The sequence below is a fragment of the Glaciimonas sp. CA11.2 genome (assembly GCF_034314045.1).
In the GTDB taxonomy this organism is placed as follows: Bacteria; Pseudomonadota; Gammaproteobacteria; order Burkholderiales; family Burkholderiaceae_D; genus Glaciimonas.
The window spans coordinates 2,883,570-3,114,255 of record NZ_JAVIWL010000001.1; the positions used below are offsets into that span (position 1 = coordinate 2,883,570).

At 49.5% G+C, this 230,686-nt stretch carries 179 protein-coding genes and 3 tRNA genes (1 of these 182 running past the window's edge); 107 read left to right on the forward strand and 75 right to left on the reverse strand.

Annotated features, from left to right (window positions below; all coding sequences use genetic code 11):
- Positions 1-130 precede the first annotated feature (130 nt).
- From RGU75_RS12510 to RGU75_RS12540, 7 genes are all read left to right on the forward strand, one after another.
- Complete coding sequence (locus RGU75_RS12510) at positions 131-493, forward strand: DUF3579 domain-containing protein (protein WP_322236373.1); 363 nt, start codon at positions 131-133, stop codon at positions 491-493.
- Positions 494-1,219: 726 nt separating this feature from the next.
- Positions 1,220-2,611 carry a class II fumarate hydratase gene (gene fumC / locus RGU75_RS12515; protein WP_322236376.1) on the forward strand — a complete coding sequence of 464 codons (1,392 nt, stop codon included), beginning with the start codon at positions 1,220-1,222 and terminating at the stop codon, positions 2,609-2,611.
- Positions 2,612-2,977: 366 nt separating this feature from the next.
- Complete coding sequence (locus tag RGU75_RS12520; protein WP_322236378.1) at positions 2,978-4,768, forward strand: autotransporter assembly complex family protein; 1,791 nt, start codon at positions 2,978-2,980, stop codon at positions 4,766-4,768.
- A gap of 197 nt (positions 4,769-4,965) precedes the next feature.
- A complete protein-coding gene (locus tag RGU75_RS12525; protein WP_322236380.1) occupies positions 4,966-9,105 on the forward strand; it encodes a translocation/assembly module TamB domain-containing protein in 4,140 nt (1,379 codons plus the stop codon).
- 85 nt (positions 9,106-9,190) lie between these two features.
- Complete coding sequence (locus RGU75_RS12530; RefSeq protein ID WP_322236382.1) at positions 9,191-9,715, forward strand: M48 family metallopeptidase; 525 nt, start codon at positions 9,191-9,193, stop codon at positions 9,713-9,715.
- 154 nt (positions 9,716-9,869) lie between these two features.
- Positions 9,870-10,430, forward strand: a complete 561-nt coding sequence (locus tag RGU75_RS12535; protein WP_322236384.1) for a VTT domain-containing protein — start codon at positions 9,870-9,872, stop codon at positions 10,428-10,430.
- Between the two features lie 190 nt (positions 10,431-10,620).
- Positions 10,621-11,223, forward strand: coding sequence for a DUF938 domain-containing protein (locus RGU75_RS12540; RefSeq protein ID WP_322236386.1), 603 nt, complete (start codon positions 10,621-10,623; stop codon positions 11,221-11,223).
- Between the two features lie 38 nt (positions 11,224-11,261).
- On the opposite strand, the gene RGU75_RS12545 is transcribed toward RGU75_RS12540, so the two are convergent.
- The gene (locus RGU75_RS12545) at positions 11,262-12,659 is read right to left on the reverse strand and encodes an MFS transporter (RefSeq protein WP_322236387.1); all 1,398 of its coding nucleotides are present in this window, start codon (positions 12,657-12,659) and stop codon (positions 11,262-11,264) included.
- Between the two features lie 328 nt (positions 12,660-12,987).
- Here RGU75_RS12545 and pabB point away from each other — a divergent pair, with 328 nt between their 5' ends.
- On the forward strand, positions 12,988-14,949 hold the full coding sequence (gene pabB, locus RGU75_RS12550; RefSeq protein WP_322236389.1) for an aminodeoxychorismate synthase component I: 1,962 nt from the start codon (positions 12,988-12,990) through the stop codon (positions 14,947-14,949).
- A 125-nt stretch (positions 14,950-15,074) separates the two neighbouring features.
- Here pabB and RGU75_RS12555 read toward each other — a convergent pair whose 3' ends face one another.
- The gene (locus RGU75_RS12555) at positions 15,075-16,439 is read right to left on the reverse strand and encodes an MgtC/SapB family protein (protein ID WP_322236390.1); all 1,365 of its coding nucleotides are present in this window, start codon (positions 16,437-16,439) and stop codon (positions 15,075-15,077) included.
- 437 nt (positions 16,440-16,876) lie between these two features.
- Positions 16,877-17,818, reverse strand: a complete 942-nt coding sequence (locus tag RGU75_RS12560) for a LysR family transcriptional regulator (RefSeq protein ID WP_322236392.1) — start codon at positions 17,816-17,818, stop codon at positions 16,877-16,879.
- Between the two features lie 424 nt (positions 17,819-18,242).
- On the opposite strand from RGU75_RS12560, the gene RGU75_RS12565 reads away from it, so the two are divergent.
- From RGU75_RS12565 to RGU75_RS12575, 3 genes are all read left to right on the forward strand, one after another.
- The gene (locus RGU75_RS12565) at positions 18,243-19,028 is read left to right on the forward strand and encodes an SDR family oxidoreductase (protein WP_322236393.1); all 786 of its coding nucleotides are present in this window, start codon (positions 18,243-18,245) and stop codon (positions 19,026-19,028) included.
- A gap of 41 nt (positions 19,029-19,069) precedes the next feature.
- Entirely contained in the window at positions 19,070-19,981 is a 912-nt protein-coding gene (locus RGU75_RS12570; protein ID WP_322236394.1) for an SMP-30/gluconolactonase/LRE family protein, read from the forward strand.
- 683 nt (positions 19,982-20,664) lie between these two features.
- On the forward strand, positions 20,665-21,750 hold the full coding sequence (locus RGU75_RS12575; RefSeq protein WP_322236395.1) for a hypothetical protein: 1,086 nt from the start codon (positions 20,665-20,667) through the stop codon (positions 21,748-21,750).
- 185 nt (positions 21,751-21,935) lie between these two features.
- On the opposite strand, the gene RGU75_RS12580 is transcribed toward RGU75_RS12575, so the two are convergent.
- The gene (locus RGU75_RS12580; protein ID WP_322236397.1) at positions 21,936-24,101 is read right to left on the reverse strand and encodes an FUSC family membrane protein; all 2,166 of its coding nucleotides are present in this window, start codon (positions 24,099-24,101) and stop codon (positions 21,936-21,938) included.
- A 493-nt stretch (positions 24,102-24,594) separates the two neighbouring features.
- Between RGU75_RS12580 and kdpF the strand changes: the two genes are divergently transcribed.
- The 8 genes from kdpF to rpiA all read left to right on the forward strand — a co-directional run bounded on the left by kdpF (position 24,595) and on the right by rpiA (position 34,869).
- Complete coding sequence (gene kdpF / locus RGU75_RS12585) at positions 24,595-24,684, forward strand: K(+)-transporting ATPase subunit F (protein ID WP_322236400.1); 90 nt, start codon at positions 24,595-24,597, stop codon at positions 24,682-24,684.
- Complete coding sequence (gene kdpA, locus RGU75_RS12590) at positions 24,684-26,504, forward strand: potassium-transporting ATPase subunit KdpA (protein ID WP_322236402.1); 1,821 nt, start codon at positions 24,684-24,686, stop codon at positions 26,502-26,504. The genes kdpF and kdpA overlap by 1 nt, the downstream gene beginning before the upstream one ends.
- A gap of 26 nt (positions 26,505-26,530) precedes the next feature.
- Positions 26,531-28,621 (forward strand): potassium-transporting ATPase subunit KdpB, encoded by a 2,091-nt coding sequence (gene kdpB, locus RGU75_RS12595; RefSeq protein ID WP_322236403.1) that lies wholly within the window; start codon positions 26,531-26,533, stop codon positions 28,619-28,621.
- 10 nt (positions 28,622-28,631) lie between these two features.
- Positions 28,632-29,237 (forward strand): potassium-transporting ATPase subunit KdpC, encoded by a 606-nt coding sequence (kdpC, locus tag RGU75_RS12600; protein WP_322236405.1) that lies wholly within the window; start codon positions 28,632-28,634, stop codon positions 29,235-29,237.
- A 344-nt stretch (positions 29,238-29,581) separates the two neighbouring features.
- Positions 29,582-30,316, forward strand: a complete 735-nt coding sequence (locus tag RGU75_RS12605; RefSeq protein ID WP_322236407.1) for a TorF family putative porin — start codon at positions 29,582-29,584, stop codon at positions 30,314-30,316.
- Between the two features lie 152 nt (positions 30,317-30,468).
- Positions 30,469-33,285: a DUF4118 domain-containing protein gene (locus tag RGU75_RS12610; protein WP_322236409.1), complete on the forward strand. Its 2,817-nt coding sequence runs from the start codon at positions 30,469-30,471 to the stop codon at positions 33,283-33,285.
- A 10-nt stretch (positions 33,286-33,295) separates the two neighbouring features.
- Complete coding sequence (kdpE, locus tag RGU75_RS12615) at positions 33,296-33,994, forward strand: two-component system response regulator KdpE (RefSeq protein ID WP_322236411.1); 699 nt, start codon at positions 33,296-33,298, stop codon at positions 33,992-33,994.
- A 203-nt stretch (positions 33,995-34,197) separates the two neighbouring features.
- The gene (gene rpiA / locus RGU75_RS12620) at positions 34,198-34,869 is read left to right on the forward strand and encodes a ribose-5-phosphate isomerase RpiA (RefSeq protein WP_322240492.1); all 672 of its coding nucleotides are present in this window, start codon (positions 34,198-34,200) and stop codon (positions 34,867-34,869) included.
- A 155-nt stretch (positions 34,870-35,024) separates the two neighbouring features.
- Here rpiA and RGU75_RS12625 read toward each other — a convergent pair whose 3' ends face one another.
- The 3 genes from RGU75_RS12625 to argA all read right to left on the reverse strand — a co-directional run bounded on the left by RGU75_RS12625 (position 35,025) and on the right by argA (position 39,830).
- Entirely contained in the window at positions 35,025-37,742 is a 2,718-nt protein-coding gene (locus RGU75_RS12625) for a M16 family metallopeptidase (protein WP_416186865.1), read from the reverse strand.
- A gap of 406 nt (positions 37,743-38,148) precedes the next feature.
- Positions 38,149-38,421, reverse strand: a complete 273-nt coding sequence (locus tag RGU75_RS12630; RefSeq protein WP_322236415.1) for an oxidative damage protection protein — start codon at positions 38,419-38,421, stop codon at positions 38,149-38,151.
- 98 nt (positions 38,422-38,519) lie between these two features.
- Complete coding sequence (gene argA / locus RGU75_RS12635; protein WP_322236416.1) at positions 38,520-39,830, reverse strand: amino-acid N-acetyltransferase; 1,311 nt, start codon at positions 39,828-39,830, stop codon at positions 38,520-38,522.
- A 386-nt stretch (positions 39,831-40,216) separates the two neighbouring features.
- Between argA and RGU75_RS12640 the strand changes: the two genes are divergently transcribed.
- The 4 genes from RGU75_RS12640 (at position 40,217) to dcd (ending at position 46,451) form a co-directional block, all read left to right on the forward strand.
- Positions 40,217-41,260 (forward strand): XdhC family protein, encoded by a 1,044-nt coding sequence (locus tag RGU75_RS12640; protein WP_322236418.1) that lies wholly within the window; start codon positions 40,217-40,219, stop codon positions 41,258-41,260.
- A 128-nt stretch (positions 41,261-41,388) separates the two neighbouring features.
- The gene (gene hrpA / locus RGU75_RS12645) at positions 41,389-45,534 is read left to right on the forward strand and encodes an ATP-dependent RNA helicase HrpA (protein WP_322236420.1); all 4,146 of its coding nucleotides are present in this window, start codon (positions 41,389-41,391) and stop codon (positions 45,532-45,534) included.
- Positions 45,513-45,662, forward strand: coding sequence for a hypothetical protein (locus RGU75_RS12650; protein ID WP_322236422.1), 150 nt, complete (start codon positions 45,513-45,515; stop codon positions 45,660-45,662). Before hrpA ends, RGU75_RS12650 begins: the two co-directional genes overlap by 22 nt.
- A 222-nt stretch (positions 45,663-45,884) precedes the next feature.
- Complete coding sequence (dcd, locus tag RGU75_RS12655; protein WP_322236424.1) at positions 45,885-46,451, forward strand: dCTP deaminase; 567 nt, start codon at positions 45,885-45,887, stop codon at positions 46,449-46,451.
- Positions 46,452-46,605: 154 nt separating this feature from the next.
- Here dcd and RGU75_RS12660 read toward each other — a convergent pair whose 3' ends face one another.
- Both RGU75_RS12660 and RGU75_RS12665 read right to left on the reverse strand, forming a co-directional pair.
- A complete protein-coding gene (locus RGU75_RS12660; RefSeq protein ID WP_322236426.1) occupies positions 46,606-48,885 on the reverse strand; it encodes an arginine/lysine/ornithine decarboxylase in 2,280 nt (759 codons plus the stop codon).
- Positions 48,886-49,223: 338 nt separating this feature from the next.
- Entirely contained in the window at positions 49,224-49,748 is a 525-nt protein-coding gene (locus tag RGU75_RS12665; protein WP_322236429.1) for a dihydrofolate reductase, read from the reverse strand.
- A gap of 541 nt (positions 49,749-50,289) precedes the next feature.
- Here RGU75_RS12665 and RGU75_RS12670 point away from each other — a divergent pair.
- The 4 genes from RGU75_RS12670 (at position 50,290) to RGU75_RS12685 (ending at position 57,945) form a co-directional block, all read left to right on the forward strand.
- Positions 50,290-51,849 (forward strand): glucan biosynthesis protein G, encoded by a 1,560-nt coding sequence (locus RGU75_RS12670; RefSeq protein WP_416186814.1) that lies wholly within the window; start codon positions 50,290-50,292, stop codon positions 51,847-51,849.
- Positions 51,822-54,527, forward strand: coding sequence for a glucans biosynthesis glucosyltransferase MdoH (gene mdoH / locus RGU75_RS12675; protein ID WP_322236430.1), 2,706 nt, complete (start codon positions 51,822-51,824; stop codon positions 54,525-54,527). Before RGU75_RS12670 ends, mdoH begins: the two co-directional genes overlap by 28 nt.
- A 521-nt stretch (positions 54,528-55,048) precedes the next feature.
- Entirely contained in the window at positions 55,049-56,467 is a 1,419-nt protein-coding gene (locus RGU75_RS12680) for an efflux RND transporter periplasmic adaptor subunit (RefSeq protein WP_322236432.1), read from the forward strand.
- Between the two features lie 11 nt (positions 56,468-56,478).
- Complete coding sequence (locus RGU75_RS12685) at positions 56,479-57,945, forward strand: efflux transporter outer membrane subunit (RefSeq protein ID WP_322236434.1); 1,467 nt, start codon at positions 56,479-56,481, stop codon at positions 57,943-57,945.
- Between the two features lie 239 nt (positions 57,946-58,184).
- On the opposite strand, the gene RGU75_RS12690 is transcribed toward RGU75_RS12685, so the two are convergent.
- A complete protein-coding gene (locus RGU75_RS12690) occupies positions 58,185-59,159 on the reverse strand; it encodes a thymidylate synthase (protein ID WP_322236436.1) in 975 nt (324 codons plus the stop codon).
- 588 nt (positions 59,160-59,747) lie between these two features.
- Here RGU75_RS12690 and RGU75_RS12695 point away from each other — a divergent pair.
- Both RGU75_RS12695 and purU read left to right on the forward strand, forming a co-directional pair.
- Positions 59,748-60,296, forward strand: a complete 549-nt coding sequence (locus tag RGU75_RS12695) for a polymer-forming cytoskeletal protein (RefSeq protein ID WP_322236439.1) — start codon at positions 59,748-59,750, stop codon at positions 60,294-60,296.
- Between the two features lie 266 nt (positions 60,297-60,562).
- Positions 60,563-61,432 carry a formyltetrahydrofolate deformylase gene (gene purU, locus RGU75_RS12700; protein ID WP_322240496.1) on the forward strand — a complete coding sequence of 290 codons (870 nt, stop codon included), beginning with the start codon at positions 60,563-60,565 and terminating at the stop codon, positions 61,430-61,432.
- Positions 61,433-61,607: 175 nt separating this feature from the next.
- On the opposite strand, the gene RGU75_RS12705 is transcribed toward purU, so the two are convergent.
- The 5 genes from RGU75_RS12705 to RGU75_RS12725 all read right to left on the reverse strand — a co-directional run bounded on the left by RGU75_RS12705 (position 61,608) and on the right by RGU75_RS12725 (position 66,239).
- The gene (locus RGU75_RS12705) at positions 61,608-62,063 is read right to left on the reverse strand and encodes a copper-binding protein (RefSeq protein ID WP_322236441.1); all 456 of its coding nucleotides are present in this window, start codon (positions 62,061-62,063) and stop codon (positions 61,608-61,610) included.
- Between the two features lie 206 nt (positions 62,064-62,269).
- A complete protein-coding gene (locus tag RGU75_RS12710; RefSeq protein ID WP_322236443.1) occupies positions 62,270-62,725 on the reverse strand; it encodes a DUF411 domain-containing protein in 456 nt (151 codons plus the stop codon).
- 44 nt (positions 62,726-62,769) lie between these two features.
- The gene (locus RGU75_RS12715; protein WP_322236446.1) at positions 62,770-63,261 is read right to left on the reverse strand and encodes a cupredoxin family protein; all 492 of its coding nucleotides are present in this window, start codon (positions 63,259-63,261) and stop codon (positions 62,770-62,772) included.
- Between the two features lie 46 nt (positions 63,262-63,307).
- The gene (gene cueR / locus RGU75_RS12720) at positions 63,308-63,715 is read right to left on the reverse strand and encodes a Cu(I)-responsive transcriptional regulator (protein WP_322240498.1); all 408 of its coding nucleotides are present in this window, start codon (positions 63,713-63,715) and stop codon (positions 63,308-63,310) included.
- Between the two features lie 4 nt (positions 63,716-63,719).
- Positions 63,720-66,239, reverse strand: a complete 2,520-nt coding sequence (locus tag RGU75_RS12725) for a heavy metal translocating P-type ATPase (RefSeq protein ID WP_322236448.1) — start codon at positions 66,237-66,239, stop codon at positions 63,720-63,722.
- Positions 66,240-66,394: 155 nt separating this feature from the next.
- On the opposite strand from RGU75_RS12725, the gene RGU75_RS12730 reads away from it, so the two are divergent.
- A complete protein-coding gene (locus RGU75_RS12730; RefSeq protein ID WP_322236450.1) occupies positions 66,395-66,598 on the forward strand; it encodes a heavy-metal-associated domain-containing protein in 204 nt (67 codons plus the stop codon).
- An 82-nt stretch (positions 66,599-66,680) separates the two neighbouring features.
- Here RGU75_RS12730 and RGU75_RS12735 read toward each other — a convergent pair whose 3' ends face one another.
- From RGU75_RS12735 to yjgA, 3 genes are all read right to left on the reverse strand, one after another.
- A complete protein-coding gene (locus RGU75_RS12735; RefSeq protein ID WP_322236452.1) occupies positions 66,681-67,349 on the reverse strand; it encodes an alpha/beta hydrolase in 669 nt (222 codons plus the stop codon).
- Between the two features lie 66 nt (positions 67,350-67,415).
- Complete coding sequence (gene mog, locus RGU75_RS12740) at positions 67,416-68,153, reverse strand: molybdopterin adenylyltransferase (protein ID WP_322236454.1); 738 nt, start codon at positions 68,151-68,153, stop codon at positions 67,416-67,418.
- Complete coding sequence (yjgA, locus tag RGU75_RS12745) at positions 68,095-68,694, reverse strand: ribosome biogenesis factor YjgA (protein WP_322236456.1); 600 nt, start codon at positions 68,692-68,694, stop codon at positions 68,095-68,097. The genes mog and yjgA overlap by 59 nt, the downstream gene beginning before the upstream one ends.
- Before the next feature lie 614 nt (positions 68,695-69,308).
- On the opposite strand from yjgA, the gene RGU75_RS12750 reads away from it, so the two are divergent.
- The 6 genes from RGU75_RS12750 to RGU75_RS12775 all read left to right on the forward strand — a co-directional run bounded on the left by RGU75_RS12750 (position 69,309) and on the right by RGU75_RS12775 (position 75,424).
- Positions 69,309-70,499 (forward strand): CoA transferase, encoded by a 1,191-nt coding sequence (locus RGU75_RS12750; RefSeq protein ID WP_322236459.1) that lies wholly within the window; start codon positions 69,309-69,311, stop codon positions 70,497-70,499.
- A gap of 201 nt (positions 70,500-70,700) precedes the next feature.
- Positions 70,701-71,900, forward strand: a complete 1,200-nt coding sequence (locus RGU75_RS12755) for an acyl-CoA dehydrogenase family protein (RefSeq protein ID WP_322236461.1) — start codon at positions 70,701-70,703, stop codon at positions 71,898-71,900.
- Complete coding sequence (locus RGU75_RS12760; RefSeq protein WP_322236463.1) at positions 71,897-73,033, forward strand: acyl-CoA dehydrogenase family protein; 1,137 nt, start codon at positions 71,897-71,899, stop codon at positions 73,031-73,033. Before RGU75_RS12755 ends, RGU75_RS12760 begins: the two co-directional genes overlap by 4 nt.
- A 32-nt stretch (positions 73,034-73,065) precedes the next feature.
- The gene (locus RGU75_RS12765; protein WP_322236465.1) at positions 73,066-73,458 is read left to right on the forward strand and encodes a Zn-ribbon domain-containing OB-fold protein; all 393 of its coding nucleotides are present in this window, start codon (positions 73,066-73,068) and stop codon (positions 73,456-73,458) included.
- On the forward strand, positions 73,455-74,609 hold the full coding sequence (locus RGU75_RS12770) for a thiolase (protein ID WP_322236467.1): 1,155 nt from the start codon (positions 73,455-73,457) through the stop codon (positions 74,607-74,609). The genes RGU75_RS12765 and RGU75_RS12770 overlap by 4 nt, the downstream gene beginning before the upstream one ends.
- The gene (locus RGU75_RS12775; protein ID WP_322236469.1) at positions 74,501-75,424 is read left to right on the forward strand and encodes an enoyl-CoA hydratase/isomerase family protein; all 924 of its coding nucleotides are present in this window, start codon (positions 74,501-74,503) and stop codon (positions 75,422-75,424) included. Before RGU75_RS12770 ends, RGU75_RS12775 begins: the two co-directional genes overlap by 109 nt.
- A 90-nt stretch (positions 75,425-75,514) precedes the next feature.
- On the opposite strand, the gene RGU75_RS12780 is transcribed toward RGU75_RS12775, so the two are convergent.
- The 4 genes from RGU75_RS12780 to RGU75_RS12795 form a co-directional block, all read right to left on the reverse strand.
- A complete protein-coding gene (locus RGU75_RS12780; protein WP_322236471.1) occupies positions 75,515-76,459 on the reverse strand; it encodes a LysR family transcriptional regulator in 945 nt (314 codons plus the stop codon).
- Between the two features lie 360 nt (positions 76,460-76,819).
- Positions 76,820-78,649, reverse strand: a complete 1,830-nt coding sequence (locus tag RGU75_RS12785; RefSeq protein WP_322236474.1) for an acyl-CoA dehydrogenase family protein — start codon at positions 78,647-78,649, stop codon at positions 76,820-76,822.
- A 95-nt stretch (positions 78,650-78,744) separates the two neighbouring features.
- Complete coding sequence (locus RGU75_RS12790; protein ID WP_322236476.1) at positions 78,745-79,947, reverse strand: CoA transferase; 1,203 nt, start codon at positions 79,945-79,947, stop codon at positions 78,745-78,747.
- 59 nt (positions 79,948-80,006) lie between these two features.
- Positions 80,007-80,975 carry a tripartite tricarboxylate transporter substrate binding protein gene (locus RGU75_RS12795; protein ID WP_322236478.1) on the reverse strand — a complete coding sequence of 323 codons (969 nt, stop codon included), beginning with the start codon at positions 80,973-80,975 and terminating at the stop codon, positions 80,007-80,009.
- Positions 80,976-81,348: 373 nt separating this feature from the next.
- On the opposite strand from RGU75_RS12795, the gene pmbA reads away from it, so the two are divergent.
- Positions 81,349-82,713, forward strand: coding sequence for a metalloprotease PmbA (gene pmbA, locus RGU75_RS12800; protein ID WP_322236480.1), 1,365 nt, complete (start codon positions 81,349-81,351; stop codon positions 82,711-82,713).
- A 226-nt stretch (positions 82,714-82,939) separates the two neighbouring features.
- Here the strand turns inward: pmbA and cadR are convergent, their stop codons facing one another.
- Positions 82,940-83,395 carry a Cd(II)/Pb(II)-responsive transcriptional regulator gene (gene cadR, locus RGU75_RS12805; protein WP_322236482.1) on the reverse strand — a complete coding sequence of 152 codons (456 nt, stop codon included), beginning with the start codon at positions 83,393-83,395 and terminating at the stop codon, positions 82,940-82,942.
- Between the two features lie 149 nt (positions 83,396-83,544).
- On the opposite strand from cadR, the gene RGU75_RS12810 reads away from it, so the two are divergent.
- Positions 83,545-85,896 (forward strand): heavy metal translocating P-type ATPase, encoded by a 2,352-nt coding sequence (locus tag RGU75_RS12810; protein WP_322236483.1) that lies wholly within the window; start codon positions 83,545-83,547, stop codon positions 85,894-85,896.
- A 108-nt stretch (positions 85,897-86,004) separates the two neighbouring features.
- Here RGU75_RS12810 and RGU75_RS12815 read toward each other — a convergent pair whose 3' ends face one another.
- From RGU75_RS12815 to RGU75_RS12830, 4 genes are all read right to left on the reverse strand, one after another.
- Positions 86,005-86,238, reverse strand: a complete 234-nt coding sequence (locus RGU75_RS12815; RefSeq protein WP_322236485.1) for an RNA-binding S4 domain-containing protein — start codon at positions 86,236-86,238, stop codon at positions 86,005-86,007.
- Between the two features lie 118 nt (positions 86,239-86,356).
- Positions 86,357-86,749: an MAPEG family protein gene (locus RGU75_RS12820; RefSeq protein WP_322236487.1), complete on the reverse strand. Its 393-nt coding sequence runs from the start codon at positions 86,747-86,749 to the stop codon at positions 86,357-86,359.
- Between the two features lie 85 nt (positions 86,750-86,834).
- The gene (locus RGU75_RS12825; RefSeq protein ID WP_322236488.1) at positions 86,835-87,707 is read right to left on the reverse strand and encodes a neutral zinc metallopeptidase; all 873 of its coding nucleotides are present in this window, start codon (positions 87,705-87,707) and stop codon (positions 86,835-86,837) included.
- Between the two features lie 113 nt (positions 87,708-87,820).
- Positions 87,821-88,531 carry a hypothetical protein gene (locus tag RGU75_RS12830; protein WP_322236491.1) on the reverse strand — a complete coding sequence of 237 codons (711 nt, stop codon included), beginning with the start codon at positions 88,529-88,531 and terminating at the stop codon, positions 87,821-87,823.
- Positions 88,532-89,579: 1,048 nt separating this feature from the next.
- On the opposite strand from RGU75_RS12830, the gene RGU75_RS12835 reads away from it, so the two are divergent.
- Both RGU75_RS12835 and speG read left to right on the forward strand, forming a co-directional pair.
- Positions 89,580-92,099 carry an acyl-CoA dehydrogenase gene (locus RGU75_RS12835; protein WP_322236493.1) on the forward strand — a complete coding sequence of 840 codons (2,520 nt, stop codon included), beginning with the start codon at positions 89,580-89,582 and terminating at the stop codon, positions 92,097-92,099.
- A gap of 191 nt (positions 92,100-92,290) precedes the next feature.
- Positions 92,291-92,827 carry a spermidine N1-acetyltransferase gene (gene speG / locus RGU75_RS12840; RefSeq protein ID WP_322236495.1) on the forward strand — a complete coding sequence of 179 codons (537 nt, stop codon included), beginning with the start codon at positions 92,291-92,293 and terminating at the stop codon, positions 92,825-92,827.
- A 173-nt stretch (positions 92,828-93,000) separates the two neighbouring features.
- Here speG and sbcB read toward each other — a convergent pair whose 3' ends face one another.
- Complete coding sequence (gene sbcB / locus RGU75_RS12845; RefSeq protein WP_322236496.1) at positions 93,001-94,434, reverse strand: exodeoxyribonuclease I; 1,434 nt, start codon at positions 94,432-94,434, stop codon at positions 93,001-93,003.
- A gap of 270 nt (positions 94,435-94,704) precedes the next feature.
- On the opposite strand from sbcB, the gene RGU75_RS12850 reads away from it, so the two are divergent.
- The gene (locus RGU75_RS12850) at positions 94,705-94,929 is read left to right on the forward strand and encodes a DUF3563 family protein (RefSeq protein WP_322236498.1); all 225 of its coding nucleotides are present in this window, start codon (positions 94,705-94,707) and stop codon (positions 94,927-94,929) included.
- 246 nt (positions 94,930-95,175) lie between these two features.
- On the opposite strand, the gene RGU75_RS12855 is transcribed toward RGU75_RS12850, so the two are convergent.
- Positions 95,176-95,478 (reverse strand): antibiotic biosynthesis monooxygenase, encoded by a 303-nt coding sequence (locus RGU75_RS12855; protein ID WP_322236500.1) that lies wholly within the window; start codon positions 95,476-95,478, stop codon positions 95,176-95,178.
- A 317-nt stretch (positions 95,479-95,795) separates the two neighbouring features.
- Here RGU75_RS12855 and RGU75_RS12860 point away from each other — a divergent pair, with 317 nt between their 5' ends.
- Entirely contained in the window at positions 95,796-96,593 is a 798-nt protein-coding gene (locus RGU75_RS12860) for a transporter substrate-binding domain-containing protein (protein ID WP_322236501.1), read from the forward strand.
- Positions 96,594-96,789: 196 nt separating this feature from the next.
- Here the strand turns inward: RGU75_RS12860 and RGU75_RS12865 are convergent, their stop codons facing one another.
- Positions 96,790-97,494: a glutathione binding-like protein gene (locus RGU75_RS12865; protein WP_322236504.1), complete on the reverse strand. Its 705-nt coding sequence runs from the start codon at positions 97,492-97,494 to the stop codon at positions 96,790-96,792.
- Between the two features lie 220 nt (positions 97,495-97,714).
- Between RGU75_RS12865 and RGU75_RS12870 the strand changes: the two genes are divergently transcribed.
- The 3 genes from RGU75_RS12870 (at position 97,715) to RGU75_RS12880 (ending at position 100,085) form a co-directional block, all read left to right on the forward strand.
- Complete coding sequence (locus RGU75_RS12870) at positions 97,715-98,731, forward strand: IS30 family transposase (protein WP_322234666.1); 1,017 nt, start codon at positions 97,715-97,717, stop codon at positions 98,729-98,731.
- A 39-nt stretch (positions 98,732-98,770) separates the two neighbouring features.
- Positions 98,771-99,412, forward strand: coding sequence for an FMN-binding negative transcriptional regulator (locus RGU75_RS12875; RefSeq protein ID WP_322236506.1), 642 nt, complete (start codon positions 98,771-98,773; stop codon positions 99,410-99,412).
- A gap of 154 nt (positions 99,413-99,566) precedes the next feature.
- The gene (locus RGU75_RS12880; RefSeq protein WP_322236508.1) at positions 99,567-100,085 is read left to right on the forward strand and encodes a DUF1269 domain-containing protein; all 519 of its coding nucleotides are present in this window, start codon (positions 99,567-99,569) and stop codon (positions 100,083-100,085) included.
- A 270-nt stretch (positions 100,086-100,355) separates the two neighbouring features.
- Here RGU75_RS12880 and RGU75_RS12885 read toward each other — a convergent pair whose 3' ends face one another.
- Positions 100,356-101,066 carry a phosphatase PAP2 family protein gene (locus RGU75_RS12885; RefSeq protein ID WP_322236509.1) on the reverse strand — a complete coding sequence of 237 codons (711 nt, stop codon included), beginning with the start codon at positions 101,064-101,066 and terminating at the stop codon, positions 100,356-100,358.
- Between the two features lie 1,282 nt (positions 101,067-102,348).
- On the opposite strand from RGU75_RS12885, the gene epsL reads away from it, so the two are divergent.
- The 16 genes from epsL to RGU75_RS12965 all read left to right on the forward strand — a co-directional run bounded on the left by epsL (position 102,349) and on the right by RGU75_RS12965 (position 121,220).
- On the forward strand, positions 102,349-103,635 hold the full coding sequence (gene epsL, locus RGU75_RS12890) for an XrtB/PEP-CTERM-associated polysaccharide biosynthesis outer membrane protein EpsL (protein ID WP_322236511.1): 1,287 nt from the start codon (positions 102,349-102,351) through the stop codon (positions 103,633-103,635).
- Between the two features lie 12 nt (positions 103,636-103,647).
- Complete coding sequence (locus RGU75_RS12895) at positions 103,648-105,030, forward strand: undecaprenyl-phosphate glucose phosphotransferase (protein WP_322236513.1); 1,383 nt, start codon at positions 103,648-103,650, stop codon at positions 105,028-105,030.
- A 135-nt stretch (positions 105,031-105,165) separates the two neighbouring features.
- Positions 105,166-105,711 carry a hypothetical protein gene (locus RGU75_RS12900; RefSeq protein ID WP_322236515.1) on the forward strand — a complete coding sequence of 182 codons (546 nt, stop codon included), beginning with the start codon at positions 105,166-105,168 and terminating at the stop codon, positions 105,709-105,711.
- A 41-nt stretch (positions 105,712-105,752) separates the two neighbouring features.
- Positions 105,753-106,661 (forward strand): EpsD family peptidyl-prolyl cis-trans isomerase, encoded by a 909-nt coding sequence (locus tag RGU75_RS12905; protein WP_322236517.1) that lies wholly within the window; start codon positions 105,753-105,755, stop codon positions 106,659-106,661.
- 72 nt (positions 106,662-106,733) lie between these two features.
- A complete protein-coding gene (gene epsE / locus RGU75_RS12910) occupies positions 106,734-107,522 on the forward strand; it encodes a polysaccharide export protein EpsE (protein ID WP_322236519.1) in 789 nt (262 codons plus the stop codon).
- 124 nt (positions 107,523-107,646) lie between these two features.
- On the forward strand, positions 107,647-109,062 hold the full coding sequence (epsF, locus tag RGU75_RS12915; protein ID WP_322236521.1) for a chain length determinant protein EpsF: 1,416 nt from the start codon (positions 107,647-107,649) through the stop codon (positions 109,060-109,062).
- A 5-nt stretch (positions 109,063-109,067) separates the two neighbouring features.
- Complete coding sequence (gene epsG / locus RGU75_RS12920) at positions 109,068-109,943, forward strand: chain length determinant protein tyrosine kinase EpsG (RefSeq protein WP_322236523.1); 876 nt, start codon at positions 109,068-109,070, stop codon at positions 109,941-109,943.
- 165 nt (positions 109,944-110,108) lie between these two features.
- Positions 110,109-111,443 (forward strand): polysaccharide polymerase, encoded by a 1,335-nt coding sequence (locus RGU75_RS12925; RefSeq protein ID WP_322236525.1) that lies wholly within the window; start codon positions 110,109-110,111, stop codon positions 111,441-111,443.
- Positions 111,433-112,590 (forward strand): glycosyltransferase family 4 protein, encoded by a 1,158-nt coding sequence (locus tag RGU75_RS12930; RefSeq protein WP_322236527.1) that lies wholly within the window; start codon positions 111,433-111,435, stop codon positions 112,588-112,590. Before RGU75_RS12925 ends, RGU75_RS12930 begins: the two co-directional genes overlap by 11 nt.
- A 50-nt stretch (positions 112,591-112,640) precedes the next feature.
- Entirely contained in the window at positions 112,641-113,732 is a 1,092-nt protein-coding gene (locus RGU75_RS12935) for a glycoside hydrolase family 5 protein (protein WP_322236529.1), read from the forward strand.
- 113 nt (positions 113,733-113,845) lie between these two features.
- The gene (locus RGU75_RS12940; RefSeq protein WP_322236531.1) at positions 113,846-115,327 is read left to right on the forward strand and encodes a lipopolysaccharide biosynthesis protein; all 1,482 of its coding nucleotides are present in this window, start codon (positions 113,846-113,848) and stop codon (positions 115,325-115,327) included.
- A 106-nt stretch (positions 115,328-115,433) separates the two neighbouring features.
- Positions 115,434-116,171, forward strand: a complete 738-nt coding sequence (locus tag RGU75_RS12945; RefSeq protein WP_322236533.1) for a WecB/TagA/CpsF family glycosyltransferase — start codon at positions 115,434-115,436, stop codon at positions 116,169-116,171.
- 76 nt (positions 116,172-116,247) lie between these two features.
- Positions 116,248-117,462, forward strand: coding sequence for an NDP-sugar synthase (locus tag RGU75_RS12950; RefSeq protein WP_322236535.1), 1,215 nt, complete (start codon positions 116,248-116,250; stop codon positions 117,460-117,462).
- The gene (locus tag RGU75_RS12955; RefSeq protein WP_322236537.1) at positions 117,459-118,877 is read left to right on the forward strand and encodes a mannose-1-phosphate guanylyltransferase/mannose-6-phosphate isomerase; all 1,419 of its coding nucleotides are present in this window, start codon (positions 117,459-117,461) and stop codon (positions 118,875-118,877) included. Before RGU75_RS12950 ends, RGU75_RS12955 begins: the two co-directional genes overlap by 4 nt.
- A 124-nt stretch (positions 118,878-119,001) precedes the next feature.
- The gene (locus tag RGU75_RS12960; protein WP_322236539.1) at positions 119,002-119,970 is read left to right on the forward strand and encodes a DUF535 family protein; all 969 of its coding nucleotides are present in this window, start codon (positions 119,002-119,004) and stop codon (positions 119,968-119,970) included.
- A gap of 128 nt (positions 119,971-120,098) precedes the next feature.
- Positions 120,099-121,220 carry a hypothetical protein gene (locus tag RGU75_RS12965; RefSeq protein WP_416186815.1) on the forward strand — a complete coding sequence of 374 codons (1,122 nt, stop codon included), beginning with the start codon at positions 120,099-120,101 and terminating at the stop codon, positions 121,218-121,220.
- A 121-nt stretch (positions 121,221-121,341) separates the two neighbouring features.
- On the opposite strand, the gene RGU75_RS12970 is transcribed toward RGU75_RS12965, so the two are convergent.
- On the reverse strand, positions 121,342-121,563 hold the full coding sequence (locus RGU75_RS12970) for a catalase (RefSeq protein ID WP_322240500.1): 222 nt from the start codon (positions 121,561-121,563) through the stop codon (positions 121,342-121,344).
- Positions 121,564-122,097: 534 nt separating this feature from the next.
- On the opposite strand from RGU75_RS12970, the gene RGU75_RS12975 reads away from it, so the two are divergent.
- The gene (locus RGU75_RS12975) at positions 122,098-123,396 is read left to right on the forward strand and encodes a solute carrier family 23 protein (protein ID WP_322236543.1); all 1,299 of its coding nucleotides are present in this window, start codon (positions 122,098-122,100) and stop codon (positions 123,394-123,396) included.
- A 288-nt stretch (positions 123,397-123,684) separates the two neighbouring features.
- Here the strand turns inward: RGU75_RS12975 and RGU75_RS12980 are convergent, their stop codons facing one another.
- The 13 genes from RGU75_RS12980 to RGU75_RS13040 all read right to left on the reverse strand — a co-directional run bounded on the left by RGU75_RS12980 (position 123,685) and on the right by RGU75_RS13040 (position 136,485).
- Positions 123,685-124,206, reverse strand: a complete 522-nt coding sequence (locus RGU75_RS12980; protein ID WP_322236545.1) for a type IV pilin protein — start codon at positions 124,204-124,206, stop codon at positions 123,685-123,687.
- Positions 124,207-124,249: 43 nt separating this feature from the next.
- Positions 124,250-127,756, reverse strand: coding sequence for a pilus assembly protein (locus tag RGU75_RS12985; RefSeq protein ID WP_322236547.1), 3,507 nt, complete (start codon positions 127,754-127,756; stop codon positions 124,250-124,252).
- Positions 127,753-128,391, reverse strand: a complete 639-nt coding sequence (locus RGU75_RS12990; protein WP_322236549.1) for a pilus assembly PilX family protein — start codon at positions 128,389-128,391, stop codon at positions 127,753-127,755. The genes RGU75_RS12985 and RGU75_RS12990 overlap by 4 nt, the downstream gene beginning before the upstream one ends.
- Positions 128,392-129,291, reverse strand: coding sequence for a PilW family protein (locus RGU75_RS12995; RefSeq protein WP_322236551.1), 900 nt, complete (start codon positions 129,289-129,291; stop codon positions 128,392-128,394).
- On the reverse strand, positions 129,288-129,869 hold the full coding sequence (gene pilV, locus RGU75_RS13000) for a type IV pilus modification protein PilV (protein WP_322236553.1): 582 nt from the start codon (positions 129,867-129,869) through the stop codon (positions 129,288-129,290). Before pilV ends, RGU75_RS12995 begins: the two co-directional genes overlap by 4 nt.
- A 16-nt stretch (positions 129,870-129,885) precedes the next feature.
- Positions 129,886-130,413 carry a GspH/FimT family pseudopilin gene (locus tag RGU75_RS13005; protein ID WP_322236555.1) on the reverse strand — a complete coding sequence of 176 codons (528 nt, stop codon included), beginning with the start codon at positions 130,411-130,413 and terminating at the stop codon, positions 129,886-129,888.
- A 263-nt stretch (positions 130,414-130,676) separates the two neighbouring features.
- Positions 130,677-130,832, reverse strand: a complete 156-nt coding sequence (locus RGU75_RS13010) for a hypothetical protein (RefSeq protein WP_322236557.1) — start codon at positions 130,830-130,832, stop codon at positions 130,677-130,679.
- Positions 130,833-130,896: 64 nt separating this feature from the next.
- A complete protein-coding gene (locus RGU75_RS13015) occupies positions 130,897-132,297 on the reverse strand; it encodes an MATE family efflux transporter (protein WP_322236559.1) in 1,401 nt (466 codons plus the stop codon).
- A 250-nt stretch (positions 132,298-132,547) separates the two neighbouring features.
- Positions 132,548-133,279, reverse strand: coding sequence for an arsenical resistance protein ArsH (arsH, locus tag RGU75_RS13020; protein WP_416186866.1), 732 nt, complete (start codon positions 133,277-133,279; stop codon positions 132,548-132,550).
- Between the two features lie 13 nt (positions 133,280-133,292).
- Positions 133,293-133,718 carry an arsenate reductase (glutaredoxin) gene (gene arsC / locus RGU75_RS13025; RefSeq protein ID WP_322236561.1) on the reverse strand — a complete coding sequence of 142 codons (426 nt, stop codon included), beginning with the start codon at positions 133,716-133,718 and terminating at the stop codon, positions 133,293-133,295.
- Between the two features lie 79 nt (positions 133,719-133,797).
- Positions 133,798-134,865: an ACR3 family arsenite efflux transporter gene (arsB, locus tag RGU75_RS13030; RefSeq protein WP_322236563.1), complete on the reverse strand. Its 1,068-nt coding sequence runs from the start codon at positions 134,863-134,865 to the stop codon at positions 133,798-133,800.
- Between the two features lie 119 nt (positions 134,866-134,984).
- Positions 134,985-135,317: a metalloregulator ArsR/SmtB family transcription factor gene (locus RGU75_RS13035; protein WP_322236565.1), complete on the reverse strand. Its 333-nt coding sequence runs from the start codon at positions 135,315-135,317 to the stop codon at positions 134,985-134,987.
- A gap of 259 nt (positions 135,318-135,576) precedes the next feature.
- Positions 135,577-136,485 carry a LysR family transcriptional regulator gene (locus RGU75_RS13040; RefSeq protein WP_322236567.1) on the reverse strand — a complete coding sequence of 303 codons (909 nt, stop codon included), beginning with the start codon at positions 136,483-136,485 and terminating at the stop codon, positions 135,577-135,579.
- 123 nt (positions 136,486-136,608) lie between these two features.
- On the opposite strand from RGU75_RS13040, the gene RGU75_RS13045 reads away from it, so the two are divergent.
- The 3 genes from RGU75_RS13045 (at position 136,609) to RGU75_RS13055 (ending at position 139,057) form a co-directional block, all read left to right on the forward strand.
- The gene (locus RGU75_RS13045; protein ID WP_322236568.1) at positions 136,609-137,850 is read left to right on the forward strand and encodes an MFS transporter; all 1,242 of its coding nucleotides are present in this window, start codon (positions 136,609-136,611) and stop codon (positions 137,848-137,850) included.
- 125 nt (positions 137,851-137,975) lie between these two features.
- Positions 137,976-138,428, forward strand: a complete 453-nt coding sequence (locus tag RGU75_RS13050) for a GNAT family N-acetyltransferase (protein ID WP_322236570.1) — start codon at positions 137,976-137,978, stop codon at positions 138,426-138,428.
- On the forward strand, positions 138,428-139,057 hold the full coding sequence (locus RGU75_RS13055; protein ID WP_322240504.1) for an NAD(P)H-dependent oxidoreductase: 630 nt from the start codon (positions 138,428-138,430) through the stop codon (positions 139,055-139,057). The genes RGU75_RS13050 and RGU75_RS13055 overlap by 1 nt, the downstream gene beginning before the upstream one ends.
- Before the next feature lie 107 nt (positions 139,058-139,164).
- Here the strand turns inward: RGU75_RS13055 and RGU75_RS13060 are convergent, their stop codons facing one another.
- Positions 139,165-140,604, reverse strand: coding sequence for a PLP-dependent aminotransferase family protein (locus tag RGU75_RS13060; protein ID WP_322236572.1), 1,440 nt, complete (start codon positions 140,602-140,604; stop codon positions 139,165-139,167).
- Between the two features lie 241 nt (positions 140,605-140,845).
- Here RGU75_RS13060 and RGU75_RS13065 point away from each other — a divergent pair, with 241 nt between their 5' ends.
- Together RGU75_RS13065 and RGU75_RS13070 are read left to right on the forward strand one after the other, a co-directional pair.
- Entirely contained in the window at positions 140,846-141,283 is a 438-nt protein-coding gene (locus RGU75_RS13065; RefSeq protein ID WP_322236574.1) for a carboxymuconolactone decarboxylase family protein, read from the forward strand.
- Between the two features lie 221 nt (positions 141,284-141,504).
- Complete coding sequence (locus tag RGU75_RS13070; protein WP_322236576.1) at positions 141,505-142,287, forward strand: SDR family oxidoreductase; 783 nt, start codon at positions 141,505-141,507, stop codon at positions 142,285-142,287.
- 117 nt (positions 142,288-142,404) lie between these two features.
- Here the strand turns inward: RGU75_RS13070 and RGU75_RS13075 are convergent, their stop codons facing one another.
- Both RGU75_RS13075 and RGU75_RS13080 read right to left on the reverse strand, forming a co-directional pair.
- Positions 142,405-151,392 (reverse strand): GH36-type glycosyl hydrolase domain-containing protein, encoded by an 8,988-nt coding sequence (locus tag RGU75_RS13075; protein ID WP_322236578.1) that lies wholly within the window; start codon positions 151,390-151,392, stop codon positions 142,405-142,407.
- Between the two features lie 693 nt (positions 151,393-152,085).
- Positions 152,086-153,597, reverse strand: coding sequence for a leucyl aminopeptidase (locus RGU75_RS13080; protein WP_322236580.1), 1,512 nt, complete (start codon positions 153,595-153,597; stop codon positions 152,086-152,088).
- A 37-nt stretch (positions 153,598-153,634) separates the two neighbouring features.
- On the opposite strand from RGU75_RS13080, the gene lptF reads away from it, so the two are divergent.
- From lptF to RGU75_RS13095, 3 genes are all read left to right on the forward strand, one after another.
- Positions 153,635-154,768, forward strand: coding sequence for an LPS export ABC transporter permease LptF (gene lptF / locus RGU75_RS13085; RefSeq protein ID WP_322240506.1), 1,134 nt, complete (start codon positions 153,635-153,637; stop codon positions 154,766-154,768).
- Positions 154,765-155,904, forward strand: coding sequence for an LPS export ABC transporter permease LptG (gene lptG / locus RGU75_RS13090; protein WP_322236582.1), 1,140 nt, complete (start codon positions 154,765-154,767; stop codon positions 155,902-155,904). The genes lptF and lptG overlap by 4 nt, the downstream gene beginning before the upstream one ends.
- A 141-nt stretch (positions 155,905-156,045) precedes the next feature.
- Positions 156,046-156,414: a CbiX/SirB N-terminal domain-containing protein gene (locus tag RGU75_RS13095; protein ID WP_322236584.1), complete on the forward strand. Its 369-nt coding sequence runs from the start codon at positions 156,046-156,048 to the stop codon at positions 156,412-156,414.
- Positions 156,415-156,546: 132 nt separating this feature from the next.
- Here RGU75_RS13095 and cobA read toward each other — a convergent pair whose 3' ends face one another.
- The 7 genes from cobA to RGU75_RS13130 all read right to left on the reverse strand — a co-directional run bounded on the left by cobA (position 156,547) and on the right by RGU75_RS13130 (position 163,518).
- Positions 156,547-157,353 (reverse strand): uroporphyrinogen-III C-methyltransferase, encoded by an 807-nt coding sequence (gene cobA, locus RGU75_RS13100; RefSeq protein ID WP_322236586.1) that lies wholly within the window; start codon positions 157,351-157,353, stop codon positions 156,547-156,549.
- Positions 157,354-157,379: 26 nt separating this feature from the next.
- Positions 157,380-158,711 carry a sulfate adenylyltransferase subunit 1 gene (locus RGU75_RS13105; protein WP_322236588.1) on the reverse strand — a complete coding sequence of 444 codons (1,332 nt, stop codon included), beginning with the start codon at positions 158,709-158,711 and terminating at the stop codon, positions 157,380-157,382.
- On the reverse strand, positions 158,711-159,646 hold the full coding sequence (cysD, locus tag RGU75_RS13110) for a sulfate adenylyltransferase subunit CysD (RefSeq protein WP_322236590.1): 936 nt from the start codon (positions 159,644-159,646) through the stop codon (positions 158,711-158,713). Before cysD ends, RGU75_RS13105 begins: the two co-directional genes overlap by 1 nt.
- A gap of 73 nt (positions 159,647-159,719) precedes the next feature.
- Entirely contained in the window at positions 159,720-160,451 is a 732-nt protein-coding gene (locus RGU75_RS13115) for a phosphoadenylyl-sulfate reductase (RefSeq protein ID WP_322236592.1), read from the reverse strand.
- Between the two features lie 5 nt (positions 160,452-160,456).
- Positions 160,457-160,993, reverse strand: coding sequence for a DUF934 domain-containing protein (locus tag RGU75_RS13120; RefSeq protein ID WP_322236594.1), 537 nt, complete (start codon positions 160,991-160,993; stop codon positions 160,457-160,459).
- Positions 160,986-162,680, reverse strand: a complete 1,695-nt coding sequence (locus RGU75_RS13125) for a nitrite/sulfite reductase (protein WP_322236596.1) — start codon at positions 162,678-162,680, stop codon at positions 160,986-160,988. Before RGU75_RS13125 ends, RGU75_RS13120 begins: the two co-directional genes overlap by 8 nt.
- 64 nt (positions 162,681-162,744) lie before the next feature.
- On the reverse strand, positions 162,745-163,518 hold the full coding sequence (locus RGU75_RS13130; protein WP_322236597.1) for a sulfite exporter TauE/SafE family protein: 774 nt from the start codon (positions 163,516-163,518) through the stop codon (positions 162,745-162,747).
- Positions 163,519-163,796: 278 nt separating this feature from the next.
- Here RGU75_RS13130 and RGU75_RS13135 point away from each other — a divergent pair, with 278 nt between their 5' ends.
- The gene (locus tag RGU75_RS13135; RefSeq protein ID WP_322236599.1) at positions 163,797-164,738 is read left to right on the forward strand and encodes a CysB family HTH-type transcriptional regulator; all 942 of its coding nucleotides are present in this window, start codon (positions 163,797-163,799) and stop codon (positions 164,736-164,738) included.
- Positions 164,739-164,993: 255 nt separating this feature from the next.
- Here the strand turns inward: RGU75_RS13135 and RGU75_RS13140 are convergent, their stop codons facing one another.
- Entirely contained in the window at positions 164,994-165,452 is a 459-nt protein-coding gene (locus RGU75_RS13140) for a hypothetical protein (protein ID WP_322236601.1), read from the reverse strand.
- Between the two features lie 439 nt (positions 165,453-165,891).
- On the reverse strand, positions 165,892-167,487 hold the full coding sequence (locus RGU75_RS13145; RefSeq protein ID WP_322236603.1) for an MFS transporter: 1,596 nt from the start codon (positions 167,485-167,487) through the stop codon (positions 165,892-165,894).
- Positions 167,488-167,514: 27 nt separating this feature from the next.
- Here RGU75_RS13145 and RGU75_RS13150 point away from each other — a divergent pair, with 27 nt between their 5' ends.
- From RGU75_RS13150 to RGU75_RS13160, 3 genes are read left to right on the forward strand one after another with little or no spacing between them, the layout of a single operon-like run.
- Positions 167,515-167,748, forward strand: coding sequence for a hypothetical protein (locus tag RGU75_RS13150; RefSeq protein WP_322236605.1), 234 nt, complete (start codon positions 167,515-167,517; stop codon positions 167,746-167,748).
- A gap of 29 nt (positions 167,749-167,777) precedes the next feature.
- Positions 167,778-169,121: a chloride channel protein gene (locus tag RGU75_RS13155; protein ID WP_322236607.1), complete on the forward strand. Its 1,344-nt coding sequence runs from the start codon at positions 167,778-167,780 to the stop codon at positions 169,119-169,121.
- Positions 169,114-169,770 carry a class I SAM-dependent methyltransferase gene (locus tag RGU75_RS13160; protein WP_322236609.1) on the forward strand — a complete coding sequence of 219 codons (657 nt, stop codon included), beginning with the start codon at positions 169,114-169,116 and terminating at the stop codon, positions 169,768-169,770. Before RGU75_RS13155 ends, RGU75_RS13160 begins: the two co-directional genes overlap by 8 nt.
- 30 nt (positions 169,771-169,800) lie before the next feature.
- On the opposite strand, the gene RGU75_RS13165 is transcribed toward RGU75_RS13160, so the two are convergent.
- Positions 169,801-172,047 carry a mechanosensitive ion channel family protein gene (locus RGU75_RS13165; RefSeq protein ID WP_322236611.1) on the reverse strand — a complete coding sequence of 749 codons (2,247 nt, stop codon included), beginning with the start codon at positions 172,045-172,047 and terminating at the stop codon, positions 169,801-169,803.
- Between the two features lie 371 nt (positions 172,048-172,418).
- On the opposite strand from RGU75_RS13165, the gene RGU75_RS13170 reads away from it, so the two are divergent.
- A complete protein-coding gene (locus RGU75_RS13170; RefSeq protein WP_322236613.1) occupies positions 172,419-173,597 on the forward strand; it encodes an ABC transporter substrate-binding protein in 1,179 nt (392 codons plus the stop codon).
- Between the two features lie 179 nt (positions 173,598-173,776).
- Here RGU75_RS13170 and panC read toward each other — a convergent pair whose 3' ends face one another.
- From panC to metG, 4 genes are all read right to left on the reverse strand, one after another.
- Positions 173,777-174,616 carry a pantoate--beta-alanine ligase gene (gene panC / locus RGU75_RS13175; protein WP_322236614.1) on the reverse strand — a complete coding sequence of 280 codons (840 nt, stop codon included), beginning with the start codon at positions 174,614-174,616 and terminating at the stop codon, positions 173,777-173,779.
- 145 nt (positions 174,617-174,761) lie between these two features.
- Positions 174,762-175,613 (reverse strand): ScpA family protein, encoded by an 852-nt coding sequence (locus RGU75_RS13180; protein ID WP_322236616.1) that lies wholly within the window; start codon positions 175,611-175,613, stop codon positions 174,762-174,764.
- Between the two features lie 60 nt (positions 175,614-175,673).
- The gene (locus tag RGU75_RS13185) at positions 175,674-175,883 is read right to left on the reverse strand and encodes a DUF3460 family protein (protein ID WP_322236618.1); all 210 of its coding nucleotides are present in this window, start codon (positions 175,881-175,883) and stop codon (positions 175,674-175,676) included.
- Between the two features lie 209 nt (positions 175,884-176,092).
- Positions 176,093-178,204: a methionine--tRNA ligase gene (gene metG, locus RGU75_RS13190; RefSeq protein ID WP_322236619.1), complete on the reverse strand. Its 2,112-nt coding sequence runs from the start codon at positions 178,202-178,204 to the stop codon at positions 176,093-176,095.
- A 209-nt stretch (positions 178,205-178,413) separates the two neighbouring features.
- On the opposite strand from metG, the gene apbC reads away from it, so the two are divergent.
- The 6 genes from apbC to RGU75_RS13220 all read left to right on the forward strand — a co-directional run bounded on the left by apbC (position 178,414) and on the right by RGU75_RS13220 (position 182,142).
- Positions 178,414-179,496, forward strand: a complete 1,083-nt coding sequence (gene apbC / locus RGU75_RS13195; RefSeq protein WP_322236621.1) for an iron-sulfur cluster carrier protein ApbC — start codon at positions 178,414-178,416, stop codon at positions 179,494-179,496.
- A 174-nt stretch (positions 179,497-179,670) separates the two neighbouring features.
- Entirely contained in the window at positions 179,671-180,039 is a 369-nt protein-coding gene (locus RGU75_RS13200; protein WP_322240508.1) for a DUF4399 domain-containing protein, read from the forward strand.
- Positions 180,040-180,178: 139 nt separating this feature from the next.
- Positions 180,179-181,636, forward strand: coding sequence for a glutamate--tRNA ligase (gene gltX, locus RGU75_RS13205; RefSeq protein WP_322236622.1), 1,458 nt, complete (start codon positions 180,179-180,181; stop codon positions 181,634-181,636).
- A 63-nt stretch (positions 181,637-181,699) separates the two neighbouring features.
- Positions 181,700-181,775 (forward strand) — tRNA-Ala (locus RGU75_RS13210).
- Positions 181,776-181,844: 69 nt separating this feature from the next.
- Positions 181,845-181,920: transfer RNA gene (locus RGU75_RS13215), tRNA-Glu, on the forward strand.
- A gap of 146 nt (positions 181,921-182,066) precedes the next feature.
- Positions 182,067-182,142, forward strand: a tRNA-Glu gene (locus RGU75_RS13220).
- 221 nt (positions 182,143-182,363) lie between these two features.
- Here the strand turns inward: RGU75_RS13220 and RGU75_RS13225 are convergent.
- The 3 genes from RGU75_RS13225 to RGU75_RS13235 all read right to left on the reverse strand — a co-directional run bounded on the left by RGU75_RS13225 (position 182,364) and on the right by RGU75_RS13235 (position 183,691).
- Positions 182,364-182,687 (reverse strand): hypothetical protein, encoded by a 324-nt coding sequence (locus RGU75_RS13225; RefSeq protein ID WP_322236624.1) that lies wholly within the window; start codon positions 182,685-182,687, stop codon positions 182,364-182,366.
- 194 nt (positions 182,688-182,881) lie between these two features.
- A complete protein-coding gene (locus tag RGU75_RS13230) occupies positions 182,882-183,034 on the reverse strand; it encodes a DUF3309 family protein (RefSeq protein ID WP_322236626.1) in 153 nt (50 codons plus the stop codon).
- A gap of 138 nt (positions 183,035-183,172) precedes the next feature.
- The gene (locus RGU75_RS13235) at positions 183,173-183,691 is read right to left on the reverse strand and encodes a glycine zipper 2TM domain-containing protein (RefSeq protein ID WP_322236628.1); all 519 of its coding nucleotides are present in this window, start codon (positions 183,689-183,691) and stop codon (positions 183,173-183,175) included.
- Positions 183,692-184,333: 642 nt separating this feature from the next.
- Here RGU75_RS13235 and RGU75_RS13240 point away from each other — a divergent pair.
- On the forward strand, positions 184,334-184,513 hold the full coding sequence (locus RGU75_RS13240; RefSeq protein WP_322236630.1) for a hypothetical protein: 180 nt from the start codon (positions 184,334-184,336) through the stop codon (positions 184,511-184,513).
- Positions 184,514-184,804: 291 nt separating this feature from the next.
- Here the strand turns inward: RGU75_RS13240 and RGU75_RS13245 are convergent, their stop codons facing one another.
- The gene (locus tag RGU75_RS13245; RefSeq protein ID WP_322236632.1) at positions 184,805-185,728 is read right to left on the reverse strand and encodes a LysR family transcriptional regulator; all 924 of its coding nucleotides are present in this window, start codon (positions 185,726-185,728) and stop codon (positions 184,805-184,807) included.
- 389 nt (positions 185,729-186,117) lie between these two features.
- Between RGU75_RS13245 and gcl the strand changes: the two genes are divergently transcribed.
- The 6 genes from gcl to RGU75_RS13275 all read left to right on the forward strand — a co-directional run bounded on the left by gcl (position 186,118) and on the right by RGU75_RS13275 (position 193,543).
- Positions 186,118-187,893 (forward strand): glyoxylate carboligase, encoded by a 1,776-nt coding sequence (gene gcl / locus RGU75_RS13250; RefSeq protein ID WP_322236634.1) that lies wholly within the window; start codon positions 186,118-186,120, stop codon positions 187,891-187,893.
- 57 nt (positions 187,894-187,950) lie between these two features.
- Positions 187,951-188,730: a hydroxypyruvate isomerase gene (hyi, locus tag RGU75_RS13255; protein ID WP_322236636.1), complete on the forward strand. Its 780-nt coding sequence runs from the start codon at positions 187,951-187,953 to the stop codon at positions 188,728-188,730.
- Between the two features lie 81 nt (positions 188,731-188,811).
- Entirely contained in the window at positions 188,812-189,699 is an 888-nt protein-coding gene (gene glxR / locus RGU75_RS13260) for a 2-hydroxy-3-oxopropionate reductase (protein WP_322236638.1), read from the forward strand.
- Positions 189,700-189,986: 287 nt separating this feature from the next.
- Entirely contained in the window at positions 189,987-191,276 is a 1,290-nt protein-coding gene (locus RGU75_RS13265; RefSeq protein WP_322236639.1) for a glycerate kinase, read from the forward strand.
- Positions 191,277-191,470: 194 nt separating this feature from the next.
- Positions 191,471-192,892: a pyruvate kinase gene (gene pyk, locus RGU75_RS13270; protein ID WP_322236641.1), complete on the forward strand. Its 1,422-nt coding sequence runs from the start codon at positions 191,471-191,473 to the stop codon at positions 192,890-192,892.
- 45 nt (positions 192,893-192,937) lie between these two features.
- Positions 192,938-193,543 carry an amino acid synthesis family protein gene (locus RGU75_RS13275; RefSeq protein ID WP_322236643.1) on the forward strand — a complete coding sequence of 202 codons (606 nt, stop codon included), beginning with the start codon at positions 192,938-192,940 and terminating at the stop codon, positions 193,541-193,543.
- Positions 193,544-193,762: 219 nt separating this feature from the next.
- On the opposite strand, the gene RGU75_RS13280 is transcribed toward RGU75_RS13275, so the two are convergent.
- From RGU75_RS13280 to RGU75_RS13295, 4 genes are all read right to left on the reverse strand, one after another.
- Positions 193,763-194,887, reverse strand: a complete 1,125-nt coding sequence (locus tag RGU75_RS13280; RefSeq protein ID WP_322236645.1) for an Imm72 family immunity protein — start codon at positions 194,885-194,887, stop codon at positions 193,763-193,765.
- A gap of 310 nt (positions 194,888-195,197) precedes the next feature.
- Positions 195,198-196,322 carry an Imm72 family immunity protein gene (locus tag RGU75_RS13285; RefSeq protein ID WP_322236646.1) on the reverse strand — a complete coding sequence of 375 codons (1,125 nt, stop codon included), beginning with the start codon at positions 196,320-196,322 and terminating at the stop codon, positions 195,198-195,200.
- Between the two features lie 16 nt (positions 196,323-196,338).
- The gene (locus RGU75_RS13290; RefSeq protein WP_322236648.1) at positions 196,339-197,835 is read right to left on the reverse strand and encodes a hypothetical protein; all 1,497 of its coding nucleotides are present in this window, start codon (positions 197,833-197,835) and stop codon (positions 196,339-196,341) included.
- Positions 197,832-200,621, reverse strand: coding sequence for a type VI secretion system Vgr family protein (locus tag RGU75_RS13295; protein WP_322236650.1), 2,790 nt, complete (start codon positions 200,619-200,621; stop codon positions 197,832-197,834). Before RGU75_RS13295 ends, RGU75_RS13290 begins: the two co-directional genes overlap by 4 nt.
- 403 nt (positions 200,622-201,024) lie before the next feature.
- Between RGU75_RS13295 and RGU75_RS13300 the strand changes: the two genes are divergently transcribed.
- The 8 genes from RGU75_RS13300 to RGU75_RS13335 all read left to right on the forward strand — a co-directional run bounded on the left by RGU75_RS13300 (position 201,025) and on the right by RGU75_RS13335 (position 206,718).
- Positions 201,025-201,420 carry a VOC family protein gene (locus tag RGU75_RS13300; RefSeq protein WP_322236652.1) on the forward strand — a complete coding sequence of 132 codons (396 nt, stop codon included), beginning with the start codon at positions 201,025-201,027 and terminating at the stop codon, positions 201,418-201,420.
- 74 nt (positions 201,421-201,494) lie between these two features.
- On the forward strand, positions 201,495-202,031 hold the full coding sequence (locus RGU75_RS13305; RefSeq protein WP_322236654.1) for a gluconate 2-dehydrogenase subunit 3 family protein: 537 nt from the start codon (positions 201,495-201,497) through the stop codon (positions 202,029-202,031).
- Positions 202,032-202,105: 74 nt separating this feature from the next.
- The gene (locus RGU75_RS13310; protein WP_322236656.1) at positions 202,106-203,674 is read left to right on the forward strand and encodes a GMC family oxidoreductase; all 1,569 of its coding nucleotides are present in this window, start codon (positions 202,106-202,108) and stop codon (positions 203,672-203,674) included.
- Positions 203,674-204,060 (forward strand): c-type cytochrome, encoded by a 387-nt coding sequence (locus tag RGU75_RS13315; protein WP_322236658.1) that lies wholly within the window; start codon positions 203,674-203,676, stop codon positions 204,058-204,060. The genes RGU75_RS13310 and RGU75_RS13315 overlap by 1 nt, the downstream gene beginning before the upstream one ends.
- Positions 204,061-204,134: 74 nt before the next feature.
- Entirely contained in the window at positions 204,135-204,524 is a 390-nt protein-coding gene (locus RGU75_RS13320) for a ribbon-helix-helix domain-containing protein (protein WP_322236660.1), read from the forward strand.
- Between the two features lie 256 nt (positions 204,525-204,780).
- Entirely contained in the window at positions 204,781-206,046 is a 1,266-nt protein-coding gene (locus RGU75_RS13325) for a PQQ-dependent sugar dehydrogenase (protein ID WP_416186867.1), read from the forward strand.
- On the forward strand, positions 206,033-206,374 hold the full coding sequence (locus tag RGU75_RS13330) for a cytochrome c (RefSeq protein ID WP_322236662.1): 342 nt from the start codon (positions 206,033-206,035) through the stop codon (positions 206,372-206,374). Before RGU75_RS13325 ends, RGU75_RS13330 begins: the two co-directional genes overlap by 14 nt.
- Positions 206,375-206,454: 80 nt before the next feature.
- Positions 206,455-206,718: a hypothetical protein gene (locus tag RGU75_RS13335; protein WP_322236664.1), complete on the forward strand. Its 264-nt coding sequence runs from the start codon at positions 206,455-206,457 to the stop codon at positions 206,716-206,718.
- 143 nt (positions 206,719-206,861) lie between these two features.
- On the opposite strand, the gene RGU75_RS13340 is transcribed toward RGU75_RS13335, so the two are convergent.
- The 4 genes from RGU75_RS13340 to RGU75_RS13355 all read right to left on the reverse strand — a co-directional run bounded on the left by RGU75_RS13340 (position 206,862) and on the right by RGU75_RS13355 (position 212,800).
- The gene (locus RGU75_RS13340) at positions 206,862-208,223 is read right to left on the reverse strand and encodes an 8-oxoguanine deaminase (RefSeq protein WP_322240512.1); all 1,362 of its coding nucleotides are present in this window, start codon (positions 208,221-208,223) and stop codon (positions 206,862-206,864) included.
- A gap of 95 nt (positions 208,224-208,318) precedes the next feature.
- The gene (locus RGU75_RS13345; RefSeq protein ID WP_322236666.1) at positions 208,319-210,079 is read right to left on the reverse strand and encodes an allantoate amidohydrolase; all 1,761 of its coding nucleotides are present in this window, start codon (positions 210,077-210,079) and stop codon (positions 208,319-208,321) included.
- Between the two features lie 165 nt (positions 210,080-210,244).
- Positions 210,245-211,660 carry a nucleobase:cation symporter-2 family protein gene (locus tag RGU75_RS13350; protein ID WP_322236668.1) on the reverse strand — a complete coding sequence of 472 codons (1,416 nt, stop codon included), beginning with the start codon at positions 211,658-211,660 and terminating at the stop codon, positions 210,245-210,247.
- Positions 211,661-211,861: 201 nt separating this feature from the next.
- Complete coding sequence (locus tag RGU75_RS13355) at positions 211,862-212,800, reverse strand: LysR substrate-binding domain-containing protein (RefSeq protein ID WP_322236670.1); 939 nt, start codon at positions 212,798-212,800, stop codon at positions 211,862-211,864.
- A gap of 654 nt (positions 212,801-213,454) precedes the next feature.
- Here RGU75_RS13355 and RGU75_RS13360 point away from each other — a divergent pair.
- Together RGU75_RS13360 and RGU75_RS13365 are read left to right on the forward strand one after the other, a co-directional pair.
- The gene (locus RGU75_RS13360; RefSeq protein ID WP_322236672.1) at positions 213,455-214,702 is read left to right on the forward strand and encodes a urate hydroxylase PuuD; all 1,248 of its coding nucleotides are present in this window, start codon (positions 213,455-213,457) and stop codon (positions 214,700-214,702) included.
- 231 nt (positions 214,703-214,933) lie between these two features.
- Positions 214,934-216,568 (forward strand): aromatic amino acid ammonia-lyase, encoded by a 1,635-nt coding sequence (locus RGU75_RS13365; protein WP_322236674.1) that lies wholly within the window; start codon positions 214,934-214,936, stop codon positions 216,566-216,568.
- A 165-nt stretch (positions 216,569-216,733) separates the two neighbouring features.
- Here RGU75_RS13365 and puuE read toward each other — a convergent pair whose 3' ends face one another.
- Complete coding sequence (gene puuE, locus RGU75_RS13370) at positions 216,734-217,681, reverse strand: allantoinase PuuE (protein ID WP_322236676.1); 948 nt, start codon at positions 217,679-217,681, stop codon at positions 216,734-216,736.
- A gap of 250 nt (positions 217,682-217,931) precedes the next feature.
- Here puuE and uraH point away from each other — a divergent pair, with 250 nt between their 5' ends.
- The 9 genes from uraH to typA all read left to right on the forward strand — a co-directional run.
- Positions 217,932-218,285: a hydroxyisourate hydrolase gene (gene uraH / locus RGU75_RS13375; RefSeq protein ID WP_322236678.1), complete on the forward strand. Its 354-nt coding sequence runs from the start codon at positions 217,932-217,934 to the stop codon at positions 218,283-218,285.
- A 440-nt stretch (positions 218,286-218,725) separates the two neighbouring features.
- Positions 218,726-219,730 carry an SMC-Scp complex subunit ScpB gene (gene scpB, locus RGU75_RS13380; RefSeq protein ID WP_322236680.1) on the forward strand — a complete coding sequence of 335 codons (1,005 nt, stop codon included), beginning with the start codon at positions 218,726-218,728 and terminating at the stop codon, positions 219,728-219,730.
- Complete coding sequence (rluB, locus tag RGU75_RS13385) at positions 219,717-222,128, forward strand: 23S rRNA pseudouridine(2605) synthase RluB (protein WP_322236682.1); 2,412 nt, start codon at positions 219,717-219,719, stop codon at positions 222,126-222,128. The genes scpB and rluB overlap by 14 nt, the downstream gene beginning before the upstream one ends.
- A gap of 344 nt (positions 222,129-222,472) precedes the next feature.
- On the forward strand, positions 222,473-222,961 hold the full coding sequence (gene rimP, locus RGU75_RS13390) for a ribosome maturation factor RimP (protein WP_322236684.1): 489 nt from the start codon (positions 222,473-222,475) through the stop codon (positions 222,959-222,961).
- Complete coding sequence (gene nusA, locus RGU75_RS13395; RefSeq protein WP_322236686.1) at positions 222,958-224,517, forward strand: transcription termination factor NusA; 1,560 nt, start codon at positions 222,958-222,960, stop codon at positions 224,515-224,517. The genes rimP and nusA overlap by 4 nt, the downstream gene beginning before the upstream one ends.
- A gap of 50 nt (positions 224,518-224,567) precedes the next feature.
- Complete coding sequence (gene infB / locus RGU75_RS13400) at positions 224,568-227,441, forward strand: translation initiation factor IF-2 (RefSeq protein ID WP_322236688.1); 2,874 nt, start codon at positions 224,568-224,570, stop codon at positions 227,439-227,441.
- Between the two features lie 172 nt (positions 227,442-227,613).
- Positions 227,614-228,003: a 30S ribosome-binding factor RbfA gene (rbfA, locus tag RGU75_RS13405; protein WP_205319526.1), complete on the forward strand. Its 390-nt coding sequence runs from the start codon at positions 227,614-227,616 to the stop codon at positions 228,001-228,003.
- Positions 228,004-228,219: 216 nt separating this feature from the next.
- Positions 228,220-229,188, forward strand: coding sequence for a tRNA pseudouridine(55) synthase TruB (gene truB / locus RGU75_RS13410; protein ID WP_322236690.1), 969 nt, complete (start codon positions 228,220-228,222; stop codon positions 229,186-229,188).
- 251 nt (positions 229,189-229,439) lie between these two features.
- Positions 229,440-230,686: the 5' portion of a translational GTPase TypA gene (typA, locus tag RGU75_RS13415; protein ID WP_322236692.1), read on the forward strand. Its footprint extends 589 nt past the window's final position; only the first 1,247 of its 1,836 coding nucleotides appear in the window; its start codon is at positions 229,440-229,442; the stop codon falls past the right edge of the window.

Below are 230,686 nucleotides of genomic sequence, written 5' to 3' on the forward strand. Positions count from 1 at the left end.
TGGTTTATCGACGTGCATACGCTGCACGTCTGGTCTAATCATCCTCAATTACATAAAACCCTTGCTCTCATCTCATGAGGATGCTGAGAATACGTTTATTGTAAGTATCAAAAAGAAATGAGCTGTCCGCATGGCCGATATTATTAAACCCCCTAATGCGCCCGCCCGTGAATTTTTTATTCAGGGAATAACCTCCGATGGAAGACAGTTTCGCCCGAGCGACTGGGCGGAACGCTTGTGTGGCGCGATGTCCTGTTTTCGACCTGAAGGCGTTGGTGGCCGTAATTCACATTTACAATATTCTCCTTATGTTTTGCCAACGTTGCTTAACGGTATCCGTTCGGTCGTAGTGAATGAAGATTTAAGAGAAATCGAGCCACTCGCATATCATTTCGTTGTGAACTTTGCCAAAGACAATGATTTGCAGATTGTGCATGCGTGTTTGCTGCCCGATGCAGATCAATCTGGCAGCGAGTCACCAAAATCCTCCTGATATTGAAATCGGCTGAAAGCAGGGCGGCTATTCTGTCGCTACCTGCCTGATTGCGCCTGTAATGTGACTTCTGACGGAAACTTTATTCCTCCAATATTTGCCACGCCACCAATTCCCCTTTAAATCTAGCAAAAAAGCGCTTCGACACATCTTCCAAGGCACGCGTTAAGGTATCTTTCAAGTGGCGCAGCGTAGTTAGGAGTTACTAGTAAATGGTGAGTAGTGAGTAGTAAGTAGTGAGTCCAACATTTTGCCCATATAGCCGGTACTGATTGAAATGTTGTAATGGTTGTAGCGCTTTTTTGATGCTACTCGATACGAATGTTGTTACATCCCATCCCATCCTTGAGCTGCTTTAACTTGGGTTTTTCTCTCGCAATAACCTCCAGACCATTTTTTAAAATCTCACATCAAATTACCATTTGTTCACTTTGATTCCGCTATTTTTATAGCTTGGACGAATCTCCTGATGAGCCGAAGTTTTCATCTATTTATCAGCAAAAAGTTTCCGATCGCTATTGGGAACGCCTGCACCAATTTGGGGTCGAAGAGGCCGCCAACTATCGGTGGATGCTAGACTGTAGACAAATCTGCTATAAAATTAGTCAAAGCATCTGGCTCTCTGCGTTTTGCATTGATGTATGGCGGTCTGAAAGACCTCGATTTGGGTGGCGCTTGATGGCGCAGCCAACACTCTGAAGTTGTATTTTTCTTTTGGAGCTAAAGATGGAAAGTACCAGAATTGAACGGGATACGTTTGGCAATATTGAAGTACTGAATGCGCGACTTTGGGGAGCGCAGACGCAACGCTCATTAGCGCATTTTCATATTTCCACTGAGCGTATGCCAGTCGAATTGATTACTGCGCTGGCATATGTCAAACACGCCTGCGCCCAAGTAAATTTGGATCTCGGCAAGTTGCCGGCACAAAAAGCCAATGCGATTATGCAAGCGGCGACCGAGGTCAGTAGCGGCAAGCATCCAGACGAATTTCCATTGGCAGTCTGGCAGACCGGTTCTGGTACGCAGAGCAATATGAACATGAATGAAGTGCTAGCCAATCGTGCTTCCGAGTTGCTTGGTGGAGAACGTGGCGAAACACGTTTGATCCATCCTAATGATGCGGTTAATCTAAGTCAGTCATCCAACGATATTTTTCCGACAGCGATGCATGTCGCCGCAGTGTTGGGCATGAGCGAATTGTTGCTGCCCGCGTTAAGTGCTTTACGCGACACATTGCAGAAAAAATCTGTCGCATTTGTCGACATCGTCAAGATCGGGCGTACCCATTTGCAGGACGCAACACCGCTCACGCTCGGTCAGGAATTTTCTGGCTATGTGGCGCAACTCGATTTCGCCGAACGTAATATTGCCGCTTCATTAGACGGTTTGTGCGCGCTTGCTGCGGGCGGCACGGCAGTCGGTACCGGCATGAATGCACATCCTGAATTTGGTGCGCGTGTCGCTGCCGAGTTAAGCAAAGCGCTGAATGCACCATTTCGTACGGCAGAAAATAAGTTCGCTGCGCTCGCCGCACATGATGCGTTGGTCGCGGCACATGGCGCATTAAAGACGTTGGCCGCAGCCCTGATGAAGATCGCCAACGATGTTCGCTGGATGGCGTCGGGTCCGCGTTCTGGCTTGGGAGAAATAAGTATTCCAGAAAATGAACCTGGTAGTTCAATTATGCCCGGCAAGGTCAATCCGACTCAATGTGAAGCATTGACGATGATTTGCTGTCAGGTCTTTGGCAATGACGTCGCCATTAACTTCGGTGGTGCATCGGGTAATTTTGAATTAAATGTTTTCAAGCCATTGATCGCGCATAATTTTTTGCAAAGCGTCCGTCTGCTTACGGACGGTATGCATAGTTTTGACCATCATTGCGCATCTGGCATTGCCGCCAACGAGGATCGTATCGCAGAACTGATGGCACGCTCGCTGATGTTGGTTACTGCGTTGGCACCGCATATCGGTTACGACAAAGCGGCTCAAATTGCCAAGCATGCGCATCACGATGGCAGTACTTTGAAGCAAGCGGCGCTGGATCTGGGTTACGTTACCGAAGATCAGTTTGTGGCTTGGGTGCAACCGTCCAGGATGACTTATCCAGAGTAATCTACAGCAGTTCAGCCTGTCATTGGTTGACGTGCCGGTTGAATAATTGATGCCGAAAAAATGTTAAATCAGGTTAAGTTTCCCTAAATATGCAGGTTTGCGAGGTTCTTGCGGCCTGCTTTATTTATAATGCACAATTAATGTCGATGGCTGCTTCGAAGATTGTCATCAATCTGTTTGCCTCAATTGCTATCGCCGCACTTCGCTACCCTGTTATGTTACTGAGATATTAATACGTACGTATTCTGTTAGCGTAGCCTGACTTTTTTGTTAAATCCCGAACGCTATGCTTCAATTTCTTTTCTCTTATCAATATTGTTGGGGCGCTGTTATGTCGAGCCGCTTTTGCTACGAGGACTATTGCGCATGAGGAAGTGCCACCGCAAGTCCGTTAAATGGTTCACAAACCGACTCTGCGGGGTTGTTTTCGGCGTTCTTTCCTTTAGTGCTTCCGACGCCTTTGCCGTCTATAAGGTTGAGATTGAGGCTCCTAAAGAAATTAGTGCCCTATTGAAGCAGCATCTGGACCTGGTGCGCTATAAGGATCGCGACGACTTGAGTGACGATCAGCTAAAATTTATGCTCGATACGGTCAACGACCAAGTCACCCAACTCACGTCTACTGAGGGTTATTTTTTGCCCACCACCGAAGTGACGGTCGACGATGGAAAAGTCAAAGTCATCCATCTCAAAGTTGATGCACATAAACGGACGATCGTTTCCAGCGCAACTATCGATGTGACAGGGAAGGTAGCGACCGAGGTGCCAGAGCGGATTCCGCGTATTCAACGCAACTGGCGCTTGCCCGTTGGCCAGCCATTTCGTCAGAGTGATTGGGATGCGGCTAAGGAGCATAGTTTACAGCTGTTGCAATATAAGGGATTTCCGTCTGCGAAGATTGCCCATTCGGAGGCAAGGATTGAGGCCGACAACAGTGAGGCGCAGTTATCGGTTGAGTATGAAAGTGGGCCGTCATTTACGCTAGGTGCGTTGCAAATTACCGGAACTAAACGCTATCCGAATACGATCATCCAAAATGTTAATCCATTAAGTGTTGGCGAGAATTACGATCTGGACCGTTTGCTGTATCTGCAGCGGCAAATACAAAACACCGGCTATTTTGGTAACGTCATCGTGGGAATTGACGACGATGCGACCAACCCGGCGTTGACGCCGGTAAAGGTGCAGGTTACTGAGTTTCCAGCACAGCGTCTTAGAGCTGGAGTCGGTTATGCGACAGATACGGGTGCTCAGGTCCAGGGTGGCTACTCGAATTACAATGTGTTTGGCGATGCCTGGATCTTTGACAGTACGGCCAAAATTGAACAGCGACGTCAGTATGGATCGCTCAGCTTAAACATGCCGCCGGACCAACGTAGTTTTGTGAATGGCATTAATACTTCATATGATCGCACTACTCTTCAAGGAGTGGACCTGCGCAGCCAGAGGATTGGGTTAAAGCGCGCACGTTCTCTGGAAAACTATGACACAGCATTGACGCTTGATTACTATCGCGATTCGCTGCAACAGACCGATGGCGCCGTTTTACCGCCGGACACTGTCGTTTTGCCAGGTAAACATCAAGCAGTAGTGCCAGGATTTAGCTGGACCCGGCGTGATGTCGACGATCAGATTTTTCCGACTGAAGGCCATATTTTTTCCGTACAAACGGGGATCGCTTTGAAGGGATTACTCACCGACCAAAGTTTTTTTCGCGCTTATCTTCGCTATAAAAAATATATTCCGATCGCTAAACGCGACATCATGATTTTCCGCGTCGAAGGCGGCGCGGTATTTACAAAAGGGGCCAGCGCGGAAGTCCCTGCATCGTTACTGTTCCGGGCTGGCGGGAATGAGTCTGTGCGCGGTTATAGCTATCAGGGTATCGGCAATACCCAAAACGGCACGGTCTATCCCACAAAATATCTAGTGACTGCCAGCGCCGAATATCAGCATTGGTTTAATCACAGTTGGGGCGCGGCAATATTCTACGATATCGGCGCTGCGACCAATAGCTTCGTCGATAGGGAAATTAAGGTTGGTACGGGATTTGGTACGCGCTGGCGCAGTCCCGTGGGTCCGGTCAACGTTGATCTGGCCTATGGCGTCCAGGACAGGCGTATTCGCCCTCACATTTCGCTCGGTATTGCATTCTGATGACTTTTTATGATTGTAAAAATTTTTTTCGGTGCGGTGATTTTTTATAGACATAGGACAGATTTCTTATCTGTCATGCCCGTAAAATTTTGTTATTAAACCGATAGAAAAACAGCTGGATTGCAGTGGCCGTATAACGGTACTCAATCATTCGGGCAGGTGCCGGATCCATCCATTTACTACGACAAGATATTTGCATGACCAAAGCAATAGCATCAAACACCGATCAATCAGCCACGCCAAACCCAGCGCCGCCAGCGTCGGGAAAAAACGGCGGTGGCCGTTCAGGTTTCGTCCGCAGAATAGCCGCGCTAATGTTGACGCTACTACTCATTCTGGTGTTGATGATCTGCGCCCTGTTCATTGGACTCCGCACGGAATCCGGGACTAAAGCAATATGGAATACGGCGACTTGGCTATCGCAAAAACATCTAAGTGGCGAATTAGCTGGCGGTACGGTGGCGGAAGGCGTGCGGGTGAAGAACGTGGTTTATCGTGATGCAACGCAAGAATTTACTATCGATAAAATTGATGGAAGTTGGCGCCTGACATTTTCTCCACTGAAATTCAGCATCAACTATTTGCACATCGGCACTGTGGCAGCACGGATGCAACCAAAGCCGTCCGAGCCAATGGTATTGCCAACGCGATTAACGTTGCCGCTGGCATTATCGCTCGATAGTATTACGCTGGATAAGCTTGCCCTGACGGAAGGATTAAGTACAACGGAATATCGTAATCTATCGTTGCACGGACAATCTGACGGGACGCAACATACGCTGGTATTTGAACGTTTGGACACAGCATTCGGTAGCGCAAATGGAACGGTGCATTTACAGGGTACGAAACCGTTTTCGATTAGCGGTGGTGCAGAACTAAAAGGTGCTTACGAACAGGAAAAATATCAGATCGTTGCCAAAGTGTCGGGCACATTATCTGATTTGAATCTTGCTTTACAAGGCAACGGCGACAAACTACGCGCCACTGCCGAGATTGCTGCGACACCGTTTGCACCGATCCCGTTTGAGCGCGTGCGTATCAGCGCTACGCACATCAACCCAAAATTATTCAGCGCCGGTGCACCGTTGGCGGACTTGAATATTCAGGCCGATCTGACGCCGATTTCTCCTCCGGAAGCGGTTGACGGTGTGCCAGCAAAGACGAACATATCAGGCAGCAAAGTTGATTTAGCGTTGCTGGCGGTGAGCGGCCCTTTGCATATCTCGAACGCGATTCCCGGTGCTCTCGATAAAGATCGCTTGCCGTTGATCTCCGTAGACGCGCAATTACGTCTGGACGCGAAAACCCAGCAACTATCAGGCTTGAAAATTAAATTACTGGATAAAGGTTTGATCAGCGGTGCGGGTGAATATCACGCCGATGGTAAGGAGAAAAATACCGGTAATTTTACCTTTGATGTTGCCGATCTCGATCTACATGCATTGCATGGAAAATTACAGACGTCGCAATTGCAAGGTCCAATTAGTGTCACTCTGACGCCGGATACACAAGTAATCGGATTAACCTTGGCCGACAAAAATTTTTCGGCAAAAATGGATGCGGTGATTGATCCCAAAAAAATAGATTTGCGCCTCGCAGAATTGGTAGCCGGGCCTGCACATCTTAATCTGAGCGGAACCGTGGATCGTACCAACGGTATGGCTTATACGATGAAGGGGAAACTACGTGATTTCGATCCTGCTTTATGGATAAAGAGTAGTTCTCCAGCGGCCAAAAAGTCGGACAAGAAATTTGAAAAGCAACCGCACATAAAGAGCAGCTACGTAAAGACAGCAAAACCTGTTTCTGCAAGCATCAACATGGATATTAATGCTGCCGGGAAGTTAGCGCCGACGTTGCAACTAAAGTTGGCATTCAATATTCTCGATAGCGTTTATGACCACCTGCCAATGACGGGGAAAGGCGTTATCAATCTGCTTGATAAGCGCTTATTGCCAAGTGAGGCGCAAATCTCCGTGGCAGGTAATAACGCCCAATTAAAGGGCAATTTTGGTGTGCCGGGAAATCATTTTAACTTCAAGGTAGATGCGCCGGAATTACAGCGATTGGGATTTGGTTTGTCAGGTGCGCTCAATACGGAAGGGCAGGTCAGCGGAAGCATTCAAAAGCCCGTCGTCAAGGCGACCTATCGCGCGGAAAAGTTAGTATTCGGGGCGCAGCAAATCGACAGTTTGTCCGGGCAGGCCGATATTCAAGCCGACTTGAGTGCCAAGGTATCCGCCGCCACCAACCGCCTCCAAGTCAGCATCGAAGCGCATGGTTACCGTGGCCCAGATATTGCGTTGAGCAAAATGAACGCAAGCCTATCCGGTACTTTTGGCGATCACAGTTTAAAGCTTGATACTGTTGGTACCGTGCGCGATAAGCCATTGGCACTGACTTTGGCCGCGCAAGGAAAAGTGATTCAAAATGCCACCGGCTATGGTTGGCAGGGCACGCTAGGCGAATTGAAAAATCAAGGTATTCCTCGTGTGTCACTAGACACGCCTTTGTCCATTAGCGTGGCAGGAGATAAGATTATTTTAGGCGCGACTCGGCTGACGATTGCCGATGCGGTCATTGATTTAAAAAATCTAAGTATCGATCATGGGCGCATACAGTCGGCTGGTGCCGTGAATGCGCTGAATGTGAAAACGGTAGTCGATCTTGTACATGAATTTACCGGCACTGCGCCACCGTTAAAAACAGACCTGGTCCTCGACAGTCGCTGGGATTTTGGATTGTCAGACAGCGCCACCGGGTTTGTTGAGATTAACCGACGTAGCGGTGATATCCGGGTGACATCAGGGCGCGGAGACATTCCGCTGGGATTGACAGAACTGCGCCTGCGTGCGGATCTTCAGGGAACACAGGTTAATGTGAATACGGCTCTCTCTGCCGCCAAAATCGGTTCAGTGAATGTGCAAGTGAAATTAGGTTTGAACCGTATCGGGAACGGGTTAATGATCACTGACAACGCGTCCTTATCGGGTGCAGTAAAAGCCAGCGTTCCGCAACTAAAAACGGTCGGCAGTCTGATCGGGCCGCAAGTCGGTTTAGACGGTAATCTGAAGATGGAGCTAAAGCTTGATGGGGTTTTAGGACAACCGACCCTGTCCGGTACGGTTGCAGGCGATAATCTGGCGGTCACCCTCTATGATCAGGGAATAAAATTACGTGATGGTATCGCACGGTTTAATGTGGAAAAAAATGTCATCGCATTACAGCAGTTGGAGTTTCATGGTGGCGATGGAACACTACGCGCCAATGGTCAACTTCAGCTTGGAAAATCGAATCCTGATGTGACGGCTACGATCGTCGCGGATCGGTTGCAACTATTTGCCAGTCCAGATCGTCAGTTGATGTTATCAGGGCAAGCCAAGGTAGCCAATGTCAACGAGCAGTTGCACGTGGATGGCAAGTTCACCATCGATAAGGCATTGTTCGATTTGCCTAAGACTAGTGCTCCGGCGCTCGGAGACGACGTCGTGATCGTTCGCAATGATGGGAAAACCCGTTCTGCGCCGTTGACCGACAAACAGAAAATAGCAAAAACGGCGGAAAAGCCAGCTGGAAGCTTGACCCCGATTATGAATATCGATGTCAATTTCGGCAATGATTTTCGTTTTCGTGGAAGCGGTGCCGATCTCAAATTAGGCGGCACGATGTCGGTGCATAGTGAACCGTTTGCGCCATTGCGTGCCAGTGGCACGATCCGTGTCACCGACGGAACTTATGAAGTATTTGGTCGAAAATTGGCAATTGAACGCGGGTTAATTAATTTTACCGGACCGCTGAATAATCCTAACATTAACATCTTGGCGATGCGGCGTAATCAAGATGTCGAAGCCGGCGCAGAAATTAGTGGTTATGCATCCTCGCCGCGGGTCAAGCTGGTATCTGAGCCAAATGTCTCCGACGAAGAAAAACTGTCGTGGTTAATGTTCGGTCATGGCAGCGACAGTAGTGCGCTCGGCCAGCGTCAGGCCGCCGGTCAGGCCTTGGCGTTTTTGGGTAATTATGGCGGCAAAAAAATAGCCCAAGGCGTCGGGCTCGATGAATTCTCGATTGGTTCCAGTGAGTCAGGTTTAGTCGATGAACAGGTTGTCAATATAGGCAAAGCAATTACCGAAAAAATTAATCTCGGTTACGAGCAGGGCCTGACCAGCGCAGCTAGCGTGTTAAAACTCACCTGGCAATTTTCGCGTCGATGGTCGATGGTTTTGCGTGGTGGCACCATCAACGGTCTGGACGTTTTGTTCACTAAGCGCTTTGATTCGTTTTGGGCAGAAAAGAAGGGGAAACCCCCCGCCGAGAAACCGGACGTAGATTTCTAGTAAGTAGTAGGGATGTGCAGTATTGCCGTCTTGGACAACAATTCTTCTTTTATACATGTAGTTATTTTTTAGATATCGCCGCTTTATGACTCCGCTTAAATACCTTCAGGCCTATCCGTCCGCATTGCAGGATCAGATACGCCAACTCATTGAACAAAAGCGTTTGGGGGAATATCTACTTAAGCGGTATCCGGGCAAACACGCGGTCCAAAATGATAAGGCTTTGTATGCTTATACTTTGTCATTAAAACAGGCACATTTAAAAAATGCACCGAATATTGATAAGGTGCTCTTCGACAGTCGGCTCGATTTGACGCACAAAGCGCTAGGACTGCACACCGCCATCTCGCGGGTGCAAGGAGGAAAACTGAAGGCTAAGAAAGAAATCCGCGTAGCGGCACTGTTCAAAGAGGCAGCGCCAGAATTTTTGCAAATGATCGTCGTACACGAACTGGCGCATCTGAAAGAGCAAGATCATAACAAGGCATTTTACAAACTATGTGAGTATATGCTGCCCGAATATCACCAGTTGGAGTTTGACCTGCGGGTTTTCCTAACCTTTCGTGAACTACGTAAAGCGGGGCTTGATATGGACAGTCAAGCGGTTTGATATGGTTACTTTTGCGGTACAGCAGACCCAAGAATCAGCATAGTGTAGTGGTAAATTGAATCCATGGCTAAACGATAAAAGATGGTTAACAACGGTATGCTACTGACGTTGAGTTTGATCAGCAACATTTGACCTCCAGACGGAAAGGCGCACCATGCACCGCTACAAACGATTGTGTATAGTCATTCTGTTTTTGTTGGCGCTGCTCGCGCTATTTCAATTTTCTGGATTGAGAGAGCATTTCAACCTGGCTTTTGTCCGTCAACAGTTGGTCGATAACAAACTGACCGGGTTGCTGGTTTTTGTCGTGTTGTTCTGCGTCGGGAATCTGGTTCAAATACCAGGCTGGATATTTCTGGCAGCGGCGGTGCTCGCCCTTGGCAAAACCTGGGGTGGCGTGGCGACTTACATTGCGGCCACCATTTCGTGCTTGTTTACTTTCCTGACGATTCGCTTCGTCGGTGGCGATGCAATACGAGCAGTGAAAAATCGGTATGCGCTAAAGATACTGCATGGTCTTGATGCCCATCCGATTAAAAGTATTGCGTTGCTTCGCGTATTATTTCAGACCGTTCCAGCCCTCAATTATGCACTTGCACTTTCTGGCGTCAAATTTCACAAATATGTGATTGGAACGATGCTCGGTTTGCCATTGCCGATTATGTTGTATTGCTTATTTTTTGATTATATTGGCAAGGTGTTGCATGTGATTTGAAGCGTGCAGATGGTGCTGAAAATGATGCAATCTAGTAAGGCAATCATTCTCGATATCATGATTCTGTATTGCTGTTGAAACATGAAACTTCAATGAGCAGATAGCGCGGTAAGCCCTCACCATGCCGTCGAAGTTCGCTATTTTTGCTATTTCCGATAGTATAGGCGTTCAATTGAACCGGAAAGCCACAATGACCAAACAGTTTTCAATCGCTTGCGAGCGTAACCGTCTTCCTATTGCAGCAGTTTTGGCAAGTAAATTGGTGGCATCGCAGCGCGTGTTAGAGATCGGCAGTGGCACGGGACAGCACGCGGTTTATTTTGCAGAGCAGCTTCCCCATCTGATATGGCAAACCAGCGATCTAACGGCAAATCACGCTAGTATTCTGGCGTGGCAAGAAGAGGCGCAGTTACCAAATGTATTGTCGCCGTTAACGCTAGACATGTCCGACGTTGATTGGTCGCAGTCACTGACTGGCCAGTACGATGCGGTGTTCACGGCCAATACTTGCCACATCATGTCGTGGCCCCAAGTACAGAATATGTTTTCAGGTGTCGGTCGTTTACTGAAGACGGGCGGCCGCTTTTGGACGTACGGACCTTTTAATGTCGACGGCCAATTTACTAGCGATAGTAATGCTGCGTTTGATGTCAGCTTGAAAAATTATGCTGCGCATATGGGACTTCGGGATATGGCAGATTTGGTTCTGTTGGCCGCAGAAAATAAGCTCCTTCTGGCGGCGGATCAGCTTATGCCTGCCAATAACCGGCTATTGGAATGGGAGCGGGTGTAACGCGATTAATCATTTTCTGCCCGGTCGCTTCTGAGGAATCATGAGATGGTGCGACGTCCAGACATTTCATCGCCGGCATCCGATTTTAATTTTATCGCGAAGGGCAGTGCGGTGGCTGCAATGATCGCGATAGTGAGGAACGTTGGCCAAAAGTCGGCGCTGACAATGGTGGTGTGGCCCTGAATCTGATTAGACAGTTGAAGTGAGTACCCGCCCACAGTCACACCCATGCCGATGGCCAATTGTTGCGCCACGCTGGTCAAGCTGGTTGCCTGGCTCATTTGTTGTGGCTTTATGTCGGCGTAAGCGATCGCGTTGATGCTGGTGAACTGCATGGAACGGATGCAACCACCCAACAGCAGTAAAGCGCCCACAATGATATGTGGCGTGTCCGCAGTCAGAGCGCCAAATGCCGCCATCGATGCCGCCCCCAATAGCGTGTTATAGATCAGCACCGTTCGAAAGCCAAAGCGTTTCAGCACGAAAGTGGTGATCGTCTTGACAAACATGGCACCGATTGACGATGCGCAGGTTAGCAAGCCGGATTGAAACGGCGACAGGCCGAATCCCAGCTGAAATAATAACGGCAGCAAGAACGGCAAAGCACCGATGCCGATGCGAAATAATGAACCGCCATAGATATTCATGCGTAGTGTCGGAATTGACAACAGACGCAGATTCAGCAGCGGATGTTCGCAGTGAAACGCATGCCACACATACGCCACCAGCGAAGTTGCACCGATTGCCATACAAATGAACGAGACGTCACTATTCACCAAATGCCGTCCGGCGCTGGCAAGGCCAAACATCAAGCAAGAGCAACCAACCGCCGAAAGAATAAAGCCGATCCAGTCTAACGGCACGGTTTGTTCTTCTCGCAGATTTTGAATATAGCGATTGGCGAGATAGATGCCGACGATACTGATCGGAATATTAATAAAAAATATCCAGCGCCAATGAAAGTAGGTAGTAATAAATCCACCAAGCGGAGGGCCGATGACAGGGCCAAGTAGCGCCGGAATGGTCAGATAACTTAGCGCCTTGACCAGGTCGGCTTTCGAGACCGTGCGCAATATTACAAGCCGCCCGACCGGAACCATCATGGCACCGCCAATACCCTGAAAGAAGCGCGCGGCGACAAATTCTGCCAAGGTATGCGACATTCCACACAGGATGGAGCCGAGCATGAATACGCCGATAGCTGTCCGAAACACAGTGCGCGCGCCGAAACGATCGGCCATCCAGCCGCTGATCGGGATGAATACCGCCAGACTGACAAGATAAGACGTCATGGCCAGTTTCAGCGCAATCGGACTTTCGCCCATGTCGAGCGCCATGGCGGGTAAGGAGGTGGCAATGACCGTCGCATCCATGTTTTCCATGAACAGCGCGCAGGCAACAATGAGGGGAGTGAGAAAAACACGAGAAATTGCCATGAGCGATGATGGATAGTGCCGTTCTATGGCACCGTCAAAGCTGCCGTTGGACTGAAGTGTTAAGTACGTCAGGAGCTGTCGGACTTATGGGATAAAAGCAAAAATAGCCCGTTATTGGACAAGAAACTGGCGAAATATGGATCATCCAGTTTATTTTAAAGCCGATTACCCCTAAGTCCGAAAGGCACTTAGTATAGCGCTTTGGCGTATCCTTCGCCGATCAGGTAGCATATGTGCTTCGTTGCAATGTTCTTTTGACGGCGTGCAGGATGCTTTTCGCTTTCTGTAAAATTCAAAAAATGATCTTTATTCCCGACTCGCATTAACTATGACTTCAGGTTTCACATTTTCGCCACCGCACATTGAGGCGCGCAGCGTTGATAGCATCACACTGGCCGATTCTGATTGTTTTGCTTTATTCGATGATCGATGTGCTGACGACGCGGCGAAGGTTTCTCGTTTGTACACTGATTATCGGTGCACATTGCAATGCCACGACGCAGACTCGTTGCCGCGATTGCTTGCTCAAATGCAGAAGGCATTGCAAGATGGCCTGCAAGTGGTGACGCTATTCCACTACGAACTGGGTGCGGCAATGCACCGTGTGCCGTTAGTTATTTCTAAATCGTCCCAAACAATTGAGCCGCTCGCTGAAGTATTGCTATTCGGAACCTGCCAAAAATTAACCGCGCTAGAAGTTGACGATTGGTTGAGGCAGCGCGCGCTGGTAATGAGTAATCCCCAGTTGAACGGTCTGCTACCAGATCAAAAAACGGCATGGTCGGATGCAAACAGCCTATCTGGCATAGCTAACGTTCTCCCTAATGTTGACCCGAACGAATTTGATCAGGCAATTGCGCGTATCCACGCTTACATCGAAGCCGGTGACACGTATCAGGTGAATTACACATTTCGCCTGCATTTTGACGTCTACGGAAGTCCGTTGTCGCTGTATCGCCAATTGCGCGAACGGCAACCGGTCCCTTATGGTGCGCTGATCGCATTACCGGATGGTCGTGCGGTGCTATCGCTTTCGCCTGAGTTATTTGTGCGTCATGACCAAGGCGTGCTGACCGCACGACCGATGAAAGGCACAGCCGCCGCCAGTGATGACAGCGATCAGAATCAGCGGACAGCCCTGGCATTGGCCGCAGATCCAAAAAATCGCGCAGAAAATCTGATGATTGTGGATTTATTGCGCAATGATTTGGGCCGGGTGGCGCATTGTGGATCTGTATACGTACCAAAATTATTTGAAGTCAGCCGATTTAATACGGTATTGCAAATGACTTCTACTGTCACTGCGCAGTTACGTGGTGATCTCGGCCTGACCGACTTAATGACTGCGTTGTATCCGTGCGGTTCGATTACTGGCGCACCAAAACTACGGTCCATGCAGATTATTGCCGAACTGGAAAAGGCACCGCGGCGTTTATATACCGGTGCAATTGGGTGGTTTGATGCGCCGTTGGGAGAGGATCAAATAGGAGATTTTTGCTTGTCGGTACCGATTCGCACGTTGTTGCTGGAAGCCGAAAACGATGAAGGCATTCGTCATGGCGAGATGGGTATCGGTGCGGGTATCGTGTACGACAGCGTAGCCCAAGATGAGTACGCCGAATGTGTGCTGAAAGCACGGTTTTTAACGGGACTTCGTGCTGATTTTTCCCTTTTTGAAACGATCTATGCAACTAGCAAAGACGGTTGCCGAGCGCTGGATTTACACCTAAATCGTTTGCGGTCGTCTGCCGTGTATTTTGGTTTTGAATTTAACGAAGCGCAGTTGCGTAGCCGCTTGGATAAAGTCGTAGCAAGTTTGACCGCTAATGGTGCACATCGCCTGCGATTAAGTTTATCGGCGGATGGCACCTCGTCTGTTACCAGCGCACCCATGAATTCGCTGTCTCAACCGGTTAAGGTGATTATTTCTGATGCACCGACGGAAAAAAACGATCTGTTTTTACGTCACAAAACGACCCAACGAACTCTCTATGACCATGCGTGGAAATCCGCTGAACAGCAAGGTGCATTTGATATGTTGTTTTTTAATCAGGCCGGTGAATTGACGGAAGGGGGACGCAGCAACGTATTTATTAAGCTAGCCGGACGTTGGTACACGCCGCCGTTAGTGAGCGGTTTGTTACCCGGTGTGATGCGCAGCTTGATTCTGAATGATTCGACCTGGAATGCAACGGAACGCGCCTTGACGCGTGAGGATCTTCAATCTGCCGAACAGGTGATGGTATGCAATGCACTGCGCGGTGCGATGGCCGCCGAAATTATCTGGTAATTTCTGTCGTCATAAGTGTGGATGGATACTGGTGTATGGATACTTGTGTATGGATACTTGTTGATAGATACCTGTTGCTAGATACATGTTGATGAATACCTGCTGATGCATGAGATCAGATTGTCTTAATAAAACTGCGCCAGGATTGGAAACTGTTTCACCACCAACGGTATTACGTGCGCGGAAGCTAACGCGCCAACAATACCGACGATAGATATCGACACCATCGCCAACGATAGCCGCACTGTCAAACCACGATTGCGCGCCCGTAATACCAAAGGAAGATTAATCAGGACGCTCGCCAACGATGCGATCACCGCGCCGGTCGATACGACATGCGCAGATATTGCGTTGTTGGTCAGTAAGCTAGCCGCGGCCGCGACAGCGCTGGCACTAGATACAATCCCACCGATCAGGCTGACGGCATAAAAGCCGAACTCGCCGAAGTAATTTTGGGTCAGGACGCCAGCGATGTGCAATATCAAAAACAGCAGTCCATACTTTAGCGCCGCAGGCACCGAGAATGGCAGCGGCAAATCGACCGGTTCAGCTTGATGATCATCGGTTGTGCGATTTGCATTGCGGTCCATGAAGAACCAGGCCGCATTGACTAATAGCATCAGGAAGAACGGCACCGCCGCCGTCAATGCCGCCGCCGGTGCCAGAATAAATAAGAGGCAAGCGTTACGTATCGTCATTGCAGAAGTTGCCAGCAAAATACCGCGATAGGCGGCACTGACTGTTTCCGGATGATTGTCTTTTGCGCGTGATGCCATCTCGTTGACGGTGACGCTGCTATTCACTAATCCACCCAAAAATCCCGCTAGAGCGATTCCCCGTGTTCCGTAGATTTTCCAGAGTACGTAGTTGACGAAGCCAATGCCCGCAATCAAAATGACTGTAATCCACGCTGCACGCGGTTCGATCAAATTCCATGGCCCAATCGGCCCCATCGGCAATGCCGGATAAATTACGATAGCCAAAATCGCCAACATCAACGCCGAGCGCATTTCGGCCTCAGTCAGGCCGACGCTGAATCCTGCAAGGCGATCTTTCCATGCCAATAACGCCGTGACGATCACCATCACGGAGGCCGGTGTTGCGGTGTGGCCCTTGCCACACAAGATACCAATCACGCAGGTAACCAACATGGCAGCCGAGGTCGTCAACTCGGTGCTGACGTGCGTTCGCAATCGTTGCAGGTTTAAAAAGATGGTCAAACCACCCGTCAGAAATAAAATAAGATAGGCGTAGTTATCGCCGAGAATACCGCCCATTCCACCCAACAGAGCAATCAGGCCGAATGTCCGTAAGCCCGCTTCTTTGCCGCGCCGCTCCCGCTCTAACCCTATCAAGAGTCCCAGCGCTAGTGCCAATCCGAGTCGTGTCAGGCTGATCAAATACGGCCATTTCACTTCGGGCAGCGACATGCCGATCTGGATCAGTGGTTGTGCGGCGATATTGATGGTATGAGGATCGATAACTGTCATGTAGGGCAAGCTTATTGTTGTTAGAGGAAACTATAAACGGAACGCGCGCACTTTGCTGAACTGAGATCAAAGTCTGACGATAAGACAAAAGAAATAGAATAAAGAAATAGAATAAAAAAATCGTTCTTTACTAAAGCAACCTCCCATCGGATTGTTGCAGATCGATGGAGGACACTTAATGAGAGGTGACTAAGGAAGCGCGCCCATTACATCTTAACTAAGCATGCGAGCATGCGTCCGCTTCTGGCATGTCAGTCGGGTTAACCGAGTAAGTCAAACTGAGACCGAAGCACAATCGACCCAACTGTCGATCAACTTATAGATTCTGCTAAAATTTCAGCGAGAATCCAACTACGAACAACGATGTATTATGCGCCAATTTATTATATAAATCATTTATTCGCCAATCGAGCGCTATTTGCTCAATCAGACTACGCTCAATAAATCGTTTTCGCAGCCTCTCGAATAGCTTGCTGCAAAATCTTGGCGCCCGGTGAAAGTAGTTGATTGCGCCGTGTGATGATGCCGAAGCCATCCATTTTGCAAGGTAACTCAATCGGCAAAATTGCCAGGACGTTTAGTTGAGCGTAGAAGCGCGATACCTCGACCGGCATAACATGCAAAAAGTCGGTTTGCTGAAGCAGGCTAATGATGGCCAGCGCCGCAGTGGTGTCGATCACATTTGAAGGCGGTGGCAAACCATTTTTGTGAAACATCATATCGCTACGATGACGCAAAATACTGCCGCGTGGCGAGAGTATCCAGCCCGCGTCAGCAATATCTTTTAGCTGCAAATTTGACACGTTCCGTAACGGGTGATCAATGCGAGCGACCGCACATACCGGTTCATCTGCCAGTTCTTCATATTCGAGATTGCCGTTATCTTCCTGATCAAGGATACGCGCCACCATAAAATCTAGCGAACCACGTTGCATGCGTTCCAGCAGGATATTACTGCTTTCGATTTCAATACCAATCCGTAACATCGGCGAGTGCTGCTTCACACGCGCAATCGCAGCGGGTACCAGATTCATCCCCGGCGTAAGAATCGCACCGACATCCACCTGTCCGGACAAGCCTGATTTGAGCGCCGTGATGTCATCGTGCGCCTGGGATAAACTCGTCAACGCCATTCGTGAATGGCGGATCATCGCATCTCCGTAAATCGTCGGTTTCATGCCGCGTGGCAAGCGCTCAAAAAGTTGTACATCCAGCATGTCTTCCAGATCCTTTAATTGCTTGGATGCGGCTGGTTGCGTCATGTTCAGTGCTTCAGCGGCCCGATGAATATTGCGTTCTTCGTCGAGTGCAATCAAAAGTAAAAGCTGGCGCGTTTTAAGCCGTGCGCGGAGAAACCAGTTGCTGTCGCTGTGTGACATATGTTGTCCCAATTAACTAATTATTATCAATAGGACTTACGCAAAATCTCAGTTACCGGAATGCGTTCTCCTAGCGACTTGTACGGCCCGACTTATGCAGCCCGGAATCCACAGACTGTCTTCCGTTGCAGTGTGGGCAGGCGGTTGCTCGGATCGTATTACGTAAACCTTGTTGAATAAGGTCTTTTTAAATGATACCAAATTCAGTATTGATTGGGCGTAATAATTCATTAGAAAGATATCGCATACTTCTTTACAATCATCGAGTAATAATCGGACACTAATGTCTAGTGAGCGCTATTTTCTCAAAGCAGTACTAGATGCGTCGGTCAATGCCTGGCGTTGAGGCAATAGTTTTACTGTCCTCCGTCAAATTTGAGCGTCAGCCAACGCGATTAATAATCTCTCAACAGGACACAAGAACATGACCAGCTTGAACAAAACTTACGCCAGCTATCCTAGTTTGATGGACCGCACGGTCTTGATCAGCGGAGGAACAACCGGCATTGGCGCCGATATCGTCGCGCAATTTGTGGAACAGGGCGCAAAGGTAAGCTTCCTTGGACGTAATCGCGATGCTGCAGAAAAATTGATCGCAGCAGTCGCGGCCGAAGGTTCTGGCCGTCACGTGCCACTTTTTTTGCAATGTGATGTCTGCGATATTCCGGCACTGCAAACTGCGATTAGCGCAGCGCGCGATCACTTCGGACCGATTTCGGTATTGGTAAATAATGCCGCCAATGATCAGCGTCATAGCATTGAAGAAACCACCGTCGCCAGTTGGGATAACGGCATGGCAGTTAACTTACGCCATCAGTTTTTTGCGGCGCAAGCAGTGATCACTGACATGCAAAAATTGGGAGGCGGTTCCATTATTAATTTAGGCTCAATTAGCTGGAAAAACAAAACCGGCGGCATGCCAGCGTACACCACATCAAAAGCAGCGATTCAAGGCTTAACCCGTTCTTTAGCGCGTGATTTAGGGCCACATAATATTCGCGTCAATACCTTGGTCCCTGGCTGGGTAATGACCGAGAAGCAAGTCACAATGTGGCTCGATGAAGCCGGTGATCGTGAAATTGATCAGATGCAGTGCCTGAAGGCCCGTCTTGATTCAGCCGATATTTCGCGCATGGCATTGTTTCTGGCAGCCGATGACAGCAAGATGTGTACTGCGCAGGATTTTATCGTCGATGGCGGCTGGGTTTAATGCAAGCGCCATTAGCACAAGCAATACAAACGGAAACCAAGATGACGACAGTTAAATTGCTGGTAGATGGCAAGCATTTGCTAGGCGAGGGTGTCTTATGGTGCGAACGCTCCGGACGCTTGTTGTGGACCGATATTCTGGCATCGCGGCTGTGGTGCCACACGCTTGCTAATGGCGAAACTCAAAGTTGGGCGATGCCTGAGATGCTGGCAACCTTTGCGCTGACGTTGGACGATGACAGATTGTTGCTGGGTCTTGCATCACAATTGGCGTGGTTTCACTTTTCCAGCGGCAAAGTCACGCCGATTGTCGCGGTCGAATCCGACCTGCTCACAACCCGTATTAACGACGGCCGTTGTGATCGTCAGGGGCGGTTCGTATTCGGCACAAAATCCGACGCCTCAGATCGTGCGCCGAATTGCAGCTTCTATCGCCTCAATACAGATTTGACACTTGAACGCTTACCGCTTTCTCCCGTCGTGATCAGCAACAGTATCTGCTTCAGTCCAGATAGCGCAACGATGTATTACTGCGACACGATCAGCAACACGATTCGCTGCTGCGACTACGAATCGTTAGACAAAACCGTACCGGTACAAGCCTTCAACAATGACCGCCTATTCGCGGACCTGCATGATCAACCCGGCTCACCGGACGGTTCCACCATCGATAGCCAGGGCTGTCTATGGAACGCCCAATGGGGCGGTTACCGTGTTGTGCGTTTCACCCCCGACGGTCAAATCGACCGTATCATCGCCATACCAGTATCCCAACCTAGCTGCGTCGCCTTCGGCGGACCCGGATTGTCCACGCTGTTTGTCACAACAGCCCGCGAAGACTTATCCGAACAAACGTTACAATCAGAGCCACAAGCTGGCGGTGTTTTTAATATATCGCTCGAAGATGTGCGGGGTTTGCCGGAAGGGCGGTTTAAGGGGGGGGGCGGTGCTTAGCGGGTTAGAGTTGGACCTTTATAAGCCAACATAATTACGTGACTTAGCAAATTATGCGCAGTGACAAATGAATAAATCAATCTTTCAACGCCTGAAAAACTGGACGAAATCATCGTCGTAATTTGCGGTTGAAAGATTTTTTAAAACATAATAAAAAATGTTGAACCTGACGTTTTAATTTGCCGATGTTCACCTTTAAACGACAATTCATGTAGTGCGCAGCTCGTCTATCTTGGATAGTTTATCTATGTAAGCTGCCACATGCCAAAATGTATCATCGTCGCACGACAATCGTAGTGGATTTACCCATCCATAATTAAGTAATTTACTTATTAACTAGGTTCCGCCTATGTTATTGCCCAAAATTACGCCTATTATTTCGCACGTTACTTCACAAACTACATTCGGCAGGCGCGCTATATGGTGCAATTTTTTCAGTCAGGCGATGCGCATTGTCGAAGGCAGGCGAGGGAACAGCTATGATTTTTTTCGGCATCACTCATCCCCAGAATACGGGGGAGTGCTTTCTATTCTCTTTCACTGCTGGCAAGTGCAAGCACAGTATGTGCTAGCGATAAAAGCGGTGACGCTTTCTGATCGCTATTAAGTGAGAAGCGGCGTTAAAACAGAATTTTATTCGAACCAGCACTACAACTGACAAACACTAAAATCCCATGCTCTCTATGAAAAAATCCTATTGCTTTCTATTCCTGACAACAGCCGTAATTTTTACGACTCAACCGGTCTTGGGCAGTGAGGTATTCGTTTTAAAATCTTCTGAACCACACTATTTAACAACCGCAGTTGTTCCGTCCTGTGTCACAGAAGCGCGTGCAATTAGCGCGAATGGCAAGTTCGTCGTTGGAAGCAGTGACGTTAAGAGCGATGGCAATTGTAATCCCCATGCCTTCGTATGGTCAGAAAAAACAGGCATGATAGACATCAATAAAGATGCGGCACCTTGGTCATGGGCTACTGCCGTCAATATGGATGGAACTGTTATTGCCGGAATGCTGCAACGCCCAGGACGAGAAGATCCACGTCCATTTAAGTGGACGGCAGAAACAGGTATCGTTGATTTGACACAAATCAACGCTCAATTAGAAACTTTTTGTCCTGCTGTGCTGAGTGCTGATGGAGCAACAATGGGCGGAAGGATTCTTAATCCGAAGAACAGTGCAGAAACACGCGCCGTCTTGGTTTCAAACGATGTCATCACGTTTCTTGGATCGAAACAAAAAAATGAAGCTTCTCGTGTAAAAGCTATGACACCCAATGGTGAAGTTGTGGTTGGAGAAATTAATAACCATGTATTTAGGTGGAAAAAAGGAGATGGATTAAAAGATATATCTATAGTTAAAGGTCGACGCCTATCAAGCTATGCAAATGGCGTAAGCGATGATGGTTCGGTCGTCGTCGGTTCAGTGTTCATAGATGGCGCAGAGCGCGCATATCGGTGGACAGAAAAAGAGGGCATAAAAAATTTAGGCACGCTAATTAAGACCAAAGGTACATATGATGTGTATTCAAAAGCCTTCGCTGTCAGCGGGGACGGCAAGATTGTGTATGGAATTTCATCCGCCAACAGTGAAGAAGAAAATCACTTATTTCGATGGACTGCCGACACAGGAATGGTGGATTTAGGAAAAACAACCGGGAATATTTCAGAGCGCAATATTGCTGGAGTATCGTCCGATGGCAGCATATTGGCTGGGTCTGCACCTCACGGAGGATGGGAAAAAACTGCATTTATACAAAAATTAAACTAAATCTCAACATAAAACACTACAAATCAATTTAATTCGAGAATTCCAGCCGACTTAAATATTTACTTTTATTTGCAACTGCGCTAGTACTTTGAGCCTCTGAAATTTAGCTCTCCATAGATGATAAAAACAAACTCACCGATGGCATACTACATTTCAGGGAACTCCGAATAACAGTCAAATCACACTCAACCCAATATCCGTCCAATATCCGCACTTCTCAAAGAAATCTTATCCGCATCCTGATACAGCAACTCAACCCGACGCTGCAACGGCCACCAACCCTTCCACAAAGCAGTCTCAGCCGTTATGTCAACCGGCTCAACCGACAACTCATTCGTGTCTGTCAACGGATCACTTTTAGGGTTAAGAACCTGCTCAGCAAGCGTCAAAGAAAGGCAAACATGCGTAGTTGCCTGTTGCAACAGCGCATTCACCGCTGGCCGTGGCAAGCTCTCCTGATTTCGCCTGAGCAGCAAACGCATTGCCGCCACATGCGCCATGACCAGATAATTTTGTACGATAAATTGATTCAGTTCTTCCACCGCCCGATGTTTGCTGGCGGGCTCGTCCAGCATGCGGACAAGTGTGGAAACCAAATCCGCGATGCTGTCGAGAAAGCGTTTGCGAGATAGCCGATAAATAAAGTCATCCGGGGTTTTTGCTTGCAGCATATTATTCGCCGCTTCCAGATACCCCATATTGCTGGTGAGTACGCGACGCACAAGCTGCGGCAAGGTCCGATATTCCCAGCTTGGCAGCACAAAGCTGAACGCAGTGGCAATTGCGGCGCCTATAATCGTATCCAGCAGGCGCTCGCCAATGACATGGCCGCTACTTGGAATCACTAAATTAATTTGTAGCAGAATCTGCATACTGGCGGCAATCGCCGTGTAGCGGTATTTAACGTAAATGAATGCGGGTGCAGCTACCGTCGCGAGGAATAAAAAGCCCAGGAGGGCGACTGGTTCGTGTACGAAACGCAGGATCAAGGCGGTCGCTACGCAGCCAATCAGGGTGCCGAGCAGACGGTCGCTTCGCCGTTGTTTAGTCTGACTGAAACTGGGTTTTAAAATGATGGCAATCGTCAGCACGATCCAGTATCCATGCGAGGTATAGGGCAGATGCTCTGCGACCAGCAGGCCGACTGTAATCGCCATTGCTCCGCGTAAAGCAAAACGAAACGCTGGTGATTGCCAACGCAAATTGGCTAGCAATACGCCCAGTTGATATTTTTGCTGCGTCAGAAACGGCGTCATGTCCGCGCCCAGCATATCCGGTAATTCGCCGTGCGCGCTTTGCGTAGCGCGATGTAATTCGTCGATCATGTCGACTGTGTCGCGTATTTTGTTATAGGTGACGCGGATCAAATCCATTGCCGCTTCCGGTATTTTTCCGGCCAGGCTATCTTGTTGAAGCTGTTGCAATTCGACTTCAATGGCACGAAATTCAGCTTTATAACTGATCGTCCGGAAAGAGGCACGCTTGCGCGTGATGGCATAAGCGATAGTCTCAATATCCTTGGCCGCCTTGTTGATCAGGTCGCGAAAATAGGTCAGGATGTCGGCATCGGCAAAATTCTGGCGCAACTCCATATAGTCGGTGTGGGTCGACAATATATATTCATACAAATCGAACATGCCGAAATGTACCTGTACGAGAATCGCATTTTGTTGGCTTTTTGGACCACGTAAAATCAGATCGCGCGACGCTTGCTGTTTGTCTGCCAGTACAATTTGTTGGCGTACCAATCGATTAAACTGATTGTTTAGTTCGACATGCATGTCGTAAAAGTCGGCTTTGATATCAAGGTAGCGCGCCAACTCAAATAATGCTTCGGCCAGAATTTGTTGTTTAATACGACGGCGCAAAAACCACGACACCACCATCGAATATCCCAAATAAGCCATGCCGCCGCCAAAAAATACGCCGGTATGCAGAAATGCGCCTGCGATGGAGACGGTATTGCTCATGGATAGCGTCATCGCGAACAGTGCAGCGAATTGCAAGGGCATTGCCTTCTTGCCGTAGACCACCATCATGCAAGCCAAAAATGTGACGAGTACCAGCATGATGCTTAACAGCCATTGAAACGGTGCGCAGAGACTAATAATCAACGTCACGATCGAACACAGCAACACGCTTGAAAGCATCTCGTTAAACTTGTGCCGCAAGGTGCTGGGCAAGTCCATCAAGCTGGTTGATAGCGCACCGATGCAGACCGTCATGGCGGTCGGCAGATCGGTGAACGGCAATACCAGCAAGGTAAAGCCGACGATGCCGGTGCCTATCCGAAGGCCGGTATAAAAATAGTGACTGAAAATAAACGTCCGTAAATCCAGGGCGTAATGCATAAGTAGTCTCTATAGCAATGACGGCAACGCGGGAAGTGTACCGCGTTTGCCCGTCGTTATTGTTAGCATCAAGGCAAAAAAATGCTGCGCTAACGATCCTAACAGGTTCAATTACGCAAAATAAATACTGCGAACGTCTATCGCTACATTCCCCTCCGTCGAGCGCCCGTTATGCAAACGATTAGCTTTAACTGGCGTAGCGGCGGTTTTTATCACGTTGCTCCGCCTGCTTGGGTTAACAGCTTTGGCATGTGCCCGATCAATTTGATCGCGATATAGCATTTATACCCGCATTTTTACACTTTGTTTACACCCATCATCATAGTCTTTACACCGTTTTTAGAAGCTTCCCGATAGCCTGTAGTTGTTGAAACAATGTAATGAGGGCAATGATGGATTTTCTAATGGATGGACTATTTGTCGCAGGGATCGTGGTGTTTTTCGGCCTGACCTGGGCATTGGCAGTTGGTTGTAAAAAGCTGGAGGATCGGAAATGAATCCCTTTTATGTGCTCGGCGCGGTCGTAACGGTGGCGCTGCTGGTGTATTTGATATTGGCGTTGTTGAACGCGGAGGATTTCTGATGACTTCCCAATCAATATTGCTGCTGGCAGCGTTCTTAATCGTCTTGCTGGTGCTGAGCTATCCGCTTGCTAAATTGATCGTCCGGATTGCGGGTGATGAACCAATGCCGGGCATGGGTTGGTTGGCGCGCTTTGAGCATGGCTTATATCGACTTGCTGGTATTACGTCGAAAGACGAAATGGGTTGGAAGAGCTATGCGTTAGCGTTGCTTATTTTCAATACACTCGGCGCGCTTGTGACGTATGCGTTACAGCGCGTTCAGGTTTGGCTTCCGCTCAATCCGCAGCACTTTCCTAACGTTTCACCAGATTCTGCCTTTAATACGGCTGTGAGTTTTATTAGCAATACCAATTGGCAAGCCTATAGCGGTGAAAGCACCATGAGTTATCTCACTCAGATGCTCGTTCTGGCTGTGCAGAATTTCTTTTCAGCCGCTACCGGAATTGCCGTGGCATTTGCATTGATTCGCGGATTTGCGCGCCACTCGTCGCATTCGGTGGGTAATTTTTGGCGCGATATTACCCGTTCAACGATGTATTTATTATTGCCGTTATCGCTGATATTTGCCGTGTTGTTGATGGGTCAAGGCGTAATTCAGAATTTTGATGCCTATAAAGATGTTTCGCTGGTGCAAGCGCTAACTTACCAACAACCAAAAGTGGGCGCTGATGGCCAGCCGATAAAAGACGCGAGCGGCAATCCGGTTCTGGAAACGCTGAACACGTCGACTCAAACCCTAGCGATGGGTCCCGTCGCATCGCAAGAGGCGATCAAGATGATCGGCACCAATGGCGGCGGCTTTTTCAATGCCAATTCAGCGCATCCTTATGAAAATCCGACCCCCATGTCGAACTTCATGCAGATGTTGACTATTTTCCTGATTCCTGCGGCGCTGTGCTTTGTATTTGGCCGCATGGTCGGAGATATTCGTCAGGGTTGGGCAGTGCTGGCGGCGATGACCATCATCTTTGTGATTATGACGGTGGTCGTGTTGATCGCTGAGCAGCAATCACATCCGGGTTTAAGCGCGCTTGGTATTGATCAGGCCAATAGCTTGTTGCAGTCTGGCGGCAATATGGAAGGGAAAGAAACACGTTTTGGCATTAGCGCTTCGGCTTTGTTTGCCGCTATCACTACCGCTGCTTCGTGCGGTGCGGTGAATGCAATGCACGACTCCTTTACCGCACTCGGTGGCATGGTGCCATTGGCTTTGATGCAAATGGGTGAAGTGGTATTTGGTGGTGTTGGTTCGGGTCTGTACGGCATGTTGGTGTTTGCCATTATGGCGGTGTTTATTGCCGGATTAATGATCGGTCGCACGCCTGAATATCTTGGTAAAAAAATTCAGTCATTCGAAATGAAGATGACCGCGATTGCGATTCTTGCGGTGCCTTTATTGGTTCTTGGTGGCACGGCCATTGCGGTGATGGTGACAGCTGGTACGGCCGGCATTCTCAACCCCGGCGCGCATGGCTTTACCGAGATCCTGTACGCCTTCAGTTCTGCTGCTAACAATAACGGTAGCGCCTTTGGTGGCTTGTCAGCCAACACACCGTTCTACAACATCACGCTGGCAATTGCCATGTGGTTTGGACGCTTTGTGATCATTATTGCGATTCTGGCGATCGCTGGCTCGCTCGCAGCAAAGAAACGGTTGGAAGTGAATGCGGGAACGATGCCGACACATGGTCCTTTGTTCGTCGTGCTGTTGATCGGGATTGTTGTGTTAGTGGGTGTGCTGAATTATGTGCCGTCATTGGCCTTAGGTCCGATCGTTGAGCATCTGCAAATGTCCGTCGCGCCAGCGCTAGCACATTAGTCGCCACATAAATAATAAGGAACATCATGTCCTCCAACAGTTCTCGCAGTAAATTGACGTTGTTTGATTCCAAGCTACTTGGTCCTGCAATCGTCGCATCGTTTAAAAAATTGACGCCACGCACACAGCTGCGCAATCCAGTAATGTTTGTGGTGTATGTCGGTAGTATTCTCACCACGCTGCTATTTTTTCAAGCATGGTTTGGAAAAGGCGAAGCCAGTCCGGCATTCATTCTGGCTATTTCGGTCTGGCTCTGGTTCACGGTTTTGTTCGCCAACTTTGCGGAGGCATTAGCGGAAGGGCGCAGTAAAGCGCAGGCCGAATCGTTACGGGCGCTTAAGCAAACCGTGACCGCAAAAAAACTCCTTGGTGTTGAAGGAAAAAGCGGCGCTGAAAGTAAGTGGTCACCCATTTCTGCCAGTGAACTCCGCAAAGGCGATGTCGTTCTGATTGAGGCTGGCGATGTGGTGCCAGTCGATGGTGAAGTGATCGAAGGCGTCGCATCGGTCGATGAAAGCGCAATCACAGGCGAATCAGCACCGGTGATTCGTGAATCCGGTGGCGACTTTTCAGCCGTTACCGGGGGAACGCGGGTATTGTCCGATTGGCTGGTCGTCCGTGTTTCGGTTAATCCTGGTGAAGCGTTTCTGGATCGTATGATCGCCATGGTTGAAGGCGCAAAGCGGCAAAAGACGCCAAACGAAATTGCGTTGACGATTTTGCTGGTAGCGTTGACCATCGTGTTCCTGTTGGTCACCGTCACATTGTTGCCATTCTCATTGTTCAGCGTATCTGCCGCCAAATTCGGTACGCCAATCACCATTACGGTGTTGATTGCTTTGCTGGTTTGCCTGATTCCGACCACCATTGGCGGTTTGCTGTCTGCGATCGGGGTTGCTGGTATGAGCCGCATGATGCAAGCTAATGTGATCGCCACGTCAGGCCGTGCGGTCGAAGCTGCTGGTGACGTAGACGTGCTGTTGCTCGACAAAACCGGCACCATCACGCTCGGTAATCGTCAAGCCGCTACTTTTATTCCGGCACCCGGCATTAGCGAACAGCAATTGGCCGATGTTGCCCAGTTGGCCTCGCTGGCGGATGAAACGCCAGAAGGTCGCAGCATCGTCGTGTTGGCTAAACAGCGGTTTAATATTCGTGAACGCGCTATGAGTTCGCTCCATGCCGTGTTTGTTCCGTTCACGGCCCAAACGCGTATGAGTGGGGTCGACATTGGCGATCGTCTGATTCGCAAAGGCTCTTCAGAAGCGTTAAAGAGTTACGTCGCTTCTTTAGGACAGCCGTTCCCTGCCGAAGTCGCACGATCTGTCGATGACGTTGCGCGGCGCGGTAGTACACCGTTGGTTGTGGTTGATAACGGCGTGGTAATGGGCGTGGTTGAACTGAAGGATATCGTCAAAGGCGGTATCAAAGAGCGTTTTGCGGAATTGCGGCAGATGGGGATTAAAACGGTCATGATTACCGGTGACAATCGCTTGACGGCAGCTGCGATTGCTGCTGAAGCCGGGGTCGACGATTTTCTGGCCGAAGCAACCCCGGAGGATAAACTCAAACTGATTCGATCCTATCAGTCCGAAGGTCGTATGGTGGCGATGACCGGCGACGGTACCAACGATGCGCCAGCGTTGGCGCAAGCGGATGTCGCAGTGGCGATGAATAGTGGCACGCAGGCCGCTAAAGAAGCAGGCAACATGGTTGATCTGGATTCCAATCCCACCAAGTTATTGGAGATCGTAGAGATCGGCAAACAAATGCTGATGACACGCGGGGCGTTGTCAACGTTCTCGATTGCGAACGATATCGCTAAGTATTTTGCGATTATTCCAGCCGCTTTCGTCACCACTTATCCGCAACTTGCGGCGCTAAACATCATGCATCTGGCGAGCCCATCCTCAGCCATCATGTCGGCTGTCATTTTTAACGCATTGATCATCGTTGCGTTGATTCCACTGGCGCTCAAGGGGGTTAAATATCGCGCTGTTGGCGCGGCCGCTTTGTTACGCCGCAATCTGTTGATCTATGGATTAGGCGGAATCATTGCGCCATTTATCGGTATCAAGTTGATCGATATGCTGCTGTCCGCTCTTAATTTAGTTTAGGAAATTTCAAATGAAAACCTCCCCTCTCGTTATTGCTAGCGCCCCTGGCCCGATGTTGCGCCCGGCGCTTGTTTTGTTCACGGCTTTGAGTCTCATTTGCGGCATTATTTACCCTGTTGTCGTCACCGGTATTGGCAAGGTCGCTTTTGCCGATAAGGCGGCAGGTAGTCTGATTATTCAGAATGGTAAAACAGTCGGATCACGACTGATTGGACAGGAGTTTTCTGCTCCCGAGTATTTCTGGGGACGCTTGTCCGCTACCAGCCCTATGCCCTACAACGCGACCTCATCTGGGGGTTCTAATTTTGGTCCCAGTAATCCAGCGCTGATTGAGGCGGTCAAAGGCCGCGTCGCTGCACTCAAGGCTGTGGATCCTACTAATACGCTCTCTATCCCGGTCGATCTGGTCACGGCATCTGGCAGCGGGCTTGATCCAGAAATGAGTACTGCCGCCGCGTATTATCAAGCCGCTCGCGTTGCGCGCGAGAGAAAACTGAGCATCGAAGTAGTACGCGGCATCATCGACGCCAAGCAACTGACCCGCAGTGTGGGATTTCTCGGCGAGCCACGCATTAATGTGCTGGATCTCAATCTCGCGCTGGATCAAAAGCATTAATGAGAAAAAATCGCCATTGCGTACTAATTGCGCGCAGTGGCTAATGTGGATGACACTTCAGCAGGCAAGATCAACATTCCTATTTTTAGGGCAGCATCGCTTGCGCTGACGTTACTTTGATTGGCAAGTCAGGCAACTTAATCCCAATAGGATTTTTCACCAATCTTGCTTGACGTAATCTGAATGTCGCGACGCTGTTTATGCAATGGTCTTGTATGAACGATTGCGGCGCCTAAGGTTTCTTTGTCATCGCGATCAGTAATCAGTAATTAGTACGCAATATTCACCGCCACCAGCGCCAATGCGCTATTTCACTTTTACCTTTAATGCGAATGAAATAATTCATGAAAAAAATTACTCTTGCAGTGGCAATCATCATTACCTGTAGTGCTTCGTTTTCGTACGCAGAAGATGCACCTGTGCCGGATAATGTTGTTAGCTATAACGCCAGTGTGGTGTCTGACTATCGGTTTCGTGGCATTTCACAAACCAGGCTTAAGCCAGCAGTACAAGGTGGTGCCGATTATGCGAACAATCCAACCGGCTTATATGTCGGGACATGGTTGTCGACGCTGAAATGGATCAAAGATGCGGGTGGAAGCGGCAATGTTGAGTGGGACGTTTATGCGGGTAAAAAAGGAAATTTTTCCCAGAACTGGACCTATGATTTGGGTGTATTAACCTACGTTTATCCATCCAATGACTTGCACCCGAACGCGAACACCACCGAAGTCTATGGTCAGGTGGGTTATGGTCCTATGTATCTCAAATATTCCCAAGCGGTTACTAATCTTTTCGGTTTTGCTAACAGCAAGAACAGTGATTACGTGGATGTAGGTGCCAACATTGATGTGACTAACGGCTATGTGGTCAATCTTCACGTTGGTCATCAAACCGTCAAAAATAATTCCGCTTCAAGCTATAACGACTGGAGGATTGGCCTTACAAAAGACTTCGGTATATTGGCGGGTAGTGTGGCGCTGGTCGGGACCGATTCCAAAAGCTATGCCGGACCGGGTCCAGATTATAAGGATCTGGGAAAGACCGCGTTATTGTTGTCTGTGACCAAAACCTTTTGATGTTATGCAATTGATGACAAAATGCCTCTACAATCAGGGGATTGATTTCATTTAATTGCGTGGGCGGCCCCTCAATGCGTCATTGGAGGTGTGTGCTATTGGTTCATTGGTTGATTTGTTGCTGATTTTTTGTTGATTTACTCTCACTACTTATGTCATCCAATTATCCGAATAATAATGATCAACGGCCTGATCCAGACGCATTGCTGGCCCGTATGCAATCCGAACAAATCCACGCAGCACGAGGCAAGCTACGTATCTACTTTGGTGCTTCGGCTGGCGTAGGAAAAACCTATGCAATGCTTTCCGCCGCCCACAAACTCCGCGCTGACGGGCGCGAAGTGTTGGCCGGAGTCATCGAAACCCACGGACGAATCGACACGGCAACTCAGTTAACCGGTTTAGAAGTACTTCCACTAAAACAGCTCACCTATCGCGATAAGCAATTACCGGAATTCGATCTGGATGCTGCGCTAGAGCGCAAGCCATCGCTGATATTAGTCGACGAACTGGCGCATTCCAACGCACCCGGCTCCCGACATCCCAAGCGCTGGCAGGATGTGGAAGAGTTATTGAGTGCGGGTATCGATGTCTTCACCACACTCAATGTCCAGCATCTTGAAAGTCTGAATGACGTAGTTGGCGGTATCACAGGCATTCGGGTGGCGGAGACGTTGCCGGACACCGTATTTGATGCCGCTGATGAAGTGGTACAAGTGGACGTCCCGGCCGATGAGTTGCTGGCCCGATTACGCAGTGGGAAAGTCTATAAATTGCCGCAAGCCGAGCGTGCATCACGCAATTTCTTTCGCAAGGGAAATTTAATTGCCTTGCGGGAGTTGGCATTGCGTCGCACTGCCGATCGTCTTCAAGGTGACGTACAGGCATATCGGGTGGAGAAGTCGATAGGCGCGGTGTGGCAGACTGATGCAGCTTTGCTAGCCTGCGTCGGTCCAACTATTAACGCCGAACACGTGATTCGCAGCACGGCACGACTTGCGACACAATTGAACACCGAGTGGCGAGCAGTGTATGTTGAGACACCACGCCTGCAGCGAATGTCGTCAGCGCGCCGAGAGGCGATTCTGGAGACGCTCAAGCTGGCACAAAGTCTGGGCGCGACCACCGCCGTTTTAGCAGGAAACGATGTCACTCAGGTGATTGCAGATTTTGCGCGGAATCACAATATTTCAAAAATCATCGTTGGACGGAGTCAGTATTACGGTCAATGGCGTTGGCGTTCACTTTGGCCTTTGCAGAGTAATTTTGCGATGCGAATTGCCGCTCAGGCCAAGGACATTGATCTTATTGAGATCGGTCAGCCATCGATCCGGGCGGTCACTAAACAATCATCTTCTGCTACTTCGGCAATCTCTCCATCGCTCCTGAAGCCGAAGCGGATGCTTGAAAAATCGCGCTCTTTGGGATACTACTGGGCGGTTGCGGTCACGATATTGGTTACCCTCCTGGCGACTCCGATTTTGCCGTATTTTGATTTGGCAAATATCGTCATGCTTTATTTACTGGCAGAGGTATTGATCGCGGTGCGTTTTGGGCGTGGTCCAGCTATAACGGTGGCGCTGTTGAGTATTGGCGCATTCGATTTCTTTTTTGTGCCGCCACGGTTTTCGTTTGCTGTCAGCGACTTTCAATATTTGATGACGTTTGCGGTCATGCTGGCAGTCGGTCTGATTATTACGCACCTGACTACCGGTCTACGATATCAAGCACGGGTTGCGTCTTATCGTGAAGCGCGTTCCCGGGCTTTGTTTGAATTTTCCCGCGAACTATCTGGCGCGTTGCAAACTGAGCAGATATTCGAAACCAGCCGAAAATTTTTACAACGTACATTTAACGCTCAGACACTTTTGCTAGTGCCCGATTTGCACGGACGATTACAAGTCACCGTGGCGGAAGATGGAACAAATACGGATCAAAGTCTTCACGACTCAGTTCATAAGTCCCTGGATATCGGAATCGCCCAATGGGCCTTCGATAATGCCAGGAATGCAGGTATCGGCACGGATACCTTGCCAGCCAGTAATTGTCTCTATTTGCCTCTAGTTGCACCAATGCGTACCCGTGGCGTATTGGCAATTCTTCCGCACAGCCGCCGTTGGTTACTCATCCCGGAGCAGCAGCAACAACTCTACACTTTTGGGGCGTTGGCTGCGATTGCTTTAGAGCGCGTGCATTATATTGAAGTAGCCCAGGACGCATTGATCAAGATGGAGTCGGAACGTTTGCGCAATTCATTATTGTCGGCGTTGTCGCACGATCTGCGAACGCCGTTGACCGCATTGATCGGTTTGTCGGAGTCCTTAGTTCTTTCCAGGCCGCCTTTGCAAAGTGCGCAGCAAGGTTTGGCGACCGCGTTGCATGACGAGACCTTGCGCATGAGCGCACTGGTGACCAATTTGCTGGATATGGCCCGCATACAAAGTGGTGAAGTGAAACTCAACTTGCAATGGCAGCCTTTCGAAGAAGTTGTTGGTAGTGCGTTGCGCGCCAGTAGTTCACCGTTGGCCGCGCATCGGGTGGAGATCCGCGTCGCTCACAGCCTGCCGTTGGTTCGTTTCGATGCGGTACTGATTGAACGCGTATTGTGTAATTTATTAGAAAATTCTGCCAAATACTCGCCGCTTGAATCTGTTATTGTGTTGTCCGCAAAGGTGGCAGGGCGCTTCATGTCGGTCACCGTTTCGGATGACGGTCCAGGGCTTCCGACCGGTATGGAAGAGGCCATCTTCGACAAGTTCACGCGTGGTGAGCGCGAGTCGGCGAAGCCCGGCGTTGGATTAGGACTCGCAATTTGCCGTGCGATCGTCGAGGCGCATGGCGGCACTATTGGTGCAAAATCCAGTGCAGAACGCGGTGCCGAATTTACCTTTACTCTGCCGCTCGGCGTGCCACCTAGCATGCCGGATGTTGAAGAAGGTGATTTCAATCCGGTCGAACCATCTATATAAAAGGGCCATCATGAGCCAGCCACAACCCGTAGCGATTCTGGTCGAAGACGAACCACAAATCCGACGCTTCGTGCGTGCGGCGCTGGAGGACGAGGGTTGGCAAATCCATGAGGCCGACACTTTGCACCGAGGATTGATCGACACCGGCACGCGTAAGCCGAATTTGATTATTCTCGATTTGGGTTTGCCAGACGGTGATGGTATTGAATTCATTCTGGATGTCAGAAAATGGTCTAAAGTGCCGATCATCGTGTTATCCGCTCGCGTCAGTGAAAACGACAAGATTAAGGCGTTGGATGCTGGAGCGGATGACTACTTGAGCAAACCTTTTGGAGTCGGCGAGTTGCTGGCCCGGGTGCGGGCCACGTTACGTCGTCAGCATCAGCCTTTAGGGGATGCCGACGGATTGATCCGGTTTGGTGATGTAACGCTGGATCAACAGGCGCGACTGGTTACTAAAGCACAACAACAAGTGCATCTCACGCCAACTGAATATCGTTTATTGACGGTACTAGTGGCGAACGCTGGTCGGGTGGTGACCAATCCGCAGTTATTACGCGAAGTATGGGGACCGTCGCATTCCGAGAGCGGCCACTATTTGCGGATTTACATGGGCCATTTGCGCCAAAAGCTGGAAGACGATCCGGCCCAGCCAAAATATTTGCTGACGGAGACGGCAGTCGGCTACCGGATCATGTTATCCGTGTAAGTGTGGTTTGGTCGCTCTGCAAACCGGATTTTCAGCTAGGCAATTCTCTTGTGTTACTGATGTCTATAAGTCTCTCAATTTTTTTTGCATTTAGTAATTGTCATCGCCAACTGGCAACGTTAAATGGCGGTTTGACCGATGGAAGGCCTGATTGGTTAGAATAGCGTTTTTAATTCTTTTCTAAGAAGATTGCCATGGCCGCTATGACGCAAGACGAAATGAAGCAAGCTGTTGCTCGCGAAGCAATTAAATATGTCGTGGAACGCGACATTGTTGGTGTCGGTACTGGCTCCACTGCGAATTTTTTCATTGATGAACTGGCCAAGATCAAGCATTTGATCAAAGGTGCGGTCGCATCCTCTGAAGCGACAGCTGCCCGCCTGCGTAGTCATGATATTGAAGTATTTGATCTCAATCAGGTGTTGTCAATGCCGGTGTATATCGACGGTGCGGACGAAGTTAACGCGCAGGGCGCGATGATCAAGGGCGGTGGCGCGGCGCTGACGCGTGAGAAAATCGTAGCATCGGTTGCAGAAAAATTTATTTGTATCGCTGACGGCTCTAAACTCGTCAACGTATTGGGTAAATTTCCGCTGCCGGTGGAAGTGATTCCGATGGCGCAGGCGGTGGTAGCACGCAAGCTGGCAAAACTCGGCGGAGAACCGCGCTTGCGCTTCAAGGATGGTATTCCTCTCATCACCGACAACGGCTGCGTCATCATCGATATGCACGGCCTGAAGATCGTGGACCCGATTGCAATGGAAGCCCAGATCAACCAGATCACTGGCGTCGTATCGGTTGGCCTGTTTGCTAAACAAGGCGCAAACGTGTGTTTGCTGGGAACCCCGGAGGGCGTTAAAACGTTGACGTTTTAATGTGTCGATAAGTTGGGTCAGCCGCTGAATGCATTTACATTAGTTTAATTTCAGCCGCAATGAAAAAAGCCTGCAACTTCACAAGTTGCAGGCTTTTTTATCGATAAGAAGGTCAAATCTCTAGCGTCTCTACGTTAGGTCCTTGGCATACTTATTTAAGGCCTCGCCACATTCGGATTATTAATCTTGGTTTCATCGCGTGCAATCACGACACTTAATTGGGCAGGATCAATCCGACTATGGAACGCCTTATTGATCTGGTCGAGTGTCAATGCGCTGATTTTGTCTTCAAGTTGCTTACTCCATGCGTACGTTCGGTCTAGATCCAATAAGCGCACCCAGCCGGCACCGACTGCACCATCTTGCGCCCGGGCCTGAACGTTTTCTTGCAATATGCCGGATTTTGCGCGGGTCAGTTCGTCGGCAGTGAAGCCATCTTTACGAACGCGCGCCAACTCTTCCTTCACCCCTAGATCGACTTTGGAGAGATTTTGTGGAGCGGCGATCGCCTGAATGCTGAAGCTTGCAGCGCGGCTGATGGCGCTGATGCCGAGTGAAGAGCCGACGCTATAGGACAAACCATCTTTTTGGCGTATCCGGTCAGCTAGACGAGACTTCAGGCTGCCGCCTCCAAACAAGTAATTCGCCACCAACAGAGCAGGATAGTCAGGATCACTGTCGCGCATATCCAGATTCATGCGGGCAATATAGACGCCGTTTTCTTTATCTGGCGTATTGATGACCTCTGCAATCGGCGCGACATCAAAGTTTTTCCGTATCACGCGCTGGTATGGCGAGGCACTTTTCCAGTTGCCGAATTCGGCCTGAACCGTCTTAGAGATGGGTATTGGGTCGAAATCCCCGACGATGGCGATTTCACTGTGTGACGCGCCATAAAATGCCTTGTGAAAAGCAATCACCTGTTCCAGAGTGACCGCTTTGATGTTTGCGATCTTCTCGTCAACGGTGGGTGCAGACAACCAGTCACCTTTTGGATATAAATTGAAATGTTGCGCCATTGCTTCTGCTGCGCGGCTATCGGGATTGTTGCGCGAAGCCTCAAGGCCAACGAGCACTTCCTTGCGCAAACGCTCAAATTCAAGGGGATCAAAACGCGGGTGCTGAAATACATCGGCAACCAGCGCCAGCGCGCCGGGAAGATCACTACGCGTTGTCTCAAATTGATAGAGGCTGCCGCTCACCTTAAGCTTGGAAAAAGCATCTGCTAATTGCTGGCGGTTAAGTGTTGTGCTGCCGCGGCGCAGCATTGCACCGGTCATATCCGAGACAGCATTCTTATCGAATAGCGTTTTTTCATCACCCCAATTTAATTTTATGTGGACTGAAACGGTCTCGCCACGGGTTTTCTTCGGTAGCATCGCCAATTTCATATCGCCGAAAGTTTGATGCTGCGTACGTGCATCAATATTCGCCTGCGAAGGATCGAAAATTTCTCCGCTTGCCAGCCCTTGCTGCGGCTTGTAATCTTTTAGTATCTCGGCCAGCGCAGGTGCAGCCGGTACCTCGGCGCGCTGCGGTGGATCGTTTGGTTGAAAGATGCCGACAGTACGATTGTCGCGTTTAAAATATTTGGCCGCAACTTCTGCAACCTGTGCTGATGTGACTTGCTTAAGTTGGTCGCGCCCTAAAAAAAGCAAGCGCCAGTCACCCAGCGCAATGGCGCTCGACATGGCAACCCCAATTTGCTGTGGATCGTTCATCAAGTTTTCATAACCGTTGGCTGTGTTTCGTTTTATACGGTCCATTTCTTCAGCGGTTGGGGGCGTAGTTGAAAAACTTTCGATGGCGTCTACCAAGGCTGCGCGAACCGGTTCAATTGGCTCATTTTTTTTCACGACCGCAGCGATGACCAATAATCCCGGTGCATAACCGGTCATTTCATAATTGAATACCGATGTCGCCTTGCCTGTTTCGACCAAGGCTTTGTAAAGCCGCCCGTTTGGGGTGTCGGCCAGAATGCTCGCTGCGAAAGATATCGCGTTGCTGTCCGGGTGCAATTCGCTCGGTACTTTGTACGCCACGGCGACGATTTGTATGTCACCTTCACGCCGGATGACAAAGCTGCGCTCACCATCCTGCGTTGGTTCCACGGTCCAGAACTCAGGTAATTTACGGCTTGGTTTCGGCAGTTTTCCAAAGGCCTCGTTTACCCAGGTCAGCGCCTTTTCAGTGTCGAATTTGCCCGAAATGAGTAGTACCGCATTATCTGGCTGGTAATAGGTGCGATAGAACGCTTGCAGATTTTCGATCTTGACGCTCTCCACATCACTGCGGTTGCCGATAGTGGGTTTGCCATAACTATGCCAGTCAAAAGCGACGCCTTGCATGCGTTTAAACAAGACGCTGACTGGAGAGTTTTCCCCTTTCTCAAATTCATTACGAACAACGGTCATTTCACTATCGAGATCTTTTCGAGCGACAAAAGAATGCAGCATCCGATCCGCTTCAAGGTCGATGGCCCATTTCAGATTGTCATCGCTCGCTTGCGAAAATTCGTAGTAATTGGTGCGGTCAAGCGAAGTAGTGCCGTTGAAAGACATACCGCGTTGGCCGAAATCTTTTGGAATGGTCGGATGCGTTGGCGTGCCTTTGAACATCATGTGTTCCAGCAAATGCGCCATCCCGGTTTCACCATAATTTTCCTGACGCGAACCGACCAGATACGTCATATTGACGGTCACCGTTGGCTTGGTGGCATCTGGTAGCAACAACAATTTGAAGCCATTACTGAAACGGTATTCGGTGATACCTTCGGCTGAGGGGCCTTTGGTGATGTTGGCGAATTGGGTGATCTTTGCATCACTGGTCGGCAATGTCTGTGCTTCTGCAAAATAGGGCGTTACAAGCAACATCACGGTGAGTGTTAGCGCGCCAGACGATGCACGCGTCAGCAATCCAGGAATACGTCTGAAGATGTTCGCGGTTGCAGTATCAGCGAATAATGTCGAATGATGAATTTGAGGGAATAAATGCATGACGTTTTCGATCAGTTAGAGGCGTGATGGACGGGAGACGGGACGACACGATTGGTGCATGTTGTTCGGTGAGCTGATGCGTGCTGGCGGTAGCGCTGAGACAAAAAATTAAGCAACGTCAATGCCCAGCTATTACAACGAAATTCAACATCAATAAGCCGCTATCAATACATGGATTGATGACTGTATTCACATCGGGTGATGTTAATGCTACCACTTTCCGGGATCAAAAAACTGATCGGCCAAATGGTAGCGGGGAAGGGAGCGTCGTTACGAAACGAGTTTATTCTGTCGGTGGAACGTAACCGACGGCGGCATCTGCGCCGTTGCCGAAGAAATGATTTTCCATTTGTGTCGCAAGATATTTACGTGCACGAATGTCAGCCAGGTTCAGGCGATTTTCATTCACCAGCATCGTTTGATGCTTCAGCCATCCAGCCCATGCTTCTTTTGAAACGCTTTCAAAAATACGCTTGCCCAGTTCACCCGGATACGGTGGGAAATCCAATCCTTCAGCTTCTTTATCGAGTTTGATGCAATGAATAGTACGTGCCATGATTTTCCTTGTTTGTTACCTGTGAGTATCAGCGCCCACTCCGGCCTGAATGCCTGAGTGTGGCGATAAATGAGAGTCAGCGGTTAAAGTTGCTTACATTAAAGTTGTTTAATCAGTACCAATGATTTACGTTGCCAGTTATACATATGTTGACGATTTTTCGGTAAGTCGTCGACTGTCGCGCTGACAAAGCCGCGCCGCAAAAACCAATGTGAAGTTCGTGTAGTCAATACGAATAGTTTGGTCAGGCCAGCGGCGCGCGCTCGGCTTTCCATATGTTTCAGAATTTTCTCACCGTCGCCCTGCGCTTGCACTTCCGGATTAACCGTCAGACAAGCCATCTCTCCCATTTTTTCATCTGGGAAAGGGTACAACGCTGCGCAGCCAAACAGCACGCCATCATGGTCGATGACAGAGAAATAATGGATTTCGCGCTCAATCAGTTCGCGGCCGCGCTTGACCAGCGTGCCATCGGCTTCCAGTGGTTCGATCAATTTCAGGATACCGCCGACGTCCTCAATCGTTGCTTCACGCAAGCTTTCCAGATTCTCGTAAGTAATCATGGTGCCAATACCATCATGCGTAAATAATTCAAGCAACGCCGAACCATCAGTCGCAAACGGTACGATGTGCGCACGTGGCACGCCAGCGTTGCAGGATTTGATGGCGTGCTGCAAGTAGAAGGCTGAATCGGACGGCAGACAACCGCTTTCGAGCACTGCCTGCGCCTGATGAGACGATAGTTCTCGGATTTCAGTTCCTGCGGCGTCTTTCAGTAACGGCGTTTCGCTGATGAAGATCAATTTCTCGGCGCGCAGTGAAATGGCAGCGGCGACCGCAACATCTTCCATGGTCAGATTAAATGCTTCACCAGTCGGCGAAAAACCCAATGGCGAGAGCAGAACCAGATTACCCGCGCTCAAAATAGGGTGGATGGTTTCGTAGGCGATCTTACGCACCACGCCAGTCAATTGAAGGTCTGCACCATCAATCACGCCTAGTGGTCGCGCTGTCACAAAGTTGCCTGAAATAATCCTGATGGCGGCGTGCGCCATGGGGGTATTTGGCAAGCCCTGACTAAATGCCGCTTCGATATCGAGCCGTAATTCGCCCGCGGCTTCTTTTGCGCATTCCAATGCCGCGATGTCGGTGATCCGCAAGCCGTTAGAAAAGCGCGTTTCAACATTGCGTAGTGTCAATTGTTCTTCAACCTGCGGTCGTGAGCCATGCACAATCACAATTTTGATACCTAACGCGTGCAGTAACGACAGATCTTGTGCAAGCACGGGTAAGGCCCCAGCCATGACTAACTCGCCCGGAAAGGCGATCACAAAGGTCTTGCCGCGAAAGGCATGAATGTAGGGCGCGACAGAGCGCAGCCACTGGACGAATTCGGAGGTGTTTTCCATGGTGTGCATTATATACATACAGTGGCACTGAGCACACTTTGTCCCAGCAGGATTGATGTGAAAGTACGCCATCGGCGTTGGGCTTTCCTTGCCACCTCGGCGGCCCCGTACTATCGTACTGTCTTCGTCGGCCCGCCTTGCTGGGACAAGATTACGTCAATACTATAATTTTGCATTGGCATAAACCCGTCCTGTGACCTTGATTGCAATAGAAGTAACTCTTATGTTTCTGGTAATTTTAGCAATTAATGGTGTAATTCGACTGTTCATAAGAATTTGCGATGATAGTTTCTGTGACCGTTAAAATCCTGTCGGCAAGTGAAGATGTGATCTCTTCTATATCATAGAGTTGTCCAGGAATAAGTTGTATAAATTGAAAGTAAAAAATGAACGCGGTCGATTATCAGGTATTAAATAGCGCGGTGAGTTGGTTGCGACAGGGCAAGCGCGTCACATTGGTGACGGTAGTGCGCAATTGGGGATCGGCACCGCGTCCACTTGGATCGCTGTTCGCCATCACTTCCGAAGGTGATTTTACCGGATCGGTATCGGGTGGCTGTGTCGAGGATGATTTAATGGCGCGTTTTGCCGCATCCTTTCCAGAAAAAATTGAAGTCGTGCGCTACGGCATTACTGCCGAACAGGTGCGCCGGTTCGGTTTGCCATGTGGTGGCACACTCGAACTAGTGGTCGAACCGCTTGTTAATGCAGCCGCACTGGAACCGTTGCTGGAGGCGGTTGCATCCCGACGGTTGGTGCAAAGGCGGCTTAATCTTATTAGTGGCGTGGCGGTCATCGAGCCAGCAACTGCCGACTTTACGGTGCGTTTTGGCGATAATGAATTGGTTCATGTGTTCGGTCCGCATTGGCGTTTACTGATTATTGGCGCCGGTCAGGTATCAGAATATCTGGCGCAAATGGCGCCAGCGCTAGATTTTTCGGTCTATTTAAATGATCCGCGTGAAGAGCAACGGCGCAACTGGCAAACCAATGAGCAGGCTAATGGAAACACACACATAATCTCAGCGGCTTCTGCCGTTGAATGGCTTGAAGGCATGCCGGATGACGCGGTGCATGCATTTGCACCAGATAAACGGACCGTGATCGTAGCGCTCAGTCATGATCCAAAGGTAGATGATATGGCATTGATGGAAGCGTTGAAAACCGATGCGTTTTACGTCGGAGCAATCGGTTCTATGGCCAGCACCATTGCGCGCAAGGCGCGTTTGCTGACGCTGGATGTGACACAGGAAGAAGTGGATCGCTTACACGCCCCAATCGGTCTGCCGATTTTTAGTCGTTCTCCAGCGGAAATCGCGGTCTCGGTACTAGCGGAGCTGGTCGCCTTGCGCAATTGCGATGTTGTGGCGAGGTCTGTGTCAAGTTGTGCGATTGGTGCGCCGCTCGAAGAAAAGGTTGTTTCTTCGTAACGAAGGCACGATTACCTGCGCCGTGGATTCTCTCGTTTGTGACCGCTTTTCGCGAAGCGGTTGCTGCGTAGGCGTGCTGCGCTCTGTATAATTCTTATCCCATGCCAGTATCAGAATCCAATAAACCAATGCGGCCCGCAGATTCACGCCGGCCGCCACGCTCTGAAGCCCCTCCGCGTCAGGAAAATTCATCACGTCCGGCGCAATCACCTGCACCAAGTTCGATATCCGGACCTGTTCCCGTCACTATCAGCGCTGATTCAAATCGACCCCGACGTTCTGAAGGTCGTTTGCCGCGGGAAGCAAGACCGCGAACCGCACCGGAACGCAATCCACTGCCGCCGATCATATTTCCAGAGGAATTGCCTGTATCGGGCAGACGCGCTGAAATTGCTGAAGCTTTGCTGGCTAACCAGGTCATTATTGTCTGCGGTGAAACCGGATCAGGGAAAACCACGCAGTTACCGAAGATATGTCTTGAATTAGGTCGTGGTCTCAATGGTTTGATTGGGCATACGCAGCCGCGCCGGATTGCTGCGTCGTCGACAGCTAAGCGGATTGCGCAGGAACTGGGATCGCCGTTGGGCGAGCACGTTGGTTTTAAAGTGCGTTTTAACGATACGTTGACCAAAGGTGCGTGGGTCAAGCTGATGACTGACGGGATATTGCTGGCCGAAACGCAGACCGATCCGATGTTGCGGCAATATGACACTATCATCATTGATGAGGCGCACGAGCGCAGTCTTAACATCGATTTTCTGCTCGGATACCTGAAGCAATTACTACCCAAACGGCCTGATCTGAAGTTGATCATTACTTCAGCGACGATTGATGCTGATCGTTTTGCGCGTCATTTTGGTCACGGTGATAAATTGGCACCCGTGATAGAAGTATCTGGACGCTTGTACGAAGTGGAGGTGCGTTACCGGCCGGTCGATAACGCGGATCGTAGCGGCGTTAATCCGTCGACTACAGCGGCAAGGCCGGGTGGTGCGTCAAGTACGCCCAATGCAGCACACAACGCAGCTCCGAACGCAGCACAGCGCGACCGTGATCAACGCGATTTGATGGATGCGGTGGTTGATGCCGTTGATGAACTGGCGCGGGTTGGTTCTGGTGATGTGTTGGTATTTTTACCCGGCGAGCGGGAGATTCGCGACGCTGCCGAAGCATTACGCAAACATCATCCGCCGCATGTAGAGATTTTGCCGTTGTTTGCGCGTTTATCGGCGCAGGAACAAGAGCGGGTATTTAAGGTATCGAATGCCCGCCGCATTGTCCTCGCGACCAACGTAGCTGAAACCTCGCTCACTGTTCCCGGTATTCGTTACGTGGTCGATGCCGGTTTGGCACGTGTTAAACGTTATAGTTATCGCAATAAGGTTGAGCAATTACAGATTGAACCGATTGCCCAATCGGCGGCGAATCAGCGCGCAGGGCGTTGTGGTCGGGTGGCTGCGGGTGTGTGTATTCGTCTATACGAAGAACGCGACTATCTTCAACGTCCAAAATTTACCGAACCGGAAATCATGCGATCGTCGCTGGCTTCGGTGATTTTGCGGATGAAATCGTTGCATTTGACCGATGTTGAAACGTTTCCCTTCATTGAGCCGCCGCCGGGACGTGCCATTGCCGACGGTTATCAATTGTTGCAGGAACTTGGCGCGGTTGATGACAATAATCAGTTGACCAAAACTGGGCGCGAATTGGCAAAATTACCGCTCGATCCACGCGTTGGCGGCATGATATTGGCATCGCTGGATAACGTTTGTCTATCCGAAATGCTGATCATTGCATCGGCAGTATCGGTCCAGGATCCGCGTGATCGACCGATGGATGCGCAAGCTGCCGCTGATCAGGCACATAAGAAATTCGCCGATGAAAAATCCGAATTCCAAAGCTATTTAAAAATCTGGAAATGGTTTGAAGAAGCCATCGAGCACAAGAAAACCAATCGCCAGTTGCAGGATAATTGTCGTGCTAACTTCCTGTCGCAATTACGATTGCGGGAATGGCGCGATGTTCACTCGCAACTGTTGACCATCGTGAGGGAACAAGGCTGGCGACTAAACGAAGCGCCAGCAACTTACGATAATTTGCACACGGCGTTGTTGACCGGGTTGTTGGGTAACGTTGGCTTTAAGGCTGACGACGATCCGCATTATCTGGGCGCACGCGGCATCAAGTTTCATATCTGGCCGGGATCTTCATTAACGAAAAAAGCCGGAAAGTGGGTGATGGCGTCGGAACTGGTCGATACTACGCGCTTGTATGCGCGTTGCGTTTCTCAGATTCAGCCGGAATGGCTGGAAAAAGTCGGCGCGCATTTACTGAAAAAATCCTACGGCGAACCGCGCTGGGAAAAGCGTATGGCGCAGGTTTCTGCCTCAGAGCGCGCAACACTTTATGGGTTGGTGGTGTATAGCCAGCGGCGGATTAATTTCGGCCTGATCAATCCTAAAGAGGCGCGGGAGATTTTTATTCGTGATGCGCTGGTCGGCGGCGAATATGACACGCGTGCACCCTTTTTTGCCCACAACCAAAAACTGATCCGTGAGATCGAAAATCTGGAACATAAGTCGCGACGTCTGGATGTGCTGGTCGACGAAGAGCTGATTGCGGCGTTTTACGACAAGCTGATTCCGGTCGATATTTGCAATGGTATTACCTTTGAGAAATGGCTTAAGGATACGACGCATAAAAATCCGACCTTGCTCTATTTGAATCGCGACGATTTGATGCGTCATGAAGCGGCGGGTATCACGACGGATTTGTTTCCCAAGGTGATGCGGGTTGCCGGTATTGAGATGGGATTGTCGTATCACTTTGAGCCCGGCACACCGCGGGATGGCGTTACGCTGACCGTCCCGCTCTATGCATTAAATCAGGTGTACGTTGATCGGTGCGATTGGCTGGTAACCGGGATGCTGAAAGAGAAAGTGCATCTGCTGTTGAAATCGTTGCCGCAAAAAATACGTCGTAACTGCGTGCCGCTGCCTGACTATGCTGCCGGATTTTGTGAGCGGATTCAGGCGCGTAGTGCCTTCGGCCACGGCAATTTGCTGGACGCATTGATTGCTGACGTACGCGCTGAAACGACCGTCGCGGTGCGAATCTCCGACTTTAAGGTGGAGACTTTGCCAGCGCACCATACGATGAATTTCAAAGTCATCGACGAGCATGGCAGGCAACTTGATATGGGCCGTAATCTTGCTGCGCTTCAAGCTGAATTGGGCGGACAGGCGCGTGAGAGTTTTCAGAAGCTGGCTGAAAAGACCGGGGTTGTTTCAAGCGAAATAGCTGCCACACATGCCGGGCTTGTCACCCCTCCAGCGTCATCAAGCCACGCTGCGGCTTCGCAAGGTGCGACTAAAGTGGTGTCGGCAAACACGGGTGCACAGACTGGCACCAGCGTCGCTGCTTATAGCAATTTGACCAGTTGGAGTTTTGGAGAGTTGCCAGAACTACTGGAAATCCAGCAAGGCAAACAGACGTTGATTGGTTTTCCGGCGCTTGTCGATAAGATCACTTATTGTGACCTGGAAGTCTTTGATGATCCGAATGAAGCGGTGCGCATCCATCGACTGGGTTTGCGTCGTTTATTTGCGCTTCAGCTGAAGGAACAACTTAAATTTCTTGAAAAAAATATTCCCGGTTTACAGCAAATGGGAATGCAGTTTATGGCTCTTGGATCGCAGGAAGAATTGCGTGACCAGATTATCTGGGCCGGACTGGAGCGCGCCTGTCTGCAAGCGCCGCTGCCGATGAATGCTGCACAATTCACGCAACGTAAGGATGAGGGCAAATCTCGTCTTGGTTTGCTATGCAACGAAATTGCACGATTAACCGCATTGATATTGGTTGAATATCACGGATTGCCGAAAAAGTTACAAGGCGCTAAAGCGCAAACGGCGGCAGTTGCAGATATTCAGGCGCAAATAATGGGTTTGGTGAACAAGCGTTTTATTGCTGAAAACGATTATGCGAATTTAACGCATTTTCCGCGCTATCTGAAGGCAATTAGTGTGCGTTTGGAGAAGTTGCGCGCTGAGCCTAGTCGCGATGCGCGTTCGCTAACTGAATGGTCGCAGGTCGCAACACCTTGGCAACGGGCGCAAAAAGAGCGGCAAGGGAAGGGCGTCGATCCAAAAATGCAGGAATTTCGCTGGATGCTGGAGGAGCTGCGCGTCTCGCTATTTGCGCAGGAACTAAAAACACCGATGCCGGTTTCAGTCAAACGGCTGCAAAAAGTATGGGAGACAATGCAGCGGTAAGCGCATTGCTAACTAAGCTGCAAGGCGCTGATGGACGGGATCAACGTCATTGTAATGACAGGGAAGTTGCCTGCGTGACGGTGGTACGTTGGGTGCCTCAACACTTTGTGGTCGAAGAGCGCCGTTGATTCGCGTAAAATTGCGCAAACATATTTTATCTATTTCGCTATTTTCATTACTGAAATTGTCGATTAATCAGTTTAATCTTGGTACGTTAGGCTAACGTCTGGCATCTCCGTACATTGTGGTAATTTTGTGGCGGCATTGCTGCCCTACGACTGAAAAAGATTAATAATTGCTCCACCATTTCTGGTTTGAAGTTGCACTACCTTTACAAAGAAGAGAACACTATGGCTATCAAATCCGATAAATGGATCCGTCGCATGGCGCAGGAAACCGGCATGATCGAGCCGTTCTCGCCCACGCAGGTGCGTGAAGAAAATGGTAATAAAATCGTCTCATACGGCACTTCGTCCTACGGCTACGATATTCGTTGCGCCAATGAATTCAAGATTTTTACCAATATCAATTCGACCATTGTAGACCCGAAGAATTTCGATGAAAAATCATTTGTCGATTTCGTCGGTGACGTTTGTATCATTCCACCAAATTCGTTTGCGTTGGCGCGTACCATCGAATATTTTCGTATTCCAAGGAGCGTCCTGACGATCTGTTTAGGCAAGTCGACTTACGCCCGTTGCGGCATCATTGTCAATGTGACGCCATTCGAGCCAGAGTGGGAAGGTTACGTGACACTGGAATTTTCCAATACGACGCCATTGCCAGCAAAAATTTATGCAGGCGAAGGTTGTGCACAGGTCTTGTTCTTTGAGAGCGATGAAGTGTGCGAAACGTCTTACAAGGATCGCGGCGGCAAATATCAGGGCCAGCAAGGCGTCACATTACCTAAAGCTTAACCTGCATAGGTTGTTTGCGTTGATTACCGCGCTGCTGACTAAGTTGATGACTAAGTTGATGACTGTGCGATAGGTTGGCGCAGTCAGAATGGAATAAGCCATTGATGGCCATATCACATTTGATATGGCCATTTTTTTGGCTATTTTTTATTTGCTATTGGTTTGTAGCTTCGATGCGAACGCAGTCGACAAAGTAATCCCGCTTGCCATTCACTTCACGCTTCACCAGGCCATGCACGTCTGTTTCAAATCCCGGAAATTTTTCATTGAAATTCCGTGCAAATTTTAAGTAGTCAACAATAGTCTTATTGAAACGTTCGCCAGGAATCAGCAACGGAATGCCGGGCGGATAGGGCGTCAATAGGATCGATGTCACGCGGCCTTCGAGCTGGTCAATTGGTACGCGATCTATTTCACGATGCGCCATCTTGGCAAAAGCGTCGGATGGTTTCATGGCCGGTTGCATGGCTGAAAGATACATTTCAGTGGTTAGACGCGCGATATCATAGGCTTTGTAGGTCTCATGAATTTGCTGGCACAAATCGCGCAGACCAAGGCGTTCGTAGCGAGAATTTTTGCCGTTATTAGCGCGAGCGAATTCCGGCAGAATGCGCCAGATGGGCTGGTTCTTATCGTAATCGTCTTTAAATTGCTGCAATGCTGTCAGCAACGTGTTCCAGCGGCCTTTGGTAATGCCGATAGTGAACATGATAAAGAATGAATACAAACCACATTTTTCAACGATAACCCCATGCTCGGCCAAATACTTGGTCACAATCGAAGCCGGTATTCCGCTATCACCAAATTGACCGTCAAGTGACAACCCTGGCGTAACGATGGTTGCCTTAATCGGATCGAGCATATTGAAGTTGGGTGCCAGATTGCCGAAGCCATGCCAATCGTCTTCAGCCTTGATTACCCAGTCTTCTCGTGAGCCGATACCATCCTCTGAGAACGAGTTTGGTCCCCACACCTGAAACCACCAATCCGCGCCCCATTCGAGATCGATTTTTTTCATGGCGCGGCGGAAATCGAGCGCCTCAAGAATACTTTCTTCGACCAGCGCAGTACCGCCCGGCGCTTCCATCATCGCCGCTGCGACGTCGCAGGACGCAATGATGGAATATTGTGGCGAGGTGGACGTGTGCATCAGATACGCCTCATTAAAAGCGTCCTGATCGAGTTGCACGGTTTCCGATTCACGCACCAGCACTTGCGATGCCTGCGATAGACCCGCTAGCAATTTGTGGGTTGATTGCGTTGAAAAAATCATTGATTTCTTTGCACGCGGGCGATCTTTGCCGATCGCGTGCATGTCTTTGTAGAAATCATGGAAAGTGGCGTGCGGTAACCATGCTTCATCAAAATGCAAAGTATCGATCTCGCCATCGAGCATGTTTTGCAGCGTCTCAACGTTATAAATAACACCATCGTAAGTCGATTGCGTAATCGTGAGGATACGTGGCTTTTTATTCAATGCTTCCCGGGCAAACGGATTGGCTTCGATCTTTTTCCGAATGCTTTCCATCGTAAATTCTTCTAGCGGAATCGGACCGATAATACCCAGGTGATTACGGGTCGGCATCAGGAAGACCGGGATTGCGCCGGTCATAATGATCGAGTGCAAAATCGACTTGTGACAATTGCGATCCACGACGACGATATCGCCGGGCGCAACGGTTGAATGCCACACCATCTTGTTTGAGGTGGACGTTCCGTTGGTAACGAAGTAACAATGATCGGCGTTGTAAATGCGTGCTGCGTTGCGCTCGGATTCAGCGATTGGGCCCGTATGATCAAGCAACTGACCGAGTTCTTCGACGGCGTTACAAACGTCGGCACGCAACATGTTTTCACCAAAAAATTGATGAAACATCTGGCCAATCGGTGATTTTAAAAAGGCGACGCCGCCAGAATGGCCGGGACAGTGCCAAGAGTAAGAGCCATCTTGGGCGTAGTGTACCAACGCACGAAAGAAGGGCGGCGAGAGGCCGTCCAGATAGGATTTGGCTTCGCGAATAATATGCCGGGCGACAAACTCAGGCGTGTCTTCAAACATATGAATAAAGCCGTGCAGTTCACGCAGAATGTCATTTGGTATATGACGTGAAGTGCGGGTTTCGCCGTATAAATAGATCGGGATGTCGGCATTCTTGTAGCGGATTTCTTCGACAAAGGCGCGTAACGATTTCAGCGCGTGATCGGTCTCTTCGAATGAACCTGCCCCGAACTCCTCATCGTCGATCGAGAGAATAAAGGCGGACGCTCGCGATTGTTGCTGGGCGAATTGCGACAGGTCGCCATAACTGGTGACACCCAAAACTTCCATGCCTTCTTTTTCCATCGCGTCGGCGAGGGCCCGGATACCGAGACCGGAGGTATTTTCTGAGCGGAAATCTTCATCGATGATGACGATAGGGAAGCGGAATTTCATGCGGTCTCCAAGAGACGGGTGTGGATAACAGGAACAGCGAACGCGGTTCCCGGTTGGGCCGCTGGTTCGCTGATCAATGACTTGCGTCGCTCGCTGCTCTTAAGGTAGAGGGCAACTTTGCGGCACTAAAAAGGTGAAAGTCGAATTTTCGCAGATATGTGCAAAATTGGGGTGAAATGTACCAAAACACTAGCAAAAAAATCAGCCCGCAACGTTGTCCCAAAAATAGGGTGCATAAGATGACTTAACACAATGACTTAATACAATGACTTAATATAATGATTTAATAATATGGCATTAAAAGTATGATCAAAAAATTCGACCCATTACAGCTGTTCTTAAGCGTTAAACGATTGTCGTCTTTGATATTCTACAAAGGCGTAGTCGAAATTGTTGGCTGCGGAGTGATGTGAGAGACGTGACGTTTCTTGCCATTGTTGCGGATCTAATGCCGGAAAGAAGGCGTCGCAGTCAAAGCGTTTGCTGATTTCAGTCACGATTAAACGGTCACAAAGGCGTTGCGCAGCAGCGTAGATTTCGGCACCGCCGATGACGAAGGCTTCCCCAGCAGCATCGGCATCATTAACACTTGAATTCGCTAGCGCGGCGGCGGCTTCGAGAGAGTTCACGGTTTCCACGCCTTCGTGTTGCCATTCTGGATTACGGGTAATGACGATATTGCGCCTATTTGGCAGAGGCCGCCCAATGGATTCAAATGTTTTACGACCCATAATAATCGTGTGACCCGACGTGGTGCGTTTGAAGTGCGCCAAATCCTCCGGTAAATGCCATGGAAGGGTATTGCGAATGCCGATGCCATTTTTGGCATCAGTGGCGACAATGATAGTGAGAATAAAAGGCATGGCGGGCGCAGGTTTGGTCAATGGAGGGACTTTTTAAAATGTGCGGTAAATTTTGTTGCTTTATCGAACTGATCAGGTGGTGACGGAGGTTTGATACGTTGGCGTCATTGGTGTCAATGATTACATTTGATCGCTTCAAGCATATAAATTTAGCTCTCAACACTTCGCTATAGTGGGACAGTATGATGACATACGCGTGAATTGCTGCGATTTTACTATAAACATCCAGAGGAACTTTGGTGGCTTACGCTGATCATAACTCGGTATGTAAATTTGCTTATTAACAAGAAAGAAGCTGGGTTAATGCGTATTGTCCCTTAGCATTGATCGCTTTTATGTAATGTTAATTCGTGTCAATTAGCAGGTATTTTTGTTTGATTTAATGTAAATTTGGCAAATAATTCTGTATTAAAGCATCCAAAGATGCTTCTTTGCGAAAATAAATAAACAATCCAACGCTGTAAGCTAATATCTATTGATAGTGGCAATCAGCTAACGAGCGGTGATTTCGCAAATCAAAGCAGTGCCAAATGGGAATCCAATGTTTTTAAAATATTTTTCTTCGGTGAAGTCATTTATTTCGACACCAACGCGCGTCATGTTGGCGCCAGCACTAATCATTATGGGATGCCTACTTCCTATTCAGTATGCTTCAGCGTTTAATTTTAACGACGTTGCGCAACGGGCTAAAGCGTTATCAGCTAAGGCTTATGTTAAGCCTGTCCCGGATATACCAAAAGAGGTTGATGATTTAACCCTGGAGCAGTATCGAGACATTCGGTTCAAGTCTGAAAAATCACCGTGGGCTAGTGCTAAGTTGCCATTTGATTTAGCTTTTTTTCATGAGGGCCACCTGTTTAACCAGCCGGTCAAAATGAATGAGATCCTCGGTAAAAACGTACGTGAGATTCGCTTTGATCCCAACAATTTTACCTATGGCGCAAATAAAATAGATCCAAGTAAATTGCGCGGGCTTGGGTTTGCTGGCTTCCGTGTTCATTACCCGCTTAATAACACCAGTTATAAAGATGAAGTGTTGTCGTTCTTGGGCGCAAGCTATTTCCGTGCTATCGGCAAGGATCAGCGCTATGGATTATCGGCGCGCGGATTGGCGGTTGACACTGCGTTGAACTCGGGCGAAGAATTTCCGCAGTTTGTAGAATTTTGGATTGAACGGCCAAAAGCCGGTGATAAACAACTGACGATCTACGCATTGCTTAATTCGCGTCGGGTGACTGGCGCATATAGCTTTATTCTGAAGCCCGGAGTTGATACGGCGATTGAGGTCAAAGCGCAACTTTATTTGCGCGAAAACGTGAGCAAATTAGGCATTGCACCGCTTACAAGTATGTTTTTATATGGCAAAAATCAACGGTCACCTGTTGAAGATTATCGGCCAGAAGTGCATGATTCAGATGGGTTATTGGTAGCGTCTGGCACTGGCGAGTGGATTTGGCGACCATTGGTTAATCCTAAACGTTTGCTGGTCACGTCTTACACCTTGAGTAATCCGATTGGTTTTGGGTTGATGCAGCGCGAGCGTAACTTTGCCGCGTATCAAGATCTTAGCTCGCGCTACGAAAAAGGGCCGAGTGCCTGGGTTCAGCCCAAAGGAAAGTGGGGCTCTGGGAGAGTCGAGTTAGTGCAGATCCCGACACCGGATGAAACAAATGACAATATTGTTGCTTATTGGGTACCTGATACCCCGCCAAAAGTGGGCCAACCTTTCAACATTGAGTACACACTTTTATGGCAAAAAGACGCTGAGAAGAGTTCACCTTTATCATGGGTAACGCAAACGCGACGCGGCAATGGGTTTCAGGCTAAGCCTGATGACAGTATCGGTTTGTTAGTAGATTTTGAGGGTCCGGCCTTTAAGAAGCTGCCTGAAAACACAAAATTGGATGCGGTTGTCAGTGTTGATGATAACGGCAAACTATTGAGCAGCGAAGCGGTCAAAAATGAAGCTACCGGCGGGTGGCGCATCAATATCAAGTTGCGCCGGAACGAAGAAAATAAACCGGTCGAGATACGTGCTTTCTTGCGTAACGCCAATACAACCTTATCTGAAACGTGGAGTTACATATTACCGCCCAACTAGCGCTCAAGCCAGTATCGCAGGTGATTGACGAACATTCGCCTAGCGATTCCTATCTCCAGCGCCTTCCTCTGTCGCCGCGGCAGCGTAAGCTGTTGTCCGAGCGAATGCATTTTAGTCCGTCAGCGACATCGACCGAAGAAATGGCCGCGTTGCACCTGGCGCTGGCCGAGATTGACGATGCCAGCAGTGTTTCTAATGCAACTAATCCGGCATATGCATCAATCGCCAATCGTTTGCAGTTGGCGTATGGAGTTCCGCAGGACGTTGATAGCCTGTCTGACAGCGTATCGGGTACGGTTTTAAACAATCCATCTGACAATGTATCAAACTATAACGGCTCGTCCGGGGAAGACAATCGTGATTCTACGGGCTTGACACCGGAGATCGTTACTGATGCAAGTGGCAGAACACGGATAACAATTGCGCTGCCATTGAAGCGGACGCCGATCGTTGCTCGTCCTTGGGGGACGTTGAATCCTATCGTGCGCTGGATCGAAAACGCTAATCGCGCCTTTGATCGCCGCCCGAGCTTGAAATCCAGAAGGCGTGCGACGGCGCAGGAAACCGCGCAACAAACTAGTGTTGAACACCCCGTCCTGAAAGAGAAAACGCACGATCCACGTGGGATCTGGCGACACAATGGAAATCTGCGCCGCCTCGTGTTAGTCATGTTGATGTTGGCACAGACGGTGGTTGCCACCTATTTCATGAGTACGGTGCTGCCGTACCATGGCACTAAACCATTGGAGATGCTGACTCTCGTCCTGTTTGCGATTCTGTTTTGCTGGGTTTCGGCGGGATTCTGGACTGCGATGGCAGGTTTTCTGGTTTTGATGCGCGGGACCGATCGCTACGTTATTTCGCGGGAAGATGCGGCGCCTGGGCCGATTGCTGGCAATGTGAGAACGGCGATTGTCATGCCGATCTGTAATGAGGACGTCAATCGCGTATTTGCTGGGTTGCGTGCGACGTATGAGTCGGTATTGCAAAGTGGTGAGTTGGATCGTTTCGATTTCTTTGTACTAAGCGATAGCGGTGATCCCGATATCTGCACTGCAGAACTGGATGCATGGGTAACTTTATGTCGCACGCTCGGGGGATTTGGTCGTATTTTTTATCGACACCGTCGCCGTCGGGTTAAGCGCAAGAGTGGCAATATCGACGATTTCTGCCGCCGTTGGGGTGCGAATTATGATTACATGATTGTGCTGGACGCCGATAGTGTCATGAGCGGCACCTGTCTGACGACACTCGTGCGTTTGATGGAAGCAAATTCAAGCGCTGGTATTATTCAGACCGCGCCGCGTGCCGCTGGCCGCGATACTTTGTATGCGCGGATTCAACAGTTTTCTACACGCGTATATGGGCCGTTGTTCACCGCAGGTTTGCATTACTGGCAATTGGGCGAGTCGCACTATTGGGGCCACAACGCGATTATCCGGTTGACGCCTTTCATGAAGTATTGCGCTCTCGCACCGCTGCCTGGCGAAGGATCGTTGGCCGGTGAAATTCTGTCACATGACTTTGTCGAAGCGGCATTGATGCGACGCGCTGGTTGGGGCGTCTGGATTGCTTATGATCTGGCTGGTAGTTTTGAGGAAATGCCGCCAAATCTATTGGATGAACTTAAGCGCGATCGCCGTTGGTGTCAGGGAAATCTGATGAATTTCCGATTATTTCTGGCGCGCGGCATGCATGGTGTTCATCGTGCAGTATTTGTTACCGGTGTGATGGCGTACATTTCGGCACCACTTTGGTTCGGATTTTTAGTATTGTCGACGGCGTTGCTTGCCATGCATACGTTGATTGCACCTGAATATTTTGTGACCCCGGGTCAACTATTTCCCGTGTGGCCGGAATGGCATCCTGAGAAGGCGTTAACTTTATTTAGCGCAACAGCGACGCTGTTATTTCTTCCTAAAATCTTGAGCGTCATTTTGATTTGGGCTAAAGGCGCACGTGAGTTTGGCGGTGTTGTCCGGCTAACGATGGGCATGATCATTGAATTGTTGTTTTCTATGATGCTGGCCCCGGTCAGGATGTTATTCCACACGCGCTTTGTGGTCGGTGCTTTTCTTGGATGGGCGATTAGCTGGAAGTCACCGCCTCGCGAAGATACGGAAACCACTTGGGGCGAGGCAGTTCGGCGACACGGCTGGCACACGGCGCTGGGGATAGCGTGGGGCGCAGGTGTATTCTTTTTGGAACCATCATTTTTGTGGTGGTTATTGCCGATTGTCGGCTCTCTGGTGCTTTCGATTCCATTATCAGTATTTTCAAGCCGAGTTTCATTGGGGCGCAGTTTCCGCCACGCTGGGTTATTTGTGATTCCGGAAGAGGTCGATTTACCACCCGAACTTGCCGCGACTACGGCATATAACGAGGCAAGCAGACGCTTGGCTGGTTTTACTGAAGCAGTGGTTGATCCAATTATTAACGCATTGGTCTGTGCTTCGGTCACGGCGCGGCCAAATATTCCTGCCGCTAGTGTCGCAGCGCATGCCGCGTTAATCAAAGCAGCATTGATCCATGGACCCGATAGTTTATCCTCTGGCCAAAAAAGTGCTGTACTGGATAATCCATTGATGTTGTCGCAATTGCATTTGGACGTATGGAGTGCACCAGAGGCCAATCGCTTGTGGATGGGATTGACCGAAAGAAACGTTGCCTCTTCCTAGTGAGCGTCTTTGCGTTTCTATTGCAATCAGATTACTCAACCTGATTATTTGTGTTTGAGCATGGCATCTTAAAAGAATATGCATCCTTTTAAGATGCCCTGATAGGCATTCAAAATGCAGAGGTACAGTGCCGGTTCGGGTGACGGAGTCTTTAAATTAACGTCTGATTAAGCGTTTTATGAAGCGCCTGATTAAGCGCTCAGGACAATAAAATTCAGTCACTAAAGTGACTTCGGTATTAATAGCGAATGGGCCTGACTCCCCTAAATGTTAGTGCGTTTCGTAACAACTGTTACCATTCTGTTTTGGCGCACGACGGAGTATTTTGGTTATTCCGTCTAAAATACGGGTTGTATTTCAAATACGCGGATTGTGTTTTTTCGTCATGTTTGTCAAAAAATTAATCTACGTCACACCCTTAGTTATGTATTTATTATTCGCCCGACGCAGACCTTTGGTCAACGCTTGGGCTATTTGTGATTCTAGCCAGCTATTTTTTTGTTTATTTTGACGTGCTACCAATGACTGTTGATCAGACCAAAGCTTTACCTATTGCCTCTCGTTTTTCTTCTCGGCTATTTCGTCGCAGCAGTCTTGCTGTCGGATTGTCGCTCGTAGTCGTGCTTAGCGCAGGGGTTGTAATTGCGCAAGTGTTGCAACAGCCGAAGCCGGTATCGGCCATCAATCCTGAGATGGGACCGCCAGCGCCAATCAAGTTCGATACGGTGACTATTCAGCGCGGGGATATTCAACAGACGGTTGAGGCGGGCGGAAAGCTCCAACTTTACAAATACGCTGATGCCAACGCGCAGGTAACCGGACAAATCAAGGATGTGCTGGTTGCCGTCGGCGATACGGTGCAGATCGGCAAGATGGTTGTTGAAATTACACCAACTTTACAGCCCGCCAAAGTCGAAACCAATCGTGCTCAAATGGCGCGGTTACAGGCTGAACTGGCAGACCAGCGCGCGCAGATGGATTTTGCTGAATTGCAGTTTAAACGCCAAACGCAACTCAAAGCGCAAAACGCCACGCGTGAAGAATCTTTTGAGTCCAGCCGCATGAGTATGTCCTCTGCGAGCGCCCGCGTGGATGCTATTAATGCACAGATTCGCCAGGTTGAGGCCACACTTAAATTCGACGAGGAGAGTCGTCAGCACACGCAGGTATTGGCGCCTATTTCGGGAACGGTAGTTGCTCTGAATGCCCGCGCAGGACAATCGGTTGGTGCACCGCTGCCGGTTGTTCCACTGATGCGTATTGCCGATTTGTCAAAAATGACTGTTCAGGCGCGTGTTGCCGAAATTGATGTTACGCGTTTGCGGCGCGGCATGACGGCGAATTTTACGACGCCGGGTTATCCGGGAAAACAATGGTCAGGCAAGTTACGTCAGGTAATTCCTGTACCCGCAGATGGATCGGGCGAGCAAGGTAAGCAGACTTTTTATAACGTGTTATTTGAAGTCGATAACCCTGATCAGGAATTAATGAGCGGTATGAGTACGGAGGTTGAGTTCATCGTGGCACAAGCTAAGGATGCTGTCTTACTGCCAATAAAGCTATTGGCTAAACCTGATAGCGATGGCATTTATAGCGCTAATGTCTTGGATAGCAATCAACAACTCAGTGTGCGGAAGCTAAAAATTGGCATACGAAATCAGCAACAAGTACAAGTTTTATCCGGTTTAGCAGCCGGCGAACAGTTGCTAGTTGGACCTGTTCCTGCTGTACTGCTTAAGCCTAAACCGGTGAGTCCGCCAGTTACGCCCGCCGCGGCTGCAACTCCCGCAACTACAAGCGATGCGACCAATTCGTCGAATGCAAACAAGTCGGTGACTCCCGCGGCAGCATCATTTTCGACACTGATTCCACAGCCTAAAAATGTTATTTCGCCAAGTAATCCGTCAAATGGTGCAAGCGTTACATCGGTAACGCGTTAATGGAGCCGGACATGCGCCTTTCTCGATTGTTTCACTTGACATTTTTATCCCCTCCGTCCCTGTCCACATTAATGTTAGGTTTGCTGTGCGCCGTTTTAGCTGGCTGTGCGCACAATATCCCTATATCGGAGCCGCCTCCGGCAGTAGAGATGCCGGCAGGTTGGACATTAAGTGGAAAGGCGAGCAACCAGGAGTGGCCCGATAATGACTGGTGGAAGCGTTTTGGCAGCGCTGAGCTAACGCAATTAGTCGATGAGGGCCAGCATAGTAATCTCGAGATTGCAGCGGCCCTTGCGCGCGTGCGACAGGCGGAAGCACAAGCACGCATTGCGGGTGCACCGTTATTACCCACTGCTGAATTTTCTGCCGGTGGTAATCGCGATCTGCCCCTAGGAAATAACGGAAGCGCGAATACTTCGGCAAGCGGACTGTTGCAGGTCAGTTACGAAATTGATTTTTGGGGAAAGAATAAGGCCAGTCTGGCGTCTGCGGAAGCCTCGTTAAAAGCGAATCGTTATGATCGTCAAACTGTCGCTTTGACCGTCACAAGTGGCATCGTTTCCACGTATTTGCAGGTACTGTCATTGCATGACCGAATCAATATCGCGCGTGAGAATGTGGCGAACGCTCAAAGAGTGCTCGTGCTTGTCGAGGCGCAAAGTAGCGCCGGAGCCGCATCACCACTGGATCTCGCCCGTCAGCGCTCGGCAGTCGCCGGACAAAAGGCTTCGCTTCCAGATTTAATGCAGCAAGAACGTGAGGCGCAGTCTGCGCTGGCGATTTTGTTAGGTCGGTCATCCCAAACCTTCAAAGTGGCAGATCACGGACTTGACACCATAGGGCTGCCCGATGTGACACCTGGACTGCCTTCGGAGTTGCTCTCAAGGCGACCGGATATTCGGCGCGCCGAGGCACAACTTGCGGCGGCCAATGCGAACGTCGCGGTGGCACGTGCTGCTTTGTTTCCGAGTATTCGCCTGACCGGATCGACGGGCGCACAGAGTAGTGCGTTGTTATCATTATTTAATGGCCCCAACTTGCTCGCCAACGTGGGAACATCCTTGGTAGCACCGATTTTTGATGCTGGCCTATTGAAAAATCAACGGGATTTGGCAATCGCACAAAAGCAGGAGTTGGTGCAGGTTTATCGGTCAACAGTTATTGCGGCGCTGTCGGAAGTAGATACCGTGCTGGGTCAGATCAGAAGTCTGGACGAGCAACGTTCATTGAAAACGACCGAAATGGAACAAGCCCGTTTTGCGTTTAATTTGTCGGAGATTCGCTATCGGGTTGGTGCTGAAGATTTGATGACCGTGCTGGATACGCAACGGGCTTTATCAGACGTGCAGAACGAATTAGGCGCATTGAAATTGAAGCGATTACAAGCCACCGTCTCGCTGTATAAGGCGCTTGGTGGCGGCTGGCAGGACGATGCAAGTCACAAGAAAACGCCGACTACCGCCGGTGCTGGCGCTTAAAATAATTGGAACGTGGTTAATATTTTGTCGGTGGAAAATAAACATAAGCCGACGATTTTGATGGCTAGTGATAGCAAATTTTGATCAACGCCGCAGCGAGATTTTTTTTGTCTTTTCCCAGGCTTTAAAAATTAAGCATAGGTAATTCCTGCTGCCTGATTGTTTGCGGATGAGCGATGCGACAAAATCAGTCTGCCACCGCAAGCCGTCACACTCGCACGGCATGGTCGGCAGCGATTTTAGACGGCCATCGGGGCAGTCAGTGGTGCATGATGTTGATAGCTATCAAGCGAAAAGTCACCAGGTTCGATTTTTTCTAGCCATTCCGGTTCGTATTTTCCTGTTTTTGCAAAATCAGGAATGCGATCCGATATCACCAGATTCGGGGCTGGATGGGGCGCACGTTGGAGTTGCTCATTCAGCATGCTCAAATGGTTCTCATAAATATGCGCATCGCCTATGAAGTAGGTGAACCACTTCGGCGTATAGCCAGTGAGCCGTGCGACTAGATGCAATAATGCAGCACCTTCAGCGAGATTAAATGGCGTACCTAAACCGATGTCATTACTTCGTATGTAGAGGCAAAGCGATATTTCTTTAGTCGCGGCATTGGGCAAAAATTGGTATAAAAGATGACACGCCGGAAGTGCAATGGCATCCAGATCGGCACAATTCCAACCGTGAAATAAAATACGCCGACTACCTGGATTTTCCATAATTGTGTCCAGACAATCGCGAAGCTGGTCAATCGCTTTGTATAAAAGAACTTTTTCTTTCCCGTCCTCTTGTAAAGAGGAAATCAGCCGAAATCCTCTTTGCTGGGCATCTGCGATCTGGCTAACCTCGGTTTTTTCCAATAGTTTATAGGCGGGCCAGGCGCGCCATTGGACACCGTATACAGGGCCTAGGTCGTCTTCCCCTAGTCGATACGGATTTGCACGCCACGCAGCATTTTCGTTTGCGTTTTGATCCCATACCTTGCATCCCAATGCGCGAAATTCGGCGGCATTACGAGATGCTCTTAAAAATCCGACTAGTTCACCAACGACGGACTTAAAAGCCAACCTTTTGGTAGTGACAGCCGGAAATCCCTCTTTTTGAAGGTCGAAGCGCATCATCGCACCCGGCATGCTGATGGTTCTTATTCCTGTACGATTTTCTTGCCAGCTTCCATTGTCCAGAACCATTCGTACAAGGTCGAGGTATTGCTTCATTGAATTTTTTCTCCGGCTTGCTGCGCGGCGAGAAGTGCCATGCAGCCTATATTGTTGAGGCCTCTAAGTATAGCGACTCATGCAGTATTCGGCGCGTTTTCCATGCGTTGTTTTGATTTACGGGCGATTCTGTCGATACGAAACTTTAATCTTTCAGAGCAAAAATTTGCTGCTGCTTTAACATAACAGCTTGCATGTGCACGTAGAACGCTTAACATGTTGTGATGGGTTTTAATCCGAGCAGTTTGTGAGAATAAAAATTGAAAGCAACTGCACAAAATTTTGAGACTGTTACAAATGATTAAATCTAAACGTGAACTTTTTAGGATTTATCTGTATCTCAAGCAAGTGTCTTTTGTCCCAATACATTTTTGCGGTACGCTTTAAAGTTGACTCTTGGTAATGTGTCAATCTAATGCAATCCAAATAACGTAATACGCATTACGGCGAAACTTACGACGAAAAACACTCGCTCGGCTTCGGCTTGTTCAGCGCCGGGTAACGGGGCAGCCAAGTTTAATTATTTTTATCCGTATGTCACTGCATGTTCCAGGCACACAGTGCGTACTATCATCATCAGGAGATTTCATGCTTCGTTCAGAAACGCTTTTTGGTAAGCGCGAAACACCGACACCAACTTCCCCTCTCAGCGCAACTAACAATTTGTCGCCGAATAGCCCGTCTAATTTTCCAAAAGCGGGTAACCAAGTTGGCTCACCAGGCAATTCCATGCTGTCCTCACAACATTCGAACGCTTCCAGCACGAGTGAAGGCGGCAGTAAATTGATTGTGGGCCCAAATATAAAGCTCAAAGGCGTAGAGATTACCGATTGCGATACGCTGGTCGTTGAAGGCCGCGTTGAAGCCACTATGAATTCCCGTGTCATTCACATTGCTGAAAAGGGTGCTTTCATTGGCTCTGCTGAAATCGATTTGGCTGAAATTCATGGTGAATTTAATGGCGACCTGACTGTACGCGAAAAATTGGTGATTTATGCCACAGGTAAAGTTTCAGGAAAAATTCGGTACGGCAAAGTTGTGATTGAAGAAGGTGGTCAACTGATCGGTGAAGTTCAGGTTGGCACAGCCTCTGCCAAGGTCGCACCACCTGTTGCGATTGCTTCTAGCAGCGTTTGACGTATAGATTTAGCGGTGTGACCATGTTATGGCATGAATGAGCACATGTTTCTGGTGTGTTTTGAGATTTTTATTTGTTTTTAGGCAATATATTTAAGAGCCGAAGCATTTAAATTTTCACCGTACTTTTCACCTTACAAGCCAGGGCATTCTTTATAGTTTGCCCGGGTTTTGTTTGTCTGCTGAAGGCATGCGACAATGGCAGCCTTCGCCCAAAGCTAAAGTCTTACTGGTACGGGCTGGTTTGCAACCCAACAAAAATAATGATGAGCTATCCAGAATATATTCTTACTTTGTCTTGCCTCGATCAGCGCGGTATTGTCCATCGTGTATCGGGGTTTCTGGCCGAATATGGCTGCAATATTCTCGACTCAGCCCAATACGGGGATGCGCAATCGAACTTATTTTTCATGCGTGTGCATTTTTCCTCGGAAAATCCGACCTTGGCTGATGAGGCGTTGCGTGCTTCATTTGCCGCACTTGCGGCGTCCATGCAAATGACGTGGCAACTCAACGACGCAGCTAAAAAGCCACGCATGTTGTTAATGGTGTCCAAAATCGGTCATTGTTTGAACGATTTGTTGTTTCGCTACAAGAGTGGTTTGCTAGAAGTCGAAATTCCCGCGATTGTCTCCAATCACACCGATTTTTACCAATTAGCGGCAAGTTACAACATTCCTTTTCACCATTTGCCGCTGGCGAATGGTGCATCTGCGGCGGCTAAATTGGCGCAAGAAGCACGTATTTTAGAATTGGTCGAAACGAACAACGTTGATTTGGTAGTGTTGGCCCGTTACATGCAGATATTGTCACCCGCGTTGTGCACGGCCTTGAAAGGACGAGCAATCAATATTCACCACTCTTTTCTGCCTAGTTTCAAAGGTGCAAAACCTTATTATCAGGCGCATGACCGGGGTGTTAAGTTGATCGGTGCCACGGCGCACTTTGTGACCGGTGATCTGGATGAAGGCCCGATTATTGAGCAGGATGTGGCGCGGGTTGATCATGCGATGGCACCTGATACATTGACTGCGATTGGTCGCGATGTTGAGTCTGTCGTCCTGGCGCGGGCCGTCAAGTGGTTTGTCGAGCATAGAATATTGCTCAATGGTCACAAGACTGTTGTATTTAAATAAGCAGTGTGCGATTGCAACATCGCCGGTCGGCTAGGCCTGTCTATCGCGGTTCGTATGGTTGATAGACATTTATCGACAATTGGACTTTAGGCATGCACGCGCTTGTACGACACAATTAATCGTACTTTTATGGAGTATAGAAAACGGGAGCCGATGGGCTCCCGTTTTTATTGATTTATGAGTTCATTTCCAGACTCACGATAGTCAACGCGCCATTACGTTTGCCAATCGAAAATTTAACCGCATCTCCGGCCTTGAACTGATGCAGCATTTCACTATCGCTCACGTTGAACGTCATCGTCATCGCTGGCATCCCAAAATTAGGAATTTGATCATGCTTCATGGTGATAGCGCTAATAAGCGGATCAACTTTGATGATTTCACCATTGACTAGCGGTAGCGCAACATTGTCGTTTGGCTCACTTAATTCTGTCTTGCTATCGGCTCTATCCACATTGGTGTTGGCCATGCTCGTCAATGGGACACCGATTAATAAGGTGATCGCGATCACCACAAAATTGCTTAATAAGTACAAATGTGTCATCGATGAAACCCTTTTCTGAAAGAGAGGTGTGGCCGGTGCCAGTGCAAACGTTGGCCAGATGCGCAGCGATATACGCATCGAATGCATTCATATCGGCTGATATCGTCACGATAATACGCAGTTGGCTATTCTCAGGAAGGCGCGGCGTGACATATTGTATGGTGCGTTATTCGAAGAAATTTACATAACGGTTTTACAGCTCGTTACGAAATAACGCATAATAATTGTAGTCTGGTATTGCTGAAATTCTCGTATTAATCAGCCGTAACAATCAGCCGTAACAATTAGCCATATCAATCACCCGCGTAATGATGGAAGACCGATTGCGTACCATCATTTTTTACGAGTATCACGTCATAAGCCATTTTGTTCGGGCCATCCATGCCCGGCGAGCCGGAAGGCATGCCTGGTACGGCAAGTCCGATTGCCTTTGGGTGTTCTTTCAATAATCGTTGAATATCTTTGGCCGGAACATGGCCTTCGATTGCGTAGCCGCTGACCACGGCGCTGTGACATGATGCCAAGGTGGCGGGGATTTGAAATTTTTTACGATACGCTGAAGTATCGGCAACATTTGTGGCATTGACCGCGAATCCGCTATCCTCTAAATGTTTAATCCAACCGGTGCAGCATCCGCAATTTGCATCCTTAAAGACGGCGATGACGGGTTTTGCCGCAAAGACGGTACTGTTGATGCCGAATACTAAAAATATGGTGACGAGTGATGCTACGGTGCGGCGACGAAACATGGTTGTCCTAAGAGCGAAGATATTAGTTTTCAACATTTTCATATTTATTCACTGACCACGACGTTTACTTTCCCCTTCATTCCGGCCTCAAAATGGCCCGGTTCCAGGCAGGCAAAGTCGACCTTCGTTGTCTTGCCAAACGTCCATATGAGATCGGCAGTTTTGCCTGGCTCTACGGTTATTTGGTTTGATTCGTGATGCTTCATCTCCGGCATTTGACGCATCATTTCAGCATGTTTGGAGAGTTCAGCCGTGCTGCCGATGACCATTTCATGCTGCAATTTACCGTTGTTAGCGACCACGAATTTGACGGTCTCGCCCTGTTTGACGGTGACATTGGCGGGTGTAAAGCGCATGTCGTCGGCCATGGCGATATGGATTGTCCTGTTGGCTTTCGTGATCGTTCCTGGTGCGCCTGATGCAGGATTTTCACTTGAAGCGTGGCCAGTGTCTGCGTTAGCGATACTGGTGGTGGCTATCGCGCTAATGATAAGTGCAAAAAAAATAGAAGGTAAAAAAGAGAGAGTTGTTTTCATAGTGTTCCTGACCAATCAAAAAATGGGGACGACAAAGCAGCCAGCGTTAGTTCGGGGGAGGTGAGTATTGTTGCGCTAACTCATCGAGAATCGGACACTCGGGACGGGCGTCGCCCTGACAATTATTCGCTAAACGTTCTAACGTTATTTTCATGATTTGTAATTCATTGATTTTTTCATCCAGATCTCGAATGTGTTGCTGCGCCAATTGCTTGACTTTGCTACTAGGACGCGATTGGTCAAGCCACAGACCGATGAGTGCGGTGATCTGTTTCATTGAAAATCCCAGTACCCGACTTTGTCGAATAAATCGGAGCAAATGCACATCGCGTTCACCGTAGGTACGATAACCGGCCTCGGTGCGCATTGGAGGTTGGATCAGGCCAATTTCTTCGTAGTGGCGAATCATCTTTGCAGAGACGCCCGAAGCCAGCGCTGCGCCGCCAATATTCATGCGATCAATGTCCATTTGTTGTCCTGTCTTCAGAATAAGTTGACACGTTTTGTTCCGGTTTCCAGCGTCGTAACAGCAACGCGTTGCTTACCACGCTGACACTGCTGAACGCCATCGCTGCACCGGCTAGCACTGGATTTAAAAATCCCAGTGCCGCCAACGGAATTCCAACAACATTATAGAAAAACGCCCAGAAGAGGTTTTGTCGGATTTTATGATAAGTGCGACGTGAAATCGCAATGGCGTCTGCTACGAGTGCCGGATCGCCTCGCATCAGCGTAATCCCGGCAGCCTGCATTGCGACATCCGTACCGGTAGACATGGCAATCCCTACATCGGCTGCGGCTAACGCTGGCGCATCGTTGATGCCGTCCCCAACCATTGCCACCACAGCGCCATTTTTTTTAAGGTCGGCTATCGCTTTGGCTTTATCAGCGGGCAGAAGTTCCGCAACTATTTCAGAAATGCCGAGCTGTTTACCGACTGCGTTTGCACTCCCCCAATTATCGCCGCTTAACATGGCGACCCGGATAGAGAGTCGCTGTAAATGTTCGATTGCCAGTTTTGCTGATGGTTTGACGCTATCACCGAATGCGAGTAGTCCGCGCATCATTGGTATGTCATTGGTATTGGCAGGCTTGCTTGCCAGCCATGAAATTGTGCGTCCCTCCGCTTCGAGTGCAGCCGCATTTTCCGAGAGAGTGCCACATTCAATGCCCAGTTTTTGCATCCAGCGTGCGCTGCCGAGAGAGTAGATTCGGTCCTCAATCCTGGCTTCGATTCCATGACCGGGGACAGTACGAATTTCGCTTGCGAATGGAAATGAGAGAGTGATTGCGTTGGCCGCATTGATGACAGCCCGCGCCAATGGATGCTCACTATCACGCTGTACTGCAGCGGCTAAAGTAAGTAATTCGGTATTTATTAAGCCAGTATCCCTCAAGCCCTCATCAGTTGGCAATTCATTGCTAACTGCGGTTCTGACATCCGCAAGGCAAGCGATGAGAGTCGGATGGCCGATGGTCAGCGTACCCGTTTTATCAAAAGCAACGACGTTGATGCGATGGGCAATTTCGAGTGCCTCCGCATCCTTGATGAGAATTCCATAGCGCGCAGCTACGCCCGTTCCAACCATGATGGCTGTGGGTGTGGCGAGCCCTAACGCGCAAGGACAGGCGATGACCAACACCGCCACAGCATTCAAGATCGCCTCTTCCCAGTTTCCATTGAGCAGGCCCCAACCAAGCAGGGTGAAACAGGCGATGAGCAACACCACCGGCACGAATACCGCACTGACCTGATCAACCAAACGTTGAATCGGCGCTTTTGCCACCTGCGCTTGTTCGACTAACCGGATGATCCGGGACAACGATGTTTCTGCGCCGGTCGCCGTGGTGTGGACAAGCAGCACGCCCTCACCATTGATGGCACCAGCGATAACGTGATCGTCTTTCTGCTTTGAGACTGGCAGACTTTCGCCAGTCAGCAGCGATTCGTCCACGTGGCTACTTCCTTCCAGGACCTTACCATCGACTGCGATGCGTTCGCCGGCACGCACGACGACGACATCCTGAACACGTAAGGCGCTAACCGCGACTTGGTGATCCATGCCATCACGCCTCACCGTGGCGTGGTCAGGACGCAATGCCTGCAACGAGCGAATGGCGTCGGCGGTTTGATGTTTGGCGCGTGTTTCAAGCCATTTGCCGAGCAATACCAAGGTCATTACAGCCGCGGATGCCTCGAAATATAGGTGTCCCATTCCGTCTGCATTGGATGTCAGAAGTTGGTAGAGCGACAGGCCGTAAGCGGCAGTGGTACCAAGCACCACCAGCAAGTCCATATTTCCTGTTTTGGCCTTCAATGCGCGCCAGGCAGCGCGATAGAAGCGCGCACCCAGCCAAAACTGTACAGGCGTTGCCAATGCCAACTGCCACCAACCCGACAATTGCCAATGTTGACCAACTACCATCAACAGCATAGGAATGATCAAAGGTGTGGTCAGTAAAGCTGATAAGGCAACCGGCCACCAACTTGGCCATCGGTTGCTTGAAACTACGCTCGAGCCGCTCGTCTCTGATTGCGATGCAGGCAAAGTTGCTGTGTAGCCAGCCGCTTCAATGGCCTTTATCAACAGTTCGGCTGGTATTTCCCCAACGGTATCAACGGTGGCAAGTTCGGTGGCAAGGTTGACAGATACCGACTGGACGCCATGCACTTTGAGCAGCGCTTTCTCCACTCTGCCGACGCATGTGGCGCAACTCATGCCAGTAATCGCCAGAGTAAATTCCTGGTGCTTAACGTCGTATCCGGCTTTCTCGACAGCGGTAACTAACGCGCTAACGGTGGTCGCCATATCAGACGTGACGGTAGCAAGTTCTGTGGCGAGATTGACGCTGACATGCTTAACGCCGTCGACCTTGTTTAATGCTTTTTCAACATGTCCAACACATGAGGCGCAACTCATCCCGCCAATAGGTAATGTAAATTCGATCAACGTGCTGGTGTTGGTAATGGTGCTCATGATAAGTCCTGCTTAAACAGTGGTCATACCTAGATAATGCACCTTCCTATCATAGTAAGGTCAAGCTTAATTTTATCAAAGTTTGGTTTTGATCCTGCGCTTGACCTTCCCACTATGGGATGGTGCATAGTAAGGTCTGTTACAACTAAGAGGGGATGATGATGATTGTATTTAATGTTCAGGATATGACATGCGGCCATTGCGTGGACCGGATCACCAAGGCGATTAATGCGGTAGATAGCCGCGCTAAAGTCGAGGCGCAAGTAGCGGAAAAGAAAATAGCGATTGAAAGTGATGCGGATGCAGGGCAGTTGGCGCAAGCAATTGAGGGTGCCGGTTACACGCCGGTGCAGATTTGATCTGTCGTTTTTATCAACGTGTGGCCAAGGCAGGAATCCTTGGCCACTGTATTGTAGAAGTTAGAAATCTTTACAAAAAATGTTACGACAATACTTTGCGCAGCCAGCTACCAATATCTGTGACTTCTTCCGCACAGACTGAATGTTGCATGCGATAGTCGTGCCACTCTATTTGATAGCCAAGTTGGGTCAAACTGTCACGCGACTGTTCTGCCCGGCTGAGAATAACCACGGGATCAGCAGTTCCGTGCGCCATAAAAATAGGTGTATCTTGATTGGCGCTGGACCGTTCTTTCTCGATTGTGTCGCGCAGCGGTAAGTAGCCTGACAAGCACATCAAGCCGGCCAATTTTTCCGGATACCGCAAACCGGTTTGTAATGCCATGGCGCAACCTTGTGAAAATCCGGCGACGACGATTTTGTTCGCTGGAATACCACGTGCAATTTCTTGCGCAATCAGCGCGTCTATCTGTAACTGCGATTTGCGTAATCCGGCTTCGTCTTCTCGCTTCACTAAATCAGCCGTAAAAATGTCATACCACGCTGGCATCACATGACCGTTGTTAATGGTCACCGGGATGGTTGGTGCATCGGGGAAAATGAAGCGAATACCCGGGCAGTCGCGCAGATCAAGCTCTTTAACGATCGGCACAAAGTCAGAACCGTCAGCTCCAAGGCCATGCATCCATATAACGCTAGCCGTAGGAGTGGCAGAGGTCGTAATTTCTTGGGTCGGGAGGAAGTTGGTCATAGTGCCGAGAAAGTGTTGTACTGATTATTGGATGTTAATGAATGTTAATCCATTGGCGTTGTTGATTCATGCACCAATCGGACGGAGCGCCGATTTTGGTCGGAATACCTTACAAATGGCTGCGTTAGTCTCGATATAAGGACCACCGATTAAGTCGATACAGTATGGAATCGCCGAGAAGATGCCAGAAACTTTTTGTTCTCCGTTGGCATCTTTCAAGCCTTCCAGTGTTTCTTTGATCGATTTAGGCTGACCGGGTAAATTAAGGATTAGGGCGGCATGATCGTCAATTTCACGAATCACGGCCACCTGACGCGACAAAATTGCAGTCGGTACAAACTGCAGGCTGATTTGACGCATCTGTTCGCCAAAGCCCGGCATTTCCTTGGTTCCTACCGCCAGCGTTGCTTCCGGTGTGACGTCGCGTCGCGACGGGCCAGTCCCGCCAGTGGTCAAGACCAGGTCACAACGTTGGTGATCTATTAGCTCAATGAGGGTTTGTTCGATGACTTTCTGCTCGTCTGCGATCAGACGGGTTTCGGTTTCCCACGGACTTGTTAGCGCTGCGCTAAACCAATCTTCTAGCGCAGGAATTCCCTGATCCTGATACACGCCTGCGCTGGCGCGATCTGAAATTGAAATCAGTCCGATTTTCAGACGACGGCGTTCAGGAGCAATATCAAAAATAACTGATGCTGTTTCTGAAGCGGTGACGGTCGTCGTGGACGTATCAGTGATTGTTTTATTAATAGTCGTCGCGCTCATCGTCATCGTCGCCAGTTTCTGCATCGCCATCATCGGCATTTGGCTTCTGCAACTGTTTTAGCAGTTGGAATATCTCGCGATAAGCCTTCGGCGGTTTGTTTTCAGCTTGTTCTTTGCGTGCATTGCGAATCAGTGTGCGCGTATGCTGCACGTCAAGATCAGGATGCTGAGCGAGTAACGTGGTCAACGCGCCGTCGTCTTTTAGCAAACGGTCACGATGGCGTTCCAGCGCATGCATTGCCGCCGTGTCAGATTTCGACAAACCTCTCCAGCTATCCAGTGTTTTCTGGATATCGGCAATCTCGTGTTCTTCCAGCGTGCGCATCTTCTTGCCGACATATTGGGTTTGACGGCGGCGGCCTTCGTGGTCCTTGATTTGCTGGCAAATAAGGATGGCTTCACGCACATCTTCCGGCATCGGCACGCGCTTGACGCGGTCGCGCGATTCAGCGATTAACTCTTCACCCAACTTTTGCAGCGCAGTCATTTCACGCTTAAGTTGGGACTTTGATGGACGGTCGTATTCTTGTTCGAACTCGGTGGACTGGAAGCCACAAGAGCCGCGATTTGGATTTGGCATGATTGTAGGGGTGAAACTATTCTCTTTAAACGATTGCTATGATAACCGTTTTAGTCCGAGGCTTGTCGCTCATTCGCCGTTTTTGACGCTATGGTCGTACCATAAATATCTGCTAAGCCATTGAATTCTAGGGAATTTAGCTAAAATTGTATCGATTAGTCAAGTCTACAAATCCGATAATCATATGTCTTGGCCATAATGGACAGCAACTTTTTAGCATGATTACCGCGATCTTTTGATCCCTTTCTTACGTGCGCTGATCTGTCATGTATGATTTTTGTAAATCTACATTGATGTTGTAAATTAATAACAAGAAAGTGACTCAGGGGGAGGGCAATCTGGTGGGTAATTGCCGGTAATCATTAACAACAGAGTTTCGGATGTTAGAAATGAGGGTTTTGCACTATCTGACTTAGCAACAATTGGCCGACGTGGCACCGCTCCACTTCGAAGCAAGAGAACATTTGCGTAACCCGGCGAGGACAATCATTGTGCGCAAGACGCGTCAGAAAATATCAATTATTTCTAATAACAGAAGTCGAATAATTAATTTTACTCCTTGAAGGGTGGACGCTAATATTTGCGCATCTCCTAAAAGGCATGGAATTTAATCGATGACCACTGACCCGCTTAACGGCATTCAAATTCTTGACCTTACCACCGTAATAATGGGCCCTTACGCAACGCATATTCTGGCAGATATGGGAGCTGATGTTATAAAAATAGAGGCTCCTGAGGGCGATGCTTTCCGACGTTATGGACCAAGCCGGAGCGAAGGAATGGGTGGTTCGATACTGCAACTTCATCGAAACAAGCATAGTGTGGTTCTGGATTTGAAAAGCGTGGTTGGGCGTTTGGCTCTGGACCGGTTAATCGAACGTAGCGACGTAATAGTGCACAATTTGAGACCCGGCCCTGCGGTACGCCTTCGACTTGATTGGAAGTCAGTTGAAAAGGTCAACCCGAAGATCGTGCTGTGCGCCGCACGCGGATTTGGCGCTGAAGGGCCCTATGCCGATAAGGCGGCATACGACGATATCATTCAGGCGGGATCGGGCATAGCGGCATTGTACGGGCAGGTGCACGGCGTGCCAAAGTATGTTCCCACCGCGATTTGCGACAAGATTGCAGGCCAAACGATTGCCTATGCTGTGTTGGCGGCGCTCCTACATATAGAACGTGGTGGTGATGGCCAGGAGATAGAAGTCCCGATGTTCGAGACGTCTATTGATTTCATGATGGCTGAACATCTGGGGCCATCCGCATTCGAACCGCCTTTGGGGCCAGTCGGATTCAATCGGCAACTCTCCGTGCATCGCAAGCCTTATAAAACCGCTGACGGATGGATTTGCATACTTCCTTATTCTGACCGTAACTGGGCCGATTTTTTTCGCCTGATGGAAATGCCCGCGCTTTTCGAAGACCCAAGATTCGCAGATATCGATTCGCGCGGGAAGAATGTTGATGCTCTATATGCCCTGATCGATGTGGAAGCGCCCAAGCGCAGCACGGATGATTGGGTTTCCATGTGTGACAGTGCAGGGATTCCGTGCATGCCTGTTATTTCACTTCAGAAAATTGACGAAGACCTGCATGTGCGTGCTGTTGGCCTGATCGAATCTTCAATTCATCCCACAGAAGGTGCATATCGCTCCATTCGACCTCCGGTAACTTTCGGCGCGTCGCCCTATAAATTACGTAAGCATGCACCTCGTCTGGGCGAAGACAGCGAGCGAATTCTGAGTACCCTTGGATTGTCGCCGCATGATTTGCGACAGCTTTTGCCGCATGCCGACCATGAATGAATTGATGAAGTTTGAAATTGACCGGGCAATAAATGAGGTACGCCTTACCGGCGCTTTTCTGTTCATGCCGCAGGTGTGTCAACACATGATCGGGCGCAGCGAGAGGGGCGATGCTGAATCTAGCTGCATCATCAATATCTCGTCACTTACCGACAAGAGTAGAATTATTTTCGGGTCATTGGTACAGGAAAGGGCTATGCAATGAGTAGTGGAATACAGGCTTTGGACATCACTCCCTGTACCTTGGGTGAGAGATGCGAGACCTTACGCAAGGAAGTACGATCCTTCTTGCGGGAAGAGTTGGGCGAACGCACAGCGCTCCAGCGCGCTGAAAGCTGGATGGGAGTCGACGAGGACTTCAGCCGCAAGCTGGGTGAGCGAGGTTGGATCGGCATGGTTTGGCCGCGCAGCGTCGGCGGGGGTGAATTTTCCGCGCTGGAACGTTACGTAGTGTTGGAGGAGATGCTTGCTGCAGGTGCGCCGGTACAGGCGCATTGGGTGGCTGATCGCCAGAGCGGTCCGCTGTTGCTGCGCTTTGCGCCTGATACCTTGGCACGCAGAGTGCTGTCTGAAATTGCCCGAGGGGATACTTATTTTTGCATCGGCATGAGCGAACCCGATTCTGGTTCAGACCTGGCTTCGATTCGTACTAAAGCAGTGCGAGGTGACGGTGGATGGATCATTCGAGGAAGCAAGATTTGGACGACAGGTGCGCAACGAGCGCGATACATGATCGCTTTCGTGCGTACCGATGTGTCGGCCACCGCTGTGTCGGCCACCGCTGTGTCGACCGCCGCTGTGCCGGACGGTCGAGACCGTCATGCCGGCTTCTCGCAATTTCTTATTGATATGTCCTCGCCAGGCATCACGGTGCAACCTATACGCAACATGCTCGGCGAGCATGAGTTCAATGAAGTCTTTCTGGAAGATGTCTGGGTGCCAGAGGAAAACCTGATCGGCCAACAGGGGGATGGATGGAAGCAGGTGACGGCAGAACTGGCCATTGAACGTAGTGGTCCTGAGCGGTATATGAGCAGCACCGAGTTGATGCTGGAAATGCTGCAGGCTGCCGATGTAGAAGATGATCGTCATGCTGTTGCGTTGGGCAGGCTAGTGGCCGACTATGGCGCTTTGCGCCAGATGTCCATTGGTATTGCGGGCATGCTGGCACGTGGAGACAATCCGGCTGTTGCTGCCTCGGTGGTCAAGGATCAGGGTGCCAGGCTGGAAAAGCTGATTCCTGAGCTGGCCCAGGATTTATTTGGCGACAAGCTGGCACTCAATTCTTCATTGCGTGAGGTGCTGTCGTACACCTTGCGCTCGTCACCGTCCTTTACTTTACGTGGCGGCACACCAGAAATTTTGCGCGGGATCATTGCCCGGGGAATGGGTTTGCGATGAACACAATATCAAGCATGTCGGGGGCGGGCATCAGTCTGGAGCCGTCCGAGTTCGAGCGCATGATTGGCGAAACCGTGCAGCGCCTATTCTCAGACCATATCGATGCCGCGCTGCTACGCAGCACTGAGAATGGTCAATGGCCAGCCGAACTGTGGCAACTACTTGAAGACACTGGCTTGCCCCTGTCACTGTGTTCGGCACAGGCGGGTGGCAGCGAGGCGCAGTGGTCGGACGTCTATGCGGTGTTGGCTGCCATCGGCCGCTGGAGCATGCCGCTGCCGCTGGCCGAAACCATGATCGCCACCTCTTTGCTCAGCCGCGCTGGCAAGTCGGTGCCACAGGGCCCAATCACGATCGCCGAAACTGGGCGGGTGGTGCTTGCAGCGGAGGCAGAACTGAAGGTGTCCGGTGTCTTGCATGGCGTTGCTTGGGCGAGGTCTTGTGCCTATGCGCTGGTTCCGATAGGGGATGCCAGTGGCGCGCATCAATTGGCGCTGATCAACTTGGGTGGTGCGGGCGTACTTGTCGTCCAGGGCACTAACATGGCCGGTGAGCCACGTGATGTGTTGCAACTGGACGCTGTAACGGTTGAGACCCTGTTTGATAATCCACTGCCAGCTCTTGAGCAACCTCTGTTTGTCCTTGGTGCCATGGCGCGCAGCGCGATGCTGGTGGGAGCGCTTGAACGTGCGTTGGAACTAACGGTGCAGTATACCAATGACCGTGTGCAGTTCGGCAAGCCGCTGAGCAAGAACCAGGTGATCCAGCATGGCTTGGCGGTAACGGCCAGCGAGATGGTTGCGGCCAAGGTGGCGACCCGAGTGGCCTTTGCCTCTCTGAACACGGCGCAGCAAGCACGCACCACTACTTTCGATGTTGCCGTAGCCAAGGTGCGTGTCGGCCAGGCAGCCAGTCGATTGGCTGATGTCGCACACCAGTTTCATGGCGCGATTGGCTTCACGCAAGAGCATTCCCTGCATCACACTACTTTGCGCCTGTGGTCGTGGCGACAAGAATTTGGCAGTGACGCAACATGGGCACGGGCATTGGGGCGTGCTGCAATTACTCAGGGCGCAGCCGCATTCTGGCCTTCCTTGACTGAGCGCAGCATGGCGCCCGCGCTTCAGGGCTGACTGCATAGATACTGAGATACCAAGAGGATTCGATGATTCAACCAGAAAAAGATTATTTGCGGTTTTTGCAGGAAGGCCACTTCATGATCCTGCACAGCAGGTCAACCGGTGGCTATGTGTTTTATCCGCGCGTCATTGAACCCAGGACAGGGGCCACCGATCTGGAGTGGGTGCCTGCCATCGGGACTGGAACTGTGTATTCTGTGACAGTCATCCGCAAACGCACGCTCGAAGAGAGTTATAACGTTGTGCTCATTGACCTCGATGAAGGACCGCGCATGATGAGCCGCGTCGACGGAATGCCATTCGAGCAAATCAAGATCGGGATGCGGGTGAAGGCCCGCATCGTGCAGGAGAACGACCAAGCTGTGGTTGTCTTCGTTTCAACTGAAAACAAGGCGCAGCCAGCTGGAGCATCCACATGAAAGACGCATTTCCCCGCGGTCAAACGGCCGTCGTTGGTGCAGCTACCTACGGAATCGGTGAGGCGCCTGGTTTCTCCTCCATGGACCTGGCCGTGCTGGCCGCTTCCAAGGCGTTGCAGCAGGCAAATCTGAAACCCAGTGACATCGATGGTGTTTTTGTGGCTACGCCGGACGACATGTTATCCGGCCTGACCCTGTCCGATTACCTCGGTATCCATCCCAAAGTGACAGACAACAATCGCACGGGTGGCTCCGCTTTTCTGACCCATATGATGTGGGCGGCGCTGGCCCTCACGACCGGACAGTGCAACGTGGCGCTGGTAGCCTACGGCAGCAACCAGCGCAGTGCTTCCGGCAAGCTGATGACGCCGTTTCAATCGTCGGTATACGAAAAACCTTACAAACCGCTACTCCCATCGTCGTCTTACGCGCTGGCCACAGCCAGGCACATGCACCAGTACGGCACGACCCGCGAGCAACTTGGCGCGGTGGCCCTGGCCGCCCGTGGATGGGCGCAGCTTAATCCCGAAGCCTTTGTTCGCACACCACTGGATATGTCCATGTACATGAGCTCGCGCATGGTATCCGAACCGTTGAGCGTGCTGGATTGTTGCCTCATCACTGACGGCGCAGCTGCCATCATCATGACCCGCTCGGATCGCGCCAGCGACTTGTCTGCCACACCGGCCTACTTGCTGGGCGCAGCGGCGGAGACCACCCATCGCGATATCGCGAGCATGCCTGATCTGACCGTGACAGGCGCCAAACTGTCGGGCGAACGCGCCTTTGCGCAAGCTGGCTACACACCCTCGGACATCAATGTGGTCGAGCTTTATGACGCCTTTACCATTAACACCATCCTGTTCCTCGAAGACCTGGGATTCTGCAAGAAAGGTGAGGGTGGCGCATTTGTTCAAGGTGGACGCATTGGGCCGGGTGGCAAACTTCCGGTTAATACCAACGGCGGGGGCCTTTCCTGTGTACATCCTGGCATGTACGGCCTGTTCACTGTGGTAGAGGCGTTTCAGCAATTAAGCGGCCAATGTGGCGCGCGCCAGGTGCCCAACGCCAAGCTGGCGCTTGCGCACGGCAATGGCGGCGTGCTGTCCAGTCAGGCCACCGTCATTCTTGGTACTGCGGAGACCGTATGAGTCAGAATTTAAGCACTACTGCGGGTGTTGACTCGTCTTTCAAGGACTTTGCGTTGCATCCTGAACTGGCACTCTCGATTGATGCGGGTGTGGCCACGTTGGAGATGTGCCGTCCACCGTATAACTTCTTTGACGAATCCCTGATAGTGGGGCTGGTCGATGCGCTGCGCTATCTGGACACATCGGATGAATGTCGGGTGGTAGTGCTGGCTTCGCGTGGCAAGACTTTCTGCGCGGGCGCCGATTTTTCCAATGACAGCATTAGCTCTCAAGGAATTGGCAAACGTTTGTACAGCCGTGCGCTGGAGATGTTTCGAACCAAAAAACCCATTGTGTGCGCCGTACAGGGCGCGGCGGTGGGAGGCGGTCTGGGCCTTGCTTTGGTGGGCGACTTCCGGGTGGTAAGTCCAGGTACGCGCATGGTGGCCAACTTTTTGCGACTAGGGATCCACCCCGGCTTTGGCTTGACGGCCACCTTACCACGTCTGGTCGGCCCTCAAAATGCCGCAATGTTATTTTATACAGGCCGCCGCATCGGGGGAGTCGAGGCGCTGGATATGGGCTTGGCCGATGTGCTGGTCGAAGATGGGCGGGTGCTCGAGGGTGCACAGGCACTGGCGCGGGAGATCGCCATCAGTGCTCCCATTGCACTGGTGTCGACCCGAGAAACGTTGCATCAGGGCCTTGCAGCGTTGGTCGAGGCTGCGATGGGCCGCGAGGCCGAGGAGCAGGACAAGCATTGGCTCACGCAGGATTTCAAGGAGGGCGTGGCTGCGATGGCGGCGCGTCGAGACCCCGTGTTCAAGGGGTATTAACAGCGCCAGCCCACCACTTTTAAATAAAGAAGCCGACTTTTCCAGCCTCGCTCTAGTCAACTGTGATTATCTTTGTGCGTTCTGACGCGATCACCGCGTTTGCACTGCGGCAAGAGCACTACTATGGGGACGCACTTTTAGTTGCATCGGTAGTTCATTTTGATCCAGAAGATCGATGAATTGCTGGGCTGCCTTCGACTGCTTACGATCCACGGGCCAGACCAGATATATGGGACGATTAAGGTCGGAAGAGGTGATAGGAATCGCCACAACATGCTTACCGTCGAAGTAGGGAATCGTTAGTTCGGGAACCACGCTCACGCCGAGATTGCTAGCTACCAGACCAGCAACTGTCGAGACCTGGTCGACCTCAAGACCGGTATCAATCAAATTGACGGTTCGTAGCGCACTTTCCAGGTATTGCGCAATGCTGCCGGTTCGGACGAGTCTGATGTAGGGATAGCCACTCAAGTCGGAAAGCGCTAAGTATTTTTTTTGCGCAAGGGCATGTGTCTTGTGACATACAACGAAAAATTTTTCTTTGAACAGCAAACGCGATTCCAGACCAGGCCGTCCGGGGCCGTCTGCCGTTACGGCAAAATCGGCTTGTCGCGTACGCACCAGTTCCAATGCGCGCTGAGTTGCTACATCAAAAAGATTGAGCTCGATTCCGGGAAATTCGTGTGAGTATTTAGCCATCATTTGAGGTAGCCAATGGGCTGCCAGCGATGGCAGAGCAGCAATGCTGACTCGCCCTCTTCGACCCGAAGCATGTTCTTTTAAATCATGGTCAATCTCATCGAGTTCGTGCATTACCCGCTGAGCGGTGGCGATAAACCGCAAGCCTTCTGCCGTGAAACCTACGTTCCTGCGGTTGCGGTCGACGAGTTGCAAACCGACGTCTCCCTCAAGCTTTTGCACCATCTGACTGAGCGCCGATTGGGTGACGTGGCACCGCTCCGCGGCTAAGGAAAAATTGCGTAACTCGGCGAGCGCAATCATTGCGCGCAAGACGCGAGAGGAGATATCAATCATTTTCTAATGACTCAAGTAAGTTAGTATCGCGTTCCTGCCTTGGCAGAGACTAACGAGGAAACCGTAAGTCTACACTTGCGTTCTACTGACAGAAGTCGAATTATTAATATTACTCCATACGTTGGGTTTGTCTTACTTCAGTTTTGCTATGGTATGAGTCTGAAAAACTGCAATAAAACACGCATTTTTGCAGACTCAACTTCTAGGAGATTTGAGTGTTTCCGATCAGGTAATCACTTGGCTCTATTGGGCGATGCCCGAAGGCTTCGCCAGGCAGGTGACGGGCCGCAACTAGACCAGAACTTCCTTGGTGTTGGCGACTTGTTTGTTCGTCGTCGACTCTTTCTCAAGGCGTTCGTCTTATACCAGAGCGACGATATCGGGGAGCGATACCGTGCATTCGTTCTGCAAAAGGATCGCGTATGCTGCACGTTCCCATTCGCCATCTGGAGGTGACAAGGGATCGATCGGCTCCAACCGGTGTTCGAGGACAAAGCGACTAACCAGCAACTTGCGCGGATCACCATTTTCTTGCGCACTCTCCCATGCCAGGATCGCCGCACTTGCCGCGTTGTATAGACCGCTAGAGGCCTGGCGGGCCAAATGTTCATTGGCCGGTGAAGATGCCACTCTGACGGCAAAGTCGAAGCTCTTGTTTAGCGCGCTGAGAAGACGCGATCTGAAGCTGTCTGGCAATTCCTTCACCTGCTGGACCCGCTCCAGGAGCAGCGCCTTCAGCGCTTTATGGGCACCCACCTGTCCTATCGCTCGTCTCACGACATCAATGGCATTGATGTTACTTGTACCTTCCCACACCAGGCTGATGTGCGCGTCGCGGACCAGCTTTGAGTTGACCCACTCTTCGACAATACCGTTTCCTGCACGCGATTCAAGCGAGGCGCGTGCAGCAATAATCGTGTCCCGGCATGCTCGGATTTTTAAAAGGGGTGTCAAAATCCGCACAATATCCTGGGCTTCTTTAGAGCCGGAGCGTGCGAGGTCGAACTGCGCTGCCGTGAACATGGATAAGGAGAGAGCCTGTTCCGCTGGCACCAGGATCTTTACGATCTGGCGCCGCATAAGAGGCAGATCGATCAAAGTCTTGCCAAAGGCGCTGCGGTTGCGGGCAACATGAATCGCTTCATTGAAGCAGCGACGCATCTGTCCGGCAGCCCGCACGCCATGTGACAAACGCGACATGTTGACCTCGTCCATCATCTGCTTGATTCCCTGATCGAGTTTACCGACCACGTAGGCCTCAGCACCTTCAAACATCACTTCGCAGGTCGCCAATGATCTGGTTCCCATCTTTTCCTTCATTCGGATAATGCGGTACTTATTGCGCGCACCGTTGGTCAGAAACCGGGGCACAGCAAACATGGCGACCCCTTTTATGCCTGCTGGTGCGCCTTCTGGCCGCGCCAGTACAAGGGCCAGTTCCGCGTCAGTGTGAGAGGCAAACCACTTCTCGCCGTAAAGACGCCAAACGCCATTCTCAAAACGTGCAACCGTTTCTAGTGCGCCAACATCCGACCCACCCGCTTTCTCGGTCATCCATTGCGTCGCTTTCCACAACTCAGAGAGCTTGGGCGCAAGCAGCTTGGGAAGCAAGTGCTGCTTGAGTTCTTCGCTCGCGAACGTCTTCAACACATGAATGGTCGCATCGGACATATTTAACGGACACATCATCCCTATCTCGGATTGCGCAAAAAGATAGCGGGCCGCGTACTTGACGACGGACGGCACTGTGCCTTCCCAACCAAAGAAATTGGATTGATGCGACATGGAATGAAGCTGAAAATCTTCAAAGCCTATCTTCTCCATTTGGCGATAGGCGGGATGATAGGTAATGCTGTCGCGATCACGGCCGTATCGATCCCGCTGCTCCAACACCGGCGGATTACGGTCCACAATTCTTGCCAGTCGGTCCAGATCGCCGCCAACCGCCTCGCCCAAGCGCGTAAACCAGGGCGCGAAGTGCTGAGATGCTTTCGGACCCGCATGGACGCGTACGGAGGCCTGGAGACTTTGATCGATTTCGTAGAAGTTCAGACCTTGACAATCGGGAGCAATATGACCGAAGTCATTTGGGTCGAATCCGGGTTCACTTTCACTGGGCGTAAACGGATCGATGCGATTGCTGGTTACATTACTGCCAGTTACATCATTGCTGGGTACATCGTTTGCCATGTCATGTCCTCCAATATGTTTGTACTATCGCGATGTGTCGTCGACGCAGTCGCATCCATCGTCAACAGATCTACGCGCAACGGATGGAATCTGGTCTAACTGCGTTCAACATCCGAAAATGTCTCTGTTTTTTCCTTCGGCGTGATACCAAATTCTTTGAACACCTCATCCGTGTGCTCTCCCAATTGCGGTGGAAGACGATAAACGGAACAAGGCGTCAGACTGAACGTGATCGGAGGCGCAATCATCCTGATCTTGCCTTCTGTTGGATGTTCCATGGTCTTGATCAGGTCTACCGATTTGAGGTGAGGATCATTAATCAGGCCCTCAATGCTATGCATGGGCGCCCATGGAATATCGTACTTTTCCAGCGCGGTCTGCCATTCATCGGTCGTCTTGGTTTTGACAACAGCTGCCAGATAACGATACACCTCGTCATAGCTGCGCGTGCGGGTCGCGTGATCGTTAAATATGGGTGAGCTTGCGTACTCTTCAGGCCTACCGAGTATCTGGAAAAACTTCCTCCAGTGTTCATCCGTATAAACGAGCAGTGATATGAACCCATCCTTGGTTTCATATGGTCTGCGGTCGGGCGCTAAAAGCCTGTTGTAGCCAGCCGGTCCGGTGGTAGGCTCAAAACAATGTCCGCCTATATGATCGGTCAATACAAATTGCGTCATGATCTCGAACATGGGCACTTCTATACTTTGTCCTAAGCCAGTGCGTTCTTTGTAAACCAGTGCCGCCAATATCGCGTGGGCCGCTGAAAGTCCGGCCACCTTGTCAGCCATCGTTATTGGGACATATTGTGGTTTGCTATCCTGCGTGCGGCTAATTAAGGATGGTATCGCCGATATTCCCTGGATCAGATCGTCATATGCCGGACGGTCCTTGTATGGACCTTGCTGTCCATAACCGACTAACGAAGCGTAAATAATAGCGGGATTGCGGGCCTTGACATCTTCGTACCCCATTCCCAAGCGTTTTAACGCGGATGGACGAATATTGCTGACAAAAACATCCGCGTCTTCACACAGCGCTAAAAGCGCAGAACGTCCCTCTTCGGTCTTCGCGTCAAGAACCACACTTCTTTTGTTACGATTGGTTTGGAGAAATAGCGCGCCCATCTTGGGGTTTCGCATCGCGCCAGCCAGGCGGAACAGATCACCATCTTCGCTCTCAATTTTGATGACGTCCGCACCGTAATCGGCGAGGATTTGGGTTGCGAATGGCCCCATTAATACCGAAGTCATATCAATAATACGTATTCCCGCGAGCGGTCCGCCTACGTTAGTCATGAAGATTGCCTTTCTGCCGAGAAATGAGGCGCGTGGTTACCGCAAGACTGTGACGATGCCTATTTTTTTTCAATGTGCGCTACTTCCACTATCTGGGCCCATCGCTTTGTATCTGCTTCCGCAAAGCTAGCAAGTTGCTCGGGGGTAGTCGTGAATGGCGTTGCGCCAATTGTCGCCAGAAAACCAACTGTCGGAGGATCAGTGAGAACGGTGTTCATGGATGCATTAAGTCTGGTGACAACCGAACGCGGAGTTTTTGCATTAACGAAGGCTCCAACCCAGGCGATTAATTCGAAGCCGGGCAGACCACTCTCGGCTAAGGTCGGGACGTCCGGCATTGTCGCGATTCGCTTCGAGCTAGTGACCGCCAATACACGTATTAAGCCCTTTTGCGCTAAACCTGTCGCGCTAACCGGGTCGGCGATGAAGCAGTCAATGCGCCCGCCGATCAAGTCGGTCAAGGCCTGAGGCGCGCCGGTATAAGGCACGTTCAGCATGTCGATTCCTTGTCTTGCTTTCAACAATTCGCCAGCCCCCCGACCCGTCTGATTGCCGCTACCAAATGTCAGAGGGGGCGTGCTCTTCCTTGCCAAAGCAATGAATTCAGCGATATTTTTGGCTGGGAAGTCAGCCCTTACCGTGAGCAGCATAGGAATGGTTACAAGTCCCGCGACCGCCGTAAAATCAGCCTTGGGGTCGAATGGCATTGATTTATAAAGACTTACATTGGCGGCTTGTGTAGAGTTTGTGGTTACAAAAATTGTATAACCGTCCGGTTTTGCGCGAAGAGTAAATAGCGCTGCAAGATTACCATCGGCGCCAGGCTTGTTTTCTACGACGACGGGAACTTTGAAATCTTTACCTAAATCTCCAGCCAATCGACGTGCAATGCTGTCCGTGGCACTTCCGGCTGGAAAAGGTACGACAATGGTAATCATTCTTGATGGGAAATCTTCTGCCGCCGTTGCAAGTGATAATGTCATCGTCAGAACGGCTAAAATAAATCCAGTAACGGCACTACGTCTCATTAATTCCTCACATTTTCACGAATGGTGGCGATCGGCCGATACTAGCGTGGAAATATTGGTGGAGTAAAATTAATTATTTGACTTCTGTTATTAGCAAAAGGTTGATATCTTGCTAGTTTCCCTGCGGAAAATGATTGCCTCGGATCAGGATTGGAGACTTCTTTCCTAACCCTTGCTGGCTGGAAGCGGCACATCCCTGTCGCCTGACAAATCGCTCGCGATAGCGCGGACGGGGACTGTTAAACATGTGCTTTGCAGGTCATCGATTAGTTATAGGAAGGAGTGGGTTAAACTGTGCAGTGATCGCGGCGAAAGTTTTTGCATCCTTACGAATGACTTCTGTCCCCCAACTAACACTAAAGAAAACCAGCATATGAGCGAATCCGTATTTCTCCATTCTCAAGACCAATTAAAACAACTTGCACAAGATGTTTTGCGCTATGCAAGGGAAAAAGGCGCTTCCAATGCTGCCGTCGATATCAGTGAAGGCAGCGGGCTTTCGGTTGGTGTACGCAAGGGCGGTATTGAGACTATCGAGCAGAATAAAGACAAAGGCATAGGCGTGACCGTGTATCTGGGTGAGGAACGGCACACGCGACGCGGCAACGCCAGCACGTCGGACTTTTCGGCGCAGTCGTTAAAAGATACTGTCGATGCGGCATACAATATTGCGCGTTTTACTGCAGAGGACGATTGCGCCGGTTTGCCCGATGCAGAGATGCTGGAAACGCAACCGCGTGACCTGAAATTGTGCACGCCTTGGTCGATAACGACCGAAGAAGCGGTGGAGTTGGCGAAGCGTTGCGAGGCAGCGGCGTTTGCCGTTGACAAGCGGATTACCAATAGCGAAGGCGCCGGCGTCTATGCACAACAATCGCATTTTGTCAGTGCCAACTCACGCGGTTTTATGGGCGGTTACCCATTCTCGCGGCATACTTTGTCGGTCTCACCGATCGCTGGAAAAGGTGGAAAAATGCAGCGTGATAGTTGGTATTCATCGGTGCGTGATCCTAAGAAGTTAGCCAAACCGGAAGCAATTGGACGTTACGCGGCAGAGCGTGCATTGGCGCGTTTGAACGCGCGTCAGCTTGATACACGTAAGTGTCCAGTGCTGTTTGAAGCGCCGCTGGCGTCGGGTTTGTTGGGTGCTTTCGTGCAAGCCGTATCCGGTGGTGCGTTGTATCGCAAGTCGACTTTCTTGCTTGATACCCTCGGCAAATCGGTCTTTGCATCACACATTCAGATCGTCGAAGATCCGCATATTATTGGTGCCGTCAGTTCTGCGCCATTTGATGATGAGGGTGTTAAAACGCACCGCCGCGACGTGGTGAAAGACGGCGTGGTACAAGGCTATTTTCTGTCGACGTATTCAGCGCGCAAGCTAGGCATGACGACTACGGGCAATGCGGGTGGATCACATAATTTGGCGCTTACTTCCTCACTGACGGTAGCGAGTGATAACTTCAAGGCAATGTTGAAGAAGTTGCATACTGGCTTATTGGTGACGGAGTTGATGGGGTCGGGAGTGAATTATGTCACTGGTGATTACTCCCGCGGCGCATCAGGTTATTGGGTTGAGAACGGCGTGATTCAGTATCCGGTTGAGGAAATCACGATTGCCGGAAATATGAAGGATATGTTGGCGCAGATTGTGGCGATTGGTGCCGACACATTGACGCGGGGAAGTAGTTTGACCGGCTCGATTTTGATTGAGAGCATGACTGTGGCGGGAAATTAAAACGAGCGCTAGTGTCGGTTGTCGTAGTTTAATCAGGGTGGAACAATATAGATGTCTATTGGCATGCATTTATATTGCCTTCACTGGAAGGCGGGCGTGATCGAGATAATTATTTACACCATCTTATTTATGCCCTCATTCCTGATTTCTCATTGCCCATAAGTATTAGTCACCAAGATCGCATCGTTCGCCTACAAATCCGAAGGGACTCTCAATATCCCACGTCTTAATGACAGCCGCCACCGTGGCTGCCCAAATTAACGACTCGCTCATCCTCCATATTCGCCAACCCTTGCAAAATTCCACAATCCTTAGCTGCCTGCACGCTATGACATTGTTTGCGCAACTGTTTTAACTGCAATTGCAGCGCCTTAAGCTCCGCAATACGGTTAGCAACGTGGTCGATGTGATGATCTAAAAGGCTGTTAATTTTCTCGCAATTTTCTTCCGGCAAATCCCTGAACTGCAACAAACTGCGCACTTCCTCAAGTGTCATATCCAATGATCGGCAATGGCGGATAAATTGCAGACGCTCTACGTGGCTAGGTCCATACAAACGGTAGTTGCCAAGCGACCGAGCCGCTAGCGGCAGTAATCCTTCTTTTTCATAATACCGAATAGTTTCAATGGGACACCCCGCGTGCGTAGATAGCTCACCGATTTTGAGTGTGGTGGTAGTCATATTTTCCTTACCTCTCTTAGGTTACGTTCGGCAACGATAATTTGCTTAAATAACATTTTTTGCGATTTTCAAAGCTAACGCTTGACTCTATAGTAGCTTCAGGGTTTTAAATACGCAAGACGATCAAATATTGAATTGAGGAGAGATGCATGGGAAGTTGTCAACACGACCATAAGCACGCGCACCAGCATGACCCCGAGCGCGCACATTCGCAAGAACATGTGCAGGATCATGCCGAGCTCGCCCACGAGTGTGCCCACGCCCATCACGACCATGGTCCGGTTGCCACATCCACTAATGGTCAATCTGTCAATGCACCATTTTTGAGTGCCGGAGCGGCAGTTGGAAGCGCGGAAGCGGTGTTTTTAATTCAAAAGATGGATTGCCCGACGGAAGAAAAATTAATTCGTGACCGGTTTAAAAACATGGCCGGTATCGTCGGGATGCAGTTCAATCTGATCCAGCGCGAACTAACGGTGCAGCATCATCTGGATTCAGTAGCGAGCATTATCAGTTCTTTGAAGGCCCTTGATCTTGACCCGGCCCTGAAGTCCGACACGCTGACGGGAATAACCGGATTGAGCGCTGAACTCGGCGACGGCGCTTTTAAAATTGCGCGTAGTAAATGGCTATTGATCGGCGTGTCGGGGATCGCAGCCGTCGGTTCGGAAGTCGTAGCGTGGACTAGTGGCAATGAAACTTCCTGGTTCGTCATTGGATTGGCGCTGTTGGCAATTTTTACTGGTGGCCTGGATACGTTAAAAAAGGGCTGGATTGCGCTCCGGAATTTTTCGCTGAATATGAACTTCCTCATGTCGCTGGCCGTCATTGGTGCCGCGGTCATCGGCCAATGGCCAGAAGCGGCGGTGGTGATTTTCTTGTTCGCCTTGGCTGAAATGATCGAAGCGCTGTCGTTGGATCGCGCCCGTAATGCGATCAAGGGATTGATGGCAATGGCCCCGGATAAGGCGACGGTACAAGATGCAGCTGGCAGCTGGCAGGAAATTCCTACCGCTCAGGTCGTCATGGCAGCATTGGTCCGCGTCAGGCCAGGCGAACGCGTACCGCTTGACGGTATCGTCATGGCTGGTCAGACCACGATTAATCAGGCTCCGATAACCGGTGAGAGTATGCCGGTGGTCAAACAATCCGGTGATCAGGTATTTGCGGGCACAATCAACGAGCGTGGCGCATTTGACTATAAAGTCACGGCGCTACAAGCCAATTCGACCTTATCGCGCATCATCAAAAGTGTGCAACAGGCACAAGGCCAGCGCGCGCCAACGCAGCGCTTCGTGGATCAGTTTGCGCAGTATTACATTCCCGCCGTGGTGTTGATGGCATTGCTGGTGGCGGTGTTACCGCCGCTAGTGTTGGGGACCGCATTTTATCCATGGATTTATAAGGCTTTGGTATTGCTCGTGATTGCCTGTCCTTGCGCATTGGTGATCTCGACACCGGTGACGGTGGTGAGTGGACTAGCTGCGGCGGCCAAGCATGGTTTGCTCATAAAAGGTGGCGTGTATTTGGAAATGGGACGCAAGATCAAAGCCTTGGCGCTGGATAAAACCGGCACTTTGACTGTGGGTAAACCTGTGGTGACCGATACCCAATTAGCCCAGCCTCAAGACCCGACAGCGAACCTGATTGCATACCAGCGTTTGGCCGCTAGCCTTTCCCATCGCTCAGATCATCCGGTTTCAACCGCCGTGGCAGCGCATTGGCAGTTGACCAATGATGTCACCGATTTGATCGATGTTAGCGAGTTTGAGGCATTGACCGGTCTTGGTGTAAAGGGTCGTGTAGAAGGGCAGCTTTTCTATTTGGGCAATCACCGCATGGTCCACGATATGGGTATTTGTAGCCTGATACTAGAGGCGCAGTTAGAAGCCTTGGAGATGCAGGGGAAAACGACCATCGTCTTGTGTTCGGCCACCACACCATTATTGGTCCTGGCGGTCGCCGATACGGTCCGCGATACGAGTGTGGAGGCGATTACACAGTTGAAAGCGATAGGAATAGCGGCGGTCATATTGACCGGGGATAATCCGCACACCGCACAAGCTATCGGCGAGAAGGTTGGCATTGCAGACGCACGCGGCAATTTGTTGCCGGACGATAAATTAAACGCTATCAGCGATTTGATTAAGCGTTATGGCATGGTTGGAATGGTTGGCGATGGCATTAACGATGCGCCTGCTTTGGCAAAAGCAAACATTGGCTTTGCGATGGGTGCCGCCGGTACCGATACCGCACTTGAAACGGCGGATGTGGCACTCATGGATGATGACCTGCGCAAGATTCCCGACTTCATTCGTCTCAGCAAAAAAACGCATAACGTGCTGATGCAAAACATCACTCTGGCGCTCGGCATCAAAGCCGTATTTTTGGTGCTCGCCCTGACGGGGGAAGCGACGTTATGGATGGCCGTATTTGCCGATATGGGAGCAAGTTTGCTGGTGGTGTTTAACGGCTTACGTTTATTGCGGGCGTTCCGTTAGGGCGGTGAAAATTAACAATCAGACGAACGATTTATAAAAAATGGGCAGCTCAAAAGACCGCTGCCGCAATATCGATTGCCCCGTTTTAGGACGGAGCGGGGCAATCGTTTATTCAGCCGCTTGATCCGCAGCTAGTACGCGAATTTTTATATCCCCTAACGTGACGATTTGACCAGCGCGGATTTTACATGTCTTACGTAGCTCAACCTTGCCATCCACCGCTACGTCACCACTAGCGACGATCGCTTTGCCAGCGCCACCGCTGTCACACACGCCGGTTAATTTTAATAGTTGGTTAAGCTCGACGTATTCGCCATCGATATTAAATGTAAGCTGTTGCATTCAGGATTCCAATAATGATAAAAAGACGCTACGGGCAGATTTACTCGCATTCGTAGCGTTACTTCAATGGTAAGTCACTTCTGTCAGTGGGGAGGTTAAGTGGCACTTTTTATGGTATTCAATGAACAACTGGCGAGATCGCGGAGAGAACGAACAGGGCGATCACCGCTGCATAACCGACAATCCATGCAAGCGAGCGTTGTGATGATTTATCCATTAAATAGCACGCGGTATAGACCAGACGCGCTGCGATGAAGACTAGTGCCAGTGTGTTTAAGGTGTTTTGTGCTGCATGTACCTGATGCGCGATGATGACACCAGCGGCAAAAAAAGGAAATGCCTCAAAGTGATTGCGATGGGCAAAATCTGCCCGACGTCGTAATCCCGATTGCTTGTCAAGCCACGCACGTGGTTCGCTATTGTCAAAATCACGGCGACCCCATTTGGCAATGGCAACAGTGAAAGGGGCCATTAGTCCAGCAACAAGTACGCACCAGTAAGCGATGGTCATGAATACTCCACAATAAAAATCAGATAGTTTGTAAGGGGAGATGGTCATCATTTTGCAATGACGACCATGAGAAAGTTTTGGCAGGTTACAGCATTTGGGCATCAAAAGTATTGCATGCTGCAACTTGACCATTTGCAATACCTTGTTTGAACCAGCGTACCCGCTGCGCTGAAGTGCCATGGGTGAAAGAGTCGGGGACTATTTGCCCTTGGGCTTTCTGTTGTAGCGCGTCATCACCAATGGCATTGGCTGCGTTCAATGCGGCCTCTACGTCGCCTTGCTCCAAAATGTTTCGCTCTTTATTAGCATGAAAAGCCCATACGCCCGCGAGGCAGTCGGCCTGCAGTTCGACTTTGACGGACAGGGCGTTGGCTTGCTTTTCTGTTGCTGATCGCCGGGCTTTGTCAACTTTTTCCATAATCCCCAGAAGATTCTGGACGTGATGGCCGACTTCATGCGCGATGACGTACGCTTGGGCAAAATCGCCTGACACGTTAAAGCGTTGTTTCATCGTCTGGAAAAACGTCAAATCAATGTACACTTTTTGATCGCCAGGACAGTAGAAGGGGCCCGATGCGGTTTGGCCAGTCCCGCAGGATGTTGCGGTCGCGCCAGAAAATAATACCAGTTTAGGAGCGATGTAAGTTTTGCCTCCGGCGCGAAAAATTTCAGTCCATACATCTTCGGTGTCAGCCAGAACGGTTGATACAAATCGTGTAGTTTGGTCATTTGCAGGAGGCGCAAGCGGAGCACCTTGCTGCTGGGACTGGAGGGGTGCGCCGCCACCGCTGAGCAGATTGATGACTGTCATTGGACTGACGCCGAAGAAATAAGACGCTACCAGCGCGATCACAATGGTCCCTAGTCCAATCGACCGACCACCGCCAAAGCCACCACCGCCACCTGCGCCGCGACGGTCTTCGACATTATCACTTTCCCGGTTTCCATCCCATTTCATGGCGCGATCTCCCTTTTGACGGTCTGGATGATTTTAGCGGAATACTGATCAGGCAAGGTGTTCAAACCGTCAAGAAATTTAAAGTGACATGGCCACTACGCTATTTTTTAATATTATCCGTAGTCCGCATGTTCCGAACATACGCAAAAACCAGACAACATATCATCGACAGTAGGACAAGGTTGTATCGTTAAACTTGCGCTAATTTCATCCCAGCTTTTGATCATTTCCGCCGCGTCTGCATCAGGATTGCGTTGATTGACGGTTTTCATGTGCTCAAACCAATGCTCCTTTATCTGTTCAAATACAGGTTCAGTTATGCGGGTAGACCAATATTCAGGGTGATTTTCACGCGTTTTTTGATCAAAATTCCATAGGAAGTGTTCAATTTTTTTATATATACCAGTCGTTTCCAGGATAGAGATTGGATTACCTTGAAGTGTAGAACTCTCGTAATATTTTGCCGGAACTGAAAGAAAGGGAAGTGCTTCGACAAGTTGATTGACAAGCATGGTTGTGCGCTGCTGAGCGGCCCAGCGGTGTCCGTCGTCAGCGTCGAATCGTTTGGCAATAAGGATTGTGAGTGGATTGTTTCTGGGTAGCCGTCTTAATAACGCATGGTTATCTGCAGCCTCCTGTAATATATATTCGGTCGTTTCAACCGCCTGCTCCTGAAACGTTGGAAAACCGATACTGTTGATACTTTCACCCCAAAGCGCCTCCAACATCTGGCATAGCCTCGCATGGTCATCTTCAGATAAATTAGATAGATCACTCTTTTCGATCAAAATGTCGTGCCACATCCATCCGGTGTTTTGTCCCATTGGTGTTTTTGAGAAACCGCTGGATACCGCATCGCACCATATCTGTAAAGTCAGATTGGCGGGTAATTCCTCCAGAAGTGCGTCCCACTCTCGTTCTTTGACATTAATAGGACACGGTGGTGGCCCATTAATCGTTTGAAGTGAATAAGACGTGGGATCGTTCCTGCTGAGGCCGGACGCATACGCACCGGTTGAACCTGCGCTAGCAGGATAACAACTTTGCGTTGCCGCATTAACTGACAGTGCTTGTCCGATATAACAAGGTGAAGATACGCTTGTAATAGGCATAGGTGTCTTATTTCTCCTGATAAAAAAATAATAGTGTTCAGGATTTACATTACTTGTCTTTCACCTCGCATCTTTGTGCTTCGCATGGGGGCAGAAAGCGTACTGTAAAGCACAAACGTTTTGTCATAAAACTCGTGCGTTGATAGGGTGATCTAGAATCAGTTTGGTCGTACCGTCTGGTGATGTAGATATTGTGGAAAACTACATCGGAATAATAATCCGGACGAAAACCGCCCACCAAAGGTTTTCCTCTTTTTGGACCATTAATAGGGAAAAGACTTAGTTTCTCTAAGGCCACGCCATCGATGAACATCATCATGATTAATGGCATTGGTGTAAAAGTTCTCATAACGATGGTGAAACGAATCTTACGAGGGTGCACTGAGTCGTCATTGGCCTTTTTAAATCAGCGGCACGCAACCTTTGCAAATAATAAATTGATAGGTTAATTATCTTTTCATACACTCAATTGACGGTGCAATTACACGCATTTTGAGAAGGCCTCCGTACCTCAGCACTGAAACATACTGTGAAATAGTTGAACTTTTGCCTAGTGGCAAGTGACCAACAGATATCGTAGAAAATCAATTGATTGCAGTTGAAATTGCGGTTTATTCAATACAAGTTAGCTATTTGTCGTCAGTTTGAAGTTTAGTGCTGTATCTGCGTGTCATTTAAATTTTGTCATAGGGACGAATATTGATCGCATGGGCGTTAGATCGACAAGGCAAATTCCTGCAACATTCATAGAGGAGAAAGCATGTTTTATTGGATCGCAGCGCTGATCATTATTGGTATCGGCCTGATGACCTTGCGGGTCAATGCCTTGATATGGCTGGTGGCGATAGCACTCTGGATCGCTGCAGGCTTTGAGTTAGCGCGGATTGGCCTCGTCGCGACTATTCTGCTGTCGTTGTTATTAGTGGCACCTGCTTTGATGGTCGCTATTAAGCCGCTACGGATGCGCTTGTTAACCGTCCCGATTCTGAAGATTTTTAAAAGAATTCTCCCGCGCATGTCGCAAACCGAACGGGATGCCATTGAAGCGGGAACGACGTGGTGGGATGCCGAATTGTTTTCCGGTAAGCCGGATTGGAAGAAATTGCTGACGTTGGCACCGCCTGCCTTAAGCGAAGAAGAGCAGGCATTTCTCGACAATGAAGTGGAGCAGTTGTGTGGGTTGATTACAGATTGGGAAACCACCGAAGTGTGGCAAGATCTGCCGCCTCATGCCTGGCAATTTATCAAGGACAAGGGGTTTCTTGGAATGATCATTCCGAAGCAATACGGCGGCAAGGCTTTCTCGGCGTATATGCATTCGCAAGTGATCATGAAGTTATCCTCGCATTGCTCGGCGGCGGCGATTTCGGTGATGGTACCTAATTCGCTCGGTCCTGCTGAGTTATTGCTGGAATATGGCACTGATGCTCAAAAAGACCATTATCTGCCGCGCTTGGCGGCGGGGGACGAAATCCCCTGTTTTGCCTTAACGAGTCCTTACGCCGGTTCCGATGCTGCGGCAATTCCCGATATCGGGGTGGTTTGCCAAGGATTACATCAAGGTCAGCAAACTTTGGGATTTCGCGTCACTTGGGACAAACGATATATCACGTTAGGCCCGGTAGCGACGGTGCTGGGCCTGGCATTTCGGGTGCATGATCCTGACGGATTGCTATCTTCCGATGGCACCTTTGAGGTGCACGGAGAAGGCGATCTGGGGATAACCTGCGCATTAATTCCGACCAACCATCCCGGCGTCGTGACGGGACGTCGTCACTGGCCTTTAGATGCTGTATTTCAAAATGGACCGACTTCCGGCAAGGATGTCTTTATCCCACTGGATTGGGTCATCGGCGGAAGCGCACAGATTGGCAAAGGTTGGCACATGTTGATGGAATGTCTGGCCGCTGGTCGGGCCATTTCGCTCCCTTCTTCGACGGTAGGATTTTCAAAGATGGCGGTGCGTGGAACCAGCGCCTATGCGGCGATGCGCAATCAATTCAAAATTCCAATAGGCAAGTTTGAGGGCATTCACGAAATGCTGGCGCGCATGGGTGGCAATCTATATCTGATTGACGCCACGCGCAGGTTGTCGGCGCTGGCCGTGGATAGCGGCGAGAAGCCATCGGTGATTTCGGCGATTTCCAAATATCACGTGACCGAACGCGGTCGTGTGATTGTTAATGCAGGTATGGACATTCTCGGTGGCAAGGGAATCTGCATGGGGCCGAATAATTTTCTGGCGCGGACCTATCAACAAATACCGATTGCGATCACTGTTGAGGGCGCAAATATTCTGACGCGATGTCTGATTATTTTCGGTCAGGGTGCAATCCGTTGCCATCCTTATGTGCTGAAGGAAATGGCCGCTGCCACGGATCAGGACGATGGCAAAGCTTTGCAAGATTTCGATCAGGCTTTTTTCGGACATATCAGTTTTATTTTTGCTAATTTCGCCAGAACCTTGTTGGGCGGACTTTCTGCCGGAACGTGGCTGGCTGCACCAAAGGCAGCGCCGGTGGAACTGCGACATTTTTATCGTGCGGTGAATCGACTGTCGGCTGCGTTTGCTTTACTTAGCGATGCATCGATGTTTGCGCTTGGCGGTTCCCTCAAATTCCGTGAGCGGATTTCGGCAAGATTGGGCGACGTATTATCGCAACTGTATTTGATCTCCAGCGTACTCAAGCGCTATGAAGATGACGGTCGCCAACAAGATGATTTGCCCTACGTGCATTGGGCTGCGCAAGATGCTTTGTATCAAGCGCAAGAGGCTTATATCGGCGTGTTGGCGAATTATCCGAACCGACCTTTGGCGTTTATCCTGCGGCTTGTGGCTTTTCCCTTTGGATTATCGTACCAAAAACCATCTGATGCGCTTGATAGCACGCTGGCGCGGGCAATGCAAACCGATGGTGCTAGTCGTGATCGCCTGATTGCCGATATATTTTTACCTGATCATGCGCAAGCGCCGACTGCTTATGGTGAACTGGCATTCAAGTTAATTCCTGCAGTCAATGCGATTGAGGCGCGTCTGAAGCCAGCGATTAAGGACGGTAATCTAGCACCGATTCCGCAAAGTTTGATTGAAATGCAGCACTGGATTGCGGAGGCCATGGCTGGTGGATTTATCACTGAGGAGGAAAATGTTGTGTTGAGTGATTTTGCACATTGCGGCGACATCAGTGTTCAGGTAGATGATTTTCCGCAGGATTTGAACCGGTTGGAAGCACTCCAAAAAAGACAGCAACTGAACCAGCTTCAGCAATATCACCAGTAGGATTTACATAAGTCCTAATCAATAGAGTTGGATTGAATAGGCGATTAATATTAAAGGATTGTGACGAGGAGGATATATTCAAAAGTGATGTCCCTGCAAAATCAAATTAAACCAACACATTAGTGCAACAAATTAGAGTATTAAGTTCAAGCAGTAGAAATACCCACAGTATTATTGAATAGAAACTCATAATGACCACATTGACCAAACCGGGCGTTAGATTGCGTCCTCTCGAACGGAATGATCTACATTTCGTCCATCAACTCGATAATAACAGTCACATCATGCGGTACTGGTTCGAGGAGCCTTATGAAGCCTATGTCGAACTGGTTCAACTTTACGACCAACACGTTCATGATCAGGGTGAACGGCGGTTTATCTTAGAGAGCGATGCGGGAGAGATGGTCGGTTTAGTGGAGCTGGTTGAAATCAATTATATTCACCGACGCGCAGAGTTTCAGATTATCGTCGCTCCCGCAGCGCAGGGAAAGGGGTATGCAGAACTCGCTTGTCGGTTGGCGATTGAGTACGCGTTTTGCGTACTCAATTTATACAAACTTTATCTATACGTCGACAAAGAAAACCTTAAGGCTATCCACATCTACGACAAATGTGATTTTACTTTAGAGAGCGAATTGCGGAGCGAATTTTTCGTCAATGGCGAATACCGCGATGCGATCAGAATGTGTATGTTTCAGGTGGAGTATTTGGAGAAGCGACAGCGTTGAGCTATTTGCTGTGGGTAGCGATTAGCGATTAAATGAGCAACCCAATCGCCAATTATCTTTGAGGTTTTAAATCAAATATGATGTGGTCATCGTGGGTTAACGATGACCAAAACTAAACAGATGTGTACTTTACTTAATTAGAATTTAATTTTAGCTTGATCGGCAGTAAATCCTCAGTCCCGCTCCGGCGCAATCATCTCCACATAATCGTAAAGCTCACCCAAAATCTCCTCGCCGCGCTCGTCGGCGGTTTCTGACAGGGCATCGATAGACGCAAAAAAGTCATCGATGTTGCGTGCGCCGCCTTTGCCGTCAAACAGGCGTGCGGCGCGGTGATCCTGCCATCGCTGACTTTCCTGTTCCGACAAGGTTTGTGGAAAGTTGCGGGCACGATAGCGGAACACCAGTTCTTCCAGTCGCTGATCGTCAAAATGGGGCACTGTGGCACTCAGCTTTTGTGGAGACATCGCACGCAAGTCGTTTAGCGTGCGGCGATCGTTGTTGCCGATAAAACCGCCATACAAATCTTCATCTACATCGACAGGAGCGTCGGCCGGGCGCTGGAATACTTGCCTCCACAATGTCATTAGATCCGGTGCTCTTGCTGCTATATCAGCGTGTGTGAGCACCAAGTCACGATCTATGCCCCATTTGGCGGTCATTTCCGGTGATAAAGTCTTTAGGTTGCTGATGACCATCGGCGACTTGTTGATATGGATCGACTTTAATGGTAAACGTGTCATTCCCTCCGGCAAATCGGCAGTTTTACTAAACAGACGCGTGCGAACGATTTCCGGATCAAGATCGAATAACTCGCTTGGATCAAAGGCCAGATTCCATGCCAATATCTCGTTTTTATTCGTCGGATGCACGCCAAGCGGCCACATCACGGCAATACAACCTTGCTCTGCTGGGAACATGCCAGAAATATGCAAGAACGGTTTTTTTGTCGTCAAACCTAGCTCCGCTGCAACCCGATCTTTTTTATGTAATCCCAGACAAAAGTCGAATAACTTAGGCTGATGTTGACGAATTAATCGGGCCAAAGCGATGGTGGCGCGCACGTCTGAAAGCGCATCATGTGCGGCCTCGTGACTTAGCCCGTTGGCGGCGGTTAAATGCTCCAGACGAAAACTCGGCCGGCCTTCGTCATTGATGGGCCACTGTATGCCTTCCGGGCGCAGCGCATACGCGGTACGCACGACGTCCAGAATGTCCCATCGCCCGCAATTATTTTGCCACTCACGTGCATAAGGATCAATCAGATTGCGCCAAAACATGAACCGCGTAATTTCATCATCGAAGCGAATCGTGTTGTAACCCACACCAATCGTGCCTTCTTGTGAAAAGGCGCGTTCAATCTCAGCTGCAAACTGGAACTCAGGGACGCCACGTTCCAGACATTGCTGCGGCGTGATATGCGTAATCAGGCACGACTGCGGATCGGGCAGAAAATCTGGGGCGGGTTTGCAATAAAGCATGATCGGATCGCCGATTTCATTCAACTCGGCATCAGTGCGAATTGCCGCAAACTGGGCCGGGCGGTCTCGTCGCGGCTGCGCGCCAAAAGTTTCGTAGTCGTGCCAGAGAAAGGTGTGATTGGACATCAATATTGGATTTTGTAGGGAAAGATTGAGCGGGAATGGTTAGTAAATGTTGCATGCTGCACAGTTCTTTTATAACAACTAGCCTCTTTTTACAACAATTGAAGCGTTCTACTAAAAAGCCGAAAGTCGAGGTGTTAGCCCCTGGAATTCACAAAGCTGATAACTGCTATCGGGATTCGAAATTGGTACTTTTCCCTGTAAACGCTATTGTGATGGTGCGCCGCAACAATTGTAAGCCGTTTGCGGTAATTATTGAAATAGGAAAATATCATGTCTACGATGACCATTAGCACCACCCGCGCAGCACAATCAAGCAGTTTTTTCGGCAGCATTGCATCTTTCTTCAAGCGCATCGGTAACGCGTACGAACTGTCGGAAGCCGCACGTAAAGAAGCGTATTTATCAGAAGCAGCCGATTTGTACGATTTGGAATATCGCATTCGTCAATTGGATCGCGAGACCGTACAGTCAGCAGCATGGATGAAGGGTTACTAACTCTTCGTCATTTTAAGACGTATCCGGGAAGTCTTTCCTGAAAGTAGTGCGTCAGTAAATAGTTGTCCATGTTGAAAAGCTGATTTGACGCGCCGCAATGGCGAATGCATCAGTTGGTTCCTCCACCCATGATTGCGACACGCATTGCGTGTAGCGCGCACCTATTGTCACATTAGGGCACGCCCAACGTTGATCATCGCTGCGAACCTGTAATATCGTAATGCGCGTGACGCTACCGTTACGTCGTTAGTTTGACTTTGCCAACAGCGAGAAATGCTCGACTGTTGGCGGTACGGCAAATAACGGTCCCACAATCCCCCGCCATTCGGCAAATGCGGCAGACTCCCGAAAATCCACTGTGTGGTTTTCTAATGTCTCCCAATAAATCATCAATACATAACGTTCTGGTGACTCTATCCCTTTGTGTATTTTAAAGCCTGAAAAGCCCTTGGCTTTGCTGATGGCTTCTGCTACGCCACGTTGAATCGCTATGTCAAATTCGGCTTGTTTGCCAGGTTGAATGCGGATGTCTGCGAGTTCAAGAATCATGTTGGCTCCGTTTATTTTGTGTGATTGAATACAAGGCCTAATTGTCGCATTTTTGGAGGGCGGCCGAGGAATGGCTTTAAATTTTGTATTTGATAGTACTGAAGGTTGACCTATCTATAATAGTCAGCGGTTATAGTTGCCGGGAACTAAGCGATATGGTTGTATTGCTACCAGGAAATTAAACCAGATGGCGTGAATAGGCATAGATTAGGCATAGATATTGCTAAAGGTAGTTGGTCAGGATAGTGCTTAAAATAGTTCACACAATGACATCTGTATTACATTCTTTTCCTTCACATCATTCACCGGGATCCACAATGAAATTCAAAAAAATATTGTTGCTGTCATCTGTTTATGTCATGGCGCTGGCCGCTCAAAGCGCGCATGCGGATGCGCTGGCAGATATTCAGAAGTCAGGTGTTCTCCGTATCGCTGTACCGCAGGATTTTCCGCCTTATGGCTCGGTTACCTCGGATATGCAGTTGCAAGGATTAGATATTGATGTCGCAAAACTACTAGCTAAAGGTCTCGGTGTGAAGGCCGAGCTTATTCCGGTGGGCAGTGCTAATCGCATGGCTTATTTGCAAACGCGTAAAGCGGATTTAGTTGTTTCTTCTCTGGGTAAAAATGCAGAGCGCGAGAAGGTCATCAGTTTTTCGCAACCCTACGCACCATTCAACAATAGCCTTTATGGTGCAGCGGACATTAAAGTGACGAATGCGGCCGAATTAGCCAATCAGACTGTGGGCGTTGCACGCGGTACTTTTGAGGATACATTGTTATCGGACAGCGTTCCAAAAAGCACTGTGATGAAGCGCTACGAAGACAACAATACGCTGATTTCGGCCTATATCTCGGGACAAGTGCGGTTGATCGGTACCGGTGACTTTGTAGCTATCACAATCGGCGAAAAAGATCCCAAGCACAAACCGGTCATGAAATATATTATTCAGGAATCCAAGTGCTTGGTCGGTATGAATAAGGACGAACCAGCTCTTATGGCCAAGGTTAACGACGTTTTGACCAAGTCTAAAAAATCAGGTGAATTGAATGCCATTGTTAAAAAATGGCTGAACGTTCCTTTGCCTGATAAATTGGCGAACGCTTACGAGTAAGCAGACAGGCTGCTTAAGTCCCATGCAGCCAGTTCGATATCCAGCCATCTGATCGGTATTTTGCGTTTAATGTTCCTCTGTGTACCGGCGACCTGTCTTAGCCGGTACAGTGGACAAGCTGGTTGCTGAGACACTATGGTAAGTCATACGGGTACTTAGGTTGTGCGGATATTGAGCTGAACCAGATTTTTTAAAATCACGTTCGCTTGGGGATCGCAAGACCTTTAATAACCGCCGGACGCGTAACGAAAGTATTAAGCGCGCGTGTCACGTGGGGGAAGTCAGTGATGCCGACCAGATCAGCGGCCTCATAAAAACCAATCAAATTGCGTATCCACGGAAAGATCGCGATGTCAGCGATGGTATAAGACTCACCCATAATCCAGGTGCGGTCTGCGAGTCGCCGATTTAATACATCCAGCAGACGTTTGGATTCTGCAACATAGCGGTCACGTGGACGCTTGTCTTCATACTCTTTGCCAGCGAATTTATTAAAGAAGCCGAGTTGCCCAAACATCGGCCCAATTCCACCAATCTGGAACATTAACCATTGAATGGTTTCATAGCGTCCAGCAGTATCCTGCGGCATAAACTGCCCACTCTTTTCCGCGAGATAGATCAGAATGGCGCCAGATTCAAATAGCGCGAGTGGTTTGCCATCTGGACCGTTGGGATCTAGTATCGCTGGAATTTTGTTATTCGGATTGAGCGATAAAAACTCAGGTGACAGTTGATCATTGGTCTCGAAATTGACGAGGTGTGGCTCGTAAGCCAGACCAGTCTCTTCCAGCATGATCGAGGCCTTGACGCCGTTTGGCGTTGGCAGAGAATAGAGTTGAATTCGATTAGGATGCCTGGCTGGCCATTTTTGCGTTATCGGGTAAGGTGAAAGATCAGCCATGATGGGTCCTTTAGAGTGTTATTGGGAGGTTTGTATATGCTAAAAATCGAAGTCAGAAAGACCATCGACTTAACGACAGCCCTATAGAATATCGGAAATAGCTTTCATCTGAGAAATTTGGGCTGAATTGAACGATTCAGGCACAATAACGATACCAATCCTTTTAAGTGATGGCGTTCTCAAAGACCAAGTGCAACACCTTCTGCTGTAAGGTGCCGCCATGGCGAAAATTTACAAACATTTAACTACTCAGGAACGCGCCGTCGTCATGACCATGCGCGACGACCTGTGCTCCACCCGATCCATTGCTAAACGCCTTTGCCGTTCAGCCAGCACGATTAGCCGCGAACTCAAACGCACCAGCGGTGCCGGCGTCTACGATGCCAATCTGGCCCACGCACAATGCCAGGCGCGTCGTGTCCTGCCGCGACGTCTTCCCAAACTGCACGCGGACGGGGCCTTGTTCCAGGTCGTCCGGCATCAGCTAAAACTCCTCTGGTCGCCGCAGCAAATAGCGCGCAAACTCAGGGCCCTTTGGCCCGACAATTCTGAGAAATCTGTGTCCCACGAGACCATCTACAACGCCATCTACTTGCACCCACGCGGCGAACTCAAGCGTGAGCTGATTGCCTGCCTGCGTCACCACAACCAGGTCCGTAAGCCACGCAGCCGTGGCACCGATCGCCGGGGTCAGATCCCAGATATGCAGAGCATCCACATCCGGCCTCCAGAGGTCGAGGACCGCCTCATTCCCGGCCATTGGGAAGGGGACTTGATCAAGGGTGCCGGCAACCGCTCATCGGTGGGCACGCTGGTCGAGCGCACGACCGGCTTTGTGGTGCTCGCCAAGATGGACAACGCAACCACCAAAGCGGTCGTCGACAGCTTCTCGGCGGTGCTCAACCGCGAGCCGGCAGCGATGCGCAAGACCATGACTTACGACCAAGGGCGCGAGATGCACGGCCACAAAATCCTCACCGAGCGCACCGGTGTTCAGATCTATTTCGCCGACCCGCACAGCCCTTGGCAGCGCGGGTCAAATGAAAATACCAACGGCTTGTTGCGCCAATACATGCCCAAGGGTTCGGACCTGTCGATCTACTCTCAGGACGAACTCGACGCCATCGCCTTGTCGCTCAATACGCGTCCAAGAGCAAGGCTCGATTATGAGTCGCCACTCGTCGTTTATACTCAGCACATCGCGTTGCTACAACATCCGACTGACACTGTTAATTAACCCAGTGTTGCGCTTGGTATTTGAAACCGCCGATTCTTTATGTATCTCCCCAAACATTTTGCAGAACCTAGCGTGGAAGTGATGCACGATCTCATTCGCGCTCATCCTTTATCCACGCTGATTACGATGACCGCAGATGGGATTGAGGCAAACCATATTCCATTGTTGCTATCGGCGCAGCCGGGTCCTTTCGGTACATTGTATGGACATGTGGCACGGGCGAATCCGCTTTGGCAGATATATCAAAAAGAATGTGAAATACTGGCAGTTTTCAGTGGCCCGAATGCGTATATTTCGCCAACGTGGTACGCGACCAAAAAAGAGCACGGTAAAGTTGTCCCGACCTGGAATTATGCGGTTACCCATGCTTATGGCACATTGCGTGTAATTGATGATGCCGTGTGGCTGCGCAGTCATCTTACGGCACTTACCGCTAATAACGAGGCCAATTTGCCTACGCCGTGGGCGGTTGAAGATGCGCCTCATGATTACACTGAAAAGATGATTTCGGCCGTTGTTGGCATTGAAATTACTATTACGCGTTTAATTGGCAAGTGGAAAGTAAGCCAGAATCAGTCCACACAAAATCGTGCAACTGTCATTGAGGCGCTGAATGCCAGCGGCGGGGCGCAAGCAGTTTCTATGGCGATGCTTATCCGTGATGCCGCTAAAAAAAATTGATGCCAGTTATCGCGTCGCCGTTATTTATAATGGGCATTGTGTGACTTGCCCCGTTACGAATCATTGATATTAATGTTCGACAACATATAAACTTTGTCTATTCGTCTTTGATTGCCTATGCTGTAAATATCACTTATAGGTGAAGGAGATTGTTATGTTAGCCCGACAAAGACTCTATTTCATGTTGCCTGACGTGTTGAGTGCGCGTGGCATGTTGGATGAACTGCTGTTAGCGCGTATCGAAATTCGGCACATGCATTTCTGGGCAGCCGAGGGAACCCTGCCGGATGACATGCCCGACGCAAATATCTGGCATAAAACGGATCTGACACATGGTGCGCAAAACGGCATGATTATGGGCGGCGTTATGGGGTTTTTAGGCGGGATATGGCTGGTCTATTTTCCTCCAGACTGGGTTCATCTCAACATGCTCGCGATAGTCGTCTCAACAATTGCCGGTATCATACTCGGCGGTTGGATGTCAGGAATGGCGGCAGCGGCGTTACCCAATTCGCGGTTAGAAAATTTTCAGGGTGATATCGCTAGCGGTAAGGTATTGTTGCTAGTGGATGTTCCGTTCAAAAAAGTACACGCTATTGAGGATTTAATCCAAAAAAGGCATCCGGAAGCAAAATTTGGTGGTGTCGAATCACATATTCCAGTATTTCCTTAAAGCATAGAAGTGGCAGAGGGAACTAAAAACCTCGAATGGTTTGTTCGGGGTTTTTTTTCCAATTTTTTTGTCTTAAGCGATCAATCTTTGTTTCTCTCAAGACTTACGCAATGAGAGCCTGAAATTTTTTTATTCAAGAGACTAGCAATGGTGAATCTACGCATTTGGTTCGCTGGCGGCGACTTAACCTCGTCAATGACAAAACGCAAGCAATGTTGCTTACTTTTGTGGGCATGTCGAATCAGCGCCGTGATGCACGGCGCTTGCAATTCAATGGAGGTACTTCGATAGTCCATGAAAAAGCAGCCGTACGTCATAAAACAGCAAACAAATTTCGGTGCAACTTACAAAAATAATTGCTTGAATGGCTGCCGGATAGCGCCGCGACAATGCGTTAAATTGATTGTCGTAAAGACGAATGAAGCGCGCTCGGTTGCACAATAATACAAGACCCGTTCCCATAATTGCGCCAGCAATAATGTCGGTCGTGTAGTGCAAACCCAGATAAATCCGGGGTAGGGCTATAAAAAGCAGAACATAAATGTAAGTGTAGATTCCAAATATTCTTGAAATCAAAAATATGCCTGTGGCGAAGCCAAAAAATAGCGCCGCATGATCGCTAGGAAAAGAGTTCCAAATATACAAATCCTGACTTTCCGGCGGTGGCAACCCAACATAATCGTAATGAGTGAGTAGCAGGTTTGCGATCGGACGCGGTTGAAATTGGCCGAGATTGTTGACGCCTCGAGCAATGCCAGCAGCGATGATGCAGCCTATAAGCGTTGCAATAATAATTCTGCGAGTATTTAATTTTGAGTCATTTTCTCTTAACCAAAAAAACCAAATCACTCCCATAAAAGGAAAGCCTTTCACCAGGTCCGAACCAGCCATGTAGTGAAGGATTTGGTTGAAGGCTGCTGAAGCGGTTGTGTATTGTCCTAGCCAGTTGAACACCGCCAGATTTAAAGAATTGTTCCACATTTTCCCCTTCCTTCCCTTAACAATTTAGTTAAACGATCAGGTTAAATTTACCAATTTTTATTTTTTTGGGCAAGATACTGGATGCAAGCTCCCTGCAGCCCGTATTTTTTCTTAAACGGTGAACAGCGCTTTTGTACATTGTGGTTTTTACAGCATTCTAGCTTGCTATAACGGTAACAATTATTCGTAAAGCATCAAGCGGCAGACCTATTTTGTTAAGCCATGGTGCGCGCCCTCTTATGCAAATAAAAATAAGGTAACGAAATTATTTCGATAGCCTCGCAGAAAGGTTTCTATACAGAATATTTTATTACTCATTTGCAATGCAGGGCCTTGCAGAGGCTAGCGCCAATGCGTTTTCTTTACTTCAATTGCTGAAAATAAGGATACGCCGATAGCGGGAAATTTTCAAAAAAATATTGCATTGCAACAAAGAAACATTTAATAAAATGAGAGCTGGAGTTATGACCGGCGCATCGGACCAGCCCACGAGAATTTCATTGTCGTAGTATTTAATATAACGAGTTTTCAAGCCTAATTGAACGCCAAAGAAATCGAACCAGCAACTATTTTATTTCATCAAAATCTACTTTTTTGTTTTTTTGACTGCGACATAATTGCCTAAATTTAATAATACAAGGGCTAATTGATTGCACCTAAGGATTCAGGCTCTATTACTCCACTTATTCGCGAATATTATTTTGATTGTTTTTACATAAAAATAAAAATTCTTGTTTTTTTACTATTTTGAATATATCCTACATTCATTAGATGCTTAATTGATAATTAAAAATTAATATTCAACCTTGTTTTTAGTAGAAGAAATGCCTCAAGAAGGATTATTTTGCGGCCTCGCACCATAGCAGAATTTTATGATGCTGACCTTTCGATCATGCGCTTTTAAAAAATAGTAGCAAAAATGACAAAAGAATTTGATGGTTTAGCAAACAATAATTTTTATGCTGCAATCATGGCAGTGTAGTCATGTATTTTGTATAAAAATTTAAGCGATGGCAGGGTAACTAATTGCTATCATCCCTCACTGGGCAATTGAACATATCCAGCATTCTTCATTTAAAGTAATTCGCTTCAATTTGCAATTTTCTTAATTTCGAGTAGTTCGCACCGCCTCAACGTTCCAACAATTACGCATAAATCTCAATGGTTTCTTTTGCCACCTATTTTAGGTAGGAGAGGTGCTTATTTAACAATTCCAAAGCGCTAATTTTGTATTTATTTTCGTTTTTCTTGATGCAACCGGTCGGTTTACAAGGGTAAGAAAATGAACAGATGTTTTAAGCAACTCCCACGTGCTAAACGCTTGTCATGGAAAGTCATTTTCCTGATGCCGGTATATTCCTGCATGACGGCTTCTGCCGCCACTAACGATCTGGTTCCAACCGACGTCATACCACTGCCCGAAATTATGATATTGCCGCCTGACACTATTACTCCATATGCCGGGGTTGGGGTGACTTACGATAACAATGTATTGCGCTTGCCAAATGCGGCAGCGGGACAGGCCCTCGGGATCGGAAGCGGTCTGTCGGACGTGACGCGCCGGGCTGAAGTTGGCGTTGGTCTTGATGAAAAAATCGGGCAGCAACATGTAACTGCAAATGCAGATATCGCAAAAGTCAATTACAACCGCTTTACCGAACTTGATCACCTCGACAAGAATGCATCCGGCAACTTGAACTGGCATGTAGGTAATCACGTTGAAGGAAATGTTGGGGCAAGCTACTCACAGGGACTTACCCCTTTTGTCGATTTTCATCAACTGGCACAGAATATCCGGACGCAGGTAAATGAGTATGCGGATGCAGCTTGGCTATTCCACCCAAGTTGGCGGGTCAACGCCGGTCTCGTGCATACCGACTTATCCTATGACCTTGCATCGCAGAACGCGCTGAACAACAAGCAGAATCAAGAGCTTATCGGGCTTGATTATCTGGCCGCCAGCGGCAGCACCTTCGGACTTCAATTGCGTCATACGCGCGCCAATTTTCCGAATCCGCAGCAGGATGGAAATTTTTTCATTAACAACAGCTACGATCAAAATGAGGTCAAAGCGAAGATCGATTGGCTGGCTACGGGCATCACCCGCGTGCATTTTTTAGGGGGATGGGTGAGCCGTAAGCAGGACGCATTTTCGGTCCGGAATTTCAGCGGAATTAATTCCCGGCTTTCTGTCGACTGGTCGCCGACCTCAAAAGTCGATGTTACTGTTTCTGCCTGGCGAGAGATCGGGGCCGTAGATGATCTTACCTCTGTCTACTCTCTGAATCGTGGCGCAAGCGCCGCTGCCAGTTGGCATTATTCCGAAAAAATCCGACTCGTAGCGCAGTACAAATACGAAAAAAGAGACTTCAGCCAATCGACTGACTCGGGTGCACTCGGTGTTGACCCCAATGACGCATTGCGCAATCTGGCGCTGACTTTGGTGTATAAGCCGACGCTACGTTGGGAGATTCAGTTATCAGCCACCCGCAGTACGCAGACTGTATCAAATTTTAACGGCGGTTATTCAAGCAATGCAGTAGTACTCAATACGCGTTATATCTTTTAGAGGGGCGACAAAATGACTGAGAACGACATCCCACTAGTCACATTCTTCAAGCGGATGCTTGATCCGATGATTATTCTTGGTTTGTTGTATTTGATCATTGTGTATGAAGGTGAGTTATTCACCGGGAGTTATCTGCTCCTGATGATTCTCACTTTCTTTATCTCCTCTTACGTCTATGACCAGATTGAACTTTACCGCACGCAGTACGCAGGAAATCGCCTTGCTTATGTCGGAGATATTTTGTTTGGTTGGGCAATTATCGTCGTTATTTTGATGTTGATTGGGCAGGCTAGCGGACTGCGGTATGAATTTTCTGATCGTATCATATTACTTTGGGCTACTCTTGCGCCGCTCGCGCTGTTACTCAGTCGCATTACCGCTTATGGCTTGGTATTCAATACCCGAAAAGCTGATGTAATACGGTCAGCTGTCATCATCGGTTCGAATGACCCGGGTGGTGCTTTGCTCCAACGAATACAATCTCATCGAAATCCCGCTGTGGAGATGCTTGGATTTTTTGACGACCGTGATCAATCAGTTCGCCCCGCTGGACTCGATTGCGCCTATTTGGGAGCGTTTGGAGAGGTGGGTCCATATCTCAGCTCGCACAAGATCAAGACAATTTTTATTTGTTTGCCAATGTCGGCGACCCCTCGCACTTTGACGTTACTCGATGTGATTCGCGATAGCACGGCATCGGTGTACTTTATTCCTGATATTTATACTTTTGATTTGATGCAGGCGCGTTTGGATCATGTCGGTGGAATACCGGTCATCGGTGTTTGCGAGACGCCATTTATGGGTTTCAGTAGTGTGGTCAAACGCGGTAGCGATATTATTCTCGCGCTAATTATCCAGATTATTTTGCTGCCGCTGATGCTAATGATTGCCATAGGCATCAAATTATCATCACCCGGACCGGTCATTTTTTCCCAGCGCCGCTATGGGTTGAACGGTGAAGAGATTATCGTTTATAAATTTCGTTCCATGACAGTTTGCGAAGATGGCCCCGTGGTCGCGCAGGCTAAAAAAAATGATGTCCGGATCACGCGATTTGGTGCGTTTTTACGTCGAACTTCGCTAGATGAATTGCCGCAGTTCATTAATGTATTGCAAGGGCGAATGAGTATCGTAGGCCCGCGTCCACATGCAGTCGCACACAATGAAATGTATCGCAAGTTGATTAAAGGATACATGTTGCGACACAAGGTAAAGCCTGGCATCACAGGATGGGCTCAGGTCAATGGATTTCGCGGGGAGACCGATACAGTCGAAAAAATGCGTTCGCGCATTAAGTTTGATCTGGAGTATTTGCAGAACTGGTCTTTTGCACTCGATCTGATGATCATCCTGCGGACCGTAAAGGAAGTATTGAAAAAAGATAGCGCCTATTAAGTGGAAAAAATTTACGTTAGTGAAATTTGCATAATATTTGCAGAAAAAGGTTTAAATTTTTTTTGAAATAGTTATGTCTCTTTCGTTGTAGCCTCAAAGTGGCGGTGTGATGTGGATCTTCTTAGGAGCAAGATCATGCAAAAACTGTTATTGGTGGTGATTCTAGCGCTCTTAGCATATAGCGGTTGCTTGCTTGCAGCGACACCTACTTTTCAACTGACGCCTATCCCAGTCAGGCTGCCGCGGCTTATGGAGTTGGATAGCGATGTGATGATTAATGTCGCTGAAGACGTCGATAACGCGATTCAGATAGATGGTGATGTGTTGGCCGACACTGCCGCTGCTCGCGTTTTTGGGCCGCGTGAAAAATTAGTTGATTTCGCCGTGATGGAAGAGGCCGTTTTATCTGATCGCACTGAAAGTTTTCACAACGTGAATTTTATGCGCAGTTCCAATGGCGAGCATGCCCTAAAAAATATTTTCACCAACAAAAGATACTGGAGTGGATCGCTCTATATATTCCTGAAAGATTTGAGGATGCGATCAGATCAAAAATCGAAGAGCTGGTCCGTGCTTTTGATTGTGCTGTTTTTCGTTCTATATTGGGGCCGTCGCAGGCCAGCGCGCACATACCTCCGTCTACATTCAGAATCTAAAGGCGGACAAGCGCACAGTATTTAAAGACATTGCAGCTAATTTTCGCGTAGCGAAAAACTGCAAACATGAGAAACAATAGTGACACCTTGCGGGAGCAGGACGTGAACTTCGCTAACCTGGTCAACTTTTTACGCGGCAACTATTTTCAGCTCGTGATAGCGCCGCTTTCATTGCGAACCGCGAGATGGCTGGCGCTGTTGGTTACTATGTCTGTAATGAACCTGGCCGCTTGTAATGACCGTAAAGAGATGATGAGCAAGACATTGGTAACAGTTAATGGCGATGCGATTACGGCGCGACAACTAGACGCCGAGGTGCGGTTCCAAAATCCGATTGTGCGTAATCAGGCTTTGGAAATATTAATCAATCGTAAGTTATTACTAACAGAGGCGTTGCGGCAAAAAACTGATCGCAATCCGGAGGTCATTGATTTTATTGAACGCTTGAAAACACAAGTAATTGTGCAGACTTATCTAGATTTTATAGGAGTCAAAGCGGCCAAACCTTCTAACTCAGAAATCGATACTTATTTTAAGTTGCATCCGGAATTATTTGCGCACAGGAAGATCCTTGAGATTCAGCAATTAAGTATCGCTGCGCAAGATTATTCTGTGTCGATCAAGCAGATGATGGACAACGAGAGTTCGCTAAGTAAGATAGCGCTTTTGCTGGATACGCAAAAAATTGCGTACATAAAATCTACCCATTCGTACACCAGTGGCGACATGCCCACGGAGACTATCAAGAATCTCATCGAGATGGGTAGTAACCATTTATTTATCTTGGAAAATGGAACTCAGTCATTGCTTTGCGCGTTGAGTGCCATACGGGACAGTCCGTTGACGATTCAAGATGCCGCACCACAGATTGAATACCATTTATTTATTGAAAAGATGCGGAAGGTAGCGGCGATTCAAATTGCAAAATTACGGTCGTCATCAAAAATTGATTACGCCTCCGATTCAGCACAATAAGACACCATATTTAGAGTAACAGTTTTTGGGAAGATTTTTTATCAAGAAAAAACTAACTGGATGAGGATAATAATGAACCGATTCTACGCAAGCATGCTGGCACTATTGTTAGCAATTTTCACCTTATCAGCCATGGCGGCCGATGTCCCTTTGGGCGCGGGTGATGCGCTGAAGATCTCCGTGTTTGGCAACCCTGATTTAAGCCTGGATACCAAAGTCAGCGAAGCCGGTAACATTACATTTCCGTTGATCGGCGATGTCAGTATAAGCGGTCTGTCGACAGCAGAAGCTGAGAAAAAAATCTCTGGGTTGTTGACAAGCGGTGGGTTTCTGCGCAAGGCAGAAGTAAATATTATGGTCACGGAATTACAGAGCCAGCAGGTCTCGATACTTGGGCAAGTGCTCCGTCCCGGACGATATCCGATTAATGGAACGCGTAGCGTCACGGACATGTTGGCAGTGGCAGGTGGTGTCGGGCCGGAAGGCGGGGATACCGCCACCGTGGTGCGCACCCGCGATGGGAAAACAAATAAGCAAGTCATCAATCTGGTTGAAATGATCCAGTCATCCGACATGCATAGCAATCTGGAACTGATCAATGGCGACATGGTGTACGTCGACCGCGCTCCCAAATTTTATATTTATGGTGAAGTACAGCATCCCGGAGGCTATCGGCTGGAACGCAATATGACCATTACACAGGCTTTGTCCATTGGTGGCGGTCTAACTCCTCGCGGAACTGAGCGTGGCTTGCGGATCAAACGGCGCGATACAAGCGGTTCTGTACAGATGATTGACGTTAAAGGTGGCGTGGAACTCCTTCCAGATGACGTCGTATATGTGAAAGAGAGCCTGTTTTGATTGCCGCCTTTAATGCTTCTACGGCGTTTGGTGCTTAATTTGTAGGTGGCAACGCTGGCGATCGTCGCAACGACACACGCTAGGTTGCCGTGAAGTCTCATGTTTGGATGCGAGAGAGATTTTTATGACTTTTCCTCAGCTTTTAATTATTCTGCGCGCCCGTTACAAGATCATTTTATTGACCTTGTTCATTACGGTGGCGCTGACCGTTGCGGTCAGCTTGGTGTTACCTAAGACGTATAAAACGTCAACCACTTTGCTGCTGAATTTCAAAGGAACCGATCCGGTGTCAGGCCAGGTGCTGCCAACACAGTTGGCGTCCGGTTATATGGCAACGCAGGTCGATCTGATCACTAGCAGAAGCGTGGCACTGAAAGTTGCCGACAACATGAGGCTGGCCAACAATCCAGTTGTCTTGCAGCGCTTCAAAAAAGTCAATAAAGGCGAAGGCTCGATCCGCGAATATCTGGCGGATTATCTCCTGAAAATGGTCGAGGTAGCGCCAACACGAGAAAGCAGCATGCTGGAAATTATTGGTAAAGGCAGCGATCCGATTTTGGCGGCGTCCGTCGCCAATGGCTTTGCCGCTGCCTATCAGCAACTCAATCTTCAGATAAAAATTACACCTTTGCAACAGGCATCGAAATATTTCGAGATACAGGTAAAAAACTTGCGAACCGAACTGGAAGTGTCACGTAATAAACTTTCTCAATACCAACAACAGCATGGCCTGGTAAGTACCGACAACCATCTTGATGTGGAATCGAACCGCTTGAATGAACTGTCTACCCAATTAGTGTTGGCGCAGGCGCAAGCGATTGAGGCCTCGTCGCGCGGCAATCAGGCAATGGGTAGCGCTGGAAGAGATTCTCCTGATGTGATCGGCAATTCACTGATTCAAAATCTGAAAGCGTCGGTGGCCCAGGCGGAAGGAAAATTTGCGCTGTTATCGCAAAATCTTGATCGCAATCATCCTCAATATCAGGCAGCCAAAGCGGAGGTAGACCGACTTCGGGCTGAGCTCAATAGTAATATCAGCGCAACGAACAATGGGACTGCCAATAACGGTCGGATTTTACGTCAGCGAGAAGCGGAAGTCCGTGCTGCGATGAAAGCACAAACTGCTAAAGTGCTGCAACTTAACCGTACTCGCGACGAGATGATGGTCCTGGTGAAGGATTCCGACAATGCACAGCGCGCCTACGACGCAGCTAATCTACGATTGACACAAACTGAACTTGAAGGCAAATCGAACCAGTCTGACGTCACCGTCCTTAATCCAGCGGCAGTCCCGGTGCTGCCTGTCAGTCCAAATATAGTACTTAACACGGTGCTGTCGGTACTAATGGGCACCATGCTGGGGTTGGCGCTGGCGGTGTTGGCAGAAATGTCCAATCGCCGTATTAGAACTGCGGATGAGTTATCCAACTTGCTTAATGCACCAATGCTCGGAACGATAATTGCGGAGAAACCTAGGCGTAGCTATGACGTTAAAAGCATCGGCTTCTCTCAGCGCTTACTTCTCAGTTGGAAGGGTTAATCACAATGAACAATCCGGTTACTTCGATCGTCAATCCCTCAATGGCGATTACCAAGGATGCAAGTATCGGGCGCATGCTTGTGGAGCAAGGAAAAATCACCCTTGAGCAAGCTGAATGCGTGAACCGTTTGCAAGAAGAGGAAGGTCTGCGCTTCGGCGATGCGGCAATACGCCTTGGACTAGTCTGCGAGTCAGACATACAGAAAATTCGCGAACACCAAATTGTTTATCCCTATCAAACGGTCGGTACGGGTATTTTTTCAGAATCGCTAACGGCTGCGTATCAACCGTTTAGTGCAGAAGTCGAAATGCTTCGAAATGTACGTAGCCAATTGATGTTGCAATGGTTCGCTGCCGGCAATAAGAAGCTGGCAATTGCCAGTGTCAATCCGGGCGATGGTAACAGTTTGTTTGCAGCCAATCTGAGCGTGGTGTTCTCGCAATTGGGCAATCCCACGCTGTTGGTCGATGCCAATCTGCGGCGTCCGCGTCAGCACGAAATATTTAGTCTCAATCGTGGCCATGGTTTATCTGATCTTTTAGCGGGGAAAATGGGCCTCGAAATGCTGGTCAGAGCAGAGACATTTTTGGATCTCTCTATTCTGCCTGCTGGCTCAAGTGTGCCTAATCCGCAAGAGCTGATTAATCGTTCAGCTTTTGGTGTAATGAATGAAAAATTATGCGATCTTTACGACATCATTTTATATGACACACCAGCATTTACGAGCGCAGCAGACTGTCTAACCATCGCATCACGTGCTGGCGGCGTGCTGTTGGTGGTCCGAAAAAACCATACACGAGTGGCCGATATCACTGCTTTCAGCGATCAATTACGGCGCAGCGGTACTGAAATCGTGGGGTCCGTGATGGTGAGTTTCTGATGGATTGAACGACGTCATCGGCATGGCGCCGATATAGGTTTTGTATTCCGCAAAAAAATGTTGCAGCTACGCGGCTTTTATCTTGACTCGCGGGAATACCTGCATCATCTGAGCGGATATAGCACCGTTTTATTACCTGATTAAAGACTATAGGCTAGTTACTGTATGCGCTCTCTTCTCCGAATCAGAAACTATTTTTTTCCTCCGCGTGTTATCGATTCACCGGCAGGGCAGAGTCTGGTCTTCTGGATTTTGATCGTTGCCCTGACGTATCAGGCGTTGCTATGTGCGATGCATACCAGTGTGCATCCCATTTCGATGCTGGGTGTTGCTTTGACCGAAGCAGTCGTCTACTTTGCCTGCCTGGTAGTCTTGATAAAACACATCCGATTGGAATTTTTTGCTGTGGCATTGCTCGTGGCAGCATACCTGTTTCTGATCGCCATTTTTCGAAATCAGTTAGATCCAAAGGGATTTCGTGATGTCATGATTCCTATCCTTTTTTACGGATTGGGCAGACATATTGGGGACGTTCATTATGCTGATCGTGTCCTGAAAGTGATGGCCGTTCTGGTGTTGGTATTTGGATTTTTTGAATTGTGGTTTTTGGAAGCCTTTTCTCGCGTGTTCAATATCTTCTCCTATTACGTTAGTCAGGGTGGATTGACGGCGGGGACCAACTGGGCTAAAGACAGCGTATTAGGTTTGAACGGTATGCGCCCGGAGGGAATCGGTCGGACTATCTTGCCGTCTTTGTTGGGTAATCACCGTGTTTCATCATTATTTTTAGAGCCGGTATCGCTAGGAAATTTCGCCGTCATCATTGCTGCGTGGGGTTTATCCAAACGACGTGAGGAGGCTAAAGATATGGTTTTTTTCCTTGTAGCGTCGGCCGTGATGATTGCGTTAAGTGACTCGCGCTACGGCATGATTACTGTAGGGGCGTTAATACTGATGCGCTGTTTACCGTTTGGTCGGACTAATGCGTGGATGATGTCTTTGCCATTGCTGAGTGTCGTCCTGTTAGTGGTTATCGGATTATTTTTTGATGGACATTATGGCGATAATATTCTCGGACGGCTGTATGTCAGTGGACAGATGTTGTTGACGTTTGATGTGGGAATGATATTCGGAATCGAAGGATTCAATATCGGTTTTGGCGACATGGGTTATTCCGCATTATTGACGCGGTTAGGTGTGCTCCTATGTCTCTTTTTATGGATCACGTTCTGGATGCTGAAGATGGAGAATGAGAGGGGAAACCGTTTCAGGGCCTACATCACGCTTTACATGTCACTCATTTTATGTGTAAGCGGTACTTCATTGTTTGCTCTGAAAACCGCTGGTATTTTATGGTTTTTGGTTGGCTGTTGCGTGGGACGCAAAAAAGAAACCTCGATGCGGCCTGTAGAGTACGCGCCATCCGCGTTACATACAAACTTGCACGCTGCGCCATCGGCACTCGCTGAAGCACGTAAGGGGACGCAAAATGCCTATTAACGTTGTGCACATCGTGCGTCAGTATTCCCCTTCTGTCGGCGGGATGGAAGACGTAGTGCAAAACATTGCAAGACAGCAGCGTGAACACCACGACCAGCGACCTAAAATTGTTACGTTGAATCGCTTGTTCAAAAATTCTACGGAACTGCTGGCCCGCGAAGCAGAAGTGAATGGCGTGGACGTGGTCCGGTTGCCGTTTCACGGTACAAGTAGATATCCATTTTGTCCGCAAGTGTTGCGGCAGGTGACCGATGCCGACGTGATTCATGTGCACGGTATCGATTTCTTTTTCGACTATATGGCGCTCACGAAGCCATTTCACCACCGACCACTTGTTGCGTCGACCCATGGCGGATTTTTTCACACGACGTTTGCATCAACACTAAAAAAAATTTACTTCAACTCAGTCACGCGCGCGTCGTCTTTGAATTATGACCAGATCATTGCTACGAGCGAGAATGATGGTCAAATTTTCAAAAAAATCGTAAAGCCGTCCACTTTGACGGTCATCGAAAATGGGGTCAATGTTGAAAAATACAGCAACCTGTCTTCTGCCACACCAACCCAGACGATGATCTATTTTGGAAGGTGGTCGGCCAATAAAGGCTTGCTTGAAACACTTGCATTATTTAAGGAGTTGTCGGATGGCCAGGCCGGATGGAAGCTCATCATTGCAGGACGAGAATATGATCACACCGCCGCGGAGTTGCAGCATTGGGTGACGCAACACAATCTAACCGATTTGGTGCAAATAGTACCGAACCCATCTGAGTCTGAGTTAGCGGATTTAATTGGACAAGCAAGTTATTTCATTTGTTTGTCGCGACATGAAGGTTTTGGCATTGCTCCGATTGAAGCAATGAGCGCCGGATTGACGCCGTTGTTAAGCGATATTCCCCCGTTTCGCCATCTGGTCATGCAGTCAGAAATGGGCATTATTTTGTCTGCAGAAAACATTCACGATAGTGTCGAAGCGCTGTTGAAATTACATTCAACAGGTCACCCCGATCATGCTCGAAGACGCATGCAGGCTCAGTATTTCGCCGAGCGCTACAACTGGCGACATATTGCAAATAGATATGCAGATATATATACGCAGTTGGCAGCAAGGACTTCTCCTAAGATCCACATTGGAATGAGTAAGTAGATTGGAACAACGGAAAATTTTCTAACTACATTAAATTTACGGCGCAAACCATGAGAACAACAAGAGTGAATGCGACGGCAGCATTGGTGCGATCAACCATCCCCATATCGATTAAAGATCGGTGGTGGCGTATTTTAAAAATCGTGCTAACGATAGCCGTGGTGGCCGGATGTGTGCTGGTTTCGCCCATCACGTCCGCTAATTGCATTGATGGAAAGCAGATGGCAGGAGTCAATTTAAGCGGTGCCGAATTTGCTTCAGAAAAATTACCGGGCACCCTTTTTAAGGACTATGTCTATCCTGATCTCGCAGATATGCGCTATTTTAAAACGTTGGGGATGAACACCTTTCGCCTGCCATTTCTGTGGGAGCGGATACAACCCCAGTTATTCGGAGCACTGGATCAAGCAGAGTTACAAAGAATAGTGGATACCGTTTCGGCAGGTCGGTCAATTGGCGCGTGCGTAATACTCGACGTGCATAATTATGGCGAATATCGTGGGCAGCCTATCGGTTCGGTTCAGGTGCCGCGGGCCGCATTGAGCGATTTATGGGTGCGCTTGTTACCGTCGTTCAAAGATCCAACGAACGTCGCGTTTGACCTGATGAACGAACCCAGCAAAATTTCGATTGGCAGTTGGGTAATCACGGCACAGGAAACAGTTAATGCCCTGCGTCGAAGTGGTGCAAAAAATATGATTCTAGTTGCAGGCGGAGGGTGGAGCGGCGCGCACTCGTGGTTCTCGAAAGAGGGCGGCATTTCAAACGCCGAAGGTTTTAAAACCTTTCATGATCCTGCCAATAATTACATGATCGAGGCGCATCAATATGCAGATTCAAATTTCTCCGGCACCCATACAAATTGTATTGAACCAGAGCGTCTGACAAAGATCATGGTTGATTTGACCCAATGGGGTGTTTTGACCAGGCAGCGTTTGTTTCTGGGTGAGTTCGGCGTATCGGCCAACGCGCAATGTCTCGATGCATTGACGGCGATGGTAGAAAAAATGAAAGGTAGTCTGGTGTGGGGCGGATGGACTTACTGGTCGGCTGGTAAATGGCTTGGGTCATATCCATTGAGTATCCATCCCGACAGTAATGGAGACAAACCGCAAATCGCAATTTTAAAAAACGGTATGTGAGTTAGTAACGTGCAATGCCAGTGAGATTTAAAGGGGCTAGGGGTGTATGCGCACGACGAAATTTGTTGATCTTTACCGTCCTTTACGCGCAATTGAACTAGGAAAATAAAACTATGGAGCAGATTAATAGCCACGGCAACGTCATATCCGGATCAACCTGGTCGATCATGGACAACCTTGCACAACAGGTACTCTCGTTCGCTATTTTCGCGGTCCTGGCGCGCTTTCTGGAACCTGATGCATTCGGCTTATTAACGGTGGCACATCTCTTTATTTTGTTCACTCGATTAGTGGTATTTGACGCGATTGCCATGCCCGTGGTGCGAGCCGCGGATCCCGACGACAAACTTTATTCTTGGGTATTTACCTATTGCACGGTTATTGGTTTTTTGTTGGCTTGTTTAATGTTTTGTTCTGCTGGCGTCGTTTCAACATTATTTGGCGCACCCGAGCTTAAGTCGGTTTGGCAGGGTATGAGTATCTCGATTCTATTTTTTGGTGTGGTGCGTGCGTTTGAGGCCCGGCTAGTGCGTAACATGATGTTTCGTCAGCTGGCGATCAGATCGATTTTTTCAGTCACGCTAGGCGGTATCGTTGGGATATCGCTAGCGGTTAGTGGTGTCGGTGGGATGTCGTTAGTGGGGCAGCAGGTAACGGCTTCGGGTTTGGCGTTGTTGCTTGTGATGTTACAGAGCCGTTGGTTACCACGCATCGTTTTTGATCGTGCATTAACTCAGCGATTTTGGATAGATTCGCGGCAGGTATCCATTGCGGGATTTTTAGACTTTGTCAGTACCAACGGCGACGCATTATTGGTCAGCGTTTGTTTGGGGCCCTATGCGACTGGTCTTTACAATATGGCAAAACGGATGACTTCCTCGGTCTATCTGTTGATATCCAGTTCAATGCACAAAGTAGCTTTGCCTGTATTTTCAAATTCACAGTCGAATGCAGTGGCCTTACAACTCGGTTACTTAAAGATTCTCGGCATTACCTTGTTTTGTGCGGCACCGTTACTGTGCTTCCAAGCTGAGTTGGCGCGGCCTTTGATCGCGGTTGTATTCGGGCAGAAGTGGTTGCCAGCAGCACCCACCGTCGGTGCTTTGGCAATTCTCTATTTGATCGCATCGATTCTCGATTTAAATGATTACTTGTTTTTTGCGATTGGAAAAAATCGTGTTCCGGTAGTTCTCGGAATCGCAAAATTGACTCTCGCCGGCGGCCTTTCAGCTTTTTTTTATCGATTTGGTTTGCTTGGTATGAGCCTGTCGTTTTGCGCCGCTCATCTTATTTTGTTTCCGCTATCGCAAACGTTGATTAGCCGAGCAATTGGCCTAAATACACGCATAACTTTATATGCGCTGGCGCCGCCGGTAGTGGGAAGTATTATTTTATGGGTCGGATTAGCCTGCTATGTACTAGTAATGTCCAATCGCTTTAACGATGTGACGTTAATCGTGGGGGGCACTCTGCTTGCGAGTTTGTTGTATCCAGGTATGGTTGCCATTACTGGGTGGCGTGTCAGAGACGTGAATGGTTCGTGGCAAGAAGTGCTGTTACTAACACTCCGGATACGCCGATTTTTTACGCGTTGATGGTGGAAATTTTGTTTTATCTTTCAGAGGCAAAAGATTGCTAGAGAAATTTTTTTTCTTCCTTCTTTTGCGGTCGCAGTATTTTGCGGTTTTGTGGGAGTTATCCATGAGCTTAGAGAAAATGAATCCAATCGCTGGTTATCCGGTGCGTAAAACAACTTCCCGGGTATTGGCAGGTGCGTTGCGTCGCACCCTCAGAAGAAATAAAAAAACGACGCTATTTTTTGCTAATACGAATTTTATCGTTCAGTGTCGTTATCTGCTGGACAGGATGAGATCCGATTCAGTGCTGATTGTGAACGACGGCGTAGGAATGGATATTGCAGCATTCTTATTTTCCAGTCAAAAGTTTGATGAAAATCTTAATGGCACTGATTTTATTCCTTATTTTTTTTCCGAATCGGCGCAGTCAATGCGCGTTTTTATGCTCGGTAGCAAACCTGAAACGCTGACTAAAGCAGCTCATCATCTGCGCGACGTGTTGGGTCAGACCGTGGTGGGTGCCTGCGACGGATATGGTGGGTTTAAGGAGAATTCTGGCAGTTTGATCGAAGCCATTAACTTTACTGAGGCCGAGGTACTTTTGGTGGCGCTAGGCAATCCGATTCAGGAGGAGTGGATCCTCGCGAATCGCGACATGCTAAATGCAAACCTGGTGATTGGCGTCGGTGCTTTATTCGATTTCTGGAGTGGTGACAAACAGCGTGCACCTCTTTTTGTGCAACGGACCAGGCTCGAATGGCTTTATCGGCTCTGTCTGGAACCACGACGATTGTTGTTTCGCTACACGGTCGACATCTTGCGATTTTTGTTGTTGTGTCGTAAGCATCGCTGGGATATTTGAAGGGATTAGAGTCAAGTGCGATTCACTGTTAAAGCGTCTGTATCATTTTCGATTACCTTTTGTAGGGAGTATAAAAATGAAAGCGATGATATTAGCTGCAGGTAGGGGCACGCGAGTTCGTCCTCTGACTTATGACCTTCCCAAACCGATGATACCAATTTTGGGCAAACCAGTGATGGCTTATCTGATCGAGTTTCTTGCCAGTTATGGCGTACGCGACATTATGGTAAATGTTAGCTATTTACACCACAAAATTGAAGAGTATTTCTGTAACGGAAGCCAGTTCGGGGTACAGATTGGTTATTCGTTTGAAGGCTATATAAACGATAACGGCGAGTTAATCCCAGAACCGTTGGGTTCGGCGGGCGGCATTAAGAAGATTCAGGAATTTGCTCACTTTTTTGATGACACGACCATTGTGATTTGTGGCGACGCGTTAATCGATCTGGATCTGACTTCCGCGCTGTTTGAGCACAAACAAAAAGGTGCAATGGTGAGTGTTGTCACTAAGAAAGTACCGTGGGAGAAGGTCGATAGTTACGGTGTGGTAGTAACCGATCTCGATGGACGGATCAAGTCGTTTCAGGAGAAGCCAAAACAGGAAAATGCATTATCCAACTTTGCTAGCACGGGGATTTATATCTTTGAGCCCGAAGTCATTGATCTCATACCGGTTGGGACATCGTTTGACATCGGCTCCGACCTGTTCCCCTTGTTAGTTGAAAAAGGCTTGCCATTTTATGCGCAACAGCGATTCTTCAACTGGATCGACATAGGCACTGTGACCGACTATTGGAGCGTGCTGCAAAGTGTTTTATTAGGTGAGGTCGCGCAAATGGAAGTTCCCGGAACACTGATTGCCGACGGCGTGTGGATTGGTCTTAACACCAGCATTGACTGGAATGGAACGACGATTCAAGGTCCGGTTTATATTGGTGCCGGTTGTCTGATTGAATCTGGTTGCACTATCATTGGCCCGACCTGGATTGGACATGGCTGCCACATATGTTCTGGTTCCACACTGGTGCGCAGCGTCTTGTTTGAGTACACGCGGATATTCCCCGAGGCTTCGTTGGAAGAAATGGTGATCGTAAAGGAATATGGCGTTACCCGTGGTGGGGAAATGTCGTTATCGTCAACGACCGGCAAGCGCTCATGGTGTGATGCACGCCATCAGCTACATAAAACAATATTCTTGCCTAAAAATAAGGCTGCATCAACAAATTCACAGAATGGTGACGATACGATTTCTGACGCGAATTTGATAGACGACTCGGTGAGCAGGGTATGAAAATCTATCCTGTGATCTTAGCCGGCGGTGCCGGTACGCGCTTGTGGCCATTGTCGCGCGAAGCGTTACCCAAACAGCTGTTGCCGTTGTGTTCTGACCTCACGATGCTGCAAGAGACGTTAATGCGTATAGCGGAGTGGCCCGAATTGATGCCGCCACTGGTGGCTTGCGGCAACGATCATCGGTTTTTGGTGGCAGAACAATTACGTGCCATTGGCATTACTCCTTGCGGAATATTGTTGGAACCAGTAGGAAGGAATACTGCCCCGTCGGTCGCGGCGGCAGCGCATTTTCTGTTGAAACGGGATGCGCAAGCCATCATGCTGGTGCTACCCGCCGACCATGTGATTACTGATGTGGCGGCGTTCCATGCCGCTGTGCAGCGGGCGTTAGAACCAGTTGTGCGTGGCGCATTAGCGACCTTCGGAATTGTGCCGTCTGGGCCAGAGACGGGCTATGGTTATATCCGTCAGGGCAAGCCTGTTGAGGCTGCCGACGGTTGTTTTGCGGTTGAGCGCTTTGTCGAAAAACCGGTTCGCGAGACCGCTGAGATATTTGTTGCCGATCCTGCCTACAGTTGGAATAGCGGAATGTTTCTATTTCAGGCCGCACGCTATCTCGCCGAATTAAGCACCTATCGGCCAGCGATTGCTGATAGCTGTGAGTTGGCATTTCATGATGCGTACCACGATCTGGATTTTTGCCGCCTTGGCGAAGCCGCCTTTGCGGCCTGTCCTTCGGAGTCAATCGACTATGCCGTTATGGAACATACCCGGCATGCGGTGGTGGTACCAGCGCAATTCGGTTGGAACGACGTTGGCTCTTGGGCCGCGCTGTGCGACGTTCTGGAGTCCGATATCGACGGCAACGTACTGCGCGGTGATGTCTATGCCGACAACGTTCGCAATGCGATGGTGCGCGCAGAGAGCCGTTTCGTTGCTGTCATCGGTGTGGAAAATCTGGTCGTCGTCGAAACCAAGGACGCCGTCCTGGTAGTCCACAAAGATCAGGTGCAAGGGGTCAAACATATCGTGGAATCGCTTAAGAAAAAAGGTCGAACCGAGCATATGAGCCATGCCCATGTATACAGGCCTTGGGGAAGCTATGAAGGCATTGATATCGGTGAGCGTTATCAGGTAAAGCGGATTACCGTCAAACCAGGCGGAAAACTATCGCTTCAAATGCACCATCACCGTGCTGAACATTGGGTGGTCGTTAGCGGTACCGCGCTGATTACCTGCGGCAGCGAGGAAAAACTTCTATCAGAAAATGAATCCACTTATATTCCAATCGGCGTCAAGCACCGTTTAGAAAATCCAGGAAAAATGCCGCTGCATTTGATCGAAGTCCAGTCAGGCGGATATCTAGGCGAGGATGACATTGTGCGGTTTGAGGATATGTATAAACGGAGTTGAGAAAATTGATAATTGATCATTCGCATTCTTCATATGCGTATTTCTTATACGATTTTTTCGATTTAAATTGTAGAGAAGTTGGTAGTTGAAGTTAATTGTTAATGTTTTATTGGGAGATAAAATCATGTCAATCAATTCAAAAATATCGTTTAAATATCTATTTTTTACTACTTCCGTCATTACACGGAATATCGTAAAAAGGAGATCTATTTTAACCTTGCAAACTTGGCAAAGGGGGTTATTCCTGTTACTTAATATCAGGCGTCATATAAAGCTTGTCAATACGCTTAGCCATCCTCAGGCGGCCAAATTAATTCTTGATATACCTGAAATATCATATAAGTACTTGCGGAACTACATCTCTTTTGATATCTCAAAGAAGAATAGCCTTGCGATATTGACAGGACATTATTTATACTTGCAAAAACATTTTAAAACCAATTTTTTGGAGGTTATTTATAATGTGCCAGCACGGCTATGGGCAAAACAGATCGATGATATTGTATGTGAGATCGTGATTGGATTTCCTCACACGATCGATTATGAGGGCGATCTATGTTTAATTTTCAAAATAGATAAAGTAAGTATTTATCGCATAATTTTTGTCATCTCCGATGGAGCTCCCTTTGGACTTGGAGACAAAAATGTGTTATTTATTTCTAGTGTTCAGGGAATGCATGATTTTGAAAATGTGAAGTTGGCGACTAAACTTTGTCATGATATTCAACCCGCGCAATTATTGATGGCGGCGATGAGCGGCGTAACGACTGCACTTGGTTTTAAGACGTTGGTAGGGATTGGCAATAAAAATCAGATATCGCAAGGTAAGAAATTTTATTTTTCATATAACAATTTTTTTGAAAAATATGGTGCTCTGGTGTCAGACACAAATTTTTATGAAATTCCTGTTCCATTCGTCGAAAAACCCCTTGAACTGATTGAAATGAAACATCGGAAACGGACGCAAAAAAAGCGCGCTTTCAAAAATGAAATTAGCGATCACGTGGCACGCGCAATGGAACATTTTTTTGTGAAAGAAGCACAAGAAGTCAGGAGGAGTATTGACTCCAGAAAAGATGTCGTGACGTCGTAAAACATCGCTTTCATTCAATATAACAATTTTGTGTCTTACATTTTTTTACGACCCTACGATCAGACGTACGTTTTCAATAGTAAATCGAATCTCTGTTTTGCAGATGTGCCTCAACAGGAGCTAACACGATGAGATCATTAGTGATTACCGCACATGATTACAGATCGCGGCGGAAGGTGAACATGCATTTCATCGCTGCAGAATTGGCGAAATATGGTCCGACCAGTTTTTTTTCATGCCAATACAGTTTTCTTTCCCAATTAAAATCGGATCCTCGGAGTTCTTTGGATAGGCTCGCCAATAAAGTGGAGATGTACGAAGGTGTTAATTGCTACCTTTGGAAAACAATTATCCATCCAATCAACTTGCGCAAGGGTGCTTTTTATCCTATCGAAAAATTTCTATTTAAACGTTACATCGACCATCCCAGTCCGGTGCTGGTGGAGTGGATACAAAATGCCGATGTAGTGGTATTTGAAAGTGGCATAGCACCAATTTTCTTTGATTTAGTGCGACGCCTCAATCCGCAGGCAAAAACTATTTATCTCGCCTCGGATGATCTCGATACCATTAACGTCGCATCTTATGTAAAAGATACGTTCGCCCGAGTCGGGCCGAAAATGGATGCGCTTTGCCTAACGTCGCGCATGCTGGCTGATCGGATGCCAAGTCTGGAAAACTGTTATGTGATCCCGCACGGTTTCGATTATTCGGTGGAAGATCATGCCGATCCCTCGCCGTATGGGCCGGGTCTGCATGCGGTATCGGTTGGGTCTATGCTATTCGATCCCAGTTTTTTTGTCATCGCATCGGCAATGTTCCCGGAAGTCACATTTCATATTATTGGGTCGGGCACGGGAGCCGAGCCGGGGTACGGAAAGAATGTAGTGGTCCATGAAGAAATGCCACATCAGGCTACGTTACCCTATATCAAGCACGCGACGATGGGCATCGCACCTTATCGTTCGAGCGAGGTGCCACGCTATCTTTCCGATACGTCCATGAAGCTAATGCAATATGATTTTTTTCGGTTGCCAGCGGTATGCCCGGTGGGGATTGCTGGTGACTATCCATCGCGCTTTGGGTATATTCCGAGCGATGCCGACTCGATCGGGCAGGCTATTCGTGCAGCACTGGTGGCACCGCGTATAGCGCCGAAAAGAACGCCTTTGCGTTGGTCTGAAGTGATGGAGCGGTTACTGGCGCCCGATACGTTTGCAGACACGAAATTGACCGACTTCACCGTGTGATCCCTGCGTTGGAGAATGGAAAGCGGGAAGCCCGTAATGTGGGTCGAAAGGGTGCGAGATTTTAACGTCTCGCACACGGGATTATCGTTCTACTTAGCAGAGCAGGGTGAAGTCTATCGTTTTATTGTCCCGAAAAGCGCCGTCTCACGCTAAAACTATAAGCGATCTGGCGCGCCAACAGGATTGGATCTGCCGAAGGCGCAATGCCATCTACCAACAGTAATGGATTGAACGTCAGCGTTTTTTCGATTGCGGCGCTATCAGGGGCCATCGTGGTCAGCGACAAAATACCTAACGCGATTTGAGGCCGATCATTCGGCCAGACCGCCGTGCCATCGTTGATACGGGGTGGGGCGCTTGATCCGCGGCCATGGCTTGCGAAGCGAGTGTCAAAACCATTGCGCTGAACAGATTATGCAGAACGAATGAGATTGCGAGAGGACGGACAGTGAATTGTTTCAAAAAATCTCCGGAAATGATGCGTGTTAGTGGTAATTAAGGCAATGAATTGTCATTGTTTGATTAACTGGTCTGCGTGCTTATTTATTGTGGTTTCGAGTACGAAATGATGCCAAGTTAAGTCCGATAATGATGAAATTGATAATATTTATGTAGTCCCTTGAGTTCCATCATGACCTTTAGCGCTTTAACAATGCACTGAAAAAGTATCAAATATATAACTTCGCCGTCATCGTCACACAAACACCTTAAACAGGTATTTCTCCGTGCAATTGCTGAATGTCGATTGTCATTTTGGCTTGGTCTTCGTACACTACTCCCCAATCAAAATTCAAATAAATCATCCGACTGGCGGTGGTTGTTTTGCGTCGATAGACTAAAAACAGCAATCGCCAGTCGGGCTTTCAGGAAGAAAACTATGGCGAGTTCTTATTTTCCGAAGTGGCGCTTGCGCGCCGCTGTGGCAGGCGGGCAGGCACAAATCATCTCAACCGATGAGCGCCTGCCTTGGCCACAGACTTTTGCAATGGGTGTGCAGCACGTGGTCGCGATGTTTGGTTCGACGGTTTTAGCGCCATTGCTGATGGGATTCGATCCAAATTTGGCGATTTTTATGTCCGGCATAGGAACGCTATTGTTTTTCGTCTTGGTAGGTGGGCGTATTCCAAGTTATTTGGGTTCCAGCTTTTCGTTCATCGGGCTAGTGATTGCCGTCAGCGGTTATAGCGGCAGCGGTGTCAATGTCAATCTTGGGGTCGCGCTCGGTGGCATTATCGCTTGCGGCGTGGTCTATACGGTGATCGGTTTCGTGGTGATGCTGGTCGGCACGCGCTGGATCGAAAAGCTGATGCCGCCCGTAGTGACCGGCGCGGTGGTCGCTGTGATCGGTTTGAATTTGGCACCCATTGCCGTTAAAGGGGTGATCGGTAACAATTTCGATGCCTGGATGGCGCTTGGCACGGTACTTTGCGTCGGCGGGGTTGCGGTGTTCGCACGCGGTATGTTGCAGCGTTTGCTGATTTTGGTCGGATTGATGCTCGCTTATGTGATTTATGCGGTGCTGACCAACGGTGCAGGAATGGGAAAAGCAATCGATTTCTCAATCGTCGCTCATGCGGCCTGGTTTGGTATTCCCCATTTTTCCGCGCCCGTATTCCAGCTCAATGCGATGGCGTTGCTCGCTCCGATTGCGGTGATTCTGGTCGCTGAAAATCTCGGTCACATTAAGGCAGTAAGTGCCATGACCGGACAAAATCTCGATAAATATATGGGACGTGCATTCGTAGGTGATGGTTTGGCAACCATACTCTCCGGTAGTGTTGGGGGAACGGGCGTTACAACCTACGCTGAAAATATCGGCGTGATGGCCGTGACAAAAATTTACTCTACGTTGGTATTTGTGGTTGCCGCGCTAATTGCGCTGGTATTAGGTTTTTCACCGAAGTTCGGGGCCGTGATTCAGACTATTCCGGCGGCGGTATTGGGTGGTGTATCAATCGTCGTCTTTGGATTGATTGCGGTTTCTGGTGCGCGTATCTGGGTTGAGAATAAAGTCGATTTTTCTAATAACCGTAACCTTATCGTCGCTGCAGTGACGCTGGTATTGGGCGCTGGTGATTTTACGTTGAAGTTGGGTCAATTTTCGCTCGGTGGAATTGGTACCGCGACTTTTGGTGCAATTATTTTATACGCGTTGCTGGGTTTGAAGAAGACGTAAAGTAAAGACATTAAAGCGGCAATGTGTTGATTGCGCAGATACTTTCAATGGGCCTTAGGAATAGTTTCTTTCTTGAGGCCCCATGATGTCGCTTCAGTCTCTGCGACAGTAAACGTCCTGAAAAAACAATGTGTGTAAACGTTGCGTATGACCGATTTATTAAAAGTCAGATGGGCGATAAAGTAGCTGGCCGAACTAACATTGGTCGGCCGATGCAATAACCAGCCAACGTAAAAACTAACGATGCAAATAACTAACTAGCGAATGTAATACAGAGCGAAGAGCGAATTAGCCACCGCCCCAACATGTCGCCACCAGATTGACGTTGGCACCAATCAGACCTCGCTGCCCCGATTGATCCAGAACATACGTACCGCATCTATCCCCTAATCTAGGAGCAGCCTGAAGCGTAAACGCACTGTCAGAACTCGCAGTAACCTTTAAACTGTATCTGATATTTCCTGATTCTGGTGAGCGGGCCAATTCCGGCGGCAAAATCGGACGTGTTCCATTGACCAGGTAGGTGTTATTCACCGTAAATTGTTGCTCAAGCCAGTTGCTGGCTCGTAGCAATGCCGTCATCGCTTGTGTCCTGTCACTGCGCCTTATATATTCGGCATAACTAGGTACGGAAATAGCAGCTAAAATCCCAACGATCGCGACCACGATCATCAGCTCCATCAAAGTAAATCCGACTTGTTTTTGTATTTTTTTTCTGCTCACTGTGGCTTCCTGAATGGTGTCATCGCTGTTTATTGAGTCACTCTTCAACATGTGTTTCTCTTCACGCAGCGTACAAATAATAGGCATTAACGCTTCATGGCGTATCCCAATCAGCGCCGCTTAGATTTCTTTATTGGTCTGACACAACTATCTGGCGCCATCGCCGTATGACCTCCGACGACGTGACATAAGGTATGCATGTAGTTTTGCCATCCAGTTGATTGATGGTAATGCAGTCGTTTGATGTACCGGGAATACTTACGCCTTCGGAAGAAGTGCCGCCAGTTCCAATTGCGCTAGCGTTGTTACCTTGGGCATCCTGTATTGGTTTGCCATCCTTATCGACAAAAACAAAATCTTTAGCGACGCTCCCGTTCAGGATATCGGTTGCCATCGTGTACGATGTACCGCCCCCGTCACAGGGATTTACGGTGGGGCCAAGCGTTGTCGACAGCAGCACAACATTTTCTATGACTTGTAGGCGCCCAACAAATCGTTCGCCGGGATCTAGCATATCGATATACCACCCTCGCTTAGAGGACCAGTCGACAGCTCTATTGGTTAATATACGTCCTACCGTCACGCCGTTTTGCACCATTGGCGTGAGTCCTTGTTGTTGTAAATCTCCGCGGTCTTTTGTTGTGAATAGCCCAGGTTTATCCCATACGCCATATAAGGCTTGCTTATCCGTATTGGTTTTGTCGGCCGTTTCATAATATTTTCCGGTGCCAAAGGTCACCATAAAGCCGGCCGTTGGGTGCGGTGTCAATAGCGGTTGTTGAACAATCGGCGCAATGCTTCCATTGGCGGTGGTGGCCGTGAACATTTTTTTTGATACCCAATTATAAGGAGAGGTGGATGACATATCGAATTTCCACAAATTTCCTTTTAAATCACCCGCGTACGCAGCGATCAATTCACGCTTATGATTGAACAGCAAGCCCGGTGTGGATAATCCGTTTGGCGTCAATGTATCGCCAATCCTTGTGTCTATTTGATGAATCAGCTTACCGCTGGCAAGATCGACTACATATAAAATCGCTCTACCGCTCGCACTGTTATATCCGTTTCCGAAGATCGCCGCCCACCTTCCATTTGTCAAACGTACGGCCGCCAGCGTTCCTAATACATTGCCCAGATCTTTAAAGTCACCGCTGGCGCCAAGTTCCCATAAAATACTGCGTGCGCCGAGGCTCGCGGGACTAGTAACATCAATCGCAAATACGCCGTGTGAACCCGCACCAGTACTGCCTAATAAAATATTTTTCCATTGCCCACCAAGATAGGCATCTCCTTGTGCCAATTGTCCATCGACGAAATAATGATGTTTATAAGCCGGATCGCTCAATGATTTCAAATGGGGATAAACGGAATTCGGTATAAATGCGAATTTTTCAATCCCGGTTTGAGCGTCGAAACCATGTAGCATTCCATCGTTCGCACCGACATAAACCATCGCGGCGCGATTGCTTTCTTTTTTATTGAGAAACGCGGCATACGTTTCGCCGCCGTTTCCATCAGAGGCTGATGTTGCATAACCGAAATTGGCCTTTCCGACATGTAACGGTGATGAGTTGATGATGTCGCCGAGCAAGTTTTCACGATATCGAAAAGTGCCACCGCTACTGTTTACCGTCTGCTCGGATGCTTTATTACCGCGCAAATATTCCGATATCGATTCCGATCCCAGATCAATTTTTTGAAAGGGGTCTAAGTTACTCCATGAAAATTTTATTCCGCCTGTGCCTGTATTCCAGGTCACAATATTTCGCGAGTCCCAGGGCGGAAATAGTGTTGCGGCGTCCCATTGCAGCTCTTTTTGTACCCCATTTTTTATGCTGTAAGCCTTTAAATGTCCAGTCCATTTTGTGGATTGAAAGCTTGGAGCATAAGAGAATCCAGCCGCACCGACCGTAGCGCCGGCATAGGCAATACTCGACCCCGCACCCTGTATGTCGCTGAGGGATTTCAGCATCTCAATCAAACCATTTTTTAAGATCGTGGGATTTTGTGCATTGAGATAACTACCACGACCGTTTACCGCAGCATGCCAAAGGTCGTCGATGGTATTTGATTTATCACTTACGGGCACTGGCCAGCTTCGATAGCCGCCTTTAATTCCGGCGTAATCACCTGATAGTGAGGTTTGGTAATCCGGCTGATATTTTAATACGCCACTTGCACCGAGGCTGACGGTATACGTCACCATATGTTGCCAGGTTGCCGGATCTTTGTTATTGGCAGTGATATGTCCGACTGTTCCACCTTGTCCTGGTCGGGATCCTATATCCGTCAACCAATACTTCATCGCCGTATCGGCCAGGGTGCCGGATGTCGGGGTAGCACCTTCATAGAAAGGTGGAGGAAAAGGTTGGCCTGGGATGAAAGGCTTTCCGGACACCGGGTCAAGCGGCACCGGAGCAGGTAAATCGTACGGCACGCTTTTATCGAAATTATCAACTTTTGAATTCGACAGATTCCAAAAGCCATCGGTCGATAAAATGGCGTAGTTTGACTGACATTTTAATTGAATCGGATCAGGCGGTGCGGGTGAGATGCCAGGCATGCCAAGTCCTTGGTAGTACTTTCCGACATTATCAAGTGCTATCGCAAGCGGCGTGCCTCCATTCGACTCGCTGGTGTATAACTTTTCGTACCATAGTGATTTTTGTGCGCTAGTAAAACTGGCAATTGGAACAAACCGTGTCTTATTTTGATTAATCGTTGAAAAGCCAATGCGGAAGCGATCGCTCAACCCCGAGAAGGCGATACCAAGCATAGTTTTCATCGCCAGATGGCGGGAGCGATGATAGGAAAACCAGTTGGCAAAATTTTGAATTTCTTCGTTATATGTACATTTGGTGGCATTTTTTGTGCAATCGCTACGCGTCGATGCGCGTGGATAAAAAGCGGTGGAGGGCAGAATGTCTGTTCGTACGTAGAATTGATCTTGGTACTGCGATCCATTTGTTTTTCCTTGACCGTGCCATGTGTAATAGTACGCATATTGCGCCTTGATAATGGGGCCGGACTTCGTACAAGTTTTATTTGTAGCAAATGTCTGTGGGTGGAAGAGGGGAAGTTTAAATGTTTTAGTGACGTGGCAAATTGCCGTGAGGGGAATTTTTTGACCGGTCTTAGCGTACCCATCCAATAATGTCGAGGTGGCATTTGCGTTCGCCATAGATCGACCGCTAGCCAACAGTCCCGGGGTATAGGTGAGTGCTGGGTTGTAATAAATTGGATTCCAATCGCTTGAGAAAAAAGCGGCCTGATTTTTGTCTGGTTGCTGAAAGCAAAAATTCTTGCAAATCCATCCGTATTTGTCATGATTATATTGGGGGGATGTATACGCATTGGTTACATCGTCCCCCGTTAGAGTCTCGAAGTTCATGCTGCCCGAATTATCGTAGATAAACATGAGATTGGGCGGTGGTGGCTCCGCCAAAAATAAGGGAGACTGCGCAATTTCAGCCAACGCGCTGCTGCATAATCCCATCATGGTTAAGCCAGTGATGCTGACTGCTGTATCGCGTATTAACTTGAGTCCGCGACCATGTATTCTGCGCACGAATAATCGGGATGAGGCTAATCTGACGAATAGTGTTGTTGGTAACATGATTTGCGTATCTCTCATTTTTTAAACCTTAAAGAGCTCTGCAGCATTACAACCGCATTGTCGGAGGGACCAGTGCCGCGCGCTGTGATCTGGTAGACGAAGATGCTTTCATCTCTGCTGACTTCCGTTGGACCTAATTGCAAAGTGTCTGAAATGTCGGTGGCCCGACATTTTGGTGAGCTTTTTACGCCGTAAGGCTTGGGATAAATCGATTTTAATGTGAGACCCTCGTAGTCGCTTCTTGCGCCGTTTCTTATACTTTTTTGCAGATCGATTTCACAATGACGGAGTGCCTGCTCCGCGGCTTGAAACGCCATTTGCTGATTACGCGCATTGCCCGCCAAGCTTTCGCCCGAGGTAGCATTGCGAATTTCGGTCACTCCCAGTAGCGTCATGACGACAAAAAAAATGAGTACCAAAGGCAAGGCAATCCCGGCTTGCCTTGTTATCGTCTTTGATATCGTCTTATTCCGCAGATTTATTTTTAGTTTTCTAGCCGGCTTAATCTTGGAAAAACTTGCGTTTTCATCTAATGAATGGTGGAAAAAGTGATGATCCGATTGGACACACCGATCACTGCTTCGTGGTGCGTGGTGGGAAACGTTCGCTGGGTCATGACGACTATCTGAATATATAGAATATTTTGCGTGCATTTATTGATCCAGCAACGTAGGTTGTACGTGATTACGTAAGGCAAAAGTGCGTGTTAACGTAGTATGCAATTTTTTATTAGGTGCAATTCTGGTCGTGTTATCGCAATCGCGATAAGATTGCGGGGTCGAAGTCACCTCGTTGTCGCTATGCAGCGCAATGCACACCTTTACACTGATGACCTGATCCCAATTAGTCTTGTTGGACCCTGAAATAGGAAGGGCTTCTACGTCATCGGCATTGCTGAAAAAAGTCGAGGGAGAATAGACACCTTTGGTATCCACGCCATAGGTCAATATCATTTTGTCGACATTACTTAACATTGACTGAGCCGGTTCTTGAGCGTTAACAATTTTTCCGTTACCCTCGCAAAATAACGAAGTCTCGCCATGTACCGTTTTTGTAAAATAGCGATTGATCACCGCGACTGACGTAGGCTCAGGAAGATCGGTATAGCCCGGTAGTGCGCCGTTACAATCAACGCTAGTTTGATCCCAATAGTTTGAGGAATTCCAACGGTCTATCTCCGTATTTACCATATAACTCACAATGAATTCGGGCTGTTTGGCCGTCGTATTACATTGAAAGTCATCGGTCAACGGTAACTTAAAACCTCGCTGACAGGCTTTGAATCCGATCCCGCTAAAGTCTGTGGCAGTGGTTGTGCGCATATTGCCGTATCCGGCTTGCATCAAATTGCGACCTATCATGTTCATGGCAATGTAGCCATCTTCCTGAATGCGCGCGTTGTCGTCGTTTAAGCGAGCGCTAAAGTGGCTACTAAAAAAAAGACTGGTAACGAATACCATCAGCACTAAACCAATCGCTAATGAGATCATCAATTCAATCAGGGAGAATCCACGATGCTTCTTTGTAGGAATCGTTAGCAGGATGGTCGTCATGGCACAAATACCGTTTTAAAACACCGGATTGTGTTGATATCCGTACCGCTAGGAAAGTTGGCGGCACAATTCGGATCGGGCTTGTCGCCATTAGCAGCTTTGGCTCTATTGGGTTCAGAAAAATATACAGTCAGAGTAAGGCCGTTGGTCGCGTCGCCAGTAACGTTTCCCCAGCCGCCGGCGATTGATCGCCTCAAATCGGTGCGCCAGTTGAAAAGATCCACTGCCGCGATTTGTCGGGGTGTGCACGAAGTGAATTTACAATGACTTGAGGGAGTTCTGTTGGTGAGATAGTCGTCGTGCGTCACGTAGTCGCCCGCTGCGGAGGACCTGGCATTGGCTCGTATGCGGTCGGCCATATCTGCACTGGTCTGGCTAGCCAATGAACGAAATTGTGCCACCTTTTGATATTTTAATGAGATGACCTGTAATCCTGCCAGACCGAGTAAAGCGAACGCCGAAATCAGGAGTGCGACCAAAACCTCAATCATGCCGACTCCGCTTTGTCGGGACCGCTGGGCCGCAATTTTCAGGCGTTTCTTTTTTTGCCATTTCTGATTGTTGATGAAGCTCATCATAGGATATATCTTATGTTCAACAAGCCGGAATAAACTCGCCATTTTGTCGATGTATTTGCACATGTCCGTTGATTGAGATACATACTTTGTGAACAAATTTATGATCGACACTAAATAAGAAAAATGGACTTACCCCGGTTTTTGTTTCGATTCTTCCAGTATCCTGATAGTGCAATGCAGTCACGGTCGCCTCAACCAGCAATTGTTTAGGGTACGCGCCGCGCCGGGCGGTTATTTCTCCGCCGCTTCCACCGCTGTCATTGGTCATCGTCAACCAGCCACTGGACCAATTGGTCTTCAAAGCGCAGACATTCGATCCGATATCTCCGTTGACGCTACTGCAAACGGTGACACGCTTACCGCGCTTGACCGCTTCGGATCTGGCTAGGCGATTGGCGGCAATAAACTCTTTTACGCTGGTAGAGACGCGTTGTTCATCTACAAAGTCACGCATTGATGGCAAAGCAATTGCCACCAGAATGCCGAATACAACGATGGTCATCATTAGCTCAACCAACGTAAAACCTTTGTTTGCAGCAGCCATGATGTCGGGTTCTTTACAAGTGTAAGAAGACAAAGATGAAGGCAAATCCGTACGAGAGCCATAAAAGGGCGCAATGCGAAATGCAGCGAAAGACGCACTAACGTTTTTCCCAAATAAACATTGGACTATTATTTAAAAAGCGAAGGACCATTTTCAACTAAATAGCGTCGAGAAAAATCTGAAAATTTACGAGATTGGTCTATAAATAAAAGTCTTTGATGGCAGAGTAATCTGTGTGAATGAACGGATTTTTCTATTCGCCACTATATGAAGAAGATGGAGCTGAAGTCTCGTTTGTAGCGTAAGGTCGGCATGGCGGCGGAGGCGGTGGCGGGAGGAGGAGAATTGTTGGTCGGACTTGACCGTGCACCAGGTGCTTTGTGGTTTGGGGTTGTATTATCCGTGCGAAAAATAGACATGCATCGCCTCCACTTTGATAGATGGAGGTGATGCGTGGAGAATTTTATTCTGTCCTGATTTTTTTTAAGTAGCGCTTGCAGGAGAAACAGGAAGCATATGCGCATTGCGCCATGGACCAAAACGGTAATAGCCCATAGACATCAGCATCGCCGATAACGAGCCAACGCCAAAACTCCACCAGAGTGCGTCTGCTCCCCAACTTTCCATCAGCACGCTGGCAAATGGTAGACGTATGCACCATAACGCCAGGAATAGAATCACCAGCGGTGCCACTACGGCACCCGAAGCACGCATCACACTCGATAATACAAAGGTCACGCCTAAGGCCACGAAAGACCATGCGACCATGGCGTTGATGTGTTGTGCGATAGGTAGGGCATCTACATGCGCCGGCAAAAAGAGCGAAAGCGCCGTCTGGTTAAAAAGGTAAATCAGGGTGACCAGACCACCCGTCATGAGAAAGTTAAACATAATCCCGACCATCGCAATGCGCTGGACCCGGTCCAGTCGGCGTGCACCAATATTTTGCGCTGCCATGGAAGATACGGCCATGCCGACGGCGAGCGCTGGCATTTGTACATAATTCCAAAGTTGCAGGCAGGCGCCATAGGTAGCGGAGGTTTGAGTTCCAAAATGATTAACTAGCGAAATCATCATGATCATGGATAGAGAGATCACCACCATTTGCAATCCCATCGGAATGCCTTTAAGGATCATGGCTTTCAAAATCGCGCGGTCGGGGCGCAGATAATGTCCTTCGCCAGCATGCAGGCAAAGGAAGTGTTTTTTATAATATAAGAAGCTAACGAGGGCGGTCAGGCTGATACTTTGTGCGACTAGCGTGGCGACCGCCGAGCCCGCGATACCAAGTGGTGGAATGAGACCCCAACCGAAAATAAATAATGGATTTAACGCAATATCGAGTCCGACCGATAGCATCTGAAATTTTAACGGCGTCTTGGTATCGCCAGCGCCGCGCAAAATCATCGTGATGAAGATGGTTGAAAACTGAAACGGCAACGCCAGGAAGATGATGCGCAAATAAGCAACAGCCAAGGGCAGGGCATCATGCGGCGTATGCATCCACTCCATCAACCGTCGGGAGAATAGAAATCCGCACATGGCAACTAGCAAAGACAAGCAGAGAAAAAAGGTGATGCTGGTGCCGACTACGCGTTTGGCCTGATCGGTATTTCTTGCACCAAGGCTTTGCCCGACCAGTATCGTGGCCGCCATCCCAAGTCCTAAAACGCTGGTGATGAGAAAAAATAGAATAGCGTTTGAATTGGCGGTCGCGGTCAATGCAGATTCGCCCAGATAATGGCCCACCCATACCGCATTGACCGATCCGTTTAACGATTGCAATACGTTGCCGAATAAAATCGGTAATGTAAAAAAGAACAAGGTTTTTGCTATCGGGCCTTCAATTAGGGCGGCGTGCGAGTGAGAGGAGGCTGGCTTCATTGGAGGTCGATTATGCGTAAAATATCGCACTAGCTTACCAAGTATTCCGTTGATTTGTGTAGATTAAAGCATGGTTTGAATTGGCTTTAAGCTGAAGGTGTTGCGGTATTTTTTGATAGCGGTAACGTTAGGGATTATCTTTGCTCAAAAGTATCTTTCGCTTTCTCCGCCGACGTTGCCCTTGATGATCCCGGAGCAAAAAAATGCACAGGGATCGGATCGCAGAATTTTTTTTTAATAAAAATAACCATCAGATCGTGGCTTTATTCACCCGCTTGCTTAATTCTTCGGCACTTTCTTTGCGTTCGCTATAACGGTCCACCAGAAAGTCGGAAACATCACGGGTGAGCAAGGTGAATTTAAACAGCTCTTCCATAACGTCGACAACGCGGTCGTAGTAGGCGGAAGGTTTCATGCGGCCTGCGTCGTCGAACTCCATAAAGGCTTTTGCAACGGAAGATTGATTCGGAATGGTGATCATCCGCATCCAGCGCCCCAGAATACGCATCTGATTGAGCGCGTTGAATGACTGTGATCCACCGGATACCTCCATCACCGCCAAGGTTTTCCCTTGTGTTGGACGCACCGCACCGATCGATAACGGAATCCAGTCGATCTGCGCCTTCATGATGCCTGTCATCGCGCCGTGGCGCTCCGGTGAACACCAGACCATACCTTCGGCCCACTGGGCAAGTGCGCGCAGCTCTTGCACTTTTGGATGACTATCGGGCTCGCCATCAGGCAACGGTAAGTCACGCGGATCAAATATTTTGACTTCACCACCCATTGCATTGAGAAGTCTGGCAGCTTCTTCGGTAAGAAGGCGGCTATAAGATTTCTCACGTAATGATCCATACAACAACAGGAAACGGGGCGCGTGGGACGAACGTGCGATGCCAGTAAAATCCGATATCAATGGCGTGTGAAACAGGTCGGCTTGAATGTTCGGCATTGCAGGATCGCATGGTAGAAGGCTTTCCATCATGCGCTCAGTTTTATTTTGAGACACGTTGCCCCTCCGCATTGATGACAACTTCACCGTCCTCTTTACTGAACGATGCCCGTTGTGGGATAGGTAGAATGTCGAGTAGCAACTCGGACGGACGGCACAAGCGCGTGCCATTTGGCGTGATCACAAATGGCCGGTTTATCAGTATCGGATGCGCTATCATGGCTTCAAGTAATTGTGTATTTGTTAACTCGTCATTGTCCAGGCTGAGCTCCGAATACAACTTTTCTTTCTGTCGGATAGCCTCCCGTACCGTCAGGCCAGCATCGGAGATCATCTTTGTCAGTGTTGCAAGTGACGGCGGCTGCTTCAGGTATTCGATCACTTCGGGTTCAATTCCGGCATTGCGTATTAAAGCCAATGTGTTGCGGGATGTTCCGCAAGCAGGATTATGATAAATCGTGATATTCATGGAATAACTTTCTTAAAAGCGTGTAAATTTTCTGTTTATAGAAATGGGACTGGTAATCTGGCCCATTGCCCAGCCCAACTCAACGTCTTTCGTACCAGCCTTGCGTCCGATTAACGACGCTGACAACGACTAACATGGCCGGTACTTCAATGAGCACACCGACCACCGTTGCAAGCGCCGCGCCGGATTTAAAGCCAAACAGGCTGATCGCGGCTGCAACCGCCAATTCAAAGAAGTTGGACGCCCCGATTAATGCGGATGGACAGGCAATCGAATGCTTTTCGCCAACAATTTTGTTAAGCCAATAAGCCATTGCGGAATTAAAAAAGACTTGTATCAGGATCGGAATAGCCAGCAATGCTATGACCAACGGTTGTTCAATGATCGCATTGCCTTGAAATGCGAAGAGCAATACCAGCGTGAGTAATAACGCCGAAATCGACCAAGGTTGGATCCGATCCATTACTTTATCGAAGCTGGATTGCCCGCGTCGTAGCAACAATTTGCGCCATAGCTGGGCGATGATCACCGGCACAACGATGTACAAACCCACTGAGGTCAGTAATGTCGCCCAAGGGACGGTGATACTCGATACGCCAAGAAGCAGGGCGACCAAGGGCGCAAACGCAAACACCATGATCAAGTCGTTCATGGCAACTTGTGACAGCGTAAAGTAGGGATCGCCGCCGGTCAGACGGCTCCAGACAAATACCATCGCGGTGCAAGGGGCGGCGGCCAGCAGGATCAATCCTGCCACGTAAGAATCCAACTGGTCAGCCGGCAAATACGGTGCAAACCAATGGCGGATAAATACCCAGGCGAGTAAGGCCATCGAGAAAGGTTTGACTGCCCAGTTAATAAATAAGGTAACACCGATTCCGCGCACATGTCCTTTAACCTGATTCCACGCAGAAAAGTCGATTTTCAGCAGCATGGGAATAATCATCACCCAGATCAACAAGCCAACCGGCAAGTTAACGTTAGCGACTTCCAGCGCGCCGATAGTCTGTACTGCATGGGGAAATCCCTGGCCCAGAACAATCCCGATAATGATACATAACGCCACCCAAACCGTGAGGTAACGTTCAAACAAATTCATGGGCGCAGCAGTGTTTGATTTTGCGGGAGCTTCGCATTGGATCGTCATAGTATTTCTCGATAAGACGGAGGTAATTCACGCAAGCGGTCTTACCTGTCGTTGCGTAATCTCGATGGTGTTTGGTTGGGTTTTTGATGTCTTTATTTAGTGTCGATGCATTGTCGGGTTTAAGTTTGGGTGGTTTCTGCGTTGCAGGTAGGGTTCGGGGTGCATGGATTGCCGCCGCAACAATTTTCAGTAAGGAATCCGACCAGGCCATTCATCGTGGTGAAATTGGCTGCATAAATAACGAAGCGTCCCTCTTGTTTTGAGGTGACCAGATTCGCATGGGTCAGTTCTTTTAGGTGGAATGATAGCGACGATGGTGGAATGCCAAGCTGCTCACCAATTTTGCTGGGCGGCATGCCGGATGGTCCGGTTTGCACTAATAAGCGATACACGGCAAGGCGTGAATCCTGTGCCAGTGCGGCTAGGGCGGCGATAGCAGTTTGAGTATTCATTATTGTAGTCCGAGTTAATTCTATATTTCTATAATATTGGAATTGTAGAATAGTTGCAAGGATAACGTACATTGCCATTCTTAGATGGCCTTATTTATGCCAATATGATTGGCAAGCCTGATTGTTCGTCTAGGTGAAATGGGTCTTCATCGGTTGTGGTTTATCTTGGGCAATGTAAATGCCTGATTGTTTCTCATCAATGAGAACGGCGTGCGCGACGCGCACTTACATTGTCCTCGTCAGCTAGGTTCCGTGCAATTTAGCTAACGGATAAAGATACTGTCAACTGATCAAGGAGGGCACTGACCTTTGGTAGTAACTGTCGACTGCGTGGCCATACCAGCGACAGCGGAAGTCCTTCTGTTGCTAACTGCGGCAGTATTTCAACCAGCTTTGTGCTCGCCAATTCGTCTTTGATAAGCCAGGTTGCCAATTGTGCGATCCCGGCCCCCGCGCATACCGCGCTGACTTGGGCTTCACCCAAGCCGAGCACGATTCCACCTTCTATCGCCCGGTGCTCGATATGTCCGTTGCCGTGACTGATCCTCCAGGGACTGCTGGTGCCATCTGCCTTGTGGTAGAGGACGGCATCGTGGGCGTCCATATCTGCTTCAGTCTTTGGCATTCCGCGTCGCTTGATATAGGAAGGCGCTGCACAGAAAATCAACCGTTCGCTGCCGAGGTAGCGGTGGCCCAATGATGCCGGCCAACTATCGGGGCCGCCAATACGCACACCGACATCAATTCCTTCTTCGATAAGGTCGACGAAGCGGTCGGTAAAAGAGACGTGCAGACGTACTTTGGTATGGAGCTGGGCAAACGCCAGCAGCACCGGCATGACTTGGGAGCGACCATACGATGAAGGTAAATCGACCCGCAGTCGCCCAGATGGTGCGATGGTTTGGGCGGCCAGAATAGTTTCTGCCGCCTTGAGTTCTTCCAGTACGGCAGTGCAAGTGCGGTAATAGGTCTGACCAGCATCGGTTAACCTCAAGCGCCGCGTAGTACGTTCGAACAGGCGCACGCCAAGCCGGGACTCAAGTCTTGCCACGCTTTTGCTGACGGCGGAACTGGTCAGATTCAAGCGAATGGCCGCCGCGGCAAAGCTTCCTGCGTCTGCCGTATAAACAAAGGTTTCGATACCCTTAAACTGTTCGGTCGGATGCATATTTAGCCATTGAATAGGTCATTAAGGAATTTAATTCTTAGAAGTTGAGAAAAATCACCTTATATGAGAATTCTATTCTCGCATATCCTTGCCATACATTTCAATTAAGAAAGTTTTCTTATTATGTCGTCCGCTGTCCCCGCATCACCAGCCTCGCCGCCAATTTTATCTCCAGCCATTGACATCGCCTCGCACCCAGGTCAACAAGGTCTGTCCATTGCGATTCTCGCGTTTGCGGCATTTGTCATCGTTACCACCGAATTCCTGATCGTCGGTTTGTTGCCCGCTTTGGCGCGTGACCTCGGTATATCGATTTCTACTGCCGGTCTGTTGGTCACACTTTTTGCGTTCACTGTCATGCTATTCGGCCCCGTGCTGACCGTTTTTTTGTCGCATTTTGAACGCAAGCGCCTGTTCATCGTCATCATGCTGGTTTTTGCCGTATCAAATGCATTAGCCGCTTTGGGGACGAATATATGGATACTTGCATTGGCACGCTTTATTGCTGCATTGGCATTGCCGGTTTTCTGGGGCACGGCGAGTGAAACTGCCGGACAAATTGTCGGGCCTGAACGCGCGGGCCGCGCCGTGTCGCAAGTCTACTTTGGGATATCTGCGGCGCTGCTGTTCGGTATTCCCTTGGGAACGCTGGCGGCGGATGCCGTTGGCTGGCGTGGGACGTTTTGGGGTTTGGCGGTATTGTGTTTGTTGATGGCGGGGTTGTTGGTCATGTTTATGCCGACCGTCGCGCGTCCGCAGCGCGTCAAAATTGCCGAGCAGACGCAGATTCTGAAGGATCCCCACTTTCTTGCTAACGTTGCTTTATCCATTGTGGTGTTTACAGCGATGTTCACTTCCTATACTTATCTGGCCGATACGCTCGAACGTGTCGCGGGCGTCCCAACTTCGCAAGTCGGATGGTGGTTAATGGGGTTTGGTGCAATGGGCATGATGGGTAATTGGATCGGTGGTTATGTTGTTGATCGCAGTCCCCTCGGCGCGACGCTTGTATTTACACTTTTGCTGGCGATTGGGATGGCGGGTAGCGTGCCATTGGCAGGGTCGTATGGCTGGCTGGGATTGGACCTGTTGATATGGGGGATTGCTTATACGGCTTTATTTCCGATATGTCAGGTACGTGTCATGAAAGCGGCATCCAACGCACAAGCCCTGGCCGGTACGATCAACGTGTCGGCAGCAAATGCGGGCATCGGCGTTGGTGCAATGATTGGCGGCTTTGGTATTGAACGCTTTGGGATCGGAAGTATCGGTTATGTCGCAAGCGGCATCGCGGTTGTGGCGATTGTGATGGGACTAATGATGCAAAAAAAGGGGGGGGGAACGCGCAACAAATTGCATAAATAAGGGTGGATTGCAGCGTTAGAATCTTGATATGTTTTGCTTGATGTCCTAGTCGGCTTACTATTTCTTGGCACTATAAGATGTGCCATTGCGACGCTATAGTAGAGGCTCAAGCGAAGAGGAATCTCATGAACAGACCCACCGAATTCAGGCAGTTGGACGATCCGGCAACTATCCTGACTGCCTTCCCAGTCATGCAAGAGCTGCGCCCGCATTTGCAGGATGCGCAGTTATTCACGGCGCAGATAGAACGACAGCGTACGCAAGGCTATCGTCTGCTTGCCGCATACAAGCACAATGAAATACTCGGCTTAGCGGGATATCGCCTTCAAGAAAATCTGATTTATGGCGAGTTTATCTATGTTGATGACTTGGTAGTGACCGCTCGCTTGCAACGCTCTGGCGTGGGTGGCGAGTTGTTAGAGGCGGTTCGGCAAGAGGCGATAGAATCAGGGTGCGCGCATTTTGTATTGGATACCGGGCTGCATATGGCACTGGCTCAGCGGTTTTATTTCCGCCATGGTCTGTTGGCAAGAGGAATGCATTTTGTCGAAGCTTTGATGCCAAGAGGGGTAGCATGATGCATGCACTCCTGTTGAACTGTAGCCCCCATGGCACAGCGAGTCACGGCTATCGTTTAGCCAAAGAGATGTTCGCCGCCCTCAAGCAATCACCCGAAGCGAACATGCAAGATGTAAAGCTCATTGAGCGCGATTTGGTAGCAGAACCTTTGCCGATAATCGATCAGAAATATGCTGCCGCAATCACATCAAAAACGCCAATAGCAGATGCATTCGATTGGTCAGAGCGCTTGATCGGCGAGATTGAGCAAACCGATATGCTAGTGATCACTACGCCGATGCATAATTTTACTGTCCCGGCTTCACTCAAGCTGTGGATTGATCATGTGCTGCGGATTCACCGTACTTTTAGTCCCACGCCAGAAGGAAAGATTGGATTGATGCAAGATCGTCCAACGTTCGTGATCGTTGGTTCAGGCGGCTTCCATGCGGGTGAGCGGGCGCGTCAACCAGATTTTTTGACGCCTTATATGCGCTATGCGCTGGGCTCTATTGGGATTAAAAACGTCAAGTTCATCCTTCTGGAAGGTTTGGTATTTGGTGATGCGGCGGTGGAAGAGGCGGTTGCTGCGGCGCGGCGCGAGATGATGGTCGACATACCGTTCTGTGCGTTGCAAGTAGTCACATAGTGCCGTAGAAAATTCAGGTTATAAACGACAATGGGTGACAGCATGCTTGCCGCTTACGTCATTTGGAATACATTTAAAAAAATCGTTATATTTGTAGTGGCATTTTGTTAGGCATTCAGTGCTTGTTTTAGTCTTAAAGCAAGACTGATGGCGGTATCTGAATCGGGGATATTTGCAAAACCGATGACCAGCCCGGGTTGTGGCCGGGCGTCAATGTACCAACGCGACAGCGCGTGCAATCCAAAGCCAGCGGTGCGGGCGCGTTCGACTAACACGACGTCATCCGTACCTTCTGGCAACTTTGCCACGATGTGTAGACCGCCCGGTTGGAGATCAATACGTAACCAGTTTCCGAACACTTGCTGGAACGCTTGTGCGGTGATCATGCGCCGTTCGGCATACAACAGGCGCATCTTTTTGAGATGACGTGAGAAATGACCATCAGCGATGAAGTCGGCCACACTGGCCTGAAATAGAGACGGACAGCCTGCATTCAGATCGGCGCACACAGTCTGAAATCGTGCGGTGGCGCTAAGTGGTGCCACCACATAAGATAGGCGCAGACCGGGAAACATTACTTTACTGAAGGTGCCGCTGTAAATGACCCGGTCGTCGCGATCAAGGCTTTTTAGGGCGGGTAGAGGGCGTCCCTGATAGCGGAACTCACTATCGTAATCGTCTTCGATGATCCAGCTATGCGCCGAACTGGCCCATTCGAGCAAGGCCATTCGGCGTTCCAGCGACAGCGTGACGCCCAGCGGACTTTGATGCGAAGGCGTCACCACGGCAAACCGCGCGTCCGGACGCAGGCGCAATCCTTCCTCAACCATTAAGCCATGCTCATCTACAGGGATAGGAACCAACGTGGCGGCAGCGTTGCGCAGAAACAGTTGCGCCAATATATAGCCGGGATCCTCAAACCAGAAGGCATCACCAGGTGCGGCGAGACTGCGCAAAACGAGTTCTAACGTAGCGCGGTAACCCGCGGTGACGAAGATCTGCTCAGGCATGCAACTAACACCGCGCGACAGCCCCAGATAAGTCGCAATGCGTTCGCGCAACGGGCGATAGCCTAAGGGATCAGGATACGCTAATCCAATCGATTCAGAATCTCGCAGGCGATGCGCGGCAAGACGATTCCAGACCTTGCGAGGAAAAGCGTCAAGTGCAGGCAGACCAAGTTGCATCGGCTTAGGTACCAGTCCATCGTAATCGGTCATTGCCGGTGCCAATGGTCCAGCCGCAAGGCGGAGTGGCTTGTGTGCCACTGGAACGGGCAGTGAGGGTGATACCACAGTGCCGGCTGCGCCCCGGACTTGTAAATACCCCTCATCCGTCAAAATCTGGTAGGCCATTTTCACCGTCCCTCTGGCTAAATTGAGCGCGGTCGCGAGCGCCCGCACGGCGGGTACACGATCGCCTGCGCGTAAGTGGCCTTGTGCAATGGCTGTCTTGAAGCGTTGGCAAATTTGCAAATAGATAGGCAGTTGCAGCGTGCGATCAACTTGCAGTTCCAGTGTGAGCGGGACAGGATGAAGTTTTTTCATGGACTAGTCATTTTGATGTTTCTTGGCTCTTTCGATACTGCCATGATATTCGCATACTGAGGACTGACGCAAATCGCCCCAACTGCGTTGTGCTCTCCTAGTCGGCTACGAGGCCCGATACTCAGGCACTGTCTTCGGCAAGCCCTGTTGGGACGGTTTTGCGTGAGTCCTAATACTAAATGTATTGAATTACCTAAAATATTTTTTATCCCTTATCACTCAACTTAGCAAAGACATCAAAATGGAATCCCGCCTCGACTTTTACAAAAACAATCCCGACGTCATCAAAGCCTTAATGGCGGTTGAAAATCAGGTCAGCAAAGGAACGCTGGATATCACCCTAAAAGAGTTAGTGCGTCTGCGCGCTTCGCAAATCAACGGCTGCGCTTTTTGCGTCGATATGCACGTCACGGAAGCGCGTAAGGCAGGCGAAACCGAGCGCCGGATGGCGACTGTTGTGGCATGGCGCGAGTCGCTATTTTTTACCGCCCGCGAACGCGCGGCACTGGAATGGACGGAGGCGCTGACACTGGTATCACACGATCACGTGCCGGATGCGGTGTGGCATGCAGTCAGGCCGTTCTTTGATGATGCCGAGTTGATGGATTTAACCTTGTTGGTGACATCTATTAATAGTTGGAACCGCTTTGCGGTCGCGTTCCGAAAAATGCCGGTTTGAGCGTAATTCTGGCATAAGGATCGGGGCAGTCGAAAGCAGATGATCGGCCATTTTTAGCTAATAGTTGCCCATAGCCCGCTACCGAACATTCGACAGCGGCTGTGGCACACAGTGTAATGATTGTATTATTAACCTGTAAGCGAGAAAGAGCGATGAAGGGAAATTAACCCCGAACTGAACTCAATGTAAATTAACGCAACGCAGCGAGGAATACACGCATCATGGAAAACGAATTTTCAGGAAAAATTGTCGTTGTCGCCGGTGGCAGTGGTGGGATTGGGCGCGCAATTGCCGCCGCGTTCGCAGCCGAGGGCGCGCAAACGGTTCTCACCGCGCACGCAAATCAGGCGGCGGCGTCAGACCTTGGCGTGGGCGACGTTGCGTTGCGTCCCGACGTTTATGTTGCCGACCTGCGCCAAGAGGAGGGATGCAAGTCGGTGTTTGATTTTGTCTCCCAGCGTTATGGGCGTTGCGATATTTTGGTCAATGCAGCTGGCGCCACGCGCGCTGGTGCTTTTCTTTCGCAGTCCTCGGAAGACTGGCAGGATGGGTTCGCGCTCAAGTTCTTTGGTTGCGTCGCCCTTTGCCGCTTATTCTGGCCTTTGCTAAAAGCAGCGAATGGACACGTGGTCAATATTATCGGCGGTGCTGCGCGTACGCCAGATTTCGGATTTTTGGTCGGTGGTTCAGTCAATGCCGCCATGCACAACTTTACCAAGGGACTTTCTGGCTTGGGTAAAATTGACGGCGTTAACGTCAACGCAATCCTGCCGGGTTTGATAGAAACCCCTCGTGTCGAACAACTGTTTAGTCAGCGGGCAGCAGCAAGCGGCTTGTCGGTAGAAGAAGTGCGCGCAGCACAGATCGCCAAGGACGGCATCGTCAGAATCGGGCAGCCTGAAGACGTCGCAGGACTTGCGTTGTTTTTATGTTCCGAGCGTGCGCGCCACATTCAGGGAACGGCTATCGCGGTAGATGGTGGCGGCACGTCGGGTGTCTATTAAAAGAGCAATAGTCCTCAAACCTCAATCTTCAGGAAGCTTGTCGCTTAAGCTTATTTTAAAGCGACAGCTTTTCCTTGCCATCTTTGAGATGCGCAACGTAGCGTTATGTCTACGTTACTAGGTGGCGACATCATCCGTAGTATTGCCATCGTTGTTGCTGAGAGCCGCAGCAGCTCTGACAATCCTGATGTCGACCACATGCTCTTTCTGATCGTCGGCTAACGTAAACGCGGAGCCCTGATGCAGCATGCCGTCAATGCTGACAGCGGCTTCTCCATCTTGGTGTTGGGTAATACTGATTTGGTAAGGCGTGCTGCCGTAACGATAACGCATCGAAAAGGTTGACCATTCTGCGGGCATGCATGGATTGAATGAGAGTTGATCCTTTTCTAATTTCAGGCCGAGTAGCGACTCCGTGATGAGGCGATACATCCAGCCTGACGAACCTGTGTACCAACTCCATCCACCGCGCCCGATATGCGGTGCCACGCCATATACATCGGCGGAAATAACATACGGTTCGACTTTATAAATCGCGATTTTTTCTGCACTTTGTCCGTGGTTAATTGGATTGATCAGGGCGAGCAGTTCCCATGCACGGCGGTGGTCGCCGAGCGTAGCAAAGGCCATGACGGTCCAGATCGCAGCGTGTGTGTATTGGCCGCCGTTTTCACGTACGCCAGGAGCATATCCGCGAATGTAGCCTGGATTGAGTGGTGATTTGTCGAATGGAGGATCAAGCAACTGAATGAGGCCGGCATCGCGCCGCACCAAACGCTGATCGACCGCGTCCATGGCTTTTTGGGAACGTTCAGGATTGCCCGCGGCGGATATCACGGCCCAGCTTTGGGAGATGGCATCGATTTGACATTCGGGATTGCTGACGGAGCCGAGCGGCGTGCCATCATCGAAATAAGCGCGGCGATACCAGTTGCCATCCCAGGCGTTGGTTTCAATATTGGTTTGCAGTTTTTGGGCTTCCGATGTGCAGAGATCAGAAAAAGCTGTGTCACCATGTTGCATGGCGATGCCGGAAAAAACAGTTAATACGTCGTATAGAAACCATCCTAGCCAAACGCTTTCGCCGCGCCCATGTTCGCCCACTTTGTCCATTCCATCGTTCCAGTCGCATGATCCGATCAAAGGCAGTCCGTGGCTACCAAAGCGCAAACCGTGGGTGATCGCGCGCGTGCAATGCTGGTACAAACTGGCTGACTTGGAAGAGCGCGTAGGAAGATCGTAATACGAATCCTCGTTGTCGCCGACCAGACGGCCTTCGATAAAAGGTACTACTTCGTCCAGAATATTGGTATCGCCGGTCGCAATGATGTAGCGACACGTTGCGAGCGGCAGCCATAAAAAGTCATCGGAGCATTTGGTGCGTACGCCGCGATCAGACGGTGGATGCCACCAGTGTAAAACGTCGCCTTCGACAAATTGATGGGCTGCGCAAAGTAATAGATGGGCACGTAATAAATGGGGCTGCGTATGGACCAATGCCATAACGTCCTGTAATTGGTCGCGGAACCCAAAAGCGCCACCGGACTGATAGTAGCCGCTGCGTGCCCAGAGTCGGCAGGCGATGGTTTGATATATGAGCCAGCCGTTAGTCAGTACATTGAGTGCAGGATCTGGCGTGTCAATTTGTACCGCACCCAACGTTTGATCCCAATAACGATGCACGGCATCCAGAACGCTTTGGGCCGCCGCTGTTCCGCGCAGTTTGCGCACCAGAGCGCTGCCGTCGGCGCTGCCGTTTTTGGATAATCCAAGCATGAAGACCAGTTGCCGGTTCTCGCCATCGGCGAGCGTAAAGGGCACTTGTAAGGCAGCACACGGATCCAGTCCCGCGCCTACTTTTCCCGATAAATGCGTCCGTTCCAGCGCCTGTGGTTGTTGTAGAGAACCGTTGCGTCCTAAGAACTCAGTCCGATCACCAGTGAGTGTGCGATTAGGATCATCGACATCGAAGAAGGCGACACGCTGGTTGAACTCAGTGTTGTAGGCATTCTGTGCAAAAATAGCGCCACTGTTAGGGTCTACTTCGGTGACGACATGCATCATCGACTTTTCACGCAAATCACCTAACACCCATTCAACGTAACCGGTTGCCGATAATTTACGCGTGCGACCGGAATCGTTACGTAATTTGAGGACCGAAAATTTGACCGAATCGTCTGTTGCAACGTACACCCAGAGCGCGGATGCGATGCCATTTTCTATGTGCTCAAATACGCTATATCCAAAACCGTGGCGGGTCACGTAAGGTGTAGAAAGTTGGTTGGCTGCACCATGCGAGGATGAATTAGTTGATAGGAGCGGCGTCGGCGACCAATATTCGGTTGTCTCCTCATCCCGAAGAAAAAATGCTTCACCGCTTGATGCGCTGACGGGATCGTTATGCCACGGCGTCAGGCGGAATTCGTGGGCGTTCTCGCCCCATGTATAAGCGATCCCATTTTCGGAAACGATGGTACCGAATTCAGCATTCGCCAGCACGTTAACCCATGGCGCTGGGGTTTGTTGTTTTTCGCCGGTGGTGATCATATATTCCCGGCCATCCGGCGTGAAGCCACCATACGGATTGGTCAAAATAAGATCGCTACGTTGAATCAGCGGACTGACTGACTGATTGGTGTTGTCGCTTCGACTAACTGATTGTGCAGCTGGACTTCTGCTCGCAGTCAAGCGCGGAACCCGGCTTTCTATAACGCTGCGACGGTTGATCTGTTCGGCTAGCGTACCGCCGCTATCGGTCAGCACAATACGCGCCACTGAATGCAGCAAGATGCGATCTTCATTAGCAATTTGATCGCCGGGCCGGACAAAAATACCGCCAGGCCGATCTATCACATGGCCTTCGATACCGGCGGCAATCAAGCCCATAATTTGGTCTTGTAGCAATTGTCGATAACCAGCGTGGTCTTCATTCCAGATCACCAGATCGACCGCTAGCCCTTTCAGTCGCCAGTAAGAGTGGGCTTGTACCAGTTGTCTTACCAGTTCGATGTTGGCGACATCTTTAATTTGTAGCAGGACGATCGGTAAATCCCCGGAAATGGCATAACTCCACAGTCCTGACTGACCACGCGTATTTTTGATCAATATGCTGGCATCAGCGCGCAGCGCGCTATTGGCATAGATAATTGAGTTTGCCAATCGGCCATAAAGCTGGGCATCTGTTTCTGTTGCATTAATCTGGCGTAATATGACTTGGCTGTGGGTCCATGACAAATCAAACACCCGGTCGGCCAGATGTCGGTCCTGATATTTATCGATCAGCGTGAGACAAACGTCTCTTGTTTCACTGGCACCGGTGACCATATCGATGGTGACGGTTTGTTCTGCCGCCAGCGTAATCCGATAGCGGATCGCCACCACAGGATCGAGTACTGAACCTTGACTGCCTGACAGCGGATCCTGGTTGAGCATGGCTTGAGGGGCATTAATGGAACGGCCGCGACCGATAAATTGCATACGATCTGTTTCGTAGGAAATGATATCGATTTTGGCACCGTGCGCTGCCATTAGATGAAACATCCATGGCATTTTTTCATCAATGGAACGGGGCCGCCGGGTGCATAGAATGGCACGCTGATCAGGCAGAATTTCGGTCTGGACGAACAGATTGCTAAAGGCCGGATGGGCGCTGTCGGCGGCGGCTGGTGCTAATACGACTTCAGAATAGCTGGTGATATCGATTGAGCGGCGATTACGCGAGCGATTGGTGATGCGGGTGCGCCGGAGTTCTATATCGTCTTCCGGAGAAACGACGATTTCGGTATGCATCTCGATATCATAGCCCTCGCCCGAATCGCGACGACGGAATTCAGCACGACCTTCGGAGAAGATGACTTCATAATCCTGTGCCAGTTTGCGGGTTGGTTGGAAAGTGCTAGACCAATAAGTACCACTTATCAGGTCACGGACATAACAGAAGGTTCCCCAATTGTCGCAGGTAGTATCTTCATGCCAGCGTGAAACGGCTAGATCGCGCCAACGGCTGGCGCCGCCACCGGCATTACTGACCATCACGTGATATCGACCATTTGATAGTAACTGGACTTCTGGAATCAGTGTATTCGCACTGCCGAGTATACGAACCGGCATCTCTTGCGTGCTAGCCGCAACAGTGCGAATTTCCGCTAATTCATGACTGTTTGAGTAGAACGCACTGGCCTTTGGTACGCGCTCGTGCAGCAATAACATGGTGGCTTGAAATAACGGGTCTGAACCAAAGCGCTGCTGCATGGGCTGATCCAGCAACAGATAGGTTAGGGCCAGTAAACTCATCCCTTGGTGATGCGCCATGAACGACCGAATCAGTGCATGCGACTGACCGCGGGGAAGTCGTGAGCGTGTATAGTCGACGGCTTCGTACATGCCATATTTTCCCTGGAAGCCGTCCGCTGTCAGTCGTTGCAGGTTCACGCAAGCCTGTTCAGGTGCGACCATCAATGCCAATACGGATGCGTAAGGGGCAATAACCTGATCGTCCGCTAATCCACGTTTAAGGCCTAATCCGGGCACACCAAACGCACGGTATTGGTAGTTCAGGTTGGCGTCGAAAGCGTTGTAACCGGATTCCGAAATTCCCCAAGGCATGCCAATCTGTGCGCCATAGTCGATCTGGCGTTTAACGGCAGAGCGATAAGTTTGGTCGAGTAGCGTGTTGGCAAACGTCGGCATTACTAACAGTGGCATCAAATATTCGAACATTGAGCCGCTCCATGACAGCAGGATCGGTGCGCCGCCAGCGGTCGTGAGTTGGCGCCCTAGCGAGAACCAGTTTTCCTGTGGAAGCTGACCCTGCGCAATAGCGACAAAACTGCAAAGACGCGCCTCCGACGCCAGCAAATCATAATAGCTTGCATCGCGGCGACGTTCACTGACGTTGTAACCAATTGCGAGTAAGTGACTGGCGCGATCGTATAGAAACTCGTATTCCATCTGGGCCATTTCCCGCAGTTCGAGCGTCAGCCGTTCAATCGTTTTAATGTACTTGGAGGCACGTTGTGCAGCGACCGCTACGCTGGCATAAATATCCGTTAACTGCGCATTTTTCTCTGCAGTACGTATCCCTGATGCGTTGGTTAAGGTCATTAAAACATCGTCGTTTTCAGTCAGTGCAGCAGATACTTTATGCTCGGCTTCCTGTAATCGCGTTTCAAGGGATAGCAGATCGCGCAGAGTTGGAATGTGATTGAGGTGCGGCAACTCAGTCATCCTGTGTGCATGTTGCGGCAACATCATCCACGGCGTTAGCCATGCCAGCGTTGCGCTGGCTTCGCGGCAATGATGCACCAGCGTCCGTGACCACCAACTGATTTCGGAACTTTGGCCAGCGTGGAGTGCACTCTCGATTGCCAATGCCCCATCAGTTAATCGTTCAAGCATGCGCTGTAATGAATTGAGGCTGATCGGTGGCGATGCGCATGCGCTCGCTAACTCCAGATGAAACGCAATGCGTTCGTTCGCTGCTTTGTCTTTTGAATCTTCCGCAGCATCGATTGCTTCGCCCAAAATAGAGAGCGTATCCCACAGTCCCAGCAGCCATTGATGGCCGATGATCGGTTGATCGTTCAATGCATTCAGCCCGGCTTGCAATGTCAGTAGATGGCCAGCCAGATTGCCGCTATCGACCGTGGAGACATACATCGGTTGAAGTGGTTTGAGATATTGTGTGTCATACCAGTTATAGAAATGGCCCCGATAGCGTTCTAATGTGAGAAGTGTGCGCACGGTGTTATCGGTGCGTTCCAGCAATTGCGCGATCAGAATGTAGCCAAAATCATGGGCCGCAAGATTAGCCAGTAATGCCATCCCGATATTGGTCGGCGAGGTTCTGTGCGCAACCACTGCCACCGGCTGCTCCTGAACGTTGTCGGGCGGAAGCCAGTTGTCCTCAGGGCCGACATAGGTTTCAAAAAAAGCCCATGTTTTGCGCGTCAGGTTACGCAAAAACCGGTATTGCTCTCTCGTCAGTTGTGATTTTGTAGGTTGTTGCGGCAGGCTGATGCGCCACGCGATTGCCGGTCCGATGATCCACAGCACCAGCAAAGGCGCTGCGGTAAATAATGCGCGCGGATAGGTCACGATCACGATGACCGCAATCGCCACGGCCAGCAGCGGTGCCATCCACATAGCCCTGAAACTACTGAAGATGTCGTTGGCGCTGTGGCGGCTGATTTCGCTGGAAGGATTCCATTCCAGCATGCGGCGGTGCGATATCAGCATGCGCCAAATAGTGCGGAGAATGGCATCAATGCTATAGCACGCTTCATAGGGAAGAAATGCAAGTGTCAGTAAGGCCTGGATCAGGTAATTCACCACGCTATCAAAGACAGCTTTTAAGTGTTGCCGTAATAATACGTCTTTGGGTTTGCGCAAGAGATCGAGAATCGAACCAATGATGTACGGTAAAACGATAATCCCGATGACCGTGACAGTCCAGAAAAGTGGCGCATTGAAGATCGTCCAACCTAAAATAAGCAACAGAAATAGTGCACTCGGAATTAGGCTGCGGCGCAGATTATCGAATATTTTCCAGTGCGACAAAGTCGATAAAAAGTTGGGTTGGCGTGGTGTCGACTTGTCCGACGCTGGCACGCGTGGCCGTAACCAGCCAGCAATTTGCCAATCGCCACGGATCCATCGATGGCGACGGCTAACGTCGGTGCCATAGCGGTTGGGATATTCCTCATATAGTTGAATATCCGACAGTAAGCCCGAGCGCGCATAACAGCCTTCCAGCAAGTCATGACTAAGAATCTGATTCTCGGGAAGGCGGTCAGTCAGCGCATGTTCAAACGCATCGACATCGTAAATGCCTTTGCCGATGAACGATCCTTCTTTAAATAAATCCTGGTACACATCGGAGACGGCGCGGGTATAAGGATCGATGCCGGATTCGCCTCCGTACAAACGCGCGTAATAAGAGGTATTGCTGCCAGGTAAACTATTGGCGATACGCGGTTGTAAAATAGCATATCCCGCGGTAACCCGATGCAGCGCCGGATCATAAAACGGCGTGTTGAGCGGATGCGCCATTGCGCCGGAAAGTTGCCATGCAACATCACGCGGTAACAGTGTATCGGTATCCAGCGTGATGACGTATTTGATGTTGGATAGTACTTCGGGCTTGCCGACAATGCGCATAAAGGAAGAGCGTTCAGCGCCGCGCAGATAAGCGTTTAACTGCGCCAGCTTGCCGCGCTTGCGTTCGTAGCCCATCCAGATATTTTCTTGTGGATTCCAACGCCTTGGACGATGAAAGAGGAAGAAAGTATTGTGGGTTTGCGGGTTATATTTCTCGTTGAGTTCATTGATGCGTTGTTCGGCAATTTGCAGCAGTAACGTATCTTCTGGCTGGCTTTCAGTAGATGCATCACGGAAATCAGTCAGCAGGCAAAAATGCAAATGTGGATCACGATTTGCCAAAAAACGTACTTCTAATGCTTCACATAAATCGTCGACACCCTCAGCATGCATTAACATGCTGGGCACGGCGACTAAGGTTCTGGCTTCTCCCGGAATTCCCTCCGAAAAATCCATGCGAGGAAGCCTTTGTGGCTTGGCGAGTAAGGTCGCCAGCCAGTTCACTAAAGCCAACGCAAGATGGCTGGTGGCGATGAGCGCCAGTACGGCGATGATTGGCAGCTCCCACTTTCTGGCGTGAAGCGGGTAAGCATAAATATAGACGTGGTACAACAAACCGGCGGTCAGGAGCGTCGTGAGGATGGCAATTCCGCCAAGATACATGCGCAACGGCATGCGACTGGCCGATTTACGAAAGCGATCAAGGCCATGGCGGCGGACGGCAGCGATTTTTTCGATTTGCAGCAGACCTTCATCAATCAGGTAATAGCCGATGTGCGCTTTACGTGGGTCGATATTACCAACGTAATTGTTATTCTCTGTTCGATTTGAGCTTTCTGGACTATCTTCGCTACTGGACAAGCGGGCGGCCGCTTCCTGAGCCAGTGCCACCGCTTGTTGCGCCACTTCGAACTCGGTCAGATGTGAGTGTTTGGCAATATGTTCAACGCTATGGCGGTATTGATCCCGGGTGCCGAAATCCATTTTTCCATACACTTCTAGTGGATCAGTTTGCAGGGTCTGTTCCACGATACTCATGGTCTCGAAAAATTCACGCCAGTTCATCGTAGCCAGAAAGCGTAGGCTGCCGATGCTGTTACTAATCGATACCTGATCGGCGGCTTGTTGCTGTATTTCGGTTAGCACCAGTTGTTCGACGGTATCGCCGGATTGCAAAAGACGTTGTTCTATCCACGTTAGCGGCAATGCCAGCGCCGGTCCCTGACCTTGCAGGCGGCGCGCTAGTTCCGCCACAAACGATCCCACCATCGGGGGATCTGAGCGGGCCATGTCGGCGATCACCAGAATCAGGCTACTAGGATCGGTCTCGACTACTTCTGTCATTTGGTCGGCCCACGAATCAGCCAGATTACGGTGCTGGCTTCCGATGGCGAGGCGCGCCGCGACGCGCCGCAGATTATCAATGAGCGCCAATCGAAGCATGATGGGAATCGCCCACAATTCGCCCATTTTAAGCGGCATGATTTTTTGATAGGCGGCGACAAAGCGACTTAAATTTTCAGGATCGACGCGGGCATCACCGTGAGAAATTGTTTCTAAGGCAATATCATAGACGCGCGGAAATCCTGCCGATGATCCTTTTAACAGGCGCGGCAATTCCATACTGTAGTTTTTGGGGAGATGGCGTTTGGCGGTGCGTATTTGTTCTTCGATTAAATAAAAATTATCCAGTAGCCATTCTGCTGCTGGCGTGATCTGGCGTTTGCTCTTAACGGATTCAATCAGCAGATTGCAGGCGTACATTAAAACGCGCTCGTTGTCGGCCAGACGCGGCAGCAGTTGATCGGGAGTCATCTGAAGATTGATCTGATGATCAGTGGCGAGTAGTTTGCCATGCTGTTCCATTTGTAACGCACTGAATAATTCCGCACGTAAAGGTCGTTCGTCGGCGGTTTTGGATAGGGTGGCGTTGGTGCCGAAGCGATCCGTAAAATGACGGACATGCTGCTCCAGTCTATCTAGCAAGTTGTTGAAATATGCTTTCAATTCAGTGATCCTTTCTGAATATTCTGGATGCTACAAGGGACTCTTTTGCCTCTGCTGTTGCGGCCACAGCGCTAGATTGTGCAGAGTAGTTATGGTACTTTGTTATTTTAAAAGCAACTAAAATGAAGGAATTTTATCATCGCTGTTGCCTGATCTTGTACGTGGTTTAACGGATTTTGTTGTCTGAAGTAGTAGATGCCAGTAATGTGATTTTTTTAGCAGTTAATGAAAGTAATTGCTTAAATTGCACTAATAAGTATGGCGAATAATATATTGCGTATATAGCAAACAATCCCAAGAACTCGGGACATGATGAGATGCACGATCAAAATTGTCGGCTTATTGTGGTTACAAAAAGACCTTTAAAAGTGGTCTTAATGACCATAATCCTACAGGTATTAAAAAGTAAAGCAAGATGACATTTTGCTCAACAGGATGAAGAATGGCTAGACTTGACGCGAGAAGTTCGGGATATAACACGTTGAGTGACTGGTCAACGCTGATACGCTAGTTGCCTCGTGCGGAAATGTTTTGAAGGATTGCCTGAATTACCGACGATCCACGACCAATGCCCGATGAGGCTTTAGTGGCAGTGTAATATGAAAATAGGCGCTCAACCTGATGTTGAGCGCCTATTTTTTCTTGGCAACATTTTTCAATGTTGCCTGAATTAATTCCTTTCGGTAATTAACTTTATTTGGCTAACGCTGCCCGATTTATCAGGAAGTTGGTCAGCAGAGGCACCGGACGGCCGGTTGCGCCCTTAGCAGCGCCACCTTTCCATGCAGTTCCAGCGATATCCAAATGCGCCCAAGTGTACTTTTTGGTATAGCGCTCCAAAAAGCAAGCCGCCGTGATACTGCCACCAGCTGAGCCGCCGATATTTGCCATATCGGCAAAGTTCGACTTTAATTGCTCTTGGTAACTGTCTTCAATCGGCATACGCCACGCCGTGTCGCCGGTCGCTTTACCTGCGCTTAACAATTCATTTGCCAATATATCATGTGCATCGTCGTGGCGCGTGAACAAGCCGGAGTTATGATGACCAAGTGCAGTCACGCAAGCGCCTGTCAAGGTGGCAATATCGACTACCGCGGCTGGTTTGAAACGTTCGACGTAGGTCAACGCATCGCATAAGACCAGACGGCCTTCAGCATCGGTATTGAGTACTTCGATGGTTTGGCCGGACATTGACGTGACGACGTCGCCCGGTTTGGTCGCACTGCCAGAAGGCATGTTTTCGGTCGCGGCAATGACCCCGATCACGTTTAATTTGAGCTTCATCTCAGAAATGGCGCGCAATGTGCCCAATACCGTGGCTGCACCGCACATGTCGTATTTCATTTCATCCATGCTCAAACCAGCTTTGAGTGAAATCCCGCCAGAGTCAAATGTCACGCCTTTACCAACCAAAACGACTGGTGCATCTTTAACCTTGCCGCCGAGATGTTTCAGCACAATGAACTTGGGTGGCTGATCACTCCCGCGTGCGACTGACAGAAAACTACCCATTTTGAGGGCTTCCAGCTGTTTACGGTCGAGTACTTCGACTTCAAGCTTGAACTCTTTTGCCAATTTCTTGGCAGTGTTAGCGAGATAGGTCGGTGTGCAAAAGTTGCCGGGCAGGTTGCCCAGGTCTTTGGTCAGATCAGTGCCGTTAGCAAGCGCGACAGCTTGGGCTAGTGCCTCTTTAGCGGCTGTTAGTTGGACAGCGGTCGCAAGAAACGCGAATTTCTTCACGCCCGTTGGGGTGGACTCTTTCTTACTTTTCAATCCGTCACAACGATAGTCGTTGTCGCGTAGCGCTTGAACCGTGGTGCGAATACCCCACGCTTGATTACGCTCTTTAATACTTGTGTAAGGCAACGCAATGACCGCATCGTTCGCACCGAGAGTTGATGCTACCCGTGCAACGCATAGCGCAGCCATGGAAATAACTTTGTCGGAGATATCGCCTTCAGGTCCTAATCCGATGAGTAAAACGCGCTCGGTAGCGGTGCCATTGATTTTACGTAAAAGTAACGTTGAGCCGGGTTTGCCGGAAATATCGCCAGACTTTAGCGCAGCAGTAATTTCTCCACTTTTGTCAAGTGCTTGTGCTTGTGGTGTTAGTTTTTTGTTTTCGAAGACCCCGACTACGATACAGCCGGATTTGAGTGTGGCAATTGAGGTTTTTGCGTCGTGTGTTTTTATGCTAAAGTCCATCAGTTACTCCTTATCGATCCTCAATTATAGTCCCCCCATGATTTTTCAGCGCGCTCTTCGACGCGAATTGTTGAGTACGGCAGGCGCCGTGTTCACCACGCTCTTCACAATAACCATCACCGTCATGTTGATCAAGATTCTTGGACAAGCGGCTGGTGGCCAAATCGCATCCGCAGATGTCATTGCTCTGATCGGCTTTCAGGCGCTAAATTATTTGCCGATCATATTGATTTTAACTGGCTATATTTCTGTGCTTCTCGTGGTTACCCGCAGTTATCAGGACTCAGAAATGGTGGTCTGGTTTGCATCTGGCCTCAGTTTAACGCGCTGGATTAAGCCGGTATTGCTGTTTGGCTTGCCGATTGTCGTCTTGACGGCTCTTCTCAGTTTCGTCGCGACACCGTGGGCTAACACGCAAAGCGCAGAGTATCGGGAGCGCTTCGAGAAACGCGAGGACTTATCGAAAGTCTCTCCCGGCAAGTTTCAGGAGTCATCGACCGGCAATCGTATTTTCTTCGTTGAGGGATTTTCCGGAGATAGTAATAAAGTTAAAAACGTTTTTATTAACACCCAGACTGAGGGCAAGAACAGTATCGTCATTGCTAAAGAGGGCACGATTGAGCAAGATAAAAAGGGCGATAAATTTCTGACTTTGTCTCAGGGTCGTCGGTATGACAGCGTCAGTACGCAGAGCGATTTCCGTATTATGGAGTTTGAGCGCTACGGGACGCTGGTCGCCAGTGAATCGCAGGCATTAAGTGGTGATAAGTCGTCACGCGCTTTGCCGACCATAGCGCTACTGAAAACCCCGAATAATTTTAATATGGGTGAATTGCTTTGGCGGATGTCGTTGCCGATGATGGCTTTGTGCTTGATGTTACTAGCGATTCCATTGAGTTTTGTGAATCCCCGCGTCGGCCGTTCTGCCAGCCTGATCATCGCACTCTTACTATTTGTAACGTACAGCAATATGGTAAGTTTTTTCCAGGCCACCGTAGTACAAGGGCGATTATCGTTCCTGACGGCCTTATGGCCGGTGCATGTGGTGGTTTTAGGGCTGATTTTGTTCCTGTTCTCGTGGCGCCTCAAGGTGAATAGTCGCTACCATCCTTTAGTTGTCTGGTCGGCGATCAAGCACGCTCGTATCCTTAAGAAATCGGCGGCGTCATGAAAGTCTTACAACGCTATTTCACCACAGAGATTGTGCGCTCGGTATTGTTTGCACTGGCCGCGTTTCTGGCGCTGTTTGCCTTTTTCGATTTGATGGGTGAACTGCAATCGGTCGGTCGCGGTGGATATAAGTTACAACACGCGTTCGGTTTTGTTTTGCTGGGATTGCCGAGCTACGCCTACGAATTAATGCCGATTGCTGTTTTGATCGGCACGATTTATACACTTTCGCAATTCGCCGCTCATTCTGAATTCACGATCATGCGGGTTTCCAGCATGTCGACCAAGATGACCGCGTGGATGTTATTTAAAATTGGCATTCTGTTTGTGGTCGCAACGGTATTGATTGGTGAGTTCGTTGCGCCGAAAAGTGCTGAATTTGCCGAAAAGCTGAAGCTAGGCGCCAAAGGCGCATCGGTTTCGCAAGAGTTTAAGTCGGGGTTGTGGAGTAAGGACGTGATTAAGTCAGGTGGACTCACCGGTGAGATTATCGGATCGCGTTTTATTAATATTCACGACATCCTGCCAAATGGTGAGCTACGAGGCGTTAAAGTCTATGAATTTGACCATAATTTCCACCTCACTTCGATTATCCTGGCGGATCATAGCGTGTACGCCGGTTCGCACCTATGGCGGTTGAGTGATGTTGTGCAGACCGATTTTGCGAACGGTGCAGGGACATTGGCCGATACGATCAACACAGCGATTGCGACGAAGAAAGTCGCATCGAAAGAAATGATATCCGAAATCACTCCCGAAATTCTGGCGGTGCTCTTTGCCGACCCGGACCGGATGTCTGCTTTTGATTTGCATGCCTATATCAAGCATCTGGCTGAAAACAATCAGCATACTGAGCGCTATGAAATTGCATTCTGGAAGAAGGTCATCTATCCGTTATCGATATTTGTCATGATGGCGCTCGCGTTGCCGTTTGCTTATCTGCATTTCCGTGCGGGTGGCGTTAGTCTGAAGATTTTTACCGGTATTATGATTGGTCTCAGCTTCCAGCTGGTGAACAGTTTGTTCTCGCATCTGGGTTTGCTCAATACCTGGCCGCCGTTGATTACCGCGGCCGTGCCAAGCATATTGTTCTTGATGGCGGCGATAGGGGCCTTGTCGCGGGTTGAGCGACATTAGCTTTATGAATTGATTGCCTTAATCAATTATTTTAGTTATTTGGCTGTTTTTTGAACTTAAATATTTGCCTTAATGGCAAGTATTCACAACATTCTTTCGCAACACTAGTCACACAAATATTGGCCGGGAGGCGACATATATATGAAAAAACAAGCATTAATTTTGTTCGCGCACGGCGCGCGCGCGGCAAGTTGGGTGGAGCCGTTTGAACGTCTGCAAAAAATCACGCAGCAACAATTACCGGATGTAAGAGTCGTGTTGGCTTTTCTGGAGTTGATGACACCACGCTTGCCCGAGGTATTGGCAGAATGTGCTGCGGATGGCATAACTGAAATTAGTATTGTGCCGGTGTTTTTGGGGCAGGGCGGCCATGTAAAGCGTGACTTGCCGTTGTTGGTTGTTGAGGCTCAGGCCCAATATCCGGGGACGATGATCACGGTGGCGGAAGCCGTTGGTGAGCAGCCAGAAGTGTTGGATGCGATTGCGCGCTATTGTGTGGGGAGCTTGTAGATTTTTAGGATGAGTTTGTTGGAAGCTACTTTACGGTGCTAAGTAAAAGTCCAAATAACTTTGTACAGAATCATCTGGTGTGAGATTTTATTTTATTTTGACCGGATGCCGCACCAAAGAGGATTCAAAAAACTAAGCCACGTTTTGATTGCAGAGCGCATCGTCAGTCGGGATTACCTTTCCAACCCGCTCCGCCAAAGCCTCGCCAATCATTACCAAAACAGGTCCTTCACACTGCGTCAATCCAACTTCTAACTGGCTCAGTTCCAACCTAAAAATACGCTCGTTATCCCTGCTACAATTTTCAACGACAACGACAGGTGTTGATGGAGGGCGTCCCTGCGCCAGCAAACGTTGCGCGGTAGCGGTGGCTTCACGGCCACCCATGTATTGCACTAACGTATCGCAATTCGGAATGGTGGTTTGATCAGCCTCATCTGGTGCCGTGCTCGATGTAAAAAAGGCAACGCTACGAGATACGCCACGCTTGGTTAATGGCTGTTGTGCAGACGCCGCAGCAGCCAAAGCTGCGGTAATTCCCGGCACGACTTCCACTTCAATTCCATGCGCTTCCAATGCCCGCAACTCTTCGTCTGCGCGACCAAATAACATCGGGTCGCCACCCTTTAAGCGTACAACCAGTGAATATTTTTTAGCGTTATCAACCAATTGCTTGTTGATGAACTGCTGCGCCGTTGATAGCTGGCCGCAACGTTTACCGACCAGAATTTTGATTGCTTGTGGACATAACGCCAGCATGTCATGCGTGACCAAAGCATCATGCAATACCACGTCTGCTTGCGCCAGAACACGGGCGCCACGCACGGTGATGAGGTCAGCAGCGCCGGGTCCGGCACCGATTAACACCACCTTGCCGAAGCTGCTTGCGGCAGATTCGACATTGGAGGCATTCGTAGTGGAGGTAGAAGTGAATTGCATGATCAAGTTTGCGTCTGTGGTCTACGTCAGTCGAAACGGATCATGCCAGCCGCGACGGTTTGATGCGTCACTTCGTCAATCAGAATAAACGCCCCCGTTGCCCGCACTGCTTCGTATGAGTCCGCTGCAATCGGTTGCTGTACTGTCAAAGAAACCCGCGCAATATCGTTCAGCTTCAGTGTGTCGGCTGTACGACGTTCTTGCGTATTGATATCCAGCAGCGTATCAATTTTAGTGATGCGTGCACCAGTTTGCTTGGTCGTATGCTTAATCCAGTATTTACGGCGCAGGTCGAGTGCGTCCTCTGACAACCAGCACAGATCGGCGCTGAGTGTTTTCAGCAATGCCGGTGCGCGGTCAACGGAGGCCAGCATGTCACCACGTGATATGTCCAAATGCTCTTCTAGTAATAGCGTCACTGATTGACCGACCGCAGCTGACTCAAGCGATCCTTCAAATACCAGAATATCTTTAACCGTCGCGCTTTGTCCGCTTGGCTGAATGGTCAGTTTGTCGCCCTTGCTGACTTTACCAGCTTCGATCCGACCCATGTAACCACGGAAGTCATTGGCTTCGTGTCCGTTGTGACGTGCCACCAGTTGCACTGGGAAACGAAATGGCTCATCGTGGCACTCGTCATAGACGCTCAGCGACTCCAACAAGGTAATCAAAGTCGGCCCTTTGTTCCAAGGCATCTTGTCGCCAGCCACCACCACGTTGTCGCCAGCCAGTGCCGACAGTGGGATTGCATGGATATCTTTCAAGCCGAGCTGTTTGGCAAAGTCCATATACGCAGCAACGATGCGGTCATACACGGCTTGATCGTAGTTGACCAAATCCATTTTATTCACGGCCACAATGACGTGTTCGATCTGTAGCAGATGCGCAATGGTCGAGTGGCGTTTGGTTTGCGTCAGCAATTCAACGCTGCCATCATCGCCAAGTTTGACTTTTGAGACGTCTACCAGAATGATCACTGCGTCAGCCGTCGATGCGCCGGTAACCATGTTGCGAGTGTATTGCTCGTGTCCAGGTGTGTCGGCAATGATGAACTTGCGTTTTGGTGTGGCGAAGTAGCGGTACGCAACATCAATTGTGATCCCTTGTTCCCGTTCGGCTTCCAGTCCGTCCGTCAATAAGGACAGATCAATGGTGTCGCCAACTGTGCGCTTGTGTTTGGCGCGTGACATGGCATCCAGCTGATCGGCAAAAATGCCTTTGCTGTCGAACAATAGTCGGCCAATTAACGTGCTTTTGCCATCATCCACTGAGCCAGCTGTGATAAAGCGCAACAGACCGCGTTCTTGCTTTGATGGTTGAATATTCACTAGATTTTTTTCAGACACTGCGGCGTTCATTAGAAATATCCTTCTTTTTTGCGTTTTTCCATCGATGCTTCCGATGTCTGATCGTCCATGCGCGTAGCGCCACGTTCAGTAATTTGTGTGATCGCGGTTTCGGCAATGATGGCCTCAACCGTGGTCGCGTCGGAGGCAACCGGGCAGGTGCATGAAATGTCACCCACCGTGCGGAATCGCACTTCGCGCATTTCGACTACTTCGCCTTCTTTAGCCGGTGTCAGATCGGTCAACGGCACTAACAGGCCGTTGCGTGGAATGACCTGACGTTGATGCGCGAAATAAATCGGCGGCAATTCAAGCTTTTCGCGCGCAATGTATTGCCAGACATCGAGTTCGGTCCAGTTGGAAATAGGGAACACGCGCATGTTTTCACCTGGATGCACGCGGGTGTTATACAGATCCCACAGTTCAGGACGCTGCGCTTTTGGATTCCATTGACCGAATTCATCACGGAACGAAAAGATACGTTCCTTGGCGCGCGCTTTTTCTTCATCGCGGCGCGCACCACCGATACAAGCATCGAACTTATATTTGGCAATCGTTTCGAGCAAAGTCACTGCTTGGGCAGCATTACGTGAGTCAGTGAGTGGATTACGCAGACGTACGGTGCCACGTTGAATCGAATCTTCGACCGAACCAACGATCAGGCGCTCACCCAGTTCCGCAACTTTTTTATCGCGGAAAGTGATAACTTCTGCAAAGTTATGGCCTGTGTCGATATGCACCAAAGGGAACGGAAATTTGCCTGGACGGAAGGCTTTCTCGGCGATCCGCAACATGACTACTGAGTCTTTGCCACCAGAAAAAAGCAGCGCCGGATTACTGCACTCCGCCGCCACTTCGCGCATGATGTGAATCGCTTCAGATTCCAGCCAGTCGAGATGGCGGTCACTGGCGTTATCGAGAAAAAGTTTTTCTACTGCAGTGTTCATGGTGTGTTATCTCTTAGGTATTAACTTAGGTATTAACTGAGGCTTAAATAAGGTCTTTGCAAGTTCTTTGGACTTAAGCTATGGATTTAATCCGGATCAGCTTTCCATCGACTACATGCAAACCACATTCTTTGGAGTCTGGATTTTCCCACCACCAACGACCGGCACGGACATCTTCACCGGGCTGGATGGCGCGTGTACATGGCTCACAGCCAATCGACGGGTAACCCTTATCGTGCAGCGGGTTATACGGCACATTGTTGCTGCGAATATATTCCCAGACATCTTCCTCGGACCAGTCTGCCAACGGATTGAACTTGGTCATCGCATGGGCGTCGTCCTGCTCTTGGACGTGCAGTTCGGCGCGGGTTTGTGACTGTGCGCGACGTTGTCCGGTCACCCAGGATTTATTGCCCGACAGTGCCCGATTCAACGGTTCAATCTTGCGTATGCGGCAGCATTCCTTACGCATGTCTACGCTATCATAAAACGCATTCAAACCGTTTTGTTCAACGTAGGCGGCAACCGCTTCAGTTTGTGGACGAAACGGCGTGACTGTGTAGTCGTAGGTTTCCTTGATCCGGTCCAGCATGCCTAAAGTTTCGGCATGTAGTCGTCCTGTTTCAAGCGTAAAAATGCCGATGTCCAGTTTGCTGCGCAAGATCAGATCGGTCAGCACCATGTCTTCCGCTGCGAGGCTCGAGGCAAATACTGCCGGCGTATATTCGCTGGCGATTTTTTCCAACGTCGCTTTAGTAGCGGCAATCAGATCAGGCAAAGAGATAGTTGGTGCGGTAGTCGGCATGATGGTTATCCTTGCACCACTGGCTGGCGTTTTACACGACGGAACAAAGGGGTTTTTTCGTCCCACGAGGCTTGATATTTTTCCGAAAAATCGGTCAGGCCTTTTAGCGCATCATTGATGTTCTTGTCGGGCCGCACTGCATATGCATCGAAGCCAACGCGTGACATATAAAATAGTTGGTCACGCAAGACGTCACCGATAGCGCGTAGCTCACCTTCGTAACCATAACGGGTACGCAGATTGAAGGCGATTGAGTAACCGCGACCATCTGTAAAGATTGGGAAGTCAACGGCGATCAATTCAAAATGTGCGAGGTCGTCTTTCAATGCTTCAGGACGCGCATTGCTGCTGAGCCAGACGCCTAATTGCGAGCGGCCTTCCAGCGTTGCACGTTGTGCTTGCCATACAGTCAAAGGAACGATGACTTTGCCAGATGGTATTTCAACCGTCTCTGCAGTATCGTCGACCGCTAAACGGAGGACGGTCCAGTCATCGGCGACGACGCTACGGTTCTTAATAATGTTGATAGCAGACTCAGACACAAGCGTCCTCCCCAGTCGGTTGTGCGGCTTTGATCGGCGTGGCATAGACGTATTCTTTGAACGGTGCGACGCCAAGGCGTTGTACCGTGTCAATAAAGCGTTCATCTTCGGTGCGCTGTTTGACATACACGCTGAGCAGACGCTCAATCACGGTCGGCATTTGATGTGCCGAGAACGAAGGGCCGATGATTTTACCAATGCTGGTGCTGTTACCTTGCGCACCACCGATCGAGACTTGGTACCATTCTGCGCCATCTTTATCGACACCTAAAATACCGATATTGCCGACGTGATGATGACCGCAGGCGTTAATGCAACCTGAGATGTTTAATTCAATCTCACCGATGTCATGTTGAAAGTCGATATTGTCGAATTTCTCAGCAATCGCTTGTGCAATCGGAATCGATTTCGCGTTCGCCAGCGAGCAAAAATCACCGCCAGGGCAGCAAATGATATCGGTCAGCAAGCCAATATTTGGCGTTGCCAGCCCTTGCGCCTTCACGGCTTGCCAGAATGTGAATAACTCTGAAATCTTGACGTCCGCCAGCACCAGATTTTGTTCGTGCGTCACGCGCACTTCGCCGAAACTGTAGCGGTCAGACAGATCGGCAACAAAGTCAAGCTGGTCTGCGGTGATGTCGCCGGGTGGTACGCCAGTTTTCTTCAATGACAGAATGACCGCAGCGTAGCCGCTCACTTTGTGCGCTTTGACGTTGCGTTTTAGCCAGTTACCAAAAGCTTTGTCGCTGGCTTTCAATGCTTCAAATTCTGCATCGGTGGCTGGCAATGTTTCGTAGGCCGGTGCCGTGAAATATTGTGCGACGCGTTGCAATTCTTCGACCGTCAGCGTACCCGGACCATCTTTGATGTCCAGCCATTCAGCTTCGACCTGACGCGCAAACTCTTGCGGTCCAATGGCCTTGACTAAAATTTTGATACGGGCTTTGTAAATATTGTCGCGACGACCGTGTTGGTTATAGACGCGCAGGATTGCTTCCATGTAGGTCAAAGCATGTTGCCAAGGTAAGTATTCGCGGATCACGCTGCCGATAATCGGTGTACGACCCATGCCGCCGCCGACCATGACTTTAAAGCCGACTTCGCCGGACGCATCTTTGACCATGGTCAATCCGATGTCATGCACGGCAGTTGCTGCACGGTCTTCTTCCGAGCCATTGATCGCAAATTTAAACTTACGCGGCAGATACGCAAATTCTGGATGGAACGTGCTCCACTCACGCAGAATTTCTGCGTAAGGACGTGGATCAATCACTTCATCGGCGGCTACGCCAGCTAATTCATCCGACGTAATATTACGGATACAGTTACCGGAAGTCTGGATAGCGTGCATTTCTACCGTTGCCAGGTCCGCCAGAATGTCTGGGGATTCTTCCAGCTTGATCCAGTTGTACTGAATGTTTTGACGCGTTGTGAAATGGCCATAACCGCGATCATACTTGCGGGCGATATAAGCAAACTTACGCACTTGCGCTGAAGCCAGCAGACCATAAGGAACGGCAACCCGCAGCATGTAGGCGTGGCGTTGCATGTACAAACCGTTTTGGAGACGCAAGATGCGGAACTCATCTTCGGCCAATTCATCGGACAGGCGGCGTTCTACCTGACCGCGATATTGGGCAATGCGTTCTTTGACAATCTGGTGATCGTATTCGTCGTAGCGATACATCTTTTATTCCTAATCTGTGTGGCCGTGACCACGTCTCGTATTTAAGATTTCTAAAAAACGGTTTCTAAAAAACCAATTTAATTGCTACGCTAGTAAGCGTCACTGCTAATAAAGCACGTAAAATTTTCTCTGGTACTTTGCGTGCGGCCAACGACCCCAGTGTAATACCTGGAAGAGAACCGAGTAACAGGGCGCTTAATAATGCCCAGTCAATCGACCCTAACCACCAATGTCCGGCCGCGGCAATCGCAGTGAGTGGCACCGCGTAGGCGATATCGGTACCGGCGACTTCAGCGGGCGTCAGGCGAGGATACAACAAAACTAGTAAGGTAGCGCCAACGGCACCAGCGCCAATTGATGATATTGTGACTAACGTACCAAGTACTAATCCCGCAACAATCGTGGCAGCCGTCAACTTTGCGCCCTGAAGTTGTTTTTCAGGATGCGCATTTAACCAGTTTTGCAGTTTACCTTTAAATAGCAAGGCGATGACAGTTAGAAACACCGATCCGGCAATTGAATAACGAATAATTTGGCCCATTTCAGGGCTGACCGTGCCGAAATATTTTAAGGCGAGGGCAGTAATAACTGCCGCCGGCAGTGCGCCTAAACATAAATGGCGGACAATATCCCAACGGACATTGCCACTGTAGCGATGGGCAAATGTGCCAGCGACCTTGGTGGCAGAAGCGAACGCCAGATCGGTCCCCACGGCCACGCTTGGGTGGATGCCGAAAAGCAGCGTGAGGAGTGGCGTCATCAGAGAACCACCTCCGACTCCGGTCAATCCAACCAATAATCCGACGGCAAAGCCGCTTACTACATAAGAAAGAGTCATAAAGCCTCGTACGAAACAGTCTGAATCGTAATAAACTTCTTCTTTATTACCAACTACAGAGTATTTATTTGCTTATATGCGTATTTGGTATATAGAAAAATGATGTGGGTTTATGCGAGGTCGCCTAGGTAGCCAGCTTGTTATTCTCTTAACTATATAGGCGTCTGTCTATATCGGGAGAGTTGGCAAGCCTGTTGCTGGGAAATTTTGCGAAAGTCTTAATAGACAATACGACATCACGTTTTAATCACAGCGCTAGAAAAAAAAAGGGCAGGCCTATGAATCTCCATCAGTTTCGCTTTGTGCGCGAGGCGGTCCGACAAAACTTTAACCTGACCGAAGCTGCGAAGGCTTTATATACGTCTCAGCCCGGCGTGTCGAAGGCAATCATTGAATTAGAGGAAGAGCTTGGCGTCGATATTTTTACCCGCCACGGCAAGCGCATACGTGGTCTGACCGAGCCTGGGCGCCAGGTCTTGAAGTCGGTCGAGGCCATCATGCAGGAGATCGAAGGGCTAAAACGCATCGGTCAAGAGTATGCCGCCCATGATAGCGGCAGTTTTACGATTGCCACCACGCATACCCAGGCGCGTTACTCGCTGCCTAAAGTAGTACAAGCATTTACGCTAAAATTTCCGAAGGTGAGATTGTCTTTGTTGCAAGGAAATCCAAAGCAAGTTGCCGACATGGTACGCAATGATCAGGCTGATCTGGCCTTGGCAACTGAGGCCATCGCTAACGCGGAGGGATTAATTACCTTGCCATGTTATCAATGGGAACATATGGTTGTGGTGCCGCCCGATCATCCTTTGTTGCAGTCAAAGTCGCTTACGCTCGAAGAAATCGCCGCCTATCCTTTAATTACCTATGACAGCGCATTCGCAGGTCGCAGCAAAATCGATCATGCGTTTTCGCTACGGAATCTTAAGCCAGACGTTTTGCTGGAGGCGATTGATGCCGATGTCATTAAAACTTATGTTGAGCTGGGAATGGGTGTGGGAATTATTGCCGGAATGGCATTTGATTCGGAGCGAGATACCGGCCTTCGCGCGATCAAAGTTGGTCATCTGTTTGGTACGAATGTATCGCGTGCAGCCGTCAAGCAAGGTGCTTACCTGCGTAGTTACGTCTACACGTTCATTGAATTGCTGGCACCGACGATGAACAGAAAACTCATCGAGCAAGTAATGAGTGGTGAAAAAGACATGTACGAGTTGTAGCCTTGCCCGTTTGGGATTGAACAAAAAGTCCGAGCGAGTCTGCTTTGCGGCGAGTTCGATAGGCAGTTGTTAAAACGGCCTCCTTCGATATGGCGTTGTGCGCTGACCAAGGTCGGCAGGATAAATACCCGGCACACGCCTTATCGAAGAGACACTGCACAAAATCCAGCTATGTAAATTACGGCAAACCGCGTTTGCGGCTGCGTCTAAGGTTGTCGTTTTAAAGAGTATCTGGCGTTAATCCAGCATTAATAGTCAATAGCCTGCATCCCTGATTGCATCTTTAGTCGCATGCAAGGCAATGTCAATATGTCTTACCGCTTCGTGCTGCATACCGCGAATGCGCGGATCGTCCTCTTCTTGGGTCACGTCCTGACGCGCCTTGCTTAAGGCTTCAACTGCATCATGCAGGCGACCGTTATGGTCTCTATGGATGTCGGGGCGTTGCGCGCTCTGAAAATCTTTTCCAACATCTCGCCCTGATTGAACGACCAGATTTTTGGCGGCGTTGATTTCAGTTAGGGCAACTTGCTCGTTGTGACCCATTACCCAATTGTCGCCGCCGCGATGGGCGATTAACCAATTGGCGGTATCGAGGTCTTGCAGTGCATGGATGTAAGAAGCATGCCGCCCTGGCTCGTCAGCATGGGCGAGGGTCGCCATCACCCCAGACATGGCAATCATGGAGAGAACGAGTTTATGGCTAAGTTTCATAGGGTTTGTCCGGTTAGTTGAAGTGGGGTGGTGGTAAAGCAGCGCATCGGTTGGACGCGCTGTAAAAGATAAGGGGGATTAATAGCGGTACGCAGCATATGGGCGATCGTAATAGCCGCGATGGGCAGGAACGATGATGCAGCCAGATAACACTGAGCTGAGAATTGTGCCTAGTACCACGAGTTGAATGAGCTTTTTCATTTTCCATCCTTCCTAATTAAATTTCCAGATAATCAGGATGCCACTCGTTAACCTGTGAAGGTGCAACCAAGGTGTGTGATTTGTAAGCGCATGTTAGGCGCGGATTTGATGGGAGGTGGAGGAAGTTTTGCGTAAAAAACGAAGAATTACGAAGGTGCAGTGCAGAAGCGAAGGAGGAGACGACTCTGGAAGTCATCTCCTGGTAATTCATGTTAAGTGAGTGCGTAGCGACAAGTTGTTATTCACTTACAATAGTCGCTGGTGACTGTGCATTTAACGATACCTTTGGCACCCGACGTACGAGGCCGACACCGATGACCGTCACAATCACAGCGAGACCGACGCCCATGTGAATGGAGCCAATCAGGCCATCGCGCGCGGCTTCTAACAGAAGTTGTCCGTTATGCCCTGCGTCAGCCAATTGCTTTAACACCAATGTTTGCGTTTCATGGCTGATCAGAATTTGGGGATCGGCAAAACTCGGAAGCCATTTCCCTGCATTATCACTCTCTAACGCTTGCTGAACACTGCTGGCGTACATGTGATTAATCAAGGTGCCAATAATCGCAGTTCCGATCATGCTGCCGATCATACGGAGCGATTGCATCAGCGCGGTAGCGATTCCAAGATGCTCACGGCCTGCCTCTTGTTGAATAAAAACAGTCAGATTAGGCAAAATAAAGCCGAGACCGAGACCGCCCATCAGCATGAAGCTTGCGATAACATTGTGTGAGGTCCAGCGGTTCGATATGACGACGCCGAAACAGGACAGTGCTAACAAGATAAAGCCGATATACAGCATAACGATCGGATTTTTGATCCGCGTAATAATACGGCCGTTAGCAATACTGCCAACCATTATGAAGGCCACCAAGGGAGTGATCAGAAGACCAGCCTCTTGCGGAGGCAGGCCGAAACCGCCTTGGTATAACAGCGGTGCAAAAAACATTAACGAAAACATGGAAAAGCCGCTCAGCAGTGAGAGTAGAAATAAAGTCGCAAGTTTTGGGTGGAATAGCAGATCAAAGGGCAGTATAGGCTGCGGCGCATGATGCTCCCATTTCCATAGCGCGTAAAAGGACGCAATGCTTGCGACTAACAACGTCAACATGCCGAGCGACAGACCGTGCTTCGGTAGCATTTCCACAAATAGTTGCAAGCAGCCTAGCGCGGCTGTGATAAGAAGTGCGCCGGGCCAGTCAAGTCGAATTTTGGCGTCAGGATCAGTATGCCGCAAGTGCGGAAGGTATTTCCAGACGAAAAATAGTGACAGTAATCCGACCGGGAAATTCACAAAGAATACCCAGCGCCAGCCCCAGTATTGGGTCAAAAAACCACCTAATGATGGTCCAACCGCTGTCGAAATACCGAACGCGGTACTCATCATGACTTGCCAGCGCAAGCGGGTGTGAGCGCCGGGGAATAAGTCGGGAATACAGGCAAAAGCGGTACCAACCAGCATGCCGCCGCCGATTCCCTGGACGCCACGTCCGATTACCAGCCAGAGCATACTGTCGGCGAGGCCACATAAAATTGAGGCACCCGTGAATAATATGATGGAGACAATCACAAAAGGCTTGCGTCCATAATAGTCACCCAGGCGTCCGAAAATAGGAACTGTGATGACAGAAGTGAGCAAGTAAGAGGTCGCAACCCAAGCGTATAAATCAAAACCTTTTAGTTCAGCGACGATAGTCGGAAGGGCTGTGCCGACGATGGTAGAGTCTAACCCGACCAGCATGATGACAAATGCAATACCTAGCATCGCCAACAGTGATTCACGAAAAGGAAGTATTTGGTCGCTTGAGTGAGCGGCGGCAGAATGAAGGGCCATTGAAGTAGAGTTTGATGAGGCTACTGAATGTTATTCACTGCATTCACGTTGCGGAAAAAAGCCACGTTAATGCAGGTAAATCACTTAGTTAGTGGCAACAGCGGGATTTATTTGTATATTCATCATGATACGCCGGTTCTCCAGTTTCCGCTAAAAACCATTCACTCCAGTATTTTTGATGTCAAAGTAACAAAAAATGCCTCGTTAATCGATCAAACTGCATGGAATAACGTCCATATGACGATACCCGCACTACATTAATTTATAATGCCGCCTTTGCACCCAATTAAATGAACCTGCTTCCATCGAATATATCTGGTCAAACGCAGCGCCATTTACGACGAGTTTGGCGTAAATACGGCATTTTATGGCTTGGAGCGGTATTGGTAGGGTTGGTCGCGGTATTGTATGCGCGCCTGATAGATGCCGGGTTTGGCATTTTTCGCACGCTCCAGCAAGCCCATTTTTTGCTCCCGATCATTATTACGCCATTGGCCGGTGCACTTTGTGTGTGGCTGACACGGCGGTTTTTTCCCGGCGCGGAGGGAAGCGGGATTCCCCAGGTAATCGCGACGTTGGAAGAAGACACCACGCAGCGTGGACTGTCGTTACTGTCGATCAAACTGTTGTTTGGCAAAATCGGTATTTCATTTTTAGCGATCCTGGGCGGTTTTACTATTGGTCGGGAAGGCCCGACGGTGCAAGTTGGTGCGGCGCTCATGTTCAATTTGCGACGCCTTTATCCACGCGCCAGTGCCGCGCTTGAGCGACGTCTGATATTGGCGGGTGCGGCTGCCGGTCTGTCTGCTGCATTTAACACGCCCTTGGCAGGAATCGTGTTTGCGATTGAAGAATTGACGCGCAGTTTTGAGCATCGCGCCAGTGGCGTGGTGATTACTGTGATTATTTTTGCCGGTGTCGTGGCACTCGGTTTAAATGGGAACTACAATTATTTCGGTACGATCCAGATTGCTGGCGGTCTGACTAATATGCTTGCGTTGGCGGTCGTTGTAACAGGCATTGTGACGGGTATTGCTGGTGGTATTTTTTGTTGGTTGTTACTCAACACTGAGCGTTGGATACCGAAAAAAGTGCAAGTTTTACGTCGTGATCGCCCCGTTGTTTTCGGCGCTTTATGCGGATTGATAGTAGCGCTCATTGGTGTCGTTGCCGCTGCCGCAACCTTTGGAAGCGGTTATGTGGAAGCGCAAAGTTTGCTGGCCGGCGGTCATTTACCCGTGTTATATCCCTTTTTGAAGATGGCATCGATGGTTGGTTCTTATTTACCAGGCATCCCGGGCGGCATTTTTGCGCCATCGTTGTCTATCGGTGCCGGTTTCGGTAATTTATTGCATCTGTTATTCGATAATACGTCGTTGCAGATGTTGATCGCTTTGGCGATGGTGGGATATCTGGCGGCAGTGACGCAGTCGCCGATTACTGCTTTCGTGATCGTGATGGAAATGATTAACGGCCACGCTTTAGTGATTTCATTGATGGCAACGGCACTGATCGCCAGCCGGATATCACGGTTTTTTGCGCCTCCACTTTATGATGCACTGTCAGAGCGATACCGGCTGTCATGTGCGTCGCAGATTGTTTCACCGGATTTAAGAAAGTCAGAAAATGCTTAAAAAAGATATGGCGGAGTATTACGCCAAACGTGCCGAAACTTACGAAGAAATTTATACCCGTCCAGAGCGCGAGGATGAACTGTTAACGCTGCAAGTGCGCGTGCAAGAATTGCTGGAAGGTCACGATGTATTGGAATTAGGCTGCGGAACCGGCTTTTGGACTAAAGAGCTTGCTGCTTCGGCAAAATCGGTTACTGCTACCGATATCAATCCGGAAGTCATGAAGCTGGCGCAGGCCAAAGAGTTTCCCGCAGATAAGGTTCGCTTTGCGATAGCCGATGCCTTTGACCTTCAGCTGGATCGCACGTACACGGCGGTGTTTTTTGGGTTTCTGTGGTCGCATATTGCGCGTGAAGATCAAAACAGGTTTTTGCTGCATTTGCGCGAAAAGATTGGATCGAACACGTTGATGGTGATGTTGGACAATAGCTATGTGGAAGGTAGTAGTACGACGATTGCGCGTACCGACTTGCTGGGAAATACTTTTCAGCATCGCCGCTTGCCGGGCGCACCGCATGGCGACCGCTATGAGATTTTGAAGAATTTTCCTAGTGACAGTAATTTGCGCAAGCGGTTGGCGTCTGATACGCGGGATTTGCGTATTTTGAGGTTAGAGCATTATTGGTTGTTGAATTGCCGGTTGAAATAAACTTTTTTAGATCGTCGGCAACTACTCTTATCAAGCAATAGGTTGAATTAACGCTTCTTGATTTTCGGGCGGAGCTGCGGGGGCTGGAAAATTTGCCCATTCATTGGCAAGTGTGACTGTGGTTGTCGCGTCAATTTTTGCTTTGATGCGCAGGTTAAAAGCGCGACCAACCTCCCATTGCGCTTGAGGTCTGGTGCGGAAGGCACCCGTCAAAATGGCACCATGCAGGTCAAAACCGTTCAGGCCATAGATGTCGATGGGCGCCAGTAGCAAACGGCGCAAATGCAGGTCGTTCATCATCTCGTTGCCGGTTTCCTGCATCAGGTTAAGCGCATCTACGATGCTTGACTCCAGGGTTACGTGTAATTTTAGCGCTGCATAAGCGTATTCTCTCGAATCGTTTTTTACGGCAAGAATTTGTGAAAATGGCACGCTATGCACCGATCCGCTGCCGTCGCGTAAACGTACGGTGCGAATGGATAAATGCTCCACCGTTCCGATATGGCCGTTTCCTACGTCAACCCAATCACCGACCGACATCGAGTCTTCGATCAGAATAAAAATCCCGGTAATGACATCTTTTACCAGTGATTGGGAGCCAAATCCGATGGCAAGGCCGACCACGCCTGCCGACGCCAAAAGCGGGGTGACATTCAGGCCCAGATTTGCCAGTGTGGTGATGACCGTCGCGGTCAAGATGATCAGCAGCGAAGCATTGCGTAGGAGCGGCAAGATGGTGCGCATACGTATACTTGGGTTGCGGCCGTAGCGCCCGCTGCGGCTTGGTGTAATTGCTTCCTGAATTGCCGTGTCCAATAATATCCACGCAAGCCATGCCATGGCTAACGTTAGCCCGATCTTGCCCACTGCGGCGAGAATCAAATGGCCAATTTGGGTCGTGTTGGCATAGTCTAGCAACGAACGATCCCAAATTCTGGTGAGTAATTCTATAAAACCAATCCACATTACAATTTGCAGCAAACTGAAAATGGCTGCTTTTAAACGCAGAATGTAAGGGGATTGTCGACGCAGTGATGTCCGTTTTTTTCCGCGGCCAATTCGCTTTAGCAGAGTGCCGATAAAAAACATACCAACCAATAACGCGGCACTGCTGAGCGCGTGGTCTAGCGCCGCGCCGCTGCTGGCGGGACCGAATACTGTAGCGAGACTCACGCCGCCTGCTAAAAGCAAGATTGGGTAGTGCCACAAGGACGCCACAATTTCCAGTGTTTCCATACGTGCGCGGTGGGTGCTACGCACTTCTGAGGATCGGTTACGGATCAAGTGGGCGATCGGGCGTCGAAAGCGCAGCGCAAAAACCACACATAAAATAGCAGCAATCAGGTTGGCTGACGTCGCTACCAAACTGGATAGTGCACCACCGATAATTGAGTACAGTTTGGGATTGTTGATCGCGTCGCCAAACCAGCCAGCGAAGCCAATGAAGTACAACAATCTCCAGGCGCGTCGATACAAAATGTGGATGGCGACATTGCGATGACCGCTGTAGGAAAGTGAAAAAATGATCGCGCACACTGCTCTGAATACGCTTGCGCCAATCATGGTGTACAGCAAAAGTGTGGCAAGTGCGCGACCAAGCGCCGCCGGTAAGCTCAAGACGACAGCGATCTCTACCAGAAGAGCCAGTACCAACGGCATGATATGACGCAAGATATAGATCAGTAATTCTTTGATTCCAGGATCGGTGGAGAGTGTTTCCTGCATGTCGAAGTGCTCACGCACGCGCTTGCCTAAGTACTGAAGAGTGAAAACAACAAAACCAAACAAAGCCAGCATTTCGACGAAATGCACCAATACGTAAAGCGGTGTTTCGCCCTTTTGTCGTGAAAAGAGGGTCGAGAGTTCATCGGCCGCGCGGGCAAACTGCAGCTTCCAATATTTTTGTGGTGCGGCAACATTGCCGTAGTTTGTCTGGACGGCATCAAGGCTGTCAGAAATTAATCCGATCAATCCCTTTTCAGCCGGTATCGGTGCTTTGGTTTGCTGTTCCGCTTGCTGAAGTGCAGCCACTAAAGCAGTAGCAGCGGGATTTGCTTGTAATGTTTTAGCTAATGCATTGAGTGTGGACGATGATGTGGCAGCCGCTGCATTCGATGCTGGCGTGGTCGTTGTTGTGGTTGTTGTCGTCGTCGAAGTGGCAGGTACTACCTTGCTATCTGAAGCCGACCAGGCTGGGACGATATGCAATAACAAGCAAATGATGAGCAGCAACTGCGCAGAGGACAGCGCCAGCGCGCCAAGTCGAGTGGAGCTCATAGTAGGCATAATGACGTAAAAAAAAACATAAAGAAGTGATCTTACCGCAGCGACGGCAACGCAACGCATGCGTTATGCCGTTTAACGTCGTCGTTGTGTTTTTGCGTTACCGTTTGACTTGGTTCTGGTTCCTATGATGGCTCTTTCAACTATTTCTTATAAAAATATTATGGCGAATTTCAGTGCACTTCCAATCTAAAATTATTATTTAACAATTAATTATATTGGGATCGTCATATGTCAAGTAGATTGCATCACGCAATAAGCTGAGCAATATGGAAACTTCAGGCAAACTGCACTGTGGTCGATTGATATGGGCTTTGTACGGGTTTTGGATGGTTTCCTTTCGTTTTCTTTTGGTTAATGGCTATATGAAAAAAATCGACACACTTGGGTTGCAACATGGTTGCACCGGTATTGTTTTTCTGTGTTTTTCTTTATTCACTCAGATTGCCTTCGCGCAGATAAAAATCGGCGTCGATCTCGCCTTAACGGGCCCAGCGGCTGCGATAGGTGCGCCCACTAAAAACACCGTCCTATTGTGGCCAAAGCAGATTGGCGGGCAACGCGTCGAGTACATTATTCTCGATGATGGTTCCGATCCGAGTAACGCGGTACGTAATGCGCATAAACTCATTAGCGAAGATAAAGTTGATTTGATCGTTGGCCCGAATACCACGCCGAATGCGTTAGCTTTGCTGGATGTCATCGCTGAGGGCGAAACGCCGATGATTGCATTGGCGGCGTCCGCGTCAATAGTTTCGCCTCTGGATGCCAAGCGGGCGTGGGCGTTCAAAATGCCACAAAATGACTCGCATATGGCGACGATACTGACACAGCACATGGCCGACAATCACATTAAGACAGTCGCTTTTATCGGATTTGCGGATGCTTACGGCGATAGTTGGTGGCGTGAATTTTCAAGGCTGGCAGAGCTGCGGAAGATAAAGATTGTTGCCAGTGAGCGTTACAATCGGACTGATACGAGTGTCGTTGGACAGACACTTAAAATTATGTCGGCCCAGCCTGATGCAGTGTTGATTGCGGCAGCGGCCACGCCTGCAGTGTTGCCACAAAGAACGTTGGTCGATCGTGGCTATAAAGGACGCATCTATCAGACTCACGGTATTGCTACGCTTGATTTTCTAAGAGTCGGTGGCAAGGATGTTGAGGGGACTTTTTTCCCAACCGGACCCGCAGTGGTCGCCAGACAATTGCCGAATAGCAATCCCGTCAAGAAGACAGCATTAGACTTTACGACTCGCTATGAAGCGGCGTATGGTCCAGATACCATGACCCAGTTTGCCGCCGATGCTTGGGGCGCGTATATGTTAATTGCGAACGCGATACCGCAAGCATTGACCAAAGCCAAACCCGGTACTAAACAATTTCGAGCTGCGCTCCGTGATGCGTTGGAGCAAACGCACAATCTGACCGTTCCGCAAGGTGTGATCAACATGAGCCCTATCGATCACGTTGGTCTTGATCAGCGCTCCCGAGTGATGGGGCGTATTGTGGGAAATAAATTCACTTATGCTTACGGAGGATGAGGGATGTGTTGTGGAGCCGATGATCCAATTTTTATTAAAATATTAACTTAATGATCGAGCAATGTAGCACAACATTAAATGCAGGATTATTTACTTAGTGGACGTTGCCTGATGTTTTCTTTGTAAAACCGGTGCAATGTCAGAACTATGGCACCGGATTGGTCTATCCCTCACGCCAATTAAATTTCCAGATTGTCGATCAGCCGCGTGATGCCTATTTTTGCTGCGGCCAAAACAACCAGTGGTTCGCCCTTTGCTACTTCGCTGGCCGATGCTGGTTGCAGGTTGCTCCGCTTACGAACTGAAATGTAATCGGGCTGCCAGCCAGCTTCACGGAGTTGAGCGATTGCATCTTGTTCCAGCGCGTCGATCGTTTTCTGACCGCTACGGACACCTTCCGCCACTTGCGTCAGCATCTTGAACAAATTCGGCGCTTCAGCACGGTCCTCCGCAGATAAATACATATTGCGGGAAGAGAGCGCCAAGCCATCGTCAGCCCGAAAGGTTTCTGCAGCGATGATGTCGGTAGGTAGCGCAAACTGTTTTGCCATGTTCCGAATGATCATTAATTGCTGATAATCTTTCTTGCCGAAGACCGCCACGCGCGGTTGAACGCATGAAAATAGCTTCATTACTACGGTGGTGACGCCGGCAAAAAAGCCGGGACGGAATTCGCCCTCTAGTGTATTGCCGAGATCGTCCGGTGGACTAATGCGAAATTCCTGTGGTTCTGGATAAAGATCTTTTTCCGTTGGTGCAAACAGGACGTATACGCCTTCCTTCTCCAGTTTTGCCACGTCTGCGGCAAAAGTACGCGGATATTTATCGAAGTCTTCATTGGGCCCAAATTGCAGACGGTTGACAAAAATCGACGCCACAATAGGATCGCCGTGACGTTTGGCCAGCCGCATCAGTGATAGATGGCCATCATGCAAGTTGCCCATAGTTGGCACGAAGGCTGTACGTAGCTGGCCGCGCATGTGGTCACGCAATTCTTCGATAGAGGAAATAATTTTCATGAAATTGATCAGGTGATAAAAGTCGAATACAGCAACGGACTGCAGCGGTATAAAAAATGTTTGGTTAATTTATTTGGGAGTTTTTCGTCGCCGATCGCGCTGCGGAATCACGCTTTAAGAATCGGCCGAAGTAAAAGAGTCATCATCAGGACGGGGAATAAGCCAGACGCACGTAGATCGGTGCAAAGGGTTCGGCTTGCGTGATTTCGATCAATGTTTCTTTGGCAAGTTCCAGCAGGGCGATGAAATTCACGACTAGTACGGGGACGCCGCGTGCGGGATCGAACAACTCGGCAAATTCGACGAATCTGGCGGACTGCAAACGTCGTAAAATACCCGTCATGTGTTCGCGGACTGATAGTTCTTCGCGACTAATGATGTGATGTTGTGTAAGTTTGGCGCGTTTGATGACATCGGCCCAGGCGGATTGCAGATCGATGACAGCGACTTCTGGCCAGCGTGTGACGATGCTTTGTTCAATATAAATTTGGGTGCGGACAAAATCACGCCCCAATTGCGGCAGCTCGTTGATTTCACGTGCCGCTAATTTCATTTGCTCGTATTCCAGCAAGCGACGCACTAACTCTGCCCGAGGATCTTCTGCCTCTTCGCTGTCGGTTTTTCTGGAAGGCAACAACATCCGCGATTTAATTTCAATCAGCATCGCCGCCATGAGCAGATATTCAGCGGCCAGTTCAAGGTTAGTAATGCGAATCTGATCAACGTATTCCAGATATTGCAATGTAACTTGCGCCATCGGAATATCAAGAATATTGAAGTTTTGCTTGCGGATTAAGTAGAGCAACAGATCAAGCGGCCCTTCGAATGCTTCGAGAAAGACTTCCAGCGCATCCGGTGGAATGTATAAATCGCTCGGCATGCGAAATAGCGGTTCGCCATACAGACGTGCAAACGCGACACCGTCGACTACGTTCGGTGTCGAGTCTGGCTGTCCCTCAACGGTGATTTCAGCGGCGTCTGACGAATTCTGCGTCATAGTGATCTTTTGACACCTCTGTTAATCGTCTTATGTTTGCGGGAGAAAGCCGTCGCAATATTAGTGTTCGTTTTGATAAACGTAGGGCTGTTGTGGAACGCGGGAGTCATTTGAGCGCAGTTGACTATCAAGATCGATAGGTGTTTTGTCCCATAAAAGTGCCCGACCGGCCAGTTGTTCTTGTTCCAATGCAGGGTTCTTTACCTTCAGTTCGCTGATGAACTGGGTGATTTCGGACTGGTATCCAGAAAATTGCTTGGAAAATTTCATTATATTTACCTGTTTTACTTATTTAGAAGCACATAAAAGTTAAGCGCTATTTTATGTCATTTCTTGTAGTGATGAATCGATAGTTGCTTTATGAATAACTTTTCTATTGTTCTATTATTTGTTACGGAAGTAGAATCAAAAAAACCAATGTCGACCAGCGACTCTTTACGAATAGGCTGGCCGTCACATTTACTGCTATTTATAGGTTATTAGCGAATCCGCATCCCCGGCGCAGCGCCTGGCCACGGAGTGAGAATATAAATACCTGGATTGGCTTTTTCATCCGCCGCTGAAGCCGCTAATACCATGCCTTCGGATATGCCGAATTTCATTTTGCGCGGTGCAAGATTGGCAACCATGACGGTCATCTTGCCAACCAATTCCTCTGGCTTATAAACGGACTTGATGCCAGAGAATACATTCCGTAAGCGACCTTCACCGACGTCAAGTGTTAGTCGCAACAGTTTGTCGGATCCTTCAACGTGCTCACAGTTAACTATTTTAGCAATTCGTAAATCGATTTTAGTGAAGTCATCAATTTTGATTTCCGGTGCCAGTTCTTCGATAGCCACGTTATCTTCCGCGCCAGTAACTGGCGCCGCTTCAATGGCGAGTCCATCCACTTTGCCTTCTGGCGGTTCGAACAAAGCTTCCAGCATTTTAGGCTCAACCCGAGTCATCAAATGCGTGTAGGTATTGATTTGGTGACCATTACCAATCGGCAAATTAATATCACCCCACTGCAACGGCGCGATCTGCAAGAAGGCTTCGACTTGCTTCGCTAGTACCGGCAAGACGGGCTTTAAATAGATCGTCAATATTCGGAACGCTTCGAGAAGGCGGCTGCAGACTTCATGCAAGGCGGCTGACTTGCTCGGGTCTTTGGCTAGTTCCCAAGGCTTATTAACGTCGACGTAGGCGTTGATGATATCGGCCTGATCCATGATGGCGCGGAGTGCTTTGCCGTATTCGCGTCCTTCATACAGGTTTTTGATATCGGCGGAAACGGCGCGGAGATTTGCCAGAAACGGATCGCCATCGGTGGCCCAAAGCGTGCTGACCTTACCATCGAATTTTTTGGCAATGAAACCAGCTGCACGACTGGCGATATTGATGTATTTGCCAATCAAATCAGAGTTCACCCGGGCAACAAAATCATCTGGATTAAAATCAACGTCTTCGACTTTGGCGCTCAATTTGGCAGCGATGTAATAACGCAACCACTCTGGGTTCATGCCGATGTCGAGATAGCGCAATGGCGAGATACCCGTGCCACGGGACTTCGACATCTTTTCACCGCTAACAGTGATAAAACCGTGCACGAAGATGTTATTCGGCACTTTGCGCCCGGCAAACTTGAGCATTGCTGGCCAGAACAACGTGTGGAAATATGTAATGTCTTTACCAATAAAGTGGTATTGCTCAGTGCTAGGATCAGCCATGAAGGCATCAAAGTCACGACCGGTTTTGTCGAAATAATTTTTGAGTGATGCCAGATAGCCAATTGGCGCGTCCAGCCAGACATAAAAATACTTGCCCGGTGCATCAGGAATTTCAATACCAAAGTACGGCGCATCGCGGCTGATGTCCCAGTCACCCAGACCACCGTCGCCCTCTAACCATTCTTTGGCCTTGTTGGCGACTTCAGGTTGCAGACGATTGTCTTCGAGCGCCCATTGGCGCAAGAAGTCTACGCAACGTTGATCTGACAGTTTGAAGAAGAAATGTTCTGACGATTTCATGATCGGGGTGGCGCCCGACAATGTGGAGTACGGATTCTTTAGATCGGTGGGCGCATACACGGCGCTGCAATTTTCGCAAGAGTCGCCGTATTGGTCTTTGGTGCCGCATTTTGGACACTCGCCCTTAATGTAGCGGTCCGGCAAGAACATATTTTTGACCGGATCGAAAAATTGTTCGATGGTCTTGGTTGTGACCAGTTCGGCATCGTCGCGCAGGCTGCGATAGATTTCTTGCGACAAGGCGTGATTTTCAGGGCCGTCAGTCGAATGCCAATTGTCAAACGCGATATGGAACCCGTCCAGATACTCTTTGCGACCGGCCGCAATATTGGCGACAAATTGTTGCGGCGTGATCCCGGCTTTTTCAGCGGCGATCATGATTGGTGCGCCATGGGCATCGTCGGCACCGACAAAATGTACCTCATTGCCCAGCATTCGTTGGAACCGTACCCAGATATCGGCCTGGATGTATTCCATGATGTGGCCGATGTGGAATGCGCCGTTGGCGTAGGGCAGGGCGGTCGTAACGAATAGCTTGCGCGGAGGTTGCAAAGGTGAAGTGCTCAAATTGGTGCTCATTTAGCGATGCTGGTTTAAGTAAAACAGTGATTTTAGCAGTGCCAGCGCCTATCTCGTGCAAAGTAGGGCATCGTTACACCTTCCGGTGTGCCATTGTTGTTATTTGGAAAACTTTAGTGTGACCGAGTTTTCTGTCCGATTTTGGCATCTGATCTGCGCCGATCAGACGATTTAGTTTAGACTTGGCGCAATCATATAGAGGAGAAATAATGAGCGTCACGATTGAAGCGGTTAAGACCGCATTGTCCAATGTTATTGACCCTAACACCGGCAAGGATTTGATTTCCAGCAAATGTATAAAAAATATTCAGTTAGACGGCGCGAATGTTGCGTTTGATGTCGAACTGGGTTATCCAGCGAAAAGTCAATTTAGTTTGATTCGTAGTGCCGCAATTGCTGCGCTTAGCGGTATCGCGGGCAATGTCAGTGCGAATGTCTACTCAAAAATTCAAGCGCATTCGGTGCAGCGTGGTATCAAGTTGATGTCTAACGTCAAGAACATCATCGCCGTCGCTTCGGGCAAAGGCGGCGTCGGCAAATCAACAACAGCGGTAAACCTCGCGTTGGCCTTGGCCGCGGAGGGTGCACAAGTCGGTATTTTGGATGCGGATATTTATGGTCCGTCGCTGCCGATGATGATGGGTATCAGTGGTCGCCCTGAAACCAAGGACGGCAAAACGATGGAGCCGATGGAGAATCACGGCTTACAGGTTTCCAGCATCGGTTTTATGGTGGATCAGGATGAGCCGATGGTGTGGCGTGGTCCGATCGTCACCCAAGCGCTACAACAGTTGCTGGACCAAACCAACTGGCGCGATCTGGATTATCTGATTGTTGATATGCCGCCGGGAACTGGTGATATTCAATTAACGTTGTCACAAAAAGTTCCGGTCACCGGCGCAGTCATCGTTACAACTCCGCAAGACATTGCGTTGCTGGATGCGCGCAAGGGCTTGAAAATGTTTGAAAAAGTCGGCGTTCCAATTCTCGGTATTGTAGAGAATATGAGTACGCATATCTGCTCAAATTGCGGTCATGCTGAAGCCATCTTTGGGGCTGGAGGTGGCGAAAAAATGTGCAGCGAATACGGTGTTGATTTTCTGGGTGCGCTGCCGCTGACGATGTCGATTCGTGAGCAGACGGACTCTGGCAAGCCGACAGTGATTGCAGAGCCCGATGGGCCGATAGCGCATATCTACAAAGAGATTGCGCGGAAGGTGGCAATCAAGGTGGCGGAGAAGGCTAAAGATATGTCGAGCAAGTTTCCGACAATTGTGATCAAGAACGATTGATCGCAGTATGGTAACGCAGAGCGTGTCAGGTCAATTGGACTGGCTGACACGCTCAGATGCTATGATCCTTTGGCTGGTTCCAATTGGCTGGCTCGCTTAACGAGCCGTTCGTTCTCATTGAAAAAGGGTCATACGATGAAATCACGATTATTTACCGTACTTTTTAGCGTTTCGATGTTGGCCGCAGGTTTTATGCCGCAAATGGCACACGCTGCGTCTGTTAATTTTGTGTCACCCGCCGATGGTGCAGTGCTCACCAGCCCCTTCCCTGTCAAGTTTAGTGTCACGGGAATGGAGATTAAACCAGCGGGTGATATGACGCCAAGTACAGGGCATCATCATCTATTGATCAACCAAGGGCCAATTAAGGCGGGAGAGGTAATTCCTGCTGATGCGCAGCATCTGCATTTTGGCAAGGGCCAGACTGAGACGATGGTTACTCTGCCACCGGGCAAGTACAGTTTGACGATGCAACTCGGTAACGGCTTACATCAGTCGTATGGTCCCGAATTAAGCAAAACAATTAACGTCACCGTTAAATAAACCCTTTGCGTTGCCCGGACTAGCACAGCAAGTGATCAAGGGCGCAATCGGCGCAGATGTTCCCTCTGCCGGTGCAACGCGGTAAAATGTGGTTTTCATTGATAGCGGCTTTGGCAATCCAAGGCCGTTTTTATTTATCATGACCGCCACTACTTCAGCAGTAACTCCTCCTTTATCTCCTGTTCGCACCCGATTTGCGCCAAGTCCAACCGGCTATTTGCATTTGGGTGGTGCGCGCACAGCATTGTTTTCCTGGGCTTACGCTCGTCACTTTGGCGGTACGTTTGTATTGCGCGTCGAAGATACCGATCTTGAGCGTTCAACGCCGGAAGCGGTGGAGGCCATCATCGAAGGGATGCAATGGCTTGGTCTTGAGCACGACGAAGGTCCCTTTTTTCAGATGCAGCGCATGGACCGTTATCGTGAAGTGATTGCACAAATGCTGGCTGACGGCAGCGTCTACTATTGCTATTCGTCGCCTGAAGAAGTCGAAGCCATGCGCGAAAAAATGCGCGCTGCGGGTGAGAAGCCGCGCTACGACGGAACCTGGCGCCCAGAACCGGGCAAGACTTTGCCTGCGATTCCTGCTGATCGTACGCCGGTCGTGCGCTTCAAAAATCCTCTGGATGGTGACGTGAGTTGGGATGATGTCATCAAAGGCACGATTACCATTTCCAATCGTGAGATGGATGACCTCGTTATCGCTCGGCCTGATGGCACGCCGACTTACAATTTTTGCGTGGTAGTTGATGACTGGGATATGAAGATTACGCATGTCATCCGTGGTGACGACCATGTAAATAACACACCGCGCCAAATTAATATTTTGAAAGCACTCGGCGCGACTTTGCCTTTGTACGGTCACGTGCCGATGATTCTTGGCGCGGATGGCGAAAAGCTCTCTAAGCGCCATGGCGCCGTGAGCGTGATGGATTATCCGGCGCAAGGTTATCTGCCGGAGGCGATGCTGAATTATCTGGCGCGTCTGGGTTGGAGCCATGGTAACGAAGAAGTGTTCTCGATTGCGCAGTTTTGTGAGTGGTTCGACTTGGATCATCTATCGAAATCGCCAGCACAGTTCAATCCGGAAAAGCTGGCTTGGGTGAACAATCACTACATTAAGTTAGCAGACAATAACCGCTTGGCTGAATTGGTACGGCCATTGATGGAAAAAAATGGTGCCGATTTCTCAGATAGCGCTGACGGGTTATTCAAAGCACCGGATCTGGCAAAAGTCATCGGCCTGATGAAAGAGCGCGCCAACACCACGCATGAGATAGCCACGGCTGCGATGCTGTTTTATCGTCAGCCTGCGCCAGATGCAGCATTACTTGACCAGCATTTCAACGCTGTCGCAGCGACTATTAAGCCAGCACTGGCCGATTTCGCTGAGCGCTGCAAAACGGTTGAGTGGAATAAAGCGGCATTGGCCCCGATGATTAAGGAAGTGTTGGCAGCGCATGCGCTGAAAATGCCTCAAATTGCGATGCCAATGCGCTTGATGCTGACCGGTCAGTTACAGACACCGGCGATCGATTTGGTGCTGGAATTGTTTGGTCGCGAAACTGTATTAAACCGCCTACAGAAATATCTTTGATAAATCTTCAAAACGGGATTGTCAGGGAGGTCATTACTTTGCTATAATTTCGCTTCTTCGCAAGGGGGTATAGCTCAGCTGGGAGAGCGCTTGCATGGCATGCAAGAGGTCAGCGGTTCGATCCCGCTTACCTCCACCAGCGTAAGCAGGTGGAGTAAAAAAGAGTAAAGTAGTAAAGTAATACCACTAGCAGTACGGACAGATTATTGTCCCCATCGTCTAGAGGCCTAGGACATCACCCTTTCACGGTGAGTACAGGGGTTCGAATCCCCTTGGGGACACCAGATAAAAAAGTCGCATCTGCGTGATGCGACTTTTTTTATTAAGACCGAATAGGTCGAGCATTGCAGAATTAGTGTAAATTGTAAGCGAAGCAAGGCCACGCGAGCAAAGCTGTGTGTGTACAGCAAAGTAGTAAGGACAGATTTCTGTCCCCATCGTCTAGAGGCCTAGGACATCACCCTTTCACGGTGAGTACAGGGGTTCGAATCCCCTTGGGGACACCAAGATAAAAAGCCCGCATCGGTTGATGCGGGCTTTTTGCATTGTTGGAAATATCACCGTATATCGATCATTAATAAAAAATCACTAAATAAACACTCTCTACAGATAGATTTTAAGAGTGTGATCAAAGATATAATTATATTGTTGTATTAAATCCACAATAGTGGTGTGATGATAGATATTGTTTTTGAATGATCTGCATCAACTTTAAAAGTTCACATTTTCATTCCATATCAGAATCAGCACGTTGGCGTGCTAACACGCGATGCGCACGTTGCATATCGCTCGCTAAATTGCTCTTCGCCTCATTACGACAAGCAGCCAGTTCCCTATTGCGTAAACTACGGCACTCATTTAGTGACTGTTGATAAGCCGCGTTGGCTTCCTTTGTCATGTTATTGAAGCGCGCACGCGGGGACATGTCCTCGCTATGCCAGCGAGGCGGGTCTTTCATTTGTACATTTTCTTCGGCGGCGAAAGCGTGCATCGCGTAACTTCCAGTCGCTATCAGAGCGGTTAGGAAAGCAGCGTGAATTTTGCGGTGCATGGTTATTACTCCTTGCTGCGGTAATGTTGCTGCGCAGCGGTTTATGAGATGCAAGAAAAGTGGTTCAACTTAGCTTGAGTCCACCGATAAACATTTGTCTTAGGTGAGAGTTTTGTTGCGGCATAGTGCTATTGTCTAAAGAGTCATTACCCATTAGGGTCACAATGCACGTCAGGCTTATGTTAAGCGTGACCTTACAGCCGTCCGGTGAGCAATAACACAATGAGCACGATGACGATGACGCCTGTGATGCCACTTGGTCCATAGCCCCAACTGCGGCTATGCGACCAGGTTGGTAGCGCGCCCACCAGTAATAGAATCAAAATAATTAGAAGGATCGTTCCCATGCTTTACTCCTCTTTGGTTAGTTGTTGCAAAAAAAGATGTAACGCCAAGCATGTGATGCAGCTTCGACCTGTTTTTTAAACTTGCGGACAAGTCGATTTTGTCGGATGTGATTGTGTCTATCCTTTTAGCGCAATCGATTAATAACGTGAAATTTGGCCGTTATCGATCCTTACTCGATCACCTACGCGTAAATCCCCTGGATTGCTGAGATTTATGGTCTGGTAACCGTTGTCGTTCATACGAACGCGCACGTCGTAAGAGGAAGGAGTTTGATTATTACGTTGCTCCAGCTGGTTTCCGACTACCGCGCCGCCGACCGCACCGCCAACTGTGGCGACTGTATTACCAGTTCCATGACCGATTTGATGCCCCAAGACGCCGCCTAGTAGGCCACCGACTAGTGCGCCTGCAATTCCGCGGCTTTGGTTTTCTCCTTGAACGACATCGATGGCATCAACGACGCCGCGGCCGTTATAGGATTGTCGGCTCGATGGAATGTTTTGATTGGGCGGATTATATTGATTTGATTGATAAGATTGATTTGGAGGATTGCGGTATTGCTGTCCATCGTATGGGCTGGCGCAAGATGCAAGAAGAAGGGTCCCGCCGATCACCGTCGAAACTAAAAAAGTGCGGGATATATTGTTGTATTTCATAGCATCTCCTAAATCCATTGACTAGTCGTGATAGATGAGTACGGAATCTCAGTGTGGATTGGTCGTTACCAATCCTCTTCAACGTTAGTGAAAACTAAAAACACTTTTTCTAAATATGCTGCCCTGAAGGTCAATGCATAAAAATATAGATGAGTACTACGATGACTGCCGGTACGCCGAGCAGCCATGCTAAAAAATACTTACCCATGACGTAATCCTATCGAATCGGTTGGCGAAAAAAATAACATCACGAATTAAGTTTTAGAGTAAGTTTTAGGGATAAGGAGCTACTAGGTCGCCTCAACGAGCTAATTAAATATAAAGAAAAAGGATTTCTAACTCTATCGGACGGGGGCTCTTAATGCTGTAGGACTACGCGAAGTAACCTAGCCGAACGTCAGCCGTTGGCTACGCATTATGATTATCTCGAATACTTATAGCGTTACCGTTATTACCGTTCGTCCTACTTAAGGGTAGGAGGCTGTCCTATACGGCGAGAAGTAAGAGCGGTCTATTATGAGTATTCAAGATAGCTTAATTGGACTTAATCTCTCTTAAATTCTGCTACGTAACGTTGATCATTTTGAAGGTTGCCAGAAAGAAATTTCGAACGGATGATTGCAAGGTTAAAAGGAGTTCTAAATGATGAACAGCAAAAGTGCTTTATTGATGCTAGCCGTTTCTAGTTTGACCGCATTGTTGTTGATGGCGAAGCAAAGACTAGCCCGAGCTAATTCGGAGCAAAATTTACAGAAAAAAGCGATTACTACCTGGGAAGGCGAGGGTGGAAATCTTCCCGAGAGACATGGTCGGGCGGAGTAGATAATCGCGTGTTAGGGGTGACAAAGAATTCTTCTTCCGGGAAAATTTCGTCAGCTTATTCGTTAGCTTTTATTCAGTCTTACTCAAATCTGGTCCTTAAACGCGCAGGCGCGGTTTGTTGTGTGCATGTTTGTGCGTGTGCGTGTGCGTTGCGGCCTGATCTGGCATCTATTGTGATGCGCTCGCAGTCAGGCTTTACCACTCCCCTCTCACTCTGGTTTACGCCCTTGTCCTAAATGATGGGTAACAGGTAAACGGGTGTTAAACAGGTGGTTATTTAAACCGCTTTGACTAAATATTTCGTGCCACGCTTTGAGTCCAGTAACCAGGTTTAGCGAAGGTTTCTTTCAAGCGATCGATGAAAAATCGTGTTTTAGCAGGGAGATGTCTTTGCTGCGGATATACAGCCATGATGTCGTAGTGTGGCAGTGCAAACTCATCGAGAACGGTAATGAGTTCGCCGCTGGCTAACTGTGACTGAATTTCCCAGGTAGATCGCCACGCCAAGCCGAGGCTTTCGCTCACCCATCGATGTAGCAACTCGCCATCGTTACAATCCAAATTTCCTTCTGCCTTAATCACAATCGGCCTACCACCCTGTTGGAAATACCATCCACGTTGCTGGCCGCCTTGCAGGTTAAACGATAAGCAATTGTGATCTGCTATATCGTCTAAAGTAGCAGGCGTGCCGTTGCGACGCAGATAATCTGGAGTAGCGCACACTACGCGCCGATTGCTCGCTAGTTTGACCGCAACGAAATTGGGGTCAATTACGCCGCCGATACGAATGCTGATGTCGTAGCCTTCGCGTACCAGATCGACCACACGATCAGTGAGATTGAACGAAATTCTCACTTCCGGGTTAGCTGCAATAAAATCCGGTGCATGCGGCGCGACGTGCTTACGTCCAAACGCTGCTGGCGCCGACACCACTAAATGTCCGGTGGCTTTATGGCGCCCTTCGGAAATAATTTTTTCGGCAAAATCAAGATCTGTCAGTAGCTTACGGCAATGATCCAGAAACACTGTTCCTTGTTCAGTTAGTGTCAGATGACGCGTGGTGCGATGCATGAGCTTGGTACCGAGTCGCTTCTCTAGCGCATCAATACGCCGCCCTAACATGACGGGTGTGATGTTTTGCTCCAGCGCCGCACCGGCCAGACTCCCTTTTTCGACCACACTGACGAGCGCTTCGATTTGTTTCAGCTTGTCCATATCTTCCTCCGATTGTCTACTTTACCGCGGATTCCGTACTAAAAGTATGGAATAAGAAGACGAATTGTCTTCTTATCAAACATAAAGTTTGCTATTACGATGTGCTTTATCGACTTCAATCCTTTAGGATTTACGCAAAATCGCCAAAACTGCATTGTGCTTTCTTAGCCGCCCACGCGCCGCGATACGACGTATTGGTTTTGTCTGAGGGGTGGGCAAATTCAATGTGAGGCTAGTTTTGCGTAAGTCCTTATCCCAATCAAACACCGCGCTCATTGTGTTGCTCATTGTGTTGCTCATTGTGGTGAGAGTTGGATAAATTTTCGTTTGGTAACACCTTGATAGCGATGTTTAAGCGGTAACAAAACAATCAACAATCTGGAGGCAATATGGCAAAGATGAGAGCAATTGACGCAGCGGTATATGTATTGGAAAAAGAAGGCTGTTTGCAAGCGTTCGGTGTTCCAGGTGCAGCGATTAACCCGCTTTATTCAGCGATGAAAAAGCACGGCGGCATCAAACACGTACTGGCCCGTCACGTTGAAGGCGCATCACATATGGCCGAAGGCTATACCCGCGCCGCCGCTGGCAATATCGGCGTCTGTATCGGCACTTCGGGACCAGCCGGTACCGACATGATTACCGGCTTATATTCAGCCCAGGCCGATTCAATTCCTATTTTGTGCATTACCGGTCAGGCACCGCGTTCACGTTTGTACAAAGAAGATTTTCAAGCGGTCGATATTGAGTCAATCGCTAAACCAGTCACTAAATGGGCGGTCACCGTGCGTGAGCCAGCATTGGTGCCACGCGTGTTCCAGCAAGCTTTCCATTTGATGCGCTCAGGTCGCCCGGGTCCCGTACTTATTGATTTGCCGTTTGATGTGCAGGTGGCAGAGATCGAATTTGATCCTGATACGTATGAATCGTTGTCAGTCTACAAGCCGAAAGCTTCCCGCGCACAGATCGAAAAAGCCTTAACCATGTTGGGTGAAGCCGAGCGTCCGTTGCTGACAATTGGTGGCGGCGTTATCAATGCGGATGCTGCTGAACTGGCTGTCGAGTTTGCTGAATTGACCGGCGTTCCGGTGATTCCAACATTGATGGCATGGGGCGCAATTCCTGACGATCATCCGCAAATGGCCGGAATGGTCGGCTTGCAAACCAGCCATCGTTATGGCAATGCCACTATGTTGGCATCGGACTTTGTACTCGGTATTGGCAATCGTTGGGCCAATCGCCATACCGGTTCAGTCGAAGTATTTACCAAGGGCCGTAAATTTGTGCACGTGGATATTGAGCCGACGCAGATCGGTCGCGTCTTCGGTCCTGACTATGGCATTGTTTCGGATGCAAAAGCCGCATTGATCCTGTTTATTGAGGTCGCAAAAGAATTAAAAGCAGCGGGTAAATTACCTGATCGGTCAGCTTGGTTGCGCGAATGCCAGGAGCGCAAACGCACTATGCAGCGCCGGACGCATTTTGAAAACGTACCAGTCAAACCGCAACGCGTGTATGAAGAAATGAACCGCGCATTCGGTCGCGATACTTGCTACATCAGCACGATTGGTTTGTCGCAAATCGCAGCGGCCCAATTCCTGCACGTATACCATCCGCGGCATTGGATCAACTGCGGTCAGGCCGGTCCATTGGGCTGGACTATTTCGGCGGCACTCGGCGTCTGCGTCGCGGATCCGAAGCGTGAAGTAGTCGCGATTTCTGGCGACTATGATTTTCAATTCATGATTGAAGAGTTGGCCGTCGGCGCGCAGTTTAATTTGCCGTACATCCACGTGGTAGTTAACAACTCTTACCTTGGTTTGATACGTCAGGCGCAACGCGGCTTTGAAATGGATTACTGCGTACAACTTGCATTTGAGAATATCAATGCGCCAGAGTTGAACGGCTATGGCGTGGATCATGTTGCCGTAGTTGAAGGTCTTGGTTGCAAAGCCATACGGGTCAGCAATCCGAATCAGATTCAGGACGCATTTGCGCAAGCAAAGCGCTGGATGGCCGAGTTCCGCGTGCCGGTAGTGGTGGAAATTATTTTGGAGCGCGTCACTAACGTCGCCATGGGTACCGAAATTGACAACATCAACGAGTTTGAAGATTTGGCGACTAGTCGTGAAGATGCGCCTACCGCGGTTAGTTTGTTGGACTAAGTCACTTTAATCTGCGCTGAAATCATTTCCGCATCATTGAATAGAAGGGGAAAAAATATGACCAAACTAGCTGCCAATCTCACAATGCTGTTTACGGAGTTACCATTTCTTGAACGTTTTGGCGCAGCAGCCACAGCCGGTTTCAAAGGTGTTGAGTTTCTGTTTCCGTATGCATTTCGAGCAGAGGAAATAAGCGATAAATTGCAGACCAATGGCTTGGAATTAGTTCTTCACAATTTGCCAGCGGGTAACTGGGAAGCTGGCGAACGCGGGATTGCCTGTCATCCGGATCGCATCAGTGAATTCAAGGAAGGCATAGATGAGGCGCTGCGTTATGCCAAGATACTCGGTGTGAAGCAATTGAACTGTCTGGTCGGCATCGCACCATCCGGCGTCAGTGCGGAAGAACTAAAAGCCACCGTTGTCAGCAATTTGACATTCGCTGCAGATAAATTTCAGGCAGCAGGAATTCGTTTGTTGATTGAACCGATCAACACATTCGATATTCCCGGCTTCTACCTCAGCGGAACCCAGCAAGCGCTCGATCTTATTGCGGCGACTGGGTCGGGCAATATTTTTGTGCAATACGACATTTATCACATGCAACGAATGGAAGGCGAATTGGCAAACACCATCAAAGCCAATCTTCCCCGCATCGCACATATACAACTGGCCGACAATCCAGGCCGTTTTGAACCCGGTACTGGCGAAATCAACTATCGCTTCCTATTTTCGTTTTTGGATGAAATCGGTTACGACGGCTGGATCGGTTGTGAGTACAAGCCTAAGGCGGGAACAGTGGATGGATTGGGTTGGCGCACAGCGCACGGCCTATAAGTAAGGCATTTATGTATGTAGCTGATTCATTAGATCGCAAAGTAATGACAGACAATTTTTACCACATCTAGGAGATTTATCATGGCAAAAGTAGGCTTTATTGGATTAGGTATCATGGGCGCGCCGATGGCGGAAAATCTGCAACGCGGTGGCCACAAGTTATATCTCCATGATCAAAAAAATCCACCAGCAGCATTGATAGACGGCGGCGCAACAGTCTGTACGTCCGGTGCAGAAGTTGCCAAACGCGCTGATATCATTATCGTCATGGTACCGGATACCCCACACGTGGAAGCCGTATTGTTCGACGATAAAGGCGTAGCCGAGGGTTTGACCGCAGGTAAAGTTGTCGTCGACATGAGTTCAATTTCACCGATTGCCACCAAAGGCTTCGCAAAAAAAATCAACGCACTCGGTTGTGAATATTTGGATGCGCCAGTTTCTGGCGGTGAAGTCGGTGCCAAAGCCGCCTCATTGACGATTATGGTCGGCGGTTCTGAAACTACCTTCAACGACGTTAAACCGTTGTTCGAATTGTTGGGTAAGAACATAACGTTGGTTGGCGGCAATGGTGACGGTCAGACCACCAAAGTGGCTAATCAAATCATTGTTGCCCTGAATATTCAAGCTGTTGCAGAGGCATTATTATTCGCTTCAAAAGCAGGAGCCGATCCAGCACGGGTTCGACAAGCACTGATGGGTGGTTTTGCGGCATCGCGCATTTTGGAAGTCCACGGTGAGCGAATGGTTAAACGTACTTTTAATCCAGGTTTCCGTATTGAGTTGCATCAAAAAGATCTAAATCTAGCGTTGCAAGGCGCCAAGGCACTTGGTATTTCATTACCAAATACTGCTATGGCGCAAGAGCTCATGAATACCTGCGCTGCAAATGGTATGAGCGGATTGGATCATTCTGCGCTATGCAGGGCAATCGAAATTATGTCGAATCATCAAATTGCTTCTGCATAAGTGGTAAATTGGGTGCAAAATTATATTCGTAGCCGCCGGTTTTATGAATAACGTCGACACAATTGAGGACCCGCCTGCGGCGGGCCTTAGCTCTTCAGTCACGTTCTTTTTGGTTAGTCTTTTTTGCGGGGCAACGAACCGTATCAAGAAAGAGTAGCTATTTGGCGGGCTACTCCACTCGTATCTACGGAGCATAAACTCTGTTTAATACAGACGATCGAATACAATTGCCAGACGATGAAAACGTTTAATTAAATTTTGCTATTCACCACTCAAGGCCACTCAGCATGACTATCCAAACCGCCGCAATTAATCCTCGCCAACTATTATTAGACATGTACCAAAGCGCCGTCGATGCCGTCAGCGCTGCCAAATGTCTACCAGCCTATTTAGCCAAAATTCCCGCCCCAACCGGTAACGGTCGAACGTTGGTCATTGGCGCAGGTAAAGGCGCGGCAGCCATGGCAAAAGCAGTAGAAGATCATTGGCAAGGTGAACTAGGGGGATTGGTGGTGACACGCTACGGTCACGGCGCTGATTGCAAGCGGATTGAAGTGGTTGAAGCATCCCATCCAGTACCAGATGAGGCGGGGCGTCAAGCTGCAGCACGGATACTGGAATTGGTGCAAGGGCTGACTGAAGATGATTTGGTGCTCTGCCTCATCTCCGGCGGCGGATCGTCATTATTGGCCCTGCCAGCGAAAGGTATCTCGCTGGAGCAAAAACAAGCAATTAACAAAGCATTATTAAAAAGCGGCGCAAATATTTTTGAAATGAATTGCGTACGCAAACATCTATCAGCCATCAAAGGCGGTCGATTAGCGTTGGCGTGTGCGCCAGCGCGGGTTGTGACGCTGATGATTTCCGATATTCCTGGCGACGATCCGGGCGTTATTGCCAGCGGTCCGACACTAGCCGATCCAACGACCTGCGCCGAAGCATTGGCAGTCTTGAAAAAGTATCAGATCGAGATTCCTGCCGCAATTTTGCAACATCTTGAATCCGGTGACGGGGAGAGCCCAAAACCTGGTGATCCAAGACTGGCACGGAATCAACATTACGTTATCGCCACCGCACAGGATGCGTTGGAGGCCGCCGCTGCGACAGCATTGGCAGCTGGTTTGATGCCCTACATTTTATCGGATGAAATGGAAGGCGAAGCACGAGATATCGGCCTCGCACATGCCGCACTAGCTCGCCAAATTGCGCGCCGTGGTCAGCCATTTTCTAAACCTTGCGTTGTTATATCGGGCGGTGAAACAACGGTCACTGTAAGAGGGCATGGGCGAGGTGGGCGCAATGCGGAATTTTTGTTGAGCCTGGCGACTGCGCTGGACGGCTATCCTGATATTCATGCCATCGCTTGCGATACGGATGGCATTGATGGGTCAGAGGACAACGCGGGTGCGATCTATCAACCGCAGTCGATGCGGAAGGCGCTAGAGTTGGGTTTGCGACCTAAGGCAATGCTAGATAATAACGATGGTTATAGTTTTTTTGATGCGCTGGGGGATTTGGTTGTGAGTGGGCCGACGAGAACGAATGTTAATGATTTTCGGGCTATGGTAATTTTGTAGGCTCAGGCAATCTTTACCAAATACCGTCACTGCTCCGTGGTGACGCATTAGCTTCGACATAGGCCGAGCCGACGCAAGAATAAAATAACGCCAACTTAATCCTGTACCAATTTAAAAATACTACCCCGAAAACGCTTGGACCGCTAATAAGTCTAACCGAATTCCCCTCTCACAACCCCCAAAGAAAGCCCACCATGCGCCGCCAACGAAAAGCAAAAATCGTCGCCACACTAGGCCCCACTAGTTCCAGCCAGGAAATGATCCAGGCACTATTCGAAGCCGGTGCAGATGTCTTCCGATTTAACTTTAGTCATGGTAGTCACGCCGATCACCAGGAGCGTTATCGTATAGTGCGCGAGGTAGAAAAAACTGTTGGTCGTCCAATCGCGATTCTCGCCGATCTGCAAGGACCTAAACTTCGTATCGGTCAATTCGCCGATGGCAAAATTACCCTAACCGCTGGTAAGGAATTTACGCTTGATCGTGACACCACTCTCGGAAATAATGACCGGGTTTGTCTCCCACATCCAGAACTATTTGAAGTCATCGCTGCTGGCCAATCATTGTTGCTCGATGATGGAAAATTGCGTCTAAAAGTACTTGATAGTGATGGTCAGCGTATCCGTACACGCGTGGTAAATGGCGGAGCGTTATCTGACCGCAAAGGCGTCAATGTGCCGGATGCCGTGTTGCCCATTCCTGCATTGACCGAAAAAGATAAGCGCGATCTGGCGTTCGCACTGGAGTTGGGGGTTGATTGGGTAGCGCTGTCATTTGTTCAGCGTCCTGAAGATGTGCTCGAAGCCAAAGCGTTGATCGGTGACCGTGCATGGGTGTTGTCGAAATTGGAAAAGCCAGCCGCCCTCGATCAACTCGACGCAATCGTCCGCGTGTCGGATGCGATTATGGTGGCGCGTGGTGATCTTGGTGTTGAGCTTCCGCCAGAGCGCGTCCCGGGCGTACAAAAACGTATCTTGCGTGTGTGCCGCCAACATGGAAAACCAGTAGTCATCGCCACCCAAATGCTTGAGTCGATGATCACGATGCCTGTCCCAACGCGGGCTGAAGCGTCAGATGTCGCAAGCGCGATTTATGATGGTTCCGATGCAGTGATGTTGTCTGCAGAATCAGCTAGCGGCGCTTATCCGCTGGAAGCGGTAGAAATGATGAATCGGATTATCGCTGAAGTCGAGCAAGATCCACTTTACCGCAATCTGCTTGATGCACAACAAGAGACGCCGTTACCTAATCGCAGCGACGCAATTTGTTCCGCACTCCGTGACGTTACGCGCATCGTTGGCGCCAAAGCCACCGTGACTTACACTAGTTCTGGGCATACCAGTTTACGCGCCGCCCGTGAACGGCCGATTGCACCGATTGTCAGCATCACACCAAAGCTTGCAACGGCACGTCGACTGGCGCTGGTGTGGGGCGTTCATTCGACGATCAGCGACCAGGTTCATAACGAAAGCGAGATGGTCAAAGCAGCTTGTGAAACGGTCGTCAAAGAAGGTTTTGCTATTGCTGGAGATCAGATCGCAATCACTGCTGGTATGCCTTTTGGTCAACCCGGTAGTACCAACCTGTTGCGTCTTGCAGAAATTTGGCCGCAATAAGTCGTCTTCAGCAACCTCTTTTAAATGATGGATGAGATATAACAAATGACAAAACCTGCAAATTTCGAAAACTATCATATCCGTAAGTGGTACACCCAAATTGATGACACGCTGGCAAATGAAAGCGGTGTACTAGCCGATGGTGCGGCCTTGCGAAAGATTGTAATAGCGGTCGCCATCCATAATCCGTACGCAGGACAATTCAATCAAAGCCTGGAAAAAATTCTCGCTAATTCTCCTGCGCTGGGAGCGGAATTCGGTCGCCGACTCAATTTGGCGCTAGGCACAGATAAAGTTGAAAGTTACGGCAAAGCCTGCATCGTCGGCATCGGCGGCGAATATGAGCATGGTAATGCGTTCTTAACGCCGGCATTTGTCATGCCAATTCGCGAAGCGATTGGCGGAGGCAAAGCATGGATTCCATCATCAGGAAAGCGTGGTGTACCGGGCACCAATCTTGATATTCCGTTGGCGCATAAAGACGCGTTATACGTGCCATCGCATTACGATACGGTGACGACCCAGTTCACCGATGCACCCAATGCGGACGAAATCGTCGTAGCATTCGCAGTAGCAACGCGCGGTCGTCTGCATGCACGTTTGGGTGGATTGAAAGCGAGCGAAATTGAAGGAAAGAATGGGTTGAATTGAGGTAATGCGTAATATCGAAGGTTGCTAAAATTGCGCATTAGCTAAATTTTCAACAAGTTATTTTCTTTTGTTAGAAAAGTGCAAGCCTGATCGTTTTTTTAATTTCGATCAGGACTTTAATGCCCTTGATACAGAGATCGGCAATAGATAACTTTACAGCTATGTAAATTTATCAGCAAAACTAAACCTAACCAGCCTTCGCTGGTAATGGGGTTCGCTTTACACTTTGAGATACCAGGTGACAGCATTCCCCGCCGCGTTAATTTTTGACCCTGGCATGATATTCCCTGCCTCCACTCGCACCGTTTTGCCTTGCATATGCGGCGCATGCCAGTTGCCTGTTATTGGACACACATCACCCGGATAAGCTTTATGATCTGTAAATATCTGCGGCGCGACCGGCGGTCTGGTTTTCAGATAGTCCGCTTCTTCAGCGGGAATCGTGCCGTCCAGATAGCGCTTGTCTTCCCACAGCAAACGCCACCAGACTTCCTCCCACGTGTCCGTGCCTTCTAATTGATATTCAGTGGCAACCGCACCCGCTAAAAAATAATTAGGGCAACCGACTTTTGCGGCCATTTTTGCCGGATCGGTATTTTTGAAGATCGGCATGATAAACCACGGTTCCCAGATACCGTCAGTGGGAATGGTCCCACCGGTGAAGATTTGATCCTGATGGTTATGGTTATAAGGTGGACACGACGGAAGGTCTTCTGGGAAGATTCGGGGGATCGGCCATTCGGGTTCGAAGAAGAGGGTTTCATAGGTCCATTTTTGGGACTGACGTAGGCTATTCCAATCCACTAAACGAAAAGGGTCGTAATCCTTCAAGTTCGACGTCGTGATCCGCCGAGTAGAGTTCATCGCCGCAGCGATGATGACGTCCTTGATGAAGGCGGTATGATTACTTGGATGAATGCTATTCCCTGAGCGCTCACGGACCATGCCTAAAGCAACATAAAAAGGGGCTTCATCCACGACATGTTCATCTGCATATCGACCAAATAATTGCTCCATAAAATCTGCGCGAGACAGCGTTTTATAGGCTTCTTGCTTATGAGGCGTGGAACGGAGCAGCGCCAGCCCTTGGTCCATTGGTATCATCTGGCGCAAAAATTCTTTATATTCTTCTTCGTGTCGGGTTAAATAATAGGCAGCATCAGGATCGTTTTGTACGGTAAGCGGAGGGTTCTGGAGTTGCTTCAAAAACGCATCCAAAAAACCTTGATAGCGCAATCTGACCTGACTCAGAAAGGTAAAACTGGTGTATTTTTTTACTAAGTAAAACGCCTGACCCCGTGTCTGTTGTTCCTGCTCGGGTGTCATGGTTTGTCGGTTTTGCATATTATTTCTCTCTGTTAATTGTTGGTTTGCTTACCCGCTGTGGCTGCGCCGCGTAACAGATAGCCCTCTTGTACGATCTTGGCGGAGCGTTCGTTAGGGGGCAAAAAGACGGCGGTTGCTCGCACATGATTTGGAATGTCTGCGTCGGTCCAGTTGGTCGGTTTTGCCGGTATATGTTTTTCAACGTATTCACGTAGTGGCTTGTGATCGGTATTAAAAAAGTCGATAGCCAGATGACTTTCGCCCTTTGGGTATCGACTTGCTTGACAAGAAAATAAGTGCGCGGGGGGCTCAATTGTTGATTTGCGCTTTACACTTTGAGATACCAGGTCACGGCATTCCCCGCCGCGTTAATTTTTGACCCGGGCATGATAGTCCCTGCCTCCACCCGCACTGTTTTACCTTGCATATGCGGCGCATGCCAGTTGCCTGTTACCGGGCACACATCTCCCGGAAAAGCTTTATCGCTGGTGAATACCGGTGCTGCGACCGGCGGTCTGGTTTTCAGATAGTCCGCTTCTTCAGCGGGAATCGTGCCGTCCAGATAGCGCTTGTCTTCCCACAGCAAACGCCACCAGACTTCCTCCCACGTGTCCGTTCCTTCTAATTGATATTCGGTGGCAACCGCGCCGGCTAAAAAATAATTAGGGCAACCGACTTTTGCAGCCATTTTTGCCGGATCGGTATTTTTGAAGATCGGCATGATAAACCACGGTTCCCAGATACCGTCAGTGGGAATGGTCCCGCCGCTGAAGATTTGATCCTGATGGTTATGGTTATAAGGTGGACACGACGGAAGGTAATCCGGGAAGATACGAGGGATCGGCCATTCGGGTTCGAAGAATAGGGTTTCATAGGTCCATTTTTGGGACTGACGTAGGCTATTCCTATTTACTAACTGGAAAGGGTCGTAGTTTTTCCACTCCGTTATTGTGATCCCCAAAGCAGAGCTCATCTCCGCAGCGATCATGATGTCCTTGATGAGGGCGGTATGATTGCTCGGATGAATACTATTTCCGGGATATTCACAGACCATGCCTAAAGCAATATAAAAAGGGTCCTTACACACCCCCTTTTCATCTGCATATCGGCCAAATAATCGGTCTATAAAATCTGTCCGGGACATCGTGTTATAGGCCTCTTGCTTATAGCGTGTAGAACGGAGCAGCGCCAGTCCTTGCTTGATTGGTATCATCTGACGCAGGAATTCTTTGTATTCGTATTCGTGCCGAGTCTGATAAAAGTCAGCGTCCGGATCGTTTTGTAAGGCAAGTGAAGGGTTCTTAAGTTGGTTCACAAACGCATCCAAAAAACCTTGATACCGTAATCTGGTCTGGTCAAGAAAGGTAAAACTGGTATATTTTTTAAGTAAATAAAACGCCTGATCCCGCGTCTGCTTTTCCTGCTCTCTCGTGATGGTTTTTCGATTGTTCATGTTATTTACCTCACTGTTAATTATTCGTTTGCTTACCCGCCGTGGCTGCGCCGCGTAACAGATAGCCTTGTTTTACGATCTTGGCAGAGCGTTCATTGGGGCCCAAAAAGACGGCGGTTGCCTGCACGTGATTTGGAATGTCTGCGTCGATCCAGTTGGTCGGTTTCACCGGTATATGTTTTTCAACGTATTCACGCAGCGGTTTATGATAGGCATCATGAAAGTCGATATACAGCTGGATTTCGCCGCCCGGCAACAAAATTCCACTGGCTTTCGGACCTTCGCTGTCGACTTTCTCGGCCGCTTTTCCGCGCCATGCACGAATGCCTTCCCAACTGTCATGGACATGAATACCTAGTTTGCGCATCTCATTTTTAGTTGGTACGTGTTCAAGTACCAAATACGCGCCATTGCTATTCCAGGCTTGCACGACTGCGTAATCTAAACGCCACGCCTTGCCATTTTTCGGAAATTTTTCGGCCCAATATGCACCGGCCTTATTAGGTTTTTCTGTGTCAATTATTCTGGGCAGATAAACCTTTTTCCCCGCGGGAAGCAATACAGGTTCTATATGCGCCTTGCTACTGAAAGAATATAAGTTGGGGTAAATGTCACGGCCGTGAACCTTTTTTTTATATCCCTCCAAATTAGGCCATCCTTCTTTATGCTTGTAATGCGCCTGGGTCGCCTCTGTATGTCCCTTACTCGCAATATGAATAGGCGACACCTCGCCAATCCGTGCCTCGGTGGTGCGAATTTTGATTGGACCCGCACCGACTGTGATGGGAAAAACATTACCCTCAATTAAATTGCTGCGCACTTTATTGAATAAAGCGTTCAGTTCTTTAAAAGCTTGTGGAATCATTTTGTCGGCCAGAAGCTGTAATTTGTCGAGCTTTGGCGGCAGCGCTTGCAACCAGCTTTTGACCGGGGCGGGCAATACCGCGCCCAACTCACGGGCCGTAAAAATACTCGTGTCGCGTAGACGGCGCATCAATACATAATAAGCTGACGTGACGGTTGCCTGATACGCTGTAAAGTCCAGCGTGTTAAAAAAAACGCGTGTATTTCCGTAGCCCATTTTGCGCAGGAAGGCTAATATCTGTTCGCCTATGTGTGATAGTTTGGCGGAGTCATATGCCGCCTGTAATAGCAATCTGCCGACACCTTTCAAGATGCCACCCAACACTGGTACCACGGCGAGCAAACACAATACTAATGCGACCCAGTTCCAAATGTCTTTCGCCTCTTTATCGCTATCGGCCATGCGCAAGCTAATGGCAATGGCATCGCGGGCAGCCGTGATTTCGCCCGCGACAGGAAACATGCTGACCACTGCGTCGACGACAATTTGGCCCACCGTTGGCTTGGTTTTAAACTCTCCTTTTAATGCCCCGCCGATCCACTGTGCACCGTTGCCGATCTGGTTCACGGCCTGATTGCCTACCCGATGCGCGCGCTCCCAGATATCATCGGCGACCTCGAATACGGTCAGTTCGATTTCTGCACTCATGGCGCATCTCCCCTTTTTTTAATGGAATCGTGCATGTCGCCCTGTGTCCAAAGCATTTCATATGCTGAAGATTTCTGATGGATCGCTTTGCCGATAAACGCACGCTGATCTTCGCCAAGTATGAGCTGGCCGACGCCATCGGGTGCGTCGGGTAGATTTGCCTTTCCCGAATGATCGAGTTGACCCTGATAGTTTTTTCCGCTGTCAAAATTGATACTGAAAGAGCCATCTTGCACAGCATCGTTATCGTGATATGCCACATCCAGTTCACGTTTGAAATCGGATTGCAGGAAAGATGGCGTTACTACTGGTAAGCCTTTTGGCCCGGCCACATCGCTGCTCGCCGTCCGTATCAGATGTTCACCCTTGGTTCCGCTCTCAATGCTATCGGCGTTGTATTTGGTATAACTACCGCCGCCATTGATCATGACTTCTTCGGTGGCATTGATGGAGATGGTATTGGCGGTGTGGGTAATGTTGAGTTTGGCTAAAATGTTGAGGCTGCTCTTTAATGCCTTCACATCGATGTCGGCGCTGCTGGCGATCATTTTCATACCCGCGTTGTAGGCAAACAGGCGGATGCCGTTACGCACATTGGCTATAAGCCGTTGTCCTACCGACAAACTCATATCCTGTCCGCTAGTGATCGCCACATGCTCCCCGCTGGCAATATGGGTCGATTGCGGCGTCGTGGTAGCGATTCCCGCCGGACTGGCGAGTATCAGATGCGGTGCGTTTAATTCGGGAAAGCTGCCGTCTTTGGCCTCGCCGCCGGTCCCTTGAATCGCGTCGTTCTGATCGGTGAGTGAAGTGGTGACCACTTTGTGCTCATCGGCTTCAAGCGCACCATGTTGCTGCGCCAGTTCACCGAGGCTTTTCTGTTGGCCGTGCGCATCGATCAGGCGCTGTGCCGTCTCGCCCAGATCGGTGATGTGACGACTGGCATTGGGGCGACTTTCGGTGCTGATCAGCAGACCGTTTTTAGCGCGGATTGCGCCATGCCCGTCGGTGCGCAGTTCAAATCCTTGACCGCGGGATTCCTTACGACAGGCGTGGTCTTCGATGCGTGTAATGTGGCCCAAACTCAATTGGCTATGCTGATGATCGCTTTTGAGCTGGCTCTGGATTTTGCCAGCGGTGTCATCCATGACCAGATGGTTGCTGCGTCCGCTGGCCGCATTGCCGCCGTCAGGTGTCAGTTCCCGTGAGCGAAATCCGGATAGCGCACTCTGGCTCGGCAATGCCCACGGTGGCGTATTGAGTTGGTTGTACACCCGTCCGGTACATAGCGGCAAGTCGGGATCGCCACTCAGAAAGTCGACGATGACTTCTTGCCCGATGCGGGGAATATGCATGCCGCCGAGTTGATTGCCAGCCCACGGTGCGACGACGCGGACCCAGCAACTGCTCTGATGATTGTGTTGGCCGAGGCGGTCCCATGGAAACTGGAGCTTGATGCGCCCGAGGGTATCGGTCCAGATGTTTTGTCCCTGCGGACCGACCACGATGGCGGTGGCGGGACCGTGGGTCAACGGTTTGGGTGTAGACCGTTGCGGTCGTACGTTCTCGCTGGCCGGTTGCACCGTAAAATCGACGTGGACGCGATAACGTTGCCGATGCGCATTGTCGGACGCCTGCGTTTCTTGCGCGGCTTCGTCGATCCTCAGTGTGGTCGATAGGATCACATACTCGGCATTGGCGGCGGTCTGCGGATGACGCGTTAGCGTAAAGATGCAACCGGGCACCATGCCGCGTAGATGGCCTTGGCCTTGCGCTCGTTGGCCGACGCTGTGTAAGGCTTGCATGCGCAAACGGGCGATGAAATCGCCTTCGGCAAACGGATCATTCTGGCTTTCCCGGTTGGTGCTTGCTGAACCGGAACCCGCCTTCGGCTGGCTATAATGCGCGTCGGCATGCCATTGATAGACGGCTTGCTGATTGTGTGCGGTGGGGCGGGGATCGTAGCGGCTGGCGGTGAGATTGGCCTTGGGGCGCGTGTAGTCATAATCCCGCGTGGTGTACTGGCCGGAGGTGAGTTGATGTACGGGTGAAAAGGCATGAATACACTCTTCATCGATATGTTTGCCTTCCGTATGAAACTGCACCACGTGATAGGCGCTGCTGGGCGAATTCTTATGCGCGCCGATGCTGTCGATTAAGACCAGTCGATGGACGCCATTATCATGCTCGAAGAAATAGTTGATTCCCCATTCTTCGCACAATCGACTAAAGAACGTAAAGTCGCTTTCGTTGTATTGGGTCTGATAGTCGCGTTTGGGATAAGTCTCAATGAGACGCTTGTCGACTGGAAAGGCGTAGTCGGCAAACAGCAGATCGATGATCTCGATCACGCTTTGATCCTGAAATATCTTGCAGTCGGTGGTCAGTGTCGCCAGATGCAACCACGGGCGCAATGTCACTTCGTACAGCGCGTGGCGGCCCTCTTGCCGCAGCATGCTGGCGGCGGTGATAAGGCCGGAGATTTCACGCGTACCGGCACCGATGTTGCCAAGCAGATTGTCGGCAAATGCACTATCAACAAATCCACCGCTGCCATCCAATGCAATCATGATTGTTAACTCGCGACCAATGAAATCGTCAAGATTGACATTGGCGATGTCCTCACTCAGATGGATCAAGGATTCAGGTGTCATCAGCACGATGGTGTAGTCGAACAACGCGTTCATGCTTTCCGTTCCGGAGAGGCTAATCGGAACCAGCGCAGGTTGGTTCAAGCGTGTTGGAATAGCGCTGCTAGATGCGCTGAGAGTGCGACTGCTGGACATGGGGGAAAGACCTTCCGCTACGAACGTGAGGACGATTTAATGCAATCGTGGAGGTGAAAAACTCTGCCTAAATACTAAACGTCTTACAGAAAAAAAGATGTAGGAACATTCTTAAAGTGAAGGCCAATTTGAAAAATAAATGCAGCGACGATTTGAATCGCGCTTTAAAAAAAGTAATTGTTAAACGTTGGAGGGTGGCTTGAATGATTTCGTGGACCGCAAATTTTGCGGCAGCGCAACATATCCATATTGTGTTCGGGAGTGATTGAACGGGGACGATTAATTTCGAAATAGGCTTAGCGATACATCGTTTGGCGCATTAAAAGTAGTATTGTAGTGTTACCACAGCAGCGGCGTGGAGGGGAATAATAAGGTTTGATTACAACAAAATACTGGTCCGCAGATGCCAAAAATTATCCATACGATGATTCGGGTTCTCGATCCCGAACGCTCCAAGAATTTCTATCGCGAAGGTTTTGGATTCGCGGTATCGCATCAGCTTGATTTCCCCGATTTCACGTTGGTCTATCTGCGTAGTCCGGAAAATGATTTTGAGATTGAGCTAACGCACAATCATGACCGCACGGAACCTTATACCCACGGGGATGGCTACGGGCATTATGCGTTTGTGACGGACGACCTTGCGTCGATGCACGCAAAATTAACCGCATTGGGCCATGCGCCTGCGGCAATTAAAGAATTCAAGCAAGATGAGGCGCTGCTGGCGCAGTTTTTCTTTGTGGTCGATCCGGATGGTTACAAGATCGAAGTTTTGGAGAAGTGGGGTCACTATCACTAATTTTCTCCCGCATTGTTGGCATTGTTATTTACTTGCTTGAAAGCGTCTTTCCCAAAATAATTATAGGAGACAAAATGCAATTACCTGAACAACCGAAACGTCGGAAATTCCTCAAGATCGCCTCTGCCGGTTCTATTGCCGGTGTCGCTGGCGGCATTCCAAGCTTATTTGTATCCAATCAGGCTGCGGCAGAGGAAATGCTGGGCAACGATACCTTTGTTACGTTGACCAAAATAGCGCGCGATATCTTTCCGCATGATGGTTTCGACGATGGCCTGTATACCAAAGCCGTCGCTATCTACGGCGACCAGGTTAAGGCTGATCCAAACCTTCGCATGCTGCTGATCAATGGCGTTGCCGCCGCAGATGAGGCCGCAAAGAAACAATTTGGCAAACCCTATGCACAGATACCGGATGAAAAATCCCGGGTGGTGATTTTGACGGCAATGCAGACTACGCCTTTCTTCCTGAAGATTCGTGGTGATCTGGTGGTAAGCCTTTACAACCAACCTGCGGTCTGGGGAAAGTTAGGTTATCAGGGACCTTCGGCTGAGCTCGGTGGTTACATCAGTCGCGGTTTCAATGATCAGAACTGGATGGAATTGACTTAAAGCAAGTCATAAAAAGTCGAAGACTCGTTGCTGCACAAAAAATACACTCTTAGAAAAATAATGAGGAGACTGTCGTGGCTGCAAAATTTAATCTGAATGAAGAATTGGTAGTGATCGTTGGTTCTGGTGCCGGTGGCGGTACGCTTGGTAATGAACTGGCCCAAAAAGGCATCAACGTGGTGATATTGGAGGCCGGTAAACGGCATGAAATCAGCGACTTCGAAAATGATGAATGGCCGATGTTCAACAAAATTTCGTGGCTCGACAAGCGTACAACTTCCGGTACCTGGCGCGTTGCCAAGGATTTTCCGAACTTGCCGACATGGATCGTCAAGGCGGTCGGTGGGTCTACCGTACACTGGGCTGGGGCATCGTTGCGCTTTCAGGAGCATGAATTCAAAACGCGGACTGTGTATGGCGATATCAAGGGAGCGAATATACTTGACTGGCCAATTACCCTGAAGGATCTGACGCCGTATTATGAACGTGCCGAGTTCAAAATGGGTGTAACAGGTACGAATGGTATCCCGCGTCTGCCGGGTAATAATAACTATAAAGTATTAGCAGCCGGTGCCAAAAAAATGGGATATAAAGAATTCCATAGCGGTAATATGGCAATCAATTCCCAGCCACGGGACGGTCGTGGCTCATGCCAACAGATCGGATTTTGTTTTCAGGGTTGTAAGTCTGGCGCGAAATGGTCGACGCTATACACTGAAATTCCGAAGGGTGAACGTACCGGTCATCTTGAAGTGCGTTCTGATGCGCAGGTATTGAAGATTGAGCATAACGCTGCGGGCCTGGTAACCGGTGTCCTGTATAGCGATTCAAAGGGCAATCGCAGTTTTCAGAAAGCACGCGTTGTGTGTGTCGCTGGCAATTCAATCGAATCACCGCGTCTTCTGCTCAATTCGGCCTCTTCAATGTTCCCGAATGGTCTGGCGAATTCATCGCGTCAGGTCGGACAAAATTATATGCGCCACATGACTGGTTCTGTGTACGCCGTATTCGATAAGCCGGTGCATATGTTCCGCGGTACTACTATGGCGGGGATTGTGCGCGATGAGTCACGGCATGACACCAAACGCGGTTTTGTTGGGGGTTATGAAATGGAAACGTTGTCTCTTGGCGTGCCGTTCATGGCGGCATTTCTTGATCCCGGCGCTTGGGGACGTGACTTTTCTTCGGCCATGGAGTCATACGACAACATGGCGGGAATGTGGGTGATTGGTGAGGATTTGGCGCAAGAATCTAATGGCGTCACGCTCCATGCGACTGAAAAAGACCAATTTGGATTACCTATTCCAAACGTGCAATTCAGCGACCATGAAAATGATCTGGCGATGCGCAAACACGCCTTTCAGCAAGGTGTCGCGCTATACACGTCGATCGGTGCAAAACGCACCGTCTTGACGCCACCGTATCCGTCAACACATAACCTTGGTACTAACCGGATGAGCGCCAAAGCGAAAGATGGCGTCGTCAACAAATGGGGCCAGACGCATGATATAAAGAACCTGTTTGTTTCGGATGGTAGTCAATTCACGAGCGGTGCATCGGAAAATCCGACTCTGACGATCGTTGCATTGGCGATCCGTCAGGCAGATTTCATCGCGCAATCAATGTCGAGGAAGGAGCTGTAATGCAATGTCGCACACTAAGCCTGGTTTTATCTGCCACGACACTGGTGTGTCTCTTAAGCGGGCGCGGCGTTGCTGCCGAGACGCTGTCCGGAGAGCAACTATTCAAGTCGCAATGTGCAACCTGCCATTCCGCCGCGGAGGGTAGTCCAAATCGTCAAGGTCCCAACCTTTACGGCGTTGTGGGAAGGCCAGCCGGAGCAGCACCCGGCATGGCGTATTCTGCGGCGTTTAGAAAGGTGCTCGACGGCAAGCCATGGACTGAGACGCTTTTGAATAAATGGCTGGAAGATCCGCAAAACGTGGTGCCGGATACGCTCATGATGTACAAACAGGATGATCCAGAAAAGCGTCAGGCAATCATAAATTACCTAAAAACGTTACATTAGGAGGCGTGCTACCAACTAAGCAACATTCCGGGTAGTATGGAATGGTACGACTACAAAAAAGAAGGAGACGAAGCATGTGCGAAATCTATTTGAAGGCCGATCCTATTCAGTATGAACTACGGACCCGATCAATCCGTATCCATGGTGTTGTTACGAGCGTCCGACTAGAAAATCTTTGTTGGGATATTTTGGCGCGAATTGCACGCAAAGACGATATGACGACTAATCAATTGATTAGTCAGTTATATTCGGAAGTTATCCAGCAGCAAGGAAAAATCGGTAATTTTTGTGCTTTTCTGCGGGTTAGTTGTATGCGCTATCTGTCCAGTGTTGCGTTGCAGCAGGATAAGGAATCGCTGTTGTTGGGTAGGCGCGATGTGGTGGATGCGCCTCTAGAGGATCAACCGAAGGCGGGCCGCAAAGTGCGTCAACCGGACGCAGTCGTGCTGCAAATGATACGGTAAAGAGCGAACCCAGACAAAATCAGCAATCTTGCATTTGTGAGCTGTTTAGATGTAAAAAAAGTCTTTCGTTTATGGCGTTAATGCCTCCGTGAGCAGGACGGTCGCAGTCAGTCGTTTTGCATGATAGAAAAATGTAAAGTGGTCTCACCACACAATATTTACCAGATGTAAAAAGAGAGTAATCAGGTACGGCCAGCGTTGTTGCAACAAATAATCAAAAACAAAAAATACATATAAACAGGGAGATTGAGAAATGATGCAATTGAAAAATCTGACAGTGTTAACCTTAATGACGCTCGTAATTGCTTATCCGCTAGCCGCATCCGCAGCCACTGAAGATGCTGTAACAAGGCTTGAAAATGCGCAGACTACGGGTGCCTCACTGAAACTGGAGTCCGTGGCGCAAACTGGTACTAAAGCCGATGCGATCAGATCCAACCTGAAAAGTGTCAAACTGCCGCCCGGCTTTAAGATTGAGCTGTACGCGATTGTTCCGGACGCACGCCACATGGCAGTAGGTCCATCGACCGGGATTGTGTTTGTCGGTACGCGCAAGACGCGCATATGGGCTGTCACTGATCGCACCAAAACCCGTGTTGCTGATGAGGTCACAGTCTTCGCTCCATCCGTCAATCAAAAAGTGCCTAACGGCGTCTGTTTCTCCCCGGACGGTGTGTTGTATGTCGTCGAGCAAAACCGCGTGATGAGTTATCCTGCGGCCGAATTTTTCTATGAAGGCCCAGACGTCGCTGCAGGCCAGGTTGTCCCGCAAGGCCAGCTGATTCCGGTTGATGAAGAAAGCTACAATCACGGTGCGCGTACTTGCCGCATTGGACCGGATAACAAGCTCTACATCACGCTGGGCAATCCTTTCAACGTTCCTGCCAAGGAAAAAATTGCGCTGTATAACAAGATCGGCATGATGGGCATCATCCGTATGGACCGCGATGGTAAAAATCGTGAAGTCTATGCGCATGGCGTACGCAATTCGGTCGGTATGGATTTCAATCCAAAAGACAAGACGCTTTGGTTTACCGATAATCAGGTTGATGGCATGGGTGATGATATCCCGCCGGGCGAACTCAATCGTGCCACCAAAATCGGACAAAACTTTGGTTTCCCTTGGTACGGCGGCGGCAACGTCCGTACGGTTGAATACAAAAACGACACCATACCTAAAGACGTGGTATTCCCACAGATTGAAATGGCCGCGCATGCTGCAGATCTTGGCATGAATTTTTATTCTGGCAAGATGTTCCCAGCAAAATATCAGGGTGGGATTTTTAGCGCGCAACATGGCTCATGGAACCGCACTACGCCGGTCGGTGCACGTGTGATGTTTACGTCGCTGAAGGCTGATGGTAATGCTGCTAAGACTGAAGTGTTTGCTGATGGTTGGTTGACGCCTAATCATGAATACCTGGGGCGTCCGGTCGATATCGCTACACTACCGGATGGTTCTTTGTTGGTCTCGGATGATTATGCCGGTGCCATCTATCGCGTTTCTTATGCCGCGCAATAAATTGTTTTTGCGTATGCGGTTAGGTATTGCCGCGCTGGCCGTTGGATTTGCCAGCGCGCCAGTGCTGGCAGCCGATGTTCACGCTGTCCCGGCGAAAGCAGGGCAATGTTTCGCATGTCATGGTAGCGACGGTATTTCTAAAGTGCCGGATGCGCCAAATCTTGCGGGCCAAAACGAGATGTATCTGGTCAAGGCTCTCAAGGATTATCGCTCCGGTGCGCGCATACATGAAGTGATGTCGCTGATGGCGAAGAACCTTTCGGATGCGGAAATTGATCAACTGGCAGCGTATTTTAGTGGTATCGAAATCGTTGTTAAGAAGCAGTGAAGGTTTCATTGAAACATTCTTATCGAACCAAGGCAGCGGCGCCCACATTAGGGCGCTGTTGCCTTTTTTTGTTTCTTGTTATGACTATCTGCGGCAGTGCGACGGGCACTGAAACCAAAGAGGTCGTTTGTCGGAGCGTGGGCGCGAGAGCGCAGGCGATTGCGGCGGCGCGGGATCAGGGGAAGTCGATGGAGGAGGTTATCGCATCGCAACGAAATGTGACAGGGCAGGCGGACGACAAGACGACCAAGGAAGCGGCAGAGCTATTGTTTCATCGTTTTAGACAGATGACACCGGAAGCAGCAGCGTTCGAGTTTTATATGGATTGCCTTGATAATGACTGAAATGTACTTCTTTATTTAGGCATCGAAAGGTATACCGCAACAGGCCAAATTGTTAGGTGAAATTAAGGTAAAGCATGCAGTAAGAAGTGAGTGCAACGATGGCGTTCGTTTTTCGAGCGCCATCTTCATTTATAAGATCTCATTTAGCGTGCAGCTTCGGCCAGACTCTGGGCCAGCTTGTTATGCCGCGCCAGCACATTCCCCAAATTTACCGTCGTCAACTGACCGTTACGCACGACAACGCGACCATTGATGACGCTGTAAGCAACATTTGAAGGCGTGCAGAATACCAGTGCAGCAACCGGGTCGTGCCACGCGCCAGCGTAGCCAACCTGGTTCAGATCAAACATAACGAGGTCGGCTGACATGCCCGGTTTCAGCGCGCCGATGTCGTCGCGATTCAATACTTTGGCACCGCCAATGGTGGCAATTTCCAATGCCTGTCGCGCAGTCATGGCGTCTGGGCCAAAACCTACCCGTTGTAATAGCATGGCTTGTCGAGTCTCACCCAGCATGTGAGCACCGTCATTAGACGCAGAGCCATCGACGCCAAGCCCAACTGAAACACCGGCATCAATCATTTTGCGAACAGGCGCGATACCAGATGCAAGGCGCATGTTTGAACAGGGACAGTGCGCAATGCCAGTGCCGGTGCGCGCAAACATATAAATACCGTCGTCGTCGAGCTGCACGCAGTGGGCGTGCCAGACATCGTGCCCGACCCAGCCGCAATCTTCTGCATATTGTGCTGGCGTCATATTAAATTTTTCACGACTATAAGCGATATCGTTGACATTTTCTGCCAGATGGGTATGCAATGACACACCATAATGACGGGCCAAAATCGCCGACTCGCGCATCAGGTCGCGTGATACTGAAAAGGGTGAGCAGGGCGCTACCACGATACGCTGCATCGCATGGCGCGCATGATCGTGATACGTCTCGATCAGGCGCTGCGTATCCTTCAGGATGGCTTGTTCGTCTTCTACCACGCAGTCGGGTGGCAGTCCACCTTTGGATTGACCGACGCTCATCGAACCCCGCGCTGCATGAAAACGCATACCGATTTGATCGGCGGCTTCGATGCTGTCATCCAACCGGCATCCATTGGGATAAATATACAAATGATCGCTGCTGGTGGTGCAGCCGGACAGGATCAATTCTGCCATCGCCGTCAGGGTTGAAACCTGTATCATTTCCGGCGTCAGATTGGCCCATATTGGATAGAGATTGGTGAGCCAGTTAAACAGTTCGCCATTCTGCGCCGCTGGAATCACCCTCGTCAGACTTTGATACATGTGGTGATGCGTATTCACCAGACCGGGGATGACGACGTGATCGGTCGCATCGATGACGTCATCGGCAGTTTGTGGCAGATCGACGCTATTGCCGACTTGCTCGATAACATTGTCACGAATGAAAACGGCACCGTCGCTGATTTCGCGACGCTGGTCATCCATGGTAACTAGTACGCGGGCATTTTTTATTAGTAAGGTGTTGGTCATCGTGTTTATATCAAAAAGTTTTTCATCAGTACCACGGGAGTAGGTGCGGCCTTCCGGACGCATCAAAGCAGTCCTAACGAATCACCAGCTCTGGTTCAGTACTTTGGTGTAAAGTTGCGCAGGAAATCCAGTAAGATTTGCGCGGATACTTCAGCATCGTCGGCGGTCATTGTCTCCAATGGATTGTGGCTGATACCACCAATACCGCAACGCGTAAATAACATTGCGACATCGGTTACCTTGGCAACCGCCATCGCATCGTGACCAGCACCGGACGCAAGTTTAAATGGACGGACGCCAGCGCGTTCAGTGGCCGCGGTCAGTTGCTCCATCAACCACGGCGCGCATGGCACAGCGGGTGCGGAGACCATTTTTTCGACGGTGCTTTCGATGGTACGACGTTGGCAGACGGTGTCAATAAATTGCAATACATCATTCACCGCCGCATCGCGAATTGTGTCATCGGCAGCGCGGATATCTAACGAGAATACACAGGCGCCGGGAATCACGTTGGTAGAGCCGTTTGGTACCTGTAGTTGACCGACAGTGCCGACCAGTGACGCATGTTGATCTTGTGCACAGCGTTGCTCGACATACAGCAATATCTCAGCGGCAGCGGTGGCAGCGTCTTTACGCATGGTCATCGGCGTTGTGCCGGAATGGCTGGCCACGCCTTTAAGCTGCACCATATAGCGGCAACTGCCGGCGATAGACGTCACAATACCAACCGGTAGATCGTGTTGCAGCAACACTGGGCCTTGTTCAATATGGACCTCGACATAGCCTAGCAATTCATTTGGATTGCGTGCCAGCGATGGAATACTCGCAGCATCGTGACCGGCGCTTTTCAAGGCGTCACGCATGCTGATGCCATCCCGGTCAATATTATCCAATAAGCCCATGTCGAATTGACCGATGACGGCGTTACTGCCAAGGAAAGTGCTTTTGAAACGCACGCCTTCTTCTTCTGAAAAACCGATTACTTCCAGATGGAACGGTAGCTTCTCGCCGCGTTCATGCAAAAGTTTAATAATAGCGATTGGAAGCAGAATACCTTCACGACCATCGTATTTACCGCCATTGCGGACGGTATCGTAGTGCGAGCCGGTAATGAGTGTCTTAGCATGCGGATTATCTGATAAATAACGGCCAACCACATTACCGACTGCATCGATATCAGCGACCATGCCAGCCTCGCGCATCCATGTGGCGAGTTGCGCGGCGGTGCGGCGATGGGCTTCGGTCATGTAAGCGCAAGTAAGGCCGGTATCGTCGTCGCTCCACGCGCCGATGATTTGCGCCCAACGCATGATCGTTTCGCCGAGTTGTGGGGTGTAGTCGAGCAACGCGTTGATGCGCATTTCGGCGATACGACCGATCTGACGCAGGGCCTCTGCTTTTTCGTCAGCAATTTGATTTTTGAGACGCCGGCTAAAAGCAGCGATGATTGCTTCGCGTGATAAACCCTGACCGTCTGCACCTTTCACTGCGAGGATGAACGGGAAAGTAAATCTAGCGTTGTAAGCCGCATTCAAATTTTGCAGCGTGGTAAATTCTTCCGGACTGCAATTGTTCAGTCCCGCTTTGGCTTGTTCGCCGGTGGACTCGGCCGTTAGTTGCCCCGAGATGGCGGCTTTCCCCGCCAACTCGGGATGGGCGCGGATTAAGCCGAGTTGCTCGTCGCTGGTCGCATCTCGTACGGTCGCTTCAAGCGCTAATTTGAGTGCAGTAATATTTAAAAAAGGACGATTGAGGGCCGCGCGTTCAGGTATCCAGGGCGAATGCTCGTAGATGCCTTGTAGTGCCGAGACGAAGGTAGTGGCTTCGCAGCCGTTGAGTTGTTCCAAAGTGGTCATTTGCTGTATCAGCGGGTCCCACCCGCGTACTCCTTAAAGATGATTTCAGTAACGGGTGGGACCCGCCTGGGCTTCAATGCCCTTTACATGCCTATATTCAATGGCAACTCATTAGCAACTCAGTGGCAACTCATTGCAGCCCAATGCCGCCGAAGTACAACGGCATTAATGATCAGAACTTTGCGCCGCGGCAACGGCATATTCGCGTGCGTGATGGGCATCGCCTTTGCCATTAAAGAACAAATTGAGTAATACCGCCATCGCTGACGCCAAGAGAATGCCGCTATGTAAAATAGTTGATAGGAACGCGGGCATTTTGTCGAAAAAACTCGGAGCTACAATGGGAATCATCCCGGCGCCGATACTGACTGCGACGATGAAAAGATTATTCCGGTTACCAACAAAATCAACTTTGGCGAGTATTTTGATACCGGTTGCAGCCACCATACCAAACATCACCAAACCAGCGCCTCCCAATACGAATTGCGGAATCGAAGCGGCAACATTTGCCATTTTTGGAAATAAACCAAATGCCATCAAAATCACGCCTGCGGTGGCGCAGACATAGCGGCTCTTCACACCAGTGACACCGACTAGGCCAATGTTTTGTGAGAAAGATGTGTAGGGAAAAGTATTGAAGACACCGCCGATGATAGATCCCAGTCCGTCGACCCGTAGTCCTCGTGCAAGCGTTTTGTCATCGATTTTCTTACCGACGATTTCACCTAACGCAATAAACATTCCGGTCGATTCAATCATGGTCACGATCATGACCAGACACAGACTGATAATCGAGCCAAGGTCAAACTTGGGCCAGCCGTAGTGAAATGGTCGAATGAGCGCAAACCAATCAGCGTCGCCGAGACCGTAGAAGCTAATTTTACCCATTGCTAAAGCGATGATGAAGCCAATGATCATGCCGACCAACACTGAGATATTGGCAATAAATCCTTTAACGTATTTGGTAATCAGCAGAATCGATATTAAGACGATCAATGCTATGCCAAGGCTGGTTGGCGAGCCGTAATCCGGATTCGGTATCTTGATGAATACGCCGTCCACCAGTTTTCCGATGATGGGTTGGCCGCCAGCAGCCCAGTTGATGCCGATACCCATCAACGAAATACCGATGACGGTAATCACGGTTCCGGTGACTACTGGTGGGAAGAATCGCATCAGGCGGCTCATATAAGGTGCGGCCAACATGCAGAAAATACCGGCAACAATCACGGCCCCGTAAATATGTACGATGCTGAGTTCTGGATTACCAGCCATCGCAACCATAGGCCCGACTGCCGCAAAGGTGACGCCCATCATCACGGGCATTTTGATACCGAAGTTCCAGAAGCCAAGGCTTTGGATAAGTGTCACCAATCCGCAACAGAAGAGATCGGCACTAATCAGAAAGGCGATGTCACTCTTCGCCAGATGGAGCGCGCCTCCAACGATTAATGGAACGGCGATTGCGCCCGCGTACATGACCAGGACGTGCTGCATGCCCAGTGCGGCGAGTTTGCCTATCGGTAGTTTTTCATCGACGGGATCGGTTGTTGTGGCTGTTGTGGCGGTGGCGGTGTTCATTGTGCGTCTCCAGAGTCTGGGATTTTTAGATGTTATTTTGTCTTGCACAATTCATGCCAGCGAGGTTAGGAAAGCGTGTTTGACCGTTCTCTTAACGCCGCGTGCGGTATGTCGTGTGTGATGTCCGATACTATAGAAAACCATCGATAGGTATATACGCATCAATTGATAGTTGATTTCAGCCTATGCATATAATCGATGTTATTTAATAATCATCGATTTAACAACCTGGCTGACCTGTTCGCGCAACCATTTATGCTCCGTTGCCTGATGTACGCGTTCATGCCACAGTTGATAAAACCGCATTGGGGGGAATTTGATCGGCAGAGTAAAACTTTTCAGCGCGAGTGTTTTTTCATAAAACTGCGCAAACTGTCGTCCGGTCGTCAATACGAGATCGGTTTGCGCTGCCATGTAGGGAAGCATGCCAAAATAGGCTGATTCCACCACGACGTTGCGGCGCATATTTTGGCGATCAAGGAAGGAGTCAATAATGCCGTGATAGCCGGGAAGAACTTGCCACGGCGCAAGGTGTGGCAAGCTCAAATAATCTTCCACAGTCATGGCATCCGGTGCCGTGCGCTTGGCATAGGCGCTATCGGCACGCATCAGGCAGACGATTGGGTCATCGAACAATTTCGATAAATGCAAATGCTGCGGTGGTTCATCCCAATTCGCAATGACGAGATCGAGGTCACCATCGGAAAGCTGGCGTACATAGTCGGTTTCTGGTCCCAGCGCATGAATTACGATGCGACTTTTAGGTGATTCGCGTCGCATTCTTGCTACGATTTCTAAAAAAAATGGCGTGTTCATATAATCTGGCGCTGCAATATGAAAGGTGCGGGCTTCGGCTTGCGGCACAAAGGCCGTCTTATGGACGAACAGACGTTCGGTCTCATCCAGTATCCGTTTAGCTGGCTTCAACAGACTTTCGCCGTGCTGGGTCGGTACCATACCGCGTGCGCCACGCACTAAAAGAGGATCGCCGGTCAGTTCGCGCAATTTACGTAATGATGCCGATATTGAGGGTTGTGGCTGATTTAACTTGAGTGCTACGCGGGATACGTTCTTTTCACAGAGTAAAAGATACAGTATGCGGATCAAATGGATATCAAGATGGTCTGGCAGCTTGGACATAATGGTTTGTCTCTTCGTGAATTGTGGCCCGTAAGTTAGCGACGCCATCCGCACTTTGTCGGACCGACGGTGCTGGTCATCCTCGTTTGCTGTTAGCGCTCGCTGTTAACACTCTCGTAGTATTGAGTCAGAGGAAGCGACGCTTCGTTGCGGGCAATGATTTTATAAGTCTCTTAATGTCTCTTATTGTGTATAAATCTAAGGATAAATAACTTTTATTCGATTTTTATATATGAATAGTCATATGTCAAATATACTTCAATTTCAATATTTTTAAAGCCAAACACGTTTATCTTTCTTAAATCCGAGTTGTTTTAAATTTCAGTGTTGCAAGCTTGCAGCACTGAGGGTCGAAACTGCGTAGGGCAAAAGAATGTGACTTCGTCAGCCTATAGTGCAAAATGCCATGCAAAATACAGTTGTAATAAGATAAAAAGCGTCGATGCATACTCGATGTAAGGCATGACGGTACGCATAAAGTGAATGCAAGTCGTAGGCAAAATCGTAGGCAAAAAACGTAGACAAAAAGAAGACGAAAGTCACAGCGGTCGTAGCGGAGCTTTAACTATTAAGTTCGCGACTTAGTTTTGAGGGGGTGGCCCTCTCTCGTCTGCAGTGCCCGCGGTGGCGGACGAGTGTAATCGTGAGGAAGACATGGATTCAATGTTAGTGTCGTATGGCGTGGAATGGCTCAATCTGCTGGTGCGCTGGCTTCACCTGATTGTCGGGATTGCCTGGATTGGTGCGTCCTTTTACTTTGTTTGGCTGGACAACTCAATCCGTCCGCCAAAGCCAGGTTCTGATCTGGCCAATAAAGGCGTCTCTGGCGAATTGTGGGCGGTCCATGGCGGCGGCTTTTATAATCCTCAAAAATATCTGGTAGCACCAGCAGAGTTGCCGGAAGAACTGCATTGGTTTAAATGGGAAGCTTACGCCACCTGGTTGAGCGGCTTTGCGATGCTTTTCATTGTTTATTATTTCAATGCCTCGGCGATGATGATCAACAAAGACGTTGCCGATTTAAGTTCATGGCAGGCAATTGGCGTTGGCCTCGGCACGCTAGTGATTGGCTGGACCGTGTATGACTTGTTATGCCGCTCCCCAATTGGTAAGCGTGACGGGTTGCTCGGTATCGTCATGTATCTGTTCATCGTCGCTGCGGCGTATGTGTTGAGTCATTTATTAAGCGGTCGTGCTGCTTATATCCACATTGGTGCCATGATCGGTACGATGATGGTCGGTAACGTATTGATGGTCATTATTCCGGGCCAGCGTAAATTGGTGGAAGCCATGCGCCTCGGTAAATCACCGGATCCTATTTACGGGAAAAAAGCCAAACAACGTAGCGTTCACAATAACTATTTCACGTTGCCAGTGCTGTTCATCATGATCAGCAATCACTATGCAATGACCTACAGTCATTCGTATAACTGGTTGGTGTTGGCAGCAATTATTGCCGCTGGCGCGTTGATTCGTCACTTTTTTAACCTGCGTCATGCTGGTCGTGTTTCCTGGGGTTATCCAGCAGCAGGTGTGGCAATCCTCGTCGTGGTGGCGATCGCGATTGCACCACGTCCGATCCAGGCTCCCGTGGCGCAAGCCGTTACCGGTTCCACAACGGCAACCGCAGCGGTCGATGTACCAGTGGCAGATATGGCGCACGTGCAAGCGATCATTACTCAGCGTTGTGTTGAGTGTCATGCAGCACAGCCAACGCAGCCCGGTTTCGCTACGGCACCTGCCGGTGTCATGCTGCAAACGCCTGATTTGATTCGTCAACATGCTGACAAAATCTTTCAGCAAGCAGTACAGTTGAGAGCTATGCCACTTGGAAATATGACCAATATCACCGATGCCGAGCGTGCATTGATCGGTGCGTGGTATCAAGCTGGTGCGAAATAATTGATCGTTGGCTTGTCAGCGTTCATCTGTTGAGCGCTGACAAGCCACACGTAACGACAAATTAACTGCTCAGCAGCGCCTGAAAATCTCATGGCGCTTTTCACCAGATTACCTTCAACAGCGATGTAAATAAGAAGCATAGCGACTGTGACGTTGCTGGCTTCCTGCTGTCTGCTGCGCGCCGTTGTGGTTGATCTTTTGCCCAGATAAAACACATTTTAGAAAGCTACTATGACGAACACCACCACTCTCACCATCGACGGTTTCACCCTCACCGCGGCGCAAGTCGTCAGCGTGGCGCGTGCGCCGCATCTGCCTGTGACGCTGGCGCAGTCTTCCCGCACGGCATTAAAAGAAAGCCGCGATTTTATCGAGGCGACCTGGATGCACGATGATGCGCCCATGATGTATAGCTTCAACACCGGCGTCGGTTTGCTCAAAGACACCCGTATCAAGGTGGAACATATCGCCTTGTTTCAGACCCAGTTGATCAAGGCCCATTGCGCCGGGATCGGCGAACCGTTCTCGGAAGAAGTCAGCCGCGCCACGATGTTGCTGCGCGCCAATGCTTTTGCGAGTAATTATTCGGCCCCGCGGGTTGAAGTGGTGGATCGTCTGCTGGCTTTTCTGAACGCCGGTATTCACCCGATCATGCCGCAAAAAGGATCGGTCGGCGCGTCCGGCGATCTGGCACCGCTATCGTATCTGGCGGCGGCCATTGCCGGTTTCGATGAAGCCGAAGTCATGTATCAGGGCCAGCGCATGCGCGCACCGCAAGCCATTACCGCAGCGGGTATCGCGCCGGTCAAATTTGATTTGCAAGCCAAGGATGCGTCGGCGCTCATTAATGGTTGCACCGCTTCGCTGGCTGTTGCCGTATTGGTGGCCCACGATGCCCGTCATCTCTTAACCGATGCCTGCCTGTCATTAGGCCTGACATTGGAAGCAATGCGGGCCGAAATGGCCGCCTTTGATCCACGCATTCAGCAGGCACGTCCCCATGCCGGTCAAATCAAAACGGCAGCGGTCGTGCGCAAATTACTCAAAGGTTCAACCCGCACCACGCATGAAGCCCGCGCCGTACAGTTTCCCGAAGAATCCCGCCGCACTGACATTCCGTACACGGCGCGGATTCAGGATGTCTACTCACTGCGTTGTGCACCGCAAGTGTACGGACCGGTGTTCGATGCGCTCGATTACATCGATAACATCGTCGACAAGGAAATCAATTCGGCCACCGATAATCCCTTGATATTCGGCAAAGAAGGTGGCGGCTTTGAAATCATTTCCGGCGGCAATTTCCATGGCCAATATCTGGCGCAGGCGATGGATTTGATGGCGATGGTGATGACGGATTTGGGTAGTATTTGCGAACGTCGCGTCGCCCGCCTGATCGATCCGACCTTGTCATGGGGCTTGCCGCGCAATCTGATGAGCGGCGTGCGTGGCGTTAATACCGGCTATCCGGTGGTGCAATGCTCGTTGAGTTCGTTGGTGATGGAAAACCGCACCTTGTGCATGCCCGGCAGCGTTGATAGTATTCCGGCCAAAGGCAACAGCGAAGACCACGTTTCCAATTCAACCTGGTGTGCCCGCAAGGCCGCCACAGTCGTGGCAAACACGCAATATATTATCGGCGTTGAAATGTTGTTAGCCGCACAAGCCCTGACGATGACCGAAACGTTGCTTCCAGACTTTGTATTGGGCCAAGGCACGCAAGCCGCCTACGAGGAAATCCGCCGCCAGATTCCGGCCTGCCTGGACGGTGACCGCTGGTTCCATGACGATATTCTGATGGCGCAGTCGTTTGTGGTCACCGGATCGGTACGTAATGCCGTGGTGGAGAAAATTGGGGCGTTTGTGTAGCTACCCAAGCAAGAAAATCGTTACCGCATGGCGTTTTACAACGCTGTGCGATAACGATTTTTTACTTTGTTGCTATCTAAAAATTCTGCGATCAGAAGCGATGGCGGATATTTCTGACCACGAGCGAAAGGGCTCGGCTATTTAAATGCCCTGTAAAAGTGGCCTTCAGAAGGGGTGTGTAGCGCGCCAGTGATTGGCGATGTCAATGCGGCGTGTGATCCAGACCTTGTCGTGGGATTGCACATAATCTAAAAAACGTGCCAGCGCTGCAGCCCGAGCCGGGCGCCCAACCATGCGGCAATGTAAACCGATTGATAGCATTTTGGGCTGGTTTAATCCTTCAGGATCGCCTTCTCTATAGAGAACGTCGAACGCGTCCTTCAGATAGTCAAAAAATTGCGTTCCGGAATTAAAACCTTGAGCGGCAGCAAAACGCATGTCGTTGGTATCCAACGTATAAGGAATGATGAGCTGAGGTTTTGTCGTCGCTTCGCCAGCATGGCCGCCGATGGTAACTTGCTCCCAAAAGGGCAGATCATCGCCATAGTTGTCTGAGTCATAGCTAAAACCGCCATGTTCCATGACCAATCTACGGGTATTGGGTGAGTCGCGTCCGGTATACCATCCCAGCGGTGCTTCGCCGGTCAACTGTTTGATGATGATGACTGCTTCGGCTATATGGGCACGTTCAGTGACTTCATCCATATTTTGATAGCTGATCCAGCGTAGGCCGTGACAGGCTATTTCATGGCCAAGTTCTTGAAAAGCCGCGGTTGCTTCCAGATTGCGCTGTAGCGCACGCGCGACACCAAAAATTGTCAGTGGTAACTTGCGCTCCTCGAATAACCGTAGCAAACGCCATAATCCAGCGCGCGAACCGTATTCATAGAGAGACTCCATACTCATGTGGCGCGCCGGAAAGCTTTGAGCGCCAATGATTTCCGAGAGGAACGTTTCCGATCCTGCGTCGCCGTCCAGTACGCAATTTTCGCTGCCCTCTTCATAGTTGAGAACAAATTGCAAAGCGACGCGGGCTTGACCGGGCCATTGCGGGTGTGGGGGGGTGCGACCATAGCCGGTCAGATCACGAGGATAATTATTAGGCATACTCATAGCGTTTTTTTGTAAATATCTTTTATTAGGTGGCCTGTAATAACCTGGACGAATTTTTTTTACACTTCTATTGCACGCGCCCGTCAATTGTTGCACGGCGGTCCCATTGCTCGTTAGCGATGGAAGACAATATTTTGAATTATGTGGCCTGATGTCATGATTAATATATGCGGGATAGTATATTGACCTTCATCCTGCGGTATATCATTTAATCTGAATTTATATTTCGTCGTCGACCTAAGGAAAAATAATGGGGAAGTTGAGCACGCATGTTTTGGACATTACACAGGGAAAGCCCGGCGCAGGAGTCAGCATTGCGTTGTATTTCGTAAACGATAATGATAAAACACTGTTGAAAAATGTCGTCACGAATACCGATGGCCGCTGCGATGTGCCGTTGTTGCAGGGTGAAGAAATGCAAGTTGGACAATATGAGTTAATTTTTTCAGCAGGTGATTACTTTGCCGCCCAAGGAGTGACTGTGCCGACTCCACGCTTTGTTGATCGTGTCACGTTGGCATTCGGGATTGCGAATCCTGATGAGAATTATCACGTACCGTTGGTGGTGTCGCCGTGGTCCTACTCAACTTATCGTGGTAGTTGATTGAATTGACCATGTATGCCTGATATTTGGGCGTACATGGTATTGAATCAGGCCTTTCATCGATATCAATTCCGCTTTCTCTGCCTGCTATGTTAGCTCAGGCGGGTGGTCACCAATGCTAATAACCAATAACATCTGCAATTCAACAACCCTCTTACAAAAGCTTGTGTTAAACTCTGCGCAATATCTTTTGGAAAAATAGTCCCGCAGGTTTTAAAATTGCCGACTACCCGAAAGAAAAGAGTAGACTGATGCAAGGCAAGCGATGATCTCGCCTCACCATCAAGTTTCTAGTCCCGCCCAATTCTGTACCTCCTCTAACGGGCGCCGGACGGCAGTATCAACGAGTTTCGATTTGATCAGGACGCAGACGGCACATTGCCGTCTTTGAGCCTACATTCTGCACATTTATTAACAAATTTAACGAATACACGTCGTACATGGATATTGTTGAGGCCAAGAAAGTCCTCGAGACAGCGCTACTCTGTGCCCATGAGCCCTTGTCAATTAATGACTTGAAGAAGCTCTATGTGGTGCATGACGACGTTGACGGTGAAGTCGATGCAAACACGATCAAATTGATGCTGGAAGAACTGCGCACAGATTGGTCTGACAAAGGTATCGAAGTAGTTTCACTGTCAACCGGTTGGCGTTTTCAAAGCCGACCAGAGATGAAGATTTATCTGGAGCGTATGAATCCGGAGAAGCCACCCAAATACTCACGTGCTGCCCTTGAAACCCTAGCTATTATTGCCTATCGTCAGCCAGTGACGCGTGGCGATATTGAAGAGATTCGCGGAGTGACGGTAAATTCTCAGACTGTGAAAATGCTCGAAGAGCGTGGTTGGATTGAGCCAATCGGTTACCGTGATGTACCGGGCCGCCCCGGCTTATTTGCCACGACTAAACAGTTTTTGGATGATCTGGGACTGACATCCCTGGATCAATTGCCGCCTTTGCAACAAGTCGCTAAAAATGATATGCAGGAAGGCACTTTGCTGGAACTGCAGGCATTAGAAGCGGATCTTGAAGCAAATCTGGCAGCAAACCGCGATGCACCGGTGCGTGCTGAAACCGTTGAATCAGTTAGTAACAGCGCGCCTGGGAGCGTGGTCGAATCTGCGGAAGTTAAGGGCGACCAAGACAACTTTTCGCATGATCTAGTGAACGATATTGAGCAGAACAGCATCTCAACAGCACTGATTGATCCGATCGAGGCGTCTGGCAACCACATTGCGGCAGTCATAGAAATACAAGAAGCAACTCCTAAACATGCGGCAGAAGCGGGCGTTACGGAAGTTATCTCAGATGAACTCGCACATATACAGCCGGCTGAATTATCAGTTGCACCTAATGAAGTTTTTACCAACGACCCAACGCCTGAGTCAGCTGATGATGTCAAGCCCGGTCCGTACAACGACGATCTAAATAATGAATCCACCTAGTTCCAATGATGCGCCGATGAACGACGCTACCGCTACCACCCCCGAGTCGAAGCCGGCTAAAAAGCCGAGAGCGCGCAAAGTGGCGCCCATTGAGGCACCATCGACGGTGGAGGTAACCGCTAAATCAACAGCCGCGAAACCGGCCATCAAGAAAACTTCCGCTGCGAAAGCAGCGAGTCCGAAGGCAAAGGTTGTGGCCGCGGTTGCCGAGCCAGTCGCTGCCAAGCCAGTTGCCAGAAAAACTGCAGCGGCAAAGACGGTTGCTGCGGTTGCTGCGCCTATATCGCCAAAGCCAGTTGCTGCGAAAACCAAAGTTGCCAAGCCGATTGCCGTTAAAGCCGCCGTTAAAGCTGCCGTTGTAGCTGCTGTAGAGCCAGCAAAAGCGCCAACCAAGCCGGTTGTGGCAAAGAGCACTGTTGCCGAGGCAGTCGTTGTTAAACCAGTGATTGCTAAACCTCCCGCACAGCCTCCTGTGGCAAAAAACGTAGTTGAAGTGGCTCCTGAAGTGGCTCTAGTTAAGCGCGCACCTCGCAAGAAGCCGGCGCCAAAAGAACTCGTCATTGAAGTCGCTCCAGAAACCTTTACGGTCGCAAAACGACCGCGCAAGCCAACTCCACAGAAGCCGGCGTTCATCATTGAGGCAATAGCCTCAGCGCCATCGATAAATAGTGTGACTGTAAGTGCGTCGGCGGCGTTTGTACCAGTTGCTTCACCACTGGATGTTAATCCTACTGACAAGCCACCCCGACGTGGTGTGCGTGGACCGCGTGCTCTGCGTAGTAATCGTGCCGCACGTGCACAAGAACTGGCTGCTCAAACGCCTGCGGTACCTTACTCAAAGCCGACACCAGCGCCTGAAGGCTCTGAGTTTTCAGAGGCTTCCGAGCCAAACGGAAATCGTGAACTGCCCGCGAACGCTACGAATTCGCCACGTGGTGAACGTAATTCAGACCGCAATCCGCGTGCCGGTGGTCGCAACGAAGGCCGCACGCCTGGTCGCGACGGCCGTAACGGTAATAGTCTCAATAGTACAAACTCACGTGATCGCCAGCAAGCTAAGAAGCCACACAATCAGCCGGGTCGTCCAGGTCAAAAAGGGCCGCAAGGCGCTCCGCGTGTCGCTGATGCGGATGAAGTGTTTTCGTTTGTTACATCGGAAGATTTCGATGATTTGGTGACCGAAGATGAGGCCGGTGAACGTGCTGGTCGCAATGCCCCTCAAAAAAATGTGCGTCGTGATCTCACTGCTGAAGACGATGCGCCGAAGCTTCACAAAGTTCTGGCTGACGTAGGTTTGGGTTCGCGTCGCGATATGGAAGAGTTGATTATCGCTGGCCGCGTTTCGGTCAACGGCGAACCTGCCCATATCGGGCAGCGTATCTTGCCAACTGATCAAGTACGTATTAATGGTAAGTTGTTACAACGTAAAGTTTCAAAACGTCCACCCCGGGTTTTGGTCTATCACAAGCCATCCGGTGAAATCGTCAGTCATAACGATCCAGACGGGCGCCCATCGGTATTTGATCGCTTGCCCAACATGAAGGCCGCCAAATGGCTGGCTGTTGGTCGACTCGATTTCAATACTGAAGGATTATTGCTATTCACGACTTCCGGCGATTTAGCCAATAAATTGATGCATCCACGCTACAACATTGACCGGGAGTACGCAGTACGTACGCTTGGTGAGTTAGAGCAAGGTATGCGCCAGAAATTACTGGCAGGCGTTCAGCTCGACGACGGTACAGCGCAGTTTTCGAAGATTGCTGATGGCGGCGGCGAAGGAATCAACAAATGGTATCGCGTGACGATCGGCGAAGGCCGTAACCGCGAAGTACGTCGGATGTTCGAAGCAATTGGTTTAACTGTTTCCCGCCTGATTCGTACCCGTTACGGCGCGATGACATTGCCGCGTGGTTTAAAACGCGGTCGATGGGAAGAGCTGGACGAAAATGCTGTGCGAGCGATGATGGCCGCTAACGGCTTGGAAAAAATAGCCGCACCGGGCGCTGGCAATAAGGGGCGCGACGACGCAAGAGAGCGTGATCGTGAGCCAAACGGGAACCGTGCCAGTAGCAGCTATCCGACTAATCCAGGCCAAGGCCCAGGATTTAACCGCGCCCCAAGTCAAGGTCAAGGTTACGGACAACCGCGCCAAAATCAGGGCCGTGGTCCAAATCAAGGTCAGGGCGGTCAGAGTGGACAAGGCTCTGGCCAAGGTGGACGTCCTCCGCAAGGTCAGCGTAGTCGCCAGCCGGATCCAATGCAAACGGCATTAGGTTTTCCAGACGCCGGACAGAGACGCAACAACAACTCACGTCCTGCCCGTCCTCCTGGTGGCAGAACGCCAGGTGCGGATTATCAAGGTGTACCCGGTTCGCCGCGTCGCCGTCCGCGGTAAGCACTTATCCCGCTAGCGTGCGATGAGCGCCTGGTGGGATGTTTTTCGTTAAGTGCAAGTGAGAAAGTCAGACCAAAATCCGAATCGTTGAAAGTTTCGATTTGACAACGGTTGAAACGATGTAAAAATATGGGTTAGCAACAAAAGACGGTTTCCACATTGCGGGAACCGTGCTAATCGCTTATAATTTATAGGTTAACAAAAGTCTTTTCGCATATTAGCGCGAAAGGCTGCATCAAATAACAAGAAATAAGAAGATGGGCTGATGCCCATTTTTTTTTTGCTAAACATTTGTGCATGGGTTTAATTTGATGGTATGCGTAGCTATTTAATGGAGAGTCGCCTTGCAGTTGCTGGAACTGATTGAAAAAACCGTTGTAGGCATGGACTACGAGTTGGTAGAGCTTGAAAAGGCCGCAGGTGGTTTACTGCGCGTGTTCATCGACATTACGCCCGAAAACGCCGAGCAAGGTGCGATCACGGTCGAAGACTGTGAAAAAGTAACGCATCAATTGCTGCACGTGTTGACAGTTGAAAATATTGTCTACGAGCGGCTTGAAGTGTCTTCGCCAGGCTTGGATCGTCCGTTAAAAAAATATTCCGACTATCTCCGTTTCGCTGGCAAAGAAGTGATCATCAAGTTGTGTTTGCCGATGCCCGGCGCTGCACATCGGAAGACATTTCAAGGTATTTTGCAGATACCGGATGGCGATAATCTAAAACTCGAATTTGAAGCAAACGATGGGTCGTCAGCGGTGCTGGATTTTACGCTCGCTGATGTCGACAAGGCACGCTTGGTGCCGCAGGTGAATTTTAGGAGTCGCAAAGCATGAGTCGCGAAATTTTATTGTTGGTCGATGCGCTCGCGCATGAAAAAAACGTCGACCGAGACGTGGTGTTCGGCGCGCTCGAGCATGCACTTGGTCAGGCGACTAAAAAGCGTTACGAAGGTGACGTGGATATTCGTGTGTCGATTGATCGCGAAACCGGTGAATTTGAGTCATTCCGTCGTTGGCACGTCGTGCCGGATGAAGCAGGTTTGCAATTGCCCGATCAGGAAATTTTGCTGTTCGAAGCAAAAGAGCAAATCGAAGACGTAGAAGTCGATGACCATATTGAAGAGCCGATTGAATCGGTTGATTTTGGCCGTCGTTTCGCACAGGATACCAAGCAAGTTGTTTTGCAGCGCATACGTGACGCCGAGCGTGAGCAAATTCTTGCCGACTTTCTGGAGCGCGGAGATTCTTTAGTCACTGGCACCATCAAGCGCATGGAGCGTGGCGATGCAATTGTTGAATCGGGCAAGATTGAAGCGCGTCTGCCACGTGATCAGACAATTCCTAAGGAAAACCTGCGTATCGGTGATCGTGTCCGTGCTTTCATTTTGCGGATTGATCGCAATGCACGCGGCCCGCAAGTGATTCTTTCACGTACCGCGCCGGATTTCATTAAAAAATTGTTCGAACTTGAAGTGCCTGAGATCGAGCAAGGTTCTCTCGAAGTTAAGTCGGCTGCACGCGATCCCGGCGTTCGCGCCAAGATTGCTGTTTATACAAGCGATAGCCGGATTGATCCAATCGGTACCTGTGTTGGTATGCGTGGTTCACGCGTACAAGCCGTCACTGGTGAACTCGGTGGCGAGCGTGTCGATATTGTGTTGTGGTCTGAAGATCCTGCGCAATTCGTCATTGGCGCACTGGCTCCGGCTAACGTCTCGTCGATCGTGGTAGATGAAGAAAAACACGCGATGGACGTTGTTGTTGACGCAGAAAATCTCGCTATCGCAATTGGTCGCGGTGGTCAGAATGTGCGGCTGGCAGCAGAGTTGACTGGTTGGCAGATTAACATTATGACTGCTGAAGAGTCAGCGGATAAGTCGGCTGTTGAAACCGCAGCAGTCCGTGCGCTCTTCATGGAAAAGCTTGATGTCGATCAGGAAGTTGCTGACATTCTGGTGGAAGAGGGTTTTGCCAGCCTTGAAGAAATCGCTTATGTGCCGATTACCGAAATGCTGGAAATCGAATCGTTTGACGAAGAAACTGTCAATGAATTGCGTAACCGTGCGCGCGATGCATTGGTGACCGAAGCGATTGCCTCGGAAGAAGGCCTGGAAGGCATGGAAGATGCGCTGGCCAATTTTGATGGCATGGACCGTGTTGTTGCTGGTAAGTTGGGCTTGGCAGGTATCAAGACTCTGGCTGGCTTCACTGGTCTTGCGTATGACGAATTTGGCGCGATTTTGGCTCTGCCTACTGACCGTGCCCGTCAATTGATTAAAGAAGAATTTAAAGATGTGACCGACGATGAGATGAAACTTATCGATGCCAAGTATGATGATCGTGCTAAAGCCTTACAGGCTAAAGCATGGAATACCGCGGAAGCCAAGTGATCCGCGAGGTTCCAATGTCGTCTACCGCGCCACATAGAAAAGAGGACTGAATGGCGAGTAACAATGTAGCCCAATTTGCCACCGAGCTAAAGATGCCTGCAGATTTGTTGTTGACGCAGTTGCGTTCAGCAGGTGTCTCTAAAGATTCGACTGATGATTCCTTGTCAAAAGAAGACAAGGATCGTTTGTTGGAACATCTGCGCCGTTCGCACGGCGCAGTGACCGATGGCGAGAAAAAGAAAATAACGCTGACCCGCAAGGAAACCACAGAAATCAAGCAGGCTGATGCGACAGGAAAATCGCGCACCATCCAGGTTGAGGTCCGTAAGAAGCGTACTTTCGTTCAGCGCGATGACCCTGCGGCGGAAACGCCTGAGGTTTCAGCTGAGCCTGTTGCCGCAGTGGTTGATGAAGCAGAACTGGCGCGTCGTGCAGACGAAGCGCGTCGGCATGCTGAATTAATGGCGCGTCAAGAAGTAGAGCTGCGTGAAAAGCAGGAGCATTTGGCAAAACTCGAAGCCGAGAAAGAAGCCCAGGCAAAAGCTGCGCAAAAAGCCGAAAGTGATGCAAAAAAGATCGAAAGCGAAGCCAAAAAGGCTGAGATAGACGCCAAAAAAGCTGCTGTTGCGGCTGCGCCTGTTGCTGCATCTTCTACACCGACTCCGGCGCCAGTGAAAACTGCTGACGATGCTGAGATGGAAGAAAAGAAGCGCTTAGCTGCTGAAGACGCGAAGAAGAAAGTGGCGGAAGCCGCGAAGGAAGCTGCAGAAAAATCGGCTGCAACTGAGCGCGCCCGTAAAGCGGTGCAAGATGAAGTTGCGCAGATCAAGGCGATGATGAATGCGCCGCGTCGCGTCATCAAGGCTCCTGAACCTGTCGCTCCTCCAGTTGTTGTCAAAGCTGCACCAGCTGGAACGCTACACAAGCCTGCGGATAAGAAACCAAGCGAGAAAAAAGACGACAAGAAAGTTGTTGTCGACAAGAAATCGATTAAGTCTGCAAATGTTTCCTCGACTTGGTCTGACGACGCGAAAAAACGCGGCGCTGGTATCAAGACGCGTGGTAACACTGGCGGCGGTCGCGATGGTTGGCGCAGTGGTGGTAAGGGACGTCGTAATTCACATAGTGATGATCACGAAACGAACTTCCAGGTGCCGACTGAAGCGGTGGTGAAGGACGTTTATGTTCCTGAAACCATTACCGTTGCTGAGCTGGCCCACAAAATGGCAGTGAAAGCATCGGAAGTCATTAAGCATCTGATGAAGCTTGGTCAAATGGTCACCATTAACCAAGTGCTGGATCAGGAAACTTCCATGATTTTAGTGGAAGAAATGGGCCATACGGCACATGCAGCCAAAGAAGACGATCCAGAAGCATTGCTGGTGGATGGTGAAGAGCAGGCAGATGCAGAACTGGTGTCTCGTGCCCCAGTCGTGACTGTCATGGGTCACGTTGACCATGGTAAAACTTCGCTGTTGGATTACATTCGTCGTTCTAAAGTGGCATCTGGCGAAGCCGGTGGAATTACGCAACATATCGGTGCGTACCACGTTGAGACGCCAGGCGGTATGATTACCTTCCTGGATACGCCAGGCCATGAAGCATTTACGGCCATGCGTGCACGTGGTGCAAAAGCAACCGATATCGTGATTCTGGTAGTTGCTGGTGACGATGGCGTGATGCCGCAAACGAAAGAGGCGATTGCCCATGCGAAAGCAGCTGGCGTGCCGCTCGTCGTAGCCGTTACCAAGATTGATAAGCCAGGTGCCAATATGGATCGGGTCAAGCAAGAACTGATCGCCGAACAAGTTGTGCCTGAAGAATACGGCGGAGACGCGCCTTTTGTTGGCGTTTCAGCTAAGACCGGTGAAGGTATTGAAGCCTTGCTGGAACAGGTTCTGCTACAGGCAGAAGTGTTGGAACTGAAAGCACCGATCACCACAGCAGCACGTGGTCTGGTGGTTGAGGCACGACTCGATAAAGGTCGCGGTCCAGTGGCAACTATTTTGGTTCAGTCCGGTACATTGAAACGTGGTGACGTAGTTCTGGCTGGTTCAGCCTACGGACGTGTTCGCGCCATGCTAGACGAAAACGGTAAAGCAATTAGCGAAGCGGGTCCTTCGATTCCTGTCGAAATTCAGGGTTTAACCGAAGTGCCGGTTGCGGGTGAAGAAGTGATGGTCATGGTCGATGAACGCAAAGCGCGTGAAATCGGTCTGTTCCGTCAAGGTAAATTCCGCGACGTTAAGTTGGCTAAGCAACAAGCTGCCAAGCTGGAAAACATGTTCGATCAGATGGCCGAAGGCGAAGTCAAGAATCTGCCGATGATCATCAAGACCGACGTTCAGGGTTCGCAAGAGGCGTTGGTGCAGTCCTTGCAAAAACTGTCGACCAGCGAAGTACGGGTTCAGGTTGTACACGCTGCAGTGGGTGGTATCACCGAGTCCGATGTCAACTTGGCGTTGGCTTCGAAAGCAGTCATCATTGGCTTTAACGTCCGTGCTGATGCACAGGCGCGCAAGATGGCAGAAGCCAATGGCGTTGATCTACGTTACTACAACATCATTTATGACGCTGTAGATGAGATCAAAGCGGCGATGTCTGGCATGTTGTCGCCAGAGAAGCGTGAGCAATCATTGGGTCTGGTCGAAATTCGCCAGGTTCTGTTGGTCAGCAAAGTTGGCGCAATTGCGGGTTGCTATGTACTCGAAGGCTTGGTCAAGCGTGGCGCATCAGTACGATTGTTGCGCGACAGCGTGGTCTTGTGGACCGGGGAACTGGATTCACTGAAGCGCTTCAAAGACGATGTTAAAGAAGTCAAGTTTGGCTTTGAGTGTGGTCTGACTCTGAAGAACTTTAACGATATCAAAGAAGGCGATCAACTCGAAATCTTTGAAGTCGAAGAAATTGCACGGACGCTGTAACTTTAAGCGTCAGGTACAGATGCAGCATGCACATGAAAGTGTGCATGCATTAGCATAAAATGATTTAAATCAGGGAAATCGGGCTTCGTGCCCGATTTCCTTTTGGTGTATTCTGGAAGTTAAACAGTTTTAAAGTAGTCCATCAGTGAAAGCTACGGCTAAGTAAAGAGATATGGCTAAACATAGTAAATCCATCCCCGGACGCGGATTGCGGGTCGCCGACCAGATTCAACGCGATTTGTCGGAAATCATCGTGTTCGAATTAAAAGATCCGCGTGTCGGAATGATCACCATCACTGAAGTGCAAGTGACGGCTGATTACGCGCATGCGAAAGTCTTTTTCACCATGCTGAATGATGATCCTGAAGCAATTCGCCTGACGGTGGCTGGCTTGACGCAAGCGGCTGGATTCCTGCGGAATCAACTAGGTCGACGGTTGACAATTCATACATTGCCGGCATTACATTTTCACCACGATAATTCGACTGCACGCGGTGCCCAAATGTCACAGCTGATCGCATTGGCGAACGCAACACGGGCTAAGGATGACGGCGAAGACTGAGGTCCTTCCAAGGATTTCTCTTTACTGTCAGCTCTGTTCGTGACAAGGATTTAGTGATGCTAGGCTTAATATAGGTTTAATAGCTTATGCATATTTGATGAGACAAGGTTTTTAAGCGCCGACTCAAGTGTGAGCGCGCACTTTAAACCGCGATATTTTTACTCATTAAGCAATCCTAACTAAATAAGTATTACCACCTTCAAAGTACATTCCCTTATGGCGTCAACCTCGCCCAAAAGAATTCGCGTGCCTCTCAATGGCGTTTTGTTGCTTGATAAAGCAGTAGGATGGTCAAGCAACGATGCGCTGATCAAAGCCAAGCGGTTAATGAATGCGACAAAAGCAGGTCATACCGGCACGCTTGATCCATTTGCGACTGGCGTTTTGCCATTGTGTTTTGGCGAAGCGACAAAGTTTGCTCAAGACCTGTTGGATGCTGACAAGACATACGAAGCCGTGATCCATCTGGGCTTGACGACCGCCACCGGGGACACCGAAGGCGATGTATTAGAGACCCGCGATGTGGAGGTGACGCGTGAGAAAATTGATGCCGCGCTGGCACAATTTCGCGGCGATATCAAACAAGTTCCACCGATGTATTCAGCGCTTAAGCGCGATGGAAAACCGTTATACGAATACGCCCGCGCCGGTATTACATTAGAGCGTGAAGCGCGTGACGTAACGATCCATCTACTTGAGTTTATCGATTATCAAGCGCCATATTTGAGTGTCCGTGTGGTCTGCAGCAAAGGTACTTATATTCGCGTTTTAGGCGAAGAAATTGGTGCCGTTCTGGGTTGCGGTGCGCATTTAAACGCATTGCGACGGACACAAGTTGGGCATTTAACATTGTCGGGTTGCCTTACTTTGGAGACGTTGACTGCAATACCCGAGGATGAGCGGGCGGCATTGCTGGCTTCCGTGGATAGTCTTTTACTGACATTTCCAGAGGTGGTATTGACCGAGCCATTGGCGCAGCGGTTTTTGCAAGGGCAACGTCTGACGCTGGATAAAGAAGGCGTTTTGCCTCCAGCGCAAATAGGGCGCGTACGGGTTTATCGCGAGTACGCGCATACTGCGGAAATAACCGATGGGACGTTGCGGCAATTGTTAGGTACTGCGCAATTTCACGACTACGGTGTACTGGCGCCAGAGCGATTGGTGTCGACAGCATTACCAAAATAGTCATCTTTAAATTGTGGTCTGGTTTTATAGACATTGTATTTCTGAAAAAATAAAGCAAAACTACACATCCCAACCCTTTGAAATCAGAAGGCTTTTGGTGGTTTTGCACTGCATCATGTTATAATACTGGGTCTCCCGAATTCCGTTGCATTTTCCAGGCCTCTCAGGGTTTGTACTGCGCGGGCTTTTACCGCGCACTTGCTGCGTTAATTACCGAATTCCTTACTGAATTCCTCTATATCCATAACAATATGTCAAACACAAAACGCGCTATCCGCAACATTGCCATTATTGCTCACGTCGATCATGGTAAAACCACGTTGGTTGACCAACTTTTGCGTCAATCCGGTACTTTCCGCGACAATCAGCACGTTGATGCGCGCGTCATGGATTCGAACGATATTGAAAAAGAGCGCGGCATCACGATTTTGTCGAAAAATTGCGCTGTCGAATACGAAGGCACGCATATCAACATCGTTGATACCCCAGGCCATGCCGACTTCGGTGGTGAAGTCGAGCGCGTGCTGTCAATGGTTGACAGCGTATTGCTGTTGGTGGATGCGTCTGAAGGACCAATGCCACAAACGCGTTTCGTTACGCGTAAAGCGCTGGAACTGGGCCTCAAGCCGATCGTTGTCATCAATAAAATTGACCGTCCTACTGCGCGTGCCGAGTGGGCCATCAACGCGACTTTTGAACTATTCGACAAGCTGGGTGCAACTGAAGAGCAACTTGACTTCCCAGTCGTCTATGCTTCGGCCCTGAACGGTTACGCCAGCCTGGACCCAACTGTACGCGAAGGCACGATGACACCATTGTTCGACGCGGTGTTAGAGCACGTTCCTGCACGCGAAGACGATCCGGATGGTCCGTTGCAACTACAAATTACGTCGCTGGAATATTCGTCTTACGTTGGTAAGATCGGCGTTGGTCGCATCTTGAGCGGACGCGTCAGAGCGTTGCAAGATGTTGTTCTTTTAAATGGTCCTGATGACAAGCCGACCCGCGCCCGTATCAATCAGGTACTGACGTTCAAAGGTCTGGACCGTGTACTGGTTGACGAAGCATTGGCTGGTGATATTGTCCTGATCAATGGTATCGAAGAGATCGGTATCGGTACGACAATTTGTGCTCCGGATGCGCCTAAAGGTTTGCCGATGCTAAAAGTGGATGAGCCGACCTTGACGATGAATTTCATGGTCAATAACTCACCATTGGCAGGACGTGAAGGTAAGTTTGTGACGACACGTCAGATTCGTGATCGTCTGGACCGTGAATTGAAGGGTAACATGGCATTACGTGTTGTCCCGGCTGAAAACGACGATTCGACCTATGAAGTATCAGGTCGCGGCGAATTGCATCTGACGATTCTGATCGAAAACATGCGTCGCGAAGGTTTCGAGCTGGCTGTTTCGCGTCCTCGCGTTGTCTACAAAATGGTTGATGGTGTTCGTCAAGAGCCGTATGAAAACCTGACCGTCGATGTCGAAGAAGCAAA

Excerpts from the sequence above, each read along its gene's own strand:
- RGU75_RS12510 (WP_322236373.1), top strand. The coding sequence starts at position 131 with ATGGCCGATATTATTAAACCCCCTAATGCGCCCGCCCGTGAATTTTTT.
- fumC (WP_322236376.1), top strand. The coding sequence starts at position 1,220 with ATGGAAAGTACCAGAATTGAACGGGATACGTTTGGCAATATTGAAGTA.
- RGU75_RS12520 (WP_322236378.1), top strand. The coding sequence starts at position 2,978 with ATGAGGAAGTGCCACCGCAAGTCCGTTAAATGGTTCACAAACCGACTC.
- RGU75_RS12525 (WP_322236380.1), top strand. The coding sequence starts at position 4,966 with ATGACCAAAGCAATAGCATCAAACACCGATCAATCAGCCACGCCAAAC.
- RGU75_RS12530 (WP_322236382.1), top strand. The coding sequence starts at position 9,191 with ATGACTCCGCTTAAATACCTTCAGGCCTATCCGTCCGCATTGCAGGAT.
- RGU75_RS12535 (WP_322236384.1), top strand. The coding sequence starts at position 9,870 with ATGCACCGCTACAAACGATTGTGTATAGTCATTCTGTTTTTGTTGGCG.
- RGU75_RS12540 (WP_322236386.1), top strand. The coding sequence starts at position 10,621 with ATGACCAAACAGTTTTCAATCGCTTGCGAGCGTAACCGTCTTCCTATT.
- RGU75_RS12545 (WP_322236387.1), bottom strand. The coding sequence starts at position 12,659 with ATGGCAATTTCTCGTGTTTTTCTCACTCCCCTCATTGTTGCCTGCGCG.
- pabB (WP_322236389.1), top strand. The coding sequence starts at position 12,988 with ATGACTTCAGGTTTCACATTTTCGCCACCGCACATTGAGGCGCGCAGC.
- RGU75_RS12555 (WP_322236390.1), bottom strand. The coding sequence starts at position 16,439 with ATGACAGTTATCGATCCTCATACCATCAATATCGCCGCACAACCACTG.
- RGU75_RS12560 (WP_322236392.1), bottom strand. The coding sequence starts at position 17,818 with ATGTCACACAGCGACAGCAACTGGTTTCTCCGCGCACGGCTTAAAACG.
- RGU75_RS12565 (WP_322236393.1), top strand. The coding sequence starts at position 18,243 with ATGACCAGCTTGAACAAAACTTACGCCAGCTATCCTAGTTTGATGGAC.
- RGU75_RS12570 (WP_322236394.1), top strand. The coding sequence starts at position 19,070 with ATGACGACAGTTAAATTGCTGGTAGATGGCAAGCATTTGCTAGGCGAG.
- RGU75_RS12575 (WP_322236395.1), top strand. The coding sequence starts at position 20,665 with ATGAAAAAATCCTATTGCTTTCTATTCCTGACAACAGCCGTAATTTTT.
- RGU75_RS12580 (WP_322236397.1), bottom strand. The coding sequence starts at position 24,101 with ATGCATTACGCCCTGGATTTACGGACGTTTATTTTCAGTCACTATTTT.
- kdpF (WP_322236400.1), top strand. The coding sequence starts at position 24,595 with ATGAATCCCTTTTATGTGCTCGGCGCGGTCGTAACGGTGGCGCTGCTG.
- kdpA (WP_322236402.1), top strand. The coding sequence starts at position 24,684 with ATGACTTCCCAATCAATATTGCTGCTGGCAGCGTTCTTAATCGTCTTG.
- kdpB (WP_322236403.1), top strand. The coding sequence starts at position 26,531 with ATGTCCTCCAACAGTTCTCGCAGTAAATTGACGTTGTTTGATTCCAAG.
- kdpC (WP_322236405.1), top strand. The coding sequence starts at position 28,632 with ATGAAAACCTCCCCTCTCGTTATTGCTAGCGCCCCTGGCCCGATGTTG.
- RGU75_RS12605 (WP_322236407.1), top strand. The coding sequence starts at position 29,582 with ATGAAAAAAATTACTCTTGCAGTGGCAATCATCATTACCTGTAGTGCT.
- RGU75_RS12610 (WP_322236409.1), top strand. The coding sequence starts at position 30,469 with ATGTCATCCAATTATCCGAATAATAATGATCAACGGCCTGATCCAGAC.
- kdpE (WP_322236411.1), top strand. The coding sequence starts at position 33,296 with ATGAGCCAGCCACAACCCGTAGCGATTCTGGTCGAAGACGAACCACAA.
- rpiA (WP_322240492.1), top strand. The coding sequence starts at position 34,198 with ATGACGCAAGACGAAATGAAGCAAGCTGTTGCTCGCGAAGCAATTAAA.
- RGU75_RS12625 (WP_416186865.1), bottom strand. The coding sequence starts at position 37,742 with ATGTTGCTTGTAACGCCCTATTTTGCAGAAGCACAGACATTGCCGACC.
- RGU75_RS12630 (WP_322236415.1), bottom strand. The coding sequence starts at position 38,421 with ATGGCACGTACTATTCATTGCATCAAACTCGATAAAGAAGCTGAAGGA.
- argA (WP_322236416.1), bottom strand. The coding sequence starts at position 39,830 with ATGGAAAACACCTCCGAATTCGTCCAGTGGCTGCGCTCTGTCGCGCCC.
- RGU75_RS12640 (WP_322236418.1), top strand. The coding sequence starts at position 40,217 with ATGAACGCGGTCGATTATCAGGTATTAAATAGCGCGGTGAGTTGGTTG.
- hrpA (WP_322236420.1), top strand. The coding sequence starts at position 41,389 with ATGCGGCCCGCAGATTCACGCCGGCCGCCACGCTCTGAAGCCCCTCCG.
- RGU75_RS12650 (WP_322236422.1), top strand. The coding sequence starts at position 45,513 with ATGGGAGACAATGCAGCGGTAAGCGCATTGCTAACTAAGCTGCAAGGC.
- dcd (WP_322236424.1), top strand. The coding sequence starts at position 45,885 with ATGGCTATCAAATCCGATAAATGGATCCGTCGCATGGCGCAGGAAACC.
- RGU75_RS12660 (WP_322236426.1), bottom strand. The coding sequence starts at position 48,885 with ATGAAATTCCGCTTCCCTATCGTCATCATCGATGAAGATTTCCGCTCA.
- RGU75_RS12665 (WP_322236429.1), bottom strand. The coding sequence starts at position 49,748 with ATGCCTTTTATTCTCACTATCATTGTCGCCACTGATGCCAAAAATGGC.
- RGU75_RS12670 (WP_416186814.1), top strand. The coding sequence starts at position 50,290 with ATGTTTTTAAAATATTTTTCTTCGGTGAAGTCATTTATTTCGACACCA.
- RGU75_RS12680 (WP_322236432.1), top strand. The coding sequence starts at position 55,049 with ATGACTGTTGATCAGACCAAAGCTTTACCTATTGCCTCTCGTTTTTCT.
- RGU75_RS12685 (WP_322236434.1), top strand. The coding sequence starts at position 56,479 with ATGCGCCTTTCTCGATTGTTTCACTTGACATTTTTATCCCCTCCGTCC.
- RGU75_RS12690 (WP_322236436.1), bottom strand. The coding sequence starts at position 59,159 with ATGAAGCAATACCTCGACCTTGTACGAATGGTTCTGGACAATGGAAGC.
- RGU75_RS12695 (WP_322236439.1), top strand. The coding sequence starts at position 59,748 with ATGCTTCGTTCAGAAACGCTTTTTGGTAAGCGCGAAACACCGACACCA.
- purU (WP_322240496.1), top strand. The coding sequence starts at position 60,563 with ATGAGCTATCCAGAATATATTCTTACTTTGTCTTGCCTCGATCAGCGC.
- RGU75_RS12705 (WP_322236441.1), bottom strand. The coding sequence starts at position 62,063 with ATGCATTCGATGCGTATATCGCTGCGCATCTGGCCAACGTTTGCACTG.
- RGU75_RS12710 (WP_322236443.1), bottom strand. The coding sequence starts at position 62,725 with ATGTTTCGTCGCCGCACCGTAGCATCACTCGTCACCATATTTTTAGTA.
- RGU75_RS12715 (WP_322236446.1), bottom strand. The coding sequence starts at position 63,261 with ATGAAAACAACTCTCTCTTTTTTACCTTCTATTTTTTTTGCACTTATC.
- cueR (WP_322240498.1), bottom strand. The coding sequence starts at position 63,715 with ATGAATATTGGCGGCGCAGCGCTGGCTTCGGGCGTCTCTGCAAAGATG.
- RGU75_RS12725 (WP_322236448.1), bottom strand. The coding sequence starts at position 66,239 with ATGAGCACCATTACCAACACCAGCACGTTGATCGAATTTACATTACCT.
- RGU75_RS12730 (WP_322236450.1), top strand. The coding sequence starts at position 66,395 with ATGATGATGATTGTATTTAATGTTCAGGATATGACATGCGGCCATTGC.
- RGU75_RS12735 (WP_322236452.1), bottom strand. The coding sequence starts at position 67,349 with ATGACCAACTTCCTCCCGACCCAAGAAATTACGACCTCTGCCACTCCT.
- mog (WP_322236454.1), bottom strand. The coding sequence starts at position 68,153 with ATGCCGATGATGGCGATGCAGAAACTGGCGACGATGACGATGAGCGCG.
- yjgA (WP_322236456.1), bottom strand. The coding sequence starts at position 68,694 with ATGCCAAATCCAAATCGCGGCTCTTGTGGCTTCCAGTCCACCGAGTTC.
- RGU75_RS12750 (WP_322236459.1), top strand. The coding sequence starts at position 69,309 with ATGACCACTGACCCGCTTAACGGCATTCAAATTCTTGACCTTACCACC.
- RGU75_RS12755 (WP_322236461.1), top strand. The coding sequence starts at position 70,701 with ATGAGTAGTGGAATACAGGCTTTGGACATCACTCCCTGTACCTTGGGT.
- RGU75_RS12760 (WP_322236463.1), top strand. The coding sequence starts at position 71,897 with ATGAACACAATATCAAGCATGTCGGGGGCGGGCATCAGTCTGGAGCCG.
- RGU75_RS12765 (WP_322236465.1), top strand. The coding sequence starts at position 73,066 with ATGATTCAACCAGAAAAAGATTATTTGCGGTTTTTGCAGGAAGGCCAC.
- RGU75_RS12770 (WP_322236467.1), top strand. The coding sequence starts at position 73,455 with ATGAAAGACGCATTTCCCCGCGGTCAAACGGCCGTCGTTGGTGCAGCT.
- RGU75_RS12775 (WP_322236469.1), top strand. The coding sequence starts at position 74,501 with ATGTGGCGCGCGCCAGGTGCCCAACGCCAAGCTGGCGCTTGCGCACGG.
- RGU75_RS12780 (WP_322236471.1), bottom strand. The coding sequence starts at position 76,459 with ATGATTGATATCTCCTCTCGCGTCTTGCGCGCAATGATTGCGCTCGCC.
- RGU75_RS12785 (WP_322236474.1), bottom strand. The coding sequence starts at position 78,649 with ATGGCAAACGATGTACCCAGCAATGATGTAACTGGCAGTAATGTAACC.
- RGU75_RS12790 (WP_322236476.1), bottom strand. The coding sequence starts at position 79,947 with ATGACTAACGTAGGCGGACCGCTCGCGGGAATACGTATTATTGATATG.
- RGU75_RS12795 (WP_322236478.1), bottom strand. The coding sequence starts at position 80,975 with ATGAGACGTAGTGCCGTTACTGGATTTATTTTAGCCGTTCTGACGATG.
- pmbA (WP_322236480.1), top strand. The coding sequence starts at position 81,349 with ATGAGCGAATCCGTATTTCTCCATTCTCAAGACCAATTAAAACAACTT.
- cadR (WP_322236482.1), bottom strand. The coding sequence starts at position 83,395 with ATGACTACCACCACACTCAAAATCGGTGAGCTATCTACGCACGCGGGG.
- RGU75_RS12810 (WP_322236483.1), top strand. The coding sequence starts at position 83,545 with ATGGGAAGTTGTCAACACGACCATAAGCACGCGCACCAGCATGACCCC.
- RGU75_RS12815 (WP_322236485.1), bottom strand. The coding sequence starts at position 86,238 with ATGCAACAGCTTACATTTAATATCGATGGCGAATACGTCGAGCTTAAC.
- RGU75_RS12820 (WP_322236487.1), bottom strand. The coding sequence starts at position 86,749 with ATGACCATCGCTTACTGGTGCGTACTTGTTGCTGGACTAATGGCCCCT.
- RGU75_RS12825 (WP_322236488.1), bottom strand. The coding sequence starts at position 87,707 with ATGAAATGGGATGGAAACCGGGAAAGTGATAATGTCGAAGACCGTCGC.
- RGU75_RS12830 (WP_322236491.1), bottom strand. The coding sequence starts at position 88,531 with ATGGGACAAAACACCGGATGGATGTGGCACGACATTTTGATCGAAAAG.
- RGU75_RS12835 (WP_322236493.1), top strand. The coding sequence starts at position 89,580 with ATGTTTTATTGGATCGCAGCGCTGATCATTATTGGTATCGGCCTGATG.
- speG (WP_322236495.1), top strand. The coding sequence starts at position 92,291 with ATGACCACATTGACCAAACCGGGCGTTAGATTGCGTCCTCTCGAACGG.
- sbcB (WP_322236496.1), bottom strand. The coding sequence starts at position 94,434 with ATGTCCAATCACACCTTTCTCTGGCACGACTACGAAACTTTTGGCGCG.
- RGU75_RS12850 (WP_322236498.1), top strand. The coding sequence starts at position 94,705 with ATGTCTACGATGACCATTAGCACCACCCGCGCAGCACAATCAAGCAGT.
- RGU75_RS12855 (WP_322236500.1), bottom strand. The coding sequence starts at position 95,478 with ATGATTCTTGAACTCGCAGACATCCGCATTCAACCTGGCAAACAAGCC.
- RGU75_RS12860 (WP_322236501.1), top strand. The coding sequence starts at position 95,796 with ATGAAATTCAAAAAAATATTGTTGCTGTCATCTGTTTATGTCATGGCG.
- RGU75_RS12865 (WP_322236504.1), bottom strand. The coding sequence starts at position 97,494 with ATGGCTGATCTTTCACCTTACCCGATAACGCAAAAATGGCCAGCCAGG.
- RGU75_RS12870 (WP_322234666.1), top strand. The coding sequence starts at position 97,715 with ATGGCGAAAATTTACAAACATTTAACTACTCAGGAACGCGCCGTCGTC.
- RGU75_RS12875 (WP_322236506.1), top strand. The coding sequence starts at position 98,771 with ATGTATCTCCCCAAACATTTTGCAGAACCTAGCGTGGAAGTGATGCAC.
- RGU75_RS12880 (WP_322236508.1), top strand. The coding sequence starts at position 99,567 with ATGTTAGCCCGACAAAGACTCTATTTCATGTTGCCTGACGTGTTGAGT.
- RGU75_RS12885 (WP_322236509.1), bottom strand. The coding sequence starts at position 101,066 with ATGTGGAACAATTCTTTAAATCTGGCGGTGTTCAACTGGCTAGGACAA.
- epsL (WP_322236511.1), top strand. The coding sequence starts at position 102,349 with ATGAACAGATGTTTTAAGCAACTCCCACGTGCTAAACGCTTGTCATGG.
- RGU75_RS12895 (WP_322236513.1), top strand. The coding sequence starts at position 103,648 with ATGACTGAGAACGACATCCCACTAGTCACATTCTTCAAGCGGATGCTT.
- RGU75_RS12900 (WP_322236515.1), top strand. The coding sequence starts at position 105,166 with ATGCAAAAACTGTTATTGGTGGTGATTCTAGCGCTCTTAGCATATAGC.
- RGU75_RS12905 (WP_322236517.1), top strand. The coding sequence starts at position 105,753 with ATGAGAAACAATAGTGACACCTTGCGGGAGCAGGACGTGAACTTCGCT.
- epsE (WP_322236519.1), top strand. The coding sequence starts at position 106,734 with ATGAACCGATTCTACGCAAGCATGCTGGCACTATTGTTAGCAATTTTC.
- epsF (WP_322236521.1), top strand. The coding sequence starts at position 107,647 with ATGACTTTTCCTCAGCTTTTAATTATTCTGCGCGCCCGTTACAAGATC.
- epsG (WP_322236523.1), top strand. The coding sequence starts at position 109,068 with ATGAACAATCCGGTTACTTCGATCGTCAATCCCTCAATGGCGATTACC.
- RGU75_RS12925 (WP_322236525.1), top strand. The coding sequence starts at position 110,109 with ATGCGCTCTCTTCTCCGAATCAGAAACTATTTTTTTCCTCCGCGTGTT.
- RGU75_RS12930 (WP_322236527.1), top strand. The coding sequence starts at position 111,433 with ATGCCTATTAACGTTGTGCACATCGTGCGTCAGTATTCCCCTTCTGTC.
- RGU75_RS12935 (WP_322236529.1), top strand. The coding sequence starts at position 112,641 with ATGAGAACAACAAGAGTGAATGCGACGGCAGCATTGGTGCGATCAACC.
- RGU75_RS12940 (WP_322236531.1), top strand. The coding sequence starts at position 113,846 with ATGGAGCAGATTAATAGCCACGGCAACGTCATATCCGGATCAACCTGG.
- RGU75_RS12945 (WP_322236533.1), top strand. The coding sequence starts at position 115,434 with ATGAGCTTAGAGAAAATGAATCCAATCGCTGGTTATCCGGTGCGTAAA.
- RGU75_RS12950 (WP_322236535.1), top strand. The coding sequence starts at position 116,248 with ATGAAAGCGATGATATTAGCTGCAGGTAGGGGCACGCGAGTTCGTCCT.
- RGU75_RS12955 (WP_322236537.1), top strand. The coding sequence starts at position 117,459 with ATGAAAATCTATCCTGTGATCTTAGCCGGCGGTGCCGGTACGCGCTTG.
- RGU75_RS12960 (WP_322236539.1), top strand. The coding sequence starts at position 119,002 with ATGTCAATCAATTCAAAAATATCGTTTAAATATCTATTTTTTACTACT.
- RGU75_RS12965 (WP_416186815.1), top strand. The coding sequence starts at position 120,099 with ATGAGATCATTAGTGATTACCGCACATGATTACAGATCGCGGCGGAAG.
- RGU75_RS12975 (WP_322236543.1), top strand. The coding sequence starts at position 122,098 with ATGGCGAGTTCTTATTTTCCGAAGTGGCGCTTGCGCGCCGCTGTGGCA.
- RGU75_RS12980 (WP_322236545.1), bottom strand. The coding sequence starts at position 124,206 with ATGCCTATTATTTGTACGCTGCGTGAAGAGAAACACATGTTGAAGAGT.
- RGU75_RS12985 (WP_322236547.1), bottom strand. The coding sequence starts at position 127,756 with ATGAGAGATACGCAAATCATGTTACCAACAACACTATTCGTCAGATTA.
- RGU75_RS12990 (WP_322236549.1), bottom strand. The coding sequence starts at position 128,391 with ATGCACGCAAAATATTCTATATATTCAGATAGTCGTCATGACCCAGCG.
- RGU75_RS12995 (WP_322236551.1), bottom strand. The coding sequence starts at position 129,291 with ATGACGACCATCCTGCTAACGATTCCTACAAAGAAGCATCGTGGATTC.
- pilV (WP_322236553.1), bottom strand. The coding sequence starts at position 129,869 with ATGATGAGCTTCATCAACAATCAGAAATGGCAAAAAAAGAAACGCCTG.
- RGU75_RS13005 (WP_322236555.1), bottom strand. The coding sequence starts at position 130,413 with ATGGCTGCTGCAAACAAAGGTTTTACGTTGGTTGAGCTAATGATGACC.
- RGU75_RS13010 (WP_322236557.1), bottom strand. The coding sequence starts at position 130,832 with ATGTCTATTTTTCGCACGGATAATACAACCCCAAACCACAAAGCACCT.
- RGU75_RS13015 (WP_322236559.1), bottom strand. The coding sequence starts at position 132,297 with ATGAAGCCAGCCTCCTCTCACTCGCACGCCGCCCTAATTGAAGGCCCG.
- arsH (WP_416186866.1), bottom strand. The coding sequence starts at position 133,279 with ATGGAAAGCCTTCTACCATGCGATCCTGCAATGCCGAACATTCAAGCC.
- arsC (WP_322236561.1), bottom strand. The coding sequence starts at position 133,718 with ATGAATATCACGATTTATCATAATCCTGCTTGCGGAACATCCCGCAAC.
- arsB (WP_322236563.1), bottom strand. The coding sequence starts at position 134,865 with ATGACGATCCAATGCGAAGCTCCCGCAAAATCAAACACTGCTGCGCCC.
- RGU75_RS13035 (WP_322236565.1), bottom strand. The coding sequence starts at position 135,317 with ATGAATACTCAAACTGCTATCGCCGCCCTAGCCGCACTGGCACAGGAT.
- RGU75_RS13040 (WP_322236567.1), bottom strand. The coding sequence starts at position 136,485 with ATGCATCCGACCGAACAGTTTAAGGGTATCGAAACCTTTGTTTATACG.
- RGU75_RS13045 (WP_322236568.1), top strand. The coding sequence starts at position 136,609 with ATGTCGTCCGCTGTCCCCGCATCACCAGCCTCGCCGCCAATTTTATCT.
- RGU75_RS13050 (WP_322236570.1), top strand. The coding sequence starts at position 137,976 with ATGAACAGACCCACCGAATTCAGGCAGTTGGACGATCCGGCAACTATC.
- RGU75_RS13055 (WP_322240504.1), top strand. The coding sequence starts at position 138,428 with ATGCATGCACTCCTGTTGAACTGTAGCCCCCATGGCACAGCGAGTCAC.
- RGU75_RS13060 (WP_322236572.1), bottom strand. The coding sequence starts at position 140,604 with ATGAAAAAACTTCATCCTGTCCCGCTCACACTGGAACTGCAAGTTGAT.
- RGU75_RS13065 (WP_322236574.1), top strand. The coding sequence starts at position 140,846 with ATGGAATCCCGCCTCGACTTTTACAAAAACAATCCCGACGTCATCAAA.
- RGU75_RS13070 (WP_322236576.1), top strand. The coding sequence starts at position 141,505 with ATGGAAAACGAATTTTCAGGAAAAATTGTCGTTGTCGCCGGTGGCAGT.
- RGU75_RS13080 (WP_322236580.1), bottom strand. The coding sequence starts at position 153,597 with ATGGACTTTAGCATAAAAACACACGACGCAAAAACCTCAATTGCCACA.
- lptF (WP_322240506.1), top strand. The coding sequence starts at position 153,635 with ATGATTTTTCAGCGCGCTCTTCGACGCGAATTGTTGAGTACGGCAGGC.
- lptG (WP_322236582.1), top strand. The coding sequence starts at position 154,765 with ATGAAAGTCTTACAACGCTATTTCACCACAGAGATTGTGCGCTCGGTA.
- RGU75_RS13095 (WP_322236584.1), top strand. The coding sequence starts at position 156,046 with ATGAAAAAACAAGCATTAATTTTGTTCGCGCACGGCGCGCGCGCGGCA.
- cobA (WP_322236586.1), bottom strand. The coding sequence starts at position 157,353 with ATGCAATTCACTTCTACCTCCACTACGAATGCCTCCAATGTCGAATCT.
- RGU75_RS13105 (WP_322236588.1), bottom strand. The coding sequence starts at position 158,711 with ATGAACGCCGCAGTGTCTGAAAAAAATCTAGTGAATATTCAACCATCA.
- cysD (WP_322236590.1), bottom strand. The coding sequence starts at position 159,646 with ATGAACACTGCAGTAGAAAAACTTTTTCTCGATAACGCCAGTGACCGC.
- RGU75_RS13115 (WP_322236592.1), bottom strand. The coding sequence starts at position 160,451 with ATGCCGACTACCGCACCAACTATCTCTTTGCCTGATCTGATTGCCGCT.
- RGU75_RS13125 (WP_322236596.1), bottom strand. The coding sequence starts at position 162,680 with ATGTATCGCTACGACGAATACGATCACCAGATTGTCAAAGAACGCATT.
- RGU75_RS13130 (WP_322236597.1), bottom strand. The coding sequence starts at position 163,518 with ATGACTCTTTCTTATGTAGTAAGCGGCTTTGCCGTCGGATTATTGGTT.
- RGU75_RS13135 (WP_322236599.1), top strand. The coding sequence starts at position 163,797 with ATGAATCTCCATCAGTTTCGCTTTGTGCGCGAGGCGGTCCGACAAAAC.
- RGU75_RS13140 (WP_322236601.1), bottom strand. The coding sequence starts at position 165,452 with ATGAAACTTAGCCATAAACTCGTTCTCTCCATGATTGCCATGTCTGGG.
- RGU75_RS13145 (WP_322236603.1), bottom strand. The coding sequence starts at position 167,487 with ATGGCCCTTCATTCTGCCGCCGCTCACTCAAGCGACCAAATACTTCCT.
- RGU75_RS13150 (WP_322236605.1), top strand. The coding sequence starts at position 167,515 with ATGTTATTCACTGCATTCACGTTGCGGAAAAAAGCCACGTTAATGCAG.
- RGU75_RS13155 (WP_322236607.1), top strand. The coding sequence starts at position 167,778 with ATGAACCTGCTTCCATCGAATATATCTGGTCAAACGCAGCGCCATTTA.
- RGU75_RS13160 (WP_322236609.1), top strand. The coding sequence starts at position 169,114 with ATGCTTAAAAAAGATATGGCGGAGTATTACGCCAAACGTGCCGAAACT.
- RGU75_RS13165 (WP_322236611.1), bottom strand. The coding sequence starts at position 172,047 with ATGAGCTCCACTCGACTTGGCGCGCTGGCGCTGTCCTCTGCGCAGTTG.
- RGU75_RS13170 (WP_322236613.1), top strand. The coding sequence starts at position 172,419 with ATGAAAAAAATCGACACACTTGGGTTGCAACATGGTTGCACCGGTATT.
- panC (WP_322236614.1), bottom strand. The coding sequence starts at position 174,616 with ATGAAAATTATTTCCTCTATCGAAGAATTGCGTGACCACATGCGCGGC.
- RGU75_RS13180 (WP_322236616.1), bottom strand. The coding sequence starts at position 175,613 with ATGACGCAGAATTCGTCAGACGCCGCTGAAATCACCGTTGAGGGACAG.
- RGU75_RS13185 (WP_322236618.1), bottom strand. The coding sequence starts at position 175,883 with ATGAAATTTTCCAAGCAATTTTCTGGATACCAGTCCGAAATCACCCAG.
- metG (WP_322236619.1), bottom strand. The coding sequence starts at position 178,204 with ATGAGCACCAATTTGAGCACTTCACCTTTGCAACCTCCGCGCAAGCTA.
- apbC (WP_322236621.1), top strand. The coding sequence starts at position 178,414 with ATGAGCGTCACGATTGAAGCGGTTAAGACCGCATTGTCCAATGTTATT.
- RGU75_RS13200 (WP_322240508.1), top strand. The coding sequence starts at position 179,671 with ATGTTGGCCGCAGGTTTTATGCCGCAAATGGCACACGCTGCGTCTGTT.
- gltX (WP_322236622.1), top strand. The coding sequence starts at position 180,179 with ATGACCGCCACTACTTCAGCAGTAACTCCTCCTTTATCTCCTGTTCGC.
- RGU75_RS13225 (WP_322236624.1), bottom strand. The coding sequence starts at position 182,687 with ATGCACCGCAAAATTCACGCTGCTTTCCTAACCGCTCTGATAGCGACT.
- RGU75_RS13230 (WP_322236626.1), bottom strand. The coding sequence starts at position 183,034 with ATGGGAACGATCCTTCTAATTATTTTGATTCTATTACTGGTGGGCGCG.
- RGU75_RS13235 (WP_322236628.1), bottom strand. The coding sequence starts at position 183,691 with ATGAAATACAACAATATATCCCGCACTTTTTTAGTTTCGACGGTGATC.
- RGU75_RS13240 (WP_322236630.1), top strand. The coding sequence starts at position 184,334 with ATGATGAACAGCAAAAGTGCTTTATTGATGCTAGCCGTTTCTAGTTTG.
- RGU75_RS13245 (WP_322236632.1), bottom strand. The coding sequence starts at position 185,728 with ATGGACAAGCTGAAACAAATCGAAGCGCTCGTCAGTGTGGTCGAAAAA.
- gcl (WP_322236634.1), top strand. The coding sequence starts at position 186,118 with ATGGCAAAGATGAGAGCAATTGACGCAGCGGTATATGTATTGGAAAAA.
- hyi (WP_322236636.1), top strand. The coding sequence starts at position 187,951 with ATGACCAAACTAGCTGCCAATCTCACAATGCTGTTTACGGAGTTACCA.
- glxR (WP_322236638.1), top strand. The coding sequence starts at position 188,812 with ATGGCAAAAGTAGGCTTTATTGGATTAGGTATCATGGGCGCGCCGATG.
- RGU75_RS13265 (WP_322236639.1), top strand. The coding sequence starts at position 189,987 with ATGACTATCCAAACCGCCGCAATTAATCCTCGCCAACTATTATTAGAC.
- pyk (WP_322236641.1), top strand. The coding sequence starts at position 191,471 with ATGCGCCGCCAACGAAAAGCAAAAATCGTCGCCACACTAGGCCCCACT.
- RGU75_RS13275 (WP_322236643.1), top strand. The coding sequence starts at position 192,938 with ATGACAAAACCTGCAAATTTCGAAAACTATCATATCCGTAAGTGGTAC.
- RGU75_RS13280 (WP_322236645.1), bottom strand. The coding sequence starts at position 194,887 with ATGCAAAACCGACAAACCATGACACCCGAGCAGGAACAACAGACACGG.
- RGU75_RS13285 (WP_322236646.1), bottom strand. The coding sequence starts at position 196,322 with ATGAACAATCGAAAAACCATCACGAGAGAGCAGGAAAAGCAGACGCGG.
- RGU75_RS13290 (WP_322236648.1), bottom strand. The coding sequence starts at position 197,835 with ATGAGTGCAGAAATCGAACTGACCGTATTCGAGGTCGCCGATGATATC.
- RGU75_RS13295 (WP_322236650.1), bottom strand. The coding sequence starts at position 200,621 with ATGTCCAGCAGTCGCACTCTCAGCGCATCTAGCAGCGCTATTCCAACA.
- RGU75_RS13300 (WP_322236652.1), top strand. The coding sequence starts at position 201,025 with ATGCCAAAAATTATCCATACGATGATTCGGGTTCTCGATCCCGAACGC.
- RGU75_RS13305 (WP_322236654.1), top strand. The coding sequence starts at position 201,495 with ATGCAATTACCTGAACAACCGAAACGTCGGAAATTCCTCAAGATCGCC.
- RGU75_RS13315 (WP_322236658.1), top strand. The coding sequence starts at position 203,674 with ATGCAATGTCGCACACTAAGCCTGGTTTTATCTGCCACGACACTGGTG.
- RGU75_RS13320 (WP_322236660.1), top strand. The coding sequence starts at position 204,135 with ATGTGCGAAATCTATTTGAAGGCCGATCCTATTCAGTATGAACTACGG.
- RGU75_RS13325 (WP_416186867.1), top strand. The coding sequence starts at position 204,781 with ATGCAATTGAAAAATCTGACAGTGTTAACCTTAATGACGCTCGTAATT.
- RGU75_RS13330 (WP_322236662.1), top strand. The coding sequence starts at position 206,033 with ATGCCGCGCAATAAATTGTTTTTGCGTATGCGGTTAGGTATTGCCGCG.
- RGU75_RS13335 (WP_322236664.1), top strand. The coding sequence starts at position 206,455 with ATGACTATCTGCGGCAGTGCGACGGGCACTGAAACCAAAGAGGTCGTT.
- RGU75_RS13340 (WP_322240512.1), bottom strand. The coding sequence starts at position 208,223 with ATGACCAACACCTTACTAATAAAAAATGCCCGCGTACTAGTTACCATG.
- RGU75_RS13345 (WP_322236666.1), bottom strand. The coding sequence starts at position 210,079 with ATGACCACTTTGGAACAACTCAACGGCTGCGAAGCCACTACCTTCGTC.
- RGU75_RS13350 (WP_322236668.1), bottom strand. The coding sequence starts at position 211,660 with ATGAACACCGCCACCGCCACAACAGCCACAACAACCGATCCCGTCGAT.
- RGU75_RS13355 (WP_322236670.1), bottom strand. The coding sequence starts at position 212,800 with ATGTCCAAGCTGCCAGACCATCTTGATATCCATTTGATCCGCATACTG.
- RGU75_RS13360 (WP_322236672.1), top strand. The coding sequence starts at position 213,455 with ATGGATTCAATGTTAGTGTCGTATGGCGTGGAATGGCTCAATCTGCTG.
- RGU75_RS13365 (WP_322236674.1), top strand. The coding sequence starts at position 214,934 with ATGACGAACACCACCACTCTCACCATCGACGGTTTCACCCTCACCGCG.
- puuE (WP_322236676.1), bottom strand. The coding sequence starts at position 217,681 with ATGAGTATGCCTAATAATTATCCTCGTGATCTGACCGGCTATGGTCGC.
- uraH (WP_322236678.1), top strand. The coding sequence starts at position 217,932 with ATGGGGAAGTTGAGCACGCATGTTTTGGACATTACACAGGGAAAGCCC.
- scpB (WP_322236680.1), top strand. The coding sequence starts at position 218,726 with ATGGATATTGTTGAGGCCAAGAAAGTCCTCGAGACAGCGCTACTCTGT.
- rluB (WP_322236682.1), top strand. The coding sequence starts at position 219,717 with ATGAATCCACCTAGTTCCAATGATGCGCCGATGAACGACGCTACCGCT.
- nusA (WP_322236686.1), top strand. The coding sequence starts at position 222,958 with ATGAGTCGCGAAATTTTATTGTTGGTCGATGCGCTCGCGCATGAAAAA.
- infB (WP_322236688.1), top strand. The coding sequence starts at position 224,568 with ATGGCGAGTAACAATGTAGCCCAATTTGCCACCGAGCTAAAGATGCCT.
- rbfA (WP_205319526.1), top strand. The coding sequence starts at position 227,614 with ATGGCTAAACATAGTAAATCCATCCCCGGACGCGGATTGCGGGTCGCC.
- truB (WP_322236690.1), top strand. The coding sequence starts at position 228,220 with ATGGCGTCAACCTCGCCCAAAAGAATTCGCGTGCCTCTCAATGGCGTT.